The sequence below is a fragment of the Flavobacterium anhuiense genome, from assembly GCF_001705175.1.
Classification (GTDB): Bacteria; Bacteroidota; Bacteroidia; order Flavobacteriales; family Flavobacteriaceae; genus Flavobacterium; species Flavobacterium anhuiense.
The window spans coordinates 1,845,488-2,076,173 of sequence record NZ_CP016907.1; the positions used below are offsets into that span (position 1 = coordinate 1,845,488).

At 34.9% G+C, this 230,686-nt stretch carries 180 protein-coding genes (2 of these 180 cut by a window edge); 94 read left to right on the forward strand and 86 right to left on the reverse strand.

Features of this window, described 5'->3' with window-relative positions; translation table 11 throughout:
• Positions 1-818: the 3' end of a helix-turn-helix domain-containing protein gene (locus BB050_RS07915; protein ID WP_066033200.1), read on the forward strand. Its footprint begins 1,462 nt before the window's first position; 818 of the gene's 2,280 nt are visible here — the last part of the coding sequence; its start codon lies beyond the left edge, outside the window; the stop codon is at positions 816-818.
• Between the two features lie 79 nt (positions 819-897).
• A complete protein-coding gene (locus BB050_RS07920; protein ID WP_066033201.1) occupies positions 898-1,659 on the forward strand; it encodes a hypothetical protein in 762 nt (253 codons plus the stop codon).
• A gap of 62 nt (positions 1,660-1,721) precedes the next feature.
• On the opposite strand, the gene BB050_RS07925 is transcribed toward BB050_RS07920, so the two are convergent.
• The gene (locus BB050_RS07925) at positions 1,722-2,693 is read right to left on the reverse strand and encodes an HU domain-containing protein (protein ID WP_066033202.1); all 972 of its coding nucleotides are present in this window, start codon (positions 2,691-2,693) and stop codon (positions 1,722-1,724) included.
• Between the two features lie 237 nt (positions 2,694-2,930).
• Between BB050_RS07925 and dprA the strand changes: the two genes are divergently transcribed.
• Positions 2,931-4,031, forward strand: a complete 1,101-nt coding sequence (gene dprA / locus BB050_RS07930; protein WP_066035119.1) for a DNA-processing protein DprA — start codon at positions 2,931-2,933, stop codon at positions 4,029-4,031.
• Between the two features lie 262 nt (positions 4,032-4,293).
• On the opposite strand, the gene trpS is transcribed toward dprA, so the two are convergent.
• Positions 4,294-5,268 carry a tryptophan--tRNA ligase gene (gene trpS, locus BB050_RS07935; RefSeq protein ID WP_035691448.1) on the reverse strand — a complete coding sequence of 325 codons (975 nt, stop codon included), beginning with the start codon at positions 5,266-5,268 and terminating at the stop codon, positions 4,294-4,296.
• Between the two features lie 268 nt (positions 5,269-5,536).
• Here trpS and BB050_RS07940 point away from each other — a divergent pair, with 268 nt between their 5' ends.
• Positions 5,537-5,914: a GxxExxY protein gene (locus BB050_RS07940; RefSeq protein ID WP_066033203.1), complete on the forward strand. Its 378-nt coding sequence runs from the start codon at positions 5,537-5,539 to the stop codon at positions 5,912-5,914.
• A 154-nt stretch (positions 5,915-6,068) separates the two neighbouring features.
• The gene (locus tag BB050_RS07945; RefSeq protein WP_066033204.1) at positions 6,069-6,809 is read left to right on the forward strand and encodes a lysophospholipid acyltransferase family protein; all 741 of its coding nucleotides are present in this window, start codon (positions 6,069-6,071) and stop codon (positions 6,807-6,809) included.
• Positions 6,810-7,373: 564 nt separating this feature from the next.
• Here the strand turns inward: BB050_RS07945 and recA are convergent.
• From recA to BB050_RS07970, 4 genes are all read right to left on the reverse strand, one after another.
• Entirely contained in the window at positions 7,374-8,381 is a 1,008-nt protein-coding gene (gene recA, locus BB050_RS07950; RefSeq protein ID WP_008465737.1) for a recombinase RecA, read from the reverse strand.
• 142 nt (positions 8,382-8,523) lie between these two features.
• Positions 8,524-9,033, reverse strand: a complete 510-nt coding sequence (locus BB050_RS07960; RefSeq protein WP_008465736.1) for an acyl-CoA thioesterase — start codon at positions 9,031-9,033, stop codon at positions 8,524-8,526.
• Between the two features lie 109 nt (positions 9,034-9,142).
• Positions 9,143-9,526 (reverse strand): hypothetical protein, encoded by a 384-nt coding sequence (locus BB050_RS07965; protein WP_008465735.1) that lies wholly within the window; start codon positions 9,524-9,526, stop codon positions 9,143-9,145.
• 6 nt (positions 9,527-9,532) lie between these two features.
• On the reverse strand, positions 9,533-10,681 hold the full coding sequence (locus BB050_RS07970) for a DNA polymerase III subunit (protein ID WP_066033206.1): 1,149 nt from the start codon (positions 10,679-10,681) through the stop codon (positions 9,533-9,535).
• A 447-nt stretch (positions 10,682-11,128) separates the two neighbouring features.
• Between BB050_RS07970 and BB050_RS07975 the strand changes: the two genes are divergently transcribed.
• From BB050_RS07975 to BB050_RS08030, 12 genes are all read left to right on the forward strand, one after another.
• Entirely contained in the window at positions 11,129-11,581 is a 453-nt protein-coding gene (locus tag BB050_RS07975; RefSeq protein ID WP_008465732.1) for a hypothetical protein, read from the forward strand.
• A 174-nt stretch (positions 11,582-11,755) separates the two neighbouring features.
• Entirely contained in the window at positions 11,756-13,048 is a 1,293-nt protein-coding gene (locus tag BB050_RS07980; protein ID WP_008465730.1) for a hypothetical protein, read from the forward strand.
• Positions 13,049-13,148: 100 nt separating this feature from the next.
• The gene (locus tag BB050_RS07985) at positions 13,149-13,559 is read left to right on the forward strand and encodes a hypothetical protein (protein ID WP_236940432.1); all 411 of its coding nucleotides are present in this window, start codon (positions 13,149-13,151) and stop codon (positions 13,557-13,559) included.
• A complete protein-coding gene (gene sprC / locus BB050_RS07990) occupies positions 13,556-14,989 on the forward strand; it encodes a gliding motility protein SprC (RefSeq protein WP_066033208.1) in 1,434 nt (477 codons plus the stop codon). Before BB050_RS07985 ends, sprC begins: the two co-directional genes overlap by 4 nt.
• A 1-nt stretch (position 14,990) precedes the next feature.
• Positions 14,991-19,523 (forward strand): PorP/SprF family type IX secretion system membrane protein, encoded by a 4,533-nt coding sequence (locus BB050_RS22220; RefSeq protein WP_066033209.1) that lies wholly within the window; start codon positions 14,991-14,993, stop codon positions 19,521-19,523.
• Positions 19,524-19,650: 127 nt separating this feature from the next.
• The gene (locus tag BB050_RS08000; RefSeq protein WP_066033210.1) at positions 19,651-37,134 is read left to right on the forward strand and encodes a T9SS type B sorting domain-containing protein; all 17,484 of its coding nucleotides are present in this window, start codon (positions 19,651-19,653) and stop codon (positions 37,132-37,134) included.
• Between the two features lie 43 nt (positions 37,135-37,177).
• Positions 37,178-38,158, forward strand: coding sequence for a PorP/SprF family type IX secretion system membrane protein (locus BB050_RS08005; protein WP_035691536.1), 981 nt, complete (start codon positions 37,178-37,180; stop codon positions 38,156-38,158).
• Positions 38,159-38,316: 158 nt separating this feature from the next.
• Positions 38,317-39,504, forward strand: a complete 1,188-nt coding sequence (locus BB050_RS08010; protein WP_066033211.1) for a phosphoglycerate kinase — start codon at positions 38,317-38,319, stop codon at positions 39,502-39,504.
• A gap of 110 nt (positions 39,505-39,614) precedes the next feature.
• Positions 39,615-41,426 carry a LysM peptidoglycan-binding domain-containing protein gene (locus BB050_RS08015; RefSeq protein ID WP_066033212.1) on the forward strand — a complete coding sequence of 604 codons (1,812 nt, stop codon included), beginning with the start codon at positions 39,615-39,617 and terminating at the stop codon, positions 41,424-41,426.
• 46 nt (positions 41,427-41,472) lie between these two features.
• The gene (locus BB050_RS08020; RefSeq protein WP_066033213.1) at positions 41,473-42,441 is read left to right on the forward strand and encodes a DUF4837 family protein; all 969 of its coding nucleotides are present in this window, start codon (positions 41,473-41,475) and stop codon (positions 42,439-42,441) included.
• Positions 42,442-42,682: 241 nt separating this feature from the next.
• A complete protein-coding gene (locus tag BB050_RS08025; protein WP_066033214.1) occupies positions 42,683-43,324 on the forward strand; it encodes a DUF1579 domain-containing protein in 642 nt (213 codons plus the stop codon).
• Between the two features lie 163 nt (positions 43,325-43,487).
• Entirely contained in the window at positions 43,488-43,934 is a 447-nt protein-coding gene (locus BB050_RS08030) for a GNAT family N-acetyltransferase (RefSeq protein ID WP_066033215.1), read from the forward strand.
• A 90-nt stretch (positions 43,935-44,024) separates the two neighbouring features.
• Here the strand turns inward: BB050_RS08030 and BB050_RS08035 are convergent, their stop codons facing one another.
• From BB050_RS08035 to rnpA, 4 genes are all read right to left on the reverse strand, one after another.
• Entirely contained in the window at positions 44,025-44,828 is an 804-nt protein-coding gene (locus tag BB050_RS08035; protein ID WP_066033216.1) for an OmpA family protein, read from the reverse strand.
• Positions 44,829-44,831: 3 nt separating this feature from the next.
• The gene (locus BB050_RS08040) at positions 44,832-46,469 is read right to left on the reverse strand and encodes a S41 family peptidase (protein WP_066033217.1); all 1,638 of its coding nucleotides are present in this window, start codon (positions 46,467-46,469) and stop codon (positions 44,832-44,834) included.
• A 2-nt stretch (positions 46,470-46,471) separates the two neighbouring features.
• Positions 46,472-47,308 (reverse strand): DUF4349 domain-containing protein, encoded by an 837-nt coding sequence (locus BB050_RS08045; protein WP_066033218.1) that lies wholly within the window; start codon positions 47,306-47,308, stop codon positions 46,472-46,474.
• 70 nt (positions 47,309-47,378) lie between these two features.
• The gene (gene rnpA / locus BB050_RS08050; protein WP_066033219.1) at positions 47,379-47,783 is read right to left on the reverse strand and encodes a ribonuclease P protein component; all 405 of its coding nucleotides are present in this window, start codon (positions 47,781-47,783) and stop codon (positions 47,379-47,381) included.
• 125 nt (positions 47,784-47,908) lie between these two features.
• On the opposite strand from rnpA, the gene BB050_RS08055 reads away from it, so the two are divergent.
• From BB050_RS08055 to BB050_RS08065, 3 genes are all read left to right on the forward strand, one after another.
• Positions 47,909-48,655: a lysophospholipid acyltransferase family protein gene (locus BB050_RS08055; protein ID WP_066033220.1), complete on the forward strand. Its 747-nt coding sequence runs from the start codon at positions 47,909-47,911 to the stop codon at positions 48,653-48,655.
• A gap of 45 nt (positions 48,656-48,700) precedes the next feature.
• A complete protein-coding gene (locus BB050_RS08060) occupies positions 48,701-49,696 on the forward strand; it encodes an acyl-ACP desaturase (protein WP_066033221.1) in 996 nt (331 codons plus the stop codon).
• 164 nt (positions 49,697-49,860) lie between these two features.
• Positions 49,861-50,514 (forward strand): HD domain-containing protein, encoded by a 654-nt coding sequence (locus tag BB050_RS08065; protein ID WP_066033222.1) that lies wholly within the window; start codon positions 49,861-49,863, stop codon positions 50,512-50,514.
• Between the two features lie 367 nt (positions 50,515-50,881).
• On the opposite strand, the gene BB050_RS08070 is transcribed toward BB050_RS08065, so the two are convergent.
• The 5 genes from BB050_RS08070 to BB050_RS08085 all read right to left on the reverse strand — a co-directional run bounded on the left by BB050_RS08070 (position 50,882) and on the right by BB050_RS08085 (position 55,396).
• Complete coding sequence (locus BB050_RS08070; RefSeq protein WP_066033223.1) at positions 50,882-51,808, reverse strand: alpha/beta fold hydrolase; 927 nt, start codon at positions 51,806-51,808, stop codon at positions 50,882-50,884.
• Positions 51,809-52,156: 348 nt separating this feature from the next.
• On the reverse strand, positions 52,157-52,282 hold the full coding sequence (locus BB050_RS21730) for a FeoB-associated Cys-rich membrane protein (RefSeq protein ID WP_085949274.1): 126 nt from the start codon (positions 52,280-52,282) through the stop codon (positions 52,157-52,159).
• 6 nt (positions 52,283-52,288) lie between these two features.
• Positions 52,289-54,388, reverse strand: coding sequence for a ferrous iron transport protein B (feoB, locus tag BB050_RS08075; RefSeq protein WP_066033224.1), 2,100 nt, complete (start codon positions 54,386-54,388; stop codon positions 52,289-52,291).
• Positions 54,388-54,627, reverse strand: coding sequence for a FeoA family protein (locus BB050_RS08080; RefSeq protein WP_008465698.1), 240 nt, complete (start codon positions 54,625-54,627; stop codon positions 54,388-54,390). Before BB050_RS08080 ends, feoB begins: the two co-directional genes overlap by 1 nt.
• 103 nt (positions 54,628-54,730) lie before the next feature.
• Entirely contained in the window at positions 54,731-55,396 is a 666-nt protein-coding gene (locus BB050_RS08085) for an SCO family protein (protein ID WP_008465695.1), read from the reverse strand.
• Between the two features lie 228 nt (positions 55,397-55,624).
• On the opposite strand from BB050_RS08085, the gene BB050_RS08090 reads away from it, so the two are divergent.
• Positions 55,625-57,679 (forward strand): M13 family metallopeptidase, encoded by a 2,055-nt coding sequence (locus BB050_RS08090; RefSeq protein WP_066033225.1) that lies wholly within the window; start codon positions 55,625-55,627, stop codon positions 57,677-57,679.
• Positions 57,680-57,780: 101 nt separating this feature from the next.
• Here BB050_RS08090 and BB050_RS08095 read toward each other — a convergent pair whose 3' ends face one another.
• Together BB050_RS08095 and hemB are read right to left on the reverse strand one after the other, a co-directional pair.
• A complete protein-coding gene (locus BB050_RS08095; RefSeq protein WP_066033226.1) occupies positions 57,781-58,179 on the reverse strand; it encodes a c-type cytochrome in 399 nt (132 codons plus the stop codon).
• Position 58,180: 1 nt separating this feature from the next.
• Positions 58,181-59,176, reverse strand: coding sequence for a porphobilinogen synthase (gene hemB, locus BB050_RS08100; RefSeq protein WP_066033227.1), 996 nt, complete (start codon positions 59,174-59,176; stop codon positions 58,181-58,183).
• Positions 59,177-59,438: 262 nt separating this feature from the next.
• Between hemB and BB050_RS08105 the strand changes: the two genes are divergently transcribed.
• On the forward strand, positions 59,439-60,071 hold the full coding sequence (locus BB050_RS08105; RefSeq protein WP_066033228.1) for a hypothetical protein: 633 nt from the start codon (positions 59,439-59,441) through the stop codon (positions 60,069-60,071).
• A 4-nt stretch (positions 60,072-60,075) separates the two neighbouring features.
• Positions 60,076-61,950, forward strand: coding sequence for a hypothetical protein (locus BB050_RS08110; RefSeq protein WP_066033229.1), 1,875 nt, complete (start codon positions 60,076-60,078; stop codon positions 61,948-61,950).
• Positions 61,951-62,091: 141 nt separating this feature from the next.
• On the opposite strand, the gene BB050_RS08115 is transcribed toward BB050_RS08110, so the two are convergent.
• The 12 genes from BB050_RS08115 to BB050_RS08170 all read right to left on the reverse strand — a co-directional run bounded on the left by BB050_RS08115 (position 62,092) and on the right by BB050_RS08170 (position 72,025).
• Positions 62,092-62,979, reverse strand: a complete 888-nt coding sequence (locus tag BB050_RS08115) for a fructose bisphosphate aldolase (RefSeq protein WP_066035120.1) — start codon at positions 62,977-62,979, stop codon at positions 62,092-62,094.
• A gap of 89 nt (positions 62,980-63,068) precedes the next feature.
• Positions 63,069-64,007 (reverse strand): DUF4421 family protein, encoded by a 939-nt coding sequence (locus BB050_RS08120; RefSeq protein WP_066033230.1) that lies wholly within the window; start codon positions 64,005-64,007, stop codon positions 63,069-63,071.
• Between the two features lie 143 nt (positions 64,008-64,150).
• Complete coding sequence (gene hemF, locus BB050_RS08125) at positions 64,151-65,056, reverse strand: oxygen-dependent coproporphyrinogen oxidase (protein WP_066033231.1); 906 nt, start codon at positions 65,054-65,056, stop codon at positions 64,151-64,153.
• Entirely contained in the window at positions 65,053-65,598 is a 546-nt protein-coding gene (locus BB050_RS08130; protein WP_066033232.1) for a GNAT family N-acetyltransferase, read from the reverse strand. The genes hemF and BB050_RS08130 overlap by 4 nt, the downstream gene beginning before the upstream one ends.
• Before the next feature lie 2 nt (positions 65,599-65,600).
• Positions 65,601-65,978 carry a hypothetical protein gene (locus BB050_RS08135; RefSeq protein WP_066033233.1) on the reverse strand — a complete coding sequence of 126 codons (378 nt, stop codon included), beginning with the start codon at positions 65,976-65,978 and terminating at the stop codon, positions 65,601-65,603.
• A gap of 81 nt (positions 65,979-66,059) precedes the next feature.
• Positions 66,060-67,085, reverse strand: a complete 1,026-nt coding sequence (gene hemE / locus BB050_RS08140; RefSeq protein ID WP_066033234.1) for a uroporphyrinogen decarboxylase — start codon at positions 67,083-67,085, stop codon at positions 66,060-66,062.
• A gap of 50 nt (positions 67,086-67,135) precedes the next feature.
• Complete coding sequence (locus tag BB050_RS08145; protein WP_066033235.1) at positions 67,136-67,801, reverse strand: uroporphyrinogen-III synthase; 666 nt, start codon at positions 67,799-67,801, stop codon at positions 67,136-67,138.
• A complete protein-coding gene (gene hemC, locus BB050_RS08150) occupies positions 67,801-68,724 on the reverse strand; it encodes a hydroxymethylbilane synthase (RefSeq protein ID WP_008465668.1) in 924 nt (307 codons plus the stop codon). Before hemC ends, BB050_RS08145 begins: the two co-directional genes overlap by 1 nt.
• A gap of 94 nt (positions 68,725-68,818) precedes the next feature.
• Positions 68,819-69,223 carry a GxxExxY protein gene (locus BB050_RS08155; protein WP_066033236.1) on the reverse strand — a complete coding sequence of 135 codons (405 nt, stop codon included), beginning with the start codon at positions 69,221-69,223 and terminating at the stop codon, positions 68,819-68,821.
• A 155-nt stretch (positions 69,224-69,378) separates the two neighbouring features.
• Positions 69,379-70,629: a glutamyl-tRNA reductase gene (gene hemA, locus BB050_RS08160; protein ID WP_008465667.1), complete on the reverse strand. Its 1,251-nt coding sequence runs from the start codon at positions 70,627-70,629 to the stop codon at positions 69,379-69,381.
• Between the two features lie 357 nt (positions 70,630-70,986).
• On the reverse strand, positions 70,987-71,574 hold the full coding sequence (locus tag BB050_RS08165; RefSeq protein ID WP_066033237.1) for a globin family protein: 588 nt from the start codon (positions 71,572-71,574) through the stop codon (positions 70,987-70,989).
• Positions 71,575-71,590: 16 nt separating this feature from the next.
• A complete protein-coding gene (locus tag BB050_RS08170; protein WP_066033238.1) occupies positions 71,591-72,025 on the reverse strand; it encodes a hypothetical protein in 435 nt (144 codons plus the stop codon).
• A gap of 358 nt (positions 72,026-72,383) precedes the next feature.
• Here BB050_RS08170 and BB050_RS08175 point away from each other — a divergent pair, with 358 nt between their 5' ends.
• The 7 genes from BB050_RS08175 to BB050_RS08205 all read left to right on the forward strand — a co-directional run bounded on the left by BB050_RS08175 (position 72,384) and on the right by BB050_RS08205 (position 78,482).
• The gene (locus BB050_RS08175) at positions 72,384-73,250 is read left to right on the forward strand and encodes an AraC family transcriptional regulator (protein WP_008465659.1); all 867 of its coding nucleotides are present in this window, start codon (positions 72,384-72,386) and stop codon (positions 73,248-73,250) included.
• 183 nt (positions 73,251-73,433) lie between these two features.
• Positions 73,434-74,447, forward strand: a complete 1,014-nt coding sequence (hemH, locus tag BB050_RS08180) for a ferrochelatase (protein ID WP_066033239.1) — start codon at positions 73,434-73,436, stop codon at positions 74,445-74,447.
• 7 nt (positions 74,448-74,454) lie between these two features.
• A complete protein-coding gene (locus BB050_RS08185; RefSeq protein ID WP_066033240.1) occupies positions 74,455-75,021 on the forward strand; it encodes a hypothetical protein in 567 nt (188 codons plus the stop codon).
• Positions 75,022-75,570: a CopD family protein gene (locus tag BB050_RS08190; RefSeq protein ID WP_008465657.1), complete on the forward strand. Its 549-nt coding sequence runs from the start codon at positions 75,022-75,024 to the stop codon at positions 75,568-75,570.
• 124 nt (positions 75,571-75,694) lie between these two features.
• Entirely contained in the window at positions 75,695-77,110 is a 1,416-nt protein-coding gene (locus BB050_RS08195) for a sensor histidine kinase (RefSeq protein ID WP_066033241.1), read from the forward strand.
• 11 nt (positions 77,111-77,121) lie between these two features.
• Positions 77,122-77,904 (forward strand): enoyl-CoA hydratase/isomerase family protein, encoded by a 783-nt coding sequence (locus BB050_RS08200; protein ID WP_066033242.1) that lies wholly within the window; start codon positions 77,122-77,124, stop codon positions 77,902-77,904.
• A 179-nt stretch (positions 77,905-78,083) separates the two neighbouring features.
• Positions 78,084-78,482: a hypothetical protein gene (locus tag BB050_RS08205; protein WP_066033243.1), complete on the forward strand. Its 399-nt coding sequence runs from the start codon at positions 78,084-78,086 to the stop codon at positions 78,480-78,482.
• A 113-nt stretch (positions 78,483-78,595) separates the two neighbouring features.
• Here BB050_RS08205 and BB050_RS08210 read toward each other — a convergent pair whose 3' ends face one another.
• From BB050_RS08210 to BB050_RS08220, 3 genes are all read right to left on the reverse strand, one after another.
• Entirely contained in the window at positions 78,596-79,249 is a 654-nt protein-coding gene (locus tag BB050_RS08210; RefSeq protein WP_008465651.1) for a metal-dependent transcriptional regulator, read from the reverse strand.
• Between the two features lie 101 nt (positions 79,250-79,350).
• Entirely contained in the window at positions 79,351-81,219 is a 1,869-nt protein-coding gene (locus BB050_RS08215) for an Nramp family divalent metal transporter (RefSeq protein WP_066033244.1), read from the reverse strand.
• Between the two features lie 74 nt (positions 81,220-81,293).
• Positions 81,294-81,686, reverse strand: coding sequence for a Fur family transcriptional regulator (locus tag BB050_RS08220; protein WP_008465649.1), 393 nt, complete (start codon positions 81,684-81,686; stop codon positions 81,294-81,296).
• A gap of 93 nt (positions 81,687-81,779) precedes the next feature.
• Between BB050_RS08220 and BB050_RS08225 the strand changes: the two genes are divergently transcribed.
• From BB050_RS08225 to BB050_RS08255, 7 genes are all read left to right on the forward strand, one after another.
• Positions 81,780-82,133 carry a MerC domain-containing protein gene (locus BB050_RS08225; protein WP_008465648.1) on the forward strand — a complete coding sequence of 118 codons (354 nt, stop codon included), beginning with the start codon at positions 81,780-81,782 and terminating at the stop codon, positions 82,131-82,133.
• 10 nt (positions 82,134-82,143) lie between these two features.
• Positions 82,144-83,049: an NAD(P)/FAD-dependent oxidoreductase gene (locus tag BB050_RS08230; RefSeq protein ID WP_066033245.1), complete on the forward strand. Its 906-nt coding sequence runs from the start codon at positions 82,144-82,146 to the stop codon at positions 83,047-83,049.
• A gap of 214 nt (positions 83,050-83,263) precedes the next feature.
• A complete protein-coding gene (locus BB050_RS08235; RefSeq protein ID WP_066033246.1) occupies positions 83,264-85,516 on the forward strand; it encodes a TonB-dependent receptor in 2,253 nt (750 codons plus the stop codon).
• Positions 85,517-85,686: 170 nt separating this feature from the next.
• Complete coding sequence (locus BB050_RS08240; RefSeq protein ID WP_066033247.1) at positions 85,687-86,151, forward strand: thioredoxin family protein; 465 nt, start codon at positions 85,687-85,689, stop codon at positions 86,149-86,151.
• 18 nt (positions 86,152-86,169) lie between these two features.
• Positions 86,170-87,345, forward strand: coding sequence for a lycopene cyclase family protein (locus tag BB050_RS08245; RefSeq protein WP_066033248.1), 1,176 nt, complete (start codon positions 86,170-86,172; stop codon positions 87,343-87,345).
• 11 nt (positions 87,346-87,356) lie between these two features.
• Positions 87,357-88,151, forward strand: a complete 795-nt coding sequence (locus BB050_RS08250) for a tetratricopeptide repeat protein (protein WP_008465640.1) — start codon at positions 87,357-87,359, stop codon at positions 88,149-88,151.
• Between the two features lie 102 nt (positions 88,152-88,253).
• Entirely contained in the window at positions 88,254-88,664 is a 411-nt protein-coding gene (locus BB050_RS08255) for a BrxA/BrxB family bacilliredoxin (RefSeq protein WP_008465639.1), read from the forward strand.
• A 171-nt stretch (positions 88,665-88,835) separates the two neighbouring features.
• Here BB050_RS08255 and BB050_RS08260 read toward each other — a convergent pair whose 3' ends face one another.
• The 3 genes from BB050_RS08260 to BB050_RS08270 are packed head-to-tail and all read right to left on the reverse strand — an operon-like array spanning position 88,836 to position 94,533.
• Positions 88,836-90,203 carry an efflux transporter outer membrane subunit gene (locus BB050_RS08260; protein ID WP_066033249.1) on the reverse strand — a complete coding sequence of 456 codons (1,368 nt, stop codon included), beginning with the start codon at positions 90,201-90,203 and terminating at the stop codon, positions 88,836-88,838.
• Positions 90,196-93,369 carry an efflux RND transporter permease subunit gene (locus BB050_RS08265; RefSeq protein WP_066033250.1) on the reverse strand — a complete coding sequence of 1,058 codons (3,174 nt, stop codon included), beginning with the start codon at positions 93,367-93,369 and terminating at the stop codon, positions 90,196-90,198. Before BB050_RS08265 ends, BB050_RS08260 begins: the two co-directional genes overlap by 8 nt.
• 18 nt (positions 93,370-93,387) lie before the next feature.
• Positions 93,388-94,533, reverse strand: coding sequence for an efflux RND transporter periplasmic adaptor subunit (locus tag BB050_RS08270; protein ID WP_066033251.1), 1,146 nt, complete (start codon positions 94,531-94,533; stop codon positions 93,388-93,390).
• Positions 94,534-94,792: 259 nt separating this feature from the next.
• Here BB050_RS08270 and BB050_RS08275 point away from each other — a divergent pair, with 259 nt between their 5' ends.
• The 4 genes from BB050_RS08275 (at position 94,793) to BB050_RS08290 (ending at position 99,044) form a co-directional block, all read left to right on the forward strand.
• A complete protein-coding gene (locus tag BB050_RS08275; RefSeq protein ID WP_170830208.1) occupies positions 94,793-95,755 on the forward strand; it encodes a polyphosphate kinase 2 family protein in 963 nt (320 codons plus the stop codon).
• A 251-nt stretch (positions 95,756-96,006) separates the two neighbouring features.
• The gene (gene trhO, locus BB050_RS08280) at positions 96,007-97,365 is read left to right on the forward strand and encodes an oxygen-dependent tRNA uridine(34) hydroxylase TrhO (protein WP_066033252.1); all 1,359 of its coding nucleotides are present in this window, start codon (positions 96,007-96,009) and stop codon (positions 97,363-97,365) included.
• 207 nt (positions 97,366-97,572) lie between these two features.
• On the forward strand, positions 97,573-98,814 hold the full coding sequence (locus BB050_RS08285; protein ID WP_066033253.1) for a peptidase U32 family protein: 1,242 nt from the start codon (positions 97,573-97,575) through the stop codon (positions 98,812-98,814).
• Positions 98,814-99,044, forward strand: coding sequence for a ferredoxin (locus BB050_RS08290; RefSeq protein ID WP_008465601.1), 231 nt, complete (start codon positions 98,814-98,816; stop codon positions 99,042-99,044). Before BB050_RS08285 ends, BB050_RS08290 begins: the two co-directional genes overlap by 1 nt.
• A 53-nt stretch (positions 99,045-99,097) precedes the next feature.
• Here BB050_RS08290 and BB050_RS08295 read toward each other — a convergent pair whose 3' ends face one another.
• The 4 genes from BB050_RS08295 to BB050_RS08310 all read right to left on the reverse strand — a co-directional run bounded on the left by BB050_RS08295 (position 99,098) and on the right by BB050_RS08310 (position 103,074).
• Positions 99,098-99,850 carry a hypothetical protein gene (locus BB050_RS08295; protein ID WP_066033254.1) on the reverse strand — a complete coding sequence of 251 codons (753 nt, stop codon included), beginning with the start codon at positions 99,848-99,850 and terminating at the stop codon, positions 99,098-99,100.
• Between the two features lie 101 nt (positions 99,851-99,951).
• Positions 99,952-100,494: a hypothetical protein gene (locus tag BB050_RS08300; RefSeq protein WP_066033255.1), complete on the reverse strand. Its 543-nt coding sequence runs from the start codon at positions 100,492-100,494 to the stop codon at positions 99,952-99,954.
• A gap of 17 nt (positions 100,495-100,511) precedes the next feature.
• Positions 100,512-101,858, reverse strand: coding sequence for an ankyrin repeat domain-containing protein (locus tag BB050_RS08305; protein WP_236940433.1), 1,347 nt, complete (start codon positions 101,856-101,858; stop codon positions 100,512-100,514).
• Between the two features lie 34 nt (positions 101,859-101,892).
• Complete coding sequence (locus tag BB050_RS08310) at positions 101,893-103,074, reverse strand: ankyrin repeat domain-containing protein (RefSeq protein ID WP_066033257.1); 1,182 nt, start codon at positions 103,072-103,074, stop codon at positions 101,893-101,895.
• 351 nt (positions 103,075-103,425) lie between these two features.
• On the opposite strand from BB050_RS08310, the gene BB050_RS08315 reads away from it, so the two are divergent.
• The 5 genes from BB050_RS08315 (at position 103,426) to BB050_RS08335 (ending at position 109,194) form a co-directional block, all read left to right on the forward strand.
• Complete coding sequence (locus BB050_RS08315; RefSeq protein ID WP_066033258.1) at positions 103,426-104,811, forward strand: PSP1 domain-containing protein; 1,386 nt, start codon at positions 103,426-103,428, stop codon at positions 104,809-104,811.
• On the forward strand, positions 104,795-105,274 hold the full coding sequence (locus tag BB050_RS08320; protein WP_066033259.1) for a gliding motility lipoprotein GldH: 480 nt from the start codon (positions 104,795-104,797) through the stop codon (positions 105,272-105,274). The genes BB050_RS08315 and BB050_RS08320 overlap by 17 nt, the downstream gene beginning before the upstream one ends.
• 9 nt (positions 105,275-105,283) lie before the next feature.
• Positions 105,284-107,584: a penicillin-binding protein 1A gene (locus BB050_RS08325; RefSeq protein WP_066033260.1), complete on the forward strand. Its 2,301-nt coding sequence runs from the start codon at positions 105,284-105,286 to the stop codon at positions 107,582-107,584.
• Between the two features lie 165 nt (positions 107,585-107,749).
• The gene (locus BB050_RS08330; protein WP_066033261.1) at positions 107,750-108,451 is read left to right on the forward strand and encodes a CoA transferase subunit A; all 702 of its coding nucleotides are present in this window, start codon (positions 107,750-107,752) and stop codon (positions 108,449-108,451) included.
• A gap of 86 nt (positions 108,452-108,537) precedes the next feature.
• Positions 108,538-109,194 (forward strand): CoA transferase subunit B, encoded by a 657-nt coding sequence (locus BB050_RS08335; protein WP_008465572.1) that lies wholly within the window; start codon positions 108,538-108,540, stop codon positions 109,192-109,194.
• Between the two features lie 126 nt (positions 109,195-109,320).
• On the opposite strand, the gene BB050_RS08340 is transcribed toward BB050_RS08335, so the two are convergent.
• Positions 109,321-109,848, reverse strand: coding sequence for a DUF6646 family protein (locus tag BB050_RS08340; protein ID WP_066033262.1), 528 nt, complete (start codon positions 109,846-109,848; stop codon positions 109,321-109,323).
• A 49-nt stretch (positions 109,849-109,897) separates the two neighbouring features.
• Positions 109,898-110,632: a metallophosphoesterase family protein gene (locus BB050_RS08345; protein ID WP_008465568.1), complete on the reverse strand. Its 735-nt coding sequence runs from the start codon at positions 110,630-110,632 to the stop codon at positions 109,898-109,900.
• Between the two features lie 140 nt (positions 110,633-110,772).
• Between BB050_RS08345 and dinB the strand changes: the two genes are divergently transcribed.
• Complete coding sequence (dinB, locus tag BB050_RS08350; protein WP_008465565.1) at positions 110,773-111,855, forward strand: DNA polymerase IV; 1,083 nt, start codon at positions 110,773-110,775, stop codon at positions 111,853-111,855.
• Between the two features lie 102 nt (positions 111,856-111,957).
• Positions 111,958-112,458 (forward strand): PAS domain-containing protein, encoded by a 501-nt coding sequence (locus tag BB050_RS08355; RefSeq protein ID WP_066033263.1) that lies wholly within the window; start codon positions 111,958-111,960, stop codon positions 112,456-112,458.
• A gap of 121 nt (positions 112,459-112,579) precedes the next feature.
• Here BB050_RS08355 and BB050_RS08360 read toward each other — a convergent pair whose 3' ends face one another.
• From BB050_RS08360 to BB050_RS08405, 10 genes are all read right to left on the reverse strand, one after another.
• Complete coding sequence (locus BB050_RS08360) at positions 112,580-114,184, reverse strand: fumarate hydratase (protein WP_066033264.1); 1,605 nt, start codon at positions 114,182-114,184, stop codon at positions 112,580-112,582.
• Between the two features lie 81 nt (positions 114,185-114,265).
• Positions 114,266-115,009 (reverse strand): hypothetical protein, encoded by a 744-nt coding sequence (locus tag BB050_RS08365; RefSeq protein ID WP_066033265.1) that lies wholly within the window; start codon positions 115,007-115,009, stop codon positions 114,266-114,268.
• Positions 115,010-115,030: 21 nt separating this feature from the next.
• Entirely contained in the window at positions 115,031-115,690 is a 660-nt protein-coding gene (locus BB050_RS08370; RefSeq protein ID WP_066033266.1) for a hypothetical protein, read from the reverse strand.
• A gap of 214 nt (positions 115,691-115,904) precedes the next feature.
• Complete coding sequence (locus BB050_RS08375) at positions 115,905-117,344, reverse strand: nucleoside recognition domain-containing protein (protein WP_008465559.1); 1,440 nt, start codon at positions 117,342-117,344, stop codon at positions 115,905-115,907.
• A gap of 285 nt (positions 117,345-117,629) precedes the next feature.
• Positions 117,630-118,703 (reverse strand): winged helix DNA-binding domain-containing protein, encoded by a 1,074-nt coding sequence (locus BB050_RS08380; protein WP_066033267.1) that lies wholly within the window; start codon positions 118,701-118,703, stop codon positions 117,630-117,632.
• A gap of 74 nt (positions 118,704-118,777) precedes the next feature.
• Positions 118,778-119,491, reverse strand: coding sequence for a 3'-5' exonuclease (locus BB050_RS08385; protein ID WP_008465557.1), 714 nt, complete (start codon positions 119,489-119,491; stop codon positions 118,778-118,780).
• Between the two features lie 160 nt (positions 119,492-119,651).
• The gene (locus tag BB050_RS08390; RefSeq protein WP_066033268.1) at positions 119,652-120,128 is read right to left on the reverse strand and encodes a methylated-DNA--[protein]-cysteine S-methyltransferase; all 477 of its coding nucleotides are present in this window, start codon (positions 120,126-120,128) and stop codon (positions 119,652-119,654) included.
• A 52-nt stretch (positions 120,129-120,180) separates the two neighbouring features.
• On the reverse strand, positions 120,181-121,017 hold the full coding sequence (locus BB050_RS08395; RefSeq protein WP_066033269.1) for an SDR family oxidoreductase: 837 nt from the start codon (positions 121,015-121,017) through the stop codon (positions 120,181-120,183).
• Positions 121,018-121,175: 158 nt separating this feature from the next.
• Positions 121,176-121,625, reverse strand: coding sequence for a GNAT family N-acetyltransferase (locus BB050_RS08400; protein WP_066033270.1), 450 nt, complete (start codon positions 121,623-121,625; stop codon positions 121,176-121,178).
• Positions 121,610-122,512: a LysR family transcriptional regulator gene (locus BB050_RS08405; protein WP_066033271.1), complete on the reverse strand. Its 903-nt coding sequence runs from the start codon at positions 122,510-122,512 to the stop codon at positions 121,610-121,612. The genes BB050_RS08400 and BB050_RS08405 overlap by 16 nt, the downstream gene beginning before the upstream one ends.
• Positions 122,513-122,658: 146 nt before the next feature.
• Between BB050_RS08405 and BB050_RS08410 the strand changes: the two genes are divergently transcribed.
• Positions 122,659-123,054 carry a rhodanese-like domain-containing protein gene (locus BB050_RS08410; RefSeq protein WP_008465549.1) on the forward strand — a complete coding sequence of 132 codons (396 nt, stop codon included), beginning with the start codon at positions 122,659-122,661 and terminating at the stop codon, positions 123,052-123,054.
• A 62-nt stretch (positions 123,055-123,116) separates the two neighbouring features.
• Here the strand turns inward: BB050_RS08410 and BB050_RS08415 are convergent, their stop codons facing one another.
• Genes BB050_RS08415 through BB050_RS08425 form a run of 3 tightly spaced genes read right to left on the reverse strand, consistent with a single transcriptional unit; the run spans position 123,117 to position 127,397 of the window.
• Positions 123,117-125,507, reverse strand: coding sequence for a M28 family peptidase (locus tag BB050_RS08415; RefSeq protein ID WP_164085584.1), 2,391 nt, complete (start codon positions 125,505-125,507; stop codon positions 123,117-123,119).
• 16 nt (positions 125,508-125,523) lie between these two features.
• A complete protein-coding gene (locus BB050_RS08420; RefSeq protein WP_008465546.1) occupies positions 125,524-125,871 on the reverse strand; it encodes a hypothetical protein in 348 nt (115 codons plus the stop codon).
• The gene (locus BB050_RS08425) at positions 125,868-127,397 is read right to left on the reverse strand and encodes a bifunctional GNAT family N-acetyltransferase/carbon-nitrogen hydrolase family protein (RefSeq protein ID WP_008465544.1); all 1,530 of its coding nucleotides are present in this window, start codon (positions 127,395-127,397) and stop codon (positions 125,868-125,870) included. Before BB050_RS08425 ends, BB050_RS08420 begins: the two co-directional genes overlap by 4 nt.
• A gap of 177 nt (positions 127,398-127,574) precedes the next feature.
• Between BB050_RS08425 and BB050_RS08430 the strand changes: the two genes are divergently transcribed.
• A complete protein-coding gene (locus tag BB050_RS08430) occupies positions 127,575-127,898 on the forward strand; it encodes a single-stranded DNA-binding protein (RefSeq protein ID WP_008465543.1) in 324 nt (107 codons plus the stop codon).
• Positions 127,899-127,976: 78 nt separating this feature from the next.
• On the opposite strand, the gene BB050_RS08435 is transcribed toward BB050_RS08430, so the two are convergent.
• From BB050_RS08435 to metG, 10 genes are all read right to left on the reverse strand, one after another.
• The gene (locus tag BB050_RS08435; RefSeq protein WP_008465541.1) at positions 127,977-128,669 is read right to left on the reverse strand and encodes a DUF2461 domain-containing protein; all 693 of its coding nucleotides are present in this window, start codon (positions 128,667-128,669) and stop codon (positions 127,977-127,979) included.
• An 84-nt stretch (positions 128,670-128,753) separates the two neighbouring features.
• Positions 128,754-128,939, reverse strand: coding sequence for a hypothetical protein (locus BB050_RS08440; protein WP_029271150.1), 186 nt, complete (start codon positions 128,937-128,939; stop codon positions 128,754-128,756).
• Between the two features lie 81 nt (positions 128,940-129,020).
• Positions 129,021-129,539, reverse strand: coding sequence for a ferritin (locus BB050_RS08445; RefSeq protein WP_008465537.1), 519 nt, complete (start codon positions 129,537-129,539; stop codon positions 129,021-129,023).
• A gap of 95 nt (positions 129,540-129,634) precedes the next feature.
• Positions 129,635-131,086: a hypothetical protein gene (locus BB050_RS08450; RefSeq protein WP_066033273.1), complete on the reverse strand. Its 1,452-nt coding sequence runs from the start codon at positions 131,084-131,086 to the stop codon at positions 129,635-129,637.
• Positions 131,087-131,210: 124 nt separating this feature from the next.
• Positions 131,211-132,341, reverse strand: coding sequence for an OmpA family protein (locus BB050_RS08455; RefSeq protein WP_066033274.1), 1,131 nt, complete (start codon positions 132,339-132,341; stop codon positions 131,211-131,213).
• A 164-nt stretch (positions 132,342-132,505) separates the two neighbouring features.
• Positions 132,506-133,900, reverse strand: a complete 1,395-nt coding sequence (locus BB050_RS08460; protein ID WP_066033275.1) for a hypothetical protein — start codon at positions 133,898-133,900, stop codon at positions 132,506-132,508.
• 32 nt (positions 133,901-133,932) lie between these two features.
• Positions 133,933-134,562, reverse strand: coding sequence for a chloramphenicol acetyltransferase (locus BB050_RS08465; protein ID WP_066033276.1), 630 nt, complete (start codon positions 134,560-134,562; stop codon positions 133,933-133,935).
• Complete coding sequence (locus tag BB050_RS08470) at positions 134,562-135,269, reverse strand: HAD family hydrolase (protein WP_066033277.1); 708 nt, start codon at positions 135,267-135,269, stop codon at positions 134,562-134,564. The genes BB050_RS08465 and BB050_RS08470 overlap by 1 nt, the downstream gene beginning before the upstream one ends.
• Before the next feature lie 356 nt (positions 135,270-135,625).
• Complete coding sequence (locus BB050_RS08475) at positions 135,626-136,513, reverse strand: DMT family transporter (RefSeq protein ID WP_066033278.1); 888 nt, start codon at positions 136,511-136,513, stop codon at positions 135,626-135,628.
• Between the two features lie 105 nt (positions 136,514-136,618).
• Positions 136,619-138,754, reverse strand: coding sequence for a methionine--tRNA ligase (metG, locus tag BB050_RS08480; protein WP_066033279.1), 2,136 nt, complete (start codon positions 138,752-138,754; stop codon positions 136,619-136,621).
• A 492-nt stretch (positions 138,755-139,246) separates the two neighbouring features.
• On the opposite strand from metG, the gene BB050_RS08485 reads away from it, so the two are divergent.
• Positions 139,247-139,474 carry a CDGSH iron-sulfur domain-containing protein gene (locus BB050_RS08485; protein ID WP_008465523.1) on the forward strand — a complete coding sequence of 76 codons (228 nt, stop codon included), beginning with the start codon at positions 139,247-139,249 and terminating at the stop codon, positions 139,472-139,474.
• Between the two features lie 56 nt (positions 139,475-139,530).
• Here the strand turns inward: BB050_RS08485 and BB050_RS08490 are convergent, their stop codons facing one another.
• Both BB050_RS08490 and BB050_RS08495 read right to left on the reverse strand, forming a co-directional pair.
• Positions 139,531-140,433, reverse strand: coding sequence for a PhzF family phenazine biosynthesis protein (locus BB050_RS08490; protein WP_008465522.1), 903 nt, complete (start codon positions 140,431-140,433; stop codon positions 139,531-139,533).
• Positions 140,434-140,561: 128 nt separating this feature from the next.
• Complete coding sequence (locus BB050_RS08495) at positions 140,562-141,011, reverse strand: protease complex subunit PrcB family protein (protein ID WP_066033280.1); 450 nt, start codon at positions 141,009-141,011, stop codon at positions 140,562-140,564.
• 309 nt (positions 141,012-141,320) lie between these two features.
• Between BB050_RS08495 and BB050_RS08500 the strand changes: the two genes are divergently transcribed.
• From BB050_RS08500 to proC, 10 genes are all read left to right on the forward strand, one after another.
• Positions 141,321-141,860: a DMP19 family protein gene (locus BB050_RS08500; RefSeq protein WP_008465519.1), complete on the forward strand. Its 540-nt coding sequence runs from the start codon at positions 141,321-141,323 to the stop codon at positions 141,858-141,860.
• Positions 141,861-141,935: 75 nt separating this feature from the next.
• Positions 141,936-142,859, forward strand: a complete 924-nt coding sequence (locus BB050_RS08505; protein WP_066033281.1) for a hypothetical protein — start codon at positions 141,936-141,938, stop codon at positions 142,857-142,859.
• Positions 142,860-143,018: 159 nt separating this feature from the next.
• Positions 143,019-144,290, forward strand: a complete 1,272-nt coding sequence (gene serS / locus BB050_RS08510) for a serine--tRNA ligase (RefSeq protein ID WP_008465517.1) — start codon at positions 143,019-143,021, stop codon at positions 144,288-144,290.
• Positions 144,291-144,368: 78 nt separating this feature from the next.
• On the forward strand, positions 144,369-145,214 hold the full coding sequence (lgt, locus tag BB050_RS08515; RefSeq protein WP_066033282.1) for a prolipoprotein diacylglyceryl transferase: 846 nt from the start codon (positions 144,369-144,371) through the stop codon (positions 145,212-145,214).
• 47 nt (positions 145,215-145,261) lie between these two features.
• On the forward strand, positions 145,262-147,043 hold the full coding sequence (locus BB050_RS08520) for a tetratricopeptide repeat protein (protein ID WP_066033283.1): 1,782 nt from the start codon (positions 145,262-145,264) through the stop codon (positions 147,041-147,043).
• Positions 147,044-147,145: 102 nt separating this feature from the next.
• Positions 147,146-147,457 carry a DUF4286 family protein gene (locus tag BB050_RS08525; RefSeq protein WP_008465514.1) on the forward strand — a complete coding sequence of 104 codons (312 nt, stop codon included), beginning with the start codon at positions 147,146-147,148 and terminating at the stop codon, positions 147,455-147,457.
• 223 nt (positions 147,458-147,680) lie between these two features.
• Complete coding sequence (locus tag BB050_RS08535) at positions 147,681-148,157, forward strand: nucleotidyl transferase AbiEii/AbiGii toxin family protein (RefSeq protein ID WP_066033285.1); 477 nt, start codon at positions 147,681-147,683, stop codon at positions 148,155-148,157.
• A 116-nt stretch (positions 148,158-148,273) separates the two neighbouring features.
• Complete coding sequence (gene rsmA, locus BB050_RS08540) at positions 148,274-149,059, forward strand: 16S rRNA (adenine(1518)-N(6)/adenine(1519)-N(6))-dimethyltransferase RsmA (RefSeq protein ID WP_066035122.1); 786 nt, start codon at positions 148,274-148,276, stop codon at positions 149,057-149,059.
• Entirely contained in the window at positions 149,043-150,392 is a 1,350-nt protein-coding gene (mgtE, locus tag BB050_RS08545; RefSeq protein WP_008465512.1) for a magnesium transporter, read from the forward strand. The genes rsmA and mgtE overlap by 17 nt, the downstream gene beginning before the upstream one ends.
• 111 nt (positions 150,393-150,503) lie before the next feature.
• A complete protein-coding gene (proC, locus tag BB050_RS08550; RefSeq protein WP_066033286.1) occupies positions 150,504-151,280 on the forward strand; it encodes a pyrroline-5-carboxylate reductase in 777 nt (258 codons plus the stop codon).
• 165 nt (positions 151,281-151,445) lie between these two features.
• Here the strand turns inward: proC and BB050_RS08555 are convergent, their stop codons facing one another.
• Both BB050_RS08555 and nhaA read right to left on the reverse strand, forming a co-directional pair.
• Positions 151,446-151,988: a hypothetical protein gene (locus tag BB050_RS08555; protein ID WP_066033287.1), complete on the reverse strand. Its 543-nt coding sequence runs from the start codon at positions 151,986-151,988 to the stop codon at positions 151,446-151,448.
• Positions 151,985-153,133 (reverse strand): Na+/H+ antiporter NhaA, encoded by a 1,149-nt coding sequence (gene nhaA, locus BB050_RS08560; RefSeq protein ID WP_066033288.1) that lies wholly within the window; start codon positions 153,131-153,133, stop codon positions 151,985-151,987. The genes BB050_RS08555 and nhaA overlap by 4 nt, the downstream gene beginning before the upstream one ends.
• A 209-nt stretch (positions 153,134-153,342) precedes the next feature.
• Here nhaA and BB050_RS08565 point away from each other — a divergent pair, with 209 nt between their 5' ends.
• The 5 genes from BB050_RS08565 to BB050_RS08585 all read left to right on the forward strand — a co-directional run bounded on the left by BB050_RS08565 (position 153,343) and on the right by BB050_RS08585 (position 156,212).
• On the forward strand, positions 153,343-154,293 hold the full coding sequence (locus tag BB050_RS08565) for a 2-hydroxyacid dehydrogenase (RefSeq protein ID WP_066033289.1): 951 nt from the start codon (positions 153,343-153,345) through the stop codon (positions 154,291-154,293).
• A gap of 191 nt (positions 154,294-154,484) precedes the next feature.
• Entirely contained in the window at positions 154,485-154,862 is a 378-nt protein-coding gene (locus tag BB050_RS08570) for a DUF4234 domain-containing protein (RefSeq protein ID WP_008465507.1), read from the forward strand.
• On the forward strand, positions 154,837-155,301 hold the full coding sequence (locus BB050_RS08575) for a DUF2752 domain-containing protein (protein ID WP_008465506.1): 465 nt from the start codon (positions 154,837-154,839) through the stop codon (positions 155,299-155,301). The genes BB050_RS08570 and BB050_RS08575 overlap by 26 nt, the downstream gene beginning before the upstream one ends.
• A 77-nt stretch (positions 155,302-155,378) precedes the next feature.
• On the forward strand, positions 155,379-155,651 hold the full coding sequence (locus BB050_RS08580) for a TM2 domain-containing protein (RefSeq protein ID WP_066033290.1): 273 nt from the start codon (positions 155,379-155,381) through the stop codon (positions 155,649-155,651).
• 195 nt (positions 155,652-155,846) lie between these two features.
• Positions 155,847-156,212 (forward strand): DUF805 domain-containing protein, encoded by a 366-nt coding sequence (locus tag BB050_RS08585; protein ID WP_066033291.1) that lies wholly within the window; start codon positions 155,847-155,849, stop codon positions 156,210-156,212.
• A 60-nt stretch (positions 156,213-156,272) separates the two neighbouring features.
• On the opposite strand, the gene BB050_RS08590 is transcribed toward BB050_RS08585, so the two are convergent.
• A complete protein-coding gene (locus tag BB050_RS08590; protein ID WP_008465499.1) occupies positions 156,273-158,075 on the reverse strand; it encodes a GNAT family N-acyltransferase in 1,803 nt (600 codons plus the stop codon).
• A 118-nt stretch (positions 158,076-158,193) separates the two neighbouring features.
• Here BB050_RS08590 and BB050_RS08595 point away from each other — a divergent pair, with 118 nt between their 5' ends.
• From BB050_RS08595 to BB050_RS21840, 4 genes are all read left to right on the forward strand, one after another.
• Positions 158,194-158,955: an exodeoxyribonuclease III gene (locus BB050_RS08595; RefSeq protein ID WP_066033292.1), complete on the forward strand. Its 762-nt coding sequence runs from the start codon at positions 158,194-158,196 to the stop codon at positions 158,953-158,955.
• Between the two features lie 108 nt (positions 158,956-159,063).
• Positions 159,064-160,008, forward strand: a complete 945-nt coding sequence (locus BB050_RS08600; protein ID WP_008465496.1) for an OmpA/MotB family protein — start codon at positions 159,064-159,066, stop codon at positions 160,006-160,008.
• Positions 160,009-160,259: 251 nt separating this feature from the next.
• Entirely contained in the window at positions 160,260-161,297 is a 1,038-nt protein-coding gene (locus tag BB050_RS08605; protein ID WP_066033293.1) for an aldo/keto reductase, read from the forward strand.
• Between the two features lie 120 nt (positions 161,298-161,417).
• A complete protein-coding gene (locus BB050_RS21840; RefSeq protein WP_164085585.1) occupies positions 161,418-161,576 on the forward strand; it encodes a hypothetical protein in 159 nt (52 codons plus the stop codon).
• 35 nt (positions 161,577-161,611) lie between these two features.
• Here the strand turns inward: BB050_RS21840 and BB050_RS08610 are convergent, their stop codons facing one another.
• From BB050_RS08610 to panC, 5 genes are all read right to left on the reverse strand, one after another.
• Positions 161,612-163,576, reverse strand: coding sequence for a transglycosylase domain-containing protein (locus BB050_RS08610; RefSeq protein WP_066033294.1), 1,965 nt, complete (start codon positions 163,574-163,576; stop codon positions 161,612-161,614).
• A gap of 20 nt (positions 163,577-163,596) precedes the next feature.
• Positions 163,597-164,958 carry a DNA repair protein RadA gene (radA, locus tag BB050_RS08615; protein ID WP_066033295.1) on the reverse strand — a complete coding sequence of 454 codons (1,362 nt, stop codon included), beginning with the start codon at positions 164,956-164,958 and terminating at the stop codon, positions 163,597-163,599.
• Positions 164,958-166,112, reverse strand: a complete 1,155-nt coding sequence (locus tag BB050_RS08620) for an alpha/beta hydrolase (RefSeq protein ID WP_066035123.1) — start codon at positions 166,110-166,112, stop codon at positions 164,958-164,960. The genes radA and BB050_RS08620 overlap by 1 nt, the downstream gene beginning before the upstream one ends.
• 205 nt (positions 166,113-166,317) lie before the next feature.
• On the reverse strand, positions 166,318-166,668 hold the full coding sequence (panD, locus tag BB050_RS08625) for an aspartate 1-decarboxylase (protein ID WP_008465481.1): 351 nt from the start codon (positions 166,666-166,668) through the stop codon (positions 166,318-166,320).
• Between the two features lie 14 nt (positions 166,669-166,682).
• Positions 166,683-167,561, reverse strand: coding sequence for a pantoate--beta-alanine ligase (gene panC / locus BB050_RS08630; RefSeq protein WP_066033296.1), 879 nt, complete (start codon positions 167,559-167,561; stop codon positions 166,683-166,685).
• A 77-nt stretch (positions 167,562-167,638) separates the two neighbouring features.
• On the opposite strand from panC, the gene BB050_RS08635 reads away from it, so the two are divergent.
• The 9 genes from BB050_RS08635 to BB050_RS08675 all read left to right on the forward strand — a co-directional run bounded on the left by BB050_RS08635 (position 167,639) and on the right by BB050_RS08675 (position 180,765).
• Positions 167,639-168,445: a glycogen/starch synthase gene (locus tag BB050_RS08635; protein ID WP_008465476.1), complete on the forward strand. Its 807-nt coding sequence runs from the start codon at positions 167,639-167,641 to the stop codon at positions 168,443-168,445.
• 21 nt (positions 168,446-168,466) lie between these two features.
• Positions 168,467-170,098 carry a DUF4270 domain-containing protein gene (locus BB050_RS08640; protein ID WP_066033297.1) on the forward strand — a complete coding sequence of 544 codons (1,632 nt, stop codon included), beginning with the start codon at positions 168,467-168,469 and terminating at the stop codon, positions 170,096-170,098.
• 9 nt (positions 170,099-170,107) lie between these two features.
• Entirely contained in the window at positions 170,108-171,958 is a 1,851-nt protein-coding gene (gene glmS / locus BB050_RS08645; RefSeq protein WP_066033298.1) for a glutamine--fructose-6-phosphate transaminase (isomerizing), read from the forward strand.
• Between the two features lie 310 nt (positions 171,959-172,268).
• Entirely contained in the window at positions 172,269-175,058 is a 2,790-nt protein-coding gene (locus BB050_RS08650) for a TonB-dependent receptor (RefSeq protein ID WP_066033299.1), read from the forward strand.
• Positions 175,059-175,143: 85 nt separating this feature from the next.
• The gene (locus BB050_RS08655) at positions 175,144-176,613 is read left to right on the forward strand and encodes an SGNH/GDSL hydrolase family protein (protein WP_066033300.1); all 1,470 of its coding nucleotides are present in this window, start codon (positions 175,144-175,146) and stop codon (positions 176,611-176,613) included.
• 237 nt (positions 176,614-176,850) lie between these two features.
• A complete protein-coding gene (atpD, locus tag BB050_RS08660) occupies positions 176,851-178,362 on the forward strand; it encodes a F0F1 ATP synthase subunit beta (protein ID WP_008465465.1) in 1,512 nt (503 codons plus the stop codon).
• 83 nt (positions 178,363-178,445) lie between these two features.
• On the forward strand, positions 178,446-178,727 hold the full coding sequence (locus BB050_RS08665) for a FoF1 ATP synthase subunit delta/epsilon (RefSeq protein ID WP_008465464.1): 282 nt from the start codon (positions 178,446-178,448) through the stop codon (positions 178,725-178,727).
• A 188-nt stretch (positions 178,728-178,915) separates the two neighbouring features.
• Complete coding sequence (locus BB050_RS08670; protein WP_066033301.1) at positions 178,916-179,554, forward strand: NAD(P)-dependent oxidoreductase; 639 nt, start codon at positions 178,916-178,918, stop codon at positions 179,552-179,554.
• A gap of 74 nt (positions 179,555-179,628) precedes the next feature.
• Positions 179,629-180,765: an aminotransferase class I/II-fold pyridoxal phosphate-dependent enzyme gene (locus tag BB050_RS08675; protein WP_066033302.1), complete on the forward strand. Its 1,137-nt coding sequence runs from the start codon at positions 179,629-179,631 to the stop codon at positions 180,763-180,765.
• Positions 180,766-180,838: 73 nt separating this feature from the next.
• On the opposite strand, the gene BB050_RS08680 is transcribed toward BB050_RS08675, so the two are convergent.
• Together BB050_RS08680 and BB050_RS08685 are read right to left on the reverse strand one after the other, a co-directional pair.
• Complete coding sequence (locus tag BB050_RS08680; RefSeq protein WP_066033303.1) at positions 180,839-185,107, reverse strand: Ig-like domain-containing protein; 4,269 nt, start codon at positions 185,105-185,107, stop codon at positions 180,839-180,841.
• 408 nt (positions 185,108-185,515) lie between these two features.
• The gene (locus tag BB050_RS08685) at positions 185,516-185,998 is read right to left on the reverse strand and encodes a regulatory protein RecX (RefSeq protein WP_236940434.1); all 483 of its coding nucleotides are present in this window, start codon (positions 185,996-185,998) and stop codon (positions 185,516-185,518) included.
• Positions 185,999-186,277: 279 nt separating this feature from the next.
• Here BB050_RS08685 and BB050_RS08690 point away from each other — a divergent pair, with 279 nt between their 5' ends.
• The 3 genes from BB050_RS08690 to BB050_RS08700 all read left to right on the forward strand — a co-directional run bounded on the left by BB050_RS08690 (position 186,278) and on the right by BB050_RS08700 (position 202,883).
• A complete protein-coding gene (locus BB050_RS08690; RefSeq protein ID WP_123906990.1) occupies positions 186,278-191,647 on the forward strand; it encodes a T9SS sorting signal type C domain-containing protein in 5,370 nt (1,789 codons plus the stop codon).
• A 151-nt stretch (positions 191,648-191,798) separates the two neighbouring features.
• Positions 191,799-195,653 carry a T9SS sorting signal type C domain-containing protein gene (locus BB050_RS08695; RefSeq protein ID WP_066033305.1) on the forward strand — a complete coding sequence of 1,285 codons (3,855 nt, stop codon included), beginning with the start codon at positions 191,799-191,801 and terminating at the stop codon, positions 195,651-195,653.
• 381 nt (positions 195,654-196,034) lie between these two features.
• Positions 196,035-202,883 carry a T9SS sorting signal type C domain-containing protein gene (locus BB050_RS08700; RefSeq protein ID WP_066033306.1) on the forward strand — a complete coding sequence of 2,283 codons (6,849 nt, stop codon included), beginning with the start codon at positions 196,035-196,037 and terminating at the stop codon, positions 202,881-202,883.
• A gap of 42 nt (positions 202,884-202,925) precedes the next feature.
• On the opposite strand, the gene BB050_RS08705 is transcribed toward BB050_RS08700, so the two are convergent.
• From BB050_RS08705 to BB050_RS08715, 3 genes are all read right to left on the reverse strand, one after another.
• Complete coding sequence (locus BB050_RS08705) at positions 202,926-203,792, reverse strand: cupin-like domain-containing protein (RefSeq protein ID WP_008465452.1); 867 nt, start codon at positions 203,790-203,792, stop codon at positions 202,926-202,928.
• 161 nt (positions 203,793-203,953) lie between these two features.
• Positions 203,954-204,391, reverse strand: coding sequence for a hypothetical protein (locus tag BB050_RS08710; RefSeq protein ID WP_008465451.1), 438 nt, complete (start codon positions 204,389-204,391; stop codon positions 203,954-203,956).
• Positions 204,392-204,489: 98 nt separating this feature from the next.
• Positions 204,490-205,437 carry a bifunctional riboflavin kinase/FAD synthetase gene (locus BB050_RS08715; protein WP_066033307.1) on the reverse strand — a complete coding sequence of 316 codons (948 nt, stop codon included), beginning with the start codon at positions 205,435-205,437 and terminating at the stop codon, positions 204,490-204,492.
• A 191-nt stretch (positions 205,438-205,628) separates the two neighbouring features.
• On the opposite strand from BB050_RS08715, the gene BB050_RS08720 reads away from it, so the two are divergent.
• Positions 205,629-208,298, forward strand: a complete 2,670-nt coding sequence (locus BB050_RS08720; RefSeq protein ID WP_066033308.1) for a zinc-dependent metalloprotease — start codon at positions 205,629-205,631, stop codon at positions 208,296-208,298.
• Positions 208,299-208,315: 17 nt separating this feature from the next.
• Here BB050_RS08720 and BB050_RS08725 read toward each other — a convergent pair whose 3' ends face one another.
• Complete coding sequence (locus tag BB050_RS08725; protein WP_066033309.1) at positions 208,316-208,996, reverse strand: ComF family protein; 681 nt, start codon at positions 208,994-208,996, stop codon at positions 208,316-208,318.
• 98 nt (positions 208,997-209,094) lie between these two features.
• On the opposite strand from BB050_RS08725, the gene BB050_RS08730 reads away from it, so the two are divergent.
• The 5 genes from BB050_RS08730 (at position 209,095) to BB050_RS08750 (ending at position 215,015) form a co-directional block, all read left to right on the forward strand.
• Entirely contained in the window at positions 209,095-210,636 is a 1,542-nt protein-coding gene (locus BB050_RS08730) for a glycine--tRNA ligase (protein WP_066033310.1), read from the forward strand.
• 278 nt (positions 210,637-210,914) lie between these two features.
• Positions 210,915-211,733: a LytR/AlgR family response regulator transcription factor gene (locus tag BB050_RS08735; RefSeq protein ID WP_066033311.1), complete on the forward strand. Its 819-nt coding sequence runs from the start codon at positions 210,915-210,917 to the stop codon at positions 211,731-211,733.
• A 175-nt stretch (positions 211,734-211,908) separates the two neighbouring features.
• Positions 211,909-212,178 carry a hypothetical protein gene (locus BB050_RS08740; RefSeq protein WP_066033312.1) on the forward strand — a complete coding sequence of 90 codons (270 nt, stop codon included), beginning with the start codon at positions 211,909-211,911 and terminating at the stop codon, positions 212,176-212,178.
• Between the two features lie 97 nt (positions 212,179-212,275).
• Complete coding sequence (locus BB050_RS08745; protein WP_335583314.1) at positions 212,276-214,327, forward strand: ATP-binding protein; 2,052 nt, start codon at positions 212,276-212,278, stop codon at positions 214,325-214,327.
• Complete coding sequence (locus BB050_RS08750) at positions 214,317-215,015, forward strand: response regulator (protein ID WP_008465438.1); 699 nt, start codon at positions 214,317-214,319, stop codon at positions 215,013-215,015. The genes BB050_RS08745 and BB050_RS08750 overlap by 11 nt, the downstream gene beginning before the upstream one ends.
• A 123-nt stretch (positions 215,016-215,138) precedes the next feature.
• On the opposite strand, the gene thiL is transcribed toward BB050_RS08750, so the two are convergent.
• Positions 215,139-216,185 (reverse strand): thiamine-phosphate kinase, encoded by a 1,047-nt coding sequence (gene thiL / locus BB050_RS08755; RefSeq protein WP_066033313.1) that lies wholly within the window; start codon positions 216,183-216,185, stop codon positions 215,139-215,141.
• Between the two features lie 302 nt (positions 216,186-216,487).
• On the opposite strand from thiL, the gene BB050_RS08760 reads away from it, so the two are divergent.
• Together BB050_RS08760 and BB050_RS08765 are read left to right on the forward strand one after the other, a co-directional pair.
• Positions 216,488-216,967, forward strand: coding sequence for a DinB family protein (locus BB050_RS08760; RefSeq protein ID WP_008465436.1), 480 nt, complete (start codon positions 216,488-216,490; stop codon positions 216,965-216,967).
• Between the two features lie 47 nt (positions 216,968-217,014).
• Complete coding sequence (locus tag BB050_RS08765; RefSeq protein WP_008465435.1) at positions 217,015-217,512, forward strand: DinB family protein; 498 nt, start codon at positions 217,015-217,017, stop codon at positions 217,510-217,512.
• Positions 217,513-217,552: 40 nt separating this feature from the next.
• Here the strand turns inward: BB050_RS08765 and BB050_RS08770 are convergent, their stop codons facing one another.
• The 5 genes from BB050_RS08770 to BB050_RS08790 form a co-directional block, all read right to left on the reverse strand.
• Positions 217,553-218,512 carry a helix-turn-helix transcriptional regulator gene (locus BB050_RS08770; protein WP_066033314.1) on the reverse strand — a complete coding sequence of 320 codons (960 nt, stop codon included), beginning with the start codon at positions 218,510-218,512 and terminating at the stop codon, positions 217,553-217,555.
• Positions 218,513-218,665: 153 nt separating this feature from the next.
• A complete protein-coding gene (locus BB050_RS08775; RefSeq protein WP_008465432.1) occupies positions 218,666-219,283 on the reverse strand; it encodes an outer membrane beta-barrel protein in 618 nt (205 codons plus the stop codon).
• 229 nt (positions 219,284-219,512) lie between these two features.
• Positions 219,513-221,309, reverse strand: a complete 1,797-nt coding sequence (gene lepA / locus BB050_RS08780) for a translation elongation factor 4 (RefSeq protein WP_008465431.1) — start codon at positions 221,307-221,309, stop codon at positions 219,513-219,515.
• Between the two features lie 163 nt (positions 221,310-221,472).
• Entirely contained in the window at positions 221,473-222,174 is a 702-nt protein-coding gene (locus BB050_RS08785; protein ID WP_008465429.1) for an NUDIX hydrolase, read from the reverse strand.
• A gap of 33 nt (positions 222,175-222,207) precedes the next feature.
• Positions 222,208-222,924 (reverse strand): NUDIX hydrolase, encoded by a 717-nt coding sequence (locus BB050_RS08790; RefSeq protein ID WP_066033315.1) that lies wholly within the window; start codon positions 222,922-222,924, stop codon positions 222,208-222,210.
• A gap of 612 nt (positions 222,925-223,536) precedes the next feature.
• Between BB050_RS08790 and BB050_RS08795 the strand changes: the two genes are divergently transcribed.
• From BB050_RS08795 to BB050_RS08810, 4 genes are all read left to right on the forward strand, one after another.
• On the forward strand, positions 223,537-226,626 hold the full coding sequence (locus BB050_RS08795; protein ID WP_066033316.1) for a SusC/RagA family TonB-linked outer membrane protein: 3,090 nt from the start codon (positions 223,537-223,539) through the stop codon (positions 226,624-226,626).
• 12 nt (positions 226,627-226,638) lie between these two features.
• Positions 226,639-228,219 (forward strand): RagB/SusD family nutrient uptake outer membrane protein, encoded by a 1,581-nt coding sequence (locus BB050_RS08800; RefSeq protein WP_066033317.1) that lies wholly within the window; start codon positions 226,639-226,641, stop codon positions 228,217-228,219.
• Between the two features lie 15 nt (positions 228,220-228,234).
• Positions 228,235-229,095: a hypothetical protein gene (locus tag BB050_RS08805; protein WP_066033318.1), complete on the forward strand. Its 861-nt coding sequence runs from the start codon at positions 228,235-228,237 to the stop codon at positions 229,093-229,095.
• Positions 229,096-229,231: 136 nt separating this feature from the next.
• On the forward strand, positions 229,232-230,686 hold the 5' portion of the coding sequence (locus BB050_RS08810) for a glycoside hydrolase family 2 TIM barrel-domain containing protein (RefSeq protein WP_066033319.1). It continues 1,032 nt past the right edge of the window; the window shows 1,455 of its 2,487 coding nt (coding positions 1-1,455); it begins with the start codon at positions 229,232-229,234; its stop codon lies off the right edge, out of view.

Sequence of the window (230,686 nt, forward strand, 5' to 3'; positions counted from 1 at the left end):
AAAATGCGGCAGGTTCCGAAAAAACGAAACATGCGGTTTGGGCTCATAAACGGATGGAAATTATGGAGCAGCTTTTAGATCCTTCGCAGAAATTCATTTCTCAACTCAATAAAATTTTCATTAAAGAAACGGTCGATCTGTTTTTTGTGAAAGAAAGGGTAGAAGCGGCCTACGATTATTTTTTCAAACCAATGGACAAATTGGTTGATGATCTAATTTATAAAATGGCTGAAATTCAAAAATTTAAAAAAGTAAAAGAGTTCTATGAAGAACTTAATTTTTTAGAAGATCTCCAGACAAAAGCCGTTTTGAGATTGATGAAAGCCAAGTTATTGATTGAAGTTGTTGTGGCCGGTGAAGAAATCAGTAAAGAAAAGCTTTCGTCGCCAAATATTAAAAATTATAAAATCAACAAGGCGGAAAGAATCCGAGAAGAGCTTAAAACGACAAATGCAGACATTTTTAGAACAGAAGAGCCTGTTGTTCGATACAAATCAGCTAAAGCGGAAAAAAATGAGCTTAAAACGGCTAAAAAAACGACAGTCGAAGAAACATATGATTTGTGGATGGAGAAAAATTCGGTTGAAGATATTGCGAGAATGCGTAAATTGAATGTTCAAACAATCGAAGGGCATTTGATTAGACTTATTCAAGCGAAGAAAATTGAAATCACTGATGTTTTGCCTTATGATAAAATTTTGGCTTTGCGTGAGGCGTTTCAGTTTTATCAGGAAGAATCTTTGAGTCCTTTGAAAGAAAAATATGGAGATGAATTTACATGGGACGAATTGAAAATGTTCAAAGCGAGCATAAATTGATTTTTTGGAGCGTCCTACGTGAAACAGTGTTTTCATTTTTTCAAAATTCTAATTACTAACATATTAAATTATTTCTGATATGAAAATGTTTAAATTATTGCTAACAATTTTGGTTTTTAGTTCTTCGTTTCTGAATGCGCAAGATTTGAAACCAGAATACCAAAAATTCATTTCGAAATTTATTCTTGAGGTAAAAAGCAACGATAAAGAAGCAATTGCAAATCGAGTAAAATTTCCGTTCAAACGTGAATATCCAATTCCGCCAGTAAAAGACAAAGCTGATTTTATAAAAAGATACAATCAAATTTTTGATAAAGTTTTGATTGAAAAAATTGTAAAATCAAATCCAGCAAAAGATTGGTCAGAAGTGGGCTGGAGGGGAATTATGCTTAATCAAGGTGATTTGTGGATCGATACGGATGGAAGAATCATCAGTATAAATCACCAGTCTGAGGAAGAATTGAAATTGAAAAATTCAAAGATTTCAGAACAGAAAAAAAATGTAAATCCGTCACTATCAAATTTTAAAGAACCTGTCGCAATTCTTGAAACCTCTAAATTCAGAATTCGAATTGATGATTTGGGAAATGATAACTATCGATATGCATCATGGTCTCTGAACCAGAAGATGACTGACAAACCAGATCTAGTAATTGAAAAAGGAACTTTTCATGCTGATGGAACTGGTGGGAATCATCATTACGAATTTAAAAAAGGTAATTTCAGATATGAATGTCATTTCATTGTTTTGGGTGAAAAAGGTTCAGCTCCTGCGATGCTGATTGTTTATCAGTCAGAAAAAGAAATTTTATCTCAGGATGCAAAAATTGTTTCACGATAAACAGTGAAGGATAAGAGAGATACAAAAAAATCCCGTTCTTTTGAAACGGGATTTTTTTTGATTTATAGATTTTCGACTAGAATCCAGGCTTGTGGATTTTCGCCTTTTTGTATTTCTTTTTGAGCTTGTTCAGCTTCTTTCATAGTAGCGTAACTTCCGTACAAAACAGGAAATAAGCCATGTTTGTTTTCTTTCAGCATTCTAGCTTTGAAACCGTCTTTAATGAGTTGATTGTAAGCTTTTCTAGCATTAGCTTCACTTCTGAAAGCACCAGCCATAATATGATAAGGCATTGTTGTTTCAACAGTTTCAACTTTAGCAGAATCAACAGAAAGTGTCACAGCTGGAAGCGGACTTTTAATGAAGAAAGTTGCTTCTTGAATTTTGTTCTGTACTTTTTTCTGAACCGCTTGTTCTACAACAAGTGTTTGGTTATCGATTTGATTTTGATATAATGGGTAACCAATGCTTCCTGTAATTCCAAGTCCCAGAACTAGAATTGCTGCATAACGCAAGAACGGGTTTGAAGATTTAGTTTCTTCTTCGTTTTCGTATAATAAAACAGCATCTTTTTCTTTTGCCGCAATCTTTTCGATTTTTTTCTCAAAAGCCTCTTTTTTCACCATCGGAGAAACGAAAGGGCTTAATCCAAAAGAAGTTGCCAGATAATTGGTTTGGTCGTTTGGTTTAAAAACAATATTGCTTTCAGAATTTAAACGTAGTTCTCCAATGTTTTTTAAAAGAATTACGCCTTCTTCTTCCAATGTTTTTTTCCAGTTCAAAACCTCAAATGCAATTGCGCTTACAGCAAAACCATAAGATGTTTTTTCTGCTTGTGCAATATGATTTGCCAATAATCCGTCATTGTTTTTTATACGGCTGTTGAAAGAAATGGTTTTTTTTGGAGGAAAAAACGAATTAGTGCTTTCATTTAGCTGCGCCGAATGTGTTTCGGTTAAAAATGCACCAAATCCTGGAACCGTTACACACTGATAACGATACAATAACTGTGAGATATATACTTCGATTTTCATGTTAACAAAGTTAGCCAACGCGTATAGTTATCAAAATTTTATTCACAATTTTTATTAACAATTCAGAATTATTTTTATACAATTCGTTTTCAATTAATTACACTAACTATTACGCACTTTAAGAAATGTTTCTATAATTTATTTTTAAATTTTATTAATAAATTACTTTGTTTTATAGATATTTGCCCTCCAAAAGAAGTAGGTTTATTTTTTCTATTTTACATAATGTTATATGCAATGACCGATCAGGAATTATTTAGTTTACTTGCCTTATTAAAGGTTGATGGAGTGGGAGATATAATGGGCAAGAAATTGCTTAATTCGTTTGGCGATGCTTCTGCCATTTTTAAAGCTAAGAATTCTGATTTGGCAGCTGTTGACGGAATCGGATCTGTTTTGATTAAGAATCTTAAGGATAAAACTATTTTCGAAAAAGCCGACAAGGAATTGTCATTTATAAAAAACAGCAATATTCAGGTTTCTTTTTTCCAGGATGAAAACTATCCAGAAAGACTTAAGCATTGTTTCGATGCTCCAATTCTAATTTTTACCGCGGGTAATCTTGATTTCAAGAAAAAAAGATTAATTAGTATTGTTGGCACTAGACAGATTACCTCTTACGGAACAGATTTCTGTAAAAAACTCATAGAAGATTTAGCTCCGTTAGATCCTGTTATCGTTAGTGGTTTTGCTTATGGAGTTGATATTGTAGCACATCAGGCATCGATGGATCATGACTTGCAAACTGTTGCCGTGCTGGCTCATGGATTGAATCAGATTTATCCGCGAACGCATAAAAAATACATGGCAAAAATGGAAGAGAATGGTGGATTTATAACGGAGTTTTGGAGCGATTCGAATCCTGATAAAGAGAAGTTTGTTCGTCGAAATCGCATCGTGGCTGGAATGACAGAAGCAACAATTGTCATAGAATCTGCCGATAAAGGCGGTTCGTTAATTACTGCAAATATGGCCAACGAGTATAATCGTGATGTCTTTGCTGTGCCTGGAAGGGTGACAGATAAGTACAGTCAAGGTTGTAATAATTTGATTAAAACGCAGAAAGCTAATCTATTAACAAGTGCTGCAGATTTAATCTATATGCTGAATTGGGATATTAAAGAAAAGCCGAAAAATATTCAGAAACAGCTTTTTATTGATTTAGAACCTCAAGAACAAAAGGTTTATGATTTTCTTCAAAAAAATGGGAAAGAATTATTAGATATCATTTCAATTGAATGCGAAATCCCAATTTTCAAGCTGTCTGGGATTTTGATTGGTATGGAATTAAAAGGCGTTATTAGACCACTTCCGGGAAAACTTTTTGAATCAATTTAACGCAGAAAATCCTATATATTATTTTCTTGTAAAATGTTTGTACAATCGATATAGAATATAAATCACCACTAAGCCGAATAGTATATTCAAGACTTGAAATAGATATGGCGGAACGTTATAATCTTCAATATACTTATCCATTTTTTGTTTTTAAATGATTAATATACATGAAGTTACAAAAAAATAATTAAAATCAATGTTAAAAGAAAAACGCTGACCAAATTTAAAATGATCAGCGTTTCTTTAAAAGATAGTTTTTGAATTATTTTTCAAATCCTAAAACTTCTCTAACTTTTGCTAAAACACCATCAGCAATTACAGAAGCTTTTGCAGCGCCCTTTTTCAATAAAGCGTCTACTTCTTCAAGGTTGTTGATATAGTAATTGTATTTTTCTCTTTCAGTTTTGAATTTTTCTGTAATCAATTCAAACAAAGCTTGTTTGGCATGACCATAACCGTAGTTCCCACCTAAATAATTTGCTCTCATTTGAGCAGTCTGCTCTTCGTTTGCTAAAAGAGAATAAATTGCAAATGCATTACAAGTATCTGGATTTTTTGGCGCTTCAAGCGGGGTACTGTCAGTTTCGATACTCATTACTTGTTTGCGTAAAGCTTTATCGTCCAAGAAAATGTTTATTATATTATTGGCAGATTTACTCATTTTTCCGCCATTTGTTCCAGGAATCAGCATAATGTTTTCCTGAATTTTTGCTTCAGGAAGAACAAATGTTTCACCCATTTGGTGGTTAAAACGTGATGCTACATCACGAGTAATTTCTAAATGCTGCAATTGATCTTTTCCAACAGGAACAAATTCAGCATCGTACAATAAAATATCGGCCGCCATCAACATCGGATAGGTGAAAAGTCCCGCGTTAACATCGTCTAAACGATCAGCTTTATCTTTGAAAGAATGAGCTAAAGTCAATCTTTGAAACGGAAAAAAACAGCTTAAGTACCAAGTCAATTCAGTAGTCTGAACCACATCAGATTGTCTGTAAAATGTAACTTTTTCAGGATTTAAACCACAAGCAAGCCAAGCCGCAGCTGTGCTATAAGTATTTTCTCTTAAAGTCTTTCCATCTTTAATCTGAGTAATTGAATGCAAATCGGCAATAAACAAATAAGATTCATTTGCTGGATCATTTGATAATTCGATTGCCGGAATAATTGCTCCTAATAAATTTCCTAAATGCGGTGTTCCTGTACTTTGAACACCAGTAAGTATTTTTGCCATTCTCGTTTTTTTCTTAATTGCAAAGTTCGGGAAGTTTTTTATAACCGCAAAGTTCATAAGGATTTTGGTTAAAGTTTTACCAATTTACTGTATGTTTTTTAACGCAAAGTGCGCAAAGGTTTTTCGCAAAGGAAATAAGCTTATTTCTGAAAGAACCGCTTTGCTGTAAGTTCACAAAGCTTCATCTTAAGCAAAATAATCTTTTATGCGTAAGTATTATTGTTAGAATTGAAAAATAGGAAAATATTTATAAATTTGATTTTTGAATATGACAGAAAACGAAATATCAAATATTATAATTGGCCTTGCTATAGATGTCCATAAAAAACTCGGACCAGGTTTATTGGAAAATGTTTATAAGGAATGTTTGTTTTATAAAATTAAACAAAGAGGACTTCTTGTAGAAAAAGAGAAAGCTTTGCCATTAGTTTTTGAAGAAGTTCAACTTGATTGCGGATATCGGATTGATTTGCTTGTAGAGAACAAATTCCTAATTGAAATCAAAAGTGTTGAATCATTAACTGTTAATCATTTAGCACAAACATTAACCTATTTAAGAGTAGGAAATTTTAAACTTGGCTTGCTCATAAATTTCAGTGAAAGTTTATTAAAAAATGGTATTAGAAGAGTTGCTAATAATTTATAGATAAAGCTTTGCGAACTTATAGCAAAGCAAATTTTCACATTTATTGCTTTAAAAACTTTGCGAAAATACTTTGTGAGCTTTGCGTTAAAAGAAGCCTTACACTAGAAAAAAAATCTTGTTTAGAATTCATTTCTGTTTTCTTACATTTGAAGCTATGAAAATATTTAAAATTGCTTTTTGGATTCTTTGGAGAGTTTGGTTTTATGTCTTGATGGCGATTCCAATACTCATTATGTTGCCTTTTTTGCTTATTTCTATCCTCTCTGAGAAAGGATATCCGTATTTCTTTAAAATGGCCCGCATTTGGGCTAAATTTATCCTTTTCGGAATGGGTTTCTATTACACCGTAAAACGCGAACAGAAGCTCATTAAAGGGAAAAGTTATATGATTGTGGCTAATCATACCTCAATGACTGATATTATGCTGATGCTGGCACTTGTAAAAAATCCGTTCGTTTTTGTTGGAAAGAAAGAATTGGTGAAGATTCCGCTTTTTGGATTTTTTTACAAACGCACTTGTATTTTGGTTGACAGAAGTTCTTCTAAAAGCAAAAATGAAGTATTTAAAAGAGCTCAAAATCGTCTTAACCAAGGTTTGAGTATTTGTATTTTTCCGGAAGGGGGAGTTCCAGATGACGAAAGCATTTTGCTGGATGAGTTTAAAGATGGTGCATTTAGATTGGCAATAGATCATCAGATTCCGATTGTGCCAATTGTTTTTCCGGACAATAAGGAGCGTTTTTCATATACGTTTATGAGCGGAAGTCCTGGTAAAATGCGAGCTCGAATTTTGCCGTTTGTAGAAACAAAAGGTTTGACAAGCGATAACCGAAAAGAGTTACGAGACCAAGTTAGAAATATGATTTACAATGGTTTGATCGATTTTCAGAAATAAACATAAAAACATTATGTAAAATACAAAATCCGGCAGATTAATTTATCTGCCGGATTTTCTTTGAATTAAAAACCCCTATTTTTATTCAAAAGTTATTATCTGTGAATTATCTTTTCTGAAATAAAACGCAATACTTTCTTAAATTTTAATTTGGTTTTTCTTCGGTTTTTATTGTACAACAATTCTATTTTTTCTTTCATGATTAAAAATATTAATGGTTGATAATAAAGAGTTTGGTTATTAACTCAAGTTAATTTCACATTATTATAGATACAGAAAATTTAAAAAGGTTGCGTTAGAATTTTAATTAAAACAGAATTTTTTGATAAAAACCCGCTAGTTTAAACAACTAACGGATTTTTTTACTCAAATAACCAATCAACGTAAATTCTAAAAAAAACTCCAATTGATATATGGCAGTACCAATTACAAACTGCTTTTTTCTAATAGATGGCGGTTTAGTAAAAAGGTTGCGTAGAAATTTAATTTTTTTTCATAATAAAAAAGCCGAGTGATTTTTGTGTAATCACTCGGCTTTTAAAGTGTCTTTTTTAGACTTATTTTTTAGGCATTAGCCAATTCTTTCATGTGTTCTTTAATCTTAACTTCTAGTTCTTCAGCAAGTTCTGGATTATCCTTAATTAAAGTTTTAACAGCATCACGTCCTTGTCCTAGTTTTGTGTCGCCGTAGCTAAACCAAGATCCTGCTTTTTTAACAATGTCAAATTCAACAGCTAGGTCTAAGATTTCACCAGTTTTAGAAACTCCTTCTCCGTACATAATGTCAAACTCGGCAGTTTTAAATGGCGGTGCTACTTTGTTTTTAACAATTTTAACTTTAGTTCTGTTACCAATTACGTTTTCACCATCCTTAATTTGAGCAGAACGACGAATATCTAAACGTACAGAAGCGTAAAATTTAAGTGCGTTACCCCCGGTTGTAGTTTCTGGATTTCCGAACATAACACCGATTTTTTCACGAAGCTGGTTGATGAAGAAAACTGTACAATTTGTTTTGCTGATAGTTCCAGTAAGTTTTCTTAAAGCTTGAGACATCAAACGTGCATGAAGACCCATTTTTGAATCTCCCATTTCGCCTTCAATCTCACTTTTTGGAGTTAAAGCCGCAACAGAGTCAATTACAACGATGTCTATAGCTCCAGAACGAATAAGGTTTTCAGCAATTTCTAAAGCTTGTTCTCCGTTGTCTGGCTGAGAGATGATTAAGTTCTCAATATCAACATTTAATTTCTCTGCGTAATTTCTATCAAAAGCATGTTCGGCATCGATAAAAGCAGCAATACCACCTGCTTTTTGAGCTTCTGCAATGGCGTGAAGCGTCAAAGTTGTTTTTCCAGAAGATTCTGGACCATATATTTCAATAATTCTTCCTTTTGGATATCCGTTTACTCCAAGAGCTAAGTCTACACCTAGTGAGCCAGAAGAAATCGTTTCTACCTCTACAATGGCTCTGTCGCCCATTTTCATTACGGTTCCTTTTCCGTAGGTTTTATCAAGTTTATCAAGCGTTAATTGTAGTGCTTTTAATTTGGCTTCTTTCTCTGAACTCATTTTTTTTAATATCTAAATTATTATTTTGTCTTTTTGGATAAATATAAGAAAAATCTTCTATATTTTTATTAATCAGTTTTATAATTTGTAAAATTACTTCTTTTTTTGAAGTTTGATTGTTCCAAATTGTCACAAAATTGTTCTATACAAATAAAGCCTTTAATTCAGTCGCGTCGGTTGGTTTTATTTTTCCGGCCAGCAGTAAACTCAATTGTTTACGACGAAGCGCAGCATCAAATCGCTGAATTTCTAATTCGGTTTCAGGTACAATTGCTGGAACTTCAACTGGTCTTCCGGTGTCGTCTACGGCAACGAAAGTATAAATTGCTTCGTTGGCTTTAGTTCTGTTTCCAGATTCGCGGTCTTCTACCCACACGTCAATAAAAACTTCCATTGAACTTTTGAATGATCTAGAAACCTTTGCTTCTACGGTTACAACGCTTCCAAGCGAAATGGCTCTGTTAAAAGCAACGTGATTTACAGATGCCGTTACTACGATTCGGCGAGAATGCCTGCGGGCCGCAATACTTGCCGCACGATCCATTCTGGCTAATAACTCACCGCCAAAAAGATTGTTTAAAGGATTTGTTTCGCTCGGTAAAACTAAATCAGTTAAAATAGTTAGGGATTCTGAAGGATGTTTTGGATTCATTTTTTATAATAATTTTTTTTAATGCCACTCCCGAAAACCCATCGGGATTACAATTCACATAGATTTTCAATCTATAAAATCTGAGGCTTTTTTTTAAACTTTAGTTGAATTAATTCAACCAATAAACAGCCATTACAGCTGGTATAAAATATATAACAATGGTTCTCGCACCATCGTAATCTTTTGCAAGTCTTTGTCCGAAAAGCATCATTAGTAAACAGATACAAGAAAAGATAGCTCCATAAAAACCAAATTCTCTGCCATTATTTGTAAACAATTGAATTGCGCCCACAACACATAAAATTCCAGAAATCAATTCTAAAATCAATAAATGTAAAAGGGCAAGCGGAACTTGATTTTTTAAAGGCGTTTTGGCAAAATGTTCTTTTAGCCAGGTGACATTATCTTTCCAGTAAAAAATCTTTTCGTAACCGGATTGTAGAAAAGTTAAAGCTAGAAAAGCCAAAAGCAAAATTGAGGCAACATTGTTCATTATGAATTATTTTTTATGAATTAAACGAGTCAATTTGATCGATAAATCGGTAAGGATAATTTTTGCATTTCCATTTCTTTCAATATGATACATAGCATCTGAAAGTTCTTTGAATATTTCGTGAATATTATTTCCGTTTACGAAAGGAGCAAAATTCTCTAATTTAAATTTATCCACTTTTGGTTCGATATAAACTAAATCTTGTGCCTGATAATTTAGCATAAGAGCTTGTCGAAACATTTCAATACAATATTGAATAAATTTTTTCTGGCTTTCGCGTCCCAGCGCAGCAATCTGTTCGCTCCAAGAAATTAAATCCTGAATGGCTGCGGCATTTCCTTTTGCCCTAAAAGCAGCACGAACCCAGTTGACAAACCATTGTTCGAACGGAAGATCGTCATCATCTTCTTTTAACAAGTGCAATGCTTTATTAAAGTTCCCTTGAGCTTGATGCGCAATTTTTTTGGCTAATCCCGCATCTATGTTTTCTTGGCTAACTAAAGCGTCGGCAATAACTTTTTCTGGAAGCCCGCTAAAGTGGATCACTTGGCATCTTGAACGGATGGTTTGTATAATATCTTCTTCATTTTCAGAAATGAGAATAAACATCGTTTTGTCTGATGGTTCTTCGAGAAGTTTCAAAAGTTTGTTGGAGGCTGCGATATTCATTTTATCAGCCATCCAGATAATCATAATCTTATAGCCGCCCTCGTAAGATTTTAGCGAAAGCGATTTTAAAACTTCTTGTGCATCTTCTACACGAATTTCCCCTTGTTTGTTTTGAACACCGAGAATTTTGTACCAATCGAACAAACCGCCGTAAGGCATTTCTTGAATAAAGCTTCGCCAATCCTGAATAAAATCTAAACTTTTTGGTTTTGTTTTTACGTCTTCGGTTGTAACGGTTGGGTAAATAAAATGCAGATCGGGATGAGAGATGTTATCAAACTTTAGATTGCAAGAATCATTTCCGTTTGAATTTTCATTACCGGTATTGCCACATAAAATATATTGGGCATAAGCAATGGCAGTTATTAATGTGCCGCTTCCTTCTGGGCCAACGAATAATTGAGCATGAGGAATTCTACCAGAAGCAGCACTTTTTATCAAGTGGCTTTTGATGTAATCTTGACCTAAAATTTGAGAAAATTGCATGACGCAAAGATAGAAGAAAATGTGTAGGCAAAAATTTCAGAAGTAAGATTATTTATTCGTTCCAATTTTCAAATTTAGGTTCGAAGTTTTCGAATGATTTTTTGATTTTTTTTGGATCACTTTCGACAGAATTTTGTTAATAAATATCTTCAAGTGAGTAAATATCAAGATGTTTTTGTTAATATTTTTTTTCCAATTTCGGTAATCGAAGGTGTTTTTTTGATTATTTATAGAGTTAATTTTATATTTTTTATAGTTAATATCTTACGTATTTTTGATTAACATTTTTAACAAAATGCCCGTTAAAACGCACATTTTCTCGACATAACGTTAGTTTTTAAGTTTTTTTTAAGGAAATTTTTTGAAAAAAAAAATCATTACGGTTGTAATTTAAGTTAATTTATATATTTTTGTTTTTATCAACAACCAATTATAAAATAAGAATCTATGAAAGGGAAAATTATTCTATTTAGTGCTTTTTTTATCTTAACTACTGCGGCTGTTTCTGCACAAGCTAAAAACGCACCGAGAAGTATTATCAGTACAACTGCTCTTATCCGAAAATACCATGATCAAAAAGAATTAAGTGGTATGCAAAAGGGTGAACTTTTGGAATTATACATCGAGCGTATTAAAGTATTAGTTAAAACTCTCCCTTACATTGCTTTGGTTACAAAACCTGGAGTTACTATGGCTGACCTTGGTATTCCAGACGATAACGAACACAAAAAAGTATTAGATGCTCAGGCAGTAGGTACATCGACATTTTTGGATACAACTGTAGAATTCCAACGAAAAATGATGCCTTACTCTGATAAAGGAAATCTAATTGCTGCAATTTTGTTCTACGAAAGTACATTGAAATCATTACACGAGTTCAACGATTTGAACGAAATGTAATAAAGCATTTTTTAAAATCTTTTTTGAAAAGTCTAAGTGAATACCAGCTAGGCGTTTCAAGAAACAAAATAAAAGAAACTCACTCTCGAGGGTTCTGAAATCTCAGAAAACCCGAGAGGAGTTTTTACATTTGCGCATACCCAAATTTATTATTAACCGTAATACCCCCTTATCATGAAAAAAATTACTCAATTAATCTGCGTTCTTTTGACGGTTGCGAGTATGAATGCTCAACAAGAGAAAGGAATTATGGGCTACACTAATTGGTTAAATAACTGGACCGAGTTTAAGCCTAATAAAGTTGACTATGGAGAAGCAAACCAAATTTTGGCAGGAAACATTTCTGTTAATACTAAATTGCTGAAAAAAAATATCTACGTTCTGCAAGGAAACGTTTATGTTACAAACAATGCTGTTTTAACTATCGAACCTGGAACTGTAATTATTGGTGATTTCGAAACAAAAGGAACATTGGTAATCACAAAAGGAGCACAATTAGTGGCTGATGGTTTAGAAACAGATCCAATTGTATTTACTTCAAACCGCAGCATGAAAAAAGCGGGAGACTGGGGTGGAATAGTAATCCTTGGAGATGCGCCAATCAATAAATTTGGAAATGTAGGTTCTTATAACTTAGATCTTGATCCTACAATGACTACTTATGGTGGAGACAATGTAGCTTCTAACTCAGGAATTTTAAGATTTGTTAGAATCGAGTTCGCTGGTAAAAAAGTAAAAGGAGCTGATACTTTCAACGCTTTAACTCTTGCTGGTGTTGGAAACAAGACCGTACTTGAAAATGTAATGGTTAGTTACGCTGGCGGAGATTCTTTCGGAATCTTAGGTGGTGATTTAAATGTTACAAAATTTGTTTCTTATAAATCAGTTAATGATGACTTTAAATTCTCTCAAGGAGTTCAGTGTCGTTTCTTCAACTCTTTAGCAGTTAGATCTTCTTACTTCTCAAGCACTAAAGACGGATCTCGTTGTATGGAGGTAAGATCTTTTGAGAAGAAAAGTGAAACAGACTTCACTAAAAAACAAACTTTAGTTGTTGCGAGCAATATTACAATGGTTAACGACAGTGAAAACATTAATGCTGACATTCAAGCAGGTTTAGTAAAAGAGGCTGTATATGTAGCTGAAAATGCTTCTCTTGAAATGAAAAGAAGTGTAATCTCTGGATTCAACCCTGCAGTATTATTAGATAGCAAAACTGAAATCAATGATGCCAACCTTAAAAAAATCAAATTTGAGGAAATGTATTTTAACTTATGTAAAGGAAACATCTTTACTGAATACAATTCTAATAACGAAGATTTAGAAAGCTGGTATGGAAACAGTGTATTCTTTAACGTTTACTCTCAAAGTGACAACAAAGAAACATTCATTGATATCTTCAATCCTAAAAAACCAGATTTCAGACTACAATTAGGAAAAATCACAGCTTCTAGCGGTAATAGATAAATAGTTTCGATTTTTATTTCCCACGCGTAAATTTTATTAATTAAGTCCCCAGACACAATTTATGTATCGTCTTAAGGGCTCAAATAAAGATCAAGACATAATGGTATCTACGAAAAAATATTTTTTATATATAATATTTTTGGTTTCGCCTATATCGTTAACTCTATATGCACAGAATACAGCAGAAAACCCTACTAAGGCTGCTGTTTCTGAGTGTGGTTTAACTTTGGCTAATAATAACCAAAACAACACTAATAATGCTGTTGTAGAAAACGGCAAATCAAGTAATTTAAATCAGTCTATAGTAGGGATGTCCACCCCCAAGGATGGCCTTACTATAGCGGCTGAGTCAAATACTGTATCTAATGATTGTGAGGAGAACTCAACACTTGCAGCAACTTCAATTATTGCAAAAGAGGTAATTGAAAATTACAAGTATGATTTCTCTGAAACAGTTATAGATATCTTGTTTTTTGAGCGTATAGATCTAGCAAGAACACGCACTATATGATTCAAAAAATTACTTTATCTTTTTTTAAAGTTTTAATATTATTTAGCATTCTACTATTTGCTAGATCGAATTCCTATGCCCAAACCATAGTTCCTCAAACATTTGATGGATTAGAGAAGCTTTGTGCTGGTAATTCGTTTAACGAATTTTATGCTACTTTTAGTTATATAGATTTTCCCGCAGGTACTACCTTCGTAGTTGAGCTTTCAGACGCTGCGGGAAATTTTACTTCTCCAGTTGCAACCACTCTCCTTCAAACTATTGATGTTTCTGCAACCCAAAAAACAATTAAGTATGCAGTTCCGACAAATTTAATTGGTTCTGACACTTATAGCCTACGAGTAAAAAGCTCAACAGGCGTTACTAGTACAAGATTTAAAAACTCTTTAGGGAATACTTCTTTTCCTGCATACTTCAAAACATACGAGTCATCTTTCTTTATCAATAATAAGAGTGATACAGCAATGTTATGTTCTGGAGGAAGTTTAACGCTTTCTGTTAGTGCAGACGCCCCATCTCCAATTGACATTCCTAATATCAAATATAAATGGTATAAAGATGATGTCCTTATTACAGGACAATCGTCTAAGGAGATAGTTGTTAATAGTACAGGAAAATATTATGCAGAAATCGATTATGGCCAATGCTCTGACGTTAACTTTAGCTCTAACCGTGTTAATGTAACGTCATCTAGTAGTGGATCTGGAGTAACGATCAATTCTAGTCTAGGAAACCCTTTTTGCGCTAATGGTACGGGAACAGTTTTAACGGCCACTTCAGGGAATAGTTATTTATGGAAGAAAGATGGTGTTACTATCGCGGGAGCTACAAGCCGTACGTATTCTACAAATGAATCTGGTGTTTATACTGTAGAAGTCGATTTTGGCGGATGTAAAGCCACAGGATCTATCAATCTTCAAAGCAATGGTTTTCAAGCAAGCATTGATGCCCAGGATGGATACAAATTAAGCGAAGGCGAAACTATAACGGTTAACGTTACAACAGACGCTTCTGCTCCTACTTTTGAATGGTACTTAAACGACAATTTAATTTCGGGAGAGACAGGAAGTTCTTTTGTTATTTCAGTTAAAGGGAATTATAAAGTAAAGATTTCTCAAGTGTCTGGCTGTGTAGCGAGCAGAGAGTTTTCATTTAGAATAAATGGCGAATCTGGTCCAACAAGTGTTATTCCTAATATTATAAAATTAAGCGGAATGAATCCGTATTGGAATATTCCAGATGAATATAAAAATGCAAATACAAAGGTAATGATCATTAGTTCAAACGGAGAAATGGTTTTGGATGTAGTGAATTACCAAGGCGATTGGCCTCAAAACAATATAGATTTTAAAAATGTTAATCCCGTTTATTACTATGTCATTCAAGGCGATGCAGGTGAAAAAAAAGGATCAATAACTGTTATAAAATAATATGAAGAAACTTTTACTATTCATCACGTTATTTTACGGTTTATCAAATGTACTCTATTCTCAAGACGCTTCTGAGGATGGAGTTGTTTCGTTTTCATTACCCATTAGAAATTCGTTAAAGTTTAATAGATACTTAATTAACCCAACATTCAGTTTTGTTAGAGAATCAAACCCATACGCAAGCTTTTATAATAAGAGACAATGGGTGCAGTTTGAAAATGCTCCACAGACGTATTTAGCCAATTATTCTGGGCGATTTAGAGAAAACGAAGCATTTGCTGTTGGTCTATTTCAACAGAATTACGGATTAATGACTGTTTTTGGTGGAGTTGCCAACTTCGCTCATAACATTGTTCTAGAAGAAGCAAGCAATTTGACTTTTGGTTTAAATGTCGGAATTTATCAAAGTGGTATCAATACTGGAAAAATCATATCAGATGATTCTACAATTTTAACAGGAGATTTTCCAAAAAGCACATTGCTCACAGTAAATCCTGGGATTAATTATGGTACAGAATTTTTAGATTTCGGATTAGCAGTTAACAATTTAGTGCTTTATAATTTCGGATCTGGAATGGTAAAAGAAGATCCAGAAAGAGCTATTCAGCTACACGCCATGTATACTGGCTATATTGACAGTTATGGTTTTTTTGATAGAAGTAAATTCTCTGGAATTGTTAGAACAGAAATCAAAAAAGATAAAACAGTCATTTCTGGACTTGCTATGCTGGCACTTCAGCAAGGAGTTTGGGCACAGGCTGGATATAATACATTATATGGAGTTTCTGCAGGTCTGGGAGTTAACATTACTCCGAGTATTGCTATCGAATATAATTACGAAAGAGGAATGGGCAATTTCTCTAATCTAGGCGGTTCTCATGAATTTGCAATTGCCTATAAATTCAAAAACAGAAATTACTATTATGGAGATGACGATGAAGGATCTCTTGTGGATCCGTCAAAATCAAAACCAGTTCCAGCTAAACCACAATCGGAGGCAACTCAGGTAAATAGAGCAGAAATTGCTGAAAAGAACAGATTAGCGGCCGAAGCAAAAGCAAAAGCTGATGCAGAAGCAAAACAAGCAAGACTTGCTGCTGCAGAAAAAGTTAAGGCAGATGCGGAGGCAAAAGCGAAAGCCAAATTAGAAGCCGACAATAAAGCAAAAGCAGATGCTGAAGCCGCTGCAAAAGCAAAACTAGAAGCCGACAATAAAGCTAAGGCTGATGCTGAGGCAGTTAAAATAAGATTAGCAGCAGAGGAAAAAGCCAAAGCAGATGCTGCAGCTGCAGCAAGAGCACAAACTGCAGCCGCAAACAAAGCTTTAGCAGAAACACAAAAAACACAGGCACAATTAGCTGCTGATAAAGCTAGAGCAGATGCAGAAGAACGCAGAATAAAACTAGCGGCTGATAATAAAGCAAGAGTAGATGCCGCAGCAGCCGCAAGAGCACAAGCCGCAGCAAATAAATCTGGAGCAATTGCACAAAAAACTCCAGAACAGCTAGCTGCAGATAAAGCACAAGCTGATGCAGAAGCATTAAAAATAAAATTAGCTGCTGATGCTAAAGCTAAGGCGGATGCCGAGGCTTTACAAGCAAAAGTTGCAGCAGCAGATAAAGCAAAAGCCGACGCAGAAGCTGCAAAAGCAAAAGCTGCAGCGGCGAATGCAGCAGCGCCGACACAACAAAAAACAGCTGCACAGCTTGCTATAGAAAGAGCAAGAGCAAATTCAGAAGCTGCAGCAAAAATGAGACTAGCAGCTGCTGAAAAGGCAAAAGCCGACGCTGAAGCGGCTAGACAAGCGAGATTAGCCGCTGCAGAAAAAGCAAAAGCTGATGCAGAAGCTGCGAGATTAAAATTAATTGCAGACAATAAAGCAAAAGCTGACGCTGCCGAAGCAAAACGTAAAGCAGATGCAAAAGCAAAAGCAGAGGCTGCCGATATGCAGTCAATATTAGCGGCAGATGCAAAAGCAAAAGCTGATTCAGATGCATTGCAAGCAAGGTTAGCGGCCGAAGCAAAAGCTAAAACTGCAGCCGAAGCTAAAACAAAAGCATCAATTGATGCAGCTAATAAAGCTAAATTGGCGGCAGACGCAAAAGCAAAAGCCGCAGAAGAGGCAGCGCTTAAAGAAAAGTTAGCGGCAGAAGCAAAGGTAAAAGCTGACGAAGAAGCGAGACAAGCAATTATAGCGGCAGAATTAAAAGCAAAAGCTGATGCAGAAGCATTAAAAATAAAACAAGCAGAAGAAGCTAGACAAGCACAATTAGCAGCTGAAGCAAAAGCAAAAGCCGATGCAGAAGCACTTCAAGCTAAACTTGTAGCAGATGCGAAAGCCAAAGCTGACGCAGAAGCAGCGGCAAAAGCAAAATTAGAAGCCGAAGCAAAAGCCAAAGCCGATGCAGAAGCAGAAAAAGTAAGATTAGCAGCTGAAGCAAAAGCAAAAGCCGATGCAGAAGCAGAACAAGCAAGACTAGCAGCTGATGCAAAAGCAAAAGCTGATATGGAAGCTTTGCAAGCTAAATTAATTGCAGATGCTAGAGTAAAGGCCGATGCAGAAGCTACAGCAAAAGCAAAAGCCGAAGCAGAAGCGAAAAAATTACAAGAGGAAGAAAATGCACGTCAGGCAAAATTAGCAGCAGAGGCAAAAGCCAAAGCGGATGCAGAAGCACGTCAGGCGAAATTAGCAGCTGAAGCAAAAGCCAAAGCTGACGCAGAAGCAGAAAAAGCAAGATTGGCAGCTGAGGCTAAAGCGAAAGCGGATGCAGAAGCATTACAGGCTAAACAGGCTGCAGAAGAAAAAGCAAGAGTAGAAGAAGAAGCACGTCAGGCGAAATTAGCGGCTGAAGCAAAAGCCAAAGCTGACGCAGAGGCAGAAAAAGCAAGATTAGCAGCTGAAGCAAAAGCGAAAGCGGATGCAGAGGCATTACAAGCCAAACAAGCTGCAGAGGAAAAAGCAAGAGTAGAAGAAGAAGCACGTCAAGCTAAATTAGCAGCCGAAGCTAGGGCTAAAGCCGATGCCGAAGCTCTTCAAGCGAAACTTGCAGCTGATGCCAAAGCGAAAGCTGATATGGAAGCTTTACAAGCAAAATTATTAGCTGATGCAAAAGTAAAAGCTGATGCAGAAGCTACTGCAAAAGCGAAAGCAGAAGCCGAAGCGAAAAAGTTACAAGAAGAAGAGGCACGTCAAGCTAAGTTAGCAGCAGATGCCAAAGCGAAAGCCGATGCAGAGGCATTGAAAGCCAAACAAGTTGCTGAAGAGAAAGCAAGATTGGAAGAAGAAGCTCGTCAGGCAAAATTAGCAGCAGATGCCAAAGCGAAAGCAGATGCAGAGGCATTAAAAGCAAAACAAGCTGCTGAAGAAAAAGCAAGATTGGAAGAAGAAGCTCGTCAGGCTAAATTAGCAGCAGATGCCAAAGCAAAAGCTGATGCAGAAGCACTTCAAGCGAAATTGGCGGCTGATGCAAAAGCGAAAGCCGATATGGAAGCTGAACAAGCAAGACTTCTGGCAGAAGCAAAAGCTAAAGCTGACGCTGAAGCTACAGAGAAGTTGAAAGCTGAAGAAGAAATAAGACGCTTGAAAGAGGAAGAAGAGCGTCAAGCAAGATTAGCAGCTGAGAAAGCAAAAGCTGATGCAGAAGCAGCAGCGTTAGCAGCCAAAGCGAAGGATGATACTGGAAAAGCTATTGAAAATTTGACTCAATCGGTTGAAGGTACAAGTAAAGTACAAACAGATTTATTAGATCAATTTAAAGCTACAGTTGCGAATAAGCAAAAAGATTTGAATGATTTAAAAGAGGAAAACGATTTAAGTGAAAAAGGTATTTATAAAGAGCCAAAACCATTTAAGAGTGTAGCGGCAGAAAACAGTCAGATAGAGTCATTAAAAGTTCAGATTGCTGATGCAAATAACAGTATGAAGAATGAGATTGCAAAACTGACAAATCTTTATAACGAAAGGCTTAAAAAGTTCCCTAAAGATGATCCTTTGAATAGAGCATATCTTGAAAAGATTAATGAGTTGAAAGCGGCTCAGTTGAAAATGGAAAGAGAAGGAGCAGCTTTAATTGCCGATTTAGAGCGCATTAAAACAGAGACTGAAATTGAGCGTAAACGTAGAATTAAGCGTGCAGCTTATGAGAATGATGAAGGAAGATATGCACAGGACGTTGCGGCTCTTAAGAGAATAAAAGAAACAACCAAGCTGAGCAGCACACCTTTAAAAGCAAGTGATTTTGACTTTGGTGAAGAGCAGTCAAACATGCAGATTATTAAGAATATTAAAAATTCTGATAGTGGATATTATATGATTATTGCAGTTCATAGTAGTGTAGAGAAACGCGATGAGTTCTTAACTAAAGCTGTTGCTGCAGGACGTTCAGATATTAATTTCTTTTACAACCTAGCTACGAGTAAATATTATATTTATTATGAAAAATTCGACGGTTTGCAAGAAGCTACCAAAGCATTGGAAGCTAAAGGAAATAAACCATACAATGGCAAAATGGCTATTGTAAAAGTGGAAAATTAGAAAAATATTAGATTGATGTGGCTTCTTTGAAAAAAGAAAATCAACATAAAGTAAATTTTAAATAAAGAGTATATGCTGTTTTTAAATGCCCCTTTAAAAATAGTCGTTAAACTGAAACCATAGAAACATGAAGAAACCTACTACTTTAAAATTAGTTTTAGCTGTATTGCTTTGTATTCAAAGTTTTGTTATTCACGCTCAAAAGAACTTTACCCCTCGTTTCGATACGAGTTTAAAAGGTGATATGCTTTTGATCGGTAATAATATTTTGAATAGAGATAACAATAGGGATGACGAAAGAGCAAATGACGCGTACAATGTCTATAATCGGAATAATAATGACCTTCAGATGTATTATGTTGATGTTGATAATGACAACAGTACATTTAGTTCTAGTTCTGCTACGTTAAGTATTCCTAGCGGAAGCAGGGAATGTTATAAAATTGTCTACGCAGGACTTTATTGGGCAGGTATTTACAGCCAAGGATCTATAGATAATAAAACGGTTAATAGAAGTAATTTAGGTTCTATTAAAATTAAGCTTCCTAATCAGGCAGCTTATACTGATATCAGTGGGCAGTTAATTTATGATTATTATCCTTCTAATTCAAATGGTTCTCAAATACCTTATGCTTACTATTATGATTTAACTTCATTAGTACAAGGTTTGGCAAATCCTGAGGGAGAGTATACTGTAGCAAATATTATTTCAGCACAAGGGAACATTAATGGAGGTTTTTCTGCAGGATGGAATTTATTTGTGGTATATGAGGATCCAAAATCTTCAGCTAAATATATTACTACTTTTGATGGTTTCAGATGGATTCAGGCAAATAGCAATGCTGTTACCTATACTATTTCTGGGTTTAAAACGATTCCGACAGGAACTGTAAAAGCAAAATTAGCATTCGCAGCTTTAGAAGGAGACGTTAACTTACCGGGTGATAGGTATTCTATCAATAATACCGATATTTCTACAGCAGAACGTCCGGTAGATAACTTTTTTAACAGTACTATTAACGATACTAATGGACCGTTTACAAATAGAAATCCGGCCAGTGGAAATACTTTAGGTTTTGAGGCAGGTATTTTGAATGTTCCGAACCCAGCGAATAGACAAAATCCAGGAGGAAGTGTCATTAAAAATAATGATACCTCTGCGACATTAAAACTTACCACAAGTGGGGATGGTTACGGATTGTTTTTTAATGCTTTTAACGTTGAGATTATCGAACCAAAGATTGTCTTAACCAAAATTGTAAAGAATGCTCAAGGAGTTAATATTGGTGGGCAAAATGTAACATTAGGCCAACAATTGAATTATGAAATTGGTTTTAAGAATACAGGAAATGATAATGCTACTTCGTTTACCATTAGAGACCAATTGCCTATAAATATTATTTTTAATTATCCTGCAGATATTGTTTCATTACCATCAGGAGTAACTGTTCAAAGCTACAATGCAGCTACAAGAAATATTGTTTTTAAGGTTGATAATAATGTGGTTAAAGTTGGAGATCCAGAAAAAGTGATTAGCTTTAAAGTTCAGGTTGTTCCAGATTGTCATATGTTGAGTGAGGCTTGTTCTAATAGTATTGACAACTCTGCATATGCAACTTACAAAGGGACACAAAATACAGCTTTTACAATTTCTGATGATCCGAGTGTTAATACGAATACAGGATGTATCTTAATTCCAAAAGCAACTAACTTTTTAGTAGGAGTTGATGGATGTAAATATACCGACAATGTAACACTTTGCGGTGAAAGCATTAACTTGACTGCAGCAAACGGTTATACTGATTATACATGGTACAGTGATGAAGCCCGCACACAACTGATAGGAAAAGGACAAACACTAAATGTAAAAAATCCTGGTACTTATTACGTGTACAATTTGGCAGCAGCTCCTTGTAGATCAATTTATCAATCATTTGTTGTTACCAGATTTGGTAGTACAGTAGAAAATCCTGTAATACCTTTTGCAGATCAGGTAGTAACATGTTCTAATGATGGAAAAAAACTTCCTAATATCTTTTTATGTGGAGGAAATGCTTCTAGAGCAATTACATTAAATATTTCAGATGCAAATAGTATTGTTTGGGAGAAATTAAATGAATCAAGCTGTACGGCAGTTACGAATCAAAATTGTGCCAACGAAAGCACTTCTTGTACTTGGACTACAGTAAAAACAGGATCTACTTATAATGCAAATCAAGCTGGACAATTCCGCTTAACATTAAATTATGCGGGAGGGTGTTTCAACCGCTTTTACTTTAATGTATATAGCAACTCATTAACACCAACAGAAACTCATAAAGATATTATTTGTGGGGCTCCTGGAAGTATTACAATCGGAGGTGTTCCTGCAGGATACGAATATGCTATTAGCACAGATCCAAATGGAACTCCAGGTGCGTATCAGACTAGTAATGTATTTCCGATTACAAGTCCAAATTCCTATACCGTTCACATTAGACAAATTGGTGTGACAACTAATCCTTGTATTTTTACTGTTCCAGGTATTTTAATTAGAAGTAGAGATCTTAGTATTTCAACGACTGTAACGCAACCAACATGTAAAAATGATAAAGGAAGCATCAAAGTTGGGGCACAAAATATTGATCCTCAATATTACTATTATATTTATACGAGTGGTGGAACTTTAGTTAATAGTTTCGGTCCAACTTTAAATTCAGATTATACATTTGCAAATTTATCATCTGGAGATTATAGGATTAGAGTTACTAATGGAGCAGTTGGATCTACTCCAGCTCCATCTTGTGATAAAACTGTTGATGTAACAATAAATCCAGTTCCAGCAGGTTTAAATCCAACAGCGGCATTAACGGTTCCATTAACAGCGTGCTCAAATGGTAAAATTGTTGTGACAACAACAGGTGGAACTGCGCCATATTACCATTTTATAAATGGTTCTTCTACATTCCAATTATCAAATGAAATTGCCGTAACTGGTCCAGGTACATATGATATTAGAGTAGTTGATGCAAACAACTGTAGCGGAACAACATCTATTACAGTAAATGCAAATCCAAAACCTACTTATACTGTTACAGCAACTGAAATTAACTGTAGCGGTGGCACTTCGCAAATAAATGTAAATGTTACTAATGCTAATGGATATACTTTGCAATATAGTATAGATAATGGTGCAACATTTAGTAATAATCCAGTATTTCCAAATGTTACTGCAGGTACTTACAATGTTGTTGTACGTTATACAATGTCAGGCGTAACTTGTACTGACCCAGCAACTCCAATTACAATTACTCAACCAGCAAATGCTTTATCTGCATCAGCGGGTGTTTCTGAATTAGCAGGATGTGACCCTTCTGGAAACGGATTTGGTAAAGTAAGAATTACAAACCCACAAGGAGGAACACCTCCATATACTTATAGTTTTGATGGTGGTGCAAATTATGGAACTTCAAATGAAGCTTATGTTGCACCAGGAACATATACACTTTATATTAAAGATTCAAAAGGCTGTATCTATAGCATGCCAGGTGTAGTCTTAGATCCAAAACCTGCCGATCCAACTATATCTGTTGCCCCACCAGTTTTTAACTGTAACGGAACAGCAACTAGTACGGTTACTGTAACAAGCGGCGGAGGTAATAACTACGCTTATGAGTATTATTTAGATAATGTAAAGAATACCAATACTCCTCCAAATGTCTTTGTTAATGTTCCTTCAGGATCTCATACAATTTCAGTAAAATATAATTTAACGTCAGTACCGACTTACAGTAATTTATTAATTGAAGATTTTGGTTCAGGAGGTACAACAACCGCTCCTGGTATTGCATCAGCATACTGTTTCAATGACCAGAGAGTTAACCCTCCTTATACTTGTTCATTAAATGGAACGCCAACTCGTTCTGTAGAAGATAACCAATATTCTGTAACAAGTTTCTTCTGGAGAAATGATACTGCTTGGTACCACTTTAAAGATCACACTTCAAATGGAGCTGATGCAAATGGAAGATATTTATTAGTAAATATTGGTTCTGCAGCAGGGCCTTACGGGATTTTATATAGTAAACCAATTATTGATGTTATACCAAATCAGCCAGTAATGGTCGATTTATATGTTGCCAACTTATTAAATACGGGTGTCAGTGGTGCAGCTCCTATCGTTAGATTTGAATTAGTCAATTCAGCGGGACAGGTTGTAGCCACTCAAGATACTGGTAAAATTGCGGAGGCGGCTAACGATCCAAACAGAACTAAATGGGTGCCTATTAACATCTCATTAAATCCAGGAAACAACACCAATTTGACATTTAGAATTCGTTCAGGAAGCACAGATTATGCAGGAAATGATATAGTTATTGATGATATTTGGGTTCGCCAAATTCCAAAGTCATGTATTACTCAAAAAGATTTCCCAATTGTAATTGATAGTAATAAAGCTTTTACAGTATCTGAGCCTGTTATTGATAATTTATCATGTAGTAATAGTTCAGATGGACGTATCTCTATTGACGTTGCAAATTTCAATACAACTACAGGATACAAGTACTCTTTAAATAATGGTACAACTTGGAACACAGCTACAGTTTCTCCTCTTGTAATTACAGGATTAACTGCTGGCACCTATAGAATTATTGTGAAAAGTGATGATGCTGGAACATGTTCAAGCTCTTTCACTAAAACAATTACAGCTCCAGTTGCTCTTACAACTACTGCAAACGTAACGGTTCAGCCAACTTGTACTATGGGGGCTTCGATTACTGCTACAGCAAGTGGTGGGACTCCAAATTATAAATATGAGCTTCGTCGTACTGATGGAACTGTTGTAGTTGGTTTCCAAAATAATAATGTATTTACAAATGTAGCTACAGGTAATTACGTGGTTGTAGTACAAGATGCAAGTTCTTGTTCTTCTCCAGCTTCAAGTGTTGTGTCAGTTGTCGCTCCGCAAATTCCTACAGCAACATTAGCAAGTAGCTCAGATTTGTGTTATGATACAACTAATCGTGCAACTCTAGTAGTAACGGCTTCTGGTGGTAAAACACCTTATTCATATAGTTTAGATGGAGCGCCAGGTCAGCTTTCGAATACGTTCACAAATGTTGGCCCTGGAACACACTCAATTGTTGTAACAGATGCTAATGGTTGTACTGCTCCTGCAATATCTAATATTGTTATTGCTAACGAATTAAAAGCAGAAGGAAAAATTACCAAACCATTAGACTGTATTACAAATAATGCAGAAATAACAATTACAGTTACTGGCGGTACAAGTCCATACACTTATGCTGTAGCAGTAAACGGAAGTACTACTTATACAACTATTCCATCTAATGTTTATACAGCATCTTCTGCAGGAAGTTATGTTTTCAGAGTAACAGACTCAAAAGGATGTATTGTATTTACTGATGCAGTTGTAGTAGATCCTATTGCAAATCCTACAGTTACCGTTTACTCAACCCAAATTACATGTAATGGTTTGACAAATGGTAGTGTGCAATTAGTAGGTGCAGGCGGTTCAGGTGGATATCAATACAACTTTAATAATGCAGGTTGGTCATCAACATCTTTATATACTAATTTAAGCCCAAATATTGATTATACCTATTTGGTTAGAGATAGTAAAGGTTGTACTTCTGCTATTGGTACAATACGATTAACTCAGCCAACTGCTTTATCAGGAACAATAAGCGCTACAGAACTTCAGTGTAATGGTACAGGCACTACACCTGCAGTTGTTACTGTTAATGGTGCTGGAGGAACAGGTGCTTATACTTATAGTTTCAATGGTACAACCAATTTTACCAGTACAAATACATTTTCTATTTCTACAGGAGGTGTGGTTACAGCATATATTAGAGATGCCAATAATTGTCAATTCGGACCATTATCAGTAACAATTAATAACTTAGACAGAATTACAGGCATTACCATAACAGATAGTGGATACGATTGTTCTACAACTCCTCCTGGAGGTCACGTAAACATTGCCGCAGTAAAAACAGATATTTCTGCTCCAATTCGTTTTCAGATAATTTCTGGACCTGCTGGATATAATAGTGCTTCAAATTCTGATGGTGAATTTAAATCGTTAGCACCTGGTAATTATGTTTTTCAAGCAACAGATATTAAATCTGGCTGTTCTTTCACAGTACCTTACACTGTAAAAGGGGCTCCAGATATTGTAGCTACTGGTTCAGTTTTGACTAATATTCAATGTTACGGCGGAACAGGAACGCTTCAGTTTATAGTAAACGGCGTTAAAAATAGAGGTTATGATTATGTTATAACAAATGGCGGAGGAACAATTATTCAGGAACAAAAGAATGTTTCTGAAACAACGACAGTAATAAACGTTACTGCTCCTCAGCCAGCAGGTACATATACAATTACAGCAATAGATAGATTAACAAAATGCCAGTCTACATTCTCGGTTACACTAGCTCAGCCAAGTTCGTTGGTTAGTTTTACTGCAACCGCATCTAATATAAACTGTAACAATGATAATTCGCAAATAACAGTTACTGCGACAGGCGGTACTCCAAACTATACTTACGCTTTCGCGAAAAGCCCATCAACGGTACCATCATCAGCTTATGGGAATAGTGCTATTTTAACAGTAGATACAAATTCTGGAGCTGATTTAGTATGGGATGTTTATGTTAAAGATAATAATGGTTGTACTGCAAAAAGAACAATTACAATTTTACCAGAAAATGTTCCAACAATTGATACGCCTGCATCACAATGTTATACAGGTTCACCAATTAATATTACAATAACAGGTACTTATATAGGAACTCCAACTTTCAGTAAAGATGGAATTTTCTACCAGCAGTCACCTAACTTTAGCTTAACTCCTGGAACTTACACTTTACATTTAAGAGATGGTTTTGGTTGTGATGCTCAGACTACTTATGTTGTAGCACCTCAATTAACTATTACTCCGACAATTGTACCAGATGCAACTTGTACGCCAAATACCACAATTAGTTTATCATCTTCTGGCGGTACAGGAACTCGTAGCTATCAGGTTTCATTTAATGGAGGAGCATACACTGCAACTACAAGTCCTTACGTGGCAACAGCTGCAGGAACTTATAAATTTAGAGTAAGTGATTCTGCAAATCCAGTTTGTTATGCAGAAACTGCTGACATTACAGTTACATTAAAACCAACTACATTAACAATTACAACTGCTAAAGTTGACGTTTTATGTAATGGAAATAATACAGGATCAATTACGATTACACCAACATCAGGAAAAGCTCCTTTTACTTATAGTGTAACAAGAGGTGGGACTTCAGTTTCGACTACAGCTACAACTACTGGTTTAACAGCAGGAACTTATGATATCTTAGTTACAGATGCATTGGGCTGTACTTCTGCTGCAACTTCGGTTACAATTTCTCAACCGACAGTATTAGATACAAATGCTACAGCAACAAGTTTCAAGTGTGATACTAATAATGCAAAACAATCTGCATTAGTGACTATTAATATTCCTACCGCTCCAACAGCTGGAACGGCTCCATATACATATAGTTTTAACAATGGATCATTTACATCGTCTAATACCTTGACAGTTGTAGATAATGGTAATGATCAAACTATTTACTATGCTGTTAAAGATGCGAACGGATGTATAATGCCAACAAAATCTATTGTTGTAAACAAACTTAACCCTCCAGTAATTGTTTCTGTTAATGCGAGTCTAATTTATTGTGCTCCTGTTGCTAATACTACAAGTACAGCAACAATTACACTTAAAGCATTAACGGGTATTGCACCATTCGTATACGAAATTGTTTCTGGTCCAACTTCGGCGCCATCAAATACAACAGCTTCATTTAGTAATTTAACGCCTGGAAATTATGTATTCAAAGTAACAGATGCTAGCGGATGTTACGATACATTCCCATTAAATATTCCTCCGGCAAAACTTATGATTGCTTCGGCAACTAAAGTAAATGATGTTTACTGTAATGGTGGTTCAACAGGATCAATTCGTTATAATGTAAGCGGATTTACGGGTACTTATAGCTATTCACTAAATAGTGGAACGCCAGTTACTGGTCAAACAGCTCCTGTATTTACAATTTCTAATTTAGCTCCAGGAACATATACTGTTGTATTTACAGATGAGACTACACGTTGTGATGTTACAACAGCTACTATTACAATTTCTCAGCCAGCTGCGCCACTTTCTGGAACGGTAGCTTATGTTAATGCAAATTGTAATATTTCAACAGCTAAAGTAACTATTACAGCTGCTGGAGGAACACCTGCATACCAATACTCATTCAGTAATAGCAGTACAGTTCCAGGAACTTACGATACAGCAAATTCAGCTAATTTAAATCCAGCGCTTACTTGGTACGCTTGGATTAAAGATTCAAATGAGTGTACGGTAACTTTACCATTAACTTTAGTAACAGACACTGCTCCAAATGTGACTGCTTCTGTTGCAAATCAATGTACAGCTTCAGGAAATACATTCCAAATTGTAGCTGTAGGTTCAAATGGAGTTGCTCCGTATACTTATTCGATTAATACAGGTGTAACACCAAGTCCAGCAAATACTTTTACAGTATCAGCAGGTACTTATACTATCACTGTAAAAGATGCAAATAACTGTACTAATACAACAACAGTTACAGTTAATGCTGCCATGATAGCTGAGGCTATTTTAACAAAAGACTTAACTTGTTCTTCTCCAACAGATGCTACAATCGCAGTTTCTGTAACTGGTGGCGCAGCGCCATTTGGTTATAGAGTTAAAGTTGGTGCAGGTGCTTATACTGGTGCGCCGATTGCTTTTGCTGGAACTTCATTTATTTACACTACATCAACTGCTGGTGTATACCAATTTGAAATTACCGATGCTAATGGCTGTCCAGTACAAACAAAAACAGCAACAGTAAGCGATTATGTGCCAGTCGGTGTTACTATCGTAAAAGTTGACCCAACATGTAACGGTTCTACTGATGGTACAATACGTTTTACAAATCCAGCGGGACAATCGCCATTTCAATATAGTATAGATAATGGAGTTACTTTTGGTAATTTAGCTATTTATGGTGGTTTAGCTTCAGGAACTTATAACTATGTTGTAAGAGATGCTAAAGGATGTGAGTACCGTAATAGTATTACCTTAAATAACCCTCCTCCAATAGCAATGAATATTGTTATTCACGGAATTACTTGTAACTCTACTACTCCAGGTAGCCTTGATGTAAATGTTGCATCTGGTGGAACAGCTCCTTATGTTTATCATTTGTATAATAATGCAATGACAGAGATTGCTACTTTCACTGCAAATGCTGCAAATGCTGCAATCGCTCATAATTTCCCAGGATTAAATTTTGGTGACTACTATTTAAATGTTGTTGATGCAAATGGGTGTGAATTTAAAAGCGGTAAATTAAGAATTCAACCACCTCCATATCTAACATTAAACGGAACGGTAGTTGGTGCTACTTGTGCTGACGGTATTTCTGTAGAAGTTGGTGTATTTGGTGGAACAGGTGTTGCTCCATTTACATATACAATTTATGGTGTAGGAACAACTTCTGGTGTAACTCCTGCAACTTCTTATACATTTACACACTTAGATCAGAATACAAATTACGTTTTTGAAGTTGTGGATGCTAATGGATGTCCATCTTACTATGAGATGAAAACTCCAAAAATCTCTAATCTTGAGATTAATCCTTTAACTACTACTAATGTAACATGTAATGGTGCTGCTAATGGAATTATTAATTTCACTGTATCTAACTATAATGCGACAAGATTAGATTTTGAAGTTAGAGATAACTTAACAAATTTAGCAATTGTACCACCAGTTAACGGATCAGCTACTGGTTTAACAGGTGCAGCGTATAACGGAACTCTTACAGGATTAAAACCAGGAAATTATTCTCTTTATGTTAAAGAGTTTGATGGAACATTATGTTCTACTACTGAAGTTTTCCAAATTACACAGCCAGCTCAACCGCTTGACGCGAGTATAACAAGTAATGTTAATGCAAACTGTGATGATCCAGCTCAAGTAACTATTAGAGTTACTGGAGGTACAGGACCTTACACATTTGCTTCAGCAGTTGCTCCAGCTACTCCATCAGTTTTTGCTTCTGGAAACGTATTAAGTTTAGATCCAGGACCAACAGGTGCTGATGTAAACTGGAATATTATTGTTAAAGATGCTCAAGATTGTGAATTCCCATTAAGCGTAACAATTGCTAAAGATCCAAGCCCAGAAATTAGCTTAAGTGTAGCTAATAACTGTGCGGCTGAAGGTGCCTTTGGAGTTGTTGTTACTGAAACTGCTGCAGGAGTAGGACCATATTCAATTAAAGTGGATACTGGAGTATTTGTAAGCATTCCAGGATTGCCATATACAGTTACTAATTTAAGTTCAGGATCTCATACAATTACCATTAAAGATGGAAATGATTGTACAGATACTGAGACTATCAATATTAATGCGCCATTAAAATTAACTCCAGCAATTACGGCATTGCCAAGTTGTGTGGTTAACAACGGTGTAGTAACATTAACTCCATCTGGAGGAACGAACTCATATAGTTATAGCATTTTGCCAATGCATCCAAGTATTGTAATTTCAGGAAATACAATTTCTGGACTTAGAGCAGATACATATACTATTACAATGACCGATAACGGAAATCTTTGTACTACAACAGCAGAAGTAACATTACCAGCAGGTACTCCTGTAACATTTGATGCTGTCGTAACTGATGTTTCTTGTTTTAACGGAACTAATGGAAAAATTGAAGTTAATTTATTGCCTTCAAATGATAATCCAACTTATACATATGCAATTTCGCCAATGCCAGTTGGATATGTACAAACAGGTAATGTATTCTCTAATTTGCCACAAGGAGTGTATGATATTACAGTTACATCTGGTAGAGGTTGTACTTTAACAAAACCGTATACTGTTGGTCAGCCAGCAATTTTAGATGCTACTCCTGCAATTACAGCTTATGGATGTAATGCAAGCAATGCTACTCAGCCTGCGGTTGTAACAATTACAGCAACTGGAGGAACATCACCATACAGATTTAATTTTGACGGAGGTGCAACATACTATACTGATAACACAACTCAGGTACCAGTTAGTACATCTGCTCAAACAGTAAATTATTATGTTATAGATGCTAATGGATGTCCATTTAATGGTAGCGTTGTTGTTCCAGCATATCAACCATTAACTGATATTACATTTGCATTAACGACAGCCCCAATATGCCCGACAAATGTGGCTGATGTTACTTTGACTGTAACAGGAGGATATACTCCTTATGCGAAATATGAAATTATTTCGCCAATAACATTAGATAACGGAAACAATGCAGTTTTCACTGGATTAGCTCCTAATACTTATTTATTTAAAGTAACTGACAATAATGGTTGTTCAATTGAAAGACCTTACAAAGTTGAGCCAGTTATTCCAATTGATATTGTTGCTACATCGTCAACTAATGTGAGTTGTAACACTGCAAACGGAACGGATAATAACGGTACAGCTACTTTCACAGTTTCAGATTTTAGCGCAAGCGGAAACTATAATATTGTAGTAACTACTAATCCGGTTGGTTTATCTTACAATGCTCCAACTGTTGCGGCAGATGTTATTACATTAACAGGTCTTGAAGCAGGAACTTATACAGTTACTGTTAGTGATATTACAACGACTTGTTCAAAATCTGCAGATGTCACTATTACAATGCCGGCTCCAATCGCATTTACTGCGACAGCAAGCAAAGTATTCTGTTCTGATGACGAGTCTGAAATAACAGTTACAAATGTTACGGGTGGAACATCAGCTTATACTTATGCTGTGGTTAAAATAGGAGATCCTACGCCAACAGTATTTGGAACAAGTTCAGTTTTAACTGTGGATACTAACTTAACAGATCTTTCTTGGGATGTTTATGTACAAGATGCAAATCTTTGTATTGCAGGACCAATAACAGTTCCTGTTACATACAATGCAGCTCCAAATCTTAATTTACCAGCTCAACAATGTTTTGTTGGTGCAAACTTAACAGTAGATTTAAATGCTTTATCCACAACTTACAATGGTGTAAAATCATTTACAGTTAATGGCTTAGCAATTACAGGAACTACAGCTACGTTTACAGCTGCGGGAACTTATAAAATTATTTTAACTGACGATAACGGATGTACAGATGAAGTAGACTATATCGTTCAACCACAATTAATCGCAAGTGCTTCGGTAACTAAAGATCTATATTGCGCTGCTCCAATTGATGCAACTATTGATGTTGAAATCAGTGGAGGTGTAGGACCTTATACATATCAAATGTATCATAATGGAGCTGCTACGGGACCAGTAACAGGTGTTGCCGGAAACTTTACAGCTTCTGTGTCAACAGACGGTGATTACTATTTTGTAATTACAGATAGTAACGCGCCAGCATGTTCTGTAACAACTACTACTGTAACAGTTAACCCAACAGTAATTCCGACACTTGCTCAATCACAAATCAATGTAAGCTGTTATACATTTAATGACGGAAGTTTAACTGTTGTTCCAACAGGTGGTCGTCTTCCTTATACATTTGTATTGACAGGACCAATCGTTAATACGACTGGAGATGCAACAGGAACTTACACAGGATTGATTGCAGGAACATACACTGTAGTAGCAACTGATTCTAAAAACTGTGCTTCGGCGCCAGCAACATTTGTAATTAGTGAGCCAACTGAATTAACAGCTATCCATGCAATTACTCCAAATACAACATGTAGTACAACTACTTCCATAGTTGTAACTGCAACAGGCGGTACTACTGACTATAGATATAATTTCAATGGTCAAGGTTATGACACAGCTAATACTTTCTCAGTAGTTAATGATGGATCAATTCCTTCTATAACTTACACCGTGAGAGATGCTAATGGTTGTGAAACTGCTCCAGTAACAGTACCAATTGTACCACTAAACAAACCGACAGATTTAACATTCAGTGCATCTGTTGTGACTTGCCGTGCTACAACTAGTACAGTTGATGTAACTGCGACAAATGGTGTAGGGGCTTTAACATTCGAGATTATTTCATTTAACGGAGCTCCAGCAGCTTATGCTCCAGTGAATACTGCAGATAATACAGTAGCAGCTACCTTTACAGGTTTAGTTCCTGGAGATTATATGTTCAGAGTAACAGATTCTAACGGATGTACTTACGAAGAATTATTACCAATTGCACCAGTTACAAATATTGTTGTAAATGGTCAGACTATTGCTGATATGACTTGTAATACAACAAATGACGGTCAAGTAACTTTCACAGTTTCAGATTTTGCTGGAAGTTATACATATACAATAGATAAAGATGGTACTAATTTTGTTCCATCAACATCAACAACAGCGACAACCATTCCTTTAACAGGTCTTGCTTTTGGTCAGTACACGATTAACATTACAGACAATGCAACAGGTTGTACAGCAACTTCAATGGTAGAAGTGAAACAACCAACGGTAGTTACAGTTAATTTAGTAGATAATGTAAATGCAAACTGTAAGACAGGAGCAATAGTAACAGTTCAAGCTAGTGGAGGAACTCCAGGTTATGTCTATTCATTCGTTCATGCTGGTGACCCTGCTGGAGCATTTGACGCATTAGCTACAAGAGAGTTAGATGCAACTGTACCTGCATGGGATGTTTATGCACAAGATGCTAATGGATGTATTTCTTCTCCATATAGAGTGAATGTCATTATTGACCCACTTCCATCAGGATTTACAGCAGTAGCTGTATCTCAATGTCCAAGTGCTACAGGAACTTACGATATCGTAATTACACCAGGAACAGGTATGGGACCATTCCAATATAGCATTGGTTCAGGATTCCAATCAGGACTTACATTTACGGTAAGTGTTCCTAAAACATATGATCTAACGGTAAGAGATAAATTCGGATGTGAATTTGTATTCAACGCGGCGGTAACTATTTTAGCACCGTTGGATATTACAAATACTATTGTAGCCCTACCAACTTGTGCTGATAGAGACGGAAGCGTTAGTGCAACAGCTACTGGTGGTACAGGTAATTATAGTTATACAATTGACGGAACAACTACTGTAACAACTACTCCGGCTATATTCGCTGGTTTATCAGTGGGTTCACATACAATTGTGGTGACTGATTTGACAACAACTTGTACAAAAGATGTAACATTTAGATTAGAGCCTGCAACTCTAGTAACAGGATTTGATGCAACATCTACACCTGTAACTTGTAACGGAGGAAACAACGGTACTATTACAGCTACTTTAGATGCTCCAAGTGCAGGGGTTAATGATAATCCAATTTACACTTATACATTAACAGGAACGACTGTTTTAGGAGTTGCTGTAAATAGACCAGCACAACCAGAGAACGTATTCGAAAATCTTGAAGCAGGAAGCTATACTGTTACAGTTACTTCTGGAAGAGGATGTTCTGATTTTAAACTTGTTCAGGTTATCGAACCGGCATTAATTGTAGTTCCTAACCCAGCAATTGCTCAGTACGGATGTACTTCTGATAATACTAGCAATTTTGCAACAATTACAATTAGTGGTGTTACAGGCGGTTCAGGAACTTATATCTACGAATTCATTAGAAATGGTGCAGTAGTTTATAAAGGTGATAGAAATGTTTACACAGAAACCGATTATTTAGGTGGATCATATACAGTTAATGTTTATGATAATAACGGATGTATTGGTTCTAATGCTGGAACGTATGTAATTAATCCATTTATTAGTTTAGATGATATTACAATTAGTGTTACAAATGCAATAACTTGTACAAATAATGAAGATATTGCTGTTACAGTTGCCACAACTGGAGGAACACCAGCAAATCTGCAATATGCTATTACGGATGCATCTGGAAATGCAGTAGCAGGTAATCCAAATAATGCAACGGGTATCTTTACTAATTTATCAATTGGAAATTATATCATAAGTGTAACAAATCTTGATACAAATTGTACAATTAAAGAGGTTCACTACGTTAATGATCCAAATACTTTTGAAATTAAAGCTGTACCAGCAAGTGCACAAATTTGCTATGGAGCAGCTGACGGTCAGGTAACATTAACTTTTGTTGACAGACAGCCAACTCCATCAGACGAGGCAGGTGCTTTTAGTTATGTAATCACAGGGCCAGTTTCTAGTACAGGAACTACAACAGGAGCTGTAACTACAATTTCTAATTTAACTGCTGGTCAGTATACAGTTAGTGCGACCTTAATCGGAAATCCTTACTGTACAGTTACAACATTATTTACAATTGAGCAACCTTCAGCGCAATTAGCGGTGACAACAACTCAAGCAGATATTACTTGTAACCCAGGTAATAATGACGGTGAAATATATGCTTCTGCAAATGGCGGATGGGATAATAATTACCAATATCAGTTAGTTCTAAATGGTGCAATTGTGGTAGATTATTCTACTCAATATACTTTCACAGGATTATCTGCAGGTACATATACGATAAATGTAAAAGATGGTAAAGGTTGTATTGCTACAACAACTGCAACATTGGTAGTTCCATCTCCAATAACGTTTACTGCTACTCCGAGCGCAACATTATTATCATGTTTTGGTGATAAAACTGCGACAATAACAGTTTCAGTTCCAACAGGAGGACAAGGAAGCAATTACATGTACACATTAAACACTGTGATTGGAACACAAACTATATCTTCAGGTCCGCAATCATCGAATATTTTTGATGGACTAGGTGCGGGTACTTATTCAATAAAAGTAACAGACGGATTTAATTGTGAGGCAACATCTGCAAGTATTGTTATTACAGAACCAACAGAAGTTATTCCTAACTTAATTTTGGCTTCTTCACAAACTTGTAACGTACAATCGATGCTTACATTAAGCGCAACAGGAGGTGTAGGTCCATATAGCTATAGTACAGATCCTAATTTTGCAACAAATTTGGGTACATTTAATTCATCTGTTACATTCTCTGTACCAGTAGGAACTTACCAATACTATGTGAGAGATACTAATAACTGTGTAAGTTTTGTTTCTAATGAAATCAAAATAGATCCTTTGGTTCCTTTGACAGTAGATTTAGATATTACAAATGCAATTGTAAAATGTACTGGTGAAGCTACAGGAGTAATTGTTGCAGAAGCAAAAGGAGGTTTAGGAAACTATAGTTATACTTTACAGGATGCATCTGGAAACCCAATTCAAGGGCCTCAAAGCAACGGAAGATTTGAAAATCTTTTAATAGGAACTTATAAAGTAAAAGTAGACAGCGGAGATTGTAGTAGTACTTCTGTTAATGCTGTAATAACTGAACCTGCAGCTGCATTGATAGCAACATTTACACCGACGAATGTTTCATGTTTTGGTGAAAATAATGGTAAAATCGTAATTACAGCGAGCGGAGGAACAGGAGTTATTAAATATGCAATCTCACCAGATTTAAATCAGTTTGATTTCATTACAACATTTGATAGACTTGCTCCAGGAACTTACACAGTAATTGCCCAAGATGAAAACGGTTGTTATGTGAGACAAGATGTTGAAATTACACAACCTAATCCGGTTATTGTAACAGAAGTTCCAAACTCTATGATTCCTGAAGTGTGTGATGGAGATAAAGATGGTGCATTCAGTATTGAAGTTAAAGGTGGTACATTACCTTATAGCGTAAGTTTAGATAATGAAAAAGGACCATTTACTCAGGGTACAGCTACTCAGACAATATTTGATTTCACTAATCTAGCTGGAGGAACACATACAGTATATGTGAAAGATGCAGAAGGTTGTATAATTGAGTTTGTAGAAAACATGCCAAACGCAGTAATTCTTAATCCAACTGCTGAGGTAACATATGATTGCGTTAACAATACACAAGCCAACATGGTAGTTGTAACAATTGATGCTTCAATTACGAACCCAGCAGATGTTGATTATTCATTAGATAACAATGGAGTATTCCAGCCAAGCAACATCTTTACAAATGTTCCTGCTGGTGATCACTTCATCGTTGCAAGACATACTAATGGTTGTGAGGTACCAACTCCAATCTTTACTGTTAATGCAGTTGCGGAACTTGGTTTAATCGACATCACAAACCAAAGCAAAGACATCAACACAATTGTTGTACAAGCTTCTGGAGGTGTTGCTCCTTATGAGTACAGCTTCAATGGTGAACCATTCTCATCATCTAATAGCTATAGAATCTACAAAACGGGAGATTATGTAGTTATCGTAAGAGATAAAAATGGTTGTGAGAAAACAATAACAGTTCATGGTACATTCTATGACTTCTGTATGCCAAACTACTTTACACCAAATGGTGACGGACAAAATGATACCATTGGTCCAGATTGTGGTGCGTTAGCATACAAAGAGTTAACATTCGATATTTATGACAGATATGGTAGAGTAGTAGCGAAATACCGTGTTAATGGAAAATGGGACGGAAGATATCATGGAGACGAATTACCAACAGGAGATTACTGGTATGTTCTTAAACTGAATGATCCAAAAGATCCGAGAGAATTTGTTGGACATTTCACATTATACAGATAACAAAATTATAGCCCCAATGATGTTATCTAAAAAAATTATTACAATGAAAAAGTTTATTTTATCCTTAGTACTCATGGCTGTAACAACAAGTTACAGCCAAGAGTTAAACCTACCAGTGTTTACCCAGTATTTAGCTGATAACCCTTTTATTCTTTCTCCTGCGTATGCAGGTATTGGAGATAATCTCCGTATTAGAGCCAATGGTTTAACACAGTGGGTCGGAATTAAAGATGCACCAGACAACCAATCATTGTACGCCGATTTTCGTGTTCTAGATCGTTCTGGAGTAGGTATTTCATTGTATAATGATAGCAATGGTAATACAAGACAAACCGGGGCCAAAGTTTCTTTTGCGCACCACTTGATTTTAGATTATCGTTCAGAGCAATATTTATCTTTTGGTATATCGTACAACTTTAATAGTTTTAGAATCGAAACGGGTAATTTTACCGGAGACGTAAATGGTGTTCCAGTAGCATTAGACCCTTCAATTACAGACAATCGTTATAACTCAAACAACAACTTTGATATTAGTGCATTGTACCGTAACAAAGGATTTTACTTTAGTTTTAACGCCAACAACGTTTTAAAGAAAAACACTGATAAGTATAGAGGAGTAGAACCAGATCTACTCTCTAACTTTCAGGTTTACTCAGGATTCACTTTTAGAGACGGAGAAAATAGACGTATCGAATACGAACCATCGGTATTCTTGCAGTACTTTGCAAGTGACCAGCGTTCTACAACCGATTTAAACTTCAAATACAGACGTTACAATCGCTACGAAGATTACTATTGGATCGGAGTTTCTTACCGTTTCTTAAATGACCAGTTCCCAAAACCTTTGGCAATGGGACCAATGGCTGGTTTTATGAAATCTAAATTCTATTTTGCATACTCTTACCAGTTGATGTTTAATGGTCTTGGAGCGTATAACACAGGAACACATTCCATCACAATCGGATTTGACTTCTTGCAATCAATCAGTAACTGTCCTTGTACACAAAGTCCGGTTCACGATTAGACAAATAATTTTTATCATCTTTAAGAATTATTTTGTTTGTTTTCATAATTTACAACGTTTTCGTTTTTATTACTGGATTATTTTTGCTTTTTTGAAATTTAGACTTCGCTAAAAGTTCTATATTTGTTATTCTTTCAAAAAATTAAAAAAATTAGCAGATGAAAACTTTAAACGATTTCGATTTTAAAAATAAAAAAGCAGTTATCCGTGTTGACTTCAATGTGCCATTGGATGAAAATTTTAATGTAACAGATACGACACGTATTGAGGCTGCAAAACCAACAATCGATACAATTTTAAAACAAGGCGGAAGTGTGATTTTAATGTCGCACTTAGGAAGACCAAAAGGAGCAGAAGAGAAATATTCTCTAAAACATATCTTAAAAACAGCTTCTGAGATTTTAGGAGTTCAAGTTAAATTTGCTGAAAACTGCGTTGGAGAACCAGCTCAAACTGCAGCAAAAGATTTAAAGCCAGGCGAAGTTCTTTTATTAGAAAATTTACGTTTCCACGCTGAAGAAGAAGCTGGAGATGTAGCTTTCGCTAAAGAATTGGCTTCTCTTGGAGATATTTATGTAAACGATGCATTTGGTACTGCTCACAGAGCACATGCATCTACTACAATTATCGCACAATTTTTTCCAAACGATAAATGTTTCGGAACATTATTGGCAAAAGAAATTGACAGTTTAAATAAAGTTCTTAAAAACAGTGAAAAACCTGTAACTGCTGTTCTTGGTGGTTCAAAAGTTTCTTCTAAAATCACCGTTATCGAAAATATCTTAGATAAAGTAGATCACATGATTATTGGAGGAGGTATGACTTTTACTTTTATTAAAGCTCAAGGCGGAAAAATCGGTGAGTCTATCTGCGAAGATGACAAATTAGATTTAGCTCTTGATATTTTAAGATTAGCTAAAGAGAAAGGAGTTCAGGTACATATTCCTGTTGATGTTATTGCAGCAGACGATTTCTCAAACAGTGCAAATACTCAGGTTGTAGATGTAACGGCAATTCCTGACGGATGGCAAGGTTTAGATGCAGGTCCAAAATCTTTAGAAAACTTCAAAAAAGTAATTTTAGATTCTAAAACAATTCTTTGGAATGGTCCATTAGGAGTTTTCGAAATGGAAACTTTCTCTAAAGGAACAATCGCATTAGGAGATTATATCGCAGAAGCTACAGCAAATGGAGCATTTTCATTAGTTGGTGGTGGAGATTCTGTTGCAGCAGTAAAACAGTTCGGATTTGAAGATAAAATGAGCTACGTTTCCACTGGTGGCGGGGCTATGCTTGAAATGTTAGAAGGAAGAATTTTACCTGGAATCGCAGCGATTTTAGACTAAAAAATCACAATTAACATTTTTTTAAACAGTTTTCTTCAATAAAGGGCTTAGATTTGCAAAAATACAACTCTTGTAATTGTTTGAATTACAGAATTTTAAAATAATGTTATATGATTGTAAGGAAATTTTCGATTGTGGTTTCGGCTTTCTTCTCGTTAGCTGTGTGTGCACAGGAAACGGCAAAAACAGATTTGGAACTGAAGCCAGAGGTTAAGCTTTCATATTTAGATTCTATTAAGAGCACATTCAAAAAAAACGATCTTGCAGCAAAAGTAGATAGTTTATGGATGAACGAATTAGTAAGTCTGGATATTTATGATGATCTGACTAAAGACATTCAAACCATTAATAAAGATGTTACTGTTGATGAAGAACTCCCAACCGAACTGCTAAAACAGCGTTTGGCGGCTATGAATCAGAAATCACCTTTTGAAATTGAATACAATCAAGGTTTAGAAAATATAATAAAGTCATTTCTTAAGAACCGTAAAAAATCGTTTTCTCGATTAATGGCTTTATCAGAATATTATTTTCCAATTTTCGAGGATGCTTTTGCCAAACAAAATGTTCCTTTGGAAATAAAATATTTAGCCGTTGTAGAATCTGCTTTAAATCCTAAAGCAGTTTCTAAAATGGGCGCTACGGGTCTTTGGCAGTTTATGTACGGAACCGGAAAACAATACGCTTTGAAAATCGATTCTTATATTGATGAAAGAAGCGACCCTCTTAAAGCTACAGCCGCAGCATCAGAATACATGACCAAAATGTTCAATATCTTTGGTGACTGGGAGCTGGTGTTAGCTTCTTACAACTCAGGTCCAGGAAATGTGACAAAAGCAATTCGTCGTTCTGGCGGAAAAACAAAATACTGGGACATTCGTAATTATCTTCCAAAAGAAACTCAAGGTTATGTTCCTGCTTTCTTAGCTACAATGTACCTTTTTGAATACCATAAAGAACATGGCATTAATCCAGAAAGAGCTGTGGTTAAAAATTTTGAAACGGATACAGTAGCGGTCAAAAATCAAATGTCTTTCAAACAGCTTGCCGATTTGTTAGACATGCCACAATCTCAAATTCAGCTTTTAAATCCGTCATACAAAATGGGAGTTATTCCGTTTTATCAGGGAGAACAGCATTTTATCAGACTTCCAAAAGATAAAATCGCAACATTTGTTTCCAACGAAGAACAGATTTATGCTTACGTAAAACATGATGCAGAGTTTAGAACCACTTCATCTCGATTGGCAGTTAAATATACGCCAAAAGCGAAACCAGCAGCTGTAAAACCACCTCCGGTTGATAATGGAGATTTTGAATTTTATAAAGTCAGAAAAGGAGATAATTTAGGTGCAATTGCCGCAAAGTATGATGTAAGTATTTCAGATATTAAAAAATGGAATAACTTAAAAACAAATGCTGTAGCAATTGGACGAAGCCTAAAAATTAAAGCAGAAGAAGAGGCTCCTGTTAAAACTCTTCCTGCTGTTGTAGATAAAGAACAAGCAATTGCATCTGCAGAAAATAAAGAGAAAACAGCTGTAGATATGGACTATGTTGTGGTGGCTGGAGATAATTTAGGAAGCATTGCAAAAAAATTCGGTACGACTATTGCGGAGTTAAAAGAACTTAATAATTTAACTTCAAATAACATTGGTTTAGGAAAAACATTGATTATTTCTAAAGCTGCGGTCGTTATAGAAGAGCCGGCTTCAACAGCAATTGCATCAAACTCGGTTGATTCATTCAAGAAAAAAGCACCTTCTAAAAACGTTAGTGAAGATTATTACGTTAAAAAAGGAGATTCTTTATATAGCATTTCTAAAAAATATCCTGGAGTAACAATTTCAGATATTAAAAAATGGAATGGCATTAAAGATGAAGATATTAAACCGGGAATGAAACTTAAAATAAACGGATAATAGAATAATCTTATTAAATTTGGGTTTTATTTCATAAATTAAAAAAATGAATAAAACCCATTTTTTATTGCTATTAATTCCATTTTTCCTGACTTCTTGTTTCAAAAGTGAAAAGCAAAATGAAACAGTTTCTGGAAAAACGAATACCATTTCGGTCATTATCGATGACCAATTGTGGTATGGAGAAGTGGGCGATAGCATCAGAAATAAATTTGCCTCTCCGGTCCTTGGACTTACCCAAGAAGAACCGCTTTTTACCATAAATCAATATCCAGCCAGATTGCTTGAAGGTTTTGTGACCGATAGCCGAAGCATTATTGTGGTCAAAAAAGCACCTGTAGATAAATTCGAAATCATTCGAAGTAAAACATTACCTCACAATACATTCCGTATATACGGGAAATCTGTAGATGATATTATTTGTAGTATTGAGTTAAACGCCCCGCAAATAATTAAAATTATTCATGAAGCTGAAATTGAGAAAATTCAGGATGACAACAGTACCTCACTGTTAAATAAAGCGATCATAAAAAATAAATTTCATATTAATATTCAGATTCCGACAGGATATGAATATATGTTGCACAAAAAGAAATTCATCTGGCTTAAGAAAGAAATTATAAGTGGCAATACTAGTTTATTAATTTACCAGATTCCGCTTTATAATTTCAAGAAGAAAAAAGATGTTGTCAATGCAATTGTCAAAATGCGGGATTCGATTGGGAAATATATACAAGGTCGCGAACCTAACACCCAAATGATTACCAGTGAAGCATACGCACCCTATTTTTCAAAAGTAACTTTAGACAATAAAAACGCATTCGAAACAAAAGGAACATGGGAATTGAAAAATGATTTCATGACCGGACCTTTTATCAACTATGCTATTATTGATGAAACCTTTAACCGTGTTTTGGTTATCGAAGGATTCTCATATTCACCCTCACATCAAGAACGCGATTTAATGTTAGAACTCGAAGCGATAATAAAAACAGTGAGAATCGACAAACGATAGGAGTTTTTTGTTTCAAGTTTCAAGTTTGGGGTTTCAAGTTTCAACGTCTTGACGATTAATTGTGCGCATTTCTCAGAGAACTTCAACTTCTTATCATCTTAGCGTCCTCTGCGCAAATCCTTTGCGAACTTCGCGGTTAAAAAGCCAAAGTATATCAACTTGAAACATGAAACCTGGAACAAAATAAAACAAACAAAATTTTTCGTACTTTTATTCATAACAAACATAAAAACAAATAGTTATGAAAAAATTAACCGCAACCTTAGCAATAATAACCCTGTGTTTTATTTCTTGTAAAAAAGAAGTGAAGGTAGAATCGACAACTCCAGCAGCAACAGATTCTGTTAAAACGGAAGAACCTGTTGCCGAAGCACCATTAGATTCTGCGGCGCAGATGAAAGCTTGGCAGGAATATGCAACGCCAGGCAATCCGCATAAAATACTTGCTGATGAAGTTGGAACATGGAATTGCGATATGACATTCTGGTCGGATGCCAATGCAAAACCCGAAAAAGAAACTTCTGTCGCAGAGATCAAAATGATCTTAGGCGGACGCTTTCAAGAAGCAACTTATAAAGGAACGATGATGGGACAGCCGTTTGAAGGTAAAGGAACGGTTGGTTATAATAATGCTAGTAAAGAATACATTTCCACATTTATAGATAATATGGGAACTGGTATGATGACCAGTAGAGGAAAGTATAACGAAAGTACCAAGAGTATAGAATATTTCGGAGAAATGGCCGATCCAGTAACCGCAAAAAACACCAAGTATAGAGAAGTGTACACGATCGTAGATGCTAAAACCCGAAAAATGGAAATGTACGATACAAAAAACGGAACCGAATATAAAAGCATGGAAATCGTGATGACGAAAAAGTAGTTTTATTTTCTAGGTTCACAGAAACATAGGCAGAAAGGCACAAAGTTTTATTTCAATGAGATACAATTTTGTGCCTTTGCAATTTCTAAAAAAACTTTAGCGAAGCTAAAAAAATAATATAATTTAGCGTCTTCGAGCCTTCGCAGCAAAAACAACAGCAGAAATGGAATTAAAATGGAAAATAAAGCCTTTTGAGGCATTAACTGTTCACGAGTTATATGATTTGCTCAAACTGAGAAGTGAAATCTTTGTAGTAGAGCAAAATTGCGTTTATTTGGATCTTGACGGGAAAGACAAGAAGGCTTTGCATCTAATTGGAGAGTTTGAAGGTAAAATTGTCGCGTATTCACGTTTATTTGATGCCGGAATTAGTTTTGATAATGCTTCTATCGGAAGAGTAGTTGTAGACGCCAATTATAGAGATAGAAAATGGGGACACGAATTAATGCGCGAAGCAATAGCTGGAATTAAATCCAATTTTGGACAAGATAAAATCACGATTGGCGCACAATTGTATTTGAAGAAATTCTACGAAAGCCACGGTTTTGTTCAAACTAGCGAAATGTATTTAGAAGATGATATTCCGCACATAGAAATGGTGAGAGAATAATTAAAAAGGAAGTAAATCCGCAATGATTTTTCCAATAAGCAAAAAATCTTAGAATCTTAGTAACTCAGCATCTTAGAAGCTTAGTAAAAACTAAATTTTCGTAATCACAAATTCCACTCGCCGATCGTAATTATCGCCTCTTCCCAACGGATATCGATTGCCACACCCAACATATGTCATGCGGCTTTTTGATATTTTTTTGGACATTAAATAGTGGAAAACAGTTTTGGCGCGGTTCCAGGAAAGTCTTCTTTCTTTGGTATCTCTGTCAATTCCATCGCTGTAAATTTCTGGAGTGCAGCAAACATGACCTCTTATTTCAAAATTAAGATTTCTATGATTTTGAAGTATGGCTGCAATTTTATCCAGTTCTTTTTTAGAATTGCTAGTAAGTTTAGCACTTCCAATATCAAATAAAATAGACTCTAAATATACTTTATCGCCCACTTTTAAATTGTCTTTGAATGAAGTGTGAACTCCTTTCCCAAAACTATTTTTCTTAACAACAATTAAGTCAACCCGCCGATTTCGCAAACGTGTCTCGTACAGATTTTCTACCGTATCCGGTTTTACGACAACACGTCCTTTTCCTTCAAGAATTATAATTTTACTCTGATTGAATCCTTTCTTAATCAATAGATTCTGAATCGTATTGGCGCGATTATTTGATAATCTAAAGTTATACTCATCATTGCCGCGATCGTCACAATAGCCATAAATCTGTATAGACTCAACGTTTGCCGTGTCTATGTTTTTTATAAAGTTTGAAACAACAGTAATTTGTCTATCTGTCAGATCATACCTGTCAAATTCAAAATAAATAGTTTCAACAGGTTTTTGCTGTGCCGTTACTGTATAAAATGAAAAAAGAGTCAGGGCTAGAGTTATCTTCATTCACTACATTTTTAATATCGTTTTATATTCTGTAGGATTATTTAATACGCTAACTGCTCTTTTAATTTCTGAATTGTTTTTTAGATAATACTGATATAAACCTTCTTGATATTGATATCTCTTGATCAACTCTTCCAAAATCATGTTTTTGATTTCTTTTTGGTTTTTATCCAGTAAAGTAGTTTCGCTTTTTTCTAAAGCAGTTAACAATTGCTGATATTCGGCAGTAATGGTCTCGTCTATTTTTTCTTTTTTAGCTGCAGCTAAAGTATTTTTCAACGCGATTTCAGTATCTGTGTCAAAAGTGATTTTATTCGTTTTTAGATATTGTTTGAAAGCAGTGTAATCTGCATCTGTCAAAGTTGGAATCTTATCTCCTAAATTTGGATTTTTGTAATAATATGTTGTAGCATAATCAAATACACCGTCGTTTTTAATTAAAGCTGTTGCAATGGCACTGGTTTTTGCCTCTTCCAATTCGATATCAGGCAAAACTCCTCCGCCATCATAAACTGTTCTTCCTTTTCTGGTTTTAAAAGCATTATAATTTTTAGCATCAGTTTTCTGAGCCACGCCATTTTTATCTTTATGAGCATAATCCAAAGCCTGAATACATCTTCCAGAAGGCGTATAATATCTAGAAATAGTTACTTTCAGCTGAGTTCCGTAGGTTAAATCAACCGAACGCTGTACTAAACCTTTTCCGAAACTTCTGCTTCCTAAAATAACGGCACGGTCTAAATCCTGCAAAGCACCAGAAACAATTTCAGAAGCCGAAGCACTTCTTCCGTTTACTAAAATGGCTAACGGAATTTCAGTGTCAACTGGTTCTTTCTGTGTTTTATAAGTATTGTTATGTTTTTCAATTCGTGATTTAGTCGTAACAATTACTTCATTCTTCGGAACAAATAAATTACAGATATCAATAGCCTCATTTAGTAAACCTCCAGGATTTCCTCTTAAATCCAAAACAATTTGTTTGGCGCCATCGGCCTTTAATTTTTCAAGAGCATCCTTTACTTCTGCAGAAGCTTTTCTGCTAAAATGTGCCAAAACGATATAACCTGTTTTATCATCAATTTTTCCGTAAAATGGAACAGATTTAATATCCACTTCATCCAAAACCAAAACCGTAGTATTTGGTTTTCCCTGACGAAGATATTTGATATTGATTTTAGTGTTTTTTGTTCCTTTCAATAATTGAGAAGCATCATCCTTGAAATCAGCAATCAAAACATCACCAATTTGGATAATTTCATCGCCAGCTTTTAGTCCAGCTTTATCGGCTGGATAATTTTTATAAGGTTCACGAACAATTAAACGGTCATTTTTTCTAGAAATCAAAGCGCCAATCCCCGTATATTCTCCAGTATTGTTGATTTTAAAGTTTACAACATCTTGCTCGTTAAAATAAACCGTATATGGGTCTAAACTTCCTAACATGCTTTTGATGGCTTTATCCATCAAATCGCCTGGATTGGTTTCGTCGACATAATTGGTGTTTACAGCTTTAAACAAAGTTGTAAAAATTTCGATCTGTTTGGCAATTTCAAAAAAATCTTCTCTAAAACTGGTTCCAACAAACAACATTCCCGCCGCAGCGACTGGTATAATAAATTTCTTTTTGAAATACGGATACATGATTATTCTTTTTTTCTTCTTTTTAATCTTCTTCTAATAAAATAGGCAAATACACAAAACAGGATAACAAACGGCCAAACGCTGATTAACGAAATTAAAAAATCGGATAAACTGTAGAATCCTGATTTAAGTGCGTTCCAGATTTTTGATCCATAGGATATTTTAATGCCTTCTTTTTCAGCTATTGTTTTGTAAAAGTCAATTGTGACTGTGCTCTCAGAAACACGGCTTTCTAAATATTTAAGCTGACCTTCTTTGGATTCTATTTCTTCTCGGATAGCTGAAATTTGTTTTTCAATTTCTAATATCTCGCTTACTTTAGTCGCTTTCTGTAAGATTTGCAAATAGCGTTCTTCTAGTTTTTTCTTCGTATGTAATCTTGAAGTTAAATCAATAAATTGTTCAGTTACGTCTTCTGCGGATATATTTTTAACTTCAAAATAAGAAACACCTTTTGAAACATTATTGATAAAACGATCAAAATTCTGACTAGGTACTTTTACAGTAAGGCTTCTGTAAACACTGTTGTAATCCTTCCCTTCAGAATCGTTTATGATTCTTGCCTTGTTGTCTGAAACCGCTTTTTGAATTTGATTATAAGTGTTTTCTAAATTATCTGTTTCAAATCGAAGCGATCCCTGCTTGATTATTTTCTGCGGAATCTTAGTTTTTGATGATTTATTTAAATCTTGATCTTTTCTATTAGACTCACTCGCTCCAGCAGGTGGCGGTGGCGGAACCATAACGGCGCTTACTGCAACATCATTACTCTCAGCTTCAGATTTACTACAACCAAAAAGCGCTAAAAATAAAACAGATAAAAAGAAAAGTTGACGCATAAAATTTCAATTTAGAGCTAAAACTACGATTTTTTTGTCTAACTTGAATAATAATCTTACCTTTTGAAATTTACGCTTCTGTTTTCGTATCAGAATCTTGGGTTTTGTTTATCTGAGCTGTGAATTTCTCAAACAACTGAATCATTTTAGTATTGATTTCTTGGTAAGATAAACGGTCTTTGGTCTGATAAAAAAGCATTATCGAGTAAGGCTGATCCAAGTTATCCAAAAGTAAATGTTTGTTCAAACGATAAGTTTCTCTCAAAACCCTTTTGAAGTAATTACGATCAACGGCCTTCTTGAAATATTTCTTAGAAACCGAAACGCCAATCTTAGTTTGTTCTTCTGAATTTGCCTCCACTTGACGGTAAACCAAACGAAGCGGATATTTGGACACCGATTTTCCTTCAGAAAATAGTAAACCAATTGTCGTTTTGCTTTTTAAACGCTCGTTTTTAGGGTAAGTAAAGTTCATTTAATTCAGAAAAGATTTGCAAATTCTAGTGCAAAGGTACAATTAAACCATAAAAACAGTTATTGTTTTCAATTTTAATAAGTCTAAAAATATATTTACTACTTTTGCGCATTAATTTTTGAAGCATGGAAAAAATTATTTCTTATCCAATATCGGTAATTTACTATTTATTATTTGGTTTATGTTTGGCTGTTTTTCATCCAATTCAGTGGATTTGTTTAAATGTTTTTGGCTACCAGGCTCACAAAAAAAGTGTTGATTATTTAAATTTCTCCCTTTTAAAATGTACAAATCTTGTTGGAACAAGATATACAGTTGAAGGTGTAGACACGGTTCCGAAGGGTGCGCCAATCATTTTTGTGGCAAATCACCAAAGTATGTACGATATCGTGGCAATGATTTGGTATTTTAGACGTTTTCATTGTAAATTTGTAAGTAAGAAGGAGTTAGGAAGCGGAATTCCGAGTGTTTCTTTTAATTTGAAATACGGAGGATCTGTCTTAATTGACCGAAAAGACCCTAAACAAGCGATACCAGTTATCAAAGGCTTGTCTGAATATATCGAAAAAAACACAAGATCTGCCGTAATCTTTCCGGAAGGAACAAGAAGTAAGACAGGAATACCAAAAGAATTTGCGCAAAGCGGTTTAAAAATCTTATGCAAATATGCACCATCTGCATATGTTGTACCAGTAAGCATCAATAATTCTTGGAAAATGGTAAAGTTTGGTTTTTTTCCTGTTGGTTTAGGAAATCATCTGAAGTTTACAGCTCACAAACCTTTAGCTGTTAAAGATTACAAATTTGAAGAGCTGATGGAGATTACTGAAAAAGCAGTTAAGGAAGGAATAAATGAATATAAACAGGTTTAAGTTTTAGTCCGAGCTAAAATGAAAAACCCAAATCTATAATAAGTAATGTCTATAAAAAACATTAGATTAGAAGTAATGCAGTTTTTGGAAAAAAACGTGGATAGCTTCGTCGAACAGTATTTAATTCCAGTGGAAAAAATTTGGCAGCCATCGGATTTCTTACCAGATTCTCAAGGAGAAAATTTCTTTGAAGAGGTAAAAGAATTACGCGAGATTGCCAAAGAACTTCCGTACGATTTCTGGGTTACGCTTGTTGGTGATACCATCACTGAGGAAGCATTGCCTACATATGAGTCATGGTTAATGGATGTAGAAGGAATTGATCAACAACAAGAAGGTCAAGGAAACGGTTGGGCCAAATGGGTACGACAGTGGACTGGAGAAGAAAACCGTCATGGAGATCTTTTAAATAAATACTTGTATTTGTCTGGTCGTGTAAACATGCGTGAAATCGAAATGACTACACAGCATTTGATCAACGACGGTTTTGATATTGGAACTGGAACTGACCCGTACAAGAACTTTGTATATACTAGTTTTCAGGAATTAGCAACTTATGTTTCGCACAACAGAGTAGCGCAAATGGCTAAGAAATTTGGCGATAACAAGTTGTCTAAAATGTGCAAAATGATTGCAGGAGACGAAATGCGTCACCACCATGCCTATAGCGAATTTGTAACTAGAATTTTCCAAGTAGATCCGAGCGAAATGATGCTGGCTTTTCAATACATGATGAAGCAGAAAATCGTTATGCCGGCTCATTTTTTAAGAGAATCTGGTCAAAAAATCAGTAGTGCTTTCGAGCAGTTTTCTGATTCAGCTCAGCGTATTGGTGTTTATACTGCAAATGATTATGTTGAAATCATGCAGAAATTGATCAACAAATGGGAAATCGATAAAATTACCAATCTGTCTGATGAAGCAGAAAAAGCACGAGACTTCTTAATGAAATTGCCAGCTCGTATGGCGAAGATCTCAGAAAGAATAGTAATCCCTAAAGAATCGCATATCTTTAAATGGGTTGAACCAGCGAGACTTTAAATTTTAGATTTTAGAAAGTAGATTTCAGATTTTTAGATTGGAATTTGGAATTTTTAGATTGAAATTTAAAAAGCAACATTGTTGCTTTAAAACATATTTGTTGATTGTTGGAGATTTAAAATCTTTGGCAATCAACATTTTTTATAAAACGTAAAAACCTCTAAATGAGTGACTCAGCATTAATTATTAAAACTATTGCTTTTGTAAAAGAAAAACTAAACGATGCCGAAGGCGGTCATGATTGGTTTCATATCGAGCGTGTTTACAAAAACGCGTTGCTGATTGCAAAAGAGACAGAATGTGATCTTACGATTGTAGAATTGGGCGCTTTATTGCACGATATAGCCGATAGTAAATTTCATAACGGAGATGAAACTATTGGGCCAAAAACAGCAAGAGCGTTTTTAGAAGTCGAAAATGTTTCTGAGGATATAATTGACCATGTTGTCAAGATCATTGAAAATATCTCTTATAAAGGCGGAAATTTTGAAAAGAAATTCTCTTCTGTCGAATTGAATGTTGTTCAAGATGCCGATCGTCTCGATGCGATTGGTGCAATTGGTGTTGCAAGAGCTTTTAATTATGGCGGATTTAAGAACCGAGCTTTATACAATCCAGAAATAGAACCTGTAACTAATATGACAAAAGAGGAGTATAAAAAGAACAACGCTCCAACTATTAATCATTTCTACGAAAAGCTCTTACTTTTAAAGGATAAAATGAACACAGCTAAAGGAAAAGAAATCGCTGCTGAAAGACATCGTTTCATGGAAACTTTTCTTGCTCAATTTTATGCAGAATGGGAAGGAGTGAAATAAATTTCATTTAGATATAAAAAAGAAAAACGTCTCTAATCTAGAGCCGTTTTTTATTTGGTGATGATTTCTTTATAGAAGTTTATACGGATTTATAATCTCGATTTTAAGAGACACATAATTATAAAAGCGCATAAAAATCCAATTGAAAACCATAATAACTTCGTGATGCTGTTATTTCTAACCATTTCCCTTTTTTCAAATCTTGTCATTTTGAATGAATTTTATACATTTCAAAAGTAATTTTCTAGAGGGTAATGATTATACCAAGAAAAGTCTTTAAACCGTTATAATAAGACAATTTTTCTTTTAGTATCTGTCGTCTTCCGCTCTAGTCATAAGTCTTTCTTCTAGCGTCTTTCATCTTTTCTTATTTAACTTTCTGAACAAATTTTTGAATGGTATTCTTAAACTCTTTATTCTGTTCGTAATACAAAATATGCCCACCGTTAATAATCTTAACTTCTTGATTTGGAAATTTAAACAAACGATAATGCTCAGGGCCAATATTGTTGTCTTTTGTTCCTGAGATTATAAGCGTTGGAACTTTGATAGAAGCAGTTTCTTTTGTAAAATCATTAAAATACAGCGGGCCACTTAATGCATTTTGTGCAAATGAAGCGTTCCTTTTTTCGCTATTATCAATACTGTCCAGTTTTTCAACATTTGCTCTATTGTCAGACAGCATTTTATACTCTAGATCTGCTTTTTTAGTTTCCTGTTTAGCTTCAAAAAAAGTGTTTAATATGGAATCTTTGCCTTGTACAGGGAAATCTTTTCCTAAAATTTTGCCCATGAAAGCAATTTGATTGAGAAGCGAATCGTTGATATCAAGTGTAGCATTCAGCAGAATTAAACCTTTTACATGTTGAGGATATTTTTCAGCATATTTAGTGGCTAAAATTCCTCCGAAAGAATGTCCAATTACAAATATCTTATCCGTTTTAAGGTGAGTTCGAATTTCTTCGATGTCATCAATCATTCTGTCCATGCTGTAATTATTGTCTGCAGGAGATCCAGATCTACCGCAACCTCTTTGATCATAATAACACATGGTTAGTTTGTCTTCTAAGGCATTTCCGCCAAATTCTTCAAAAGATTTGCTCCATGCTCCAGGGCCTCCGTGTACAAAAATACAGACTTCGCCTTTTCCATTGACTTTCAAAAACAAAGGAACTCCATCTGAAGTTTGGAAAGTAGTATTTGAATCTTGTTTGGCATCTATTTTTGTTTGGGAAATTCCGCTTTGAGCAAAACATAAAAATAGAAAGAAAAGTAAAGGAGTTTTTGGGTTCATTGGAAGTCTTTTTTGCTGTTTTAATAGGATAAAAGTATAATTAAAACAGCAGAGAAAAAACTAATGATTGGTTTTCATTATGAAATAAGTAATGATTGTCGCGCAGAAAAAACCTATCGCGAACCACAGTAATCGAGCCACTCTATTATCTCGTACTATTTCCATTCTATCTTCCGGTGTCATCTTAAATAAAATTTAGGAAACAAAAATAGTTTTAGAAAATATACTAAAAAGGTGATTTTGGTTTTTAAAATAACAGAATAAGACATTTTTTATCATAAAAAAAAAACTTCAAATAGAAATTAAATCTATTTGAAGCTTTTAGTCTTAGTATCTTAGAACCTAAAATTAAGAACAACCACAATCGGTTCCTCCTCCACAGTCTTTTTTCTTTTTCGATTTAAAGAAGAACTTTTTGATCAAAAAAGCAACTGCAAATCCTAATATGGCAAAGGCTATTATTTCTTGAAACATAACTTTTTATTTTAAAAGTTGATACGCAATTAATGCGGTAAAATATGCGAGACCGCTCATGAAGACTAGCTGCATTGCTGGCCATTTCCATGAATTGGTTTCTTTTTTGGTAATCGCCAATGTGCTGGCACATTGCATGGCAAAAGCATAAAACAGCAGTAAAGAGATTCCAGTTGCAAAGTCAAATACTTTTTCTCCCGTATCTGGACGAACTTCTGCCTGCATTTTGCTTTTTATAGTCGATTCGTTATCTGTATCTCCAACACTATAAATGGTTGCTAATGTTCCAACGAAAACTTCACGTGCTGCAAACGAACTGATTAACGCAATTCCGATTTTCCAGTCGTAACCCAAAGGCTGAATTACCGGTTCAATTGCTCTTCCCATTAAACCGATATAAGAGTTCTCTAATTTTTGAGAATTAACTTCATTTTCAAATTGCGTTTCATCCAAAGTTGTGTTGGCAAACCTTTCTTTAACTATATTTTCAGCTTCATTAAATTCTTTTCCTGGCCCATAAGAAGCCAAGAACCATAAAATGACTGATATTGCTAAGATGATTTTACCTGCACCAAGAACAAATGCTTTTGTTTTTTCTACCACATTGATTCCGACGTTTTTGAAAAGCGGCATTTTATAACTTGGCATTTCAACAACAAAATAGGTTTTTGATTCTAATTTTAAAACCTTATTTAAAATGTAAGCTGATAAAATGGCCATAAAGAATCCTAATACATAAAGGGACATCAGAGTTAATCCTTGAAGATTTAGCACTCCAAAAACTCTTTTGCTCGGAATGACCAATGATATAATAATCGCATAAACAGGCAATCTTGCCGAACAAGTTGTGAAAGGCGTTACCAAAATAGTGATTAATCGTTCTTTCCAGTTTTCGATATTTCTTGTAGCCATAATTGCTGGAATCGCGCAAGCAGTTCCCGAAATTAAGGGCACAACACTTTTTCCAGAAAGTCCGAATCGGCGCATGATTTTATCCATCAAGAAAACCACACGGCTCATATAACCGCTTTCCTCCAAAATAGAAATAAATAAAAACAAGAAAGCAATCTGGGGAATGAAAATGATAACGCCTCCAATACCCGGAATAATTCCCTGAGAAAGCAAATCGGTCAAAATGCCGCTTGGAAGTTCTGCCGCAACCCAGCTGCTCAAAGAGGCAAAAGTGCTGTCAATGAAATCCATCGGAATAGTGGACCAGCTGAAAATGGATTGGAAAATCAAAAATAAAATGGCAAAGAAAATAACGTAACCAAAAACTTTATGAGTTAAGACACGGTCCAATTTGGCACGGACATCTTTAGCCATCGAAGCGTCAATCTTTAAACCTTCTTTTAAAACATCATTGATAAACTGATATCTTTTTATGGTTTCTTTCTGCTGTAAGCGCTTTAATTCTGAATGCGATTTTGTAAAAGTGCTTCGAATTTCATTTCGTTCTAAATTCAAAAAATTGACATCCTGAGTAATTACAAGCCATAATTTGTACAATAATTGATTTGGAAAAGCATGTTGCAGTTTTTTGAAATATTCTTCATCAATTACAGAAGCATTCAAACAAGGTTCGTGCGGGATAGTTTTATAACAAACAATCAGTTCTTTTAATTCTTCAATTCCTAAACCTTTACGCGAACTAACTAAAGCAATTTTTGTTTTTAATTTTTCTTCTAAATATGGAATATCCAAAGAAATACCTTTGCGCTCCATACGATCCGACATATTGATAACCAAAATCGTTGGGATTTCAAGGTCTTTTATCTGAGTGTAAATCAGTAAATTTCTTTTTAAATTTTCAACGTCAGTTACAACAACAGCAACGTCTGGATATAGCTTGTCATTTTTATTTAGCAAAAGCTCAATAACAACGCTTTCGTCCATCGAACTGGCGTTCAAGCTGTACGTTCCCGGTAAATCTAGAATATTGGCTTTTATGTTATTAGGCAGCTTGCAAAAGCCCATTTTTTTCTCAACCGTAATTCCAGGATAATTTCCAACTTGTTGGTTAAGACCAGTTAATTGATTAAAAACAGAGGTTTTTCCGGTATTTGGATTTCCGATAAGGGCAACATTGATATTCTGAACACTCATTACAAATTGGTTTTGATAAGTTCAACTTCAATTTCACGAGCGGTTTCAATTCGGATTGCAACATGAGAGCCGTTAATATCTAAATATAAAGGATCACCAAAAGGAGCCACCTGCAACAATTCAACTAAACTGCCAGGAAGACAACCCATTTCTAATAATTTAAGTGGAATAAGATCGATATCAAAATCTTTGATAATGGCTTTTTCGCCTTTTTTCAGAGTGTGTATTGTATTTTGCAAGCTTATTTAGATTGAATTTAGATTGCAAAAGTAGGCAATTATTCTTTATTTCAAGGTATTTAACACTTCCACAAATGCTAAATGTTTCTAAAAATAAGGGTTTTTACTCTTGAGAGAGGAATTCGATATCTTCTAAAAGACGTTTTATGTCTTCTTTATTCGTTCCGTCATAAAAACCTCTAACGCGGCGCTTTTGATCGACCAAAACAAAATTCTCCGTATGCACCATATCATAAAGCTGATCTGGTCTTCCCATTTTTACAGCCAAATACGATTTTCTGGCCATCTTGTAGATTTCTTTTTTATCGCCTGTAACCAGATTCCATTTGCTGTCTACAACACCATATTTAATAGCGTAAGCTTTTAAAACAGAAACGCTATCTACTTCAGGAAAAACGGTATGCGATAGCAGCATCACTTTTGGATTGTTTAAAACTGCTTTTTGAACATCAACTAAATTGGTTGACATTTTCGGGCAGATTGATCCGCAGGTTGTAAAGAAGAAATCGGCAACGTAAATTTTTCCTTCATAATTTTTCTGGGTAATAGTATCGCCATTCTGATTGATGAAAGAAAAATCGGCAATTGTGTGGTATTTGCTTTTATACTGAATTGTACTGTCAACCAATTCAGGATTTACATCGGCTGGATTATAAATCGGAAGCGTTTTTTTAGGTTTCAATGCAGAGTAAAACAAAGATATCGTAACCACCGAAAATACTATTAAAACAATAAAGAATTTGCGGTATTTGTATAAAAGCGATTTCATAAAAATAATTTGGCGCAAAAATACGAAAAGGAGGTTTTAAAAACTTTAGAACGTAATTTTTTTAACAGGCTTTTGTAACTTTTGACATCAAATTGCAGACTAATAAAAATCGTTATAAGCTCTCATTTGTGAAATTTATTTTTATAAATGGATTTCCTGTTTGAATTTTAACACAATTTTAGAAATAATAACAATATGTTTGTATTTTCCATTAAACTATAAACTTTTATGAAAAAACAATTAGCCAAACCTGTGTTTGGTGTTATATCTGCAATGTTTGCCATAACCGCAGCTCAAGCACAAGCGCCAAAAGAACCAGGTATTAATGTATCATATATGGATACGAAAATCAGCCCAAGTCAAGATTTTTTCAAATATGTAAATGGAGCTTGGCTTGAAAAAACAGAAATTCCAAGTGACCGCACTACGTGGGGAAGTTTTAATGAACTGATTAAAAGAACAGACAAGGATGTGATGGAAGTTTTAAAAGAAGCTTCAAAAAATCCGAAGTATAAGTCTAATACAGATCAGGGCAAAGCAGTTAATTTATTTAACACCTATTTAGATTCTATCGGAAGAAATAAGAAGGGAATCGAACCTTTAAAACCATATCTGAAAAAAATTGATGCAATTAAAAACATTGCTGACGTTCAGAAATATTTGGTTGAAATGGAAAAAGAAGGAAATGCGGGCTTTTTCGGAATTTACATTGGTGCTGATGATAAAGACAGTTCTAAAAACTCTGTAAATTTAGGACCAAGCCAATTAGGACTTCCAGATAAAGATTATTATACTTCTGAGGATAAAGATTCTAAAGAAAAACGTGCTAAGTATGAATTGCATGTTGCCAGAATGCTTCAGTTTATTGGAGAATCTCCAGAAAAAGCAAAACAAAGTGCTGCTGAGGTTCTAGCTCTTGAAACAGAATTGTCAAAACCAAGGTTAAACAGAGTTGAAAGAAGAGACAGCCGTTTGCAATACAACCCAATGACAATTGCTGAACTTCAAAAATTAACTCCAGCTATCAAATGGAACGAATATTTTGCTGGTTTAGGAATTACTAAACTTGAGAGCGTAATTGTTTCTGAGCCTAAATATATGACAGCTTTAGAAACTGTTTTCAAAGAAAATAAAGTGGCACAATGGAAAGAATACCTAAAATGGGACTTGATCAACGGCGCTGCGGGCAAGCTTACAACACAAATTGACAATGCCAATTTCGATTTTTACAGCAAAACATTAAGAGGCGCAATAAAACAGCTTCCGGCTGAGGAAAGAGCGCTTAATGTGGTTAACGGAAATGTTGGTGAAGCTCTTGGAAAACTTTATGTAGAAAAAGTTTTTCCAGCTGAAGCTAAAACCAAAGCGATTGATATGATTCATAATGTTATTACGGCTTACCAAAATCGTATTAATAATTTGAGCTGGATGTCTAAAGACACTAAGGCAAAAGCAATCGAAAAGCTGAACAAAATCACGATTAAAGTGGGATATCCTGATAAATGGAAAGATTATTCGGCTTTAGAAATTAAAAGCATTGCAGAAGGAGGAAGCTATTTTGAAAATACTAAAAACTTAGCGCAATGGAGATTTAAGAAAAGCATAGATAAATTGTCTAAACCGGTTGATAAAACAGAATGGCATATGTCTCCGCAAACAGTAAATGCGTATTATAATCCATCTTATAACGAAATTGTATTCCCAGCAGCTATCTTACAGCCCCCGTTTTACAATTACCAAGCTGACGAAGCAGTTAACTATGGTGGAATTGGCGCTGTAATCGGACACGAGATTTCTCACGGATTTGATGATTCTGGAGCGCGTTACAATGCCGAAGGAAATTTAGTAGATTGGTGGACAGAAGATGATTTAAAACAATTTACAGCTTTAGGAAATGATTTAGCAAATCAATACAGTGCTCTTGAGCCATTGCCAGGAGTTCATGTTGATGGTCATTTTACATTGGGTGAAAATATTGGAGATTTAGGCGGAATCAACGCGGCATTTGACGGTCTGCAATTATATTTAAAACAACATGGAAATCCAGGTTTAATTGACGGATTTACACCAGAACAGCGTTTCTTTATTTCTTGGGCTACCGTTTGGAGAACTAAATCAAGAGACGAAGCGATCAAAAACCAAGTTAAAACAGATCCGCACTCTCCTGGAATGTACAGAGCGTATGTGCCGATTCAGAATGTTGATGCTTTTTACAAAGCGTTTGATATTAAGAAAGGAGATAAAATGTATGTTGAACCAGAAAAACGAGTTAAAATCTGGTAATCCGTTTTAATGATAAAAAAGGGCGGTTCCGACTTTCGGAACCGCCCTTTTGCGTTATTATTTTGAGAGAATCAAAGATGTTCCTACGGAACATCATGTGATTATTTTAACTGACTGTAAATGTAAGCTTCAATTGCTTTTAATTCCTCGTCGGACATTTCTTTTGTTATGGCAAAATTGGTTTTCATAACCTCAAACTGACTCGGGTCAACAATTGGTTCTGCATTTCCTTTAAGGAAAGTAATAATATCGCCTTTTTGATCTTTATAGATTTTGGCAATTTCCTTAATGCTCGGTCCAACTACTTTTTGATCTGGCTGATGACAAGCAAAACAATTTCCAGCTCCTTCAAAAAGCTGTTTTCCTAGTTCTTCTGGACTTTTGGCTTTCGCCGATTCTCCTTCAGAAACAGATTCGGTTGTTGCGTTTGTTGGCTCAGAAGTTTCTTTTTTGCAAGAAGCAAATGCTAAAACGGCAGCTAAAAATAAAACCTTTTTCATCTTATTTCTTTAATAGTATTGCAGCTTCTTTTGCGAAGTAAGTCGAAATAAGATTAGCGCCTGAACGTTTGATACACATTAATTGTTCCATCATAATTTTATCGTGATCAAGCCATCCTCTTTCAGATGCAGCTTTAATCATAGCATATTCTCCAGAAACCTGATAAACGGTTACGGGAACATGAACTGTATTTTTTATTTCGCGAACAATATCCAAATAAGCAATTCCTGGTTTTACCATAACCATATCCGCACCTTCTTCTACGTCAGACAAAGCTTCTTTAATGGCTTCGATGCGGTTGGCATAATCCATTTGGTATGTTTTTTTGTCTTTTGGAACCACAACATCAGCTTCTTTTGGAGCAGAATCTAAAGCATCTCTAAACGGACCGTAAAAAGCCGAAGCATATTTTGCTGAATAACTCATGATTCCAACATTCTGAAATCCGGCAGCATCTAAACCTTCGCGAAGGCGTAATACGCGTCCGTCCATCATGTCGCTTGGCGCAACAAAATCGGCACCAGCTTGTGCGTGTGAAACAGCCATTTTTACTAAAGCATCGACTGTGCTGTCGTTTTCTACATCGCCATTTGTAATAATTCCGTCATGACCGTAGATAGAATATGGATCTAAAGCCACATCTGGCATAACAATCATTTCTGGACAAGCCGCTTTGATGGCACGAATAGCTTGCTGCATTAATCCGTCAGGATTCCAAGCTTCTTTACCAGTATTATCTTTTAGATTCTCGCTAACTTTTACATAAATGTTAACGGCGCGAATTCCTAAATCATAAAGTTCTTTTACTTCTTCAACTGTTAAATCTATAGATCTTCTGAAAATTCCCGGCATTGATGGAATTTCGACTTTTACATTTTCTCCTTCAGCAATAAACATTGGAAACATAAAATCCGATGGACTTAAACTGGTTTCGCGTACTAAAGAACGAATCGATTCATTTACTCTTAATCTTCTGCCTCTTTGTAATGGGAACATATAAATTTAGATTTTAGATTTTAGATTTCAGATTTTAACCTGAATTTGAAAACAGATTGATAAATCCTTATTCTAAAATTGAAGTTGTTTTTTATTTTTTTGAAGTTTACCTCACTTTTGATAAGTGGCGCAAAGTTAAAGAAAAAGGAACAGAATAAGGAGTTTAGCTTGCTTTAGAATCCGTTAATATTATCTAAAAATTTTGATTTTATTGTTTGAACTAAAGCATGGTTATTCAGAATATTCCATCTAAATTTGTAAAATGAAGAAAATTCTCGCTTTATTTTGCTGTCTGCTTTTAACAAGCTGTTTTGAGATTACAGAAAGAATCAAACATCACGATGATCAAAGTGGTGAATATACGCTGATGATCGACTTTTCTAAATCTTGGTTCAAAACCAAATCTGCCATTTGGCTAGAAGAAGTTGATGGCGTAAAAATTCCAAACGAACAGGAAATTACACAGAAACTCGAAGATTTTAAGGCGAAAGCTGTAAAAATTGACGGGATTTCGAATGTAACAACCAAAACAGATTTTCAGAATTACGTTTTCATTATCAAACTCAATTATGCGAATCTGAAAGCATTAAATGCTGTTGTAAATACGATAAACAATCAGCGCGACCAGATTCACTTTAGCGGAAGCGACAAAACTTTTGAAAGAATTGCCTCGTATCCAATTCCTGAAAAAGTGATAAACGACCCAAAGAAAAAGAAAGATCTGGAAGAAGCCAGCATTATTTCTATCTACACTTTCGATAAAGATATTATGGCTGTTGAGAATACAAACAGCAAAATTTCAAAAAATAAAAAGACCGTTTTTTTAAAACAAAGTATGTACAGCGTATTTAAGAAATCGACCTTAATGAATAATACCATCCAATTAACGCCTTGATTTTATGAAGCATTTTTACACCCTAATTTTTCTATTTGCCACGTATTTTACTTTTGGACAAACGAGTCCAGACAAATACGATTATTTTGTACAGTTTAACGGAAATCAGCTTTCTAAAAAAGTGAGCATAAACGAAGTATTGAATCATCCGATATTGACGAAATACATTAGCAAAAAACCTGATTTTGATCTTCGCCAATATACTTCGATCATTCAGTTAGATCAAAAAATTACAATTCATGGAAATTTCTTAGATAGTGTTCCGTTTTATCAGGTTACCATTCCGATAAAAAACAAAGAAGCAGTAAGACAGTATCTGATTGAAAAACAAGGTGCAAATGGAAAAAATAGTACAATTGAAGAATTTGGAAAATATGCTGTTTTTACACCAAGTGGCGTTAAAAGATCATTTGTATGGAATGATAATTATTTGGTCATATTTGAATTGACAAAAAGACTTCCTACTAAGTTTTATGATTCTCCTGGGGGACCTCCAATTTTAAACGATTCGATTGTGGCAACAGAAACGTATGAAGAAACTGCAGTAGAGGCACCGCAAGTGTATGACGTTCCACAAGCGCCAAATCCGCCAAAAATAGCAGAACCTTCTGTAATGCGTGATGAACCTATGGTAGCAGATGTTCCAGCTGGATCAGCAGAAACAGCTGAACAAGATTATTTATACGATGGAAATCCGTATGAAGAATATACCGCAGAGCAGACAGAATTTGATAAAAAACTAGCAGAACAGCAAAGAGAAATTATAAAAGGTTTATTTGAAAATGGTTTTACTACGCCAAGTTTTTCGAAAATTAATGCTTCGGCAGATATTTCGTCTTGGGTAAATTATGGCGGATTCATGTCGAGTTTTTATTCGTTGTATAATTATCCTTTGGCACTATTTGGAGGTTATGATAAATACTTGCCAATGCAGAAGAACTTTGGAAATTTTATAAAAGGCATCAATTTGGATTTTTATTTTGATAATGATAATGCCCGAATTGAAGAAGTAGTTGAATATGCTGCGGAGATTGCCAGTGTTGTAAGTAAAATAAGCGATAGAAAAATCAACAAAAATATCTTTAATTATTTCCCTTCGGAAAAACCTTTAGGTTACGTTTCGTATCACGCCAATACAAAAGCGGCACTTGAAAATTTCCCATCGTTAATGACTGAATTATTTCAAAATCCAAAATTTGCTAAAGAAGATATTACACTCATCACAGATCTGATTTCGACAATCGTTGATGAAGAAGCCACAGCAAAGCTTTTTGATGGCGATTTGAGCGCTTTTTTATACGATACGAAAGAAGTTGAGGTTATGACCAAAAAGTATGATTATGATGAAAATTATGAAGAAAAAATAACCGAAGAAAAAGTGAAAAAGGATATTCCGCTGTTTTCTGTGATTTTTACTTCTACGCATCCAACTTTTGGAGATAAATTATTGCAATTGGGAGTTCGTAAAAAAGTGCTAGTTCCAAATGGAAATTCATACACTGTAGTTGGCACTCAAGAATATGGCGATATTTTTATCATGAAGGAAAAAGATGTAGTAGTTGTTGCTAATACAAAAGATTATTTTGGTTCAGGAAAAGGTTCTTTTGCTAAAGAGGCAAAGAAAGATTTGAGTAAAAACTATATTTCTGGAAAGCTGGATATTGCACAAACTGTGAAAACATTTGGTAAGAAAGCAAAAGATTCAGAATTGGATCGAATGACTAAAATTTCATCCCAATTTTCGGATGTATCGATAGAATCACCTAAAAAGTTAATTGACAATAAACTGAAATTCGTTTTTAAACTAAACTCTTTTAAGTCTGATAAAAACATCATTTTGCAGACTTTAGATTTAGCCGAAGAAATGACTTCTAAATAATTGAAAAAGGAAATCCCTGAGTATGTCTCAGGGATTTTTTTATTTAAAAATAATTCATTCCGTAGGAATGTTTCGTCGGTAGAAAAAATTGACGGTACCATTTATTTACGTTCCGTAGGAACGTTTGGTTATTTCAGTTTGCTAAGTAATTGAAGCCTGATAAATGCCTTTGATAGTTTCTTGTAATTCAGCATTAAAATCTTGATCAGATTGACTGGCAGTAAGTCCCTCAGATAATGCTCTTGAAAAACTGGCAATCAGTCCGTGGTTTTGTGAGAGTTTTTGATTTGCTTCTTCGCGAGAATAACCGCCAGAAAGGGCTACGACACGAACCACATGCGGATCTGAAATAAGTTCACGGTAAAAATCGTTGACAGTCGGAATCGAAAGTTTCAGCATTACTTTTATATCTTTATCCAATAGATTCAGCTGTTTTTGAATTTCTTCTTTCAGAATCTGCTCCGATTTTTCTTTATCAGGACTGTAAATGTCAACTTCAGGTTCTATAATTGGAATTAATCCTTTATTGAAAATTTGTTTTCCTACTTCGAATTGCTGGGCAACGACATCTTGTATTCCTTGAGAATTGGATTCTTTTATTACAGAACGCATTTTAGTTCCAAAAATGTTTCGTTCTACAGCACGATCTAGCAATTCGTCTAAACCAGAAATGGGTTTCATTAATTGTACGCCATTTGCAAGATCTGCAAGCCCTTTATCTACTTTCAGAAAAGGAATAATATGTTTTTTCTCCCATAAATAATCAGCTGTCCATTGTCCGTCGATTTTACGGTCCATTGTATTTTCAAACAAAATAGCACCGAGAATATATTGGCTGTCAAAAGCTGGACTTTTAATAATTCTAGTTCTCATTTCATGCACAAGAGTGTACATTTCTTCGTCATTTGAATATTGATTTTCTTGTACACCATATTGTGCCAATGCTTTTGGTGTGCTTCCGCCGCTTTGGTCTAAGGCGGCGATAAATCCTTTGCCAGAATGCATGAGATTTAATTGTTCCTGGTTCACATTTGCCATAATAATGAATTTTAGTTTTTTATAAATCCATGTAATTTAAGCAATTTTTGGAACTTATTGATTATGAGATTAGAGAATTCTCAAAGACCTATCTTTTCATTAACCTTATCGTAAACTTCTTTTACTTTTTTTGGAGGATCAAATCGGTAACCGACAGAGAGCTTTACAGTAGCGATGTTATCATTCAGCCTTGGATCGACTTTCTCGTCTTGTGCAAAACTAATTGTGTTGAGACTTGCAAAACCAAAAAAACGGTCATTATTGTATGCAAGCTTTAAGTTGAAATCGGCTTGGTACAAAGCTGAGGTATCGCCATCAATATCATTTATTCCAGCACCCAAAGCAAGTCCAGCTCCAATTAGAACCCGATTGCTGATTACAAAATTGTAAAAATAGGAAGGAGCCAATGTAAATACATAGATATCGCTATGAGATGAGTCTGGAGTATTTAAATCAAGATTGGTATAATAGAAAGAAAAAGACGGGATGAAACTACCAGAACTTTTCGTCTGCCATTCGTTTTGGCTTACCAACGTTTTAAAAGAGAATTTATCATTGAAAACATAAGAGGTCGATCCGCCAATTTTTGTAGTGCGCATATTAGGCAACTGAGCCGTAATGTTATCATCGCTAATGTAAAATCCTTTTTGGTTGATAAAAGTAAACGACTGCATCCATTTTTTTAAATAAAAACGGGTATTGAAATTAAAGTGCTTAGAATGAGAATCGCCTTTATTCTGGCTTAGGAATTTAGGCGCAAAACCAAAACCAATGTCTATAATTTTATAGTTTAGATTGAAGCCAATCTGTTCTCTACGATTCGGAATTAGATTAACGTATATTTTTGGATCTGTATTGTCTGAAGCAATCTGAAAACTATTGGAAGTGTCTAAATAATAAACGCTGGCAGTAATTTTATCACGGTATGATTTGAAATACGGGTTTTGCAAAGTGTCGTTTTGGGCAAAACATCCAAAAATACTGGTAAAAAATGTGGCGGAAATGAGTTTTAAACGCATAGAAACATAGTTTTAGACAATTTTAAAAGACGTTTAATTTAAATAATCCACACATCTAGCTATGTGAAAAAATACAATTTTCTAAAATCACCTCTAAGATAGGTCTTTAAATCTATGTTTCTATGTGTTAATTAAATTTTAGGTTACGAAATCCACTCGCGCGGATTTGCCAACACATTGATCAATTTCTCTTCTTCGCTTCCTGTTTCTGGATGATGATCGTAAACCCATTGTACATGCGGTGGCAAACTCATTAAAATACTCTCGATTCTTCCATTGGTTTTTAATCCGAATAAAGTGCCTTTATCATGAACCAAATTGAATTCAACATAACGGCCACGACGGATTTCTTGCCAGGTTCTTTGTTCAGGAGTATAAGAAAGGTTTTTTCTTCTTTCTACAATTGGGACATAAGCTTCAAGGAAACTATTTCCCACTTCGGTTACGAAATCGTACCAGTTTTCCATTGACATTTGCTCATTTGCTTTGCAATAATCAAAAAACAAACCGCCAAGTCCGCGTGCTTCATTTCTATGCGCATTCCAGAAATAGGCATCGCATTGTTTTTTATATTTCGGATAAAATTCTGGATTGTGTTTATCGCAAGCCGTTTTACAAGTTTGGTGAAAGTGTTTTGCATCTTCTTCAAACAAATAGTAGGGCGTTAAATCCTGTCCGCCTCCAAACCATTGTTCGATTACTTTTCCAGATTCATCATACATTTCAAAATATCGCCAGTTTGCGTGAACCGTTGGTGTCATTGGGTTTTTTGGATGTAAAACCAAACTCAATCCGCAGGCAAAGAAATCGGCTTCGCTCACGCCAAACATTTTCTGCATCGTCTCTGGAAGTTTTCCGTGAACGGCAGAAATGTTTACACCGCCTTTTTCGAAAACCGCACCGTTTTCAATAACGCGAGTTCTTCCGCCGCCGCCCTCTGGACGTTTCCATAGATCTTCACGGAATTTTGTCGTTCCGTCAACAGCTTCTAATCCAGCGCAGATTTGGTCTTGTAAATTTTGTATGTAGGCGTAAAATTTATCTTTCATGATTTAATATATTCTGATTTAAGTAGTCCGAAGTAAACGGAGTTTTGCAAAGTGCCGTCGCCGTTTCTAAATTCATCCCTTAAAATTCCTTCTTGTTTAAAATTGTGTTTTAATGCAATTCTCTGACTTGCAAGATTAATTTCTGATGTACAGATGAAAACTTTATTCATTTTTAATTCATTGAAACAGAAGTCGAGTGCATCAGAAACCATTTTGGATGTAATTCCTTTTCCTTGGTAATCTTCGTCAATAAAATAACCTAATTCGCATTTTGAAATGTGGTAATCAATTGTTTTCACACATAAATAACCAATTAGATTAGTTGTTTTTATATCGCGAGCGAAGAAATAATATCCTTCACCATTTCTTTCTTTGTCTTTATTAACTGATATAAAATTTTGTGTTTTTTCTAGCGAATCAGAATTAGCCAGGGTTACAGGGAAAGTTTTTGCAATGTGATTTTTATTCTTATCAATCAGTTTATAAAATTCTTCAGGAAGAATATCTTCAATTCGGTCTGTTTTCCAATCTGTAAAACTCATTGCTATTTGTTTTTTAAAGAAGCGATTTTAGCATTAATTCCAAACGAAAAAACTTTGCTTTCTGCCTGAATATATTGATAAATAGCTAAAGCTTTGTCAGTGAAATTATAATTTTCTTTTTTAGAGAATTCTATTAAAATATCCCCGAATTGCTCTAAATGTTCCCAATCAAAATGAAGACGTATTAATAATGTAATCAGATCTTCATTTGTTTGACTGGATAAAGTTTCGAGGTTTAGCCCAATTTCTTTTAACTGATCTTCAATGTTAGCTTTTTCCAAATTGTTTAAAGGATAAGGAACATAAACAAGAGTTCGTAACGTTTTAAGAACGTTATCAATTCTGATTTTCTCTTCATCTCTTAAACCTTTGTTGAGCATGGTTTTAAGTTGTTGGTTGTTGGTTTTTGGTTGATAGTTTGGAACGTTCCATCAACCATCAACCAAAAACCATCAACTAAATTAATTTCCGTATTCCTTAACCGCGTCAATAAACGCTTTTGCGTGATCTACAGGGATATTTGGTAAAATTCCGTGACCTAAATTTACAATGTATTTATCTTTTCCGAACTCGTCGATCATTTCATGAACCATTTTTTTGATAGTCGGAATTGGAGAAAGTAATCTTGATGGATCGAAGTTTCCTTGCAAAGTAATGTTTCCGCCAGACAAATAACGAGCGTTTCTAGCCGTACAAGTCCAATCAACACCTAATGCAGAAGCACGGCTTTTACCCATTTCGCCAAGAGCAAACCAGCATCCTTTTCCGAAAACAATAACTGGAGTAATGTCCGCTAGAGCGTCAACAATTTGGTTAATATATTTCCATGAAAATTCCTGATAATCAGCAGGAGAAAGCATTCCTCCCCAAGAATCAAAAATCTGAACGGCATTTACTCCTGATTTTACTTTTTCCTTTAAATATAAAATAGTTGTATCGGTAATTTTTTGCAATAATGTATGCGCTGCAACTGGATTTGAAAAACAGAATCCTTTTGCAGTGTCAAAACTTTTAGAACCTTTTCCTTCAACAGCATAGCAGAAAATAGTCCAAGGCGAACCTGCGAAACCAATTAATGGCACTTCATCGTTCAGCATTTCTTTAGTCAATTTTACAGCGTCAAAAACGTAACCTAAAGTTTCATTTACATCCGGAACAAAAACCTGATTTACTTGTTCCATTGTACGAATTGGATTTGGAATAATCGGACCCAAATTATCTTTCAATTCAACATGAATTCCCATTGCGCGTGGCACTACCAAAATATCCGAAAATAATATAGCAGCATCTGGAGCAATTCTGCGAATTGGCTGCACTGTAATTTCAGCAGCTAATTCAGGAGTTTCGCAACGTGTAAAGAAATCATACTTATCACGAAGTTTTCTAAATTCTGGCAAATATCTTCCTGCTTGACGCATCATCCATACTGGTGGGCGTTGAACTGTTTCTCCTTTTAATGCTCTTAAAAATAGGTCGTTTTTTAACATGTTTTTTATTTTAGGTGCAAAGTCGTAAAGTGACAAAGTTGCAAAGGTTTTTATTTGTATTCGTGAATTACATCTTCGATCACGTCCTCGATTGTTGGCTGATCTGCGATGATAATATTTTTAGTGATTTTTGATAAAGCTTCTGCAGTCGTATCACCGATGCAGAAACAGATTTGCTTATTTATTGTATTATGTTTCAGATAACTTTTAACTCCAGACGGACTAAAAAACAAAATCGCTTCAGGATTTGCTTTTATTTTCTGAGGTTGAAGCGTTGTTTCGTAAACCTGAATTTCATTGAATTTAATTCCGTTTTCTTTTAAAGCTTCTGGCAAAGTGTCTCTTCTTAAATTGCCACTGAAAAAGGTATAACTCTCATTTCCGTAAATCAAAGTGATAATTTCTGCTAAATCGGAAGCATAACCTGTGTAGGCAATAACATTAAAGCCGTTTTCTTCTAAAAGACTTTTAGTTTTTAGTCCAACGCAATACACATTTTTCTTTTTTAATTCTTCAGATTTTGGATTTGATAAAACGCTGTGAACGGCGTTTTGGCTTGTAAAAATAAGGCTCTCTTTGAGGTCTTTTAATTCGAAAGGTTTGTTTTCGGTTTTGATGAAATCGGCTTCGACTAACTCGACGCCATATTTCATGAGCTCTTGTTTATAAAGAGGAGATAATATTTTAGTAGATAGTATCTGAATTGTATTTGCCATTATTTCTTTAGAGATTCTTTGATTTTCTGCATTAATTCCGTTCCTCCATTATTCAAAATCTCCTGAGCCGAATTGAAACCTAGTTTTTTCCATTCTGAAATATCTACCGTTTTGTCGATTTCAATTTTCTGTTTTCCATCGATAGAAAGTAAAACACCTTGAAAATGTAGTGTATCTTCATCTTCATTATATTTTACTAACGCCCCAATTGGCGCAGTACATCCGCCTTCAAGTGTTCTTAAAAACTGACGTTCGATATGAGTACAGATTTCAGTTTCTATGTCATTTAATTGCGATAGTGCATCCAATGTATAATTGTCATTTTCCATTGCCACAACTAGCATTGCGCCTTGAGCTGGCGCTGGAATCATCCAATCTAGATTGATGTAATTTTCAGGTTTTAAGTTGATGCGCTCCAAACCTGCAGCGGCAAAAACAGCTCCATCCCAATTATTATCTTGTAGTTTTTGCATGCGTGTATTCACGTTCCCGCGTAAATCAACTACTGTATGATTTGGATACTTATTGAACCATTGTGCCTGACGACGTAAACTTCCAGTCGCAATAGTACTTGGATTTGCAAAATCAGGATTTCCTTTATGAACTAAAATATCTAAGACATTGGCTCTTGGCAAAACTGCTCCCTGAACAATTCCTTTAGGCAAAGCCGTCGGGACATCTTTCATAGAATGCACAGCAATGTCAATATCGCCATTGATCATGGCAATGTCTAAGGTTTTTGTGAAAATTCCAGTGATTCCTAATTCGTAAAGTGGCTTATCAAGAATAATATCTCCCTGAGATTTTACCGCAACTATTGAGGTTTTATAACCTAAATCGTTTAGTTTTTTTTCTACAGTGTGCGCTTGCCAAAGTGCTAATTCGCTGTCACGCGTTCCTATTCTGATTGTTTTTTCTGCCATGTTTTGTTTTTTACCATTAAGGGCATTAAGAGAATTAAGTCAATCTTTGTCAAGAAAAATAAGTTTAACTTTCTTAATATCTTAATGGTTTAATTTAATCTATTAATCTTGCAAAATGATCGTTCACAAGAGGTTTCATTGATTTCGTGATATTTGTTGTGTTGAAATTTATTAGTAAACCTTGAGGTCTTTGTAACAATTTCATATATGTTAATAATTGTGCTTCGTGAATCGGTAATAAATTTTCTATTGCTTTTAATTCAACAACGACGCAATCATTTACAATTAAATCTATTCTTAAATCAGATTCAAATTCAAGATCGTAATAATCAATCTTAACAGATAATTGCTGCTTTACATCATATCCGTTTCGTTCTAATTCATATTTGAGGCACTTTTCATAGATGCTTTCTAAAAGTCCAGGTCCCAAAGCTTTATGCACTTTAATGGCAAAACCTGTAATTTCATAAGCCAATTGCGTAACCTCTTTTTTTGTCATAGAACTTTTTTCTTTTTACCATTAAGGACATTAAGAGAATTAAGCTTTTTGTGTTGAATTTTAAGATTATTAAGCTTTGTGTTATAGCATGACTTAATTCTTTTGACAAAGATTGGTCTTAATTTCCTTTATATCTTAATGGTTTAAATTAAAAACTAAGATGCTTTTATTTTGAAGACTTTTTCGATCCATTCGATGCTTTCATCGACCATCGTATCGTCGTCTTTTAAATGATTTGCAAAATGAGTAGTGATTTTCTGGATGATTCTATTACTGATGATTTCGGCTTGTGCTTCATTAAAATCGGCGATTTTTTTGCTTTGAAAATCTAATTCCGAAACTTTAATCGCATTTAATTTTTCTTTTAATGCATTAATTGTTGGAGCAAATTTTCTTCCTTTCATCCAAGTAACAAATTCTTCTTTGATTTCTTCGATGATCGCTTCAGCCGCCGGAATGTGTAATTTTCTGTTTTCTAGAGTTTCATCTGTCAATTGAGACAAATAATCCATATGGATCAAAGTAACGCCTTCTAATTCTTCTACGTTTTCATTCACGTTTTTTGGAATAGACAAATCCAAAATCAATAAAGGTTTTTTAAGATTCAGAATGGCTTTGTCAACCGTTGGATTTTGAGCGCCTGTTGCAACAACGACAACATCGGCTTTTTGAAGTTCTAAATGTAACTCAGAGTAATCTTTAACAATCAAATTTAATTTTCCTGCTAATTTCTCTGCTTTATCTTTCGTTCTGTTAATTAAAGTGATGTGCTCATTTTTAGTATGTTTTACTAAATTCTCGCAAGTATTTCTTCCGATTTTACCAGTTCCAAAAAGTAAAATGTTTTTGTTGCTGATATCTTCAACATTCTTCAAAATATATTGTACAGAGGCAAAAGAAACTGAGGTTGCTCCAGAACTGATTTCTGTTTCTGTTTTGATTCTCTTGCTCGCCTGAATAACTGCATTAACCAGCCTTTCCATAAAAGCATTGGCTAATCCCATAGATTTTGAATGCGTAAAACTGGTTTTTATTTGAGATATAATTTCGAAATCGCCTAAAATCTGGCTGTCTAAACCAGTTCCAACACGAAAGATATGATTAATCGCTTCTTGATTTTTATAAACGAAACCTACTTTTTGAAAAGCATCAACAGAACCATTGCTGTTGTCGCAGATAAGTTTTATTAATTGAAATGGATGTTCAGCAAAACCGTAGATTTCGGTTCTGTTGCAAGTTGAAGTAACTATTAAACTTTCTATTCCTTCGTTTTTAGCTTGTTCCAGCAATCGCGTCTTTGCAACGGCATCCAAACTAAATTGACCTCTGACCTCAGCATCAGCTTTTTTATAACTCAGACCAACTGAGTAAAAATAAAGGTGTTTCGGTACGTTATTGTTTTCCATAAATTCACTTTCATAAAAGTGCAACAAAATTATTACTATACCATCGATAAAAATAACGCTAAAAGTACTTTTTATGTCGCTGTATGTTTTTTTGATTCTAAACTTGTCTTTTTATTTAGAAATCAGCACTTTTATAGCAAAATCAAGTCGTTTGAAATGTTTTGTTTAGAGTCATTCTAAATAAATGTAGGCAAATGGATAAAATTTGCTTGAAAAAAAATATCGCTAAGGGTTCAAAAACTGATGCACGAATTTTTTCAAATTCTTGACGATCTGAATGGCGTTATTTTCGTAGTAAAATAAGATTGAATAAAAAGCGCTATATTAAATTTAACATAGCGCTTTTTGGGAAGGAAATTATTTTTGAACAATTGGAGTTCTTAATGACTCCAAAACAGCTACGATGTCTGTATAAAGTTCTGTATTAGAAGCAACTCCGTTTGCATTTGCCGCAGCACCAACATAGCCTACAAACTTTGTATAATCTGCATTGCTAGATTTAGTTCCCATTCTAGGGTTTCTTGCAGGATCGTGTGCAGCCGACATGCTTAAACCTGAATAAGTATTTACAGTATTTTTTCCTCCTGTATTAAAAGAGAAGAAATCAGTAAGATTATCCGATAACTTAGCAATATTGGTAGCTTGTGTGCTTCCTGTTTCTGCCAGAAGAGGAGCAAAATGAGCCTGTAAATTACCTGAAGCATTAGACTGGATATCTGCTACAATTAATCCTATGGTAGAATTTACAACTTTACGAAAGCTTAAACGCCCCTTTTCGATCATCTGCCCTGAATTATCTGGATCAGAAACCATAACAGAACCTCCTAATCTCTCATAGATAGTTGGTTTTTCTGCGGGAGTTTTATCATCGTCGTTGCTGCAGGAAGTTAATGAGGCCAATGCAATAATTAATGCGCCAAGTGTAATTTTAGAAAAATTTCTCATAATAAATATTTAAAGGTTAATTAAAAAATTGATTAATTTTTTTTGACAATTTGTAGCTGTAGCTATTTTGATCTACGGGACAAACTTCCTTGTTTGCTAAGCCAGCAGGCAAAATGTAACGTTGGGCATCGTAATTTCCTTTGCTCATTAATTCGTCATATACTTTTTTTGAATTAGTAATTTTATTGTTGTGAAAGTATACCACTACATTTCTTTTTACGATAATCGAGTCAGAGGTTAATCCTTTTATGGATCTTAAATCTGCGCAAATCTTTTTCGCGTAGGCAGGATCTATGTTTTCTTTAAAATCAATTCTGCTTACCTGAAGATTTGGACTTTCGTAAACGGCTGGTTTTGCTGTAATAATGTGGAAGATTAAAATGGCAAAAAACAACACGCCTGTTATTGCAACTGCCCAAAGTCCCTTTTTTACTATTTTATTAATTTTCATAAAAACTCTTATTTATTTGTTGATTTAGTTTTTTAAGAATCATTTACGGGAGGTTTTTATAATTGGTTTTATCAAACAGTAACAAATCTTCAATTTAGAACAGTTATAAATACTGTAAGAAATAATTTATGTTTAGTTTTAACAAGAAGTAAGTTGAAAATCAGTAAATTACCATTTTAAAAACCAAATTTCGATGTTGGGAGCCCGTGAAGAAAATTGAACACAAAATGAAGGAAAAGACTTTGAAAGAATAAAGAAATTATAAATTTGGAAGCAAGTAAACGATAAACCCATCAAAAAGATTTAATTTTGGAAACGCAAATTATCGTTTCAGTAAAATCATGAATAAGTAATCAAAATGGAGGAAGAAATAAAAATTGAAGATGACTTTACGCTAATTAGGTTTCAGAACGATAGTTCAGAGCCTTTTTATGCGCAACATGAAATAGGTACGGGACTCATTCAGTTTCACTTCGGAATAAAAGGAAATGCCAAATTCTTATTCAATCAGGGCAATTATGCTTTGGAGCTAAAAGAAGAAAAATCACTTCTTTTGTACAATCCTCAGAAAGAATTACCGCTGAATTTAGAATTGGCTCCAAATTCTTGGGTGATTTCGGTAATTGTTTCCATCAAGAAATTTCATGCCTTATTTTCTGCCGAAGCCGATTATATTACGTTTTTAAGTCCAGATAATAAGGATAAAAAATATTATAACGAAGGAAATATCAGTCCGTCGATGGCGATAGTTTTGAGTCAGCTGTTTCATTACAATCTTCATCCGTCCATAAAAAACCTTTATTATAAAGGAAAAGGATACGAGTTGCTGAGCTTGTATTTCAACAGAACTGAAGATCCAAATGCAGAACAATGTCCGTTTTTGATTGATGAAGAAAACGTTCTGAAAATCCGAAAAGCCAAAGAAATCGTAATTGCTAATATGGCAGAGCCACCAGGGTTACAAGAATTGGCTGACGAAATTGGTCTGAATTTGAAAAAACTAAAAATGGGTTTCAAACAAATTTACGGCGATACGGTTTATGGTTTTCTTTTTGATTACAAAATGGATTTCGCTAGAAAACTTTTAGATAGCGGTTCTTATAACGTAAATGAAGTTGGATTGAAAATTGGTTACAGCACTGGAAGCCACTTTATTGCCGCATTTAAAAAGAAATTCGGAACAACACCAAAAAAATATTTGATGTCGATTAATGCGAATGTTTAAACACGAATTTCACGAATTAGCACAAATTAAAATCTGATATATCTCCCGAATCTGCGAGAGAAATTGATTTTAGATATTCTACAATAATTAAAAAGTAATAAATATCATATTTCGAATAAAGTACAGCGTTTACTTTTGCTGAAATTTTAAAAACAAATAAAAGCTTAAAAGCAAAAAAACATAATGAAAGGCGTATTATTAGTAAACTTAGGATCTCCAGACAGTCCAACTCCAAAAGATGTAAAACCGTACTTAGATGAATTTTTAATGGATAAATATGTGATTGATGTTCCGTATTTATTAAGAGCATTATTAGTTCGCGGGATTATTTTAAGAAAAAGGCCAGAAGAATCGGCGCATGCTTATTCAAAAATCTGGTGGGAAGAAGGATCTCCATTGGTGGTTCTTTCAGAAAGAATGCAGAAAAAAGTACAGCCTTTAGTAAATGTCCCGGTGTCGCTTGCAATGCGTTACGGAAGTATGACAATCGAAAAAGGACTTCAAGAATTGAGTGATAAAGGAGTGACAGATGTACTGCTTTTTCCATTATATCCGCAATATGCAATGGCTTCAACTTTGACTATTTTGGTTAAAGCAGAAGAAATTCGCAAGAAGAAGTTCCCTCACATGAAATTTACTGATGTTCCGGCATTTTATAACAAACAGGATTATATCAAAAACTTAGCAGATTCTATTCAGAAACATTTAGTTGGATTTGAATATGACCATTTATTGTTTTCGTATCATGGAATTCCAGAGCGTCACATCCGCAAAACCGATGTAACAAAATCGCATTGTAAAATTGACGGTTCATGCTGTAACACGCCATCGCCGGCACATGAATTCTGTTATCGTCACCAATGTTATGAAACTACAAGACAAGTCGTTAAGTTATTAGGTCTTCCAGAAGATAAATACAGTTTAACTTTCCAATCTCGTTTAGCTGGCGATAAATGGTTAGAACCTTACACAGATGTTGAAATCGATAACATGCCAGCAAAAGGAATCAAGAAATTAGCAGTTGTAACACCAGCTTTCGTTTCAGATTGTTTAGAAACTTTAGAGGAAATCGCCATGCGTGCCAAAGAAGATTTTGAAGCAAATGGAGGAGAAGAATTCTTAGCAATTCCATGTTTAAATGATGACGAGGAATGGTGCCAGACGGTTGCTAACTGGATTAATGATTGGGCTAAATAAATATTAAATGAATAAATTAAAAAGTATTTTCGTTATATTTTTTGTTTTGATAACGTTTGCAAGTTGTAAAAAAAGCAACTCTGTCGTAGATTTTTACGATAAAACATTCAATTGGCAGATTTCTGTTCCCAATGATTATGAAAAAGTAAATTTAAAGGAGAAAGCAAATATTAAAGGAGATACGGCCTTAGCGAAAAAGAAACATTCAATTGTGGTTTTTAAGAAAGATGAAGCCAATTATTTTTCTGTAAATTATAATGATTTTTTTGGAAATGATGTTCGATCACTTGATCTGAATATGAAATTAAAAGATTTTCTTCTTTTAAAGGATATTGGTAAAATTTATCCAAAAGGCAAAATGGGAGATTACTCAGTAAGTACTGAAAATATTTCAGGCTTACCATTTAGAAAAGCTAAAATAGAGATCACTGAGGAAGGAAAAAAAATAGTAACGCTAGTGATTTTTTCTCGAGGTTTTAATGATAAGATCTTTGTCAATTCGATTGTTTATGAAGATGAAGATGATGGTAAAGAAATGATTGATCTTTTTAAAAAATCTACATTTAAAAAATAAATGGAATACTACAATTACTTAAAATCACTGCATCTTATTTTTGTAATAACCTGGTTTGCGGGTTTGTTTTATATTGTGCGTTTGTTTGTGTACCAAATTGAAGCTAGTGAAAAACCATCTCCTGAAAAAGAGATTCTGCAGGCGCAATACAAAATTATGGCCTATCGTTTGTGGTACATTATTACATGGCCATCGGCAGTTTTGGCAAGTATCTTTGCTTTTTGGATGCTGTTTTTTACAAATGCAGGACACGTTTGGCTTATACAATCTTGGATGCACGTAAAATTATGTTTCGTTTTCCTTTTATATTTATATCACGGAAAATGTCATCAGATTTTTAAACAATTACAAAGAGATGAGGTAAAATATTCCAATAATTTTATGCGTTTGTGGAATGAAGGCGCTACGATTATTCTATTTGCAGTTGTGTTTTTAGTAGTTTTAAAAAGTGCCATCAACTGGATTTTCGGCGTAATCGGAATTATTTTATTCTCGGTTTTAATTATGCTGGGGTTCAGGTTTTATAAAAGAATTAGAGAAAAGAAATAGTTTTCAGTCTCAGTGACAGTTTTCAGTTTTGCTGAGACTGAGACTGAGACTAAGACTGAATACTAAAAAAATGCTAAACTTCAAAATGTCAATGCTTTCGCTTCGTACCAGGATATTCCTGTCGATGATTGTATTGATTGTTGTAGCATCTTTTTTATTGGCTTCGATTTCGATTATTCAATTTAAGACTGAAGCCAAAGAATACCATCAGGAACGTTTAGAACGAAAAGAAAATGCGGTAAAAGAGCACATCAATTATGTGCTTGCAACTACCACTTATCCGCTCAAAACCCAGAATTTAGATTTAATCTTTAAAGATAAAATCCATGAACTGGCTCAGATTCACAAAATTGAAATCAATATTTATAGTCTTGACGGGAAATTACTGAAATCTTCGAAGGAATCTTTCGCTGTTGATAAAGCGCCACCACCAATTCCGGAATATATTTTGAAATTAGTTCGCTCTTCGATTGAAAAGCGTTTTGTAGATATCAAAACGATTGACGGAGTTAAAAACAGATCTTCGTACAGTTTAATTAAAGACGAAAAATTCAAACCGCTCGGAATTTTAAATCTTCCGTATTTGGAAGACGACGGTTATTATGATAACGAATTGAATACTTTCTTGATTCGTTTGAGTCAGGTGTATTCTTTTATGCTGATTGTGGCTTTTGCTTTAGCTTATTTTCTTTCAACGTATATCACAAAATCATTAAAAACGATTTCTGATCGTTTGGAAGAAACCAATCTAGATCAGAAAAACGAAAAAATTGTTCTGGAAGCCAACAGTAAAGAAGTTAATTTCTTGATCAAAGCTTATAACGGAATGGTGGATAAACTAGAGAAAAGTGCCATCAAACTGGCGCAAAGCGAACGTGAAGAAGCTTGGCGCGAAATGGCAAAACAAGTGGCACACGAAATCAAAAATCCGCTTACGCCGATGCGTTTGACCGTTCAGAGTTTCCAGCGAAAATTTGATCCTTCCGCGCCTGATGTAAAACAAAAAATGAATGATTACTCCGAAACTTTAATTCAGCAAATAGATACTATGACAGCTGTGGCTTCGGCATTTTCTAACTTTGCTTCGATGCCTGCTCAGCAAAATGAAACTTTGAATGTGGTTGAGGTTGTCGAATTGGCTTTAGATATTTTCAACGAAGATTATATTTCTTTTGAAAAAGAAGAAGAAGAAATCATTTCTAAAATGGATCGTACACAGTTGATTCGTGTCATTACCAATTTGGTTAAAAATGCAACACAGGCCATTTCAGAAAGTCAGTTTCAGAAATCAATAGTCGTATCTGTAAAGAGAAGAGAGAACAATGTTGAAATCGCAGTAAAAGACAACGGAATTGGAATCCAAAAACAAGATATAGGAAGAATTTTCGAACCTAAATTCACAACCAAAACCAGTGGTATGGGACTGGGACTCGGAATTATCAAAAACATTATCGAAAATTACAAAGGAACAATTACCTTTGAATCAACTTACGGAAAAGGAACTACGTTTACAGTTTCTCTACCTATCACCAACTCATAAAATATAGCGTCATGAATTACGAAAATATCTTAATTTCAATCCAAGAAAAAGTTGCTACAATTACAATTAACAGACCTACAAAATTGAATGCCTTAAATAAAGCAACAATTAGTGATCTGAGTAATGCTATCCAGTTATTAGCTAAAAATGAAGATGTTCGTGTTGTTGTTTTAACCGGAAGCGGAGAAAAAGCTTTTGTAGCTGGAGCAGATATTTCGGAATTCGCCAATTATACTGTCGTTGAAGGCGCACAATTAGCAGCTGAAGGTCAGGAATCTTTATTTGACTTTATTGAAAATCTTAAAAAACCAGTAATTGCTGCCGTGAATGGTTTTGCTCTTGGCGGCGGACTAGAATTGGCAATGGCTTGTCATTTTAGAATTGCTTCTGATAATGCAAAAATGGGACTTCCAGAAGTTACTTTAGGATTGATTCCAGGTTACGGAGGAACGCAACGTTTACCACAATTAATTGGAAAAGGCCGTGCAATGGAATTGATTATGACTGCCGCAATGATTACTGCTGAACAAGCAAAAGATTATGGTTTAGTAAATCACGTTGTGCCTCAAGAAGAGCTTTTGTCATTTACGAATGTAATTGCTCAGAAGATCATTAAAAATGCTCCATTTGCTATTGGAAAAGCGATAAAAGCGATCAATGCTAATTTTAAAGATGGCAAAAATGGTTTTGATACTGAAATAAAATCATTTGGAGAATGTTTCGGAACTCAAGATTTCAAAGAAGGAACAACAGCATTCTTAGAAAAACGTAAAGCTGAATTTACAGGAAAATAGTTTTTTCTTAACCGCAAAGTTCGCAAGGGATTACGCAAAGCACACAAAGAAAATAAAAAAACTTAGCGAACATTGCGTAAATCTTCGCGACCTTTGCGGTTAAAAGACAAAGATTGTAAAAACTTAGTCCCGATAGCTATCGGGATAGCATCTCAGAACCTTAGAAACTTAAAAAAAAAATGTACGAACCAATATTTGCCCTTTTTTGTGAACGAGTTAAGGAAAGCATCCAAAGCGGAACTTTCGCTAAATTGACTTTAGCCAAAACCATGGGCGATACAGAACTTAAAAACGTCTATTTCAGATTGGTTCTCAACGAAGATAATACATTCTCAATTTCGTTGACTTTTCGATACAAAACAGAAGAAATCGAGAGTATTCATTCTTTAGATGAAGCTTTGTTAATTTTAGGTTCACACATCAAAAATCCTTTTCTCACAGCACTTTTGTTTACAACAAATGATGATGTTACTTTCAAAGTAAATAAAAAGAACGCAGGAAGTATTATCGAGCAAGCGCCGACTTTTAAAAATGCTTCGCCAGTTATGTTGGAAATGATTGAAAAGGGAATTGTTTAAATAATTTAAATTAAAGAAGTAATTGTCGGGCTTCGACTTCGCTCAGCCTGACAAACAAATAAATCTTAGCGTGTCTCTGCGGTAAATCTCGTGAATCTCTGCGGAACAGTACTTTAAACCAGCTTTACAAACAAATTAGAAGCAATTTTGTTTGAAATAGACAATTCTCTATCATTCACTTTAATTTTAACTGACAAATCGAAAGATTCTTTAGAAAGGAATTCAATTTTAGAACCCAAAGCAATTCCTTGTTTGTCTAGATATTTCAAAAACTCCGATGAAGTGTCTTTTACGCCAACACAAACCCCAATTTGATTTTCTTCTAGTTCAGATAAAAGCTGTTTTTCGATTTTAATAATTCGTCCGTTTGCATCGGGAATCGGGTCACCATGAGGATCTTCCGTAGGATTTCCAAGAAAATCATCCAAACGATTAATCAATTGCTCCGATTTAATATGTTCTAATTGTTCTGCAATATCGTGTACTTCATCCCAGCTGAAATTCAATTTTTCAACCAAGAATACTTCCCATAAACGATGTTTTCTCACAATCATTTTGGCAGCCAGTTTTCCATTTTCAGTCAAAGAAACTCCTTGATATTTTTTATAATTCACCAAATCTTTCTCTGCCAGTTTTTTAAGCATATCGGTTACAGAGGAAGCTTTCGTTTCCATAATTTCTGCAATTGCATTCGTGCTGACTTCTGTTTCTAATGCAGCAGTCAGATGATAGATTGATTTAAGGTAGTTTTCTTCTGAAAAAGTCATTTTTTTAAAGATTCTAAGGTTCTGAGATGCTAAGATGCTAAGTTTCTGTTGAAGCTTTTATAAAAAACTTAGAATCTTAGAGCCTTAGTATCTTAGCAACTCTATTTAACAATCAACAAAGGTATCGAAATTTTATGTCTCAATTTATCTACTGTTGTACCGAAAAGTATATCTTTTAGTCCAGTGTGACCGTGGGTTCCCATAACGAGAATGTCGAATTGTCCATCGTTTATGATTTTCGGAATTATTTTGTCTGGTTTTCCAAAACCAAGTTCTGTTTTGATCTTGAATCCTTTTTCTGAAAGCATGTCTTTGTATTTCAGCAATAATTTCTCATCGATCGTAGTTTCGTAATCATGTATATGCACTCCATACATTAACGCACCGACCGTTTCTACGATGTGAATGAGGGTATATTCCGTGTCAATGCCACCCAATTCGAAAGCTTTATTCAGCGCCGCTTCGTCGGCACTTGAAAAATCTACAGAGACAGCAATGTTTTTTATGCTCTTGCTTTCTCTTGGCGAAAACTTCAGTTTTAGGTTATGAGGCGAATGATTTATAGCTTTTGATTTGAATTTGGCAATAAATGGTTTGAAAACGATGTATAACAATAAAGCTAAGAATCCGAAAGCTAGCGGCACAACCGTAAACCAAAGCACCATCGGATGATTTGAGCTGGCTAGCCAAGAAGTGATTTCGTCATAAACCAATTTGGCATTTAGAGAAACAATTATGGAGGCAATAATCCAAGAAACGACCTGAGTGGTTCTAGAAATATGAAAACCTTTCATTTTAGATTTGTCACTCACAAAGTGAATCAACGGAATAATAGCAAACCCTAATTGTAAACTCAAAATAACCTGACTTAGAATTAGCAATTTCCCCGTTACGCTTTCGCCATAAATTAAAATTACGATTACAGCGGGAATAATGGCAATCAAACGGGTTATAATTCTACGAACCCAAGGCTGAATTCTGAAATGAAGATAACCTTCCATTACAATCTGCCCGGCAAGTGTTCCCGTTACCGTTGAACTTTGGCCCGCAGCGATTAAGGCGACAGCAAATAAGATCGGTGCCCATTTCGTTCCTAAAAGCGGTTCTAGAAATTGGTGCGCATCTTGAATTTCAGCAACTTCAAACATCCCATTTTTATGAAAAGTAGCGGCGGCAAGAATTAAAATGGCGGCATTTACGAAGAAAGCTAGATTTAAAGCAATTGTCGAATCGATTAAATTGTATTTTAAAGCTTGTTTGATTCCAGCAGGCGTTCTATCAAATTTTCTGGTCTGTACTAAAGACGAATGCAAATACAAATTGTGAGGCATTACAGTTGCTCCGATAATTCCGATTGCGATGTATAAAGCTGCAGAGTTTGGAATCGAAGGAATAAGCCCAGCTAAAACTTTGTGCACTTCAGGTTCTGCAAAAATCATTTCGAAAATAAAAGAGAACCCAATTATCGCCACTAAAGCAATAATGAAGGCTTCCATCTTACGAATTCCTTTATTGATCAGGAAAAGCAGTAAAAAGGTATCTAAAACGGTAATTAGAACAGCTTCGAGTAACGGAATTCCGAAAAGCAGATTAATTCCGATTGCCATTCCGAGAACTTCTGCCAAATCGCAGGCTGCAATGGCAATTTCGGCTAAGAAATATAAAATGTAGTTGATGTATTTGGAATAGGTTTCTCGAGAGGCCTGCGCAAGATCGCGCTGTGTTACGATTCCGAGGCGCGCGCTTAAACTTTGCAAAAGCAAAGCCATTAAGTTGCTCATCAATAAAACCCAGACTAAAGTGTATCCGAATTGACTTCCGCCGGCAATATCGGTTGCCCAGTTTCCTGGATCCATGTAGCCAACGCTTACCAAATAAGCTGGGCCTAGAAAGGCTAAAATTTTTCTAAAACCCTTTTTTTTATTTTGTGTAGAAACTGATTCGTGGACTTCTTCTAAAGATTTGGTCATTGTAAAAGTATTGTTTTCACAAATATAGAGAAAAATTATATTCGCGAAACAATATTTTTAGACGAGTCTAAAACTTAAATGTTAGAATTTAAACAATTCGGGCATAATCCTGACAATGTAAAGTTGATTTCGTTGACTTTGTAATTGTGCGGCATAATGTAACTCGGTTTTACATTTTCAAGACAAGTGATCTCATGACAATTCTCACAGCTAAAATGCGCATGATTATGAATGTGTACGCGCTGATGCGAATGATTGCATTTGGCATACTTTACTGTTCCATCTAGATTTGAAATTTTATGAATAACATCTTCATTAATCAAACGATCCAAAATTCTGTAAATGGTAACGCGATCGCACAAATCATTTAATTGTTTGTGAATTTCGGTGTGTGAAAGAGCCGTTTTAGATTTCTCAAACACCTCTAAAACAGCCGTTTTTGCTGCGGTATTACGTGTGGTTTTCATTTTTTATGAAGTTAAAAATTAAACGCAACAATGTTGCAATTAATAAAATTGTATATATTTGCAACAAAATTGCATTAAGCAAATGTACACGAAATGAAGAAAATAAGCACATCCTTTTACGATATTTTAGGAATTTCTAGCGCAACCATCTGTCTGGTTCATTGTTTGATTTTTCCTCTTTTAACGATTCTGCCTTTAGGGCTGAGTCACAATCCTTTTATAGATTTACTATTTGCCTCGATTGGTTTATTTGCAATTCTCAAAATTATAAAAAAATCATCTCTTTTGGTATCGTCTATTTTAGTTGTTTCAATGGCGCTGATTTGGATTAGTGTTTTGACAGAACTTTTGTTAGACATCCATCTCGACTTGATTTATTTCGGAGGAATCGGAATGATCATCGGGCACTTAATCAACTACAAATTACATAGAAATCAAAATCATTAAAAATAGAAATATGGAACAGAAGCATTTTGAAGTGATTATCATTGGAGGCAGCTACAGCGGATTGTCTGCAGCAATGAGCTTAGGACGTTCTTTACGTCAGGTTTTAGTCATTGACAGCGGTCTGCCTTGTAACAGGCAAACACCGCACTCGCATAATTTTATTACACAAGATGGCGAAAAGCCAGCGGTTATTTCGGTGAAAGCCAAATTGCAAGTAGACATTTATAAAACAGTTCAATTTTATAACGGACTTGCGGTAAAAGCACTTAAAACAGAAAGTGGTTTCGAAATTGAAACGGAATCAGGAGTTGTTTTTACTTCAAGGAAAGTTTTGTTTGCCACTGGAGTTAAAGATTTGCTGCCAGAAATTGAATGTTTTGCCGCCTGTTGGGGAATTTCGGTTTTGCATTGTCCATATTGTCATGGCTATGAAGTTAAAAATGAAAAAACGGCCATTATAGCCAATGGTGAAATGGGCTATGAATATGCAAAACTGATTTCCAATTGGACAAAGGACTTGAGATTATGCACCAACGGAAAATCGGAATTAACTTTAGAACAAACACAAACGCTTAAAAATCATGGTGTTTTAATTCTAGAAGAAGAAATAGATTCTTTTGATCATAAGGATGGATATATTAAAAATATCATTTTTAAGAACGGAGAAAAAGTTGAGGTAAAAGCAATTTACGCAAGACCACCTTTTGAACAACATTGTTCAATTCCTGAAACTTTGGAATGTGATAGTAACGAACAAGGATTGCTGAAAGTAGATGCGATGCAGAAAACAAATATTCCAGGCGTTTTTGCAAGTGGAGATTGCACAACTCCAATGCGATCTGTGGCGATTGCTGTTTCGACCGGTTCTTTCGCTGGAGCGGTCATTAACAAAGAACTTATCGACGAGGATTTTTAATGCATTTGTAAAATTCTCTCGCAAAGTCGCAAAACCGCCAAGTTAAAAAAAAAGATTTGCGACTTAGCGTCTTTGCGAGATTAAACAAAAATGCTTACGATTCTTAAAAATAGAAATGTAACATATTGAATTCAATCAGTTTGAAAAATTTTGTTTTAGAATAATTATTTGTCAAATTTAATTTTTAGTTTTGTCTAAATTTAATTTTAAAAGAATGAAATATTTATTTTTGACAATATTAATACTTTCAGCTATAAGCCTATACTCGCAAAATATCTCAGGAAAAGTGGAATCATCAATTCCTGTAGGTCAGGAAATTAATGTTAGTTTATTAAATACAAACTTTAAAACCCAAACCGATTCTCTAGGATTTTATAAACTAGAAAATATTCCGAAAGGGAACTATAAAATAAATGTAACCTCGACGGGATTCAAACCAGTAACTCAAAGAATTTCTGTTTTAGAAAATGAAAATTTGAATCTTGATTTTGAATTAGAAGAAGATCAGAATGAATTGAACGAAGTGGTAGTTTCTGGAACCTTAAAACCTGTAAAACGATTAGAAAGCGCCGTTCCGGTTGAGGTTTATTCGCCAGTTTTCTTCAAGAAAAATCCAACGCCAAGTATTTATGATGCACTTCAGAATATAAATGGAGTTCGTCCGCAGCTCAATTGTGGTGTTTGTAATACGGGAGATATTCACATAAATGGTCTCGAAGGGCCGTATACTTTAGTAATGATTGACGGAATGCCGATTGTGAGCAGTCTTTCTACTGTTTATGGCTTGTCTGGAATTCCGAATTCTCTGGTAGAACGAATCGAAATTGTAAAAGGTCCGGCTTCGTCTCTTTACGGAAGTGAAGCGGTTGGAGGTTTAATCAATATCATTACTAAAAACCCGACTAACGCTCCCGTCTTTTCTGCCGATTATTTTACGACTTCTTATTTTGAAAGCAATCTTGATTTAGGAATGAAGTTTAATGCCGGAAAAAAAGCAATTTCGCTTATTGGTGTTAATTATTTCAATTACGATCAAGTTATTGATAAGGATCACGACAATTTTACTGATGTTACGCTTTCTGAACGAATTTCTGTTTTTAATAAATGGAGTTTTCGACGAAACCATAATCGCCTTTTTACGATCGCTGCACGCGGAATGTATGAAGATCGTTGGGGTGGAGATATTCGTTGGGAGAAAAAATATCGTGGCGGAGATGAAATTTATGGTGAAAGCATTTATACCAAAAGAGCTGAGTTGATTGGAAGTTATCAATTGCCTTTTGAAGAAAAACTAATGCTTTCTTTTTCTGGAAATGTGCATTATCAAGATAGCCGTTATGGTACGACATCTTATATTGCCAATCAGAAAATTGGATTTTTACAGCTGACTTGGGATAAAAAAATTGGACGTAACGATTTGCTGGCGGGAATTGCAAGCCGATACACATACTATGACGATAATACGCCTGCAACAAAAGAGGCTGAAAACACTTGGCTTCCTGGGATTTTTGTTCAAGACGAAATTACATTTTCTCCAAAAAGCCAAGTTTTGCTAGGAATGCGCTATGATTACAATTCTATTCATGGATCTATTTTCACACCGCGATTTGCGTACAGATTTAAAGCAAACGAAAACACCATTTTTAGATTAAATGCAGGAACTGGGTTTCGTGTTGTGAATTTGTTTACCGAAGATCACGCGGCGTTAACAGGTTCAAGAGATGTTATTATTAAAAACGATTTGAAACCAGAACAATCTGTAAATGTGAATTTGAATTATATTCAGAAAATTAATTTCGGAAACGGGACCTTTATGGGAATCGAAACCACAGCTTTCTATACAAGATTCAGCAATAAGATCATTTCAGATTATGAGACCAACCCAAACGAAATTATCTACGACAATATTGATGGTTACGCTTTGAGTCAAGGAATCAGCACGAATATCGATCTTAATTTTCCGTCGGGATTAAAATTTATTGTCGGAGCAACGGTTTTGGATAATAAAAATGTCGAAAATGGAATTTCTGAAAGACCTTATCTAACTGAGAATTTCACTGGAACATGGAGCATTTCGTATAAAATTCAGCCTTGGAATTTATCAATGGATTATACAGGAAATGTTTACAGCCCGATGAAATTGCCTCTGCTTAGCGAGACCGATCCGAGAAGTCCTAATTCTCCTTGGTATAGCATTCAGAATATTCAGTTTACGTATTCGGGATGGAAAGATTTTGAAGTTTATGGCGGAATCAAAAATCTGCTGAACTTTACTCCGAAGCAAAATAATCCGTTTTTGATTTCGAGAACTAATGATCCTTTTGATAAAAATGTGCAATATGATTCTAATGGAAAAGTTCTAGTTACGCCTGATAATCCGTACGGTTTGACATTTGACACGACTTATGTTTATGGACAAAACCAAACTATTCGAGGATTTTTGGGATTGCGATATACTTTTAGGTAATTTTAATAGCGATTATTAGCCACGAATTCACGAATTATTTTATTGAGATTCAACCAAATAAAATTACACGAATTTATCAAAATAAATTTGTGTAATTTTTCTTTCTGTTGTTTTGCATTACAGATAATTTTTGAAATAATTCGTGAATTCGTGGCTAAAAAACAAAAAAAATGAAAAAGCTAGTTCTACTTATTTTCTTCTTCGGAATAACTTCAACAGGATTCTGCCAATTAAAAAGTAGCACTTTTGAAGAAGTAGACAGCTTACAGCAAATCCAAAAACGGAAAACCATTGTTTTCATCCATACTGATTGGTGTCAGTTTTGCCAACGAATGAAAGCCACAACTTTTAAAGATCAAGAAATTATAGAAAAACTAAACTCCGATTTTTATTTTATTGATTTTAATGCAGAGGAAAAAAGAGATATTAAATTCAATAATCACACTTTCAAATACCTGCCTTCAGGGAATAATGTTGGAGTTCATGAACTGGCATTGCAGCTGGGAACAATTAATAATCAAATCGCCTATCCGACTTTGTGCGTTTTGAATGAGAAAAACGAAATCATTTTTCAGTATAATATTTATTTGAGCACAAAAGAGTTTAAAATTCTTTTGGAAAAATTGGAAAAATAAATTTTCTTATTTTTGAAAATGAACTCTTCACAAATTCCACATTTCGATTACATTTTTACAGGAACAGGACTCGCATCCTTGATGACGATTTATAAAATGATTCTGTCTGGGAAATTCTCCGATAAATCGATTTTATTATTAGATCAAGATGTGAAGAAAATCAATGATAGAACTTGGTGTTTTTGGGAAAAGGAGGAAAGTATTTGGAATTCGGTGGTTTCAAAAAAATGGGATTTAGCATTTTTTGCCAATGAAAATTTCAGACGCGATTTGGATCTAAAACCATATTCTTATAATAAAATCAACGGTTTAGACTTTTATAATTTCGTTTTCGAAGTAACTTCAAAACATCCGAATATTACTTTTTTAAATGAAAAAGTAACTGACATTAACGAACTTGAAACGCATGTTTTTGTTGGAACAGAGCAAAACCGATACACTTGCCAATATCTTTTCAATAGCATTTATACTAAGGCATTCGCCGAAGGGCAAAACAAATATCCCGTTTTACAACAGCATTTTGTAGGCTGGTTTGTAAAAACGGAAGAAGAAGTTTTCAATCCCGAAGAAGTAACTTTCATGGATTTTTCGGTTGAGCAAAAAGGAAATACAAGATTTATGTATGTTCTGCCAACTTCAAAAACAGAGGCTTTGGTTGAATATACTTTGTTTTCGGAAAAATTGCTCTCGAAAGAAGAGTACGAAAATGAGATTCAAATTTATCTGAAGAAACTCGGCGCAAGACAATATCAAATTCTCGAAAAAGAGGAGGGAAGCATTCCAATGACCTGTTATCCTTTTTGGGAAAGAAATACCAAACGTGTTTTGAATATTGGCACGGCAGGAGGCTGGACAAAAGCGAGTACGGGGTATACGTTTAAGAGTTCTGACAAAAAATCATCAGCCTTAGTTGAGTTTATTCAGCAAAAAGATTTCCAAATGAAAAACTTTCATAAAAAATCTAAGTTTTGGTTTTATGATTTACTGCTTTTAGATATTCTCTATAGAAAAAATGAATTGGGAAGTTCTATCTTTTCTTCTTTGTTTAAAAAAGGAAATCCTGAATTGATTTTCAAATTTTTAGATGAAGAAACGACTTTTTCTGAAGATGTTAAAGTTATTTTAAAGTGTCCCAAAATTCCATTTATTAAAGCGTTATTTAGAGTGATTTTTCTTTCAAATAAATCTAACTAAAAACGTAACAATTGAAAAATATTACTCTATTATTTAGTTTCTTTTTTACTCTTTTATCTTTTTCGCAAGTTTCTTTTGATAAAGCTCAGGACGCAATTTTGAAAGAATCTGTAACCGATTGTGCGGAAAAACATGACTACAATATTGAAATGGCCAAATGGCAGGCATGCCTTGACGAAGGTTTAAAAAAAGACAGCACAATTGCTCAACTCTGGCAGTTAAAAGCCATGCCGTATTTTAAATGTAAAAAATACGAAGTTGGAATGCTTTATTTGGATAAAGCAGTTCTGTACAATAAACAGGAATGGCTCCCGTATCGAGGGTTTATAAAATGTATTTTTGCCAAAACATATAAAAGTGCCATAACAGATTTTGAAGAATGCATTAAATTGTATGGAAACAGCTATGTTATGGATCATACATATCGTTTTTACATTGGACTATGCTACTTGCAATTAAATGAATACGAAAAAGCAGAAAAGCTTTTTGATGATTATGTGAATGACATTTACAAAAATAGAAATCAATTAGAACATCCTACGGCATATTTTTATCAAGGAATTGCAAAGTATGAACTTCAAAAGTTAGATGAGGCTATTGTAATTTTTGACAAAGCATTAAAAATATATCCTCAATTTTCAGATGTAAAATATTATAAAGCAATCTGTTGGTATAAAAAAGGTAAACCAAAAGAGGAAATAATGGCTTTGATTGAAGAGGGAAAACAAGATGCTAAAAAAGGATTTTCAATTAATGAAGACAATACAGTTTATGAAACTTATCCGTATCAAAAGAAATTAAGATAATAACAATCAAACTATAACAAAACTTTATACTTCTTAGTAACTAGTTGCGAGTAAACTTTGTAACTTTGCAGTTCAAAAAGTACAATTTAAAAAAACAAGAATATGTATCCACTAGAAATGGTAAAACCAATGGAAGCTGAATTGACAGCTGCTGGTTTTCAAGATTTACATAGTGCTGAAGCTGTTGAGAATGCTATCAAAGCTGAAGGTACCACTTTAGTTGTTGTAAACTCTGTTTGCGGGTGCGCTGCAAGAAATGCACGTCCAGGAGCAAAAATGAGTTTGGAAGGAGCTAAAAAACCAGATCATTTAATTACTGTTTTTGCAGGTGTTGACAAAGAAGCTGTTGATGCTGCAAGACAACATATGTTCCCATTTCCTCCATCTTCGCCATCTATGGCTTTGTTTAAAAACGGAGAATTGGTTCACATGTTAGAGCGTCACCACATCGAAGGACGCCCAGCTGAATTAATTGCTGAGAATTTACAGGATGCGTTTAACGAGTTTTGTTAATTTTAAAGATACTAAGTTGCTAAGATTCTGAGATACTAAGTTTAGAATTGAAGTGACAAAGATTTGAAAAACCAAAGAGGCTGTCTTTTTGAGACAGCCTCTTTTTGTTTTTATATGTTTAGTTTAAAAAACTTAGAACCTTAGCAACTTGAATCTTAGAATCTCAGAACCTTATAAATTCCATCCCCCGCCAAGTGCTTTGTACAATTCAACCATTGAACTTAATTGTCTTTCAGATAATTGTGCTAAGCTTAATTGCGCGTTAAAAAGATTGGTTTCTACATCTAAAACTTCTAAGTAAGAAACGTAACCGCTGTCATATCTTTCATGAGATAGTTTGTAGTTTATTAAAGCGGCCTGAACCTGTCTGTTGCGTGCTTTCCATTCTTCTTGATAAGTTCTGACATTTTGTATGGATTGTTCTACTTCTGAAACAGCATCGATATACGTTTTCTGATAAAGGAATTTGTACTGTTCTGCCTGTTGTCTGTTTATCTCAACTCTTCTTTTGTTTTTTCCGAAAGCGAATATTGGTCCAGCAATTCCTCCAGAAGCATTTTGCAAATACGAACTTCCTAGAAATAGATTACTCAAATCGGCACTGGCAAATCCGGCAATTGCTGCAAGATTAATAGATGGAAAACGCATTGCTTGAGCTACGCCAATTCTTTCATTGGCAGCCGCATATCTTAATTCGGCAGCTTTTACGTCGGGTCTATTTTCTAATAATGCAGACGGAATTGACAACGGGATTTTACTGACAATCTGCAACTCAGTATTGCTTTTCCCTCTCGGAATTTCAGTAGGAAGCTGTCCTGTAAGCAGTGCAATGGCATTTTCCTGATACGTTATCTGTCTTTCAATGTTAGGAATTGCTGCTTCGGCAATGGCAACCTGCTGTTCAATCTGCACTTTGTCAACTTCAGAGATATAGCCTTTCGCAAATCTTTCGCTTATAATTTCATAATATTTTTGTCTTGTTTCAAGCGTATGCTTTGTTATTTCCAGCTGATCATCAAAGTTTCGCATTTGAAAATAGGCTATTGCAATATTGGCCACAATATCAGACAATATTACTTTACGAGCTTCTTCTGTGGCTAGAAGTTCATTTTTGACAGCATTATTTTCATGGCGAAATTTTCCCCAGAAGTCAAGTTCCCAAGACATAGTTACGCCAGCTGTAGATGGAGTTATATATTTTTCATTACTGTTTATTGTAGCTCCATATTGGAAAGCTGGAAATAAATCGGCTTTGGTATAACCTAATTGGGCACGAAACTGCTCAATTCTTGAAACTGCAATTTTTAGATCATAGTTATTCTCAAGACCTTTTTGAATAAGACCTTTTAAAACATCATCATTAAACAGATCGAACCATTTTAAATTGGTTACCGAAGCGAGACTGTCTAAATTTCTTTCGTTTCTATAAGAATCTGATTTTAACTGCTCAGGTTTTTTATATTTTGGACCAACCATACATCCCACCGGAAATAAGGAAAGAACTAATACAATAACGATTATTTTATATTTCTTACTCATGGTCTGTAGTATTTGATTCTACATTGTTTTCTCCTGTTGCGAGTGTTTCTTCTTTCTTGTGTCCAATTTTTTCAATCATAACAAATAGACCCGGTACAATTAATACACCTAAAACGGTGGCGATCAACATGCCGCTAAATACAGCCATTCCCATTACAATACGGGCTTGAGAACCTGCACCTGTAGCAGTCAATAACGGAACAACTCCAAGAATGAATGCAAAAGCGGTCATCAGAATCGGGCGAAAACGAAGTCTTGCCGCGTACATTGCCGATTCGTAAAGGGGTTTTCCTTTTTCATATTCTTCTTTGGCAAACTCAACTATAAGAATGGCATTTTTCGCTACCAATCCGATAAGTAAAACAAGTCCGATTTGCGCAAAAACGTTATTGACATAAGCGTCACTTCCAAATCTTGCTAAAAGAAGCCCTAAAAATGCTCCAAATACTGCAAAAGGAGCTCCAAGAAGTACACTAAATGGCAACTTCCAGCTTTCGTATTGCGCGGCTAGGATTAAAAACACGAAGACCAACGCCATAATAAACACTGATGATCCTCCAGGCGAATGTTTTTCTTGATACGATAAGTTAATATAATCGTAGCTCATATCTGCTGGTAAGATCTCTTTGGCGACTTCCTCCAATGCAGTTAAAGCTTGTGCACTACTATAACCATCGTTCGGGCTTCCTCCAATCTCAGCAGATCGGAATAAGTTCAAACGATTCGTGAAATCGGGACCAGAAACTTTAGTTGCTGTAACCAGTGTCGAAACTGGAAGCATGTCACCTTTATTGTTTTTCACGTAAATCATGTTTAGGTCTTCTGGTTTAACACGATTGACAGCTTCTCCTTGCACATAAACTTTGTATTGACGCCCGAAGCGGTTAAAGTCATTTACATAACTTCCTCCTAAAAATGCTCCAAGCGCTTCGGTTACTTTAGAAACGGGTATTCCTAATTTCATCGCCTTGTCGTTGTCGATATCCAGTTTAATTTGTGGAGTGCCAGCATTAAAGGTGGTGTAAATTCGTTTTATTTCAGGACGCTGCTGTGCTGCAGCAATAAATTTTTGTGTTTGTTCTGCTAAATATTGAGGTGTATTTCCCCCTCGATCTTGTAACATTAAGCTAAATCCAGCAGAAGCACCTAAACCTTGAATTGCGGGCGGACCAAATGAAAAACAGGTTGCGGTCGTAATTTGAGTGGCCAGTTTTTTATTGAATCGGTCTACAAACTGTTTAGCCGTTTCAGCTCTTTCTTCCCAAGGTTTTAACGAAATAAAGATGAAAGCATTATTAGGCTGATAGGAGTTTGTAAGCATACTAAATCCGTTTATGGTTGTATAAGACAGAATAGATTTCTCTTCTTTAAGAAAACTGTCTACTTTTCTTGATATTTCATCGGTACGCTGTAATGATGATGCAGGTGGTAAAGCAATATTTACTAAAACATAACCTTGATCTTCCTCAGGAATAAATCCTAGCGGAATCTTTTTGCCTAAAAGTACAATTGAAGCGAGGATCACAGCGAGTAAAACAACAATACGCATTGCTTTTTTGGCAAAAAATGTTGCCCCGCCAATATATTTTCCTGTAACATTTTCGAAAACCCTATTAAACCATGAAAAGAATTTAGCAAGCCATCCCTTTTGTTGGTCAAGAGGTTTTGTTGGTTTTAAAAGCATGGCACAGAGTGCGGGACTTAAAGATAAAGCACTAAATGCCGAAAAGGCGACCGAGACGGCAATGGTTATGGCAAATTGCTGATAAAAACGCCCCGTAATTCCAGGCGTCATCGCTACTGGAATAAAAACGGCACACAAAATTAATGCAATGGCAATTACGGGTCCCGAAACTTCTTTCATTGCCTGAACGGTAGCCTCTCGAGGGGTTTTTCCATGTTCGATATGATGTATTACGGCTTCAACAACCACAATCGCATCATCGACTACGATACCAATTGCCAATACTAATCCTAAAAGAGAGAGTGTATTGATCGAAAATCCTAGCATTGGGAAAACCGCTATAGTACCAATCAGCGAAACAGGAACTGTAATTAATGGAATTAAAGTAGCGCGCCAGTTTTGCAGGAATATAAATACCACTAGAATAACCAATATAATAGCTTCAAAAAGAGTATGAACAATATCATCAACCCCAGCGGTAATGGCCAGTGTAGTATCTAAGGATTCTTGGTATACAACGTCTTGCGGAAATCTTTCAGACAATTGCTTCATAGTGGATTTTGCAGTTTCTGCCACATCAAGCGCATTACTTCCAGGCATTTGGTATAAAGCTACAACGGCACTTGGAGAGCTGTTTCTTCTGGCTGTTGAACTGTAATTTTCAGTTCCTAATTCGATGCGGGCAATATCGCCCAATAAAACTTGCGCTCCATCATCTTTACTTCGAACTACAATATTTCCAAATTCTTTTTCAGTAACTAATCGGTCTTGAAGTGTTACGCCGTATGTAAATTCAGTATTAGGAGGTGCTGGTTCAGCCCCAAATTTTCCTCCTGGACTAATCATGTTTTGTGCATTCAGTGCATTTTTGACATCTTCAACAGTCACGCCGAGCTTACTCATCATATCTGCCTTTAACCAAATACGCATGGAGTAATCGCTTCCTCCAAAGAGAGCTACTTCTCCAACTCCTTTTATACGAGCCAATTGATCAACGACATTTATACTGGCGTAGTTATTTAAAAACTTGGCGTCATATTTTGGATTGTTAGACGTAATGGTAAATAACATCATCGGGAATGATAGGGACTTTTTTACTACGACTCCCTGTTGTTTAACACTAGAAGGCATAAATGGAGCGGACTGGTTTTGCCTGTTTTGCGTAAGCATATTGGCATTATCCAGATTAGTTCCCACATCGAAAGTAACTTCAATAGTACAAGCACCATCAGAAGTGTTGATCGATTTCATATACAGCATATTTTCAACACCATTTACTTTTTGCTCAATAGGAGTTGCCACTGCCTGTTCCACATTCAGCGCATTTGCTCCAGTAAAAGAAGTGGTAATTTTTACAACAGGCGGGTTAATATCCGGATATTGCGAAATAGGTGTTTTTTGTAATGCCAGTAATCCAAGTATCACAATAATAATACTAATTACAATGGCAACAATCGGTCTTCGAACGAAAAATTCTCCCATAATAGTATTTGATTTAGATTACTTTGCAGCTACAGTTTCTGGATCGCCCAATTGCCATTGAACGATTTTTGGAGTAATAACACTTCCATTCTTTAATAAAGAAGTACCTCCCATGGCTATCTTATCGCCTGGTTTTAACCCTTCTTCAATAATGTATCCATTTTTAACGGCTGGACCAGGTTTAACAATCTGCATCTGAACTTTATTATCATTACCGACTACATAAACTTGGTAGATTCCTTGGACTTCGATAACAGCACGCTGCGGAATTACGATTGCTTCCTTACGAATGTCTGTAAGAAGCGCGACTTTTACATATTGTCCAGGACGAAGTAATTTATCTGGATTAGGAAACGTTGCTTCAAATGTGATTGCTCCAGTAGAAGGATCAATCTGTCTGTCGGCAAAACTTACTTTTCCTGTTTCTGGATAAGTAGAACCGTCAGATAATTTTATAGTTACAGTTGCTCCCGAGCCTTTTAAGGCCGAATTAGGTTTGTTGAACTCTCTAAAAAGACGCAGAAATTCTTGTTCGCTAATAGTAAATCGTACCCTTACATCTCCTAAGTCTGAAATAGTATTTAGAATAGACATTGCACCAGGTCTTACATAATCGCCTACGCGAACTTTGGAAATGCCGATTAATCCTGAAATTGGAGCTAAAATTTGACAATAGCCTAATTCGATCTTCGCATTTTGTACCGAAGCGTCTGAAGCTTTTATTTGAGCTAATGAAGCATTATACGCCGCTTTTGCCGAGACCAGTTCGCGTTGGCTGACAGCATTCATCTTTGCTAAAGGCGTTATCATATCTAAATCTGATTTTGTTTTAGATAAACGCGCCTGTGATTCTGCTGCAATTCCCTGAGCTTCGTTAAGTTTAGCTTTGTAAGGTAAAGGGTCAATTGTGTAAAGCACTTGTCCTTTTTTAACAAAACTTCCTTCTTTGAAGTTCATACTTTCGATAATACCATCAACTCGCGGGTTAATTTGTATATCTGATTGACCAAAAGTCTGCCCCGTATATTCAGATTCTAATTTTACATCTTGCTGTAAAACAGAAGTGACTGAAATTTCTAATGGTTTTGGACTTGGGGGTGTCTCTTTTTTGCAAGAAAAAATAAAAAGACTAAGTAAAATTGCTGAGGAGTAGATTTTGTTCATTGTTAAATTCTTTTAGATAAAATTCATTAAACACAACTAATTAAAAACCAGTAAACTGCATTAGCTAAGTTAGTGTTTTTTTGGTTAAATGGATAAATATTGTGTGAATTTTGTTAATTTTAGTTAAAATTTTATTTATCTGATTTTCAGTTAATAATGTTCAAACGGATAAAATGCAACATTATATCGATAAACTGCATTTTTGTAGGAATAATTTATTTCATGTATTAGTAAAAATAATTCAAAAACTTTTGTAATTATGTCAAAAAATAACAAGAAAAAACATAAAAAAACCGATGGAGATGACAATGATTTAAAAAAAATAACAAAAAAGGAATTATTGCATCGAGCTAAAAAATTTTCTGACCAATATTGTGTTGGCGACGATAAAGATTTTACATTAAAAGATAAACCGACATCTTATTCTGGAGATGAAGACAAAGCATTGATTCAGAAAACACTAAAAATGGGAGTTAAGGCTCTCGCCGCCATGCAAGATATTTTGTATGCGCAGGATAAATGGTCGGTTCTTATCATCTTTCAAGCTATGGATGCGGCAGGAAAAGATGGTGCAATCAAACATGTGATGTCGGGTATAAATCCGCAGGGCTGTCAAGTTTCTTCTTTTAAAGGACCAAGTTCAGAAGAATTAGATCATGATTATTTATGGCGCTGTCAAAAACATTTGCCAGAAAGAGGCCGAATAGGAATCTTTAACCGCTCTTATTATGAAGAAGTTCTTGTAGTTCGCGTTCATGAACAGATATTAAGAGGGCAAAAAATCCCTGAAAAACTGATTACCAAAGATATTTGGGAAAACCGTTTTGAGGATATTCGAAATTTCGAAAAATATCTTACTAGGAACGGAACCATTGTCATTAAATTTTTTCTAAATGTTTCTAAAGAAGAACAAAAAAGAAGATTTATAGAAAGGGTTGACAATCCTGATAAAAATTGGAAATTTAGTGCAGCTGATGCCAAAGAGCGCGGTTATTGGGACGAATATATGCATGCTTATGAAGAATTAATCAGAAATACATCAACTAAGAAATCACCTTGGTATGTTATTCCCGCGGACAATAAAGCGTATGCCCGAATTGCAATTGCTTCTGCAATTATTCATGCTTTAGACGAAATGGATTTAGAATATCCTAAAGTAAGTCCCGAAAAAATAGCAGAATTGAATGAGGTAAAAAAAGCATTGTTAGAAGAAAAAGAGTAACCTTATACAGCTATAAAGATTGATTTCGGCGTTTTTGTTTAGGTAAATAATATTTGGTACAACGTTCTGCAAAGAACACCAATCGGATTGATATAGGTTGTAAAATCAATTTATAAGGAGCCAAAAGATGTTAAAAAAATCAGATAATTGGTGCAAGAACATTTTTAATCTCAAAATAAACTCTAAATTTGCCGCAGATTTTAAGGAAAATCTAAAAAAAAATATATTCTTAACTTAAAACTGTTTATAGCATGCAACTGTATAACACTTTAAGCGCAGAAGAGAGAGCCATCATGATCGATGATGCGGGTAAACAACGTCTTACGTTGTCTTTCTATGCGTATGCCAAAATTCAAGATCCACAAAAATTTCGTAACGATTTATTCATTGCCTGGAACGCACTAGATGCACTGGGGAGAATTTACGTTGCCCATGAAGGAATTAATGCTCAGATGAGTGTTCCTGCAGAAAATTTTGAAGCTTTTAGAGAAACGCTTGAAGCTTACGATTTCATGAAAGGCATACGATTGAATGTTGCCGTAGAACAAGACGATCACTCTTTTTTAAAATTGACCATAAAAGTGCGTCATAAAATCGTTGCTGACGGTTTAAATGATGATACTTTTGATGTTACTAATATTGGTGTTCACTTAAAAGCCAAAGAATTTAACGAAATCCTTGATGATCCAAACACAATTGTGGTTGATTTTAGAAATCACTACGAAAGTGAAGTCGGACATTTTAAAGGTGCTATTACGCCAGATGTGGAAACTTTCAGAGAGAGTTTACCCATTATCAACGAACAGCTTAAAGATTACAAAGAAGATAAAAATCTTGTAATGTACTGCACAGGTGGTATTCGTTGTGAAAAAGCGAGCGCTTATTTCAAACACCAAGGCTTCAAAAACGTTTATCAGTTAGAAGGCGGTATTATTAATTACGCTAAACAATTGAAAGAAGAAGGTTTAGAAAGCAAATTCATAGGTAAAAACTTCGTATTTGATAATCGTCTGGGCGAAAGAATTACAGATGATATTATTTCGCAATGCCACCAATGCGGAAAACCTTGCGATAATCACACCAACTGTGAAAACGACGGTTGTCATTTATTGTTTATTCAATGCGACGATTGTAAAGCTGCAATGGAAAACTGCTGTTCTACAGAATGTTTAGAGATTATCCATATGCCATTAGTTGACCAAGTTCGTTTAAGAACTGGGAAACAAGTTGGAAACAAAGTGTTCAGAAAAGGAAAATCTGAAAATCTGAAATTCAAACATTCGGGTGACTTGCCAGAAACAGCTTTGGCGACAGCGCAAAAGCAGGCTGATATTCGTCAGAAAATAAAAGTGAAGAAAGTTCTTCTTGGAAAAGCAGAGCATTATTATGTAAAAGCTCAAGTTGGACAATTCACAGTAGAAAATCACGAATTAAATAGCGGTGACAAAATCCTTGTTTCAGGTCCGACTACAGGCGATCAGGAATTGGTTTTAGATAAAATCATCGTAAACGGTACAGAAACTCAATCTGCTAAAATTGGTGATAAGGTTACTTTTGAGGTTCCTTTCAGAATTAGATTGTCAGATAAAATTTATAAGATTTTAGATTAAATTTAGCATGAGTGTTACGTCATTTGCGTAAATTTTGATAATATAGAACAAAGCCCACTGTTTCAATCGTGGGCTTTTTTAATAATATCCTGCAAATAATTTTTAAAATATAGACTATGATATAAATCATATAAATCAATTTATACCCTCATTATTTTTGTCAATTTTTTAGATAACTAGATTCTAGAAACATATCATAGTAATAAAATGACAACAAATAATAAAATCGAACTCATGTCTCCGGCAGGAGATTTTGAATCCCTTCAGGCTGCTTTAGATAATGGTTGTGATTCAGTATATTTTGGAGTTGAACAGCTTAATATGCGTGCGCGTTCAACGGTTAACTTTACAATAGATGATTTAAAAGAAATTGCCAATCGGTGTGAAGCCAAAAGCATCCGAAGCTACCTTACTTTAAACACTATTATTTACGATCACGATTTATCAGTCGTAAAAACATTATTGACAAAAGCCAAAGAAGCCAATATTACAGCTGTCATTGCATCAGATCAAGCCGTAATTGCTATGGCAAGATCGATTGGTATGGAAGTTCATATTTCAACCCAATTGAATGTAACGAATATTGAAACCATTAAATTCTACAGTTTATTTGCCGACACAATGGTTTTAAGTCGTGAATTGAGTTTGCGTCAAGTAAAGAATATCACAGATCAAATAGAGAAAGAGCAGATAAAGGGCCCGAACGGAAATTTAGTAGAAATCGAAATTTTTGGTCACGGAGCTTTGTGTATGGCCGTTTCGGGAAAATGTTATTTGAGTTTGCACTCGCATAATTCCTCTGCGAATCGCGGTGCGTGCAAGCAAAACTGCCGAAAAAAATATACAGTTATCGATCAAGAAACAGGTTTTGAAATCGAATTGGATAACGAATATATGATGTCGCCTAAAGATTTATGTACATTGGATTTCTTAGATCAGGTGATCGATTCTGGAGTGAAGGTTTTAAAAATAGAAGGACGAGGCCGTGCGCCAGAGTATGTGGCAACAGTAACCAAAACGTATCGTGAAGCAATTGATGCGTATTACAATGGAACTTTCTCAAAAGAAAAAACCACTGAATGGATAAAAGCTTTAGAAACAGTTTACAACCGTGGATTTTGGTCAGGTTATTATTTAGGTCAGGAATTAGGCGAATGGAGCGATATTCCAGGATCGGCAGCAACACAAAAGAAGGTTTATGTGGGTAGGGGATTGCATTATTTTCCGAAAGCTGAAATCGGTCAATTTAAGATTGAAGCGTATGATATTAAAATCGGAGATAAAATCTTAGTCACAGGACCTAGCACAGGAGCTCAGGAAATGATTATTAATGAAATGTTTGTAAATGATACTCCGGGAGAAAAAGCCACAAAAGGAGATTACTGCAGTTTCAAACTTCCGTTTAGAATCAGAATGTCGGACAAATTATATAAAATTGTTGAGACGTAATGGTTATTGTAACTTTACAAAGAGATAAATGCATTGGCTGTAACTATTGCGTTGAAATGGATCCAGTTCATTTTCAAATGTCAAAAAAAGACGGGAAATCGGTTCTCATCCATTCGCAAAATGCGAAAGGATTTTTTACTTTAAAATCTCCTAATCATGCTATTGTAGAAAGCTGTGAATTGGCGGCAAAAGCTTGTCCTGTGAAGATTATTACGGTTAAAGAGACTTGAGAAATATGTTTTTAAAACATACCCTCTATTTGTAGTAATACAAAAGGGTTTTATTATTCATCGTAAAGATGCAGTTCATCAAAATCTTTGATTTCAGATAGTTTTAGGAGTTTGATTCGGGCAATTTTAGTTTCCGTTTTTTCAAAAATTTCGTCACCATCATATGTATTTTCGTTGACGTTCTGATTTACAATCTTTTTTCGGGTCAGGAAATTGATACTGGTTCCAGTAAGAATAACTGGTCCATGATTGCTGCTGGCATCATAACCTATAAGTTCGAAATCTGAGTTTTGATACCTGAAAGTATATTTCCAATAGCCATATCTGCCATGAGCATAATTTATATATAATTTGGCGTTTTCTACTTCAATGTAAAGTTCTGGGGCGTAATAAACACCGCCATCCTCATTTTCGGAAGAAAAACAGTCGTAGTTTTTAACGGCTAATTCATAACCGCCATTTTTGTTTAATAATGCTATAATTCCTCTGCGATTTCGGTCTAATTCACCGCGATATTCGTCTGTAACTATTTTGCTTTTATCTGTCCCTTTAATAATCAAGATGCAATCTTCCAGTCCATCTTTATTAAAATCGCCTTTAATTGTATCGAAAGGGACATAGTTTTTAGGTATAAAATCTGAAATATCTTTTTTGATATCGATGACAGATTCTTGCACTTCTGGAATTTCTTTTAATTCAGTGACTTCTGTATTTGATTCTTTGACTACAGTTTTAGAATCTTTACAGCTGATGATTGTAAACAACAGAAAAACTGTTGCCGTAATGTATAAGTAATTTTTTATCATCTTTTGTTGTTTGGGATTTTAGCTTTATAATTCATCAAGAAATAATATCTAATGTTTTCTTGTTATTATTTCTTGATGAGTTTAAGTTTTACCTGAAAATATTAAATTCCAATTTTAGCATTTATATTATGCTTGTCGACATACGCTTGCGCCACATTCATCAATTTAGTAAACTTCGTATCAATATCTTTTTGAGTTGAAGCATCAAAATCTGCAATTGCTTTTTCAATTTGTTCGGGAGAAGCTTTTTCATCTTTCAGTTTGGCAATTGGCAAATAGCCTTCTTTTTGTTTCGCAATTGCATAAATAAATAAATCTTTTGATGCTTGAAGAAGTTCCTTATTGTCTTCATCTTCTGGTATGTCCTGAATATTTTTTAATCGAGTTTCTAAATTTGTTATATCATATTTAAAAGAATCGTAATAAGTTGAAGGAACCATCTTTTTTTGATTTTCATCATAAACTTGTGCTTCAGATTGCAGTTTTTCACTGATTTCTTTGCTTCCAAAACGAGATAATAAATTCGAATTTAAAGCGGCGATTTCAAATGTTTTTTCTGGTGAAAGGTTGGTGCATGAGGTAGAAACTAAGCTTCCGGCAATTAATACTAAAAATAGGGTTGTGGCATTTAAGATTTTTTTCATTTTATGTTTATTTAAATTTATCCTTTTAAAATTTTACTTTTCTCAGCATCAAATTCTTCTGATGTTAAAATTCCGGCACCTAGAAGTTCTTTCAAATCTAATAGTGCCTTTTTCTTTGCTTCCATCAAATTTGAGGGTTCAGCTTTTGGTGTTTCGGATTGTTGTGGAGTATTGATTGGATTTACAACAGTTCCTGATGGAGCGTATTTCAAAATCAGTTCTGTAATTTCATTAAAGCCTTTTACATTCGAATAATCTATCGCTTTTTGTTCTTTTACATTTACGATTGACGCATCGGCTTTGTTATCTAATAAATATTTTACAACATCTTTCTTTCCGTTTGCAGCGCTATAATGAAGTGGCGTATTTCCAGATTCATCTTGAATATTGATGTTTGCTCCAGCTTCGATAAGCAATTTAACCATGCTTAAGTTCCCTTTTTTGGTTGCGACATGCAGCAGACTTTCTCCACCATAATTGTATGAACTGTTTAAAGTAAAACTCGATTCGTTTGAAATATTTGTGGCACTTACAATCCAATCCAAATAATCATTCATTGAAGAAGTGTCGCCAGCGACTGGTTTACTGTAATTCACATCAACTCCGTTTTCTAGAAACAAAGCCACGATTTCCTTTTGATTATTTGCGCAAGCGTACCAAATAGGAGAATGTCCAGTATTGCTTGAAGTAAATACATCTGCATCTCTTTCAATCAATAATTTAGCTAGCGTTCTGTTTGTTTCATAACAAGCAATTAAAAGTGCATTTTCACCAGAATGATTGGCGTGGTTGATATCAGCGCCATTATCCAGAAGCAAAGTCACCATCGGAATCGATTTAGTATAACAAGCATAAATAAGAGGCGTATTTCCCTGTTTATCGGTCACATTAATATCGGCTCCATTGTCTAAAAGCAATTGAATAATTTCTCTATTTAATTTTGCCGAAGCCAATAATAGCGGAGTTTCTCCATTGTTATTCAGTAAATTAACATCGACTCCTGCTTGAAGCAACTTTGTTGCAATTTCAATTTGAGCCGTCTGAACCACTAAATGTAGCAGACTATTTCCGTATTTATCATTCTTCGTGATTTCTGCTCCGTTTTCTAAAAGATGCAGCGCCGTTTGTTTTTGTTTTTGAAGACAGGCAAAATACAAAGGCGTTTCTCCCTGATGATCTTCGTAGTTAATATCGGCACCTTCCTCGATTAGAATTTTCACGATGTCGAGATAACCGCGGTGTGCGGCATAATGAAGAGCTGTTCTACCTTGTTCGTCGGTATATTTTACATCTACTTCTTTATTTTGAAGCAACAATTCGGCTATTTTTCGGTTACCGTTTTCGCAGGCAACTATAAATGACATTGACATGTTTGAGTAATTTTAAGTAATGATCGTTTTATTGTTTCATTAAAAGTTCAACTGTTTTAATCTTCAGGTTGTCTTCAGAAGCTAGCATCAAGGCAGTTTCGTCTTTATCGTTTGTAATCGAAATGTCAGCTCCTTGATCTAATAAAAGTTTTACTTTTCTATAAGTTTCTTTTGCCATTTCTGCATCATAATTGACATTAAAGGCGCAAACTTTATGCAAAATGGTGTTTCCTTGATTGTCTTGTTCGTTAACGTTAACAGATCCGCTGTCAAGTACTGATTTTAAAATACCCGATTTTTTTTCGACAATATAATCTATACCCGATTTTGGATTTCCGTAATATTCAGCACAGTGATTTAAATCTGCTCCATCTGACAATAATCTTTGTAATGAATTCAAATCATATTCAGAATCAGACATCATTCGGATAAACTCTGTGAGTAAAGTTTTTCCATTTTTATTGATATTATTAAAATTGGCTGATGATGATTCTGCCAAAAGTTCGTACATCGGAAAAGAAAACTGTTCAGCTGCAGCATAATAAAAAGCGCTGTTTTCTTGATTATCAGTTTCATTAGGATCTGCACCATTTTCTAATAAAAATGGCAGAAGTTCTTTTCTGTTTCTTTTAACGGCGCAGATTAATGGTGTTGTGCCCACAATATTTTTTTCGTTAATGTCAACGCCATTTTCTAAAAGTATAGATATATATTCTTTTACTTTTTCAGGATCTAGACCATAAGCATTCAAAATCGTGTAGATAAAATTTTCTCCTGCATTGTTCTTATACTGAGTGTTAGCTCCAAAATCATCAACTAAAACTTTAACTGTTTTTGGCGAAGCTCCTTTTTCAACAAAATATCCGAGAAGAGTTTCGTCGCTTATTTCATCGTTGATGTTATCCATTTTCGACATCAATTCCTTGAAGAAAGCAATCGAATCTTCGTCATCTTTTAAATATAAAGTCAATGGTTTGAAAATAGATTGATCAAAACTGTCCAATTCGTAAATGTCAGTCTCAATAAATCCGGCTTTTATTAGTTTTTCAATGAAGTCAATTTCTTTGGCATCTATAATTTTGGCAGCAATCTGCGAAAAATTGTTTTTTAGATATTGCTCGTTAAATTTTTCTCCGTTATTTAGACATTCTCTGGCCTCGTCAAATTTTCCCTGAAAAAGGAAATTTTCAATCTGGTTTTGTGTTTGCATTCTGATCGATTTTTAAAAATGAAAATTAAGATTTGAATCTACCGAAAATAGGGCTTTCTCAAATCATGCTGTAAGATAAAACATAAAAATGGGAAATATATTTCAGGATAAAAAGTTAAAAATTTGTTTTAAGTGATAAAACGGACAGAAAAGGGTTTTTGAGAAAAATATTTTGAAAAAGAGAAAGTACAAAAGCTAATTTGGGAATATTTTGCGTACAAAAAAACACGTTTTTTTATTTAACAGCGCTTTAGTTTTTATCCATAAAAAGCAAAATAAAAAAAATACTATCTTTACCGATCAAACGTTTATGAACTTAAGCTGCATTTTGGCAGCACTACATATATAATTATGGCATGTACAAGTTGTTCAACCTCAGACGGTGGCACACCAAAAGGTTGTAAAAATAATGGGACTTGCGGCACCGATAGCTGCAACAAATTGACGGTTTTTGACTGGCTTTCTAACATGAGTCCGTCTAATGGAGAGGCGATTTTTGATTGTGTTGAGGTTCGTTTTAAGAACGGACGCAAGGAATTTTTTAGAAATTCAGAGAAATTAACTTTAAGTATTGGCGATATTGTAGCAACTGTTGCTTCGCCAGGACATGATATTGGAATTGTGACTCTTACAGGAGAATTGGTAAAGATTCAAATGAAGAAAAAAGGAGTGAATTACGAAAGTAATGACGTTCCGAAAATTTACAGAAAAGCATCTCAAAAAGATATCGATATCTGGTCTGTTGCCCGCGATCGCGAAGAACCAATGAAAGTTCGTGCGCGTGAATTGGCGATTCAGCATAAATTGGAAATGAAAATTTCGGATATCGAATTTCAAGGAGACGGATCAAAAGCGACTTTTTACTACACAGCAAATGACCGTGTCGATTTTAGAATGCTGATTAAAGATTTTGCTAAAGAATTCAGCACCAGAGTAGAAATGAAACAAGTGGGCTTCCGTCAGGAAGCGGCGCGTTTAGGCGGAGTTGGTTCTTGCGGACGTGAGCTTTGCTGTTCGACTTGGTTAACAGATTTTAGAAGCGTGAATACTTCTGCAGCGCGTTATCAGCAGTTATCATTGAATCCGCAGAAATTAGCGGGACAATGCGGAAAGCTGAAATGCTGTCTAAACTATGAGTTAGACACTTACATGGATGCTTTAAAAGATTTTCCAGATTATGATACCAAATTGATTACCGAAAAAGGTGATGCAGTTTGTCAAAAACAGGATATTTTTAAAGGATTAATGTGGTTTGCTTATACCAACAACTTTGCAAACTGGCACGTTTTGAAAATTGATCAGGTTAAAGAAATTATTGCTGAAAACAAGCTGAAGAATAAAGTTTCTTCTTTAGAAGATTTTGCTATTGAGGTTACTTCAGAACCAGAAAAAGACTTCAATAACGCAATGGGACAAGAGAGCTTGACTCGTTTTGACCAGCCAAAAAGAAAGAAAAAACCAAATCGCAAGCGTAAACAAAATGCAGAGGCGGCTGGTGTTGCAGCTCCAGCAAAACCACAGCAGGAAAAAAATGCGAATAACGCTAAGCCAGCAGGAAATAATAATCCGAATAATGGAAGCCCTAATGGCAATGGAAATAAGCCAAACAATCCAAACAAGAATAAGAAGAAGCATAATTCGAATAAAAACAATCCGAATAAGCAGAATTCAAATGAAAATAAACCTGCTGAACCTAGAAAACCAATAACGAATACTAAAAATGAGAATAAAAAATAGCGGAATTCTTCTGTTGGTAGCGATACTTCTTTTTTCTTGCGACAAAAAAAGAGTATTCGATGAGTATAAATCTGTTGGAAGTGCTTGGCATAAAGACAGTATTATAACCTTTGATCTGCCGGTTTTAGATTCTACAAAAATATACAATGCTTTTGTAAACATACGAGATAACAACAATTATCCGTTTAATAATTTGTTTTTGATTGTTTCGATGGAAATGCCAAACGGATTTACAAAAGTGGATACTTTAGAATACCAAATGGCTGAGCCGGACGGAACATTATTAGGAAACGGATTTTCAGATATAAAAGAAAGTAAACTGTATTACAAAGAAGATGTAAAGTTTAGAGGAAAATACAAAGTTCACATCAAACAAGCCGTCAGACAATCAGGTAAAATTCCTGGTGTTGAAGCTTTACAAGGAATTACAGACGTTGGTTTTAGAATAGAACAAAAAGATTAGAAAATAGTTATGGCTGCTAAAAAAAACAATCAATCTAACAAGGATATTAATTATTACAAAAAGAAATTCTGGAGGGTTTTTGCATACTCGCTTTTAGGAGTTTTGGCCTTCTTTTTATTTGCCTCTTGGGGTTTATTTGGATCTATGCCTTCGTTTGAAGATTTAGAAAATCCAGATTCAAACCTTGCTACTGAAATTATCTCTTCTGACGGCGTAGTGTTAGGTAAATATTTTAAAACCAATAGATCTCAGCTTAAATATTCTGATTTGCCTAAAAATTTAGTTGAAGCGCTTGTTGCCACTGAAGATGCACGTTTCTACGAACATTCAGGAATTGACGGACGCGGAACTTTGAGAGCCGTTTTTAGTTTAGGAACAAACGGAGGAGCGAGTACCTTAACACAACAGCTTGCAAAACAGTTGTTTCATGGTGAAGGTTCTAAGTTTTTGCCTTTCAGGATTGTACAAAAAATAAAGGAATGGATTATCGCTATTCGTCTAGAAAGGCAATATACAAAGAATGAGATTCTGGCAATGTACTGCAACGTTTATGACTTCGGAAATTATTCTGTTGGAGTAAGTTCTGCAGCGCAAACTTATTTTTCTAAAGATCCAAAAGATTTGACCATAGACGAATCGGCTATTTTGGTTGGAATGTTCAAAAACTCAGGTCTTTATAATCCAGTTCGTAATCCACAAGGAGTAAAAAACCGTCGTAATGTGGTTTTATCTCAAATGGCAAAAGCAAAAATGATTTCAGAAGCTGAAAAAGAAAGACTTCAAGCATTGCCAATTACGTTGAAATTTAAATTGGAAAGCCACCGTGAAGGTATAGCGACTTATTTTAGAGAATATCTTCGTGATTACATGAAGAAATGGGTTGCAGAAAATAAAAAGCCAGACGGATCTGATTACGACATTTACAAAGACGGTCTTAAAATTTACACGACGATAGATTCTAGAATGCAAACTTATGCTGAAGAAGCGGTTGCTGCTCACATGCAAAACCTTCAACAACAGTTTTTTATTGATCAAAAAAACAATAAAAACGCTCCTTTCGTAAATATTACACAAGCTGAAACAGACAGAATCATGATGCAGGCGATGAAGAATTCTGTTCGCTGGGCTCAGATGAAAGAAATGGATAAAAGCGAAGATGATATCATTGCTTCATTCAAAGTAAAAACAAAAATGCGTGTCTTTACTTGGAAGGGAGAAAGAGATACTGTAATGACGCCATTAGATTCTATTCGTTATTATAAACACTTTTTGCAATCTGGTTTAATGTCAATGGAACCTCAAACTGGAGCAATTAAAGCTTGGGTTGGTGGAATTAACTACAAATATTTCCAATACGATCACGTAGGACAGGGAGCGAGACAAGTAGGTTCTACTTTTAAGCCTTTCGTTTATGCAACGGCAATCGAAGAACTGAATATGTCTCCTTGTGATTCTATTTTGGACGGACCGTTTATGATTCATAAAGGACGTCACCACGTAACAGAAGATTGGGAGCCAAGAAACTCTGATTACAGATACAGAGGGATGGTAACTTTAAAACAAGCTTTGGCGGCTTCTATCAATACAGTTTCAGCTAAATTAATTGACAGAACAAGTCCAGAAGCTGTTGTAGAATTGACTAAAAAATTAGGAGTTAAAACAGAAATTCCAGTTCAGCCTTCAATTGCACTAGGTGCAGTTGATATTACAGTTGAAGATATGGTTGCGGCGTATAGCACATTTGCTAACCAAGGAGTGTATGTAAAACCACAGTTTTTAAGCAGAATTGAGAACAAAAGTGGTGAGGTTATCTACGAGCCAATTCCAGAGTCTCATGACGTTTTAAATAAAGATATTGCTTTTGCAGTAATTAAATTGCTTCAAGGGGTAACAGAAAGTGGTTCTGGTGTACGTTTGCGTACACAAGGCGGAGGAAGCGGAGATAACCGTTGGACAGGTTACCCATATATGTTTACAAACCCTATTGCAGGTAAAACAGGGACAACGCAAAATCAATCTGATGGATGGTTTATGGGAATGGTCCCTAACTTAGTAACTGGAGTTTGGGTTGGATGTGAAGATCGTTCAGCGCGTTTCAAAAGTTTGACTTACGGACAAGGAGCTACAGCAGCTTTACCAGTTTGGGGTTATTTCATGAAAAAGTGTTATGCCGATAAAAATCTTCAGATTTCAAAATCTGAATTTGAGCGTCCAGCAAACCTCTCTATCAAAGTAGATTGCTATCAAAGACCAGCTGTAGTAAAAGATACTACACAAACGGAACAAAATACTGATGAATTTGAATTGTAACATTGTTGCAATAAAGTGCATCTAATTATATTTCAATCCCTTTACGATTCTTTTAGAAGATTAGTAAAGGGATTTTTATTTCGGTTTTATTTTTACGAAATCGTTATAATTTAATCTAAAAATCTTATTTTTATCAAAAATATTCAGCAATAAAGATAGTTTGTTATGATAACAAAAAAAGTAAATAGCGTTCAGGAAGCTATTGAAGGAATTAAAGACGGCATGACCATCATGTTTGGTGGTTTCGGATTGTGCGGTATTCCTGAAAATACAATTGCAGCATTAGTCAATACATCAATTTCAGATTTAACTTGTATTTCTAATAATGCTGGAGTTGATGACTTTGGTTTGGGATTACTATTGCAAAAAAAGCAGATCAAAAAAATGATTTCTTCTTATGTTGGAGAAAATGCCGAGTTCGAACGTCAGATGCTTTCTGGAGAATTAGAAGTTGAATTAACCCCACAAGGAACTCTTGCAGAACGTTGCCGTGCGGCTCAGGCAGGAATTCCGGCATTCTTTACACCAGCTGGTTACGGAACGGAAGTAGCAGAGGGAAAAGAAGCACGTGAATTCAACGGAAAAATGCACATCATGGAAGAAGCTTTCAAAGCCGATTTTGCCATTGTAAAAGCTTGGAAAGGCGACGAAGCTGGAAACCTTATTTTTAAAGGAACAGCAAGAAACTTTAATGCTTGTATGGCGGGCGCAGGAAAAATAACAATTGCCGAAGTGGAAGAATTGGTTCCAGTAGGTTCTTTAGATCCAAATCAGATTCATATTCCAGGAATTATGGTGCAGCGTATCTTTCAAGGAGAAAAGTTTGAAAAGAGAATTGAACAACGTACAGTAAGAACTAGAAATTAGATAATGAGAAAATGTGACAATTAGATAGTTTAATACATCGTGTAAAGAATTATCTAATTATCAAATTCTCTAATTGACACATTATTATGGCACTTAGTAAAGAAGATATAGCAAAACGAATTGCAAAAGAGGTAAAAGACCGTTATTTTGTAAATCTTGGAATCGGTATTCCAACTTTGGTAGCGAATTATGTTAGAGAGGATATTGCAGTTGAATTTCAAAGTGAAAACGGCGTTCTCGGAATGGGACCTTTCCCTTTTGAAGGAGAAGAAGATGCCGATATTATCAATGCAGGAAAACAAACCATTACAACGCTTCCAGGTGCAAGTTTCTTTGATTCGGCGTTTAGTTTTGGAATGATTCGTAGCCAGAAAGTTGATTTGACGATTCTTGGAGCCATGGAAGTTTCTGAAAACGGAGACATCGCCAATTGGAAAATTCCAGGTAAAATGGTAAAAGGAATGGGTGGAGCAATGGATCTTGTTGCTTCTGCCGAAAATATCATCGTTGCCATGATGCATGTAAACAAAGCAGGAGAGTCCAAAATCTTAAAAAGATGCACTTTGCCATTAACGGGCGTAGGATGCGTTAAAAAGGTTGTTACTGAGCTTGCAGTTCTAGAAGTAACCGAAAAAGGTTTTAAGCTCTTAGAACGAGCGCCAGGCGTGTCTGTCGAACACATCATCGCCTCAACCGAAGCCGATTTGATTATTGAAGGGGAAATTCCTGAAATGTTAATTTAGGAGAAATTGCTGCAAAGGCACAAAGACTCGAAGTATTTTGTAAAAGAGAAAAACAAAAAAACCGCCCAATAAGGCGGTTTTTATCTTAAAAAACTTTGTGACTTAGTGCCTTTGCGGCAAAAAATATTATAAGTTAAAAGAAGCTCCTAAACTAAAAGTAGCTTGATTATTCAAATGATAAAAAGGATCATTGTTTGAACCATATTTTGCAATTGGGAATCCGATTTCTGTGAAAACACCAAATCCGTCAGTAAAGAAATAACGACCGCCAACGTGTCCGCCGAAATTATGTAAGCCTAAGCTTAATCCAGGGTAAACGTCCAATTCTTTTACGCCAATTACACTAGATAAGTTAGCATTGATTCTTGCTTTTGCATCAAAACGATCTGAGAAATCTGGTTCAACATCGTGATAAAGATCTGCACTTCCGTGGTAGTAACCATTGAAGTTGTCAAATCCTAGTATATAGTTAGCAACAAAACCAAAAGAGAAATTTTCTCCTAAACCAAAATCAACAGAACCTTGAATTCCAGAACCACCATCTTGTAAATTAGCTCCTACGTTTACTTTAATATCTCCCTTTCCTTTGAAAGCTTCTTGAGCATTAACAAATCCGAATGTCACTAAAAACAAAAGTGTAATAACCTTTTTCATAAAAATTTAATATTAATTATTTGGGCAGCAAATGTAACTTTTAAACAAATTAATTCCTACCTTTTTCGTTAAAATAGAGTTCGTTTAATGGCTCGCTTTGCCAGTACTCCTTGGTGTCGACATCTAAAATTGTAAGCGGACCTCTAAATGCAGCGCCTGTATCCACGTTCCAGACACACGCTTTATTTACAGGAACCGTTTCGCCGATTCGGGTAACAGGAGTGTGGCCAATATAAACTTCCTTATAAACGGTAAATCTTTTGGGATAGTGTAGGTCGTCTTCTTTTAATTTAGGGTCTAATGAAAGAGCAGTCTCCCAAAGTGTTCTGTCCCAATAAAATAGTTTTGAAAAATATTCCCATTTTACACCATTCAAATTGGTAAAGCCCGCATGAACAAACAAACGGTTTTGATCATCAAGATAATAATCCTGCAGATTTTCTAGAAATTCGATATGAGCTCTTTTTTTCTCTTCAGAAATTTTCGCGTAGCCTTCAACAGTAGCTTTGCCACCATGTTTGTACCACATTTCTTCATCAAAATCATCGTGCCTTTCTTCTAACCAGTCTAAAGCAAGCTGGTCATGGTTTCCTCTTATGCAGATGATATTTTGTTTGCTTTTTAAATCAATCAAATAGTCAATTACTTCAACAGACTGGCTCCAGCCGTCAACATAATCGCCCAAAAAAATGAGAGTATCTTCAGTAGTAACTTTGGCTCTCTCGAGTACTTGTTCAAGTGCAAGTAATCCGCCATGAATGTCACCTATAACAAATGTTCGCATTATTTAATTTTTCGAGTAGAAGAACAAAAATAGAAAGAATAATTGGTTTGGGCTCATCGAATTCGCATTCTTTAAAAATTGATATGATTTATAACTACTTACAGCGTTTTTTTATTGTTTTTCCTTTTTAAATTTGCAATATGTCTGAAACACCAACATATCGTAAAATAATTCACATTGATATGGATGCCTTTTATGCATCGGTAGAGCAGATGGACAATCCAGAGTTAAGAGGAAAACCCGTTGCGGTTGGCGGTTCAGAGAATCGCGGTGTGGTTTCTGCTGCAAGTTACGAAGCTAGAAAATTTGGAGTTCGGAGTGCCATCAGTGGAGTTTTAGCCAAAAAATACTGTCCAGAAATTATCTTCGTCAGACCAAGATTTGACCGCTATAAAGAGATTTCATCCAAAATTCATAAAATTTTTCATGAATACACTGACCTAGTAGAACCTCTTTCGCTTGACGAAGCTTATTTAGATGTTACTAAAAACAAAAAAGGAAATCCGAGCGCAAGTCTTCTAGCGCAGGAAATTAGAACCAGAATTTTTAATGAAGTCGGACTAACGGCATCAGCAGGTATTTCAGTCAATAAATTTGTGGCCAAAATTGCCAGCGATTATAACAAACCAAACGGACAAAAAACCGTAAACCCTGATGAAGTGGAAGCTTTTCTGGAAGATCTTCCAATCCGTAAATTTTATGGAGTTGGAAAGGTCACTACGGAAAAAATGTACCAACTCGGAATTTTTACGGGAACCGATTTGAAAAGCAAGTCTTTGGAGTTTTTAGAGAAACACTTCGGTAAATCTGGAGCGTTTTATTACCATGTTGTTCGAGGAATTCATAACAGTGAAGTAAAATCTTCTCGGATTGCTAAATCTGTTGCGGCAGAGCATACTTTTGATGTGAATTTGTCTTCTGAAATTTTCATGATGGAACAATTGGAACGAATTGCAAGTTCGTTAGAAAAGCGTCTAAAGAGGTATAATGTTTCAGGGAAAACCATTACGCTCAAGATTAAATACAGCGATTTCTCGCAACAGACAAGAAGCAAGACTTTGCCTTATTTTATTTCTGATAAAAGTTTGATTATGGAAAATGTCGAAGAACTATTGTACCAGGAAAAAATGAAGGATTCTGTTAGATTGCTTGGAATTTCATTAAGTAATTTGAATACCGAAGTAAAAAAAGCAGTTGCGGTTCAATTAAAATTTACATTTTGATAATGATTTTTAATCGTATATTAAGATTCATGTCTTTTTATAACAGGATTTTTCTTGTATCTTTGGGGAAAAAGATCTATTCATCTTCTGAATTGTTTTAATATGAAAAATAAAAATTCTGATGATCTAGTGCAGCGAAATTCAGTTCCAATCTTATCTTGGGATTTTCATTATGAATATCTAAATGAGCTAAAAGCGTTAAGCAGTGATTTGGAGAGAGTCAGTAAGATTTCAGATGAATTTGTCTGGGATGAGAAAAAGCTCAATATTCAAGAGAGAATTAAACAAGAAGTGGTTTTGGTGACTGATCTAAATCTGAAAATAGTTTTCGCTTCTAGCGGCCTAAAAAGAATGACAGGTTACAAAGAGGAGGAAGTTTTAGGAAAGACGCCGAAGATGTTTCAAGGTCCAGCAACTTCCCAAAAAGATTTAAAGGAAATCAGGGAAGCGGTTAAAAAACAGATACCTTTTGCAAAAACGCTTGAAAATTATAGAAAAAATGGACAGACTTATAAATGTAAAATTGATGCTTCGCCAGTGTATAACTTGAAAGGAGAAATATCACATTTTATAGCTTTTGAAAAACAAGATTTAAGCGCTTAATTGGCCACGAAGGCTCAAAGACGCAAAGATGTTTTGAAAAAGAAGAAAAAATAAAGCCACCAATAGGTGGCTTTTATTATAAAAAAACTTTGTGTCTTAGTGTCTTTGTGGCAGAACACTTTTACAAGTTTGCAAAGAAATCATTTCCTTTATCGTCTGTAATGATAAATGCAGGAAAATCTTTAACCGTGATTTTACGTACAGCTTCCATTCCTAACTCTTCAAAGTCAACAACTTCAACTTTTAAGATGTTATCTTGAGCCAAAATAGCAGCAGGACCTCCAATCGAACCTAAGTAGAATCCTCCGTATTTGTTGCAGGCATCAGTCACTTGTTTAGTTCGGTTTCCTTTTGCAAGCATAATCATACTTCCGCCATTTTTCTGGAATTCATCCACATAAACGTCCATACGACCCGCAGTTGTTGGTCCGAAGCTTCCTGAAGCCATTCCTTCTGGGGTTTTTGCTGGACCAGCATAATATACTGGGTGATTCTTGAAATAATCAGGCATTGGTTTTCCAGCATCTAGTAATTCTTTGATTTTTGCGTGAGCAATATCTCTAGCAACAATTACAGTTCCGTTTAATTTTAAACGCGTTTTAACAGGATATTGAGATAGTTTTGCTAAAATATCTGCCATTGGCTGATCTAAATCAATTTCTACAGGAGCTTCTAAATGAGGAGCTGTTTCTGGCAAAAATTGTTTTGGATTTGTTTCTAACTGTTCAACAAAGATTCCGTCTTTAGTGATTTTCCCTTTGATGTTTCTATCTGCAGAGCAAGAAACTCCAAGTCCAACCGGACAAGAAGCGGCGTGACGAGGCAAACGGATTACACGAACGTCATGTGTGAAATATTTTCCTCCAAACTGAGCACCGATGGCACTTTCTTGGCAGATTTTTTGAACTCTTTCTTCCCATTCGTGATCACGAAAAGCCTGACCAGCCATATTTCCAGATGTTGGAAGATTGTCGTAATATCCAGCAGAAGCCTTTTTAACAGCGCTTAAGTTGGCTTCAGCAGAAGTTCCGCCAATAACTAAAGCCAAGTGGTATGGAGGACAAGCAGAAGTTCCTAAATCTTTGATTTTAGTGCGAATGAATTCGTCAAGTGATTTTTCATTCAATAAAGATTTTGTCTGCTGATATAAATACGTTTTGTTTGCAGATCCTCCACCTTTTGCCATAAACAAAAATTCGTAAGAAGCTCCTTTTTTAGCATAAATATCAATTTGTGCAGGAAGATTTGATCCTGAATTCTTTTCTTCAAACATCGAAATCGGAACAATCTGAGAATAACGTAAATTTCTTTTTTGATACGTATTGAAAATACCGCGGCTTAACCATTCTGCATCGTCAACACCTGTAAAGATGCTTTCTCCTTTTTTCGCCATAACGATTGCAGTTCCTGTATCCTGACAGCTTGGTAACTGACCTTCAGCTGCAACAGATGCATTTTGGAGTAAATTGTAAGCTACAAATCGATCGTTGTCAGTAGCTTCTGGATCATCAAGAATTTTTCTTAGTTTTTGCAAATGAGAAGTTCTCAACATAAATGAAACATCTGTCAAAGCTTCTTCTGCCAATAACTCTAAACCTTTTGGGTCAACGGTTAAAACTTCACGTTCTCCAAATTTTTCAACTTTTACATAATCAGAAGTGATTTTGCGGTACTGCGTATCATCTTTTAAGATCGGATAAGGATCTTGGTATATAAAATCAATCATTAGTTTTGTTTTTTTACAAATTTAGAAATTATTTACCTAAGAAAGAATTTGAATAAGAACTCTTGAGCAGTTTTATGATTTTTAGTCGGTGCTATTAAATTGATCAAACGTCATCTTTTTTTCGAAGTACGGTTTGTCTTTTGCAGATAACAGAATCTTCTTCCATTTGTTGTTCTTTAATTCGAAAGATATTGAGTCAGAGTGCGAAAGGATTCCCATGTCTAGGTTTTCATCTTCATCTGCAGGCACAAATGCAACAGTTTTGCAATAAAAAGATTTTGGGTCAGAATTTGCAGAAGGATTTTCTATTTCAACCCAACTTCCCCAGCCGCTATCAGACATTGTACTCCATTGGTGAACTAGCTGTAGACCTTTGTTTTTAAGATAATACAGATAGTTGTCATGGGAATAGCCACAAGCGGGATAGCCAACGGTAAGTTGTATAAAAGGAGAATTTTTAGAAGTTTCAGATGTCAATCCATAAGACGCCATCCATTCAGAACCTTTTTCAAAACCTTTGATAGCAATTTTTGAAGATGCGGTTTTGGTTTTATTCTGATAAAAATCCAATCGGTATTTTACAGTAACAATACTGTCCTTATCTGCCTGCTGATCTACTAAATGAGCCAGAATGTAATCTGTAGACGATTCTGTCCCGTCAGAATAAATAGAAACAGTGTCAGTTTTAATGATCTTTTCATCATTTGTAACTTCCAATGTTTCTTGCGGTTCCATGATTTCTGCAATTGGGGCAGTAGCATCTGTAGGTTTTGTTTTTTGGCATCCTATTAAAACGAGCAGGAAGAAAAGAGTGTGGATTTTCATAATTATAATTCAAAAGTGATTTTATTCAACAGATAGAACTAAAAGTTTCTTTTTTTGATAAAGTTCTGCTAGCGATATTTTTTCGCCATTAAGATAAAAAAGCTGGTCTTCGTATTTCACTTCGTAAGGATCAATTAAAAAGCAATAATTGTCCCTGTCGTTTAAAACACTCAAGTTGTCCTGATTTAATTCCACAATTTCAACATAATTGATAATATTGAGTTTGTGGGCTTCTTCTAAAGTTACGGGCGTAGTCTCATCATATCTGAAAAAGAATTTTTCTCCACCTCCAGGCATTCCAAACCAAGGCATCGCTTTTCCTGAAACCAGTGAAATATAGTCTGGAACTTCATTGATGATAAATAATTTCTGGTCCATAGTTTCAAAAAACTCTGGGAGAGATTTGTTTTCAAAAGCTTCCTTTTCTTTCCAAAAATACAGCCCTTGATTTTGCCAGGAAGGGTCTTGAGGATCTGGTGCGGTGTTAGCATCAGAATAGTGCATAAATAATTCGCGAGGCATAAACGCAAGAAGCGAGTCATTAATGAGCCAGTCCATTTTGTTTGTGTCGAATTTGTTTTGTACTGATACAGTCTTTTCTGTAGGTTTTGGCTCTTCAGCGCATTCGAATTTTTCGGAACTCTTAGATTCCTTTTTTTTACTTAAAAACCATTTAAACATATTTGGGGGAATATTTAATTGTTTTATTTATGTTAGAAGGCTAAAGTATAAAATTATAAGAGGTTTTTTATAAAAAATCAAAAAATAATGTAGGATAATGCGTCTGATTCATGGGGTTGACTTATATCAAAACTTTAAAACAACAATCTTTATTTGTTGTTTTAAAGATCTTTAAGAAAAATAAGAAGCGTTTATTTTGATGCTTTTGCTTGTCTTAGAAAAACCAAGTTGCTACAAAAATCGCCGTAATAACACAGATTAAATCCACCAATAGCATTGTGCCTAATGCATAACGAGTGTTTTTTATGTTTACAGAACCAAAGTAAACCGCAATAACATAAAATGTACTTTCGGCGCTGCATTGGAAGATACTGCTCAATCTAGCGGTCAAAGAATCGGCTCCGAATGTATTCATCGAATCGATTAAGAAACCTCTCGAACCTGCGGAGCTAAACGGACGCAACATGGCAACAGGAAGCGCATTTGTAATTTCTTTGCTTACGCCAAGATTCGAAAAGATAAATCCGATCGCATCACTAATGATTTCAAATAAACCGCTGTTTCTAAAAAGCGAAATTGCAACTAACATTCCTAAAACATATGGAAAAATTGTAACTCCAGTTTTAACTCCGTTATTGGCGCCAACAACAAAAGTATCGAACACGGTAGTGTCTGCTTCTCTGAATTTTTTCTCATGTTTGAAAGAAAAAATTAGCGTAAACACTATAATCGCCAATAAAATTAATCCAGAAAGGTTAGAGGTAAAATAGTTTTTTCCAATTAAATCTAAATGATTCACATACATCAATAAACCAACAATTGCAGCAATTAATCCCATTAAACCAATTAAAAGTGAAGCACTTTTGAAATTGATTTTCTGTTTGACTCCGACAATTAAAAAAGCTGCAATGGTTCCGATAAACGACGTAATGATACACGGCAGCATCACATCAGCAGGATTACTGGCATTTGCGGCAGCGCGATAACCGATAATTGAAGTTGCGATTAAGGTTAATCCAGAAGCGTGAAGACACATAAACATGATTTGTGCGTCGCTGGCTTTATCTTTTTCAGGGTTTATTTCCTGTAAACTTTCCATTGCTTTTAATCCAAAAGGTGTTGCGGCCGAATCCAATCCCAAGAAATTGGCAGCAAAGTTTAAGGTCATGTAAGATATCGAAGGATGGTTTTTAGGAATGCTTGGAAAAACTTTTACAAATACAGGACTCAAGGCTTTTGCCAAGTTTCCAGAAGCTCCAGAAACGATTAAAAGTTCCATTAATCCGCAGAAAAAAGCCAAATAGGCAATAAGAGGCAAAATTAAATCGACTAAAGTGCTTTTGCAAGTTGGCAGCAATCCGTCAGATTTTTGAAGACCGCTGTAAATTTTTACGGTTTTGTTTTTGTAAACATACGTTGTGTCAGCATTTAGCGTATCACGATTGATGATCATGGTTTGATCTGGAGCTTTTTGAATACTGTCTTTTAAGAAAGCCGGAAGCTCTTCGATGTATTTTTCAGACACTAAAATAGGATCATCTTTTTTTCCATTCAAAACAGAATCAATGGTATAAGTATTGGCAGTAAATAAACTGACTACAATAAAAAGAATCGAAGAAATAAAAATAACTAACCAAAATCTGCTCAATACCATAATTACATTTTTTTGTAAATGTAATTATTTAGCAATAAAATGCATAAATATTTTGTGTAATGAGGTAGGAATTTGAGTTGATATGTCGCCCCGCTGGGGTTTTTTGAAATAGGAAAATTTCATTTGCTATAGATATTTCGCTCTTCTAGAGCTATTAAACGTTACAAACAAAATTATATACAAATGAAAAAGCTCTGGAAGAGCAAAATATTTATAGAAATCATTCAGGCTATAATTGAAAAGCCCCAGCGGGGCGAAATCTAATTATCTATTTTGAAAAATTAATTATCCAATCACAACTTTGGTTTCCAAATAAGTTTCAAAAGCTTTAATTCCTTCAAACAGAATTGCCTTTTTTGAATTTTCAGTTTCATTAAAAAACTCTGTTTCAATTTTTACATGATCTTTTTTAATGGTTCGTTTCCAAATTCCAATTACTTTTCCGTTTTCTAAAATGATGGGTTTAAAAATGCCATTATTGGTAAAAGTTTTGGATTGATGATCTCCAGAAAATGAAGCTTCGCGTGTTTTGTATGAAATCAAAATTTCGTCAAATGCTGGTAGAAAATGTACGCTTTCGCGAAAATTTTCTTCTATAGAACGGTTTTTAGAAAACCAAAAAGTCTGATTTTCAATAGTAATATGATTTAATTGCAACTCAATTGCGTTAATTGCTTTTTGGCAAATTGTTGGTGCAAAACCAGACCACCACGAAAAATCAAGTAAAGTTGCCGGACCATGACTTTCAAAATATCTCTGAGCAAGTTTTGCTAATCCTTCTTCTTTAGTCAATTTGGTTTTTGGCCGATCAACTCTTTCTTCGAGCAAAGCATACGTAATTTGTTTGCCTTTCATTCTGCCATTACAAACCAAACCATCCAATTCTGCATTCATCATAATGGCTGCACCTAAAAAATCTTCTTTGGATGTTTTTTTGATATTAAGCTCCTGCATAATTTCATCGCGAGTCAAATGATTGTTTCCCGCCAGTAGTTTTTCAATAGTATTATTGATCTGAATGAGCTTTTTTTCATCCACTCCAAATTTTTTAGCACCTGAAATGGCCAGCTTTTTTATTTGCGGAGCAGAAAGATCAAGCATCCAATAAATATCATCTGCAGAAACAAAATGCCAGGTAGGACGAAGAATGTGCGTTCGAATAATTTTTCCCGAATTAACGGCTTCCTCAATTTCTTTTTCAGAGGCATTGCAACGTGAACCAATTGCCCATTTTGCCATGGCATAATCCTGAGCCTGCATAGCGCTAAAATGATATACTATTTCCTGAGGAGAACATTGATTTTCCTGATAAAGCTTCTGAGAAGCCATGCGATGATGTGAAATTTCGGAATGAATCATTTTAAAACATATAAGTTATTTGAGTTCATTTAAACAGCGTAGCTAAAAAACTTAGCATCTTAGCAACTTTAAAGTTACACATGAATAATCTCATCTTCAATCAGTAAATCTTCTCGACGTAAACGCAAGAAAATCTGAGCTACAGCAATCGTGTCTTTTTCGCAATACGTAATAATTCTGTCAATATCTTTTTCGACGTAATAGACATGAGCAACTTGACTTCCGTCAATATCGCCTTTTGGCGAAGGAACACCAAGAATCTTCGTTAGCAATTTTAAAGAAGTAAAATGCTTGTAATCGCCAAACTTCCATAACTCTAAAGTATCTAAATGCGGAATTTCCCAAGGTTTTTTGCCGAATAAATTCAACTTGTCGGGAATGGGCATTTGGTTGATAATCATTCTTCGAGCAATAAAAGGAATATCAAATTCTTTAGAATTATGTCCGCACAACAAATGTTGAGGCTGATTAAAATGATTGTTGATCAGATTCGAAAAGTCCTTTAGGATTTTCTTCTCTTCACCAAAAAATGAAGTTACTCTAAAATTTCGAACGTCTCCTTTGATTGTAAAAAAGCCTACCGAGATGCAGATTATCTTTCCGAACTCGGCCCAGATTCCGGCGCGTTCGTAAAATTCTTCTGGTGTAAACTCATCTTTTCGCTGATATTGCGTTTTTAAATCCCAAAGCGACTGCATTTCCGCGTCAAGCGAACTAAAGTTTTCTTCTTCAGGAACAGTTTCTATATCGAGAAAGAGAATATTGTTGAGATTAATTTTTTCAATCATAATCATTTATAGTGGTTTTGCCACGACCCGACCGATAGCGAACAGGCGAAGCAATTCACGAATCGAACTAATTTTTATTCTGTATAAATGTACACAAATTTAAATTTTTAATCTGTTGCAAAATAATAAATGAATGAATTATCCTTCTTTTTGGTGAGATTTAGAATAAGCTTTGCTGTGCAGACGGGCTTTCATGTTCCAAAAGCCATTTTTTACGTGACAATCCGCCAGCGTAACCGGTCAAAGATCCATTTGTTCCAATGACGCGATGGCAAGGCACAACAATCCAAAGTGGATTTTTGCCATTTGCTGAGGCGACGGCACGAATTGCTTTTACATCGCCCAATTTTTTGGTCTGATCCATGTAGCTTACCGTTTTGCCGTATGGAATTTCTAGAAGTGATTTCCAGACTTTCTGCTGAAATTCGGTTCCTTGCGGATTCAGTTTTAAGTCAAAATCGGTTCTTTTGCCTTCAAAATATTCATTTAACTGTAAAACGGCATCTTGTAAAACCTTTGGAATTTCCTTAGAAACTTCATTTGTTCCAACATCAGAAACAGAAATTACCGAAATACCGTTTTCATCTCCAATAATTTTGGTGATTCCTAAAGGTGAACTGATGTAAACTGTTTCCATAATTTTTAACCGCAAAGGCGCAAAAGTTTATCGCGAAGTTCGCAAAGTTTTTTTAATAATTCTCCAGCTTGAATTGATAGTTTAGACTGTTTTCAATCTTTTTACTTGAAATGGCCTTTTTAATATTCGATTTTTCAGAGCTAAAATTTGGTAAAGGCAAATTCATTTGGGCAGCTTTTTGAGTATAATATTCCTCTCTTATTGGATGAAAAGGCGCAGCAGCATTAAAAACCTCATTCCAATTAGATTGATTTATGATGGCTTCGATAATGCCAATGCAGTCATTCTGATGAATTAGATTGACAGGAGCATCTGGATTTTCGATATTTTCTTTTCCAGCTAAAAACTTAACAGGATGGCGATCTTCACCAATTAATCCACCAAAACGTAGGATTGTGGCTTCAAAGTTTTGATTTTCTTGCAGCAATTTTTCAGCTAAAAGTAATTGTTTGCCACTCTCGGTATCTGGGTTCGGAATCGTTTTTTCTGTTACAAGACCATTGTTATCGCCGTAAACAGAAGTTGAACTTACAAAGAGCACTTTCTGAATTGTTGATTTTTCTATAAACGGAATTAGGTTTTTGATTTTTTCAACAAAAACTTTCTTCTCAGAACTTGGGTCAACTGTTCTTAGTTTTGGCGGAATATCTATAATTAAGATTTCGCTTTCAGCTAAAAAAGAATCAATGTTCTCAGAAATTCCATCGCTTTCAAAGTTTCCTTCGACTTCGCTCAGGATGACAAGAAACGGATTTATTCTCGCATCTTTCAAAATAGAAAGTTTGTCTTGTGAAGTTGTTGATCCATTTACTGAATTGCCTTTTGCAATTAATGCTTTTGCTAAAGGAAGTCCAAGCCAGCCGCAGCCAAGTATGCTTATTTTTGTCATTTTTTCTTTTTAAGATGCAAAGTTACAAAGTTGCAGAGTTGCAAAGTTTTTTTCACGCAGATTTAAAAATGATTTAAGAAGATCTTGCAGATAATCATTTCAAATTGAATCTGCTCAATCTGCTCAATCTGCCAAATCTGCGTGAAAACAAAAAAGATTTACAAAGTTAACGTAAATCGGACTTTGTCTTTTCCTTTTGCACCCATTCGGTTATAGAACTTAATGGCTCTTGTATTGAATTCGGGTGTTTGCCATTGAATATTAACGCAATTGTTTTGTTTTCCGATTTCTTTTAATTTTTCGATTAAAATTTCACCAATCCCAAAACCTCTTGTTTCTTCTTCCAAAAATAAACAGTCCATGTATAGAAATGTTTGTGCGTTCCAAGTAGAAAAATCAAAAGTATAGGATGTATAACCAACAATAGTTTCATTTGCGGCAACGACCAAGCAGAATAATTTAGGATTCTCGCCAAATAAAGCATTCTTCAAACCTTCTCCTTTTCCTTCTGGGGAGAATTCGGCCTTTTCAAATTCTGCATGTTTTTGAAGTAAAATGAGCAATTTGGGTAAATCTGTTATTTCGCAGTTTCTTATTGAATATTCCATTGTAAGTTGATTTCGTTTTGTAAAAAGCTGATAAAATGATGAAAATAATCAGGATAATTCTCTTTGGCTCGCATAGCAATAAAGTGTTTTCGTTTCAAACCACTCTTTCCAATTTTTACAGCTTTAATAGGATTGTTTTTTAAATGTGGCTGCAGTGCCCATTTTGCCATAGACATAACGCCCATGTCGGCTTTTACCATTTCCAGAGAAGCTTCTGTTAAAGGCATCGGAGTTATTTTCTTCGGATTTACTTTGGCTGGAGCCAAAAGAAACTGATGAATAGTAACGGTTTCAAGCGGAAGCGAATGAATAATCAGATGTTCGTTGATGAAATCTTCTGCAACTACATATTTTTTATCTGCCCAAGCATGATTTTCGGAAACGACCATTACCATTTCGTCTTGAAAAAGCTCGGTGTATTTTATATGACTGTCTTTAATGGTATCGCTTACTATGGCAATGTCAATGGTATTTTCCAATAATTTCTGCAACGGAATGTGTGTCGCTTCGGCTACAATTTTTAATTCGACATTGGGATATAAAAGATGGAACTGCTTTAAAACCGATGGGAGCCAGTGATAACTCGAAAAACATTCGGTACTAATCCTGATTTCGCCAGATTCGCCAAAAACCATTTGTTTGATCTGAGTTTCAGTTTCAGCAAGTTTAGTAAGGATTTCATTGGCAACGTTATATACTTTTTCGCCTGCTTTTGTGAGAACTAATTTTTTGTTGACTCTCAAAAAAATAGCAGTACCCAATTGATATTCGGCTTCTTTGAGCTGATGGCTTAAAGCCGATTGTGTCAAATGAAGTTTATCGATCGCTTTCGTAATGCTTCCTTCTTCTACAATTGCTTTTATCAATTTTAAGTGGCGTATTTCCATTTTTGAAGAATTAATACACAAAGAAACAAAATTTTAAACTGGCTTTTGTATGAAAAAAAGTAATGCTGTTGATGAAATCTTTTCGTTTTTATGGCATGAAATCATCTTCTACTTTTGGAAAACAAAATCAATAAAACACAATTAAAATGGAAGCACAAATTAAACATTATGAAAACAAGTTAGCTTATGAAATGGATCCATCCGATTTATTTGAAGCTTTAAACAATGGCGAAAAAATTATTGTAATCGATGCTAGAAGAGCTTTTGGTTACGATGAAGAACATATTCCGAATGCGATTAATATTCCGCATCGCGAAATGAATGCAGAAACCACAAAACATTTGGATAAAGAAGTGCTTTACGTTACTTATTGTACAGGAATTGGATGCAATGCTTCTACAAAAGGCGCACTAAATTTGACCAAACTCGGATTTAAAGTAAAAGAATTAATTGGCGGACTAGAATGGTGGAAGATTGATGGGTATGCAACAGAAGGAACAAAAGGCGAAAAACAAGGTTTGAAAATTGAATGCGCATGCTAAAAATAAAAAAGCAGACTTTATCAAAATTAAAGTCTGCTTTTTTGCTATTTATAGGGATTGTTCTATTCTGGTGTTACAGCTGGTTTTATGCTGTCTTTTGAAATCGCTAAACTGTCTACCACAGGAGCAGTTTCAATTGGTTTTACTGGTGGTGTATATCGTTTAATTTTCTGCTGAATCATAACAGCATCGTTTAATACAAATGGTGTTGGCATCATCCAATTTTCTCTTGGCTTAACATTTAATAGCGGATTGCTCATTAAATCGAACGAACTTTCAATTAAATCCATATCAAAAACAGAAGATTTGTTGATATAGAATTCCATTTCAAGTGGTTCATTGCCTACAACATAGTAACATAATATTTTTGAACCTTCACGTTCAAGACGATTAGTTTTTTCTCCTGAAGTAGCAACTCCATTTGCCTTAAAGTTGTAAAAAGTCATTTTTGGATTGGCAAAAATGTCATAACGATTTACTTTTCTGTTTGGAGTAATCTTAATTTTCAAGTATCTATTATTTCCAATAACGCTGTCTCTTAAAAACTGAATTGTAGGTTTTGGAACGTCAACTACCGGTGCTATTGCGCTGTAAGTAAATGTTGTATTGTATTTGCTGGTCAGCGGAAGCGTATTCAATCCAACTGCTTTTTGATTTTTCTCGCCTAAATACGATTTCGTCCATTCATCCAAATTCGTATCATAAGTTGTCCAGGCAGCAGAATTGTTATCGGCGTTGTAAACATATAGTAAGCTATTTGATTTAGCTTTTCCATATTCATAGCCTGAATGATATCCTGCATAAATGAAAAATGCAATTGAAGTGATAAAGAAAACCACAATCCAAGCTCCTTTTTTAGCAAATGCTCCAAATATTGGCAACAGCAATCCGAATAATAGAACAGTCAAAACAGCACTTCCGTATAATATTTTAAGTCCAAGGCCAATTGGGAACATTACAATAAAAGGCGCAACAATTGCTAAGGCAGGAATACTGAAAAGTAGATTCATTCCCAAACTATAATGTTGTGTAAACACAAATATTCCGAATAGCAATATTCCGAAATAAACAGGAATAATTAAGAATCCAGCACCCGTTAAGCTGTTGGCTAAAAACGCGTTAATGATAATCCAAAGTAGCAACGGAGCCACAAAATGGTTCATCGTAGTTTTTGCTTCAGAGAAATGATGGTAGAAAGCAAAGCAAATAGCTATGCTCAAAGTAACAAAAGCACCAATATAAGCGTGTCCGTTATAAGTAAATCCATTTAAAAGATCAGAGTACTGCGGATAAATTTCGAGAATAAGTTTCCATCCTAAAAATGTGACCAATCCAGCAATTATAATGGATCCTAAAAGCGGAACAAAACCTTTGAATATTTCTGTGAAAGTGATAATTCTTTTTACTTTTCCGACAAAAATAAATAAGACCAATAACCCAAAAGCAATCAGTGTCATTGGCATTACCCATGTAAACGGATAGCTAATGAAAGTAAAAGGAGCACTGAAATAAACATCATCTTCTGTAGATTCTGTCTGGTTTAAATCAATGTTGGTAAAGTATTTCAGCAAAGGCATGATGTAAGTGCCTTGATGCGCCAATGTAGTTTTGTTTAAATGCTGAACATCATCTTGCTGGGTGTGATAATTAAAATGCCCGTCGATAAAAGCAAAATTGAATCCTTGAATGTTTCCTTGTTCTCTAAAAACAGTCAAATCTGTATCATTTGGAAGCATTTTATAAATGCTGTACATCAAAGAATTTGAAACAGGATGAGAGGGCTTAGCTTTAGTAAATTCCTGAACCAAAGCCTGATTTCCTTTATTGGTTTCCATCAGCATATAGCTTGGACCAGAAGATCCTCTTGCTTCAAAGTTTAAAACCAAACCAACGTCTTTTGCCCAAGGATGTTTGTTTACAAATAAAGCAGCACCGTTTAATCCTAATTCTTCTGCATCAGAAAATAGTATGATAATATCGTTTTTTTGAGGATGTTTGGAGTATAAAAAGGCACGTACGCCTTCTAAAATTGTTGCGACACCAGAAGCATCGTCGCTTGCACCTTTTGAGAAAGAATGTGGCGCACTGTCATAATGAGAAAGAAGTAAAAGTGCTTTTGTATTGTTTGTTCCTTTAATGCGAGCCAGAATATTTTTTGACTTTACCAAAAGACCTTTATCATTTAGAGTAAAACCTTCCTGAACACTCGTTTCTAATCCGATTCTGTTTAATTCTAGTTTAAGATAATTTGCAACAAGTTCGTGATTCGTAGATCCGACATAATGTGGTTTCTGTGCTATAATCTCAACTTGATTTAAGGCTCTTTCGGTCGAAAATTCAGCAAGCGCTTCGTCGTCCTTAGAGATTCCTTGTGGCATCATCGTGGCGTATATAATGCCAAGTAAAGCTAAAACGCAGACTATGGCTAGAATTGAGGTGGGGTTTTTTCTCATGGTAAATTAATACTAACTATATTTCTTTTTTAACAAGCATAAAATAATCGTTGTCCAAGGAACGATAGCCTTGATCGTACAAGAAATAATATGTATTTCCTGTCTTGGTCTGTAAAATGTTTGTAAAGAACTCAAAATCAAATCCTTTTGTTAGTAATTTGTCTCGAGAAGCTTTAGATTTTCCATCCACATTTAACTCTGCCAAAATACGGTAATTTTTGCGTAACTTGTTGTTTATATTTCGCATGAAATTCGTGCTATCTTTATTTATTTTGTTATTGTAGGCATTGCGACAGCTGTCGGAGCAGAATTTTTTGTCTTCTCGGCCGAAAATTTTGGCTGAGCATTCGAGGCATGTTTTCATGAATTCAATTTTTTAATTTCGTAAAGGTCAGATCTTCTGTCTTTTAATGTTTTTACACTTCCATGTTCATGAAGCTCCTTTAGCAATGTTAAATCAACATCAACAATAAGCGTCATTTCTGTATTTGGTGTTGCTTCTGCTTTGATTCCGTTACTTGGGAAAGCAAAATCGGATGGCGTAAATACAGATGATTGTGCATATTGAATATCCATATTGTTTACTTTCGGAAGATTTCCAACGCAACCTGCTATGGCTACATAACACTCATTTTCGATGGCGCGCGCTTGCGAACAATGTTTTACACGAGTATAACCATTTTGGGTATCGGTCAAAAACGGCACAAACAAAATATCCATTCCTTCATCTGCCAAAAGTCTAGAAAGTTCTGGAAACTCAACATCATAACAGATTAGAATTCCGATCTTACCGCAATCAGTATCAAAGGTTTTAAATTGAGATCCGCCTTTCATTCCCCAATGAATAACTTCATTAGGCGTAATATGGATTTTGGTATACATTTCTGAAGTTCCATCTCTTTTGCATAAGAAACCAACATTGTAGAGATTTCCGCCTTCGACATAAGGCATACTTCCTGTAATAATGTTGATGTTGTATGAAATGGCAAATTCTTGGAAACGCTTGCGAATTGGATCGGTGTGGCGTGCCAATTCGCGAATAGCTTCGGCTTCAGATAAATGATTATAATCGGCCATTAAAGGTGCTGTAAACAATTCTGGAAACAAAGCAAAATCAGAACCATAACCCGAAACGGCATCAATGAAAAATTCTGCTTGCTCAAAAAGCGCTTCGACATTATTCAACGGGCGCATCTGCCACTGAATCAATCCTAAACGAATAATTTCCTTCTTAACGTTAATCAGTTTTGGACTGTCATCATAGTAAATATTGTTCCATTCCAGCAAAACAGCAAACTCTTTCGATTCTTCATCTCCTTCCAAATAATTTTTAAGGATTCTTAAAACGTGGAAATCATTGCTCAGCTGAAAAGAAAGAACCGGATCGTACAGTTCTTTGGTGCGTACTTTTTCTATATACGCTTTGGGAGAGAGTTTTTTGGCGTGTTCTCTATAATTCGGGATTCTTCCTGCAAAAACAATCGCTTTTAAATTCAGCTGTTCGCAAAGTTCTTTTCTGGCATCGTATAATCGGCGTCCTAAACGCAAGCCTCTATAATTTGGGTGAATAAAAACATCTATTCCGTATAAAATTTCCGCATTCGGATTGTGAGTAGAGAAGGTATAGTTTCCACTAATCTGTTGATAATTATGTCTTTTTTCTACCAACTTTTCATCAACAATAAGAGATAGGGCAGACCCGACCACTTTTCCGTCAACCAAAATCACCAGCTGTCCTTCCGGAAAAATAGAGAGAAGTCTTTCTATGTCGTCAGATCCCCAATACGAATCGGCCATTTCTGGATACGATTCAATCATTGATTTCTTTAATTGTCTATAGTCCTCAATTTCAAGGTTTCTTAACTCTACTTTTTTAATTTTTGCCTGCATATCGTAAGATTTATCTCAAATATACAAAAAACAAATTCCATTTACAAACGCTTACAAATAGTTACACTCGATAGTAAATAGTTAATAACTGACTGTCAATGCTGAGAGTTCGCATCTTTGCCATGTTGAATTTGAAAAACAGTTCACATTAATAATAACACTTAAATAATATACGCCATGAAAAACAGAGTACAATTAATTGGGAATGTAGGAAACGATCCAGAAGTTAAAACATTAGAAAACGGAAGAAAGCTTGCACACATCACGATTGCAACAAAGGATTATTACAAAAATGAAAAAGGAGAAAAAGTAGAACAAACCGAATGGCATAGAATAACAGCTTGGGGAAAAACAGCAGAAATTATCGAAAAGTTTGTTGTGAAAGGGAAAGAAGTTGCTGTCGAAGGAAAATTGACACACAGAAGCTACGATGATAAAAACGGAGAAAAACGTTATATAACCGAAGTGGTTGTAAATGAAATTTTATTGCTGAGTAAATAGCGTTTTAAGAGAATATCGTTGGTTAAACCCGATTGGTTTGAAAAATCTGTCGGGTTTATAATTTATAGTAAATTGTTTTTATAAAATAGAAACGCCATTTGCATCAGTTGTAAGAACTTCGCTCATGTAATCGAAAAAGGGTCTCATATTTTTGAAAGCATCTAAAGCAAGTTCTAAAAATTGCGGACTTAATACTTCTTCGTCAGTAAAACGTTTTATGACCAAAAATTGTTTGAAACGAAGCAAATCAATAGCCGGATGATCCACATCAAAACCTTTTGGTTTTGTTTTAAGTTGTTCACCTTGCAAAGTGCCAAAATTGCTTTTGAAAGATTGAGAATTCAGAATTTCCTGAAAGGTTTCGGGATCTTGAGCAAATTCAGTTCTTATTCGTTTTAAGTCAGCAGCATTTGGTCCCCAAAATCCGCCCGCAAAAAAACTATTTCCTTTTTCCAGATGAAAATAATAACCGCCGCGTCTTGCAGCAGTTGCCCGCGTATAACTTCCGCCCCAAAATGTCTTAAAAGGAGTTTTATCTTTAGAAAAACGAATATCTCGATAGATTCTGTAAACACTTTTTTTACCAGAAGTATTTTCTAAAACATCAGTTTTGGAAAGTTCTTTTAGTAAAGCGCCTGCAAAATTCTCAATATGATTAAGTTCTATCAAATATTGCTGTTTATGCTCTTCAAACCATGGTTTATTATTGTTTTCTTTTAGCTGAACCAAAAAGTCAAGACTAGATTTGGGAATTGTTACGCCGTTTTTCATAATGGATCTTAAAAATCAAAAATAGACTGCAATTTAAAACTAAAAAACCCACCAGAGAAATCTGATGGGTTTTTCTATATCGCGTTAAGCAGTTTTTTTGAATAAATCGAACATAGGACAGCGTGAGCAGCGTTTCTTTTCGCTCTTTTTATATTTCTCACAGCAAGAAGATTTACAATTCTCAATCTTCTTAATTTTATCAAGGATATCTTTGTTTTTCTTTTTCTTTTTATCCTTTTTTTTGTCCTTGTCTTTTTCTTTCTTGCTCACTTTTCCTCTGAATTTTAAAAACAGAGACAAATATAAACCAAAAAAGTTATTTTTAAATATTCTAAATAAACTTTAACTTTTTTATTTAGGATTGATAGCGATTGAACTCGTAACTGTTAATTGCTGGATATCACGATCAAACAAATACAGTCCGCCTTTATCGTCACCAATTAAGTTGATTTTATCTAAAATAGATTTAGCTGTAGCTTCTTCTTCAATTTGTTCAGAAACGTACCATTGCAAGAAATTGTGCGTTGCATAATCTCTTTCTTCAAAAGTAATATGAACCAATTCGTTGATAGATTTAGAAACAAAAAGTTCATGATTATAAAGCTCTTCAAACATTTCTTTAAAAGTAGTATAAGTTGTTTTTGGCGCTTTAAGATCTGTTACCTGAGCATGTCCTCCGCGTTCGTTTACGTACTTAACCAACTTAAGCATGTGCGCACGCTCTTCGTCTGACTGTGTGTACATAAATTGAGAAATTCCCTCTAATCCTTGCACTTCAGCCCAACAAGCCATAGAAAGATAGGTTTGTGAAGATTCTGCTTCTATGCGGATTTGCTTGTTTAAAGCCGATTCAATATTTTTTGCTAACATAATAAGTGTCTTTTTTGTAAAATTAAGAAAAATTATTCATTACACTTTTTAGAATCCTCGAAAACATTAGGCTTTTTGGCTAATTCTATGTAAAATTAGTGCGAATTGATTTTGCCGAAAGTAGCAGGATTGGAAAAAATCGATTTATTTATAATTGAATTTCTATTGTCTCCCATCATAAAACCATCCGTAAATTTTCGCATAATAAATTGCTTAGAGGCATCATCATAGTAACTTAAAATGTAATAATTCTTTAATTCTAATGCATCATATAAGTTTATAGTTTTATTGAAATTTAAATAATAAAACAAATTCTCGCTTGCCAAAGGTTGTGATTGTTTGTCGCTTATAAAATCTAAATTTTCATTTAATGTGGCATCAAAATAGACCATTTTTGTTAATGAATAATATTCGCGAAGCCCAAATTGATCGGGAGAATCAGCTTTGAAATAGTAATCTTGAGATTCTCCAAAACCGCTAAAAGTAACAAAAGTGTTTTGTTTATTTTTAATTATAGAAATACCAGCAGTAAGTCCTTCTAAATCTTTAAGAAATTTTGCAGTGTTTTTTAGCTGCTTCGGTTTTTTGTTGTTGATTTGAACAAAGAAAGGAGAATTTTTAAAAGGAATACTATCATTTTTTGAAAAAGAATATTTCTTTATGATGTTTTTAGAGTCAAAATCTTTTACTTCAAACAATAATTCATCTTCATTGGCTGCGATTTGAAATAGCTTTTTATTATTATAAAATGAATTTGCTGTTGCCAGTGGATTTTTCGAAGCAGGACTATCAAAAGTTCTTTCTTTCATAATGCCAGTGTTTAAATTAACTTCAAAAACTTGCGTTCGTTGTACGCGATCATCAAATGTCAAAATAATACGATTTTCAAGCACATACATCTTGCATATTGATGATGTAAGATCAAGAGAATTAAGAATATCAGGTTCTATTTTCTTAATTGGAAAATACTGAATAAGTGCATTGAAAGAAATATTTACGTTTTCTTTATTTTTAAAAGTGAAAGGAGAGAAATCAAGCATTTTAATTTCACACTTCTGATTTTCAAATTTGTAAAGCAGAAGATGTTCGTATTCTTTTTCTTTGGCAAGAATGTATAAGGCATTATTCTCTTGAAAAGAGCTTATAATGTAATTATGATTTTTAGGAAAATCAAAATTTAAGGATTCAGATATTTTACAATCTAAATTGTAAGTAGTAATTAGAACGTTTTTATTATTTCCCGAAATCCAATATAGTGTAGGTTTTTGTCCCGCACTGATTGTAGCGCCCATTAAATTTCTATTGGCTTCTTTTTTTATTAAATCTGTAAATTGATTGGTTAGAAACAAAGACTTATTGTATTTCAAAATATTTATGTTCTGATTGTCCCAAGCAAAAGCGTAAATGTCTTTGTTTTCTTTGTCCTCAATATTTAGAATTTGAGTTTTTTCTAGATTATTTAGAGATAGTGGCAACGAATTTAATACTGTTTGACTAAACAGAACACTTTTAGAAAATAATAGAGAAATGAGTAGTGGTTTTTTCATAAATAGATTTAATCAAATTTTATTCCAAATTTTATGAGATATTTCTGCTTTTTTAAATTGGAAATAAAAAAAAGTCCTTAAGATTTTTTCTTAAGGACTTTTAATCAAGTCTATTAAAAAGAAATTATTTTACGATAAAAGTAACTCTTCTTGCTAATCTTCTAGCTTCATCAGAATCTTTTTGGATTGATGTATCCGCACCATTTGCAATAACATTTAAACGAGAAGAAGCAATTCCAGCTTTTTCAAAAATAGTTTTTACGTTTGTTGCTCTAGCATTAGATAGTTTTTCGTTGTACTCAGCTTTTCCAACCTGATCAGCATAACCAACAAGATCAAGAGAAGCAGAAGGATTTTTTCTTAAGTAATTTAAAACCACATCGATCGCAGCAGTTGAGTTTTCAATTGGAGTTGTTTTATTGAAATCAAAATACACACTGTAATATTTATCATTAATCATTCTTTTGATTAAATCATTATCAGCAGGTTGTGGAGCACTTACTTGTTTTTCTACAATAACTTCTTTTTGAGTGGGTCTGTTTTTGATTTGTGATTCAAGGTCTGCAACTTTACTTTCTAAAGCAGAAATGTCACTGTCTTCATTAGAAATTACCGTCCAGTCAGCATGTTTTGTATTTTTACCTAAGTAAACATTTAGACCAACAGTTCCGTTAAAAATCAATCCAGAAAAGCCTCTGTTGCCTCCAACATATGATCCGTCAAAAGTACGGTCCTGTGATGCGTTTAAAATAGTTGAGAAGTCACCCGTTAAAGCCACTCTGTTTGATAACCTTATTTGTCCAGTTACACCAGCAATAAAGTTGCCCATTTCATCTGCTCCTCTAAAGTTATCGCTTCTTAATTGAGAATAACCAAAACCAGCATGTCCTAATAAACCAATAGTGTTTGTCCAAGTTTCAAAATTCATGATGCGGCCTAAGTTGGCTACAGCTTGTAAATCTACTCTGTAGTATTTTGAATCAAAATCGATAGAGCTGCCTTTTGCAGTAAAACTGTTATATCCAAAATCAGCTTTCAAACCAAATTTGTTGTTTAACATGTAGCGAACCCCTAAATCTCCAGTCCATGGACTTACAGTATTTGTAGAATATCCATCGCTAAATGGTCGTTGCGGTTTATTAAAACCTGCGCCTAAATCTATAGACCATTTATTATAACCGTTATTGTTTTCTGTTTGCGCATGTACTCCAGTTAACGCTAGGGCAAATGCAAGAGTCATTACAACTTTTTTCATTATTTTTTAATTTTAAATTTTTGCCCAAAACAACAATAAATTGTAGGTAAAAACTTTCTTTAGAAGCCAAAAAAGTATTAAAATAAGACTATTAGCAGAAAATTAAAGAATAAGGAATGACCCATAAATGCTGGGTTTTAGATAAGTTGTTGATAACGAATTTTTTAGTCAAGCCCGTCAATAAATTTGCGAAGAACTATTTGTTTGGCAACAATGTCGTAGTAACTTAAAAGGGTGTAATTATTTAACTTAAGTGTACTTGAAAGTACAGCTTCTTTATGGGAATCTAAAAAATAGTAGACTTTATCAGCGGCAAAAGGCTCATGTGTTGCTTGAGTTAATTCTAACTTTTTGGTCCAAATACTTTCTAAAAAAACAGAATAGTTTGTCTCAATATTGTAATAACTGTTTGAAGGAAAATCGCCAAAAGGGTCATTAAAGTTAAAACCGTTCATAGAAATCGATTTTAAATTACTTCCCGAACCTCCTAAAGTGATAAATAGATTTTTTTGATTTTTATAAACCGAAAGTCCGGCATCAAGAGAAGATAATGTCTTTAAAAACTTTGCTGTATTTTTTAATTGCTTCGGTTGACGATCCTCAATCTGCATGAGCAAAGGAGAATTGCCAAAACGAATCGTATCTTTCTTTGTAACTGCAAATGATTTTATAGATTCACCAGATTCATAATCTTTTATGTCAAACAAAAGTTCGTCAGCGTTAACATTGATCTGGTATAATTTGTTTTCATGGTAATAAGAGTTAGACGTCTTTGGATTTTTCTCTCCAACAGGTTTCATAAACGTCTTCTCTATTATTTCCTGATTTTCTAAATTAATGTCAAACAATTGTGTTTTTCTAAAACTTTGGTCTAAAGTTAGAATCAAACGGTTCGGAAGCGTGTAAAGTTTGCTTTTGGCACTTACTTTATATAACGGATTGTACTCGCCAGAATCCATTTTCTCGATCGGATTTTCACTCAGAATCTGGTTGAATGTTCTAGGAAGAGTTTTTCTGTCTATGAATTTGAAAGAGCTAAAATCTAAAAACCGTTCCTCTGCCTTTCCGTTTTTAAAAACAAAAGCAGTCAAGGCCTGTTTTGTTTTGCTTTGCATCAATAAATAGAAATTGTTGTCTTTTTGATATTGCGTTAAGAGATAATTCTCTTCAAGCGGAATTTGAAATTTTAATGCTCTAGAAGTTTTGTTTTCCAGATAATATTTAATCAAAATGATTGTTTTTTCTTCTCCCGAAAACCAATACAAAGTCGGATTTCCGTCTTCGCTAAAGCTGTAGCCCATCAAAGATCTGTTTTCAGTATACTGGCGAGAGGTAACGAATTTATCTCGTAAGAATAAAGCGCTATTATATTTTAATATAGAAAGGCTGTCTGCGCTTGCTGTAAAAACAAATACATCTTGAGTAGCCGTATTTTCGCCAGTCATGACTTCGGATTGTCCCACTTTGTTTTTTAAATCTATTGCATAAGAAGTTAGCACTGTCTGACTTAACACAACAGTACTGGATATTAAAAACAAAAAAAGAAAAATTCGTTTCATATGTTTTTTAAGCACAAAAATTATTCCGCTTATTATTGATTCATAAGCTCTTGAAAAAGATCTACAAATTGACCAACGTGCATTCCATCCATTAAACCATGATGAACATAAACTGCCATTGACATCGTTCTTTTTCCCGTCTCAGAAATCATCATTTTTCCAAACGAAATTTTAGGACAGCTGTCTGGGTATGTAAAACTGCGAGCATGGGTGATCGAACTGAAATTCAGCCACGGAATTGCTGAGAAATGAATCAGATTATCATCATCAAAAGATCTAGTGAAAAGTCCGGTTGTATTTTGAATGCGCTCGATTTCGGTTAATGCGATTTGCTCGAATGTTTTAAAATCTGGGTGATATTCAATTAAAGAAAACCCAAAAGTACCATCTTCCCGACCAATAGTTGCAGAGGCATCTACTCGGTCGTTGATGTAAATCTGATCTCCAGAAATTCGGTATCTAAAATTTTCAATGGCATTTACTGTGGCCAAAGTTTTATGCAAATAAAAAATAAAAAAAGAAGCATTGATGCTTTTTGCGGTTTGATACGCTTTTGTACAATCAATTTCTACCGTTGCGCCAAAAAAAGGTTCATCCATTTGTTTAAAATGGGCAAAATGCTCTTTTCTATTCCAATTTTCTAGGTCAAAAAGTGTTTTCATTATAATAAATTCGGAACCACTTCTGCAATAGTTTCAAATGAACTAAAATGCTCGTGTTCTATAGTGTGATTAATTTTTTCGTGTTCCCAAGTAGTGTGAAACGGAATGTGAACGGCATAACCGCCAATTCCTAAAACAGGCAGAACATCTGATTTTAATGAATTTCCAATCATCAAAAATTCGTGCGGCTCAATATCTAAACGGCCTAAAAGTTTTTGATAATCAATTTCTTGTTTGTCTGACATTACTTCGATGTGGTGAAAATAGTGTCCCAAACCAGAACGGTGCAATTTACTGTGCTGGTCTTTTAAATCGCCTTTTGTTGCTACCACCAATTTGTATTTGCCTTTCAAAGCTTCAAGGGTTTCTTCAATTCCATCTAAAAGCTCAATTGGTTTTTCGAGTAATTCTTTTCCGTATTGAATAATCTTTTCAATGACTTCAATCGGAATGGTATTGTTCGAAATGTTCATCGCGGCTTCAATCATCGAAAGAATATATCCTTTGATTCCGTAACCGTACAAAGGCAGATTGGCAATTTCTATTTTAAATAATTCTTGCGAAATGCCCTGATGCGAAAGGTAATCTTCCATCAAAGCACAAAATTTATGTTCGGTTTCCTGGAAATAAGGTTCGTTTACAAACAAAGTGTCATCGGCATCAAATGCGATTACTTTTAGGTTTGGTATTTTAGTTTTATGTAACATGGTGTTTTTTGTTTCAAGTGTTTTTTTGTTTCAGGTTTGTTTTTTGCCACGACCCGAGCGATAGCGAACAGGCGAAGCAATTCACGAATTACACTAATTTTTTTGCCACTCCCGATAGCTTTCGGGATATTGGGATTTAAAAAATTATCTACTCAATCTGCGCGAGACTTTTTTAACCACAAATTACGCAAATTGCACAAATTTTTTAGCCACAGATTAAATGATTATTCATGTTTAAAAAAATAAATCTGCTCAATCTGCTGAATCTGCGAGAGTTTTTTGCCATAGATTATTAAGAATTAAAATGATTTTTTAGAATCTGCTTAAATCTGTGTAATCTGCGTGAAACCTTTTATTTAATCTTTAGAAAAAAGCCCTTTCAATGAAATTGTTTTATCGTAAAAAGTAATTCGGATTCCGAAAAGCAGAATGATTCCGCCCAAAACCATCTGTAAAGTTATTTGTTCTTCCAAAAACAACCAAGCTAAAATTGAGGTAATTACAGCTTGACTCAATAAACTTAATGAAACTCTCGTTGCGCGCATGTGCTGAGTGGCATAACTTATCGAAAGCCAAGCGCACAATTGACAAATAACAGCTTGAAGCACGAGTACAAACCAGCCAGCATTTGAAAACCCTGTAAAAGGTTCGCCTAATGCGTAACATAAAATTCCTAAATAGATGCTTGAAGCAAATAAACTGATGGTCATAAACGAAAGAACATCGACTTCTGAAAGCACATTTTTGCTGACCAAAAGATAAATGGAATACAAAATGCCGGACAAAACAGCAAATAGAAATGCTTTATCAAAGTTTAAATCGATAAAAAACTCAAAACCAACCAAAGTGACCATTCCGAATAAAGCGACTAATGTTCCGATCCAGAAATTCGTTGCAGGTTTCGCTTTCAGAAAAAAGAAAGAACCAACTCCAACCCAAACTGGAGATAAATTGGTAAGCAACGAAGCTTGAGTCGCACTTGATTCCTGAATGGCGATATTCCAAACCGCAACATCAGATGAGAATAAAACACCGCAAAGTATTGCCAAAAGAGCAAACTTTAATTTTGGAAGTTTAAAGTTTCCGCTGAAAATGACATAAGGTAAAAGCAACACCACAGCAAAAAACATTCGGTAAAAAGCCGAAATCAATCCTGGTGTTAAACGTAATTTTACCAATATCGGGAAAATCGATATGCAAAGTATACCGCAGATTAGAGCTAATCTTGGTTTGGTGAGTTTCATTTTTAGTTTATTTTTTTAAGTTTTTTGGTGTATAGTTTAAAAAAGAAAATTGCGTGAATCAATTAAATTTTAATCGACTCACGCAATTTATAAATACATAAATAATTAGTTTACAGTCGCTCCATTTGGCGCATCAGCATCTGGATTTACAAAAACTAGTTTTCCTTCTGCATTTGTTGTCATTAAGATCATTCCTTGGCTTTCAACACCGCGTAAAGCTCTTGGAGCAAGGTTTGCTAATACAGAAACTCGTTTTCCGATGATTTCTTCTGGCGAAAAACTCTCAGCAATTCCTGAAACAATCGTACGAACATCAATTCCTGTATCCACTTTAAGAACCAAAAGTTTGTTTGCTTTTGGCATTTTTTCAGCTTCTAAAATAGTTCCGATACGAATATCCATTTTCGCGAAATCCTCAAACTGAATTAAATCTTTTTGTGGTTCTGCTTGTTTGTTTTCAGCAATATTTGCGGTTTTTGTCGCTTCCAATTTGTCTATTTGTTTTTGTATTTCTTCGTCTTCAATTTTAGCGAAAAGCAATTCGGCTTCGCCAATTTTGTGTCCTGCAGGCAATAAATCTGAGTTTTCAGAAATGTCATTCCAACCTAATGTTTTGTCGATAATGATGTCTTTTGCATCGCGATCTTTCTCTTTCAAGAACTTGCTGAAACCTGCAAAGTGTTCTTTAAGGTCAGATAAATTCAAGATTTTAGAAAGTTTCGCAGCCGTGAAAGGTAAAAACGGTTCAGCCAAAACGCTCAACGCAGCAGCGATTTGCAATGCTACATACATTTGAGTCTTTACACGCTCTGGATTGTCTTTCATTACTTTCCAAGGCTCTTCGTCCGCTAAATATTTATTTCCTAAACGAGCCACATTCATCAATTCGCCCAAAGCTTCACGGAATCTGTAACGTTCCACTGAACTTGAAATCACAGCTGGATACGCTTTTAATTCTGCTAAAGTTTGTTCGTCAACTTCAGAAAATTCGTTTGGAGTTGGAATAATTCCGTCGTAATATTTATTCGTTAAAACGACAACACGATTTACGAAGTTTCCGAAAACGGCAACCAATTCGTTGTTATTTCTAGCTTGGAAATCTTTCCAAGTAAAGTCGTTGTCTTTTGTTTCAGGAGCGTTAGATGTCAATGCATAACGTAAAACATCCTGCTTATCTGGAAACTCTTCTAAATATTCATGTAACCAAACCGCCCAGTTTTTAGAAGTTGAAAGTTTGTTTCCTTCTAAGTTCAAAAACTCATTTGCAGGAACGTTGTCTGGTAAAATATAGCTTCCTTCAGCTTTTAACATCGCTGGGAAAATGATACAGTGGAAAACAATATTATCTTTTCCGATAAAGTGAACCAATTTGGTGTCTTGATCTTTCCAATACGGTTCCCAATCTTTTCCTTCGCGTGCAGCCCATTCTTTGGTAGAAGAAATGTAACCGATAGGTGCATCAAACCAAACGTATAACTTTTTGCCTTCGGCACCTTCAACAGGAACGTCAATTCCCCAATCCAAGTCACGAGTTACAGCACGAGGCTCTAATCCTGCGTCGATCCAAGATTTTACTTGTCCGTAAACATTGGTTTTCCAATCGTTTTTATGACCTTCCAAAATCCATTCGCGTAAAAAAGCATCATAACGATCCAAAGGTAAAAACCAGTGCTTAGTTGATTTTAAAACCGGAGTCTCACCTGTAATTGTCGATTTCGGGTTAATCAAATCAGTTGCGTTCAAAGTCGAACCGCAATTTTCACATTGATCTCCGTAAGCTCCGTCATTACCACATTTTGGGCAAGTTCCAACCACAAAACGGTCTGCTAGAAACTGATTTGCTTTTGCATCGTACAATTGCTCGGTAACTTCTTCAATAAAATCGCCTTTATCATACAAAGTTCTAAAGAATTCAGAAGCTGTATCATGATGAATTTTTGCCGAAGTTCTAGAATAATTGTTGAATGAAATTCCGAAATCTGCAAACGATTTACGGATGATTCCGTCATATTTATCAATAACTTCCTGCGGTGTAATTCCCTCTTTTTTGGCTTTCATCGAAATTGCAACTCCATGTTCATCGCTTCCGCAGATAAATGCCACATCTTTTCCTTGCAATCTTAAATATCTCGAATATATATCTGCAGGCACGTAAACCCCAGCCAAGTGACCAATATGAATAGGTCCGTTGGTGTAAGGTAATGCCGCCGTGATTGTATATCTCTTTGGATCTTGTATCATAATTCAATTTTATTGAGTGCAAAAATAAGCAATAGAATTGAGATTTTAATATTACGCCGAGATTCGCTTTTATTTTCACAGAATTGCACGAAGAAAAAACGCTGGGATTCGCTAAGATTTTTTTGAATTTGGTTCTTGCGATCCCGATAGCTATCGGGAGGAGAGACGCAAAGTTTTTCGGCAATCTTGTCATTTCGACGAAGGAGAAATCTTCGTAAGTAGCTCCGTACAGAATGTTGCCAATCTTTGTAGAGTTTCTCGCGAAGATTTCTCCTTCGTCGAAATGAAACTTTATGGGTAATAATTAGAGTAATAAAAAATCTTTGCGGGCTTCGACTCCGCTCAACCTGATAACATAATGAATCTTTGCGAAAAACCTCCTCGTATCTTCGTGGCAAAACTCATATAAAATAGAACCAGTTTAAACTAGCATTGCAAACAAAATCTTCAAAATATATTTCGCAATCTTTGCATCCGAAAAAAAACAAATTTATGAGCAAGACTAAATTAATCATCAATAAAAACGGATCAATCAAAATTGAAGGAGATTTTGAAATCATGGATCCAGAAGGAGCACTTTACGGTTTACAAGGAAGAACTGCACTTGGACTTTGCCGTTGCGGACATTCTGCAAATAAACCATTTTGCGATGGAGCGCACCGTAATAGCTTTGAACACGATTCAAAAGCGTTTGATTTACCTCCAATGAAAACGAACTAATTCTTTAATTTAGTTTTGAATATAAAAAAAGCTGCATTTTCAAAATGCAGCTTTTTTTATAGGTAAAGTTCTCCCTTCATCGTTATTATCGAAGAACCGCCGACTAAAATATCTTCTTCGCGATTCATAACTTCAATTATTGATGGCTGTTTTAATTTTACGCCTTGAAGAATTTTATACTCCTTATCCGATTTAGTGAATTTCTTTTGTGTTAAAAAACCAATTAGTGGTCCGGCCGCCGTTCCTGTTGCTGGATCTTCATTTATACCAATGATCGGATTGAAAAATCTTGTTTCGACTATCTGATCTAGACCTTCTTCGGCTGGGGTGAAACAATAAAAACCTTCAAAATCATATTCTTTTGAGATTTCGATTAAAAGCTTATTGTCAGGAACAAAACTATTTAATATTTCACTGTTTTTTATAGGAACCATGGCGTGAGCGACTTCTGTTTTAACTATTGTTGGCACAAAAGCATTTACGTCGAGATCTTCAATTTTTAAACCTAGTGCTACCGCAATTCGATAGGTTGGAATTTCTTGTTTGATAACTGCCGATTTTTGATGCATTTGCACAATTGGAGAAAGAGTTTCAGGATCAAAACTGACTGTTAGCGGAATTGCCGAATGGTTCATAATTACAAAAGGCTCACTTTCATTTTGTTCGTCAAAAATTGGAATTCCTTTTAAAAGTGCTCCACAGACTGCGCCCAATAAATTATGGCCTGCACCATCGATTTCAATTCCGGTTGGTGTAAACGAACGAACCACGAGCGCTTTTTCTCTTGTAGAATAATAGACAAATGAGGTTTCAGAATAGCGAAATTCCCGAGAAATATTCTGATACGTTTCTAGTTTTAGATTTCCATCTGTAAAAACGACAGAAAGCGGATTTCCTTTGTAGCTCTCATTTGAGAATACATCTAAAACGTAATATTCTAATACTTTTCTTTGGATCATATTTTCTGGTTTTGAAACTTAGTCGATTCTGAATGCCATAAAATTACGGTTTAAAAAAATTCAAAACAACAGCTTTTCTAACCATTATAAAATTAATGGAAAATGAGGTGATTATAAAATATCAGAGATTATTGCTCAAAAACCACTTTTTTGTCTGTTTTAGCTGTTTTCACAATGTCATAAGGTCTGGATGATTTCTTAGTAAGATTTCCATTTTTGAGCTTTTCGACTTTTACAATTATGGTATTGCGGTTTTCGGTCATTTCTACAATATCGATCGAATGTCCGTCGTTGGGTTGCGTTTTATCAATTACAGCGATAACTTGATACTGGCTAAAATCAATATTTGTTTCTTTAAAACCTTTTGCTACATCGCTAGTAATATTCATTTCTTTCTTGAAATTATTCCAGGTTTTAGCATCTTTAATAACCAAATGTCTTTGCGCAATGCTTTGACTATTAGAAAAAGAATCTCCTTTGCCTACTAATGCAAATGGAACATCAGACTGTGGCAATTCATCATTATCACAGCTGACCAGCAAAAGCAGGATGCTAAGTATTAGTAAAATCTGTTTCATGGTTTTGGTTTTAGCTCGGAGAACTTTGGTGTAAAGTCTTATTTCTTAAACAGATGTTCTTTTTTATAAATGGTTGCTTAAAGGTAGTCAATTTTTGACAAACTTTAATTAATTTATATTAATAACGTCAGTTTGCATTAAAGATTGTAAGGACAAACGAAGAAAAGTTGGAAAAATTGTATTTCATGTGAAAAAAATCGTTTTATAGGTGTTTTGGAAATTAAACAAGTCAAAATAAATACGTTTGAAAAGAAACATTCAAATTATTTCTCCCAACTTTGCAAAACAATCTTTTAAATAAAAATTCAAATGGAATTTGGTAAAATCATTATTTCAGAAACGGCGGCAAATAGCGAAAATCCTCAAGATGTTGTCAATTCTAATATTTCGGTAATCAATTTAATGCGCGAAGAAAAAATAGACGATGATTTAATTCACGAAGATGCATTGATGAGTTACTACTTAGATTTTTACGCTTCGAAATATGCAGAAGGAAATTTTTCGAAGTTCGTTTATGATTCGGGTTGGAATAAAGAGTTGAATGAATTAATTGAAGAGGGTTTAGCTTTGATTGGTGCCGAAAAGCATTTGGAATTGTTTAAAGAACAATGCCGAAAACTGCGTTTACAAAGCAATATTAAATTAGGTAAATTTCTAAAAGAAAAATATGATGCCCCAAACGCTTTCAAGGATTTGCTGAATAACAACGCTTATTTTGAACTGGATGAAAACCTTGCTGAACTGAATGCGGCGTTTTTAAAATCGCATCCCGATACAGAAGTGCTTTCGGTAGAAGAAATGTTTAAAACACTGGAAGAATTTGTAGGTCACGAAATTAAGAGAGATTAAATTTTAATTTTTCTACTAAGGTTTGTAAGAAAATTATATATTTGGAATGCCCTAATTTCTAACAAATCAAAGCCTATGAAAAAAACGATTCTTTTGAGTACCGTTTTGATGTTTTTATTTTCCTGCGGGAAAGATGAAAAAGTTAAAAACGATGCTGAAACTCAGTATCAGGAACTACTTTCGGAGACGCAAGCACATCTTGGTCACAATAAAAAGCCACTAAGAAAACTCATTTTTAAAAATCTGGATGAGATCGAAGATTCAAAAGAAATGAATCTGAATCTGCTCTCAAAAGTGGCATCAAATTTAAAAATCAAATATTCGGATATTAAAATTAGTGAGACAAGTTCTATCAATTATGACGATCAAACTGCTTTTTTTGTCCTGACAACCGTTTCGCATGAAAAAAAAGCATTTAAAACCAACGATGATGATGAAGAGCTGGGAAATTATTTTCAGCGTAAATACTTATTTGTAAATCGAGAGGACGGAAGTATAATTGCTGAAGAGTTTGATGATAATTTAGGTTATTATGATAATGAAGCCATTCAGTTTTCAAAATCGCATATTCTGAAAGATTTGGTTTTTCTAAACGAAACTACTCCAGCAATTGCTTTTTATACAGAAGCCAATGCGAGCAGCCGAATTGTTTTGTATTCGGAGAAGAAATTTACATTAATAACTTTGGCCGATAAGGAGATAAAAAGGTTTTTATACGAATATCCAATTCGATTGACCAATGGTGATTCTAACGGAAGTGGAACTTTTCAAATAGAAACATTAGAAACCGGAATGAGTCTTTCGGATCATAAGACCAATGGTTATTTTGACTTGATCATATCTAAAAACTTTTATTATGAAGAAGCTATAGAAAATGATTTGGAAAATGGTATTGAAGAAAAAAGTGACTTGAAAATTAAAAAAGAATTAGAAAAAATCAAATATAACGGAAGAGAGTACGCTTTTCACAGAGATGATAGACATCGTTTTTTAGAGTAAAATCTTCAATTTCTAAATAACATTCAAAGGCACTTTTATAGTGCTTTTGCTGTTTATAGGAGATTTCGGTTTTACTGCAAAACTTTGACCTATTGTTAACAAACATTTCCTTAAATTTGCTTCCGTTATAAAAAATACAATAGTTATAAAAATCAAGCTATGTTACAAATTGCATTTATTAGAGAAAATCAAGAGAAAGTAATCAAAGCTTTAGCAAAGCGAAATATCGATGCTAAAAGCGTTGTTGAAGAGGTGGTTCAATTAGACGAAAATCGTCGTGCTGCACAGGTGGAATTAGACAATACTTTATCAGAATCTAATAAATTGTCCAAAGATATTGGTGAATTGATGAAAGCTGGCGAGAAAGCTAAAGCGGCGATCTTAAAAGAAAAAACAGTTTCACTAAAAGAAAAAAGCAAAGAACTGAGCGAAAAAGCAGAAGCTTTGGCTGTTGAGTTAACCAATAAATTATATACTTTACCAAACCTTCCGGCAGATATTGTTCCTGAAGGAAAAACTCCAGACGACAATTTGAATGTTTTCCAAGAAGGAGATATTCCGGCTTTGCACGAAGGTGCACAGCCTCACTGGGAATTGGTGAAGAAATATGATATTATCGATTTCGAATTGGGTGTAAAAATCACTGGAGCTGGATTTCCTGTTTATAAAGGAAAAGGAGCAAAGCTTCAACGCGCCTTGATCAATTATTTCTTAGACAAAAATACAGCTGCAGGATACAACGAAGTTCAGGTGCCACATTTGGTAAACGAAGCTTCAGGATATGGAACGGGGCAATTGCCTGACAAGGAAGGACAAATGTATCACGCTGGAATCGACGATTTGTATTTGATTCCAACTGCTGAGGTTCCGGTAACCAACTTGTTCCGCGATGTAATCTTAAACGAAAGCGAATTGCCTGTTTTACAAACAGCTTATACGCCATGTTTCCGTCGAGAAGCAGGTTCTTACGGAGCACACGTTCGCGGATTAAACCGTTTGCACCAATTTGATAAAGTAGAAATTGTTCGTATCGAACATCCTGATAATTCTTATGCAGCTCTTGACGGAATGGTAGAGCATGTAAAAGGTATTTTGAAAGAATTGAAATTGCCTTATAGAGTTTTACGTCTTTGCGGAGGAGATATGGGATTCACATCTGCTTTGACTTATGATTTTGAAGTGTTTTCTACCGCACAAGACCGCTGGTTAGAAATCAGTTCTGTTTCTAACTTTGAAACTTTCCAAGCAAACCGCTTGAAATTACGTTTCAAAGACAAAGACGGAAAAAATCAATTGGCACATACACTTAACGGAAGTTCATTGGCGCTTCCGCGTGTTTTAGCTGGAATTATTGAAAATTACCAAACTCCAGAAGGAATCGTAATACCAGAAGTTTTACGTCCTTACTGCGGATTTGATATTATAAATTAATTTAGTTGACAGTCTCAGTCTCAGTTTTCAGTTTCGACTGTGAACTGTGACTGAAACTGCGACTAAAAATTACCACTTATGAAAAACGGAATATTAAATTGGAACGTAGATCCTGTTATTTTCTGGATCACAGATAGTTTTCCGTTAAAATATTACGGAGCTCTTTTTGCCTGCGGGCTTCTTTTAGGTTTTTATATTGTTAGAAACATCTACAAAAAAGAAAACCTTTCTCTAGACAATCTTGATTCCTTATTGATTTATGTTATTGTCGGAACCGTTTTGGGTGCCAGACTTGGACATTGTTTCTTTTACGAACCTGATTATTTCTTCAAACATCCTATAGAAATTCTTTTACCAATCCAGAAGATTAAAGGCGTTTATCAGTTTGTGGGTTATCAAGGTTTGGCAAGCCACGGAGGTTCGATTGGAGTTATAACGGCTATGATTCTGTACTGCCGTAAATATAAAGTGCAATTCTTGGGACTTCTAGATAAAATGGCAGTTGCAGTTCCTATAACAGGTGCCTTTATCAGAATGGGGAATTTTATGAATTCTGAAATCTATGGAAAACCAACCAACGGAAATTGGGGAGTTGTTTTCCAAAGAGACGATTTGATTCCGAGACATCCAACGCAATTGTATGAGGCATTTGCTTATATATTGATTTTCGTGATTCTGTTTTATATGTACAAATCAGAAAAAATCAGAAACGCACAGGGATTAATCTTTGGAACTTTCTTAACTTTATTATTTACAGCTCGTTTTATAATTGAATTTTTCAAAGAAAATCAAGAAGCTTTCGAGAATAGTATGCTGATTAATATGGGACAGATTTTGAGTGTTCCGTTTATTTTAATTGGCTTAGGTTTGATTTTCTGGAAAACCAAGAAAGTCTCAGTGGACAGTGACAGTTTACAGTTTTAACAAGACTGAAAACCGCGACTGCGACTGCGACTGAAAACTTAAAAAGTATGAAAAACATATTGATGTATATCGTTTTGTTGTGTTCTGGTTTTGCGTTTGGCCAAAACGAGCAATTGGCTCAATATTACTACGACAAAGGAGATTTTGATAAAGCAAAAATTAGTTATGAAGAGCTTTTGAGAAGTGCGCCATCGAATACCCAGTATTTTTTAAGAACAGTCGATTGCTATCAGCAGTTGCAACAGTTCGCCAATGCAGAAAAAGCTATTCAAGATCGTTACAACCGATATAAACAAGGTGTTTTCTTGGTTGAATTGGGATATAATTTCCAGTTGCAGAAAAACGATTCGAAAGCTAAAAATTACTACGAACAGGCAATTGAAAAGATAAAAGTAAATCCAAATGATGTTTACGGAATTGCAAGTTCGTTTGAGAAAAAAGTATTGTTGGAATATGCTTTAAAATCGTATCAGACGGCAATGCAGGTTCAACCCAATTTCAATTTCAATTTTCAAATCGGAATGCTTTACGGTCAGTTGGGAAAAACCGATTTGATGATCGATTTATTATTGACGGAATCTTTTACAAACCCGCAGAACACCAATCTAATTCAGACACAATTGTCTCGATTCATGAATGGTGAAACCGATAATACGGCTTTTAAGGATGCCATGCGAAAAGCATTAATTCTTAAAACTCAAAAAGATCAGGACGTTTTCTGGAATCATTATTTAAGCTGGTTTTATGTACAGCAGAAAGAATTTGGAAAAGCGTTTATTCAGGAAAAAGCCATTTACAAGCGAGAACCAGAATCATTGATGAGCATTGTCAATTTGAGTCAGTTTGCCATGGACGAAGGAGACAACGATACAGCAGAAGAAATTCTGAACTTCATTCTCCAAAACACAAAAGATTTGGGTTTGTTGATTCAGTCAAATGCCTATTTGATGCAAATTAAGATCGACAAAGCTCAAGAAAAAGATTATCCAGTTATCGACCAGGAATTAAAGCAATTGCTGGCAACTTACGAAATCAGTCCTTTTACCTTATCTTTGCAAATTATTCAAGCACATTTTTTGGCTTTTAATTTGAAAAAAACAGAAGAAGGAAAGGCAGTGATCAAAAAAGCTTTAGAACTGAATCTAAACGAATATCAGAAAGCCGATGCTAAAATGGAGCTGGCCGATATTCTGCTTTTGGAAGAAAAATACAATCAGGCGCTGATTTATTATTCGCAAATTCAATTGGATTTAAAGAATGATGTCATGGCGCATGAAGCGAGTTTGAAAGCCGCAAAAACAAGTTATTACAAAGGCGATTTTGAATGGGCGAATAAACAATTTAAAGAATTAAAAGCGGCAAACACGCAATTGATTGCCAATGATGCTTTAGAATATTTTCTTTTAATTAATGATAATACAGCAGCTGATTCGACACAAGTCGCTTTGAAAGCATTTGCAAAAGGAGATTTTTTAATCTATCAGAATAAAAAACAGGAAGCAATTGCGCAGTTTCAGAATATCCTGAAAACCTATAAAGGTCAAGAAATTGAAGCGGTAACGTTATTGCGTTTAGGAAAAGTTTACGAAAGCCAGAAGGATTTTGCTTCGGCTTTAAGCCAATATCAGCAGATCATTGATAATCACAGCGACGGAATTTATGTGGATGAAGCGCTATTTTTCTCAGCCGAAATCTATAATGATGAGCTTAAAGATGTAGAAAAAGCAAAGCCTTTATATGAAAAGGTAATTTTTAACCATCAAGACAGTATTTACTTTGTCGATGCCAGGAAAAAATACCGAGAGTTGAGAGGGGATAAGAATTTATAAATAAGATTTTTAGATTGTTAGATCTTTAGACTTCTTAGATGAAAAATCGGAAAGTCTAAAAATCTAAGAAGTCTAAGAAGTCTAAGAAAGTCTAAAAGAAAAATGATTATTTACAACGTTACCACCAATATACACGAAAGCGTTCACGACCAATGGTTGAAATGGATGCAGGAAAAACATATACCAGAAATTCTGGCGACTAATAAATTTTCTTCAGCACGAATTGTAAAAGTTTTGGTTGAAGAAGAAATGGGCGGAATAACCTATTCTGTACAATATATAACAGACAGCAAAGAAACTTTAGAGAAGTTTTATATCGAAGATGAACCTGAATTCCACAGAGAAGCTTTAGGTTTATTTGCAGATAAAATGCTTTCTTTCAGAACAGAATTGGAAGTTATTTCTGAACATTAATAATTTTTGTTTTTTAGTTTTCATTAAAAGAAATATTATGGAGATTCGATTTCAAACAAAAGAAGAAAGTAATAAACAGCAGCAAGAAGATTTTCTGAAGCTATCAAAAACTGAAAGATTTTATAGCTTTTTACGCTTGAGCGAACGAATAAGCAGATTTCCGGTGAAAAGTAAAGTAGATAAAAACAAGGATAATTTCGTAATTGTTATAAAATCACAATAAATGTCAAAGCTTTGGGATCAGAATATTGATGAGTTTATATCATTAGCTGCTAAGCATAATGTTCGAATGCTTATGGTTGGAGGTGGTGCTGTGAATTTTCATGGGTATCAGAGACACTCTGCAGATGTTGATTTTTGGATAGAAACTACTGAGGAAAATTTTAAAAAATTATTGTTTGTCTTTAACGAAATGGGGTATGAAATTGATGATTTTCCTGAAAATGTAAAGCAGCAACAACAAAATATATCAATCAAATTTTCTCCTGTTGATTTAGATTTAGAGCTTATAACAAAGTTTTCAGTGAATAAAAGCTTTGAAGAGGCTTATAATGATAGTGAGGAAGTTACTGTAAATGGAAAAACATTTTTAAAATGGAATGTTTTGTCCTTGGAAGATTTGATTACAAGTAAAATTAAAGCAAATCGAGCAAAAGATTTATTCGATGTTCAACAACTACGTGAAATAAACAAAAAATAATACTTTGTGTCTTTGTTCCGATAGTTATCGGGATGTGGCAAAAAAAAATAAAGAAGCTTAGTGCCTTTGCAACAAAAAAGAATACTTTTGCAGCCTCGTGGCAAACAAGAAATGAAATGGAAAAAGTAAAAGCCAAAAAACATTTAGGACAGCACTTCCTTAAAGACGAAAGTATCGCAAAAGCAATTGCAGATACTTTGACTCTTAAAGGATACGATGAGGTTTTAGAAATAGGACCAGGGATGGGCGTGCTTACTAAGTATTTACTTGAAAAGCCAATTAATACACATGTTATAGAAATCGATACCGAGTCTGTAGCCTACTTGGATGCCAATTATCCAAAATTAAAAGACAAGATTATTTCTCAGGATTTCCTGAAATATAATATTAATGAAGTTTACCAAAATAAACAGTTTGCCATAATAGGCAACTTTCCGTACAATATTTCTTCTCAGATTGTTTTTAGAACATTAGAACTTAGAGATCAGATTCCAGAGTTTTCTGGAATGTTCCAAAAAGAAGTAGCCGAGCGCATCTGCGAAAAGAAAGGCTCAAAAACCTACGGAATACTATCAGTTTTAGCTCAGGCTTTCTATGATACAGAGTACCTGTTTACGGTTAATGAAAACGTTTTTATTCCTCCGCCCAAGGTGAAATCGGGTGTGATGAGAATGACCCGAAAGGAAGATTATAGTCTTCCTTGCAGCGAAAAGTTATTTTTTACAGTTGTAAAAACCGCTTTTCAGCAGAGACGAAAAACATTACGTAACAGTTTGAAAACATTAAATTTATCAGACAATTTGCGAGAAGACACTATCTTTGATAAACGTCCGGAGCAGTTAAGCGTAGATGAATTTATTGAACTAACTCTAAAAATAGAAGCCAATGGAGTTCAAAGTTAGTAAAGAATTTATACATCAGTTAGAGGAGCTGATCAATAAGAAAAACGACAGTGAACTGGAAGTTTTGCTTAATGATCTGCACCATGCGGATATTGCCGAAATTTTAGACGAATTAGATTTCGATGAGGCAACTTATATCTTCAAGGTTTTAGATAGTGATAAAACAGCCGAAATTCTTCTAGAACTAGAAGAAGATTTGCGCGAAAACATCTTAAGCAGACTTTCGCCAAAGGAAATTGCTGAAGAGCTTGATGAGCTTGAAACCAATGACGCTGCCGACATTATCGCCGAACTTTCGCAGGAAATAAAAGCAGAAGTAATCTCTGAGCTTGTCGACGTTGAACACGCCAAAGACATTGTTGATCTTTTGCGCTACGACGAAAACACGGCTGGTGGTTTGATGGGAAAGGAGCTTGTAAAAGTGAATGAAAACTGGACTGTCTTAACCTGTGTGAAAGAAATGCGTATTCAGGCAGAGAATGTTTCTAGAGTGCATTCCATCTACGTAGTTGACGATGAAAACCGATTAAAAGGAAGATTATCACTAAAAGATTTATTGACTTCTTCGACCAAAACTCAAATTGGTGACGTTTATATCCGAAAATTAAATTTTGTAAAAGTTGATACTGAAGATGTTGAGGTAGCTCGTATCATGCAGAAGTACGACTTAGAGGCTATTCCGGTTGTTGACGAGTTGGGCCGATTGGTCGGAAGAATTACCATCGACGACATCGTAGACGTAATCAAGGAAGAAGCTGATAAAGATTACCAGTTAGCGGCGGGTATTACGCAAGACGTTGAATCGAATGACAGTGTTTACGAATTAACCAAAGCGCGTTTGCCTTGGCTTTTGATCGGAATGGTAATCGAAATTGTGGCTTCTTTTGTATTGAAAGGAAATGAAGGAACTTTTCAAAAATATTCTACCTTAATCATATTTGTGCCTTTACTTTCTGCGACTGCAGGTAATATTGGTGTTCAAGCTTCAGCAATCGTGGTGCAAGGTTTGGCCAATGGAACTTTAAAAGATTTCAGCCGAGGTTATTTCACTAAAGAAATTACCGTTTCGATGATTTCAGGAAGTATTATTTCATTGCTTTTATTAGGATATCATTCTATAATGTATCAGCAATATTTGGTAGGATTTGCGATTTCAATTTCGATGATTGTGGTAATTCTTTTTGCCGCAACTTTAGGAACTTTAGTGCCACTTTTTCTTAACAAAAACAAAATTGATCCCGCGATTGCAACTGGTCCGTTTATTACAACGACCAACGACGTATTCGGAATCATGTTATACTTTGGAGTTGCAAATCTGATTCTTGGATTCTAGATTTTTGCCACAAATTAGCCTTTTGCAGTGATTTAAAATCTCTAAAATCTGCGTAATTTGCAGGCGGAAAATGCTGTTTACCAACCAGAAATAAATTAAAGCCAAACCAAAATGAAAGTACACATTATTGGAGGAGGAAACCTTGGGGTTTCTATTGCCTTGGGAATTGCCAAATTCTCGAAAAACAACCAAGTTACTGTCACTAGAAGAAACACTGCAAGTATTCAATATTTATCAGAATATGGAATTACAGTTTCTAACGATAATAAACACAACATTCAGGAAGCCGATGTTGTAATCTTAACCATAAAACCGTATCAGGTTGATACTGTTTTGGCCGAAATTCTGCCAGTTATCCAAAACAAAACAATTGCTTCTGCAGTAAGCGGATTGTCTTTGGATATGCTTCAGTCTAAAACCAATTATGAGTATCCTGTAGTGCGCATTATGCCAAATATTGCGGCTCAGTTTGGAGAATCGGCAACTTGTATTTCTTTCCCTGAAAAATATGCATCAAATGCGTCGCCAGTTGTTGACTTATTCCAAGATTTAGGAACGGCTCCTGTAATCGATGAAAAATTAATGGATGCAGCGACAGTTTTAGGTGCTTGCGGAACAGCATATGCATTACGTTATATTCGTGCGTCTATGCAAGCAGGAATCGAAATAGGATTTGATTCTAATACCGCTTTAGCAATTGCAGCTCAAACGGTAAAAGGAGCGGCTAAAATGCTTTTAGAAGAACGAGTGCACCCAGAACAATTAATTGACCGTGTAACAACACCGCAAGGCTGTACAATTGTCGGTTTAAATGAAATGGAGCATAATGGCTTCAGTTCATCATTAATCAAAGGAATCAAGACTTCTTTGAAACAAATCAAAGGTTAGGTTTTAAAGAAATTCTAATATTTTAAATTTCAATATTTAAATTCCAAATTCCAATTTTAAAGCTGGTGTTTGGAATTTTTTTGTTTTATAAATCTAACCACAGTTTTGTTATTCTTAGTTCCTAAGAATGACAAATATTATCGAATATCTTGGAATTTGAAATTTTTACTTTTTGGAATTTGCTTTAATAAGCTGAATATACTTTAATCCACACTCAGAAATCTTCGTATACGAATTCATCGCATTTCCGTAATTCTGAATTGTCAAAGTGTCTTTTACATACAAAGCATCTATTCCAACGGGGATTTCTAAATCTTTAGAATTATCAGAATCAGTATCATCTTCATTGCTAATATCGCCTTCGTATTCGTCCCATTGAATTCCTTCTAAAGAAATATATTTTTCGCCAGAACTACTTTTAGAAAAAATAGCTTTTCCTTTTAAACTTCTGTTTTGAGTCGTAAAAGTATATTTATAGTCTTTTTTATCTTTCGAGATAGTCAATGAGATATTGCAATCTTCAGCTTTAGAAATATAAGTTCCAGAAATAGAATCTTTCGCAGATACGACTGGTTTTTTATTGCTAAAGGAAATTATTCTTTCGGGTTTTTTATCTGATATAGTTTCGGTTTTCTTATTGCACGATACGATAATCGATCCAAAAATAGAAAGATATAGAAGATATTTCGGTTTGTAATTATTGATCATCCTTTGTTGGTCTTTTTGTTGAGAATATATTTTAAATATAAAAAACCTGTTAAACCTGCTAAAAATGAAGCAATAAGAATCGCTATTTTAGAAAAAACAATGATTTCAGGATTTTTGAAAGCAAGAACCGTAATAAATATTGACATGGTGAAACCAATTCCGCCTAGCATTCCTGCGCCTAAAATATGTGCCCATTTTAAGTTTTTAGGCAACATGCACAAACCAGATGTTACGCCAACAGACGAGAAAAGCAAAATTCCTAGCGGTTTGCCCACTACAAGTCCGAGAATGATTCCGTATGTGTTAACGTGATTAAGGCCTTCATGCCAGTTTTCAGTGATTGTTAAGGCCGTATTGGCTACTGCAAACAATGGAAGGATAAAAAAAGCAACGGGCTGATGTAAAAAGTGCTGTAATCGATACGATGAGGTTTTTTCTCCGCCATCGCCAAACGGAATTACAAATGCTAAAATTACTCCTGTAATGGTTGCATGAACGCCTGAATTAAGCATAAAATACCACATTATGGCTCCGCCAACTAAATACGGAATCAGATTGTGGATTTTCATTCGGTTTAAGATGAATAATAAACCCCAGATTCCAAGTGCGATTCCAAGATTCAAAAAAGAAATTGATGTGGTGTAAAAAACGGCAATAACTATTATGGCTCCTAAATCGTCAATAACAGCCAAAGCGGTTAAAAAGACTTTTAAGGAAGCAGGCACTTTGTTTCCAAGAAGCGACAAAATTCCGATGGCAAAAGCAATATCGGTAGCCATAGGAATTCCGGCTCCATTTTGTGTGGTTGTTCCGTAATTTAAAGCCAAGAAAATCGCTGCAGGAACTAGCATTCCTCCAAAAGCCGCCATAATTGGAAGAGAAGCATTTTTAATATTAGATAATTCGCCATGATAAATCTCGCGTTCCAACTCCAATCCGATCAAGAGGAAGAAAATAGTCATCAATCCGTCGTTGATCCAGTCGGTTATAGAATGTCCTGCAATTTCTTTTTCCCAAAAAGCAACGTATGGAACTTGAACAGAAGAGTTAGCGAGATAAAGAGATAAAATCGTGACAAAGAGCAAGATGATTCCTCCCGATTTTTCGTTTTCAAAAAAGGCTTTAAAAGTCTTGGTAAGTTTCATTAGGGAAGATTTTCTGAAGATTTATATGATGGATTGCGAAATCCTTATTCTTTCAAAGTTAAAAAAAAATCCGAGCAATAAAAAGTTTAGGAGCAAAGGCGCAAAGATTCAGAGGTTCAAAGTTTATTATCACTGGTAAAACTTTGCGGCTTTGTGTCTTTGCGAGATTAAATTAACCGTATTTTTGTTTGCATAAAAATTCAATTAAAATGAGCATAAAAATTCTTCATATCGACAGCAATAATCCAATTCTTTGGAATCAATTAGAAGAAGCTGGTTTTGAAAACCACGCCGATTTTAAATCTTCAAAAGAAGAAATCGAAGCAAAAATTCAAGATTATAACGGAATCGTAATTCGAAGCCGATTCAAGATTGATAAGACTTTTTTGGACGCTGCAACAAATTTGCAATTTATTGCAAGAGTTGGTGCCGGCCTGGAAAGCATTGATTGTGAATATGCTTCAGCAAAAGGAATTAATCTAATTGCTGCTCCAGAGGGAAATCGCAACGCTGTTGCAGAACATTCGTTGGGAATGATTTTGTCATTGTTTAATAATTTAAATCAAGCTGATACTGAAGTAAAAGCGGGGCATTGGAATCGTGAAAGCAATCGTGGTCATGAATTGGATTTAAAAACAGTTGGGATTATCGGTTATGGAAATATGGGAAAAGCTTTTGCCAAAAAATTAAGAGGTTTTGAAACAGAGGTTTTATGCTACGACATTTTAGATAATGTTGGCGACGAAAATGCGAAACAGGTTTCATTGGAAGAATTACGCGAAAAAGTAGATGTTTTAAGCCTTCACCTTCCTTGGACACCAGAAACAGATAAAATGATCAACAAAAGCTTTATAAATGCGTTTAAAAAGCCGTTTTGGATTATAAACACTTCGCGTGGTAAAAACATCGTTACAGCCGATTTAGTTGAAGCAATGAAAGAGAAAAAAGTATTAGGAGCTGGTTTGGATGTTTTGGAATATGAAAAACTTTCTTTTGAAACTTTATTTCAAGAAAACAATACGCCGGAAGCGCTTCAATATCTTATGGAAGCTAAAAATGTCTTGCTGACGCCTCATATTGCGGGTTGGACTTTTGAAAGCCATGAACGTCTAGCACAGGTAATTGTTGACAAAATTAAAGCTGTGTATGGCAAAAACTAGGCTGCAACCCTTTAGAATTTAATAACGAGTTTTTTCCTGTAAATTTTATTTAGTGAGATTAGTTTTATTTGTTAATTTTTAATAATATTGTTTCCGAATTTTAAAAGAATGAGTCTAAATAGATTTGTTTTTGAAGTTTGGAGAAAGCCGAAAATCCGAAGAGTAGGAATTAATAAATTTTTTAAACGAAGATGGAATTACAAGAAACATCGAATAATTTTGAAGAACAAATCCCAGTATTTAAAGTAGATCCTATCATGGTTTTACTATTTGGATTTTTAACTTGCGGATTGTATTTAATTTATTGGAATATTAAAGTAGCTGAGGTTTTTAATGCTGTGGCAAAAAGAGAAGTTATTTCACAGCCAGTTGCAATTTTTGCAGGTTGTTGTATGCCAGTTAATATTTATTTCTACTACTTGGCTGGTAAAGATGCTTTGCCAAAAGTGTATGAGAAAACTGGTGAACTTCAAAAAGACCAATCTACTTTATTAATTGTTTTAGGATTCTTTTTTCCTATTGCGGCGGCAATGATTGTACAAGGTGATATCAACAGATTATATAAATAATACCCAAACAAGACGTAAAATTTACGGAATTATCGGTGCAGCAATTACACTGATAGTTCCGTTTTTTTTAATGCTTCATAATCATAATGATCATTTAGAAACCGATCAGTCATTATGCCCTTTTAAGATGCTGACAGGTTTTCCGTGTCCAGGATGCGGAATTACCAAATCCTTAGTCTATTTTTATCAGGGAGATCTATACAAATCAATTTCTTATCATATTTTGGGTCCTTTTGTTATTGCTTTTTGTGCTGTAACGATTGTTGTTTTGACTACAGAATTAATTACCAAAAAAGAATATTTTAACGCACTTTTATACAACAGAAAGTTGGCTTATGGATTGGCTATTTTTCTAGGCGTTTATCATCTTATAAGATTGATTTTATTTGTGAGAAACAACTCTTTTGATGATATCTTGCATCAGTCAATTTGGTTTTAAAATCCAATAATCTGATTTTGCAACAATCAGATTTGTTTGTTTAAGTACAGTTTTAAGAATACTAAAAAATTAAGATCATGGAAAATACAAAGAGAGAAGATTGGAACAATCCGCGTTACGGACAGGAAAATAAAAAAGTGCTAGCTGGGATTCTAGCTATTTTATTAGGATATCTAGGAATCCATAAGTTTTATTTGGGTTACACCAAAGAAGGAATAATTCAGCTTCTTCTAGGTTTGGCTTTTGGAATTGGCGGTATAATTGGAGTTATCGAAGGAATTATATATTTGACCAGAGACGATGAAGAATTTTATCAAACGTACCAAATTGGTTATAAAGGCTGGTTTTAAAAGAAAATATATTTATCTCTAAATCCCATTCAGAAATGAATGGGATTTTTTTATGCTTAAAAATGTCGTTTTCTAATACAATTTTGACTTTTATGTCCTGAAAATTAAATCAATAGTGGGTAACCTTGCGCTTAGTTAAAAAGTAAAGGAGAAACCGAAAATCCTTAAGAGTAGGGAAATTTTAAAAGATTTGTTATGTTAGAAATGTACAAAAAGGTAGTTTTTGAGAACTACGCAAATTTTAGTGGAAGAGCTAGAAGACAAGAATATTGGATGTTCTTTTTGTTGAATATCATCATTAGTTTTGTTCTTGGTTTTGTTGCAGGATTAATTTCTCCAAGTTTAGTAATAATTGCTAATGTTTACAGTTTAGCGGTTTTACTTCCTGGAATTGCAGTAGGAGTTAGAAGAATGCATGATGTGGGTAAAAGCGGATGGTTTATTTTAATCCCATTTTACAATCTATACTTATGCTGTATCGAGGGTGAAAAAGGGCCAAATCAATATGGTGCTGATCCTAAAAATCAATTAGAAGAAATTAATGAAATAGGGAAAGAATAATTTTTCTCGTTTGAATAAAAAAAGCCGTTTCAATTTTTTGAAACGGCTTTTTAAGTTTTATTAATCTTCTTTCTCAGATAATTTCTTTTCTAATTCGATTTGAAACTCTTCAATTACAGGTTTCATCGTGCTTTCTGGAATATCTGCAATTCTAATGTACATTAAACCATCAATTGCATTATTGAATAACGGATCAACGTTGAAAGCTACTACTCTGGCGTTTTGTTTGATGTATTTCTTAATTAAAACAGGCAGACGTAAGTTTCCTGGTTCCAATTCATCAATGATTTTGTCAAACTTATTCAAATCAGATTCTGCTTCGTCAAAAATAAAATCTTTGTCAGCGTCTTTCAGTTTTACTTTGTACGCTTTCTTAGGGTGAATGTATTGCGCAATATACGGATCGTAATAATTCGATTTCATAAACTCAATCATCAATGATTTAGAGAAATCTGAAAACTGATTACTGATACTTACTCCGCCAACCAAATATTTGTGTTCAGGATGACGCAAAGTAGTATGGATAATACCTTTCCATAACAAGAATAAAGGCATTGGTTTTTGCTGATATTCTTTTACGATAAACGCACGACCCATTTCGATCGATTTGTGCATCATATCATGTAATTCTGGTTCAAATCTAAAAAGATCGGTCAGATAAAAACCTTCAATACCGTATTTTGGATAGATTTCAGAACCTAATCCCATACGATAGGCACCGGCGATTTTTTTGGTTTCATCATCCCATAAAAACATATGGTGATAATATTGATCGTATTCGTCAATATCAATAGATTCGTTTGTTCCTTCACCAACTTCACGGAAAGTAATTTCGCGTAAACGTCCAATTTCGTGTAAAATATTCGGAATTTCCTTTGCGCTTGCAAAGAAAACTTCATAATTTTTGCTTTGTAAAAACCTGCTGTCACTATCACGTAATGCCTGAACTTCATCAATCAATTTTGATTCGCTTGCAGGCGTAACAATTTTTTTAGGCGCTTTAGGTATTTTAAGGCTCGCGGTGTCAATCAGTTTGGTGTCTTTCTCAAACGGATTAGCCAGCATATAGGTTTTCTTTCTTAAGAATTCTGAGTATTCTTCAAAAGATTCAATTTCATTTTGTTCACTTACAGAAATCGGTTTTCCAATACGCACTTTAATAACGCGGTCTTTTTGTGTTAAAAGTTCAGAAGGTAATTTTGCAGTACGTAAAGTATCATCAATTTTAGAAAGCCAGTAGAATAATTTACTGTTTTTGGCATGAAAGTAAATAGGAACAACCGGAACTTTGGCTTTTCTGATTAGTTTAATAGCACCTTCTTCCCAAGGTTTGTCCACTACTAATTTACCGTCTTTGTAAGTTGAAACTTCACCCGCAGGAAAAATTCCTAAAGGTTTTCCGTCGCTCAAATGACGTAATGTTTCTTTAATACCAATTACGCTCGATTTTGCATCCTTGTGATTTTCAAAAGGATTAACCGGCATAATGTATTTTTTCATCGGAACAATTCTATGTAATAAGAAATTGGCAATGATTTTGAAATTTGGCTCTCTTTCAAGCATCAATTTCAAAAGCAAAATTCCATCAATTCCTCCAAGCGGATGATTAGAAATGGTTATATACGCACCATCTTTTGGCAGACGTTTTAAATCTTCTTCAGGGATTTCGAACTTAATTTCCATTTCGTCCAAAATTCCATTCAAAAAGTCAAGGTCTTCCAAATGTTTATTACGATCGTAAATTTTATTAAGGGTCGAGATCTTAAGAACCTTCATAAGAATCCAGCCAGAAAAGGTACCGAAAACTCCGTACTTTTCAACATTTATTGCCTTTGCAACTTCTTTCGCGGTAACTAAACCCATGTACTACTTTTAATTTATTAGAACAGCGAACAAAGATAACAAAAAAGTCTACTTTTCATTGTTTCCAAGATAAACTTTGCACTTTTTTATTACATTTGGAATCCTAAAAAAATCACTGATGAAAATTATTTCTTATAATGTAAACGGAATTAGAGCGGCAATAAACAAAGGCTTTATCGAATGGCTGCAACAAGCAAATCCTGACGTAATATGTCTTCAGGAAATAAAAGCTACACAGGATCAAATTCCGGTAGATGATATTACTGCAGCAGGTTATCCGTTTCAATATTACTATCCTGCAACCAAAAAAGGGTACAGCGGAGTAGCAATTCTTTCTAAAACAAAACCGAATAATATTGTTTACGGAACAGGAATTCATCACATGGATTTTGAGGGAAGAAATCTTCGTGCAGATTTTGATGATGTTTCGGTAATGAGTTTATATCTTCCATCTGGAACAAACATTGAAAGGCTAGATCATAAATTTATGTTTATGGATGATTTTCAAAATTATATTAATGAATTAAAACTTACGGTTCCCAATCTGATTATCTGCGGAGATTATAACATCTGTCACGAAGCGATAGACATTCATGATCCGGTTCGCAATAAAACGGTTTCAGGATTTCTTCCTGCAGAACGCGCTTGGTTGGATGCCTTCATGAAATCTGGCTTTATCGATAGTTTCCGTCATTTCAACAAAGAACCGCATCATTATTCTTGGTGGAGTTACCGTGCTGGAGCAAGAGGAAATAACAAAGGTTGGCGTATTGATTATAATTTGGTAAGCAATGTTTTAGAGCACAGGTTAAAAAGAGCTGTTATACTTCCAGATGCTATGCATTCAGATCATTGCCCGATTTTAGTTGAGATAGATTAATTTTTGGTATTGTTCTTGCTGAAAAGTTTAAGTTTTAAAATTGCAATTGGCATTGAATTTTGAAATTTAAAAATTATTAAACGCCCAAAATAAAAACCAATTAAAGAGATGATTAAAAAAGCCTCCATCGGATTACTAGCATTAGCCTTGTCCACGACTTCATGTGTTTCTAAGAAAATTTACAATGATCTTGAAACCAAATATTCTGATTTGAAAAAAGAAAACCGTTCTATTGCTGATGAAAACGAAAGTTTAAAGAAAGCGAAGAATCAGTTAGAAACCGATCGTGATAAATTGACTAAAGATTTAGCAAATGCTAATGATGATTTGGCAAAACAAAAAGCTGATCTTGCTGCCGAGCAAAAGAAATACAAAGTGCTTCAGGATTCTTATAATGCATTGGAAAAAAACAGCAATGATGCATTAGAGAAAAACATGGCTAAAAACCGTGAATTATTAGCGCAGTTGGAAGCAAAAGGAAAAGCTCTTGCAGATGAGCAAGCTCGTTTGGATAAAACGGCTAATCGTTTGAAAGAACTTGAAGATATGATTGCAGCAAAAGAAGAAGCAATGCGTAAACTGAAAGAAACTTTATCTAAAGCTTTAACTGGTTTTGAAGGTAAAGGTTTGACAGTGGAACATAAAAATGGAAAAGTATATGTTTCTATGGAAAACAAATTGCTTTTCAATTCAGGAAGCTGGGCTGTTGGCGCCGAAGGTAGAAAAGCAGTTGTAGAACTTGGAAAAGTTTTAGGTGATAATCCAGATCTTTCTGTTTTGATTGAAGGACATACAGACGATGATCCGTACGCTGGTTCTGGACCAATTGCAAATAACTGGGATTTATCGACAAAAAGAGCAACTGCAATCGTTGCGATTTTAAGCGAGAATCCTAAAATCAATAAACAAAAATTAACTGCAGCAGGACGTAGCGAGTTTTCTCCACTAGCAAGCAACGCAACTCCAGAAGGAAAAGCTAAAAACCGTAGAATCGAAATTATCTTGACTCCAAGATTAGACGAGATTGCGGAGATGCTTAATAGTATTAATTAAGTTGCTAAGGTTCTGAGATACTAAGGGCCTAAGATTCAAAAAAGGATTCAAGTTTTACTTGAATCCTTTTTTATTGGTAATAAGAAAACTTAGAATCTTAGCAACTTAGTACACTAGTAAAAGATTCTTATTCTTTTTTAACTATTGTGAAATTCTCATTTGAAAAATCCTGTTGTATCTTTGAAGCTAATAATTATAAAGAAAAAAAATTTAGAACCTTAGAATCTTAGCAACTCAGTATCTTAAAAAAAATGAAATACACTACATTACCTAATACCGATATAAAAGTTAGTAAAATATGCCTTGGAACGATGACTTTCGGGCAGCAGAATACAGAAGCTGAAGGACACGAACAAATGGATTATGCTCTTGAAAGAGGGGTTAATTTCTTTGACACAGCCGAAATGTATTCGGTTCCAGCGAGTGAAGCAACTTACGGGAGCACTGAAAAAATTATTGGAACTTGGTTTAAAAAATCTGGAAATCGCGATAAAGTGATTTTGGCTTCTAAAATTGCTGGACCAAATCCGAATTTTGGATATATGCGCGAGAAACTGGATTTTTCGCCAACGAGCATCAAGTTTGCTGTTGAGCAAAGTTTAAAACGACTTCAGACAGATTATATTGATTTGTATCAAATGCATTGGCCGGAAAGAAAAACAAATAATTTTGGAACACGCGCTTTTCACGGACACGATGATGTTTGGGAAGATAATTTCAGAGAAATTTTGGAAACTTTTGACGTATTAATCAAAGAAGGTAAAATCAAACACATTGGAGTTTCTAATGAAAATGCTTGGGGAATGATGCGTCTTCTGGAAGAAAGCAAATACAACAATCTGCCAAGAATTAAAACTGTTCAGAATCCGTATTCTTTATTGAATCGTTTATTTGAAGTGAATTCGGCAGAAGTTTCAAAATATGAAAATGTTGGATTGTTAGGATATTCTCCTTTAGCCTTCGGAGTTTTGACTGGAAAATTCTTGACTGGAGAAAGTCACCCGAAAGCTAGAATTAACCTTTTTCCGCAATACAAACGTTACAATAGCGACCAATGTACTGAAGCGACTAAATTGTATCAGGAAATCGCGAAAAAACATGGTTTAACGTTAACGCAATTGGCAATGGGCTTTGTATTGCAACAGCCATTTTTGACAAGCGCTATTATCGGAGCTACAACTTTAGAACAATTAAAAGAAAATATCGATACAATTGATGTTACGCTTTCTAAGCAAATCTTAGCAGAAATTGATGCGGTTCAGGCTATAATTCCTGATCCTGCGCCTTAAAGTTTTTTGTGCGAAGGTGATTTTTTGCCACGAAGGCGCTAAGGCGCTAAGGTTTTTTAATCTCGCAAAGTCGCAGAGTCCCAAAGTTTTTTGAATAGCCCCTAGCTTAAGCAGGGGAATATGATTGAAATAGAAAAGGGCTTTAGCCAAACTGATAAAGTTTGGCTAAAGCCCTTTGATTTGCGTTATATTTTCATCCAGCTAAAGCTGGACGCTATTGAATTTAATAGATTAAACTTAGCGACTCTGCGGCTTTGCGAGCAAATTTCACAGGCTTAAAAAACTTTGCGCCTTAGTGCCTTAGTGGCAGAAAATTACAAATCAAATTCATCATCAACAGCCAAAGAATCTGCTTTGATTGCTGTCGAATCTGGAACTTTTATTTTGATTAACGAACGAGCATTTCCAGAAATGTAAACAGGTAAAATTCCAATGGTATCTTCAGGAACTAAAAGTCCTCTTCTAAACATCAAATTCTTTAAGAATTTCTGGTTTTTAATGGCGTAATCTTTTAAGTTTCCTTCATCATTAAATTGATACATGAATTTTCTTGGTTTCGGAATAATCGTTGCCAAGTACAAACATTCATCTACATTCAAGTCGGCTGGGCTTTTTTGGAAATAAAAATGACTTGCTTCTCCAATTCCGTACACATTTGGTCCCCATTCAATAATGTTGAAATATACTTCTAGCATTCTTTCCTTGCTTACAATTCGGTTGTTTTCTAAAATGTAAACCAATAAAATTTCTTCAAGCTTTCGCGAAAGCGTTTTTTCTCTGGTCAGAAAAACATTTTTAATCAACTGCATACTAATCGTGCTGGCTCCACGAGAGAATTTCTTCGTTCTGATGTTTTTCAGAATTGATTGTTTGAAAGCTTCGTTAATGAATCCGCGATGTGAGAAGAAAGAAGGATCTTCTGTCGTTAAAACACATTTTCTTAAATAAGGTGAAATTTGATCCAAAGGAGTGTAATTTGGATTCGCATTTCCGACCAAAATAGGTCTTTGCAATACGTTTTGAATAATGGCACGATAGACAAATTCGCCATTTAGTTTGTTTAAATCGGCTTCGCCATATTTAGTGATTCGTAAATCTTCTTTGTTCAGCTTACTGTCAAAAACAAGTGTATTTGGTTTGTTTTTGTTGAATTTGAAATCCAGTTTGTAATCGAAATTTCCAGTTGCCTGCATTCCTTGAAAATGCGTAAATAAACCATCAGGAAGTGAAACAATGAAATCCTGCGCTTTCATTTTCGGAATGTTTACTTTCAAAGTATAAATGGTATCTTTTTCAGTATCATAAGAAATATAAGGACGAACTTTGATTTTGTTCAACTGCATTGTCGAAGTACTGTCAATCGAAATGAAACTGTCTCCCAATAAGAAGCGATAATCAAAACGGGCATTTTTTATTATAACATCTTTACTCGCAATTTTTGGATGATTGATTTTAAGATTGGCAATTGAGGTGTAGCCATCAATATGCAATTCGCTTCCGCTTTTATCAATGTTTTGAACATTCAATCGAATAGAATCAAAACTTGCTTTTAAGTTATAACGCTGATCCAAATACGGAACACGAATAGCTCCTGTGTCCAAATTGAAAAAGCGAATATCTGCTTTTTTATTTCTCGGGTCTGCAAAACCTTTAATATTCCAACGTTGATCAAAATCTTTTGCTTGAACATGAAGATTGGTTTCGAGTTGTTTATTGCTTAAAACTAGTTTATCTACATCAAAATTGGTTTGTTTTCCGTTATCATCGATTTTGAATTTGAAGTTTTTCAAATCCATATCAGTTGGAACCAAGTTTAAGACTTTAGAAATGATTCTATAAGCAAACGAAGCATATTTGCGTTTTTCGTTAGATTCTGTTTCTTCGCGGTCTCTTTTTAAGAAAGCATCAAAGTTTCTTTTTTTGCCTTTTTTTACTAATTGAATATAGCCATTGTCGACTTTTAGAGTTCCAACTTGAACATCTCCAATTAATAAATTACTTAAGCTAATGCTGGTTTCAACATTTTTTATTTTGACAAGAGTATCTGCATTTATTGGAGCCAGAACAACATCTGTCAATTTTATGGTCGATAAACCATCAAAAGAAGCTGATTCTACAGAAAAATTACTGTTGTATTGAACAGCCATTTTGTGGGTAACTTTTGCAATGGCCTGTTTTAAAAGTGAATTACGAAAATAATACAGTCCAATGCAAAGCACTAAAATTACTATTCCTAGTATTTTTAATACCTTGTATATTTTTTGTTTTGGAAAATTCATAGAAGGAGAGGTATTTGAAATCAGCCAAAAAGAATGCTGGCAACATCTTCAATTTTTGCAACAAGTTCAATTTTAATTCCCGTGTTCTTTAAAGCTATTTTATTGTATTTAGAAACAAAGATAGTATCGAAACCTAATTTTTCGGCTTCCTGAATGCGCTGATCCACACGATTTACAGGACGGATTTCACCAGATAAACCAACTTCGCCAGCAAAACAGAAACCTTTTCCAACCGGAATGTCTTCGTTAGAAGATAAAATTGCGGCAACAACGGCCAAGTCAATTGCAGGATCATCAACAGAAATTCCTCCGGTAACATTCAGGAAAACATCTTTTGCGCCTAAACGGAATCCAGCTCTTTTTTCTAAAACAGCCAAAATCATGTTTAGCCTTTTGGCATTGTAACCTGTTGTGCTTCGCTGAGGAGTTCCGTAAACTGCGGTGCTAACCAAAGATTGTATTTCAATCATCAACGGCCGCATGCCTTCTAGAGTTGTTGCAATTGCAGTTCCCGAAAGTTCTTCGTCTTTATGGGAAATCAGAATTTCAGAAGGATTGCTTACTTCGCGTAAACCGCTTCCCAGCATTTCATAAATACCAAGTTCGGAAGTTGAACCAAAACGGTTTTTAAGCGAACGCAAAATTCTATAGATATGATTTCTATCTCCTTCAAATTGAAGAACGGTGTCAACCATATGTTCTAAAATTTTTGGCCCTGCGATATTTCCGTCTTTGGTAATATGGCCAATTAAAATTACTGGAATGTTGCTTTCTTTAGCAAATTTGATCAACTCTGCCGTGGTTTCGCGAATCTGGGAAATGCTTCCCGCTGTAGATTCGATATAATCGGTATGTAAGGTCTGAATCGAGTCGATAATGACTACTTCAGGCTCAATGGTTTCAATCTGTTTGAAGATGTTTTGCGTTTTGGTTTCAGTAAGAATATAGCAGTTGTCGCTGTTTGGCGTAATTCTTTCTGCACGCATTTTTATCTGTTTCTGGCTTTCTTCTCCAGAAACGTATAATGTCTTATAAGGTAGTTTTAACGAAACTTGAAGCAAAAGTGTACTTTTTCCGATGCCGGGTTCACCACCTAAAAGTGTTAAAGATCCAGGAACAAGTCCGCCACCCAAAACACGATTCAATTCGCTGTCGGTTGTGTCCATTCGGACTTCCTGTTTGGAATCAATTTCGTTAATTTTTAAAGGCTTTGGTGCTTTGCTTGTTGGAGTAGGCTCGCTTTTCCAAGCTACTTTATCCTGTTTCTGGATAATTTCTTCAGCAATCGTATTCCATTCTTTGCACGCGTTGCATTGCCCTTGCCATTTGGCATATTGGGTTCCGCAGTTTTGGCAGAAAAAGGAAGTTTTAACTTTTGACATTATTTACTTTTTTTAGCAAGTGTATTCATTTCGTCAATTTTCTCATACATCAAGTCTTTGTTCAAATCACCAATTGGCTCCATTTGCGAAGCGTTTTGGTATTTTTTTGAAGCATGTTTAGGATCGCCCATTTTTTCGTACATCAAACCTAATTCATATTCTCCTAACATGGCTTTTGGATAATTTACATTTCCAATTTCAGCCATTTTTCCCAATTCATCATAAGCGTTTCTCTTTAAAATAAGATTTTCCATTACTTTAAAATCGCTCATTCGAACTGGAATTTGAACTCCTAAAACTTCAGACATTGTTGCATATTTTTTTTCTAAATATTCTGCATAACCTGTTTGAAGAACCGCAATTTTGTCGTTGTATTCGGCAGAATTTATAGGTCGGTATACTTCAAAGATCTGGTACAATGCACTTGGTATAGAATGCAAAACTTCTGTATAATGTGTTGCACCTTTGAATACATCGTATTTATAATTCACTAACGGATTATTGGCAATTTTAATATTACTGTTTAATTTATCTATCGGTTCTTTAATTTTCTTAATATCGCCTTCTCCAGCAGAAAGGTAATAGAAAATTGGGCTTTTTATTTTGGCAAACTTCTCAGCAATACGCACTTCCATTTTTGGGGCAAGTTCTGGGCTTAGACAGATGTAGGCATTAAAAAGCGGAATTTCTTTATACAAATAAAAATTAGCAAAACTCGCGGTTACATCATGACCTGCAATAAGTCTGAAAGGCGAGGTACGGTATTTTTTTTCAATGTATGGAATTAATTCTGCTCCGATAAATTCGAAAAATTTTGCTCCTTTTTCAAAAGGAAGACCTTCGTTTTGATCAATTGTTGTGTCATCGTAGCGTTCTTCATCTTTGTTTTGATGAATTCCGATGATAATCATTTCTGGAATATCGTCCCAATAAGTACCATAACTTATGGCTCCAGAAAACGGATCAAATAAGTAATCTCCATCCAATAAATAAAGAACAGGATATTTTTTGTCTTTGTTTGCTTCATAAGAAGCAGGAAGTCCAATCGTAATTCTACGTTCTTCTCCCAGTTTTTCTGATTTAATATTATCGAACGTTTTTTGGGCAAACGACGAGAACGAAATCAAAAGTGTCAGTAGGTAAACTTTTTTCATGATTTGTGGCATTTCAGTAAATTAAAAAGTATTGGAAAATAGTGTAGCAATATACTATTTTATTTGCTTCTTTCTTAAATGGGGTAAAAATTGAAGCACAGTGTTTTAGCGTCAGAATCTTTTTTGGATTGAGACAAAAGAAGAATACCTTGTGCAAAAATAGCTTTTGACAAAGAAAGTAAATTCTTAAAAAGAAAGAATTGGTTTAGGTTAAAGAATTGTCATTTTCATTAGGGAAAATAATCCACGGTTTGAAGGTTTTCGCTTCTTCAAAGTCCAATGTTGCGTAAGAAATGATAATGATGATGTCATCTTTCTGAACTTTTCTTGCAGCTGGACCATTCAAAGTGATTTCGCCTGAATTTTTCTCACCCTTAATAGCGTAAGTTTCAAAACGTTCGCCATTATTAATGTTAACAATAGATACTTTTTCGCCTTCAATAATATTTGAAGCTTCTAGTAGCGTTTCATCAATAGTAATGCTGCCAATATAATTTAAATCGGCTCCAGTTACTTTAACACGATGAATTTTTGATTTTATAACTTGAATTTGCATGATGCAAAGTTAGATTAATTTAATGAAATGGTGTCTATCAGTCTTATAGAATTAACAAATACCGCTATAAATGCGCGATATTTTTTGTCATTCTCTTTTTGATTGATAGGTAAAAGTGTAGATTCGTCAGCAATAACAAAATATTCCAGTTCAAACTCTTTGTTGCCTTTGAAAGAATTTTCCACAAATTCGATTGTTTCTTGCGGGCTATTATTTTGAAAAATCTCTTTTGCTTCAGTCAAGGTTTTGTAGATAATTGAAGCGTCTTTTCTTTCCTGAGATGTTAAACGTTCATTACGTGAACTCATTGCTAGCTCATTTTCTTCTCTAAAAATAGGACATCCCACAATGTTTACCGGTAATCCTGTTTTTTCGACTAATTTTTTAACAATTTGAAGTTGCTGAAAATCTTTTTCTCCAAAATAAGCATTTGTTGGGGTTACAATTTCAAAAAGTCTTTTCACGATTGTTCCAACCCCATTAAAATGACCAGGTCTGAATTTTCCTTCCATCTGGTTTTCTAATCCGTCAAAATCGAAAGTCTGCGAAACGGTATTTCCTTCATAAATATCATCAACAGAAGGAGCGTATAAAATGATTTTGTCACTTAATGTACGCATTTTCTTAACATCTTCTTCTAGTGTCCTAGGATATTTTGCTAAATCTTCCGGGTTGTTAAACTGTGTTGGATTGACAAAAATGCTCACTACTGTGTCGTCGTTTTCTTTTAGCGAACGTTGCATTAAAGCCAAATGTCCTTGGTGTAAAGCGCCCATTGTTGGTACAAATCCGATAGTTGAATTTGCGGTTTTGATAGTTTTAAGATAGGCTATCAACGCTGCTTTACTGTAGAAAATATGCATTGAGGTATTATTAAAATTTAGTGCAAACATAATATATTAGTTATAAACTGCATAAAATTTTGTAATTTTGCGACGTTTTTATTACCAAAATTAAGTAAAATACTATTATGAAAGATAAGAGGATATTATACGTATCATCTGAAGTCGTGCCTTATTTGGCTGAAAATGAGGTTTCTTTAATGTCTTATGACGTTCCGAAAATGATTAATGACCAAGGCGGTCAGATAAGAATTTTCATGCCAAGATATGGGAATATCAATGAGAGAAGACACCAATTGCATGAAGTGATTAGACTTTCAGGGATGAATTTGGTAGTGAATGACTTAGACATGCCATTGATTATTAAAGTAGCATCGATTCCGAAAGAAAGAATCCAGGTCTATTTTATTGATAATGATGAATATTTCAAACGTAAAGCTACTTTTACTGACGAAGAAGGTGCTTTGTATCCTGATAATGATGAAAGAGCCATTTTCTTTGCAAAAGGTGTTGTAGAGACGGTTAAAAAATTGAACTGGGTTCCAGATATTATACATGTTCATGGCTGGCTAGCAGCAATGCTGCCAATTTATATGAAGCATTATTATAAACATGAAGCATTGTTTTCTGAAACTAAAATCATCACTTCTGTTTACGGACAATCGTTTGATGAAAATTTAGATTTAGAAATGATCAATAAAGTTAAATTTGACGGTGTTCCTCATGAAGCTGTATCAGATTTAGAAACTCCAAATTACGAGAATGTTTTAAAAGCTAGCATCTTACATTCTGACGGTGTAATTATTGCATCAGAAAATGTTTCTCCAAGTTTAACAAAATTTATAGAATCTTCAGGAAAACCTTTTTTACCTTTCGCCGGGAAAGATGGATTTGCTGACGCTTATACAAATTTCTACAGAACATTTGGACTTTAAATTTTAATTTTATTATTAGACATGTATAAAACTTCTTTTTTTAAGAAATCTCTTTTGGCTGTAATGGCTGTTTTTCTATATTCTTGCGACAAAGATTTTAATGCGATTGGTGATGGTTTGGTTGGAGATGATCACTTTGGGCTTGAATCCGAAAAATATGATGTTTTAGCTTTTAATCAAGAAGTTACTCCTATTCAGTCGAATAGTATGACGCCAAATGCTCTTGGTATTTTTGATAATCCACTTTTTGGAACTACAACTGCTAATTTCGTAACTCAGGTTGGTCTTGTTTCTTATTCTCCAACAATTGGAGAGTCTCCTGTAATTGAAAGTGCTGTACTTGAAATTCCGTATTACAGTCATGTAACGGCTACAGATAACGAAGGGAATAGTACATATGAACTAGATTCTATTTATGGAGATAAAAATGGAAAGTTGAAGTTAAGCGTTTACGAGTCTGGAATCCAGATGAGAACTAGTTACTTTAGTGGAGGTAGTCAATTGCCGCAGTTTTATTATACAGATCAAAATGCTGAATTTAATAATAAAAAAGTAGGAGCAAGATTAAACGATGGAGATATCTTGCAAAATGATGAGTTCTTTTTTGATGCAAAAGAAATTGTTATAAAAACAATTGATCCTGATACTAAAAAAGAAACAACTGAAAGGAAAAAACCTCAAATGACGCTACAGCTTAATAAGGATTTTTTCCAAAGTAAGATATTAAACGCGGCTACCACGAAACTTTCTGCAGAGGATGTTTTTCAGGAGTATTTTAGAGGTTTGTATTTTAATGTTGAAAGATCTGGATCAAATCCTGCTAATATGGCCTTGATGAATTTTAGCGAAGGTAAGGTTACAATTAAATACAAAGCAAAAACAGAGTCTACAACAGACGATGCCAATGCTACAGAAGAAAAGACAATTGTTTTGAATTTAAAGGGCCTTTCGTCAGCGACCAGTAGTACGGCCAATTTTCTTGAAGATGTCCGAAATCCAGATTTTGCGAGCGCTATAACTACAAATGTAAATAAAACGGATGGGGATGAAAAGCTTTATTTAAAAGGCGGGCAAGGATCTCTAGCTGTTGTAAGGCTTTTTAATCCGACGGATGTATTGAGTTATAATTCTAAAGGTGAGCCGGTAAGCGGAGCAAATGGTGTTCCGGATCAATTGGATGAAATGAGGAGTAATGCTGTGGTAAAGAATTGGAAGGTTAACGAAGCTAATTTAGTATTCTATATTGATGCCGATAAAATGGCTGGTACAGAAGAGCCAAATAGAGTGTATTTGTATGATTTGACAAATAATGCCGTTTTAGCAGATTATTCTACAGATGCTTCTTCGACTTATGGAGGGCTTATTACTGTCGGATCTGATAAAAGAGGGAAAAATTATAAAATTAGAATCACAGGCCATATTCGTAACTTGATTAAAGATGCGACGGCTAAAAATGTTGATTTAGGACTGGTGGTTTCTCAAAGCTCGTCAACAATTGCGTTTAATGCGTTGAAGAATAAAAATGATATCATGTCGGCAGTGCCGAGAACATCAGTTATGAATCCTTTGGGTACAATCTTATATGGCGGAAAAGCCTCTATTCCGGAAGATAAAAGATTGAAACTTGAAGTATACTACACGAAACCAAATTAATAAATATATATGTGTGGAATTGTTGGATATATCGGTCATAGAGACGCATATCCAATTGTAATTAAGGGCTTGAAGCGTCTTGAGTACAGAGGATATGATAGTGCCGGTGTTATGCTATATGACGAAGAGTCGGGCATTAAAGTTTGCAAAACAAAAGGAAAGGTTTCCGATCTTGAAGCTAAAGCCAATGAAGGTTTTACAACAAACGGAACTATTGGAATTGGACACACGCGTTGGGCAACTCACGGGGTTCCAAATGACGTGAATTCTCATCCTCATCTTTCTAATTCTGGAGATTTGGCAATCATCCATAACGGAATTATTGAGAATTATGCACCTTTGAAAGAGGAGCTTATCAAAAGAGGTTATACTTTTAAATCGGATACGGATACTGAAGTTTTAGTTAATTTAATAGAAGAGGTTCAAAAGAAAGAAAATATTAAATTAGGGAAAGCGGTTCAGATTGCATTGAATCAAGTTGTTGGTGCGTATGCAATTGCTGTTTTTGATAAAAAGAATCCAAACGAACTTGTAGCGGCAAGATTAGGAAGTCCGTTGGCAATTGGAGTTGGAGAAGGAGAATATTTTGTTGCTTCCGATGCTTCACCATTTATTGAATATACTTCTAATGCAGTTTATTTAGAAGATGGCGAAATGGCTAATATCAGATTGCATAAGCCAATTAAAATCAGAAAAATCCAAGATGACTCTTTAGTAGATCCGTATATTCAAGAACTTCAAATGAACTTGGAGCAGATTGAAAAAGGTGGGTATGATCATTTCATGCTTAAAGAAATCTACGAGCAGCCAAGTGTAATTAAAGATACTTACAGAGGAAGACTTCATGCAAATGAAGGAATTGTTCAGATGGCTGGGGTTGAAGATAATCTGGAGAAATTCTTAAATGCAAAACGTATTCTAATCGTAGCGTGCGGAACTTCATGGCATGCAGGTTTAGTGGCAGAATATATCTTTGAGGAATTTACACGTATTCCTGTAGAGGTAGAATATGCTTCTGAGTTTAGATACAGAAACCCAATTATCAATAAAGATGACGTAGTTATTGCAATTTCACAATCTGGTGAAACTGCAGATACTATGGCTGCTATTAAATTAGCTAAAGAAAATGGAGCATTTGTGTTTGGAGTTTGCAACGTAGTGGGTTCTTCTATTTCTAGAGAAAGCCATGCTGGTGCTTATACACACGCAGGACCAGAAATTGGAGTGGCTTCTACAAAAGCATTTACTACTCAGATTACAGTTCTAACGATGATTGCTTTACGTTTAGGAAAAGCAAAAGGAACGTTGTCAAATACTGATTTCCATACGTATCTTCAAGAATTGGAAATCATTCCAGATAAAGTTTCTGAAGCGCTAGAAACAAATGATAAGGCGAAAGAAATTGCTGCTGCCTTTAAAGATTCGCCAAACTGTCTTTATTTAGGTAGGGGGTATAATTTCCCTGTTGCTTTAGAAGGTGCATTGAAACTAAAAGAGATTTCATATATCCATGCAGAAGGTTATCCGGCTGCCGAAATGAAGCACGGTCCGATTGCTTTAATTGATGAGTTTATGCCTGTTATTGTTATTGCTCCAAAACAAGGACATTACGATAAAATTGTAAGTAATATTCAGGAGATCAAATCAAGAAGCGGTAAAATTATTGCTGTAGTTACAAAAGGAGATATTCAAGTTCGCGAATTGGCAGATTATGTAATAGAAATTCCAGAAACTTCAGATGCATTATCGCCATTGGTTACAACAATTCCATTGCAATTACTTTCTTATTACATAGCTGTTATGAGAGGTTGTAATGTTGACCAGCCTCGTAACTTAGCGAAGTCGGTTACGGTAGAATAGATTCTATTTTAAAATATTAAATATGTTAAAAAAGCGAGATTTAGGTCTCGCTTTTTTTTATTGTCAAAAATTTTTTTGAAGACATGTATTTTTGTGAATTTTTCAGTTTTTTGATAAAAATTTATATGTATGCATAGTAAACTGATTTTTCTGTAGGTTTTATTTGTTTTTATTTTAATAAAATGAATTAGTGAATAGTTAAAATATTATGCAAAAGTGTGATAAATATCAATTTTATTTAACATATTTTTATATATATTAAAATATTTATGTATTTTGGCTATATATACTAACAATAAAACTAACCCTAATGAGAGTCTATTTGCTAATTATGTTGTTATTCAGCGGAGTATCCTTTGCGCAGAATACAATCACAGGTTCGGTTACTGACAGTAACAAGCAATCTATTCCTGGTGCCAATGTTGTTGTGGTCGGTGATAATAGTGGCGCGTCCACTGATTTCGACGGAACATTTAAATTGACAACAAATACCAAACTCCCTTTTTCTGTTAAAGTTTCAGCTATCGGGTTTGAGTCAAAAACGATTAATGTGACAGCGGCAAATCAAAAATTGATTGTGGTGCTTAAAGATGAAGAAACGAAATTGGATGAAATCGTGGTTTCTGCTTCAAGGACGCCAGAAAGGGTAATTGAATCTCCTGTTACAATTGAGCGTATGGGACTTCAGGAAATAAAAAATACAACAGCTCCAACTTTTTATGATGGTTTAGAGAATTTGAAAGAGGTAAACTTTAATACAAGTAGTATTTCTTTTAAATCTATAAATACTCGTGGTTTTGCTACAGTGGCCAATACCCGTTTCATGCAGTTGGTAGATGGAATGGATAACTCGTCTCCGGCATTGAACTTCGTTTTAGGAAATCTTATTGGAGTGTCAGATATTGACGTTGCTAGTGTGGAGCTTTTACCTGGTGCGTCTTCAGCCCTTTATGGTGCAAATGCTTTCAATGGAATCATGTTTATGACAAGTAAAAGCCCTTTTACAAATGAAGGAATAAGTGTTTACTACAAATATGGACAAACAAGCCAAGATGCTGCAGGAACAAATGATTATAATGATTTTGGAATTAGAGCGGCAAAAGCTTTTACGAAACATTTTGCAATGAAAGCTAATTTCACTTACATGGAAGCTTCTGAGTGGATTGCAAATGACACTAGAAGTATGACAGGAGGTTCTGTTGGACATGCAATGAATCAGAATTATGACGGTTTGAATATTTATGGTGACGAGGTGACTACTTTTATTCCAAATGTAGGCCAGGTTAGTAGGACAGGATATCGTGAGCAAGACTTAACCGACAATAAGGTTCAAAGTATGAAAGCTGATTTTAGCGCTCATATTAAGCCTTGGGCAGATGATACAGAATTTATACTTCAATATAAAATTGGTACTGGAAGTACAATTTATCAAGGAGCAAATAGATATGCTTTGAAAGATTTCTTAATGCAGCAAGGAAAGTTTGAAGTAAAAGGAAAAAACTTTTTTGGTAGAATATATTTTACAAGCGAAGATGCTGGAAATTCTTATGATATGAGATTTGCGGCTTGGAATGTTAACCGTGCAGCAAAATCAGATCAAGAATGGTTTACAAATTATGCTACAGCGTATCAGTATGCAGGTGCAGTTATGGGAACCAATGCAAACGAGTCTGCTCAGATTGCAAGAAACTTTGCTGATTATAATGTTTTGCCTGCGCAAATATCATTTATTCCAAAGCCAACAGGTTCTCCAAGATTCGAGCCAGGCAGTGCGCAGTTTAATAGTGCTTTGTCAACTGTAATACAAAATCCAGATTTAACACAGGGAGCTAAGTTTATTGATCATTCAAAATTATATCACTCAGATGTGAATTATAATTTTAGAGATATCATTAAATGGGCTGAAGTTCAAGTCGGAGGTTCGTGGAGAAAATATGTAATGGATTCTGAAGGGACTATTTTTACAGATTATGATGGTCCGATCGAATATAAAGAATATGGAGCTTATGCTCAATTGCAGAAAAAATTCTTAGACGACAGATTGAAGTTTACAGGATCTTTACGTTATGATAAGAGTCAGAATTTTGATGGAAATATTTCGCCAAGAATTTCATTTGTGTATTCTGCTGGAGCATCAAAAAATCATAACTTCAGATTGTCTTATCAAACAGGTTTTCGTAACCCAACTACACAAGATCAATATATTGGTTTAGATTTAGGGCCATTTGCGTTAATCGGTTCGGCTCCAGAGAACTTAGACCGTTTTCAGGAAACAGTAAATGTAAGTGCGGCAGGACAAGCGGCAGGACAGCCCGCAACGATTGGAATGTCAGGGCAAAATGCTTATCATAATGCTTATACAGTAGCTTCTGTTCAAGCTTTTGCAGCATCTGCTAATCCTGGAGATCTTCAAGTAGCAGATATTGGTTTGGTAAAGCCAGAACAAGTTCAAGCTTTTGAAGCTGGATATCGTACAGTGGTTCAGAATGACTTGTCTGTAGATTTGAATGCTTACTATAATATTTATAATGATTTCATGAATACGGCTAGAGTTATTTCTCCTTATTATGGAACCGTAGGGACAGATCCAGCAAATCCTGCTGTACAGCAAACTTATCAAGCACTTGCTTTTGGTGATAGAAGAGTGTATCAGGTTTATACCAATACAACTGCTCGAATTTCTTCTTTTGGTTTTGGTGCTGGATTGTCTAAAAAAGTGTATAAAGATTTTGAAGTAGGTGTGAATTATAATTATGCTCAGTTTGACTTCAATCAGGCAGATGATCCAGATTTCGTTGCTGGGTTCAATACTCCAAAACATAGAATCAAAGCTTCTTTAGGAAATGCAAAAGTGATTAAAAATTTAGGTTTCAATGTTAATGTGAGATGGAATTCTGAGTACTTATGGGAGTCTTCTTTTGGAGATGGTATGATTCCTGAAAATACAGTTTTGGATGCTCAAGTGAATTATGCTATTCCAAAATGGAAATCAGTTATTAAGGTTGGAGCAACAAATCTTTTCGGGTCAGATTATCTTCAGGTTATTGGAGCAGGTATGATTGGTCAAATGTGGTTTGCTTCATGGACAATTAATCCGTAATAGTAATTATTTATGTGAATTTGGAATAGTTTCTTCTTTGGAACTATTTGAAAAATGAAGAGGTAATAATTTAAAAAGTACTAACATGAAAAAAAATATAAAAATGCTGTTGCTGGTTTCATTAACCTTTATGGCAGCTTGTAATAATGACGATAATAATGCTCCAGAAGAAGTTCCTGTAACTCCCGGATCTGCGGTTTTAACTAAATATGTGGCACTTGGTGATTCTTTTGCCGCTGGCTATAGTGATAATGCATTGTTTAAAAAAGGACAAGAGAATTCATATGTGAATATTTTGGCACAACAATTTGTAGCGGCAGGCGGTGGTGCTTTTACGCAGCCACTTATGAATGATAACATCGGAGGTTTGTTGTTAGGAGGCAATGTTGTGGCAGGAACAAGACTTTATTTTAATGGACAAGCTCCAGTAAATGTTTCTGGCAAACCAACAACAGAGATAACATCGCATTTAACGGGCACATTTAATAATATGGGTGTTCCAGGTGCAAAAAGCTATCATTTGGTTGCGCCTGGTTACGGAAACGTAGCGGGTGTAGCTACAGGAGCTGCGAATCCTTATTTTGCAAGATTTTCTAGTTCGGCCACTACTACTGTTTTGGCAGATGCTGTAGCTCAGGCTCCAACTTTCTTTTCTCTTTTTATAGGAGGTAATGATGTTTTGAGTTATGCTACTTCTGGTGGTATTGGTAAAGATCAGACTGGAAATATGAATCCCGCGACTTACGGAAGTAATGATATTACAGACCCAACAGTGTTTAAAACTATTTATTCTAACTTGGTTACGGCTTTAACGGCTAATGGTGCAAAAGGAGTTGTTGCAAATTTACCTTATATTACAACTTTGCCATATTTTACAACTGTTCCTTATAATCCAGCTCCGCTTACTGCGGCTTTGGCTACTCAATTAAATGCGGGCTACGCAGCTTATAATGGAGGTTTGCAGCAAATGGTTGAAAAAAAGCTTTTATCGGCAGATGAGGCAGCACGCAGAACTATAAACTTCAAGACGGGAAATAATGCAGTGGTTGTTGTGGATAGCTATCTTACTAATCTTTCGGCATATGGGATTCCGTCTTATAGACAAGCTACGAAAGAAGATTTGGTTGTGTTATCTGCAAGAACATTTATTGGAACAACCGTGGGTGGAGATCCAACAAAAGTTAATGGGCTTTCTGTGCCTTTAGCAGACAACTGGGTTTTGACAAAAGACGAAGTTAACGAAGTGAAAAAAGCAACTGATGCCTATAATATAGCTATAAAAGCAATTGCTGACGAAAAAGGTTTGGCATTTGTAAATACAGTAAGTACAATGACACAGTTATCAAGCGGAGGTGTTCGATTTGGAAATTTCGTAATGTCATCTACTTATGTAACTGGAGGAGCATTTTCTTTGGATGGTGTTCATCCAAGTGCAAGAGGTTATGGGTTAATTGCAAATATCTTTATTGATGCAATAAATGAAAAGTATGGTTCAACGCTTCGTCATGTTGATTTGGCACAATACCCAATTCAATATCCAGCAACGCTTCCATAAAAAAAAACATTTTTTTTAGTTTTAAAAACCGCTCATTTTTAAGAATGCAGCGGTTTTTTCTTTTATTAAAAAAATGCCGTTTTAGTTATTTTTTAAGCAAGTTTTATGAATCAAACAAAATCATGCTATTTTTTATGAAAAAAAAATTGATTTTATATTTTAAAAAATTATCTTTGCGCTCTGAAAAAAGAGGTATTTTCGATAAACCTAAATAGCTATTTAATAAATACATAAGTAATGTCAAAAGTAATAGGAAAAGTTGCTCAAATCATTGGACCAGTAGTTGACGTAGTTTTCAACGGTAAAGATGTTGAACTTCCAAAAATTTATGATTCACTAGAAGTCACTAAAAAAGACGGAACTATCTTAGTTCTAGAAGTACAATCTCACATTGGAGAAAACACTGTTCGTACAATCTCTATGGACTCTACAGACGGTTTGTCTAGAGGATATGAGGTAGTTGGAACAGGAAGTCCAATCCAAATGCCAATCGGTCCAGACGTATATGGAAGATTATTTAATGTTGTTGGAGATGCAATTGACGGTTTAGGTGATTTGCCAAAATCTGGAGAGAATGGTTTACCAATCCACAGACCAGCACCAAAATTTGAAGATTTATCAACTTCATCTGAAGTTTTATTTACAGGTATCAAAGTAATCGATTTGATCGAGCCTTACGCAAAAGGAGGTAAAATTGGATTGTTCGGTGGTGCTGGAGTAGGTAAAACAGTATTGATTCAGGAGTTGATCAACAATATCGCAAAAGGTCACGGTGGACTTTCAGTATTCGCTGGAGTAGGTGAAAGAACACGTGAAGGAAATGACTTGCTTCGTGAGATGTTAGAGTCAGGAATTATTAAATACGGTGAAGATTTCATGCACTCTATGGAAAATGGAGGATGGGATTTATCTAAAGTAGATATGCCAGGAATGAGAGAGTCTAAAGCTACTTTCGTTTTCGGACAAATGAATGAGCCACCTGGAGCTCGTGCACGTGTGGCACTTTCAGGATTATCTATCGCTGAGTATTTCCGTGATGGAGCTGGATCAGACCAAGGAAAAGATGTATTATTCTTCGTTGATAATATCTTCCGTTTTACACAAGCAGGTTCTGAGGTATCAGCACTTTTAGGACGTATGCCATCTGCGGTAGGTTACCAACCAACATTAGCAACTGAGATGGGTGCAATGCAAGAACGTATTACATCTACAAACAAAGGATCTATTACATCTGTACAAGCGGTTTACGTTCCTGCGGATGACTTAACTGACCCTGCGCCAGCTACAACTTTCGCGCACTTAGATGCAACAACTGTATTGTCTCGTAAAATTGCTGAGTTAGGTATCTATCCTGCGGTTGACCCGTTAGATTCTACTTCAAGAATTTTAACTCCACATATCTTAGGAGATGAGCACTACAACTGCGCACAAAGAGTAAAAGAAATTCTTCAAAAATACAAACAATTGCAAGATATCATCGCTATCCTTGGTATGGAAGAGTTATCTGAAGAAGATAAACTTGCAGTAGCAAGAGCACGTCGTGTACAACGTTTCTTGTCTCAGCCATTCCACGTAGCAGAGCAATTTACAGGTATCCCAGGTGTATTGGTTGATATTAAAGATACTATCAAAGGATTTAACATGATCATCGACGGTGAGTTAGATCACCTTCCAGAAGCCGCTTTCAACTTGAAAGGTTCTATTCAAGACGCAATCGAAGCTGGAGAGAAAATGTTAGCTGAAGCATAATAATTTGGTTGTCAGTTGTGAGTTGTAAGTTGTTAGAAAGCAACCATCAACCATCAACCATCAACTATTAACTAAAAAAAGACATGATTTTAGAAATAGTATCACCAGAAGCGAAATTATTTTCAGGAGAGGTAACATCAGTTAGCTTACCGGGAGTTAATGGAAGCTTTCAGATTTTAAATCATCACGCCCCAATTGTTTCAATCTTAGAAGAGGGAACAATTAAAATTGCAGCTCCAAGCTTCAGTTTTTCTAAAGAGGCTGCTGATAAGTTTACGAGAGTCAATGACCAAACTTATACTTTAGGAATTAAGTCAGGAACAATCGAAATGAAAAACAATAAGATAATTGTATTAGTTGATTAATACAATTTCAAAATAAGCTGAAAAGCCAGACAGTATTGTCTGGCTTTTTTTATTTTCTTACTTTTGAAGTATCAAAATCTCTTTATAAAATATTTGATCAATTGTAAAAGCTCAGTAAGCTTTTGCACTATGTTTCATCATTCATGATGAAACATAATTTTTTATGTCAAATTTTATAAAGAATATATATGAAAGATATATCAAAAGTTGCTGTTCTTGGCGGCGGTGGAAGAACAGGAAAATACCTTGTAAAACAGTTATTGAAAAACGGATTTAGTATAAAACTTCTATTAAGAAATCCGGACAATTTTACCATTCAAAATTCAAAAATAGAAATCATTAAGGGAGATGCTCTTAGTGAGGAATCTGTAAGTTTATTACTCGGAGATTGTCAAGCTGTAATAAATACTATCGGTCAGAGAATGGGAGAACCGATGGTGGCAAGTGGGGCGACAAAAAATGTTTTGAATGCTATGGATGCATATGGAATTCAAAGATATTTGCTTTTAGCAGGACTAAATATCGATACCCCATTTGATAAAAAGAGCCTCAAAACAATTATGGCGACGGACTGGATGAAAACTAATTTTCCTGAAATCCAGAAAGACCGACAATTCACTTATGATCTTTTAAGCAGCAGTAAGATTGATTGGACACAAGTTCGTGTTCCGTTAATTGTTTTTTCTGATGAGAGTAATGAAATCTCTGTAAATCTCGAAGATTGTTTGGGAGATAAAATTACAGCGTTGGACATTTCGAAGTTTTTGGTAAAAGAAATGGTCGAGTCAAATTACATTAGACAATCGCCTTTTATAAGTGCTATTTAAATTTAGAAAAACGGCGGATTCCTTATAATCTGCCGTTTATTTTATTCTAATAGGAATTGCCTAACTTTGTTTTTATGGAATTGCATGAAAATCTTAAACGTAAAATAGAAAGATGTAAACAAGAAAATCTGTTTAGAAAATTGCCTGTATTTAATAATCTGATTGATTTCTCTTCTAATGATTATATAGGATTTTCTAAATCAGAAATTATTTACAAGCATTCTCATGCTTATTTATTAGAAAATGAGATTTTTCAAAACGGAGATACAGGCTCAAGATTGACTACAGGAAACCATTCGTTATATCAAATTGCAGAGAGTTTTATGGCGCAATTTCATGAGGTAGAATCAGCTTTAATTTTCAATTCGGGTTATGATGCCAATTTGGGATTTTTTAGCGCTGTACCGCAAGAAAACGATTTTGTTTTGTATGATGAATTGTGTCATGTTTCTATAAAAGATGGAATTGCAATGTCTAAAGCAAAATCATATTCCTTTGTTCACAATGATTTTGAAGATTTGGAAAAGTATATTCTTAAACTTCCAGAAAGAATAATTTACATTGTAACTGAAACGGTCTTTTCTATGGATGGTGATAGTCCAAATTTAGAAGATTTAGTACTGCTTGCTCAAAAACACAATTGTTATTTGGTTGTTGATGAAGCTCATGCTTTGGGAGTTTTTGGAGAAAAAGGAGAAGGTTTAAGTCAGTATCTAAATTTGCATCATAAAATTTTTGCTAGAATTGTAACTTTTGGAAAAGCTCTGGGATGTCAAGGTGCGGCAATTTTAGGAAGTATAGAGCTAAGAGATTATCTGGTCAATTTTGCTCGAAGTTTTATACATTCAACTGCTTTGTCTCCTCATACTGTTGCGACAATTTTTACTGCATACCAGCAATTGGAAATAGAAAAAGCTGCTATTGAAAAGCTTCGTCAGAATATTATATTTTTTAATCAGCAGAAAAATTTGTTAGGACTAAAGCCAATGTTTGTTCACAGTAAATCTTCAATACATTCTGCTATTATTCTAGGAAATAATAATGTGAACGAGTTATCACAGCAACTTCAGGATAGAGGATTTGATGTTCATTCTATTCTTTCTCCGATTGTTCCAGAAGGACAGGAACGTCTTCGTTTTTGTATTCACAGTTATAATTCGCAAGAAGAAATTAACCAAGTTTTGGAATTGGTTAGAGATTTTGTTTTTTGATTGTGTGCAAGGATTTAAGTTCGTTTAAATAGAATAAAACAAGAAACCCATCGTAAAGATGGGTTTCTTGTTTTTAGTTATATATGATTTTCTTTGTGACTACACTGTTATTTTCTAGAATCACTTTTACTAATAAAACTTGATTGCCAGAATATAAGTTTTTAATCTCTAATTCTTTTGTGTCAACTTTAGTTTTATTATAAAGCATTTGACCTCCAATGGTATAGATTTGTACTTCTTTAATGTTTTCAGTTCCGCTATTTACATTTACTGCTTTTGATTTTACAGAAACTAAAACTCCATCTTTTAAATTCTCAAAATCATCAGTGCCTAATGTTTTCTTCGTATAGCGAAGGACAAAACGATCTGTAAAGGTTCCAATAGCTGTTTTAAAAATATAATTAGAAGTGCGCAAGTCAGTTATAATACCTGTTGTTTTGTCTTCTAGATAAACAGCCTGAGTATTAAAGAATCCGTCAGCGTGATCAATTGAAATTGTAAGATTGCCTTCAACAGTACTTTTATAACCAATAGGGACAAAGTCAGAATTATCAAAGGGCAAGGCACGGCCTTGAACGGTTAATTTTTTAGCTTCGCTGATACTATAAAAATCAATATAGGAGTTACTTCCCATTGTTGTGGCGTCATAATTATAATCTAAATTATTGGTTGCTCCAGTTGCATATCCAATAAGCATTTGCTTAAACGCGCCTTGAGAATTTGTTAAGTTTAGCCATAAACGATTTTTTTCGATTTGGCCTGTTTTTTCAGTCGTCTTAAAGAATGTAGTGTTTTTGGCTTTAACTCTTTGTTCGTTTGTAAATAAAATAGAGCTTACATTTGGCTGAGTAAAAAATCCTTGTCCAGTAGCAATATAACCGTTAGGAACCTGTCCTTTTGGAGATGGTTGTGTTTGTCCCATTAATGTGAAAACAGCAAAATCGGCGCTATCATAAGTAAATGTGTTTGTTCCCTCGATTTTTTTCGGGGGAGTATTATGTGACCAAAAATATAAAGGTCCAACATCTCCATTGTCTAGAATGAACTTTTCAGCATCAATAGAAGATGGGTAAGGGTTACCTAATAAATTTAATTTTCCGCTTACAATTGAGATTTGGATGTTTCCATTGTTTGGAACTCCTGTGAATTTCGCAGTAAAATTGCTTGGAGTTGCCAAATCATATGTTTGTGGCGCTCTAATACTGTATCCGTATCCTGCTTCCATAACTTTTTGACCATAGTAGCTAGGAACCCATTTTGTGGTAGTTGCATTCCAATAATGATATTTGTCATACAAAGTTTCTGGAGACAAATCATGCATAGACAAACCGATTACGGGTGATGACCAATATGTTACATCGTAACGTACTACATTGGTTGTTCTTTGTATTTCAAAAGCTTTTGCACTTCCCGTAAGCATATTTTTGGCTGTTGAAGTTTGAAGCAATGATCCTCCATCTAAAATCAGTAGTTTTCCTTCTCCAAGAATATTTATGTCCTCATCAACGGTTAAGGTTATATCTTTTGGAACTGTTAATGTAACTTTATCGTTTATTTTACAAGAGCATACTGTAAGATCAGATGTTAATTGTGTATTTGAATTGATTACTAAAGAGCTTCCATTTGGGGTAGCCGCACCGTTGTAATTTGTTTCAATTTTAATAAAATTCAAATTCAGTCTTGCACTTTGTTTGTAATCTTTTAGACGAATTTCAACTTTAGAATTTTTGCCTAAAACTCTTGGACTAGATAATGCGTTGTTTACAGGCGCATTATCATTAATGTTTCCTGGCGAAGTGTAAACTGGAGTGGTAGCGTTTTCATCATCAATGAAAATTTGCACTTGATCATCGCAGTTTGTAATTTGTATTTGATAGGTTCCACAAGGAAATCCTTGTCTTTTATATACCAGAGTGAAGTAATCTTGCGGAACAGGAGCACCTTGCCAGCCCGATTTAGTTGGGTCAAAAGAAGGTGATTCTGCAAGAGCAAATGAATCTGTTGTATTAATATTTACAGGATTTACACTGTAATATCCAGCATAGCTGTTTTGTGGGATTGTAAAATTATTGCCACTATCAGCGGTAGTAAATCCGTAAACTTTCCACAAATTATCTCCAAAAGCATAAGGTGCAGTATTATTTCCTGCTATTAAGCCCATTGAAAACTGTATTCTAGAATCGGTTGTTTTTTCATAATATTCCAAGTCAAAAGTATACTCAACGCCAGCAGTCAATTGCATATTTACTGCCTTTTGTGAATAATTTACACCAGACCATTGATTAATTATTTTGGTAGTACCAGAAGCTGTAGTTAAATACAAACGATAGTAATCATCGCCTCCAACGGTAATATTGTAAGTGCCTGTTACATCAACTTTGGTCTTCATTTTATAACGGACAAAGAAGTAATTTGTTGGCGATTCGCATAACTGCGGATTTAATCCCGTAACCGCTCCTTGTACAACATCACGGTTAAATAGTTTATTTTCTTCAACCTGCCCTATATAGGTCATGTTTGAAATTGGAAGAGTTGTAGGTGTTTCAGGATTCGGATCTACAGGATCACCTGTTGATGGGAGGTTTGTAGTTTTGTAAACATAACCTATCCATTTATTGTCTCCATATTTAATTTGATCTCCAACAACATTGCAAACAGGTGCAGTAGCATTAACAGTTACAGTAGCAGAAGAATAATTAGAATTAGTATTTTTAAGAGTGTATGTAAATGTTGCAGATCCAGTAAAATTTGCTGCAGGTGTAAAGGTGATATTGTTAAGGCCGTTTACAGTTACAGTGCCATTAGTTGGTTGTGTTACCGTTATGGCTTCTAAAGGATAGCCGCCAATAACATCATTATCTAAAATAGGGATTGTTACAGCTTGATTTGATGGAGTTGAAACAATATCATTCTTTGCTGTTAAGGTAAAAACATCTTCGATTGTTCCTGTGATTACTGGACCTTCTGGACTTCCATTACCATTTTTAATTTCAAAAGTATTGTTACTAGCATAAACATAAAATCTAATGTACAGGGTTTCTCCAGGCGATAAGGTGTTTAGACCTGATGCGATATTATTAGTTAACGACGTCCATGATGAGGCAGCATTACTTTCTGGTATTAATGTCTGAGCACCATTCGTAAAATCTGGATTCTTAGAATATTTTACAAGAAACTTTTGATTCTTTCCTCGGTAAGTAAAATTAAATTGTTTAAGATTTAATTTGTGTTTAGAATCGGGTGCGATTTTAAATTGAATGTATTTAGTTTCATCTGCCTTATCTACAATATTAGGGTTATAAGAAGGAGTAGGCCAGCCGTTAGTTTGAAAAAATGCATTATTTGGGTTTTGAAATATATAATCTAAACTTATGTTAGTACCTGCCTTTGTAATTGGAGAGTTTGGGTCCACATATTGTTTGGTTACGGGATTAAAAGTGTCATCGGCTCCATCCCAAAGTGATAGAAAGTCTGTTGTGTCTTGATTTACTGTTACTTTTATGGTTCCTGTAGATGTTTCTGTTGCATTTGAGATGGTGTAGTTGAAAACAGAAGTGCCAAGAAATCCAGCAGCAGGATTAAAAGTTATAGTTTTATCAGGATTAATTATCGCAGTTCCTTCAGCTGCTGACGGAGGTGTAGAAATAACCAATGTGGTTACGTTGGCTTTGTTTACGTCATTGCTTAGCGGATTTATATTAACTGCTACATCTTTTGTAGTGGTAACGTAATCGTTGATAGCTAATATTTTAGTGGCATCAAAGCTTAATACTTCACCGTTGATGGTAGGTACAATATTTCCGCTTCCAGTTCTGATTTGGAAGTCGTTATTAGTGTAATAAGCATAAATTCTAATATAAACTTTTTCAGTAGGTAATACAGGGTTTATTTCTTCAGAAAAATTCAATGTGTATTGTATCCAATCACTTGTAACTGATGTTGCTGTAAGAAGATTATAAACACCAGATGAGAAATCAGATTGTTTGGAATATTTAATTGTATATTTTTGAGAACCTGGAGATTTACATTCAAAAGAGAATGTGGTTAAATTTACCTTGTTTCCTGTTTTAGGTCCCAAAGCAAATTGTACATATTTTGTCAGATCATATTGACCACCTTTGTTTAGAGGCGTTGGCCAGCCACTACTGGCAAAAAAAGTGTTTGCGGCATTGTTAGGTGTATATGTATTGGTTACAGTTGCTGATAAATCAGAACCGTTAATTGTTCCTATTGGAACAGGAGCATATCTATTGCTAGAATTTGCTGCGTCCCATTTTACTAAAGCAGTTTGAGCAAATCCAAAAAAAGGCAATAATAAGAATAAAAGTAGAGTTTTTTTCATGCTAAATGTTTTTTATCAATTTGTTATGCTGGCATAGGACTTCCGAACCAAACAAAGGTATATACATTTACGAGCTGAATATTGGCGTGGTTTTAAGAACCCCGATATAATCGATGAACTAAAAAAATACTCGATGAAGCACATTAAAAATTTTAATGTTAGACAATTATTCTTATAAAATTCCCAATATTATTGAAGGAATAATTGTGTTAATTTTATTTTTTTTAAACAGTTTTTTGAAGTTTTAGACTGAAAAACGTCTAGTTTGCTATAAATTCTGCAAAAATGGAATATTTTATAACCAAAAGTTGTTTGGTTTGAAAGGGGGATTTTTTGATGACTTTTTGACAAAAAAACAAAATAGCTTGGAAAAGGATAAAAAGGCACTTTTTTAAGATAAAAGGGAATTTAGTTTTCTTCCAGTTCCTTAACTTTTTCATACACTAGATTACTTTCGTAACCTCTTCGTAACATATAGTCGCAGAACTTTTTACGTTTTTTAAGAAGATTGGTTTCTAAGATATTATTCCAGCATCTTTCTGCTAGATTTTCAAAAGTCTCAAAATATTCTTCGGTCGAAATTTCTTTCAAAGCCAAAGTAATATTTGTTGAAGAAATATTTCTTGCTTTGAGTTCGTTGGTAATCCTGATTTTTCCCCAATGCTTAATTCGATGTTTGCCTCTAGCAAAGCTGCAGGCAAAACGGGTTTCGTTTAGAAAATTTCCCTCAATCAGCTGTACGACAATACTGTCAATCTCATCACGAGTCATTTTTAGGCTGTATAACTTATCAACCACTTCGTCATGACAACGTTCTTGATAAGCACAAAAATGCTCTAACTTTTGTAAAGCTTCTTTGATAGTAAAAGTGTTATTCATCGGCTTTTTCATGCATTTTAACGTTTAAATCAAATATTGGTCAAATAGTTATAAATTAATTCTGAAATTTGTTAATATTTTACAAAAAGAAATAAATTATAACCTTGTGTATTAGGCTAATTTAAATATTTTTGTACGGAATTTTAACATTTTTGGATATCGGCTAAAGAGCCAATATTTAACATTTTGAATTCCAATATAATACCAAAAGACCATTCATTTTTTGAAAGGAATTGCCTTTTTTGCTTTTAAGCAACCAAAAACAAATTTAAAACAAATACCTACTAACATATGATGAGAAAATTACTTTACTCGTTTTTATTTTTTATTTCCTCTAAATCTTTTCCCAAAAGGTTAAGCACACCAAGTTTAGGATTGCTTTGTGTTGGGATGTTTTTTGTGGTTTCTTTTGCAGATGCGGCTAATTTTTATTCAAGAACATCAGGTCCGTGGAGCACTGCATCAACTTGGTCTTCTACACCTACAGGAGGAGCAGGTACAACAGTCCCTGGATCAGGAGATACAGTTTTTATTCAAAATGGACATACTGTTACAGTTACAGGAGCAGCACAATGTGCGTCGATTACTTTCAATGGTGCAAGTGCTACTTTGACTATAAATAGTAGTTTTAATTTGTTAGTAACAAATGGAATAACATTAGAATCTATTGCAAATGGAAACCGTATTGCGACAATTTCGGGACTTGGTACTATACAATGTACTACTCTTTCTATTGGACTGTCAAGTATTAACCCATCTAGCGATAGAACCACAACTCTTACTTCTACAATTTCAAATTTTGTAATTTCAGGAAATCTGAATATTATAAGTACAAGAAACGGAAGTAGTGAAAATAATTCAACATTTACTCAAACAAGTGGAGTTGTAACAATTGATGGGGCAATTAATCCAACAACTACAAATAATAGTGCTTCTGTGGCATCGATTGTTCTGGGTAATTCAAACCCTATTTTATATTTAAATGGAATGACTCCATTTGGAACAACAGGTAACAATGGTGTCTTTACAACAACACTAGATGGTACTGGAGCGACAGTAAATTATAGTGGAACTAATAATCAAGCAGTATTAGGAACTACTTATAGAAATTTAACTACTTCTGGAAGTGGGACTAAAACGATGGGTGCGGCCACAACAGTTAGTAGTAATCTAACTGTGGGTTCAGGAACTACTTTAGATGTATCAACGACTAATTACGCACTAAATATAGGAGGAAGTTTTACTAATAATGGGGCATTCACTCCAAGAGTAGGAACAGTAACATTAAATGGATCAGCAGCTCAATCTTTCAACGTTCCAAACTTCTATAATTTAACATTGACGGGAAGCACGAAAAGCTTTGGGGCTGCAACTACTATTGCAAATGCTTTGGTTATTAACTCAGGAGCAAGCGCAAATTTAGGCACTCAAAATCATACTGCAGCTTCTCTAACTTATGGGTCAACAACTGCGTCTACAGCTTCTTCTTGGGGTAGTACAGCTTCTTCAGCATTCAATAAAAATGTTACTTATTTTGGTAATTCAGCAACTGGAATATTGAATGTTACCTGTGCTTATTTTGCTAGTGTAAATCCAATTACAGAGGTTATACTAAATACGTTAGACAAAACGAGTTCAAATCTTACATCAAGCCCAGCTTATGAAGACTTTACTTCAGATACGCCTACGACATTAGTTAAGGATCAGTTCTATGCATTAACAGTAAAAGGAAATACAACGGGATATACAAACGGTTATTATACAGCCTATTTTGATTGGAATAACAATGGTGTTTTCACAGACTCGAATGAAAGTTATACAATAGGAACTATTAATAACTCAACAGGAGCAGATGGTGCTATAACATCTGTTTATTTACAAATTCCGTCAACAGCAGTAGCAGGAAATATTAAAATGCGAATCGTAGCAAGAATGGGAGGTTATTCTGGTGGTCCTTGTGTTGCAAGTGGTAGTGCAGGACAGATTGAGGAATACACAGTTACTCTTCTAAATTCTTGTTCAGGAAATCCAACTTCAAGTACCACTGTTTCATCATCTTCATCAGTTTGTCCTAGTTCACCTTTTACATTGTCTTTAGGAAATACATTTATTGATGGTTCAAATTATGTTTGGCAAAAGTCTACAGATGGTACCAATTGGACAAATGCAACACCAACATCGACTAATTATTTCTATAGTAACTTTTCTACCCCACAAGCAGCAAACACAACAAGTGGCGATATTACACTTGCAGGTGGTGACTGTATTATTAACGGAACTGAGTTGATCTTAACCGACACTAGCCTTAGTGGACATAATAGTGGATTCTTTATTAGTAAGCCAACAAATAGTAACATCAATGCTTTTACAGCTAGTTTTAAATATAGAATTTGGGGTACAACTACGGGAGGAGCAGGAGCAGATGGTATGAGTTTTAGTTATGGCAGTAATGTAGTGGCAGGTGCTGGAGGAGGAGAAAATGGTGAAGGCGATGGTATTATAATTCAATTTGACACTTATGATAATGAAGGTGTTACGAGCGGTGGACGTGTAAGGGTCTTATACAATAATGTTAGATATTTTACTTCTGCTATTAATGCAGTTGCCTTAAGAAATGCATCTTATCGAGATGTTGTTTTAAGAGTTGATGCCAATGCAAAATTATCTCTTGTGATTGCAGGTGTAACTGTAGTCTCAGATCTTTTCTTGCCAGGTTATAGCGCTGCAGACAAATCATCATGGAAATTTAAGTTTTCTGCACGTACTGGAGGTGAAAATGATAGACATAGTATAGATGATTTGTCAATTGATTTTCTTGATACAACAGGATCAAATTCAACATTTACCACTTCTCAAACAGTAAAAACATATTATCGTGCTTTAGTAACTTGTGGGGCTAATACTACCGTTGCATCAACACCAGTTATGGTAGATGTCACATCAGCAACAATTACTCCAATGACATATTCAGCATGTACTGGAGCGGCTTTCACGGTAACACCAACAAACGGTACAAATGGAACAATTCCAGGTAGTACAACATACACATGGACAGCACCAACTGTTACTGCAGGTTTAACTGGCGGGGCATCAAATACGGTTGCGGTATCTTCTATAACAGGAACATTAATAAATACTACATCAACAGCTCAAACAGCAACTTACACTGTTACTCCAATTACAGGTAGCTGTACAGGAGTGCCTTTTACGTTGGCTGTTACTGTCAGTCCGAACAATACGATTTCACTAAGTTCAGCTGCAGGTACAGATACACAGACAAAATGTATTAATACACCGATTACAAATATTAGCTATAACACGATAGGAGCAACAGGTGCAACTTTCTCAGGTCTGCCATCTGGAGTTACAGGGGGCTGGACGGCAAATGTTGTCACAATTAGCGGTACTCCGACCGTTAGTTCGGCAAGTCCATATACTTATACAATTACTTTAACGGGAGGATGCGGAACGGTTACGGCTTCAGGAACAATAACAGTAAATCCAAATAATACTATAGCATTAAGTTCGGCTGCAGGAACAGATTCGCAAACAGTCTGCGCTAATACTGCAATTTCCAACATTACCTATGCTACAACTGGAGCGACAGGTGCAACTTTTTCAGGTCTGCCTGCTGGAGTTACAGGGGCTTGGGCAGGAAATGTTGTAACGATTAGCGGAACGCCTACAACGGAAGTTGGTAGCCCATTTAATTATACAGTAACTTTGACAAATGGTTGTGGAAATATTTCAGCTACAGGAACCATAACTGTAAAACAAGTCCACGCAGCTCCAACAATCACGAAAAACAACGATGTATCTTGTGGCAGTTTTGGAAGTATTACACTAACAGGTTTATCAGGAAATTGGACAATTAACCAAACAGGAACCGTTTCTAAAACATATTCAGGCACGGCATCTACTTACGCTATTCAAGATTTAATAGCAGGAACCTACAATTTTACTATTACAAATAGTACTACAGGTTGTACTTCAAGTTCGGCTACTGTTGCCATAAATGACATTAGTTCAAATACAACATGGAATGGTTCAGTATGGTCTAATGGCGAGCCAGATGGAAGTAAAAGTGTTACAATTTCATCAGTTGTGCCAAGTCAGCCTTTTTCTGCTGCTAAACCTAACATAATAGTTTGTTCCTTAACTATTACGGCTGGGTCAGATGTAATTATTCCATCTGAAATGACTTTAACTGTTACCAACGGAATTACAAGTAATGGTAAATTAACATTTGAAAGTGGATCAAGCTTATTACAAGGCCCAAGCGCTCTAAATACCGGTACTATTTCGTATAAAAGAAAAGTCAGTATGCGCCGCTATGATGTTGTTTATTGGGCAACTCCGGTAACAGATGCAAGTCTTACTATGTATAAATTTTCTCCAAATACCTTATTTGATAAATATCATTATTGGAATGCAACTACGACAAAATGGGTTCTTAGTAACTATGGTGGAAAAGTGATGGAAATGGGACAAGGTTATAGTATCAGAGGACCACAATATTTTGATCTGGTTACTCCTCAAATATTTGAAGGTGTTTTTGTTGGGGTTCCAAATAATGGTGATGTTTCATTCTCTGTGGTGGCAAATAAATTGAATTTGATTGGTAATCCTTATCCTTCTCCAGTAGATGCAGATGAGTTAATGCTAGAGAATAAAGATAAATTAGGTTCGTTATATTTTTGGACTCATAATCAGCCTCCACAACTTGCTCCGGGAACTAACACATTTAAGTATCTAAGTTCAGATTTTGTTGTTTATAACGGAACAGGTTCGGTAAGAGTAAACAATGAGATTGTTACTGGTGCAGATGAATTTAAAGGTTATATTGGCGCAGGTCAAGCTTTTTTTGCAATACCACCAGGAACAACAGTAAAATTTAAAAACGAGTTCCGTAAGGGAAGTTCAGAGAATACACAGTTTTATAAGACAGCTAAAACTAGTAAAATTGAAAAGAATCGTCTTTGGCTGAATATTGCTAATTCTCAAGGCGCTTTCAAACAGATATTAATTGGTTACATTGAGGGTGCGACAAACGCTATAGATGTGGATTATGATGCTGTTACAATGGGAAGCAACTCTTATATTGATTTTTACACGCTTAACGAAAGCAAAAAACTAACCGTTCAAGGTCGCGGACTTCCTTTTGATAATACAGAGATAATTCCTTTAGGATACAAGAGCGGTGTTGATGATAAGGGAGATCGTAACTTCACAATTTCTATTGATCATGCAGACGGATTCTTTACTACTCAACCTGTATACTTAGAAGATAAAGTAACGGGTAAAGTAATAGATTTAAGAAAAGAAAATTATACTTTCTTTAGTGCAGCAGAAACAAATACAACACGTTTTTCTCTACGTTATACCAATAAAACTTTAGGAACAGGTGAATTTGAAAATCTTGAGAATACAGTTTTAGTTTCAGTTAAAGACAAAGCAATAAATATTACTTCATCTAAAGAAATAATAAAAGGAGTAAATGTTTACAACATTGGTGCGGAGTTATTATATAGTAATAGCAAGGTGAATGCTTCACAATTACAAATTAAAAACTTGCATTCTAGTGATCAAGTGCTATTGGTAAAAATAACTCTAGAAAACGGACACACTTTTACTAAGAAAGTTATTTTTTCTAATCTGTAAATAATAAAACCAAAATAATTAGAAGCCCATTCCTTAAAAGGAATGGGCTTTTTTATGTGCAAAAATATCCCTAAATCTTGGTATTGTACATCTTATGATAGTCTTGTAATTTTAGCCTAATTCTTACAATATTAACTTTAATTGCATAGTTTTGATTAGAACTTTATTCTATTGCCTAATCTTCTTTTTATTATTACCCTTTTCAGGCATTCTCGCACAGCAGGGAAAAGTTGACCATTCATTTAATGTATTTGATGACGGACAGTATGGAGATGGTTTCGATGGGACTGTCCGAGCTCTTCTTTTACAAAGGGATGGCAATTTAATTGTTGGCGGAGATTACCTGAGTTTGAATGGATCCCCCATTTCTTATCTTACTCGTTTAAATCCCAACGGTTCAATCGACGAAAGTTTTAATACAGGAACGGGTTTTAATGGCAAAATCTATGCTTCCTATTTGCAGTCAGATGGTAAAATTATTTTGGGAGGAAGTTTCACAGCCTACAACGGAATTAGTGCTGGAAGACTGATTCGCTTAAACTCTGACGGATCTTATGATCCCACTTTTAATACTTCGATAGGAGCGACAACAGGAATTGTTTATGATATAGCGATGCAGTCCGATGGGAAAATAATAATTGTTGGAAGTTTTACAAAATATGCGAATAGTACAGTAAATCGAGTGGCTCGTTTGTTTCCCAACGGAACACTTGATTCTTCTCTTTTGACTGGCTCTGGCTCAACATTAAATATAACTCATGTTAAGATTACAACTGATGAAAGAATAATTCTTACTGGAAATTTTATCACATTTAATGGAACTCCAGCAAACAGAATTGTACGTTTAAATAGTAACGGAAGTTTCGATTCCACTTTTAATTGCGGGACTGGCTTCAACGATGATGTTAATGCGATTGCACTGCAAACGGATGGTAAAATGGTTATAGGAGGCAATTTTACCGTTTTTAACGATATTGTGGCCAATCGTTTTATTCATTTGAATGCTGACGGAACAAAAGATGAAAGTTTTCAAGTTGGCTTAGGTTTCAGCAAAGAAGGAGTTCAGACAATTAAAATTGATTCGAATGGAGATTTAATGATAGGAGGCTCTTTTACTGGCTTTTATAATGGCTCCGAAGTTAATAGAGTAGTTTTTCTTAATTCAGACGGAACCTTAAAAACTAATTTTGATATTGGTTCAGGACCAGCCTCCGCTTCTGTTTTAAGCTTAGAGTGCGATGAAGAAGGTTCTTGGTTTATAGGAGGCTCTTTTTCTGTTTTTAACGGACAAAATCAAGGTAGGTTAGCTAAAATTAATAGTGATGGAGAACACGATATTGCATATTTGTCTTCAGGTATTGGCTTCGATAATTCTGTCTTGAACATTTTGCCACTTCCAAATCAGAAAATAATCGTTGGAGGTAATTTTAATAAATTTAACGGAACAGCGGTTTCAAAGATAACTTGCCTTTTAGAAGATGGTTCTATCGATACCTCTTTTAATACAGGAAAAACTGGAGCAAACTACTTGGTAAAAACAACAGTGTTGCAAGCTGATGGGAAAATAGTGATTGGTGGTAATTTCACCAAATACAATGATATACTTACTAATAGGATTATTAGAATTTTATCAAATGGAGAAACTGATAATTCATTTAACATTGGAGAAGGTTTTAATGGACAGGTATACGCACTTGCTGTTCAGACCGACCAAAAAATTATCGTTGCAGGAGCATTTACCAAATACAATGGATCGACTTTAAACAATAGTCGTGTTGTGAGACTTCTTCCAGATGGAACAAAAGATAATAATTTTAATATTGGCTTGGGAGCCGATGGCACTATTGAAGCAATAGTAGTACAATCCGATGGAAAAATTCTTTTAGGCGGGCACTTTAAGACATTTAATGCCCAGCCTTTTTCCGGTATAGTTCGTTTAAATCCTGACGGAAGTATTGACTCCAGTTTTAATATTCGAAACGGATTTGATAAATATGTCTATGCAATGGCACTCCAATCAAATCAAAAGATTATTGTTGGCGGCTCTTTTTTAAACTTTGATGGAATTTCTCAAAAGAGAATAGTTAGGTTAAATACCGATGGGAGTCTTGATGTGACGTTTGAATCTGGAACAGGTTTTAGTAAAGGAGATATTCGTTCTATTTTAGTGCAACCAGATGACCGGATTTTGATTGGAGGTGCTTTTTCAGGAACATATAAAAATGTGGTATCTTCCAGACTTATTAGATTAATGCCATCAGGCGTTATCGATAATTCCTTTACTGCGACTCTAAATAATACTCTTTTTGATATGAAATTTACTGAGGATTATAAATTGCTTGTTGGAGGTAATTTTAATTCTGTTTCTGGTATTTCTAAGCATAGAATTGCACGTTTAAAACTTTGCGTAAATACCACAGTTTGGAATGGAATATCATGGTCAAATGGTCCTCCTTCAGCGGGAAAAGATGTGTATTTTAAAGAAAATTTTCCACAATTAAGCACCACTACAATTTGTGGTTGCAATATCGATCAAGGTAAGACTGTCACCTTGTTGGCAAATAATACTCTTACAATAGATTTTGCGTATACTGGTTCTGGAACTTTGGTCTTAAAAGATGCAGCAAGTTTATATCAATCAGATGACGATATAGTAAATACTGGGATTATTCATTTAATAAGAAAAACAAAACCAGTAATTCGCTATGATATGACCTATTGGTCTTCACCCGTTGATAGGCAGACAATGAAAGATTTTTCGCCCAACACTCTTGCAGATAAATATTACTGGCATGATCCAATTTCTCGTTGGATTATAAATTACAATGGAACAATGACCATGGTCCCTGGGCAAGGTTATTGTATCAGAGCTCCACAAAATTATTCTATTACGGAGCGGCAGGTATTTGAAGGAACTTTTAAAGGTATTCCGAATAATGGTAAAATAGACGCGGAATTTAAAGTAGTAGATGGTTTTTATCTAATCGGAAACCCGTATCCCTCTGCAATAAGCGCAGATCTTTTTATAAAAGCAAATGCTTCAAAAATATATGGAGCTCTTTATTTTTGGACACATAGTACACCTCCTTCTGACGGTAAGTATTCGGCAGATGATTGCGTTGTGTATAATCTTTTAGGTGGCGTTGGAATAAGTTCTTCTTTAAATTCGGAAAACTATACCACAACTCCAGACGGAACAATAGCTTCAGGACAGGGCTTTTTTGTGCAAAGTAAAGAAGAAGGTTTTATTGAATTTAATAATAGTATGCGGATTAAAGCTCGTAACAGTTCATTTTTTAGACCTAGTATTAGTTCTAAAGCAGAAACAGAAAATGAAAAGCTTCGATTTTGGCTGAATCTTTATAATGAAAAAAATGCCTTAAAACAAATTTTATTGGGTTACGCCCGAGAAGCTTCGAATGCGATAGATTATTATGATGCCGTATCTTTCGGTTCAAATCAAGAAATTGACTTTTATAGCACTTTAGAAGATAAAAAACTAGTAATTCAAGGAAAAGCAATGCCATGGATAGAGAGTGACTCTTTTAATTTGGGATATAAAACAACCGTTAAAACTACGCTAAAATTGGAGATTGATCATCAGGATGCATTATTTAATGAAATTGATATTTTATTAGTAGATAAAAGCTTAAATAAATTTCATAATCTTTCTGAAGGACCATATCAATTTGATTCGGAAGCAGGAACTTTTAACAATCGATTTTCAATAGTTTATTCTAACAAAGCTTTAGGAAATGGAACTTTCAAGGACGATTCTAAAAGTACTTTCATATATGTCAAAAACCAAATCATAAATATTGAGTCATTTAATGAAAACATTAAAAAGATCACAATATTCGACATTTCTGGAAATGAATTGTACAAAAAAGATAAGCTTGAAACTAAAAAGGTATCTGTTCAAAATTTGCTTTCCCCTCATCAAATTTTATTAGTAAAAGTTAATTTCCAAAATGGCAAATCAACTTCAAAAAAAGTTATTTTTTAAAAATTAGAAAAAAGGTTTTTTCTTGAATTGAGCTTAAGTTATTGATTGTTAGTGATTTATTTATTGATTTAACAATTTTTTATTGTTTTATATCTTTTTTGATTTCTGAGTGTTAAAATTTGAGTTTAATATTATCAGATTAATTTTTCTGTAAACAAAATCGTACCTTGTAATAAGGTTTTGTCGATTAAATGCATATTAAATCGATAAAATACTTTTTATAAGCCTTGCCATTAAATTTGCTTGTTCAAAATACAGCTTCAACGACTTTCTTTTATCCGCCTTAAGTTTATTGTAAAAGAGTATTACTTTACTACTTGATTTTACAATTAATCTTGTTTTGAGTTTGAATTTATTTTTCAATTACTAAAATACCACAAGATGAAAAAAGATTTACTTTCTACGCTGAGTTCTTTCAGTTTTTTTACATTAGATTATCTTCACAAAAAATTAAAGTTTCTTCCAATTTTAATTCTAACAATTTTTTATAGCTCTTTTTTAGAAGCACAAACCAGAACCCATACATTTACCGCAAGCGGTACTTTACTTCTTCCTGCGGGTATGGATGTTGTTACCGTTGAAGCATGGGGTGCCGGAGGTGCTGGAGGTGGCGCACAGGTTACACCGCTAGTAGGACGAAGTGGCGGTGGTGGTGGCGGTGGTGCATACGCAAGAGGAACTCTCAATACAACAACGGTATCAAGTTTAAATGTTGTCGTTGGAGCAACTGCTACAGGAGGGGCTGGTAATGGTGCTGCTGGAGGGTCAACCTATATAAATGGATTTACAGCTTTTTTAAATGCTCCTGGAGGGCAGGGAGGAAATGGGAATACGACTACGACTTCTACTCCAACTGGTGGAAATGGTGGTGTTGGAGCCATTGGAAATCTAGCAACAGCAGTTGGAACAAATGGGACAGCAGGATCTAGTGCAGCATTAAGCGCACTTCTTTCTTCTGGTGGTGGTGGAAATGCAGGTGGTTATGGTACAGTCACTGGAGCTGGTGCTGGAGGAGCGGCTTTTAATTCTGTGATATTGACAGATCGTGTTGGAAATAATGGTACGACCAATGGAGGCGGAGGTGGGGGGGCAATGAGTTCTAATAACCCAGCTAATGGAGGAAGTGGTGCAAGAGGGCAGGCTACCATTACTTATACTTGTAAAACATATAGTTTCACTGGAATATCGGCTCCAAATATTTGCACAGGAACCACTACAGATGTACTGCTAACAGGTACAGCAGCAAGTCTGCCAACGGGTACTTATACCGTAACTTATAATGTAAGCCGACCAAATAATGTAGGACAAACAGCAACGATGACTGTGACAACTGCAGGATCTGGAAGTTTTACTGCGGCAGGGCTGATTGGCACAGGAAATAGTACTATTACAGTTACTTCTTTAGCTTCAGCAGACTGTACTTCATCTATAAGTGGAAGTAATGCTGTGACTATAATAGTTAGCGCTCCACCAACAATAACCTTAGGATCAGCTGTTGCAGTATGTGCCAGTGCCAGTGCGCAAAATACAACATTACCCTATACAGCAACTACAAACTCACCAACAAATTATAGTATTACTTGGAACGCAAGCCCTACAAATAGTTTCTTGCCAGTTACGAATGCGACTTTACCAGCAAGTCCAATAACTATTGCTGTTCCTGCTGGAACTGCTGCGGGAACATATACAGGATCATTAATAGTTAATAATGGAACTTGCGTATCAACCGCAACTAATTTTACAGTAACGGTAAATGCAATACCAACGATTACATTAGGAGCGGCCACAGCGGTATGTACAAGTTCAAGCGCACAGAATACTCCATTGCCTTATACTGCGACAACAAATTCGCCAACTACATACAGTGTTACTTGGAATGCCAGTCCAACGAATACTTTTGCAGCAGTTACAAATGCATCTCTGCCTGCAAGCCCGATTAGTATTGCAATACCAGCTAATACAGCTGCTGGAACATATACGGGGACATTAACGGTAAGAAATGCTGCAGGATGTACCTCTACAGCAAGTAATTTTACGGTTACAGTAAGCGGACCTCCAACTATTACATTAACCGGGACAACGCCAGTCTGTTTTAATGCATCAGCCCAAACTACCAATCTGAATTATACTGCGACAACAAACTCTCCCAATACGTATAGCATCACTTGGAATGCCAGTCCAACGAATAGTTTTGCAGCAGTTACAAATGCCACGTTAACCGCTAGTCCAATCAGTATTGCAGTTCCTGCCGGAACTGCTGCTGGAACATATACGGGAACTATTACTGTGAAAAATTCAGCAGGATGTACTTCTACGGGAACTAATTTTACAGTCACCGTAAATCCATTGCCGACAATATCATTAAGCGCCACTACGCCAGTGTGTATAAGTTCGAGCGCACAGAGTACAACATTGCCTTATACGGCAGTTACAAATGCACCAACTAATTATAGCATCACTTGGAATGCGAGTCCAACAAATACTTTTACAGCAGTTTCAAATGCATCTCTTCCAGCAAGTCCAATCAATATTCCAATACCTGCCAATACAGCAGCAGGAACGTATACAGGAACATTAACGGTAAGCAATGCAAACGGGTGCGTATCGACGGCAACTAATTTTACAGTAACGGTAAACGCATTGCCAACGATTACATTAGGAGCAACCACAGCGGTATGTACAAGTTCAAGCGCACAGAATACTCCATTGCCTTATACAGCGGTTACAAATTCGCCAACTACATACAGTATTATTTGGAATGCCAGTCCAACGAATGCTTTTGTCGCAGTTACAAATGCATCTCTGCCTGCAAGCCCGATTAGTATTGCAATACCTGCTAATACAGCTGCTGGAACATATACGGGGACATTAACGGTAAGAAATGCAAATGGATGTGTATCGACAGCAAGTAATTTTACGGTTACAGTAAGCGGACCTCCAACTATTACATTAACCGGGACAACGCCAGTCTGTTTTAGTGCATCAGCCCAAACTACCAATCTGAATTATACTGCGACAACAAACTCTCCCAATACCTATAGCATCACTTGGAATTCCAGTCCAACGAATAGTTTTGCAGCAGTTACAAATGCCACGTTAACCGCTAGTCCAATCAGTATTGCAGTTCCTGCCGGAACTGCTGCTGGAACATATACGGGAACTATTACTGTGAAAAATTCAGCAGGATGTACTTCTACGGGAACTAATTTTACAGTCACCGTAAATCCATTGCCGACAATATCATTAAGCGCCACTACGGCAGTATGTATAAGTTCGAGCGCACAGAGTACAACATTGCCTTATACGGCAGTTACAAATGCACCAACTAACTATAGCATCACTTGGAATGCGAGTCCAACAAATACTTTTACAGCAGTTTCAAATGCATCTCTTCCAGCAAGTCCAATCAATATTCCCATACCTGCCAATACAGCAGCAGGAATGTATACAGGAACATTAACGGTAAGCAATGCAAACGGGTGCGTATCGACGGCAACTAATTTTACAGTAACGGTAAACGCATTGCCAACGATTACATTAGGTGCAACTACCGCGGTATGTACAAATTCTGTTGCACAGAGTACGACATTGCCTTATACAGCGGTTACGAATTCGCCGACAAATTACAGCATCATTTGGAATTCGAGCCCAACTAATACTTTTGCGCCAGTTACAAATGCAAGCTTGCCAACAAGCCCAATTAACATTCCAATACCTGCAAACACAGCGCCAGGGGCATATACAGGAACAATAACGGTAAGTAATACAAATGGATGCATATCAACGGCAACCAATTTTACCGTTATCGTCAATCCATTGCCAGCAATAACATTGGGAGCCACGACCGCGGTATGTGCAAGTTCCAATCCACAGAGTACGACACTGCCATACAGTGCTTCCACAAACTCGCCAACAAATTACAGCATCACTTGGAATGCCAGTCCGACAAATACTTTTGCACCAGTTACAAATTCAAGCTTGCCTGCAGGTCCTATTACGATTCCAATACCTGCCAATACAGCAGCAGGAATTTATACAGGGACATTAACGGTAAGCAATGCAAATGGGTGTGTGTCTACAGCAGCTAATTTTACGGTTACTGTAAACGCGGTGCCAACTATCACACTTGGCACAGCAACACCGGTTTGCTTCAATGCTTCAGCTCAAACGGCAAACTTGAGTTATACCGCGACAACAAATTCACCAACGAATTATAGCATCACTTGGAATGCCAGTCCGACAAACAGTTTCTTAGCAGTTACAAATGCGACGTTAACAACTAGTCCGATTAGTATTGCTGTTCCTGCAGGAACTGCCGCAGGAACTTATACAGGAACATTGACGGTAAGCAATGCGAGTGGATGCGTATCAACGGCGAATAATTTTACAGTTACTGTGAATCCTTTGCCAACTATAACATTAGGAGCTACTGCATCAGTATGTGAAAGTTCAGTTACACAGAGTACGGCATTGCCGTATATAGCAGTTACGAATTCGCCAACAACTTACAGCATCACTTGGAATGCCAGTCCGACAAATAGTTTTGCGACAGTTACTGATGAAGCTTTAACAGCGAGTCCAATTAGTATTGCAATTCCAGCTGGAACAGCTCCTGGAACTTATACAGGAACGTTAACCGTAATGAATGCAAATGGCTGTTTGTCTGTAGATAATGTTTTTACAGTAACTATCAATGAGATTCCAACAATTACAACACCTGGAAATTTGATTTCAATTTGTCAAGATGCATCTGCACAAATTGCTTCTTTACCTTATTCTGCTACAACCGGTTCGCCAATAAACTATTCTATAGATTGGGTAACATTAAATGATCAAGCAACGACCACTTTTTCTTTTGATTCAGGAGGAGGAAATATTGATAATATTAATGTTCCAGCTGGAACAGCTGCAGGAACTTATACTGGTGTAATGACAATTTCCACATCAAATGGATGTTTGACAACACAAGCAATTTCTTTGACCATTAATACGCTTCCAACCATTAGTACAGCAGGGGCCTTTGCTTCGGTTTGTCAAAGCCCGTCAGAGCAGACGACTACATTAGCTTATAATGCTACAACTGGATCTCCAACTAGTTATGCGATTGACTGGATTACTTTAACAGACCAAGGTGCTACGCCATTTCCTTTTAGTTCTGGATCTGGAAATATTATAAATGTGATTGTACCTGCAAATACCGCTTCGGGGACTTATAACGGTATAATGACTATTACAACTTCAAACGGATGTTCAGCAACTCAAAGCGTTTCTTTAGTTGTAAACCCACTTCCGATTGCGCCTACAGCTTCAGTGACTCAATTCCCAACTTGTATAAATAATACAGGTGTTATTACAGTCACATCACCTGCATCTGGAACGGGATACACTTACAGTATTGATGGAATAGATTTTAGCAATACTTCTGGGGTATTTACAGGACTTTCTTCTGGAGGGTATAATGTACAAGTACGAAATAATGCATCAGGTTGTGAATCAGAAGCAACACCAATCATGATAAATGCTTTTGTCACTAAAGCGTGGAATGGAAGTGTTGATGCCAATTGGGGAAATCCAGCAAACTGGACACCAGCAGGCGTTCCTATTGCTTCTGATTGTGTAGATATTCCAGACGTAGGAGTTGATCCAATTATTTCGGGAACTAATGCCAGCTTTTTTGTCAGCAGATTAACGGTTCAGAACAATGGATCTCTTATTGTGCAGGGTACAAATACAATCACTGTAACAAATGAAGTCAGTGTACTTGGTAATGGAATTTTAACTTTTGAAAACAATTCAAGTTTAGTTCAAATTAACGATATAGATAATACAGGAAATATTGTCTATAAAAGAAATACAACGCCAGTAAGACGTTACGATGTTACGTATTGGTCTTCACCGGTAACTCGTGTGCCAGCTTTTACATTGCATGATTTATCGCCAAATACACTTTGGGATAAATATCATAAATTCAATTCTGCGACGGAAAAATGGATACTAATTAGTAATGGAGCAGAAGAAATGGTGAAAGGAAACGGCTACAGTATTAGATCTCCTCAATTTTATGATTTGAATTCGACTCAAATTTTCGGTGGACAATTTGTGGGGACGCCAAATAACGGAACGATTATTGGTCCGCCAGTTACAGCTGAAAAATTAGTTTTGCTAGGGAATCCATATCCTTCAGCAATTTATGCGGATCAATTTATTCATGATAATGCAGATCGCCTTTACGGCACATTGTATTTTTGGACACATAATAGTCCTCCTACTTTAATTCCAGGCACTAATACCTATACTTATACGGGTAGTGATTTTGCTTATTATAATTTATCGGGACTCACAGAGATAGGAACAATGGAGGGAACTGGAGCAACGTCTCCAGGAAATCAAAGCGAACCAGCAGGATATATTGCTGCAGGACAAGGTTTTTTTGCTAAATCCAGAACAGGACAGAATCCTGTATATACAAACTCAATGAGAGTGGCTAGTAATAATAGCCAGTTTTTTAAATCTGCAAATACAGCTCTAATTGAAAAACATCGTGTATGGTTAAATTTTACAAATACAGAAGGAGCTTTTAAACAATTACTAATCGGATATGTAACGGGAGCAACAAATTCTTTTGATTATAATTATGATGCAGTCACACTGAATGCAAATCCTTATGTTGATTTTTATAGCATTAATGAAGGGAAAAAATTGGTTATTCAAGGAAGAGCGTTGCCTTTTGTTGTGAGCGATACAATCCCTTTAGGGTATAAGTCCACTATTCCAGAAGGTAATTTTACAATTGCTATAGATCATACAGATGGAAATTTAAGTAATCAGAATATTTATCTGCAAGACAATGTAACAAATACGATTCATAATCTTAAAACAGGAGGCTATACGTTTAGGTCAGCACCGGGAACTTTTCTGAATCGTTTTGTTTTACGTTATACAAATAGTGATGATGATAAAGCACTTGGAAATGAGGATTTTGAAAATCAAAACCAAAAAATTGTTGTTTCTGTTAAGGATAAAAACATCAAACTGCAATCTATTTCTGAACAGGAAAATCTTCAAGAAGTCTCTATTTATGATGTAGGCGGTAAATTGTTATATCATAAAAAGGAAATTGGAAATAAAGATTGGATTATAAATAATTTTCAATCAGGACCGCAAATTCTATTGGTTAAGATAACTTTAGAAAATGGAAAAACAGCGTCAAGAAAAATAGTATTCAGATAAATAAAAAGCGGTTGAGTCTTTAAATTCTCAACCGCTTTTTTATTAAAGGGTACGCTGTAAATTCTGATGCGTGTCTTTAAGAGCCCTTTCGTTTTTATAGTCAATCCATTTTTGACCTTGAATTTTTCGCATCATAATATCAAAGTGACGCATAATAAAAACATTATAAGCCGCTTTGGATAAATTGACAATGTTTTTTGGAAAGGAGCGAAGGCTCATCGAAAATCCTGGCGTTAGATATTTCATATAGTGCCAATATCCTTCAGGCATATAGAGCATCTCGCCATGTTTAAGATTTGTGATATAACCTTCAACATTTTTAAGCGCTGGAAATTTTTCGTAATCCGGATTATCAAAGTCAATGTCTTCTCTTGAAATTAACGCATGAGGCACTTTATACATAAATTTCGATTGGCTTGGAGCAAAAATCATACATTGCTTTTCCCCGTGAAAATGGAAATGAAGGATGTTTGAATAGTCAATATCATAATGCATAAAAACTCTCGAATTTTCGCCTCCGAAAAATAGCATCGGCATTTGCTTCACTAATTTTAAGCCTATATCAGGCCATAAGAAGTCGTTTTTTAATGAAGGAACTTCTTTCATTAGATTGTAAAGAAAAATACGGTAATTAGTAGGCTTTTCTTCCAATAAGTCGATATAATCACTCATTTTCATTGTAGTATGCGCTTCATTAAAACCATCTTCGTGATTTACAGGTCTGTCATCATACAAAGGAACAACGGAATCTCCTGCGATTTCTTTAATATAAGATAATCTCCATTTGTTATAAGCTGGCCAATCTTCGGTCAATTCTTCGATAACAACAGGAATTTGTTTTTTTACATATTGGGAAACAAAATCTTCTTTTGAGATTTTTTTAACCCTTTCAATTTGTTTTAACTTCATTTTTCAAATAAAAAAATTGCTTATAACTCTCTGCTATAAGCAATTTAAAAATATTTCTTGAGATTTAAGATCTCTTTTGGCTAAATTTTTTGATTTGATCGATACACAAAAAGTGCATTTAAAAAGGTATGCCGTTAAATTTGGTTGCAACAAATTAAAAATTAATCTGCTGCGTATTTGTTATTCCAATACAGCATCATCATTAAAGTTACTATTACAGAAGAAGCGATTCCTTCAAATAATAAGCAGATGCAGTAAGTTGGCACTGATGGATTTCCTCCGAACATAAATGTCTCAGATAAAGTTCTGACGTAGGCATCTCCACCTCGGGCGTAACTATAAACCAATAAGCCAAAAATACTTAGTGCGACACCAACTACAGAAGTCGCCATCGCAGAAACAGCATTAGAAACAAAGTTGGTTTCCCCTTCATGAAGATTCATCTGCATTGTCCTGTTAACACCGTAGAATATAAAGAAAACGTTAAGTGTTCTCAAATAAAACAAATCTGCTAAACCTAGTACATTCATTAATAAAAAATAAATGCCAATTCCGAGGAAAATCAAAAACCCGTTGGTAATTTCTTTAGGTAATTTCATAGTGGTTATTTTTTAGAAGTTAATAGTAAATATTTGAAAAACAGTGTTCTATCAAATTTACTAAAAAAATAACTACGATGATTTAAAAACGGTAAAAACTATGCAGTCTGATCCTTTAATGAAGAGTTTATAAAAGCCAGAGAATTGATTTTATCTTGATCAAGTTGCGCTTTCAAGGCATCTACTGAGCTAAATTTTTGCTCTTCGCGAATATAATGCAATAAAGAAACCTCAATGTTCTGATCGTAAATGTCTTTGTCAAAGTTAAACAAATGAACTTCAATAGTCTGTTTTTCGCCATTGACCGTCGGATTAAAACCAATATTCATCATGCCGAAAACAGTTTCATTGTTTACAACAGCTCTCACAACATAAACACCAATTTTTGGTATTAGTTTATAATCTTCTTCAATATGGATATTTGCAGTAGGAAAACCAATGGTACGTCCAAGCTGTTTTCCTTTTACAATGGTTCCGTTCAAGAAATAGCTATAACCTAAATATTCATTGGCCAAAGCCATGTTGCCTTCATTTAAAGCTTTTCTGATTTTGGTTGAACTAACTGAAACATCTTGAATTTCTTCAGCCGAAATTTGCTCTACCTCAAATCCATATTCGATTCCAAAAGCAATTAAATCGTCAATATTTGCTGTTCTATTGCGGCCAAAACGATGATCATGTCCAATAATAATTTTTTGAATCTGAAATTTCTCTACTAAAATGGTACGAACGAATTCCTCAGCGGTTAATCTTGAAAAACTTTCGTTAAAAGGATGAACAACTAGATTTTCTATTCCAGTTGCTTCCAAAAGTTTTATTTTTTCATCAATGGTATTAAGTAATCTTATTTCAGACTTTTCCTGAAGAACCATTCGCGGGTGCGGAAAAAAGGTCAGAACTAGGCTTTCATATTTTCCATTTTCAGTATTCTGAGTAATTCGTTCCAGAATTTTTTTATGACCAATATGCACGCCATCAAAGGTACCAAGAGTTAAAATTGTTTTCTTGGTTGACTGAAAATCGTTTATAGAATGAAAGAGCTTCAAAACAAATTATTTAAGATGCTGCAAATTTATACTATTCTCTTTTAAATTTAATACAATGCCAAATCGATTTTTAACAGATAATATATCTTTTTGTAAAATATGCCGACTCGTCGATTAAAAACAATAATTGTCGTGTAGATAATATAATTTCAAATTAATTAAAGTAATTTTGATTATTATATTTTAATAGTATGAAAAAACAACTACTTTGTATACTTTTAATTTTCTGTTCTGTAGCAATTAAAGCACAAGACGTTTTATGGCAGAAAGTAACTAATTCATCGCTTTCACGAAGAGCTGATGGCACAAGTTCCAATAAATTATACTATAAATTAAATACAAGTCTTCTCAGCTCAAAGTTAGCTTCGGCATCCAATAAAACAGCAAAAAACACAACGTCAGAAATCACTATTCCGAATACTGATGGCATTTTGGAACGTTTTTCTATTTGGGAATCTTCTAATTTTGATCCCGAATTACAAGCAAAATATCCAGAAATCAGATCTTATGAAGGTCGAGGAATAGATGATAAAAATGCTAAAATACATTTTAGTGTTGCTCCAATTGGCGTACAGACCATGGTTTTTAGAACAGCAAAACCAACTGAATATATTGAGCAAAACCCAGAAAATAAATCTGAATATGTTTTGTTTAAATCGACAGACAACGCAACATCAAAAATGTTGTTGGACTGTAAAACAACCAATCTTGTTTCTGTCAATAAAACGGCAACAACCGCAAAAACAGCTTCTAATGCCAAACAATTTAAAACACTTCGATTGGCATTATCTTGTACAGGGGAATACACAGCTTATTTTGGCGGAACAAAAGCAGGAGCTTTAGCCGGAATGAATGCCACTTTAACTAGAGTAAATGGTATTTTTAATCGAGATCTTGCTGTACAATTAATTTTAATTGCAAACAATGATGCTGTTATTTATACAAATGCTTCTACAGATCCTTACTCGATTGCATCGGTAGGTGCAGCAGATGGTGGGCCTTGGGCTAAGGAAGTGCAGACCACATTAACCAATGTTATAGGTGAGGCCAATTATGACATAGGTCATTTGTTTGGAGCTTCTGGCGGAGGAGGAAATGCGGGTTGTATAGGTTGTATATGTGATAGTCCAACTCCAAGCCAACCAATAGGAAAAGGTAGTGCGTTTACATCTCCAGCAGATGCAAAACCGCAAGGTGATAATTTTGATATAGATTTTGTGGCACACGAAATGGGACATCAGCTTGGAGGCACACATACTTTTTCTTTCCAAAATGAAGGTTATGGAGCATGTTATGAACCTGGAAGCGGTTCAACTATTATGGGATATGCAGGTGTAACACAAGGTTATAATATACAAGATCATTCAGATGATTATTTTTCTTACGCCAGTATTAGTCAAATACAGAATAATCTAGCAGGAAAAACTTGTCCCGTGTCTATACCTATAGCTGATAATAATCCGCCTGTAATAAATGCAGGATTAGATTATACGATTCCAATCAATACGCCATTTATTTTAACAGGAACAGGTTCAGATCCTGAAGGAAATTCAATAACGTATACATGGGAGCAATTTGATAGTGCAACAACAGCTTTTGCTGGTAATAGTTTTGCCTCTGCAACAAAACCAGATGGACCAATGTTTAGGTCTTTTTCTCCGACAGCATCACCAGTTCGCTACATGCCAGCTTTAAGTTCTGTATTAAATAATCAGTTAACGACAACTTGGGAGTCTGTTTCTTCTATTGCAAAGACAATGAATTTTACTTTGACAGGAAGAGACAATGCGGCAGCAGGAAAAGGACAGACAAATACAGATGCAATGGTTGTGACTGTCAGTGCAGCGGCTGGACCATTTGCAGTAACTTCACAAGCTGATGATAATCTCGGGTGGGCAAAAGGGTCTGCACAAACAATTAATTGGAGTGTAAATAACACTAATACACTACCAGGTTCGTCAAATGTAAATATCAAATTATCAGTAGATGGCGGATTAACATTTCCAATAATCTTAGCTACTAATACTCCAAATGATGGTTCTGAAACGATATTGGTTCCAGAAATTGACGCTTCTACAAATTGCAGACTTTTGGTAGAGCCAGTTGGCAATATTTATTATGCTATAAATTCCAAACCATTTGCTTTAGGATATAAGGTTTCGACCTCTTGCGCGTCATATAATTTTGGTGGTGGTTATTCAACAGGCGATAATGTAAATGTGAATAAAACAGTTTCTGTGCCTACTTCATCTGGAACTATTTCAGATGTCAATGTTTCAGTAAATGTAACGCATGCGAGATTTTCAGATTTGACTATGCAAATCATAAGCCCGAGCGGCACAGTGGTGACTTTGTTTAATAAAAACTGCGGAAGTACAAATTCAACTTTTGCTTTGCAGTTTGATGATAGCGGAGCTGCTTTGAACTGTAATACAACTACTAGCCAGATTGTGATCCCTTCAACTGCTCTAAGTGCTTTTAATGGGGAAAATCCACAAGGAAATTGGACTTTTAGAGTTCTTGATGATACTGTGGGAGCTCTTGGAACAATAAATTCTGCGTCAGTAAATATCTGTTCTAAAACCTATACATTAGGAAATGACGATTTTGAGAATGCTGATTTCGTTGCATACCCAAATCCAAACAAAGGAACTTTTACAGTGCAATTTGATAGAGATTCGGTGAGCGAGATTAAAGTTTACGTAAATGATATTAATGGAAAATATGTTTACAATAGAACTTTCCAAGGTTCAGGATATTTTATTCAAGATATTCAGTTGCCAGATGTGCCTTCAGGTCTTTATTTTGTAACAGTTACTGATGGTAACAGAAAAGAAGTAAAAAAAATATTGGTGAATTAATTTTTGAGTTTTAAAGGTTAATGCGCCATTGCCATACAGAGTATGCTAATCTTAGCGCGAGGTATTTTTAGTAACGCTTTTGAGCATGCTTCAAGTGTTGCACCTGTTGTAAGCACATCGTCAACAATTAAAAAATGTTTGTTGTGATCAGATTCGGTGAATTTGACATCAAAAATGTTTTCAATATTTTCAGATCTTCCCAAAAGGTTTTTCTTGGATTGCGTTTTGGTATATAATTTTCGGATTAGAATATTTTCTGCAAAAGGAATTTCAAAACCCAATGCAATTGCTTTTCCAAAAGTTGTAACCTGATTATAACCTCGTTCCTTAAATTTTCTTTTATGCAGCGGAACGGGAATTACAGCATCAAAAGGAATTTCTAATTGAAGTTCCTTTAGATCTTCTGCATACCAATTTCCTAAAACGGTTCCAATTTCCTGATGACCTTTGTATTTTAAATTATGAATTAATTCTTGAACGATTCCTTTTTTATTGAAATACAAAAAAGCTGATGCAAATTGAATGTCAATTTTACCGTAAAACTTTTTGACAGCTTCGTTTTTAGGATTTAAATGATATTGTGTTAGAGGCATTTCATGTCGGCAGACGGTGCAGAAAACGGTTTCATTTTGAAGCAAAAGTGAATGGCATCCGCTGCAGACTTTAGGGAAAAATAGATTTATTAGATAATTAATCACAAAAAGAGAGATTTTATTTACAAAAGTAACAAAATCAAAGCTTCAATCTTTATAATTTTTCTTTTTTATATAGCTAGTTTTTATATTTTTGCATCACTATGGCAAAACAAGAAGATATATTTAAGAATGTGGTTTCGCACGCAAAAGAGTACGGATTTATTTTTCCGTCAAGCGAAGTTTACGATGGTTTAAGTGCTGTATATGATTACGCACAAAACGGTGTCGAATTAAAAAAGAATATCCGTGAATATTGGTGGAAATCAATGGTTCAGATGAATGAAAATATTGTCGGCCTTGATGCTGCGATATTGATGCATCCAACAACTTGGAAAGCTTCTGGTCACGTTGATGCTTTCAATGATCCATTAATTGATAATAAAGATTCTAAAAAGAGATATAGAGCTGACGTTTTGGTTGAAGATTTTGCTGAAAAAATTCACCAAAAAGCTCAAAAAGAAATCGAAAAAGCAAAAGCTCGTTTTGGCGATGCATTCAACGAACAAGAGTTTGTTACTACAAACTCTCGTGTAATTGAATATTTAGCTAAAGAAAAAGAAATCAGAGAGCGTTTAGGACGTTCTTTGGGAGCTGGAGATTTAGCTGACGTTAAAGCTTTAATCGAAGAACTTGAAATTGCTGATCCTGAAACTGGTTCTAAAAACTGGACAGAAGTAAAACAATTCAACTTGATGTTCGGAACTAAATTGGGGGCATCTGCAGAAAATGCAATGGATTTATATTTACGTCCAGAAACGGCTCAAGGTATTTTTGTGAACTTCTTAAACGTTCAGAAATCGGGCCGTATGAAAGTTCCGTTCGGAATCGCTCAAACGGGTAAAGCGTTCAGAAATGAAATTGTGGCAAGACAATTTATTTTCCGTATGCGTGAGTTCGAACAAATGGAAATGCAATTCTTTGTTCGTCCAGGAGAAGAAATGCAATGGTACGAGCACTGGAAAGCAACTCGTTTAAAATGGCACTTATCTTTAGGGTTAGGACAGGAAAATTATCGTTTTCATGATCACGAGAAATTAGCGCACTACGCAAATGCAGCGGCTGATATCGAATTTAATTTCCCATTTGGATTTAAAGAATTGGAAGGAATTCACTCTCGTACAGATTTCGACTTAAAAGCACACGAAGAATATTCCGGAAGAAAATTACAATATTTTGATCCTGAATTAAATGAAAACTACGTTCCTTACGTAGTAGAAACTTCTGTTGGTTTAGATCGTATGTTCTTGGCTGTATTTGCTACTTCATTAAAAGAAGAAACATTAGAAGACGGTTCTACAAGAACAGTTCTAAAATTACCGGCAGTTTTAGCGCCAACTAAAGCGGCAGTATTGCCATTAGTTAAAAAAGATGGTTTGCCAGAAGTTTCAAGAAAAATCATAGAAGATTTGAAATGGGATTTCAATGTGGCTTACGATGAAAAAGATGCTGTAGGACGCCGTTACAGAAGACAAGATGCTTTAGGAACGCCTTTCTGTATCACAGTAGATCATCAAACGCTTGAAGACGAAACGGTAACGATTCGTCATAGAGATACCATGAAACAAGATCGTGTAAAAATTACTGAATTAAGAGGTATTATCGAAAATGAAGTTTCGATGAAAAACTGGTTAATGAAGATGTAATCTTTACAGTTTATTATAGAAATCCCAAATTCTGTCCCAAAGCTTCGGGAGAGTTTGGGATTTCTTTTTTTAAATAAGTATTTTATCGGCTTTTTTTGCATTTCATCCTTATGTATTAACATTTTGGATTAATGTACTAACAATGAGATGTTTAAAATATTTAAATCCGTAATTTTAAATTTATATTACTGCAAAGAGCAATTTTTTTCTTCATATAGCAAATCAAAAGTGTTTTTTTTATTATGATTGCGCAGTGAGAAAACCAACAAGACCCGAAATTGAAAAAGTATTCGTATATTATAATTGATGATGTTGCTGAGAGTATTTTGAAAACCCAAACAACCGCTTCAGGTTTTTCAGAATTATCTTTTGCGGGATCGGCATCAAATTTCCAGGACGGTTTAAACTTGGTTTTAGAACACAAACCCGATTTGATTTTTCTAGAAATCGAACCTGAAAATCTTTCAAGTCATTTGTCTCTGACTTTCGTTAGCGAATTGCACCGTTTCTTTCAGGAGATCCCAAAAATTATTATTACTACAAATAAGAAAGATAAAGCGTTTGATGCTATTCAATACGGCGTGTTTGATTATCTTTTAAAACCTATTGTACATATTGATTTGCTAAAAACCGTTTTGAAGCTTAAAAAAGCAAATTTTGAGGTAAAAACAGTAGGTTCAACTGAAGAACAGACTTCAATTGTAATTGACAATGTAAATAACGTAACGATTCCTCAAAATATCCAAAGACCATTAACCATTTGCATAAAATCTTATGGTGATTATCGATATTTAAATGCTGACGATATTTGTTATTTTCAAGCCGACAATAATTCTACGGATATTTATTTAAACACTGGCGAAATGATTACGGCCTTCAAAACTTTAAAACATTTTGAGAGTGTTTTGACGTATCCTTTTATCCGTATTCACAATAGTTATGTAATTAATCGAAACTATATTTCGAGGATTCATAGCGGAAACTCAATCTGTTACATAAAAAACTCCACAAAAAAGATTCCTTTTTCTAAAACCTATAAAGCAAATGTTGAGCAGATTATTGCCGATTTTGCTGCAGGAAATTACCTAGAAGTCTAAAAATTAGACAATTACATTAATTTGCTACTCATTGACTATCAATTGGGTACGATTTACCACAAACCTAATTTTTTGTATAAATTTTTTTTCATTCTGGTATTAGTTTTACACTCTGATTCGCAAGCAAACGGCGGATCATCTCCAAAAATTAATACAAACATTAAAACCTCAGGTCATGAAAAAAACAGCTTTAACAATCGGATTATTTTCTTTAGTAGTAGTAGCAACTTCTTTTGCGTCAACAGAAGTTCCAACATATTTAGCAGCAAACGATTCTATTAAAGTTTTACCAGTAGATGGTACGACGACAACTGGTGGTGGTGCAGCAGGTGGAGTTATTAAAAAACACGATTTTCATGGAGCTGCTGAATCATTCCAAAAAAATAGCAATGCAAACTTTGCAAGTGTTAATCAAGCTTTCGGACACGATAAAAAAGTAGATTAAAAGAAATAAAGAAATATATAAAATTAAAGCTGTCAATTTTTGACAGCTTTTTTTGTGTCTATAGTTTTACTATTTTTGATAAAATTCAAAGGCACAATTGAAGAAACTAAAAAAAATACTGCTGTTTTTATTCTTTGTTATATTGGCATGTACCAAGAAAGCAGGAAACTTAGAGATGACTTCTTCTAAAGACAGCCTTCCTGCTTATCTTACTTTAGCAAATGAGGATAATCTGCCTTTACACATTAAACAAAAATACGCTCAGAAAGCATTAAGTATTATTTTAGAACAAAAAGATGATTCGCTTAATAAAGTAAATCTTTTTAAGGTTGCTAATCGATATTACAATATGAGCGATTGGAAAGCCTATCTTAAAACAACTAAATTAATTTTAGAAAGGGCTCGGGTATCAAAGGATTCGGTACATATGGCAAAAGCCTATATATATTTAGGTGATTACTATTTGTCGCAATCTATTTCTGATAGTGCTTTTTTGAATTATTATAAAGCCGAAAAAACATATCAGAGAATTAATGATCAATTAAATTTGGTTAAGACTTTTTTAAATAAAGCGAATCTGCAATACAACGAAGGTGATTTTTTTGAAAGTGAAATAACCGTCTTTAAAGCTTTGAGTATTTTAAAATTAAAGAAAGATGTCAATGAATTGCTTTATGAAAGCTATAATTTGTTAGGTATTTTGTATAATGAAAGAGAAGAGTTTGCCAAAGCTTTAGAGTTTCAGAATAAAGCCTTGAATATATTGGATGACAAAAAAATCCCCTCAGATTTTCAATATAAAGCAGCATCTTTAAATAACTTGGGCTACATATATATGCGCATGGGGAATTATAAACGTGCCAAAGTTTTTTTTGAAAGGGGACTCCAAGAAAAAAATCTTTTTGTAGATAGATCAAGTTTATATGCAATTTTACTTGATAATTTAGGATATGCTAAGTTGAAACTAAATGATCCTAATAAGATGCCTGAGCTTTTTTATGAATCTCTAAAAATTAGAGATAGCCTTGATCTTAATTCTGGAATGGTATCAAGTAAAATACACTTGTCAGAGTATTATGCCTTAAAAAAAGATACCTTTAGAGCGATTCAATTTTCAAAACAAGCTCTGACATTATCGCGTACATCTACAAGGATTGTAAATACTTTAGAAGCTCTCAAACAAATCGCAGCAGTTGATCCCAAAAATGCTTCTCAATATTCGAAAGAATATATTGCTCTTAACGAAAAAATGTTAAAAGCAGAACGTAAAATGGGAGAAAAATTCTCTCGCATCGAATATGAAACCAACGAAATTAAAGATCAAAATTCTAGTCTTCAGGAAAAAAATAAAACCTTGATTTATGTATTTAGTATTTGTACATTACTCGGATTGTTTTTTTATGTTTACAAAACACAGCAGGCCAAAAATCGAGAACTACTTTTTAAACAACAACAACAGATTGCAAACGAAGATATTTATAATCTAATGATTTCGCAACAGAATGAAATTGAGCTTACGCGAATAAAAGAAAAGAAGAAAGTTGCCCAAGAGTTACACGATGGTGTTTTAGGGCGTATGTTCGGTATTAGGATAAGTTTGGATAGTTTGGATAAGTTAGATGAATCTGAGGCTATTTCTAAAAGAAAAAAATATCTTGACGAATTGAAAAATGTTGAACAGGATATTCGGGAAATTTCGCATGACTTAAATAGAGAAAAATCAGAATTAATTAATAATTTTGTTTCTATTTTGAATAAACTATTTGAAGATCAGAAGAATACGTATAGTTCTAAATTGATTACTGTTTTTGATCCTGAAATTAAATGGGATTTAATAAGCAACATCGTAAAAATCAATTTGTATAGAATAGTTCAAGAAGGGCTCCAGAATTGTAACAAATATGCTAAGGCTGATATTATTAGAGTAGAGTTTAAAAACGAAAATGATAATTTAGTTTTAACCATCGAGGATGACGGAATTGGATTTAATACCAATAAAACTAAAAACGGAATTGGTCTTAATAATATAGAATATAGAGCCACAGAGTGTAAGGGAACAGTTACGATAAAATCTGCCAAAGGAGAAGGAACAATTCTCACCATAAAAGTCCCATTAGAGCCAAATAATAACCTTCATAATGACATTTGATTTACCAGCCTCAGCTCCACAATTAGTTAAAAAGAATATTTTAATAGTAGATGACCATCCATTTATTATTGAAGGGTATAAGAATGCTATAACTCGTTATAATCCAAAACAATATGATTTTTTAATTTCGCAGGCACACGATTGTAGATCCGGTTATGATATAATTGAAAATAATAACAATACTGATTTTGATATCGCTTTTTTGGATATTAGCATGCCTCCTTATGAGGAAAAAGAGATTTTTTCTGGTGAAGATCTAGCTAAGCTGATTTTGAAAAAGATGCCTTCATGCAAGATTATTCTGTTGACGATGTATACCGAATTGCTGAAAATTAAAACCATTATCAGAACCATTCAGCCCAACGGATTGATCATTAAAAACGACCTTACTTTTGACGAATTGCTTTTGGCTTTTGATAAAGTAATGAAAAATGAAAAATATTACAGCCAGTCGGTTGTAAAGATGCTGAATCAATCAACGCATAATGCAATTGAAATTGATCAATACGATAAACAGATATTAATTCATTTAGATAAAGGAACCCCAATTCATGAAGTGTTGCAAAATATTCCAATTTCTTTAAATGCCATCGTGAAACGAAAAAAACATTTAATGGAATTGCTAAAAATAAAAAGCGGTTCTGATCACGACTTGGTAAAAGAAGCGAAAAGCAAAGGGCTTTTTTAAAATTTTAGATTTCAGATTTTAGAGTTTTAAAGTGAAATATAATGACACAAAAAAACACCTAATGGATTTTAAACCTATTAGGTGTTTTTTATTGTTACTGAATACTGAGACTGAATACTTAAATTACTCGCTCAAAGCATCCCATCCGCGAGCTTTTAAGGCAATTTTTGTATTCGCACGGGTTACAAGATGGATTCCTTCATTTTCTTCCGTCATATGTCCGATAACAGAGAAATTCGGATTTCCCTTTATTTTGTCGAAATCATTAATATCAATCGTAAATAAAAGTTCATAATCTTCTCCACCATTTATGGCAACCGTTGTACTGTCGATATTAAATTCTTCGCAAGTAGAAATAAACTGAGGATCCAAAGGCAGTTTGTCTTCATATAAATTACAACCTACTTTAGATTGTTTGCAGATATGCATAATCTCAGAAGATAATCCGTCTGAGATATCAATCATTGCGTTTGGTTTTATATCTAAAGCATGAAGCAAGGTGCGAACATCTTTTCGCGCTTCAGGTTTCAATTGGCGTTCTACCAAATAAGTATAAGGATCTAAATCGGGCTGATTGTTCGGATTAACCTGAAAAACTTGTTTTTCACGTTCTAAAACCTGCAATCCCATATACGCAGCGCCAAGATCACCGGTTACAACTAATAAATCAGTTTTTTTAGCTCCATTTCTATAAACCAATTCATTTTCATCAGCTTCTCCAATGGCAGTTATGCTGATGATTAATCCTTTTTGAGATGAGGTTGTATCTCCACCAATAACATCCACTTTATATTCTTTTGCGGCAAGTGTAATTCCTGCAAACAACTCTTCTAGAGCTTCAAGCGGAAAACGATTAGAAACGGCAACCGAAACCGTAATTTGAGTCGGTTTTGCATTCATCGCGCAAATGTCAGAAACGTTTACTACAACGGCTTTGTATCCTAAATGTTTCAGTGGCATGTAAGCCAAATCAAAATGAACTCCTTCAATTAATAAATCGGTTGAAACTACTACTTTTTTATCTTTAAAATCAAGAACAGCTGCGTCATCGCCAATACTTTTTAAAGTAGATTCCTGAGTAATGTCAAAATGTTTAGTTAAATGGTCAATTAAACCAAATTCGCCCAATTGAGCTATACTAGTTCTCTGCTGATTTTTATCTTCAATCATTTCTGTTAAGTTCCAAAGTTATTAAGGCGCAAAGGTACAAAGGATTTTTCTTTTTAAGTAACAAAGACACAAAGGTTCAGAGTTGCAAAGTTTTTTATAAACGAATTTTCCGTAGAGACACACCGCAGTGCATCTCCCTTGTGTATAAATTTGGGTGTAGATTTCCGATGTGTTAAACGCATTGCGGTGCGTCTAAAATGTGCTGAATAATATTTTTTTAAAATATTTTTTTGCTGCTGACAAACTGTTGTCACCAGCCCATTTTACTTTTGAAGTATTAAAAATATTTAAACTTTAAAACCATGAAAACATTAGAAGCACAAGTTATTACTTCAGAAGATTTATTGAAACACTGGCAAGGGCACAGAGCACTTACACGTCGTTTAATTGAGATTTTCCCAGAGAAAGATTTCTTCGAATTTTCAATTGGAGGGATGAGACCTTTCTCAAAATTAGTGGATGAGCTTTTGGCTATTGCGGTTCCAGGTTTAAAAGGAATTGTAACGAAAGAAACTGCACCATTTTCAGAAGGAACAGAAAAACTGATCTTTAAAGCGCAATATCTTGAAAAATGGGATGAAGCTACAGAAGAAATCAATAAATATTGGGAACAATTATCAGTTGAAGATTTTAGCGAAACCTTTAATCTTTTTGGGCAATATGAATTTCCTGTAATTCAGAATATCTTATACTTTATCGATAATGAAGTGCATCACCGTGGACAAGCTTATGTGTATTTAAGAGCTTTAAATATCGAACCGCCATTTTTCTGGGAAAGATAATTGATAATTTTTTACTATCTTAATATCACATTCTAAAAACCACTGCTATGAGTTTAAAAAAGATAATGTCCAATTTTGCAGATTACAATTTATGGGTAAACCAGCAATTTGTAAACTGGCTTTCGCCAAAAGCTGATGAATTGCTTTATGCAGAAGTTCAATCAAGTTTTCCGACTATCATGAAAACGTTGGATCATATCTGGTCTACAGAAGAATATTGGTTTTCTGTAATCTCTGAAAATGATATGATAGAAAAAAAGCCTGAAAACGAATTGTCAAAAGATGAAATATTTGAAGGATTGCTCAATTCATCTACAAGATTGAAACATCTTATCAATTCATTGTCAGAAGAAGATTTGATGAAAGAAGTTAAAATTACCAATCCGTGGTTTGAGTGCGAATTGCCTGTTTCAGATTATCTGCTGCAGGTTATAAATCACGGAACTTATCACAGAGGACAAATTGTAACCATGGGAAGAAATATCGGAATTACAGATGCTTCCAACACCGATTACAATTTTTATAATGTAATTAAGGCCCAATAAAAAAACTCCCAAGAGAATTTCAAATTCTTTTGGGAGTTTTTTATAATAGTCTTTTTTTATTGATTTCGATTAAATTTAAAACTTTAGTTTTTAATATTTCAGGTTCCAAAATTTCAGCATAATCGCCAAACATTAAAAACCAGCGAGGAAAACCATTTTCGATATCACGGCAGAGAAAAGTCATTTCTAATTTATCTCCAACTTCTTTTTCAGAAACAAAACCATGATATTTTCTATCGAAAGCTAGATAACGGGCAATTTTCTTTTCTACCAGAAGGCGGACTTTTGTAGTTGGAACTGTTTCTGTTTTGTTCAAATACGTTTCCAAAGAATCGTGTTCGATTGTAAAATCTAAATCTGTTTTTTTTAGGTTTTGAATTCTGTCTGCCCTAAACTGTCTGTAATCTTTTCTCAAGTGACAGAAACCAAGAAAATACCAATTGTTATTATCATGAAAAATGCCAACTGGTTCCAAATTACGCTCAGTTAATTCATCTTTCCCAAAGGTTTTATAAGAAAGTGAAATCTGTTTCTTCTCAGCAATACTTTCAAACAAAACCGATAGAGTATTTGGCGAATTATCATTAAACATTGGTTCTGCATCCTGCATTACAATTCTAGATTCGATGTTTGAAAGATAATCTTTGTCATTACTTCTCAAAACCGATTTCAATTTGTACATCGCCGAAGCATAATGTGTTCCCAAAGAAGGATCGGTAAACTTCTTCATCAGTTTTTCAGCAGCAATAAAACTGCTGACTTCTTCGCGAGTAAACATCACGGGAGGAAGACGATAACCATCCATCAGAGCATAACCAACTCCAGCTTCACTATAAATTGGAACGCCAGAGGCTTCCAGAGTTCTGATGTCTCGATAGATTGTCCTCAAACTGCATTCAAAACGATCGGCTAATTCTTGTGCTTTGACAATCTTTTTAGATTGCAATTGTATGAGAATAGCAACAATTCGGTCAAATCGCTTTGGGGTTTCGTCGAGCATTTGTTTTTTAAGATTCTAAGGTTCTGAGTTACTGAGATTTTAAGTCTTTTTGCTGATGCAAAGATTCAAAGATACAAATGTAAAAACTAAAGAGAATAAAAAAAAGCTGTTCCAAATTGAAACAGCTTTCTATCATAAATCGAAAAAAAAAAATTAAAATCTATACAAAACTCCAAATTGAGGCTGGTCGAAAATATTTTCAAATAAGTTGATGTTTAATTGAAAAGTATCAGACGATGGGCCATTTTCTGGAGAAACGCTGTTGTAAGCCAAAACATTTGCAAGGACAAAAGTAACGGCAATATTTTTGGTTACAAAATAGTTCAAACCGACATTAATATCAGCTGTTAAGCTATTGTCTGTATCGCTGCCAACTTGTGGTATTTCGGTTTTGTTTCTTCCATACCCTAAACCAAGTTCGGCATACGTTTTAAAACGTTTTTTATCTAATTCTAAGAAATAGTAACGAGCAAAAGCTCCAACTCCAAAAACATTCGTTTTTACTTGAGTAGTTTCTACTTTGTTACTTGAGTAGTTTAGTTTAGCTCCAACAGCAAATTTATCATTTAGCAAATAGCCAAACTTTGGGCTAAAGCCATAATAGTCTGCGTCGCCGCCTGTACTAATTTTGATAGATCCTTCTAAAAACATATCACCTTTTTGAAAAGTGATGCCTTTTGCAGAATTCATTTCTGAATCAACTTGGTCTTGTTGAGCATTTGCAAAACAGAATGTGAATAGTGCTAAAATAACAGAAAATTTGGTTTTCATAGTCTTGTAATGTTAAAGTTGTAAGATTAAAAATACATTTTCTGTGTTAAAAAGGCTTTCGATTTGTTCGAATGAGTTAATATTGGATTTTTCGAGTTAATAATCTGTCGTATTTGTAAGTTTTGACGTTGTAATTTTTAAACTTTGAACAATAAAAAACCCGATAACACAAGTCATCGGGTCTAATCTATATTCTTTGTTCTTTACTCTTTTTATCTAAAAAGAAAATCTAGTCATTCAATTTTAAAACAGCCATAAATGCTTCTTGCGGAATCTCAACGTTTCCTACTTGACGCATACGTTTTTTACCTTTTTTCTGTTTTTCAAGAAGTTTACGCTTACGCGAAATATCTCCACCGTAACATTTTGCAGTAACGTCTTTACGAAGTGCTTTAATAGTTTCACGAGCGATAATCTTAGCTCCAATTGCCGCTTGAATCGGAATGTCGAATTGCTGTCTTGGGATAAGTTCACGCAGTTTTTCGGTCATTTTTTTACCGATGTTGTAAGCGTTATCTTCGTGAATCAATGCAGAAAGCGCATCAACGGTTTGAGCATTCAAAAGAACGTCAAGTTTAACCAATTTCGAAGTTCTCATTCCAATTGGAGAATAATCAAAAGAAGCGTAACCTTTAGAAACTGTTTTTAAACGATCGTAGAAATCGAATACAATTTCGGCCAATGGCATATCAAAATTCAACTCAACACGTTCTGTTGTTAAATACGTTTGGTTGGTGATTAAACCACGTTTTTCAATACATAAACTCATTACGTTTCCAACGAAATCGGCTTTTGTAATGATGGTAGCTTTAATAAAAGGCTCTTCAACTCTATCCAATTTTGACGGCTCTGGTAAATCTGATGGATTGTTTACAACGATTGGCGTTTCTGGATGTTTCTTAGTATACGCTAAGTACGAAACGTTAGGAACCGTAGTAATTACAGTCATATCAAACTCACGTTCTAAACGTTCTTGGATAATTTCCATGTGAAGCATTCCTAAGAATCCGCAACGGAAACCGAATCCTAATGCCGCAGAACTTTCAGGAGTAAATACTAATGAAGCGTCATTTAACTGTAATTTTTCCATTGAAGAACGCAAATCCTCGTAATCTTCTGTATCAACAGGATAAATACCTGCGAATACCATTGGTTTTACATCCTCAAAACCAGCAACCATATTCGTTGTCGGAACTTTTGCATCTGTAATCGTATCACCAACTTTTACTTCACGAGCTTCTTTAATTCCAGAAATCAAATATCCAACGTCTCCTGCCGAAACTACATTTTTAGGAACTTGGTTTAATTTTAAAGTTCCAATTTCGTCAGCAAAATATTCATTATCTGTTGCCATGAATTTAATTTTCTGGCCTTTTTTGATTTCCCCATTTACAACTCTAAAGATTACTTCAATTCCACGGAACGGATTGTAAACTGAGTCAAAAATTAAAGCTTGCAATGGTTCTTCTGGATCTCCCTTTGGAGCAGGGATTTTTTCGATAATGGCTGCTAAAATATTTTCAACGCCAAAACCTGTTTTTCCTGAAGCATGGATAATATCTTCCAATTTACAACCAAGTAAATCGATAATATCATCACTAACTTCTTCAGGGTTTGCACTTGGTAAATCAACTTTATTTAAAACCGGAATGATTTCTAAGTCGTTCTCAAGCGCTAAATATAAGTTTGAAATCGTTTGTGCTTGAATACTTTGTGCCGCATCAACAATCAATAAAGCGCCTTCACAGGCAGCGATAGATCTAGAAACTTCATACGAAAAGTCTACGTGGCCAGGAGTATCAATTAGGTTTAAGATATATTCCTCGCCTTTGTATTTGTATTCCATCTGAATGGCATGACTCTTAATGGTAATTCCACGCTCGCGTTCCAAGTCCATGTTGTCAAGCAATTGTGCTTTTTCTTCACGAGCAGAAACGGTTTGTGTAGCACTTAGTAATCGGTCTGCTAATGTACTCTTACCGTGGTCAATGTGTGCAATAATGCAAAAATTACGTATCTTCTTCATTTTTATATATCGGTTCTCTAATCGATTTTAAGTCTTTTTTTGGGAATAATCTGCCTCAAAGCAATTACTTTAAAGCATGTTATTAAGGCGCAAAGATAGCGCAAAGTTTTGGATTCTGGAATGCTGATCTTCGATAGTTGAAAGATGTGAATTAAAATTGGCGTTAAAATTCAAAATTAAATCCTTTTTCAGTTAATTTTTTGTACATCTCATCATCAAATTTATAAAGTTTAGCAGCTCTGTGCGAAACGTCTTTTTGTTTTTCATCTAATGCTGTGAGCAGTTTCATGTGAAGAATTTTTCGTCTGAAATTAGATTTATCCAATTCAATTCCAAGAATTTCTTCGTACAAATGCATGAGCTGCAATAAAGTAAATTTTTCTGGAAGAAGATTAAAACCAATTGGAGCCTGACGCACACGGTTTCTGAGCTGTAATAAACTGAAATTTAAAATTTCATTGTGGTCAAAGATCAACTCAGGAATATCTTTTATTTTATACCATTTGGCTTCGATAACTCTCAAACTGGCTTTAATATTATAATCTTCACGATTCACCAAAGTGTAATAGCCAATCGTTACAACACGTCTTTCTGGAACACGTTTTGGATTTGTGAATGCTTTTAGCTGTTCTAGATAAATATTTTCAAGTCCTGTAAGTTCTTGCAAAATACGTTGCGCAGCATCATCGGCACTTTCATCCAGCTGAAGCCATCCGCCAAGAAGCCCCCATTTGCCTTTACTTTCACCTTGAGCGTGCTGAACCAAGAGAACTTCGAGGCTCTCTTTGTTAAATCCGAAGAAAACACAGTCAATTGTGATTCCCTCTACGGCTGGTTTGTGATGATGATTAGTTATTTCTGCCAATGTATTGTTGTCGTAATTATTGTTTATTGAAAATTAGAATACAAAATTAAATCCCTTTTCAGTTAATTGATCATAAATTTCTGGATCAAATTTGTATAGCTGAGCTGCTCTATGTGAAACATCTTGCTGTTTTTCGTCTAATGCCACCAAGAGTTTCATGTGCAGAATTTTTCGTCTGAAATTGGGCTTATCCATTTCGATTCCTAAAATTTCTTCATAAAGTTGCATCAATTGCAATAAAGTGAATTTTTCAGGAAGCAAATTAAATCCAATTGGGGCTTGACGAACCCTGTTTCGAAGGTGTTTTAAACTGTAATCTAAAATCTCATTATGGTCGTAAATCAAATCTGGAATTTCATTGATTTTATACCATTGCGCATCAGAAGCCGTAAAACCTGCTTTAATATTATAATCTTCTCTTTTTACAAGGGCATAATAACCAATTGTAATGACACGTCTCAGCGGAAAACGATCTGGATCTCCAAATGCTTTCAGCTGTTCCAGATAAATATTATCAAGACCTGTAAGCTCATTCAATAAACGATGAGCCGCATTGTCTGTGCTTTCTTTTTTATAAATCCATCCTCCTGGAAGCCCCCATTTTCCTTTACTAATACCTTCAGCATGCTGCACTAAAAGCACTTCGAGACTGCCTTTGTCAAAACCAAAAATGACACAGTCAATCGTGATGGCATTCATCGCGCTGTTTTCATTTTTATAAGCAGTTTTGTCGTCTACATTTTCAACCATATATGAGATAAATTTTGACAAATTAAATAAATAAAATCATTATTAGCCTTTTTGAAAGCCTTATATTTTTTGAATGAAACAAAAAATTGAAAATCAAATGTTTAAGAATGTGTAAAAAAAGCTTTTGAATTCTATTAAACTTCTAAATGACTGACGGTCAATTTTATGAAAACATTGATTTTTCTATATTTTTTATTTCAATTCCCCTTCAGGTTTTACAACATTCATAAAAATGAATTACAATTAATCAGAATCAAAAAAAAATAACCCTAAAATATTGTTAATATAGAAAATTTGTTTTACACTTGTAGTCAAATTTACCATAAGATAAATTCAGATTGACTATAAGTAAAAAAAGGCAAAACTACACTTAACTTAAACTTACCACAAATGTTTTTTTAGAAATGGATTTAAATAGCTTTTTTGATGAAATTATCATTATCAAATTTGCCAAAAGAATCGATTTTGAAGTTGCTTATAGTCTACAAGTACTACATGTTGGAAAAGAGATTCAGGCCCTCTTTTTCGGCATGACCTGCTTGGGAAGTTTTTCCAGATTTCTCCTAGGGTAAAAAAACACTAACTATAACTTAAACTTAATCAATTCTTATTATGAAAAGCAAAAATTGTATTAAAACAACAAAGCTTCCATATTTTATGGCGGTGCTGCTTAGCGTATTTATGATGCAGTTTGGATTTGCTCAAGAATCCAAAACTGTAAGCGGGACAATTACCTCTTCCGAAGACGGATTTGGAGTTCCAGGAGCAACTGTACAAGTACAGGGAACAAAATCGAGTACTGTTACCGATTTTGATGGAAAATATAAAGTGGAGGCTAAAACAGGAGATGTTTTAGTAATCACTTTTGTAGGTTTCAAATCGCAGAATATTACGGTTGGAACTCAAAAAGTAATCAATGCGGTTTTGCAGCCAGAAACTGCAGAACTTAAAGAAATTGTAGTGATCGGTTACGGTACTCAAAAGAAGAAAGTTAATACTGCTGCGACTTCATTGGTGTCAGGAAAAGACATTCAGCAAGTTGCGAGTCTTGATGTTGTAAATGCTTTACAAGGTCAGGCTTCTGGGGTTTCTGTAACTTCATCTTCTGGTCAGCCTGGAGCGAATATGGTGGTAAATATTCGTGGAGCAGGTACAGCTGGAAATAGCGATCCTCTTTATGTGGTTGATGGTGTAGTAGTAGATAACGGAATTGGATATCTTGATCCATCTGTTATTGAAAGGGTTGATATTTTAAAAGATGCTTCGGCAGCTTCTATTTACGGAGCAAGAGCTGCAAATGGAGTTATCTTGGTTACAACCAAAAAAGGTAAAGATGGTAAAATGAATGTGTCTTTCAGTTCTTATACAGGTTTTCAGCAGATTGCTAAAAAACTGGATTTGATGAATACGCAAGAATATACTACAATCATGAACGAAGCTCGTGTAAATTCTGGATATTCTCCATTATATACTAAAGAGCAAATCGCAGGATTTCCTGATCACGATTGGCAGAAAGATTTATTTAATGAAGGCGCAATGAAACAAAATCATTCGCTTTTGATTACAGGTGGTGACGAAAAATCTACGATTGCAACAGGTTTATCGTACTACGGACAAGAAGGTATGATTGGAGGATCTACCAATCAATCTCAATATGACCGTATTACTTTTACAGCAAACTCTACTTCAGAAGTAATTAAAGGGTACTTAAAAATCGGAGAAAATTTCACTTTATCAAACATCAAATCAAGCGGTGTTGCCGACGATGGCATCTACAGCAATGCGATTAGAAGTTTCTTAAATGCAGCCCCAATTGATCAGCCATATGACGAGAACGGAGATTTTGCTCGTTCTATTATTTCTCAAGATATTAGCAATCCGGTTGGATCTTTATATTACAACAACTTTAATCAGACTAAGACGAATCGTTATGTAGGTAATATTTTTGCCGAATTAAAATTTGCAAAGAATTTTACTTTCAGAACTAGTTATGGGGTTGATATGACAGATAGCAATTACCGTGCTTTCAGACCTGTTTATTCACTTTCTTCAAATGACAACAATACGGTTTCGAGCGTAACTCAAAGTGCAACAAAATCGTTAGGATGGATTTTTGAGAATACACTTCAATACAAATTCAATCTTGCTACTTCTCATAATTTTGATGTTTTAGTAGGTACTTCTGCAAAAAAGAATACGTCTGATTATATGGAAGGGCAAGGAAGAAACTTAATTTTTGATGATTTCGAGCACGCATATCTAGACAATGCAAAGGATCCTACATCAAATGTTGTAAAAGGAAACCGCAGAGATTATGCAATCCAGTCTTACTTCGGACGTTTATTGTACGATTATAACAATAAGTATTTATTCTCTGCAACAGTTCGTCGTGACGGTTCGTCAGAATTTGGTCCAGATAATAAATATGCTATTTTCCCATCATTCTCTGCAGGTTGGAATTTAGATAAGGAAGCTTTCTTCAAAGAAAACAAGGTTTTAAATACTTTCAAATTAAGAGCGAGCTGGGGACAAAATGGTAACGACCAATTTGCAAGAAGATTTGCTTACATGTCTGTAGTAAACTCAACAGATAAAACATATCATTTCGGAACTGGTGATGAAACTCTTTTAGTAGGTTCAAGCCCAGATCAGTTAGCAAACCGTAACTTAAAATGGGAAACTTCTGAGCAGTTAGATTTAGGTTTTGATGCTACCTTGTTTACCAACTTTACTTTAACTTTTGATTACTACGACAAGAAAACCAAAGATTGGTTAGTATTGGCCTCTATACCAGCTTATGCAGGAGCCACTGCCCCTTATATTAATGGTGGTGACGTAAGCAATAAAGGTTTTGAAATTGGTTTGGCTTATCGCACACATTTTGGAAAAGACTGGAATTTTGCTATTAATGCAAACCTTTCTCGCAACCAAAATGAAGTGTTGAGAATTGCAAACAACGAAGGAATCATTCACGGAGAATCAAATGTACTATTCCAAGGTTTAGACGAGATGAACCGTGTTGAGGTTGGAAAACCAATGGGTTATTTCTACGGATTAAAAACAGACGGAATTTTCCAAAATGCTACAGAAGTTGCAGCGGGTGTTCAGCCAAATGCACAGCCGGGAGACGTTCGTTTCGTAGACTTAAATGGTGACGGAAAAATTGATGCCAATGATAAGACTAAAGTAGGAGATCCAAACCCTGATATTAATTACGGTGTTAATTTAGAATTATCATACAAAGCTTTTGATTTATCTGTTAATACTTACGGTATTGCTGGCGGGCAAAACGTTTTTGGAGTTCACGATTATACACGTGCTTACACAAACAACACTACAGATGTGTTGAACAGATGGACAACTGAAGGAACTTCGAACAGAATTCCAAGAGTAACTTACGGAACTGATGCAAACGGGAACTATACTAAATTCTCAGATTTATATATTCAGGATTCAGATTTCTTCAGAATTAAAAACGCTACAATCGGATGTGATTTAACGAAGTTGACAGATAGATTAAAGTTCTTCTCTAAATTCAGATTGTACGTGGCAGGAAATAACATTTACACATTCACAAAGTACAAAGGAATGGATCCAGAAATTGGTTTCGGAAACGTAAATCAATCTTGGGCTAAAGGAATTGATGTTGGATATTATCCACAGCCAAGAACCTATTTAATGGGTCTGAATGTTAACTTTTAAAATTTGAAAATCATGAAAACATATATAAAATTATTTGCGCTTTCAAGCTTACTTACTTTAGGAGCTTGTTCGCAGGATTTCTTGGAAAATGAACCATACACAGATAAGGTAACAGAGAATTTTTATAAAACACCATCTGATGCTTTTGAAGGTCTTATAGCAGTTTATGATGTTTTACAGCGTGAAGCTTATGGCGGACCATTATTAATTAGCGAACAAGCTTCTGATGATTGCTTTGGAGGTTATGGTATTGCCGATGCTCAAACCGATATCGAATGGGATCGTTTCTCGTACGTTTCGGACAAAGACATGAACAAAGATGTTTGGTCAAATGCTTATTTAGGAATTTACAGAGCTAACATTTTATTAGAAAATTTAGGCAAAGTAAATTGGGGATCAGATACGGCTTTGAAAACTCGCTACGAAGCTGAGGCACGTTTCTTAAGAGCGCACTTTCATTTTACAGCGGCTAAAATGTTTGGAGATATCATTCCTCTTGATCATACTGTAACAACAAGTGAGTTCGAATTGCCAAGACAAGCTCCAGAAGTTACATATGCTTTAATTGCAAGTGATTTAAAATTTGCAGCAGACAATTTAGGGCCAGAAAACTACTCACAAGCAGGAAATGCTAATTATGGACGCATTACAAAATGGGCTGCAGAAGCATATTTGGCTAGAACATTCTTATTCTATACAGGAACATATGGCAAAGCAGATTTAGCTGGAGTAGTTTCTAAAGCAGAAGCAACAGCTTATATTAACGATGCAGTTAATAACAGCGGACACGGTTTAGTGGCTGATTTTGCTAATCTTTGGTTAGCAGCTTCTTTCGAAAACTTTGCTGGAGAAGATAATACAGAAATGGTTTGGGCTGTTCGTTTTAACGGATCAGGAAAAGGAAACTGGGATCTTCACGAAGGAAACCGTTTCCAAGTAAACATTGCACCACGTGGAGGTTCAATTGGAAAATATGCAACAGGATGGGGAGGAGCAACAGTGAATCCTAAGTTGGTTGATTCTTATGAAGCTGGAGATACCAGAAAAGCAGCATCATTTATTGATTATGCAGGTGAAAATTTAAATTTTGATCCGCAAGCTAGAGAGCAGCGTCAGTACACAGGATATTCTTGGAAAAAATATTGTCCAATTACCAATGCAGCAGGAACAGCTGTCGTAGAGGCAAACGGAGGAAATTTTCAAATTGACAACTACCAAGATTATGCTATTATTCGTTTCTCAGATGTATTGCTAATGGCAGCTGAGTTGAATTTACAATCAAACCCTGCTTTAGCGCAGGCAGATTATGATAGAGTACGTGATCGTGCTTTTAAAAATACTACTCACAGAAAAACAGTCAGTTTAGAAAATATCATGAAAGAGCGTCAGTTAGAATTAGCGCTTGAAGGACTTCGTTATTTTGACTTAATAAGACAAGGAATGACGGTTACAAAAGCAGCTATTGATAACAACACTGGAGATTCTCAGTTTAATGTAACTTTTAGAACAGAGACTCAAGGTTGGTTTCCATTACCGCAATCGCAGATCATTCTTTCAAATGGTACAATAACTCAAAATCCAGGCTGGAATTAATTTAAACAAAAGACTATGAAACGTATATTATATATTTTAATAGCAGCTGTTACAATGGGTTCGCTGTTATTTTCTTGCGAGGCAATCGAGGATCGCGAAAGCCTTCCAGCAGTTACTTTGACATCAGAAACACTTAAGTTTTCTGTAACGCAAGATGCTACAAATAAAAATCTTGTAAACTTTAAAAGTGATGATCCAACGGTAATTCCATTTTGGAAATATGTAGATGCATCGGGAAATGAACTGGGACATTCTAACAAAAGCAGTGATCAAGTGATTTTGCCTTTTGCAGGAAAATATACAATTTACTATACCGCTTACACAAGAGGAGGTTCTGTAGAAGCTGTCCCTGTAACTGTAAACGTCCCTGAGAATGACGAAAGTTATTTTAGAGATCCAAAATGGCAAATGTTAACCAATGGTGTTGACGGAAAAACTTGGGTTTTAGATTTTACAGATCCAGTGGGATGGGCAGGTTTAGATTATCCTTATAATCCAAAAGGTAGTGACTATTGGAATTGGTTTCCAGATTATGCAAGTAACTCTTGGGTAATGACTAATAAAAACTGGGGAGAAATGTATTTTGATTTAAATGGAAATTACAATACATCTGTTACTCAAACAGCGATTGCAAACAGCAATCAAACTACGAAAAAAGGAACCTATTCATTTGATATTGCAAATAATAAATTAGTTTTTAATGGTGGGGTTCAAATGCTTTATGGTGGAGACTATTATGGTGACTGCAGCAACTGGATCAGCGTCAAGGTGGTTGAGCTTACGGCTACATCTTTAAGATTAGCAGTAGTGCGTGACCAGAGCAGAACTGGTGAAGGAGTCTGTTTAATTGTATTCCACTACAAGCCGAAATCGTAAGTTAGTTAGTTTTGAAGTCTCAGTCCTAAAAGCATTTTGTAATGTTCTTTAAGACTGAGACTTAAATTGTTTTAGGAAGAAATAAACGAAACCATTTTTTATTTCTATCTTCAAATTCCAAAAAAATAAAAGTACCATGCATATTAGAAAAAACATAAAAAATATAAGTTTATGGGCAGTTGCAGCTGGAGTTTTTTTCTTGAATTCCTGCACTAAAAAAGAAGATGCATTTGTAAACCGAAAAGTTTCTTTTAATGCAGATTGGAGTTTTCATCTTAATGACAGCATTGTTGATAAAGACACTATTGGAACTTCTACCAAATGGAGAACTTTAGACGTTCCTCACGATTGGAGCATTGAAGGAAAATTTGATGAAAAAAGTCCTGGGGGTTATGGCGGAGGATCTCTAAATGGAGGTTTAGGCTGGTACAAAAAAACATTTAAAGTAGCTGCAGAAGACAGCACAAAAATAACTTCAATCACTTTTGACGGTGTTTACAGAAACAGCGAAGTTTGGGTAAACGGACATTATTTAGGAAAACGTCCAAACGGATATATTGGTTTTCAATATAACATGTCACCATATTTAAATTACGGAGAGAAAAACAACGAAATAATTGTTAAGGTTGACAATTCAAAACAACCTAATTCACGTTGGTATTCAGGTTCAGGAATTTTTAGAAATGTCTGGATCGAAACCACAGACAAACTTCACGTTGGACAATGGGGAACATACATTACAACTCCAAAAGTTACGGCTGAAAAAGCTTCGGTAAGCATTGAAACTACAATTAAAAATCAATACAAAGAAAGCAAGAAAGCAACGGTAACGACCACTATTTTTAAAGAAGATAAAAAAGTAACATCGGTTACTCAAGATATAACCATCAATGCCAACGACAATCAAATTCTGAATCAATCTGCAGAAGTTGAAAATCCGATTTTATGGTCAGTTGAAAATCCGGAATTGTATACAGCAGTTACTGAAATTTTAGTTGATGATAAAATCATTGACCAATACAAAACCTCTTTCGGAATCAGAGATTTTAAATTCGATTTGAATAAAGGTTTTATTCTGAATGGAAAACAAGTCAAAATAAAAGGGGTTTGCATGCACCATGATTTAGGGCCGTTAGGATCTGCAATCAATACGCGCGCTATTGAACGTCAATTGGAAATCCTAAAAGAAATGGGCGTGAACGGAATCAGGACTTCTCATAATCCTCCAGCTCCAGAACTACTTGATCTTTGCGATAAAATGGGTTTCATTGTCATGGATGAAGCTTTCGATATGTGGAAACAAAATAAAACCAAATATGATTATGCTAATGATTGGGACAAATGGCACAAACAAGACTTAATCGATCAATTGATGCGCGACAGAAATCATGCAAGTATTTTTATGTGGAGTATCGGAAACGAAATTCCAGAACAATGGAATGAAAAAGGTATCGAGATTGCTAAAGAATTAGCGGCAATAGTACGTTTAAATGATAAAACGCGTCCGCTTACAGCTGGAATGAATCCACCTGTAAATATGAATATTGATGCTGTGACTTTACAATTTGAGAAAAAAGATGTTTCGATTAAT

Coding starts and splice junctions, on each gene's coding strand:
- BB050_RS08135 (WP_066033233.1), bottom strand. CDS start 65,978: ATGCTCAACAAAGGTTTAAGAGATGAAGAGAAAATCAGAATTGATAAC.
- BB050_RS08375 (WP_008465559.1), bottom strand. CDS start 117,344: ATGGTATTGAGCAGATTTTGGTTAGTTATTTTTATTTCTTCGATTCTT.
- BB050_RS08045 (WP_066033218.1), bottom strand. CDS start 47,308: ATGCGTCAACTTTTCTTTTTATCTGTTTTATTTTTAGCGCTTTTTGGT.
- atpD (WP_008465465.1), top strand. CDS start 176,851: ATGTCAAAAGTAATAGGAAAAGTTGCTCAAATCATTGGACCAGTAGTT.
- BB050_RS08565 (WP_066033289.1), top strand. CDS start 153,343: ATGAGCATAAAAATTCTTCATATCGACAGCAATAATCCAATTCTTTGG.
- BB050_RS08320 (WP_066033259.1), top strand. CDS start 104,795: ATGAGAATAAAAAATAGCGGAATTCTTCTGTTGGTAGCGATACTTCTT.
- BB050_RS08020 (WP_066033213.1), top strand. CDS start 41,473: ATGAATAAAACCCATTTTTTATTGCTATTAATTCCATTTTTCCTGACT.
- BB050_RS21730 (WP_085949274.1), bottom strand. CDS start 52,282: ATGTTTCAAGAAATAATAGCCTTTGCCATATTAGGATTTGCAGTTGCT.
- BB050_RS08335 (WP_008465572.1), top strand. CDS start 108,538: ATGGCACTTAGTAAAGAAGATATAGCAAAACGAATTGCAAAAGAGGTA.
- BB050_RS08000 (WP_066033210.1), top strand. CDS start 19,651: ATGAAGAAACCTACTACTTTAAAATTAGTTTTAGCTGTATTGCTTTGT.
- dprA (WP_066035119.1), top strand. CDS start 2,931: ATGACCGATCAGGAATTATTTAGTTTACTTGCCTTATTAAAGGTTGAT.
- BB050_RS08490 (WP_008465522.1), bottom strand. CDS start 140,433: ATGATCCAAAGAAAAGTATTAGAATATTACGTTTTAGATGTATTCTCA.
- BB050_RS08655 (WP_066033300.1), top strand. CDS start 175,144: ATGAAAAAAAATATAAAAATGCTGTTGCTGGTTTCATTAACCTTTATG.
- BB050_RS08385 (WP_008465557.1), bottom strand. CDS start 119,491: ATGATTGAAAAAATTAATCTCAACAATATTCTCTTTCTCGATATAGAA.
- BB050_RS08555 (WP_066033287.1), bottom strand. CDS start 151,988: ATGATCAATAATTACAAACCGAAATATCTTCTATATCTTTCTATTTTT.
- BB050_RS08330 (WP_066033261.1), top strand. CDS start 107,750: ATGATAACAAAAAAAGTAAATAGCGTTCAGGAAGCTATTGAAGGAATT.
- BB050_RS08775 (WP_008465432.1), bottom strand. CDS start 219,283: ATGAAAACCAAATTTTCTGTTATTTTAGCACTATTCACATTCTGTTTT.
- BB050_RS08685 (WP_236940434.1), bottom strand. CDS start 185,998: ATGAAAAAGCCGATGAATAACACTTTTACTATCAAAGAAGCTTTACAA.
- hemC (WP_008465668.1), bottom strand. CDS start 68,724: ATGGCAGAAAAAACAATCAGAATAGGAACGCGTGACAGCGAATTAGCA.
- BB050_RS08610 (WP_066033294.1), bottom strand. CDS start 163,576: ATGAATTTTCCAAAACAAAAAATATACAAGGTATTAAAAATACTAGGA.
- BB050_RS07945 (WP_066033204.1), top strand. CDS start 6,069: ATGAAAATATTTAAAATTGCTTTTTGGATTCTTTGGAGAGTTTGGTTT.
- BB050_RS08650 (WP_066033299.1), top strand. CDS start 172,269: ATGAGAGTCTATTTGCTAATTATGTTGTTATTCAGCGGAGTATCCTTT.
- BB050_RS08105 (WP_066033228.1), top strand. CDS start 59,439: ATGAAGAAAATTCTCGCTTTATTTTGCTGTCTGCTTTTAACAAGCTGT.
- recA (WP_008465737.1), bottom strand. CDS start 8,381: ATGAGTTCAGAGAAAGAAGCCAAATTAAAAGCACTACAATTAACGCTT.
- radA (WP_066033295.1), bottom strand. CDS start 164,958: ATGTCAAAAGTTAAAACTTCCTTTTTCTGCCAAAACTGCGGAACCCAA.
- BB050_RS08070 (WP_066033223.1), bottom strand. CDS start 51,808: ATGAACCCAAAAACTCCTTTACTTTTCTTTCTATTTTTATGTTTTGCT.
- trpS (WP_035691448.1), bottom strand. CDS start 5,268: ATGGCAAAAATACTTACTGGTGTTCAAAGTACAGGAACACCGCATTTA.
- BB050_RS07920 (WP_066033201.1), top strand. CDS start 898: ATGAAAATGTTTAAATTATTGCTAACAATTTTGGTTTTTAGTTCTTCG.
- BB050_RS08305 (WP_236940433.1), bottom strand. CDS start 101,858: ATGTCATTTATAGTTGCCTGCGAAAACGGTAACCGAAAAATAGCCGAA.
- BB050_RS08165 (WP_066033237.1), bottom strand. CDS start 71,574: ATGAGAAATTTTTCTAAAATTACACTTGGCGCATTAATTATTGCATTG.
- BB050_RS08400 (WP_066033270.1), bottom strand. CDS start 121,625: ATGGAATATTCAATAAGAAACTGCGAAATAACAGATTTACCCAAATTG.
- BB050_RS08260 (WP_066033249.1), bottom strand. CDS start 90,203: ATGAGTAAGAAATATAAAATAATCGTTATTGTATTAGTTCTTTCCTTA.
- BB050_RS21840 (WP_164085585.1), top strand. CDS start 161,418: ATGATTGAAATAGAAAAGGGCTTTAGCCAAACTGATAAAGTTTGGCTA.
- BB050_RS08455 (WP_066033274.1), bottom strand. CDS start 132,341: ATGAAAAAAGTTGTAATGACTCTTGCATTTGCCCTAGCGTTAACTGGA.
- BB050_RS08460 (WP_066033275.1), bottom strand. CDS start 133,900: ATGAAACGAATTTTTCTTTTTTTGTTTTTAATATCCAGTACTGTTGTG.
- BB050_RS08095 (WP_066033226.1), bottom strand. CDS start 58,179: ATGAAAAAGGTTTTATTTTTAGCTGCCGTTTTAGCATTTGCTTCTTGC.
- BB050_RS08195 (WP_066033241.1), top strand. CDS start 75,695: ATGATTGTATTGATTGTTGTAGCATCTTTTTTATTGGCTTCGATTTCG.
- hemA (WP_008465667.1), bottom strand. CDS start 70,629: ATGGAAAACAATAACGTACCGAAACACCTTTATTTTTACTCAGTTGGT.
- lepA (WP_008465431.1), bottom strand. CDS start 221,309: ATGAAGAAGATACGTAATTTTTGCATTATTGCACACATTGACCACGGT.
- BB050_RS08435 (WP_008465541.1), bottom strand. CDS start 128,669: ATGAAAAACGGCGTAACAATTCCCAAATCTAGTCTTGACTTTTTGGTT.
- BB050_RS08495 (WP_066033280.1), bottom strand. CDS start 141,011: ATGAAACAGATTTTACTAATACTTAGCATCCTGCTTTTGCTGGTCAGC.
- BB050_RS08355 (WP_066033263.1), top strand. CDS start 111,958: ATGAAAAATAAAAATTCTGATGATCTAGTGCAGCGAAATTCAGTTCCA.
- BB050_RS08485 (WP_008465523.1), top strand. CDS start 139,247: ATGAGCAAGACTAAATTAATCATCAATAAAAACGGATCAATCAAAATT.
- BB050_RS08290 (WP_008465601.1), top strand. CDS start 98,814: ATGGTTATTGTAACTTTACAAAGAGATAAATGCATTGGCTGTAACTAT.
- BB050_RS08120 (WP_066033230.1), bottom strand. CDS start 64,007: ATGCGTTTAAAACTCATTTCCGCCACATTTTTTACCAGTATTTTTGGA.
- BB050_RS08025 (WP_066033214.1), top strand. CDS start 42,683: ATGAAAAAATTAACCGCAACCTTAGCAATAATAACCCTGTGTTTTATT.
- BB050_RS08200 (WP_066033242.1), top strand. CDS start 77,122: ATGAATTACGAAAATATCTTAATTTCAATCCAAGAAAAAGTTGCTACA.
- BB050_RS08580 (WP_066033290.1), top strand. CDS start 155,379: ATGGAAAATACAAAGAGAGAAGATTGGAACAATCCGCGTTACGGACAG.
- BB050_RS07940 (WP_066033203.1), top strand. CDS start 5,537: ATGACAGAAAACGAAATATCAAATATTATAATTGGCCTTGCTATAGAT.
- BB050_RS22220 (WP_066033209.1), top strand. CDS start 14,991: ATGAAGAAACTTTTACTATTCATCACGTTATTTTACGGTTTATCAAAT.
- hemB (WP_066033227.1), bottom strand. CDS start 59,176: ATGTTCCCATTACAAAGAGGCAGAAGATTAAGAGTAAATGAATCGATT.
- panC (WP_066033296.1), bottom strand. CDS start 167,561: ATGTTTGCACTAAATTTTAATAATACCTCAATGCATATTTTCTACAGT.
- BB050_RS08570 (WP_008465507.1), top strand. CDS start 154,485: ATGGAATTACAAGAAACATCGAATAATTTTGAAGAACAAATCCCAGTA.
- BB050_RS08765 (WP_008465435.1), top strand. CDS start 217,015: ATGAGTTTAAAAAAGATAATGTCCAATTTTGCAGATTACAATTTATGG.
- BB050_RS08085 (WP_008465695.1), bottom strand. CDS start 55,396: ATGAAATCGCTTTTATACAAATACCGCAAATTCTTTATTGTTTTAATA.
- BB050_RS08230 (WP_066033245.1), top strand. CDS start 82,144: ATGGAACAGAAGCATTTTGAAGTGATTATCATTGGAGGCAGCTACAGC.
- BB050_RS08295 (WP_066033254.1), bottom strand. CDS start 99,850: ATGATAAAAAATTACTTATACATTACGGCAACAGTTTTTCTGTTGTTT.
- BB050_RS07925 (WP_066033202.1), bottom strand. CDS start 2,693: ATGAAAATCGAAGTATATATCTCACAGTTATTGTATCGTTATCAGTGT.
- BB050_RS08225 (WP_008465648.1), top strand. CDS start 81,780: ATGAAGAAAATAAGCACATCCTTTTACGATATTTTAGGAATTTCTAGC.
- BB050_RS08190 (WP_008465657.1), top strand. CDS start 75,022: ATGGAATACTACAATTACTTAAAATCACTGCATCTTATTTTTGTAATA.
- metG (WP_066033279.1), bottom strand. CDS start 138,754: ATGATACAAGATCCAAAGAGATATACAATCACGGCGGCATTACCTTAC.
- BB050_RS08415 (WP_164085584.1), bottom strand. CDS start 125,507: ATGAGAAAAAACCCCACCTCAATTCTAGCCATAGTCTGCGTTTTAGCT.
- BB050_RS08525 (WP_008465514.1), top strand. CDS start 147,146: ATGATTATTTACAACGTTACCACCAATATACACGAAAGCGTTCACGAC.
- BB050_RS08145 (WP_066033235.1), bottom strand. CDS start 67,801: ATGGCAAATACAATTCAGATACTATCTACTAAAATATTATCTCCTCTT.
- BB050_RS08670 (WP_066033301.1), top strand. CDS start 178,916: ATGAAAGATATATCAAAAGTTGCTGTTCTTGGCGGCGGTGGAAGAACA.
- serS (WP_008465517.1), top strand. CDS start 143,019: ATGTTACAAATTGCATTTATTAGAGAAAATCAAGAGAAAGTAATCAAA.
- BB050_RS08395 (WP_066033269.1), bottom strand. CDS start 121,017: ATGACAAAAATAAGCATACTTGGCTGCGGCTGGCTTGGACTTCCTTTA.
- BB050_RS08730 (WP_066033310.1), top strand. CDS start 209,095: ATGGCAAAACAAGAAGATATATTTAAGAATGTGGTTTCGCACGCAAAA.
- BB050_RS08410 (WP_008465549.1), top strand. CDS start 122,659: ATGGAAGCACAAATTAAACATTATGAAAACAAGTTAGCTTATGAAATG.
- BB050_RS08590 (WP_008465499.1), bottom strand. CDS start 158,075: ATGGGTTTAGTTACCGCGAAAGAAGTTGCAAAGGCAATAAATGTTGAA.
- BB050_RS08345 (WP_008465568.1), bottom strand. CDS start 110,632: ATGCGAACATTTGTTATAGGTGACATTCATGGCGGATTACTTGCACTT.
- BB050_RS08800 (WP_066033317.1), top strand. CDS start 226,639: ATGAAAACATATATAAAATTATTTGCGCTTTCAAGCTTACTTACTTTA.
- BB050_RS08205 (WP_066033243.1), top strand. CDS start 78,084: ATGTACGAACCAATATTTGCCCTTTTTTGTGAACGAGTTAAGGAAAGC.
- BB050_RS08130 (WP_066033232.1), bottom strand. CDS start 65,598: ATGAGTTTTACAGATTGGAAAACAGACCGAATTGAAGATATTCTTCCT.
- BB050_RS07975 (WP_008465732.1), top strand. CDS start 11,129: ATGAAAGGGAAAATTATTCTATTTAGTGCTTTTTTTATCTTAACTACT.
- BB050_RS08450 (WP_066033273.1), bottom strand. CDS start 131,086: ATGAAAAAACCACTACTCATTTCTCTATTATTTTCTAAAAGTGTTCTG.
- hemF (WP_066033231.1), bottom strand. CDS start 65,056: ATGAAAGATAAATTTTACGCCTACATACAAAATTTACAAGACCAAATC.
- BB050_RS08585 (WP_066033291.1), top strand. CDS start 155,847: ATGTTAGAAATGTACAAAAAGGTAGTTTTTGAGAACTACGCAAATTTT.
- BB050_RS08185 (WP_066033240.1), top strand. CDS start 74,455: ATGAATAAATTAAAAAGTATTTTCGTTATATTTTTTGTTTTGATAACG.
- BB050_RS08035 (WP_066033216.1), bottom strand. CDS start 44,828: ATGAAGATAACTCTAGCCCTGACTCTTTTTTCATTTTATACAGTAACG.
- hemE (WP_066033234.1), bottom strand. CDS start 67,085: ATGTTAAAAAACGACCTATTTTTAAGAGCATTAAAAGGAGAAACAGTT.
- BB050_RS08040 (WP_066033217.1), bottom strand. CDS start 46,469: ATGTATCCGTATTTCAAAAAGAAATTTATTATACCAGTCGCTGCGGCG.
- BB050_RS07980 (WP_008465730.1), top strand. CDS start 11,756: ATGAAAAAAATTACTCAATTAATCTGCGTTCTTTTGACGGTTGCGAGT.
- rnpA (WP_066033219.1), bottom strand. CDS start 47,783: ATGAACTTTACTTACCCTAAAAACGAGCGTTTAAAAAGCAAAACGACA.
- BB050_RS08170 (WP_066033238.1), bottom strand. CDS start 72,025: ATGAAAATTAATAAAATAGTAAAAAAGGGACTTTGGGCAGTTGCAATA.
- BB050_RS08210 (WP_008465651.1), bottom strand. CDS start 79,249: ATGACTTTTTCAGAAGAAAACTACCTTAAATCAATCTATCATCTGACT.
- BB050_RS08365 (WP_066033265.1), bottom strand. CDS start 115,009: ATGAAAATCCACACTCTTTTCTTCCTGCTCGTTTTAATAGGATGCCAA.
- BB050_RS08795 (WP_066033316.1), top strand. CDS start 223,537: ATGAAAAGCAAAAATTGTATTAAAACAACAAAGCTTCCATATTTTATG.
- BB050_RS08110 (WP_066033229.1), top strand. CDS start 60,076: ATGAAGCATTTTTACACCCTAATTTTTCTATTTGCCACGTATTTTACT.
- BB050_RS08420 (WP_008465546.1), bottom strand. CDS start 125,871: ATGAAAACATGCCTCGAATGCTCAGCCAAAATTTTCGGCCGAGAAGAC.
- BB050_RS08175 (WP_008465659.1), top strand. CDS start 72,384: ATGGAGGAAGAAATAAAAATTGAAGATGACTTTACGCTAATTAGGTTT.
- BB050_RS08300 (WP_066033255.1), bottom strand. CDS start 100,494: ATGAAAAAAATCTTAAATGCCACAACCCTATTTTTAGTATTAATTGCC.
- BB050_RS08010 (WP_066033211.1), top strand. CDS start 38,317: ATGAAAACTTTAAACGATTTCGATTTTAAAAATAAAAAAGCAGTTATC.
- dinB (WP_008465565.1), top strand. CDS start 110,773: ATGTCTGAAACACCAACATATCGTAAAATAATTCACATTGATATGGAT.
- sprC (WP_066033208.1), top strand. CDS start 13,556: ATGATTCAAAAAATTACTTTATCTTTTTTTAAAGTTTTAATATTATTT.
- BB050_RS08380 (WP_066033267.1), bottom strand. CDS start 118,703: ATGATTCATTCCGAAATTTCACATCATCGCATGGCTTCTCAGAAGCTT.
- BB050_RS08030 (WP_066033215.1), top strand. CDS start 43,488: ATGGAATTAAAATGGAAAATAAAGCCTTTTGAGGCATTAACTGTTCAC.
- BB050_RS08720 (WP_066033308.1), top strand. CDS start 205,629: ATGAAAAAACAACTACTTTGTATACTTTTAATTTTCTGTTCTGTAGCA.
- BB050_RS08425 (WP_008465544.1), bottom strand. CDS start 127,397: ATGCAGGCAAAAATTAAAAAAGTAGAGTTAAGAAACCTTGAAATTGAG.
- BB050_RS08090 (WP_066033225.1), top strand. CDS start 55,625: ATGAAAAAACAATTAGCCAAACCTGTGTTTGGTGTTATATCTGCAATG.
- BB050_RS08055 (WP_066033220.1), top strand. CDS start 47,909: ATGGAAAAAATTATTTCTTATCCAATATCGGTAATTTACTATTTATTA.
- BB050_RS08255 (WP_008465639.1), top strand. CDS start 88,254: ATGTATCCACTAGAAATGGTAAAACCAATGGAAGCTGAATTGACAGCT.
- BB050_RS08595 (WP_066033292.1), top strand. CDS start 158,194: ATGAAAATTATTTCTTATAATGTAAACGGAATTAGAGCGGCAATAAAC.
- rsmA (WP_066035122.1), top strand. CDS start 148,274: ATGGAAAAAGTAAAAGCCAAAAAACATTTAGGACAGCACTTCCTTAAA.
- BB050_RS08465 (WP_066033276.1), bottom strand. CDS start 134,562: ATGAAAACACTTTTTGACCTAGAAAATTGGAATAGAAAAGAGCATTTT.
- BB050_RS08015 (WP_066033212.1), top strand. CDS start 39,615: ATGATTGTAAGGAAATTTTCGATTGTGGTTTCGGCTTTCTTCTCGTTA.
- mgtE (WP_008465512.1), top strand. CDS start 149,043: ATGGAGTTCAAAGTTAGTAAAGAATTTATACATCAGTTAGAGGAGCTG.
- BB050_RS08275 (WP_170830208.1), top strand. CDS start 94,793: ATGTCAAAAAATAACAAGAAAAAACATAAAAAAACCGATGGAGATGAC.
- BB050_RS08315 (WP_066033258.1), top strand. CDS start 103,426: ATGGCATGTACAAGTTGTTCAACCTCAGACGGTGGCACACCAAAAGGT.
- BB050_RS08235 (WP_066033246.1), top strand. CDS start 83,264: ATGAAATATTTATTTTTGACAATATTAATACTTTCAGCTATAAGCCTA.
- BB050_RS08535 (WP_066033285.1), top strand. CDS start 147,681: ATGTCAAAGCTTTGGGATCAGAATATTGATGAGTTTATATCATTAGCT.
- BB050_RS08270 (WP_066033251.1), bottom strand. CDS start 94,533: ATGAACAAAATCTACTCCTCAGCAATTTTACTTAGTCTTTTTATTTTT.
- BB050_RS08470 (WP_066033277.1), bottom strand. CDS start 135,269: ATGTTACATAAAACTAAAATACCAAACCTAAAAGTAATCGCATTTGAT.
- BB050_RS08430 (WP_008465543.1), top strand. CDS start 127,575: ATGAAAAACAGAGTACAATTAATTGGGAATGTAGGAAACGATCCAGAA.
- BB050_RS08750 (WP_008465438.1), top strand. CDS start 214,317: ATGACATTTGATTTACCAGCCTCAGCTCCACAATTAGTTAAAAAGAAT.
- BB050_RS07960 (WP_008465736.1), bottom strand. CDS start 9,033: ATGAATCCAAAACATCCTTCAGAATCCCTAACTATTTTAACTGATTTA.
- BB050_RS08265 (WP_066033250.1), bottom strand. CDS start 93,369: ATGGGAGAATTTTTCGTTCGAAGACCGATTGTTGCCATTGTAATTAGT.
- BB050_RS08445 (WP_008465537.1), bottom strand. CDS start 129,539: ATGTTAGCAAAAAATATTGAATCGGCTTTAAACAAGCAAATCCGCATA.
- BB050_RS08065 (WP_066033222.1), top strand. CDS start 49,861: ATGAGTGACTCAGCATTAATTATTAAAACTATTGCTTTTGTAAAAGAA.
- BB050_RS08675 (WP_066033302.1), top strand. CDS start 179,629: ATGGAATTGCATGAAAATCTTAAACGTAAAATAGAAAGATGTAAACAA.
- BB050_RS08710 (WP_008465451.1), bottom strand. CDS start 204,391: ATGAAATTACCTAAAGAAATTACCAACGGGTTTTTGATTTTCCTCGGA.
- BB050_RS08690 (WP_123906990.1), top strand. CDS start 186,278: ATGATGAGAAAATTACTTTACTCGTTTTTATTTTTTATTTCCTCTAAA.
- BB050_RS08240 (WP_066033247.1), top strand. CDS start 85,687: ATGAAAAAGCTAGTTCTACTTATTTTCTTCTTCGGAATAACTTCAACA.
- thiL (WP_066033313.1), bottom strand. CDS start 216,185: ATGATTGAAGATAAAAATCAGCAGAGAACTAGTATAGCTCAATTGGGC.
- BB050_RS08640 (WP_066033297.1), top strand. CDS start 168,467: ATGTATAAAACTTCTTTTTTTAAGAAATCTCTTTTGGCTGTAATGGCT.
- BB050_RS08340 (WP_066033262.1), bottom strand. CDS start 109,848: ATGAAAAAGGTTATTACACTTTTGTTTTTAGTGACATTCGGATTTGTT.
- BB050_RS08705 (WP_008465452.1), bottom strand. CDS start 203,792: ATGAAGTTAAAACAAATTGAAAGGGTTAAAAAAATCTCAAAAGAAGAT.
- BB050_RS08635 (WP_008465476.1), top strand. CDS start 167,639: ATGAAAGATAAGAGGATATTATACGTATCATCTGAAGTCGTGCCTTAT.
- BB050_RS08500 (WP_008465519.1), top strand. CDS start 141,321: ATGGAATTTGGTAAAATCATTATTTCAGAAACGGCGGCAAATAGCGAA.
- BB050_RS07970 (WP_066033206.1), bottom strand. CDS start 10,681: ATGCAATTTTCTCAAATTTTAGGTCAAGATTACATCAAAAGCCACTTG.
- glmS (WP_066033298.1), top strand. CDS start 170,108: ATGTGTGGAATTGTTGGATATATCGGTCATAGAGACGCATATCCAATT.
- BB050_RS07985 (WP_236940432.1), top strand. CDS start 13,149: ATGGTATCTACGAAAAAATATTTTTTATATATAATATTTTTGGTTTCG.
- BB050_RS08620 (WP_066035123.1), bottom strand. CDS start 166,112: ATGAAAAAAGTTTACCTACTGACACTTTTGATTTCGTTCTCGTCGTTT.
- BB050_RS07965 (WP_008465735.1), bottom strand. CDS start 9,526: ATGAACAATGTTGCCTCAATTTTGCTTTTGGCTTTTCTAGCTTTAACT.
- BB050_RS08220 (WP_008465649.1), bottom strand. CDS start 81,686: ATGAAAACCACACGTAATACCGCAGCAAAAACGGCTGTTTTAGAGGTG.
- BB050_RS08310 (WP_066033257.1), bottom strand. CDS start 103,074: ATGCAAACACAAAACCAGATTGAAAATTTCCTTTTTCAGGGAAAATTT.
- BB050_RS08600 (WP_008465496.1), top strand. CDS start 159,064: ATGATTAAAAAAGCCTCCATCGGATTACTAGCATTAGCCTTGTCCACG.
- BB050_RS08370 (WP_066033266.1), bottom strand. CDS start 115,690: ATGTTTAAATGGTTTTTAAGTAAAAAAAAGGAATCTAAGAGTTCCGAA.
- BB050_RS08360 (WP_066033264.1), bottom strand. CDS start 114,184: ATGATTGATTTTATATACCAAGATCCTTATCCGATCTTAAAAGATGAT.
- BB050_RS08740 (WP_066033312.1), top strand. CDS start 211,909: ATGAAAAAAACAGCTTTAACAATCGGATTATTTTCTTTAGTAGTAGTA.
- nhaA (WP_066033288.1), bottom strand. CDS start 153,133: ATGAAACTTACCAAGACTTTTAAAGCCTTTTTTGAAAACGAAAAATCG.
- BB050_RS08505 (WP_066033281.1), top strand. CDS start 141,936: ATGAAAAAAACGATTCTTTTGAGTACCGTTTTGATGTTTTTATTTTCC.
- BB050_RS08665 (WP_008465464.1), top strand. CDS start 178,446: ATGATTTTAGAAATAGTATCACCAGAAGCGAAATTATTTTCAGGAGAG.
- lgt (WP_066033282.1), top strand. CDS start 144,369: ATGAAAAACGGAATATTAAATTGGAACGTAGATCCTGTTATTTTCTGG.
- BB050_RS08700 (WP_066033306.1), top strand. CDS start 196,035: ATGAAAAAAGATTTACTTTCTACGCTGAGTTCTTTCAGTTTTTTTACA.
- BB050_RS08245 (WP_066033248.1), top strand. CDS start 86,170: ATGAACTCTTCACAAATTCCACATTTCGATTACATTTTTACAGGAACA.
- BB050_RS08770 (WP_066033314.1), bottom strand. CDS start 218,512: ATGCTCGACGAAACCCCAAAGCGATTTGACCGAATTGTTGCTATTCTC.
- BB050_RS08405 (WP_066033271.1), bottom strand. CDS start 122,512: ATGGAAATACGCCACTTAAAATTGATAAAAGCAATTGTAGAAGAAGGA.
- BB050_RS08680 (WP_066033303.1), bottom strand. CDS start 185,107: ATGAAAAAAACTCTACTTTTATTCTTATTATTGCCTTTTTTTGGATTT.
- BB050_RS08060 (WP_066033221.1), top strand. CDS start 48,701: ATGTCTATAAAAAACATTAGATTAGAAGTAATGCAGTTTTTGGAAAAA.
- panD (WP_008465481.1), bottom strand. CDS start 166,668: ATGCAAATTCAAGTTATAAAATCAAAAATTCATCGTGTTAAAGTAACT.
- BB050_RS08155 (WP_066033236.1), bottom strand. CDS start 69,223: ATGACAAAAAAAGAGGTTACGCAATTGGCTTATGAAATTACAGGTTTT.
- feoB (WP_066033224.1), bottom strand. CDS start 54,388: ATGAGTGTTCAGAATATCAATGTTGCCCTTATCGGAAATCCAAATACC.
- trhO (WP_066033252.1), top strand. CDS start 96,007: ATGCAACTGTATAACACTTTAAGCGCAGAAGAGAGAGCCATCATGATC.
- hemH (WP_066033239.1), top strand. CDS start 73,434: ATGAAAGGCGTATTATTAGTAAACTTAGGATCTCCAGACAGTCCAACT.
- BB050_RS08605 (WP_066033293.1), top strand. CDS start 160,260: ATGAAATACACTACATTACCTAATACCGATATAAAAGTTAGTAAAATA.
- BB050_RS08475 (WP_066033278.1), bottom strand. CDS start 136,513: ATGAAACTCACCAAACCAAGATTAGCTCTAATCTGCGGTATACTTTGC.
- BB050_RS08005 (WP_035691536.1), top strand. CDS start 37,178: ATGAAAAAGTTTATTTTATCCTTAGTACTCATGGCTGTAACAACAAGT.
- BB050_RS08805 (WP_066033318.1), top strand. CDS start 228,235: ATGAAACGTATATTATATATTTTAATAGCAGCTGTTACAATGGGTTCG.
- BB050_RS08285 (WP_066033253.1), top strand. CDS start 97,573: ATGACAACAAATAATAAAATCGAACTCATGTCTCCGGCAGGAGATTTT.
- proC (WP_066033286.1), top strand. CDS start 150,504: ATGAAAGTACACATTATTGGAGGAGGAAACCTTGGGGTTTCTATTGCC.
- BB050_RS08215 (WP_066033244.1), bottom strand. CDS start 81,219: ATGACCAAATCTTTAGAAGAAGTCCACGAATCAGTTTCTACACAAAAT.
- BB050_RS08520 (WP_066033283.1), top strand. CDS start 145,262: ATGAAAAACATATTGATGTATATCGTTTTGTTGTGTTCTGGTTTTGCG.
- BB050_RS08390 (WP_066033268.1), bottom strand. CDS start 120,128: ATGGAAACAGTTTACATCAGTTCACCTTTAGGAATCACCAAAATTATT.
- BB050_RS08790 (WP_066033315.1), bottom strand. CDS start 222,924: ATGGTTGAAAATGTAGACGACAAAACTGCTTATAAAAATGAAAACAGC.
- BB050_RS08325 (WP_066033260.1), top strand. CDS start 105,284: ATGGCTGCTAAAAAAAACAATCAATCTAACAAGGATATTAATTATTAC.
- BB050_RS08760 (WP_008465436.1), top strand. CDS start 216,488: ATGAAAACATTAGAAGCACAAGTTATTACTTCAGAAGATTTATTGAAA.